Genomic DNA, 228,520 nt, shown 5'->3' on the forward strand with positions numbered 1-228,520 from the left:
CTGCCTGGCCAAGCTGGCGGTAGCCCTGGGCCAGATCATCGTCGACCTGGGCGGCGGCAGTTTGCATCGCCAGCTCACGCAGGGCGGTGAGGTTGGTCTGGGTGAAGAAGGCATCGATGGCAGCGCGGGCCTGTTCCGGCACGTAGACCTTGCCGTCGCGCAGACGCTCCAGGAGCTCGCGGGGCGGCAGGTCGATCAGCAGCAGTTCGTAGGCTTCCTGCAGCACCCAGTCCGGAAGCGTTTCGCGAACCTGCACGCCCGTGATGCCACGCACTTGATCGTTGAGGCTTTCCAGGTGCTGGACGTTGACCGTGGTGAACACATCGATGCCGGCGGCGAGCAGTTCCTGAATGTCCTGCCAACGTTTCGCGTGGCGACTGCCGGGGGCGTTGCTGTGGGCCAGTTCGTCAACCAGCACCAGTTTCGGCTTGGCCGCGAGCAAACCGTCGAGGTCCATTTCCTCAAGCATGACGCCCCGGTACTCCGAGCGCACCAACGGCTGTTGAGGCAGGCCACCAAGCAGCGCTTCGGTCTCGGCACGACCGTGGGTTTCAACCACGCCAGCGATGACTTTCACGCCCTGGCGCAACTGGGTGTGCGCCGCTTGCAGCATGGCGTAGGTCTTGCCGACACCGGGGGCGGCGCCGAGGAATACTTTGAGCCGGCCACGGCCATCGCGGGGTAAATCGGCTAACAGTGCGTCGGCTCGGCCGGAGTCGCTCATGCTTTCATTTCTCTTTTTTCAGGTAAGGACGTGGTGTTTGTTCAGCCGTCATCGCGAGCAGGCTCACTCCTACATTGGATCTTCAGTGCACATGAATCCTATGTGACAGAGGATCCTTTGTCCGCCACAGATCCAATGTGGGAGCGGCCTGCTCGCGATTGCTGGCACCACCGATCTACAGGTTCTCAAGCGCCATGTTCAGCGCCAACACATTCACCACCGGCGGCCCCACCAAGGGCTGCTCGATGTTTGCATTCATCAACTGCTCAAGCGTAGACACCGGCAGATTCCGCGCCGCCGCAACACGCGCCAGTTGATAGCTAATCGCTGCCGGTGGCAAGTGCGGGTCGAGGCCGCTGCCAGAAGTAGTGAGCAGTGCCAGAGGCACCGGTCCCTGCCCTGGCACCAGCAGCTTGCTGGCGTCGTCGATCACCCGAGTGGCCAGGGCCGGATTGCTCGGCGAGAGGTTGCTGGCGCTGCTCGAAATTGTGGCGAAGGCACCCGCGGATGGACGTGGATGGAACCAGCTGTCACCGGTGAAATCCTGGGCGATCAGCGAAGAGCCACGGACCTTGCCGGCCTCGTCGCGTACGAGGCTGCCGTTGGCCTGGTCGGGGAAAGCCACCTGGGCCACACCGGTGACAACCAGTGGGTAGGCGACGCCGGTGATCAGGGTCATGAGGACCAATAGGCTCAGGGCCGGACGTATCATTGTGGACATTTCAAAATCCTCGAATTTATTGGAAATACACACATCACCTGTGGCGAGGGAGCTTGCTCCCGCTCGGCTGCAAAGCAGTCGTCAAAACGGCAAGCGCGGTGAGCCTGAACAGATGCGGTGGACTGGGGATAGGGCCGCTTCGCAGCCCAGCGGGAGCAAGCTCCCTCGCCACAAAAACACCACCGCACCGGCCAGTTACGGTCAAACCAGATGCAACGCCGTGAGCAGCATGTCGATCGCCTTGATCCCCACGAACGGCACCAGTAACCCGCCCAAGCCATAGATCAACAGGTTGCGTCGCAACAGCGCCGCCGCACTCGCCGCTTGCACCCGCACGCCGCGCAACGCCAGCGGGATCAACACCACAATGATCAAGGCGTTGAACACAATCGCCGACAGAATCGCGCTCTGCGGGCTGGTCAGGTGCATGACGTTCAGCACGCCCAGTTGCGGGTAGATCGAGGCGAACAACGCCGGCAGGATCGCGAAGTATTTGGCTACGTCGTTGGCGATGGAAAACGTTGTCAGCGCGCCGCGCGTCACCAGCAGTTCCTTGCCGATTTGCACCACGTCCAGCAGCTTGGTCGGGTCGCTGTCGAGGTCGACCATATTCGCCGCTTCCCGAGCCGCTTGAGTCCCGTCGTTCATCGCCATGCCGACGTCCGCCTGGGCCAGCGCGGGCGCATCGTTGGCGCCGTCGCCGCACATCGCGACCAGTCGACCGTCGTTTTGCTCGTGACGAATGCGCGCCAGTTTTTTCTCCGGCGTGGCCTCGGCCAGTACGTCATCGACGCCCGCCTCGGCCGCAATCGCCGCAGCGGTCAACGGGTTGTCGCCGGTGACCATGACCGTACGAATCCCCAGTTTGCGCAGCTCGGCAAAACGCTCACGAATACCGGGCTTGACCACGTCCTTGAGGTGTATCGCGCCGAGCAATTTTCCGTCGGCGCACACCAGCAACGGCGTGCCGCCACTCTGGGCAATCTTGTCGATTTCCCGGGACAGCGCCGGTGCAAGATCAGCGCGTTTCAGGCCGACGAACGCCAGCAACGAATCCACTGCACCTTTGCGATACACGCGGCCTTGATAGTCGACACCGGACAGGCGCGTCTCGGCGCTGAAGGGCACCGCCGTCAGGGTTTCAGCGGATGGCTCTGGTTGTGGATGAAGGCCGCGCAGGTACTCGACGATGGATTTACCTTCCGCCGTGTCGTCCGCCAGGGAGGCGAACAACGCGCCCTCCGCCAGCTCCTTGCTGCTCACCCCTGGCGCCGCATAAACAGCCGTGCAGCGACGGTTGCCGAAGGTGATGGTGCCGGTCTTGTCCAGCAGCAAAACGTGTACGTCCCCCGCCGCTTCCACGGCGCGACCGGACTTGGCAATCACGTTCAGGCGCACCAGTCGGTCCATGCCGGCGATACCGATGGCGGACAACAGACCGCCAATGGTTGTCGGAATCAGCGTGACCAACAACGCCACCAGAAACACCAGCGGCAGGCTGCCATTGGCGAAGTGGGCAAACGGTTGCAGGGTGACGACCACCAGCAGGAAGATCAGCGTCAGACCGATCAACAAGATGTCGAGCGCGACTTCGTTCGGGGTTTTCTGGCGTTTGGCGCCTTCGACCAGGGCGATCATGCGGTCCAGAGTCGACTCACCGGGGTTGGCGGTGATCCGCACCAGCAGCCAGTCGGACACCAGGCGAGTGTTGCCGGTCACTGCCGAGCGGTCGCCACCGGACTCACGAATCACCGGTGCGGATTCACCGGTAATCGCTGCTTCGTTGACGGCCGCGATGCCTTCTATGACTTCGCCGTCGCCGGGGATCATTTCCCCCCCCTCGACGCGCACCACGTCGTCCTTGCGCAGGCTGGTGGCGGGCACGATCTGGAAGGTGCCATTGGCGGTCTTGCGTCGAGCGCTCAAACCTTCGCTGCCGGCTTTGAGGCTGTCAGCGCGGGCCTTGCCGCGTCCTTCAGCCAAGGCTTCGGCGAAGTTGGCGAACAGCACGGTAAACCACAGCCACAAGGCGATTTGCGCCGCGACGAAAGTGGGTACCGCCGCATCTGGAATGAAGCACAAAACGGTGGTCAGGATCGCGGTCAGTTCAACGACCAGCATCACTGGCGCACGCTGCAGCTGGCGTGGGTCAAGCTTGACGAACGCTTGCACGAGCGCCGGGCGCCAGAGGGCCGAGATCGCGGTTTTCGGTTGTTCCGGTGCCTTGGCGGCGGCCGGTTTGATTGCGGGCATATTCATCATCAGCTCCTTAAAAGAACCAGGCTCAGAAGCCCATGCTCAAGTGTTCGGCAATCGGACCCAGCGCCAGGGCTGGCAGGAACGTCAGGCCGCCCACCAGCAAAATGGTCACCGTCAGCAAGGTGACGAACAACGGGCCATGGGTCGGAAAGCTGTTCTGGCCGATCGGGGCGGATTTCTTCATTGCCAGGCTGCCAGCCAACGCGAGCACCGGAAGGATGTAGCCGAAACGACCGATCAACATGCCCAGGCCGAGCATCAGGTTATGGAACGCGGTGTTGGCACCCAAACCGGCAAACGCAGAGCCGTTGTTGGCACTGGCCGAGGTGTAGGCGTAAAGCAACTGGCTGAATCCGTGAGCGCCCGGGTTACTCACCGCAGCGACCGGACCCGGCAGACTCGCCGCGATAGCACCCAGCACCAGCACACCCACCGGCATTACCAGCAAGGTCACCACCAGTAACTGGACTTCCCGGGCCGCCAGTTTCTTGCCGAGGTATTCCGGCGTGCGACCGATCATCAGGCCGGCGAGAAACACCGCGATCAGTACGTTGAGCAACATGCCGTAGAGCCCGGCGCCGACGCCGCCGAAAATCACTTCGCCGACCATCATATTGACCATCGCGACCATGCCGCTCAGCGGGTTGAGGCTGTCGTGCATGCCATTGACCGAGCCGTTGGATGCAGCCGTCGTGGTGACCGACCAGAGCACCGTAGCGGTGGTACCAAAGCGTGCTTCCTTGCCTTCCAGCGGCGCAGTCTGTTCGACGGCGACGTTGTTCAGGGTCGGATTGGGTTGGTACTCAGCCCACAACGAGGTCGCGCCACCGATCAAAAACAGCGCCAGCATGCAGGCGATGATTGCGCGGCTCTGACGCAGGTCTTTTACGTAATGGCCGAAGGTGAACACCAGCGCGACCGGAATCAGGATGATCGACGACACCTCGAACAGGTTGCTCCACGCCGTCGGGTTCTCGAACGGGTGCGCCGAGTTGACCCCGAAGAAGCCACCGCCATTAGTGCCCAGTTGCTTGATCGCAATCTGGCTCGCAGCCGGACCGAGCGGAATCACCTGGTCGACACCTTGCATCGTCACGGCATTCACGTAGTGAGCGAAGGTTTGCGGCACGCCCTGCCAGACCAGAAACAGCGCCAGCAGCAGGCACAGCGGCAGCAAGCCGTAGAGGGTGGCACGGGTCATGTCGACCCAGAAGTTGCCCAGGGTTTGAGCCGACTTGCGACCGATACCGCGACACAACGCAACCAGCACAGCGAGACCGGTGGCGGCGCTGACGAAGTTCTGCACGGTGAGGCCGACCATCTGGCTCAAGTAGCTGAGCGTGGCTTCACCGCTGTACGACTGCCAGTTGGTGTTGGTCATGAAGCTGACGGCGGTATTGAACGCTTGCGTCCACTCCTGGCCAGGCAAATTCTGCGGGTTGAGTGGCAGGTAATCCTGAAACAACAGAATCGCAAACAACAGCAGGAATCCTGCAAGGTTGAAGGCGAGCAAGGCCAGGGTGTACTTCTGCCAGCTCTGCTCGACCTGCGGGTCAACGCCGGCCACGCGATAACAGCCGCGCTCCACCGGACCGAGGATCGGGGTCAGCCAGGTGCGCTGCCCTTCCATCACCTTGTAGTAGAACCGCCCCAGAAACGGTGCCGGTATCAGCACGATGGCGAAGAAGGCGAGGATCAGCCAATAGTCATAACTGTGCATAGCCGCTCCTAGTTCCGGTCCGCGCGCAACAGCGCAACCAACAGATAAATGAACAGTCCCACTGCCAGCAGCAGCGACACTCCGTCCAGAACGCTCATGGAAGTTCTCCGTGTTACGGCGTATTGCCGCGTGTGGAGTCATTGTCGGGAAGGAGGGTGTAAAGGCGCGAGATCGAGGGATGTGGAGGGGCGTAAAGAAGGTGTAAAGAGTGGGTTTATGGGTTTGTTACAGCGGTGGCCGGGCTTGCTCGCGATGACGACACAACAGGTAACAGCGCACTCAACTGGAGCATCGAAATGCAGCCATCGAACTGCAAACATCCTCGATACGACAGCTTTCCGCGCTTTACGACACACAACCCCACACTGGCACGTCCACTGCACGCGACCTCCCCGAGCTTTCCAAACCGTTCAGGGAGCAAGCGCATGAACACACAACTCAAACCCACGCTCGGCACGCTACACCTGTGGGGCATTGCAGTCGGGCTGGTGATTTCCGGTGAGTATTTCGGCTGGAGTTATGGCTGGGGCGTGGCCGGTACTCTCGGTTTTCTGGTGACGTCGTTCATGGTCGCCACGATGTACACCTGCTTCATCTTCAGTTTTACCGAGCTGACCACCGCGATACCCCATGCCGGCGGTCCCTTTGCCTACAGCCGTCGCGCTTTTGGCGAGAAAGGAGGCTTGATCGCCGGGCTGGCGACACTGATCGAATTCGTTTTCGCCCCGCCGGCGATTGCATTGGCAATCGGCGCTTACCTGAACGTGCAGTTCCCCGGTCTCGATCCGAAACACGCGGCGGTGGGGGCGTACATCGTGTTCATGGGGCTGAATATTCTTGGGGTGAAACTGGCCGCAACCTTTGAACTGGTGGTCTGTGTGCTTGCGGTCGCCGAACTGCTGGTGTTCATGGGCGTGGTCGCGCCGGCGTTCAGTTTCAGCAACTTTGCCCTCAACGGCTGGGCAGGATCTGATGTGTTCGGGGCGCCGGCAATTGCCGGGATGTTCGCAGCGATCCCCTTCGCCATCTGGTTTTTCCTGGCCATCGAAGGCGCCGCCATGGCGGCTGAAGAAGCCAAGGACCCGAAACGCACGATTCCAAAAGCTTACATCAGCGGCATCCTGACCCTGGTGGTACTGGCGATGGGGGTGATGTTCTTTGCGGGTGGCGTTGGCGACTGGCGTACTCTGTCGAACATCAACGATCCGCTGCCGCAAGCCATGAAAACCGTGGTTGGAGAAAACTCCGGCTGGTTGCACATGTTGGTCTGGATCGGCCTGTTCGGCTTGGTGGCGAGTTTCCACGGAATCATCCTGGGTTACTCACGGCAATTCTTCGCGTTGGCCCGGGCCGGTTATCTGCCTAAATCCCTGGCCAAGCTCTCTCGTTTCCAGACCCCGCACCGGGCAATTATTGCTGGCGGCGTGATCGGGATTGCAGCGATTTACAGTGACGGCTTGATCAACCTCGGCGGAATGACGCTGACAGCGGCGATGATCACCATGGCGGTGTTTGGCGCCATCGTGATGTACATCATGAGCATGCTCAGCCTGTTCAAACTGCGTAAAACCGAACCGAATCTCGAGCGGACGTTCCGCGCGCCCTGCTATCCACTGGTGCCGTTCATTGCGCTGCTGCTGGCAGTGGTGTGCCTGGTGGCGATGGCGTGGTTCAACACGCTGATCGGGTTGATCTTCCTCGGGTTCATGGCGGTGGGTTTTGTATACTTCATGCTGACGGCGCAACTGCGGGCCGACGCGCCGGCGGATGCGATGTTGACCGGGCTATAACGTGGTGGGGCGTGTAGGGCAGATCAGGCATAGAATGGAACCACTGCGAAAATAAATCGCTCAAAGTGGTATGCACGATCGGTTGGCGAACTGCGCCACCGGCCTGCCCCTCAAGGAGAGCCCTATGCCCTGGTATGCCTGGTTGATTCTGGTCGTTGCAATCGGCTCGATCGTTGGTGGTTTGATGATGTTGCGTGACACCGCCACCAAGGTCGATCTTACCGAAGAGCAACGGAAACGCGTCGCTGAACGCAATGCGGAAATGGATGCCAAGGAAGCGCAGGACCGCTGAAGTGTAAATGTGGCGAGGGAGCCGGCTCTCTCGCCACATGTGTTTCTACTTTTCCCAATCGGCTTTTGCGACCTGCAAGCCATGCATCCCGTTGTACGCCGCACGTTCCGGCTGACTCCAGCCTTCAAGCAACGCATCCTCCAATCGATAAATTTCCACGCCCAGCGGACGACACACGCTCAGCGGATCCTGTGCATCCGGCCCCCACATGGCCAGTGACAAATCGCCACCTGGACAGGTCGAGAGCGCGCACAGCAGATCGATCTCGGCAAAGAACTCCAGGTAATCGCCCTTCTGCGCCGGACACGCCTTCATGAAGTACATATCGTCATGATTGAGACCGGTGCACTGAAAAATATTCAGCACGTCATGCACATCGAACTCTGTCAGACCGTGGGGCAGCACGGCGCGGGTCAGGTTCGAATGACAGTGGTGATGGAAATCCTCACCCGTAAGCATTTTATTTACATACGGATCGCAGCGAGTGCCGAGCAAATCGTGCAGGCGTCCACCATGCTCGTCGATGCCATAACCGGCCAGACTGTCATCCGTAATGGTCACCAATGGCCGTAAAAATGGCAGGTTCGACCAGAGCCGGTCATGGGTGCTGACATGGGCGCCCTGCAACTGCCGGGTACGGGCTGCCCACAAGCGTTCCCGCGGATCATTGGCGTTCCAGACGTTGAAGTCCCCCACTTGTGGCCCGACGGGTGTGGTGACACGAAACACATGCCCGGCCGGCACATTCCAGGCGCGGCCGGTGCGAATGGGGACCTCGAACTGTTCGACCAGCGTGCGCCCGTCCTTCGCCTCGCGAATCCGGTCGTAAAAGGCAGTATCAACCTGCAACGCAGAGCCTTTGCTGACCTGATAGGCCGCTGGATAGTCTTTGTACATGGCACGAATCCTCAGTCAGTGAACGCCGTGCAAGTTCGCCGGCCTCAGTGGTCAGTCGGCAAACGAGTAATCACTATTCGTGCCAGCAACTAAATATCCGGAATTCGATTCGAAGCATCTGTGTGCTTTTTTAGAAGTAGAAGTACAGTCACCATCTATGTTTCCTTGGTTAAACTGACGCATTGCCGTGGAGATTTAAGATGCGTTACTCGCAGGATCATAAAGCCCAAACCCACCAACGTATTATCAAGGAAGCTGCTGCACGCTTTCGCCGCGATGGAATTGGCGCCACTGGCCTGCAACCCTTGATGAAAGCTTTAGGCCTGACTCACGGTGGTTTTTACTCGCACTTCGCCTCCAAGGACGAACTGGTAGAAAAAGCGCTGCAAGCTGCGGGCGAAGAAGTGGAAGGCGTTTGCGCAATGTTGTTTGCCGAGGAACGGCCGCTTGAAGCCTTCATCGACCGCTATCTCTCCGAATGGCACCAGACATCGCCGCATCAGGGTTGCCCGCTCCCAACCATGTCATCGGAATTAGGTCTGCGCGGACAGCCCAGCGCAACCTCCGATACCATCCTCAATGCAAGGCTGGAACAGGTGCGAGGAACACTGGAAGGTGACGACGCCGAAGATCGCAGCATTGTCATCATGTCGACGCTGGTCGGCGCACTGCTGCTGTCACGCAGCGTCGAGAATCCCGAACTGGCCCGGCGGATTCTCGACGTCACTCGTGATCACCTCAAGCGATCGCAGGATTAACCCTGCCAGCGCTTGAACAGCACGCTGGCGTTAACCCCACCAAACCCGAAGCCGTTCGACAACGCGTATTCGATGGCCATCGGGCGCGGCTGACCATGAACGATGTCCACGCCTTGCGCTGCCGGGTCAGGGTTTTCAAAGTTGAGCGTCGCGGGCACCACTTGATCGCGAATCGCCAACAACGTGAAGATTGCCTCGATCCCGCCCGCTGCGCCGAGCAAATGCCCGGTTGCGGATTTGGTCGACGTCACCGCGATATTATTGTCGGTGCCGAACAACGACTTGATGGCCGCCAACTCCCCCAGATCACCGACCGGCGTCGACGTCGCGTGAGCATTGAGATGCTGCACCTGCGCAGGCGAGATGCCGGCTTGTGCCAACGCCAGCGACATTGCCCGTCTCGCACCACTGCCGTCTTCAGGGCCTGCGGTCAGGTGATAAGCATCAGCGCTGGTACCGTAACCGACCAGTTCTGCCAATGGTTGAGCACCACGAGCCAACGCATGTTCCAATGACTCGATCACCAGAAGGCCTGAGCCCTCCCCCATGACGAAACCATCGCGGCCACTGTCGAATGGCCGCGACGCACGCTCGGGGGTGTCGTTGTAACCGCTGGACAAAGCACGAGCAGCGGCAAACCCGGCAAGACTGACACGATCGATAGCCGCTTCGGCACCACCACACACCGCAATATCCGCCTCACCACTACGAATCAACCGCGCCGCATCGCCAATCGCCTGCACGCCAGCGGCACACGCTGTCACCGGAGCGCCCAGAGGGCCCTTGAAAGCGTGCTGAATCGACACGTGGCCCGCCGCGAGATTGACCAGAAATGACGGAATGGTGAACGGCGACAACCGCCGTGGTCCACGCGTGTCGGTGGTGCGAACGGCATCGGCAATCGCGCCGAAACCACCGACACCCGAACCGATAATGGTTGCAGTGCGCTCCTGTGCAGTGGCGTCCAGCGCTTGCCAACCCGCCTGCTCCAGCGCCTGACGCGCCGCCTCCATCGCAAACAGAATGAAGCGATCCATCTTCTTCTGTTCTTTAGGAGGCGTCGCCCGATCCGGATCAAAACCGGCCTCGGCATCTTCAGCCAGCGTCGGCACCACGCCACCCACTCTGGCGGGCAAGTCCGCAACCACCTCCTCCGGCAAAATACGCAACCCGGATTGGCCAGCCAGAAGGCGCTCCCAGACCGCTTCAACGTCGCTGCCCAGAGGCGATACCAGCCCCATACCCGTTACTACTATTCGACGATCACTCATACCGCACACACCTCAATCCGATTCATGGCGCCTCACTTGTAACGCGTGGCCGCCTTGCTTTTAGACAGATTCGGCGCCATCACATGACGCGCCGCTACAAACGCTTCCCAATCGCCAGCGTCCGGTAACGAAGGAATGGTGATGAGCTCACCTTGGTCCAGACCAGACAACGCCGCATCTACCATTTCACCGGCTTCCATCACCATATCCGCAGGAATTTGCGTCGCATCGATACCGGAACGCTCCCAGATTTCGGTGCGCGTCACCCCTGGCAATACGGCCTGGACCTTGACACCCGTGCCGTCCAATTCGGCGTTCAACGACTGGGTCAGACTTAACACATATGCCTTGCTGGCGCTGTAAGTCGCGTTGAAGCGCTCGGGAAACAATGCCACGACCGAAGCAATGTTGATGATCGTCCCACGACCCGCCTTGGAAAAACTTGCCGCCGCCGCCGAGGCCAACCGCGTGACTGCCGTGATGTTGAGCTGGATCAAACGCTCAAGCTGGTCCATGTCGGAGTTGGCCAGGAGACCATCGGCCGCGACGCCGGCATTGTTCAGCAGGAGGCTGATACTGGAATCGCTGCGCAGGCGCTGTTCGAGTTTTAACACGTCGTCCTTTCGCGTCAGATCTGCCTTGAGCACTTCGACTTGTATACCGTGCTCTGTTCGCAGCCTGGTTGCGGCTGCGTCGAGGCGCTCCTGATCGCGTGCGACCAGGAGCAGGTCAAAACCACGGGCGGCCAGACGCTCGGCGTAAATTGCACCGATGCCGGAAGATGCACCAGTGACGAGAGCGGTTCCTTGGGCTTTGGGAGAGTTCATAAAGGGTGCTCCTGGGGAGAGGCTGAGGGTGAGAACGTACGAGCGGTTCGTTGGACGACGTATTTATTATAGGCATAATCCAAAGTGCATATGATAGTCGTAATTTTTTAGGCTCCGACGAAAGGAGGTGCCTTGCCGAGTGGCTCGCCTTAAATTGCACAAGAGTTTTGTACTGCGCCATAACGAAAAAAGGCCGGTCAATGACCGGCCTTCCTAGCGCTGAACAATCAGCTTAGTTCACCTCGAGCTTCTCACGGTTTTTATCCAGAATCGCTTTGCCGATCCCCTTCACTTCCAGCAGCTCATCTACGGATGCAAAGGGCCCGTTCATATCGCGATATGCAACAATCGCCTGGGCCTTTGCTTCACCAACACCTGTCAGTTCTCGCTGCAAAGTTGGCGCGTCGGCACCATTGAGGTCGACTTTGCCTGACATTTCCTTTGGAGCAGCTTCCATCACTGCAGGGGGATTGCCAGTCTCGGGCTTGGCTGCGGGCGCAGCAGTGGCGCTGATCGAGAGGCTGGTGAGCAGGGCAAAAATCAGAGAGGAGAGGTAACCGGTACGCATATTTGAAGCTCCATGACATCGATTAGGAAAGCAGCTTTTCCGAAGCTGCCTCCCAAATTTAGGCGATGTATGGGGTCTGTCAAAAGTGTGTCTGTTGCGGGATGTGAAACAATCAGGGCTCAAGACGACGTTGCTGGTAGATCCAGTCGACGATCTCGCCGTCAGGGGTGTAGCCGCTGACGGTTTCTCGAAGCAATTGACGGACGCGGGTGTAGTCGTCCTGCTCCACAGCAGCGAGGAGATCGCTCAATTTGGACTTGAGTACGTCCCAGGACAAATGGTCCTCGTTCGCACTCATAATCATCGGATGCTCAGTGGCAGCGACGTTATCCCCGATCAACAGCTCTTCGTAAAGTTTTTCACCCGGGCGCAGACCAGTGAACTCGATTGAAATATCGCCGTGCGGATTTTTTTCCGACCGCACACTCAACCCTGAGAGATGAATCATCTTCTCCGCCAATTCGACGATCTTCACTGGTTCGCCCATGTCCAGAACAAACACGTCGCCCCCCAACCCCATAGAGCCTGCCTGGATAACCAGTTGCGCCGCTTCCGGAATAGTCATGAAGTAACGTGTGATTTTGGGATGAGTAACCGTGAGCGGTCCGCCCGATTTGATTTGCTTATAGAAAAGCGGGATCACTGAACCTGAAGAACCCAATACGTTACCAAAACGTACCATAGTGAACCGGGTCTTGTTCACCCGTGAAATATTCGAGCTATCACCAAACAATACCGGTGCGAGTTCGCGGCTGAGAGCCTGCAACGTCAACTCGGAAAGGCGCTTGGTACTGCCCATAACGTTGGTCGGTCGTACCGCTTTATCAGTGGAAATGAGCACAAAATTTGCCACGCCTGCGGTCAATGCTGCTTGCGCGGTATTCAGCGTGCCTATGACGTTGTTCAACACGCCTTCGGCAATATTGTGCTCAACCATGGGCACATGCTTGTAGGCCGCCGCGTGATAGACGGTATCTACTCGCCAGGCTTTCATGACATCCAGCAATTTCCCCTGATTTCGTACAGACCCCAGGATGGGTAACAATCGGACCGGGAGCGACTCGCGGGCGATACGCTGTTCCAGCTCCGACAGGATCGAATACAAATTGAATTCACTGTGTTCGAACAACAAAAGTGTCGTCGGGTGCAGGGAAAGGATCTGGCGGCAAAGCTCTGAACCAATGGATCCGCCCGCCCCTGTCACCAGGACCGACTGCCCCTTGATGCAGTGTTCGAGCAGGTTTCCTTGAGCAGGTACTGCGTCACGACCAAGCAAGTCCGCAATATCCACTTCCTGAATATCATCGACCTTGACTCGCCCGCTCGCCAAATCCATGAAGCCCGGGACACTACGAACATGTAGAGGAAACCCCTCGAGGAAACCAAGAATTTCTCGGCGTCGGCCTCGGTTTGATGAAGGTATCGCCAAGAGGATTTCCTGGGCACCTGTTGTATCGATCATTTGCTGGATATGCTTGGGCTTGAAGACCTGCAGCCCGGAAATGATCCGATCGGCAATCCCGCTGTCGTCATCTATAAACGCCACCGGGCGCATTACCCGCCCCATTCGCAACGCAGCCACTAATTGGTTGCCGGCAGCACCTGCACCATAGATGGCAACCTTGGGCAAACCATCATCCCTGCTGGTAAACGGCACATGTTGAGCTGCCGCGAACCAGTCGCCCAGAAAGTACTGGCGCATGGCGAGGCGCAAACCGCCGATCATGACCAGGCTCAACCACCAATAATTAAAGATTATCGAGCGAGGTACGACGGTTTCGTGATTACTGTACCAGTAGACGATTACACCCAAGACCAACGCGGACAAGCTGACCGCCTTGATAATTGCGATTAGCGCGTCATTTCCAAAATAGCGCATCACTGCTCGGTACATACCGAAACGTATGAACAGCGGAATGGCGACGATTGGAGCGAAAATGAAGAGCCAGCGGTGCATAGTGAACGGGTTGATAATATCGTCAAGGCCAAGACGAACGACAAAAGAAAGCCACAGCGATACCCATACCAACAGAATGTCGGCCACGACCTGTATGAGGCGTTTCTGACGTCGGGTCAAGGCCAGCAACCAAGCGCGAACATGCCCCATGAATCCATCTATCACTTCGTTATCATCCCCAGATTTCACGCGCCATCTTTTCCTGATAATCCAACTATAAAATGTAGCCGCCTTCAGCCAGCTTTCTCTAGCGAACCTGCCTTGAATTTCAACGCCAGAATGATCAACGGAATATAGGCTATTAGCAATCCAGTCGCGCCGTCCAGTTGAAGCAAGGTTACGCTGAGTGAGATAGGAAGCAACCAAAGCAGGTTGATCAGCGTGACGCCGATTGTCACGGGCAAGTGCTTGCCAAATTGACGAGAGGCGAACTGATAACCATGGCTGCGATGCGCCTCATAGACTTTATCCCCTCTCACCAGTCGTCGAATCAGCGTAAACGTTGCGTCAACGACAAAGACACCCAACATGATCAGCCAGGCAAAAAAGAACTCGCTACCGGCCCACGCAGCTTGAATCGAAAGGGCGCCCAGAATGATTCCCAGGAAACCGCTACCGGCATCCCCCATGAAGATGCGGGCGGGGGGGAAATTCCAGTACAGGAATCCGGCAACAGTCATGCTCAGCATGAGCGGTGCCCATATCAAGGCTGCCTGTCCCGTCAGGTAGTAGATGAAGGACAACCCGAGGCATGCACAGATCGCTTCTAGACTGGCGAGACCATCAATACCATCCATAAAATTGTATAGGTTAAGCATCCAGACAAGGTAGACAGCCGCTAATGCACTACCAAACCAACCGAGATCAATTGTAAAACCGAAAACAGTCAGTAACGGCAAGCCGCCCATCCAGTACATCACCCATCCTGCTGCCACGAAATGGCCTAATAATCGCCATCTTGCTGCAATATGCCCGTGATCATCCATAAAACCGATCACCGCTATCAAAGCACCCGAACCGACCATTGCAATGATCTGAGCAACAGGCTGCAGCTCCTGGCTGGCCATGAAAGCCAGACACAGAAGGAATGCCAAAACAATCGCGACGCCACCACCACGCGGCGTTGGAACCGAGTGCGAGCTCCGAGCATTAGGTATGTCGATAATACTTTTATGCAATGCGTATCGGCGCAATGCAGCAGTCAACAGTAGCGCCAGCAGGACAGCGACCGGAAATACATACCAATACTTCATTGATTTCGCTCATTAATAAAATGTTCAGCGGTCTTGCGCAATGCCTTATCCAATGTGAGTACCGGGTGCCATCCGAGCAACGATTGAGCCTTGCTGATATCGACCTGTAGCGAACCGCAAAGCCGCTGGGAAAGAGCTTTTTTCCCTAACAATGCCGCGGTACCTTTCAGCAACCAGTCTGGCACAGGTAGCAAACGCGCCGGGCAGTTCAACGCATTGGCAAGCTTTTTCAATAGCTGAGTAGTGGAAACGTCTTCGCCGTCGCTTACCAGAAACGTCTGATCAGCAGCAGCCGGATGGTTGATGCAAACCTCTATCAAGTTCACAAGATTGTCGAGTGCAACAAGGCTGCGTTGGTTGTGTATCGCACCAAAGGGTAACGGAACACCTTTTTGCAGCCACTTCATCATGCTTGCGAAATTGGCTTTCACCCCGGGGCCGTAAACCAGTACAGGTCGGATAATGACGACTTCCATACCAGTTTCAGCCGCCAGTAGACGAAGCCCATCTTCCGCCTCCCGTTTGGAGATGCCGTAAAAGTCTGATGGCTGAGGAGCATCAGTTTCCCTGTAAGGACGGCCAGAAACAGTACCCTCGCCATTGACCTTAATCGAACTGACGAAAATAAATCTCTTGGCTCCCGCCACTGCTGCACTTCGCGCCAAACTTAATGTATGCCCAACGTTGATCGCTCGAAATGCCGCAAGCGGATCGACTTCAGTGTCGTTCATCACGTGTACACGTGACGCCAAATGAATCACCACCTGAACGTGGCTCAACGCGTCGTGGTCAGCATTGATCTCCGAGAAATCAGCAAGGCAGTGATAAGAAACCTGCGCGTGCGGTTTAGCTGGCGTACTACGTACCAGCGCCCTCACCTGAAATTCGGAGTGTTCGGTAAGTTGTTCGACCAAGCGATGTCCAACGAATCCGCTGCTGCCCGTGACCAATATCTGGGTCATTTTTTATAACTCATTATGGCGAGCGAGAGGCAAAGGCCCATGAAAACAAATTTATCGCGTAATCGTCTTCGGCACTTGTAGCCTGACAACGCAAGCCTGGCCAGATCGATTCCACCCAACTTGATCCAACTCTGGACGAACGGAGTCTCTTCAACGCCGACCAGCTTTGATATCAGGGCGGCCTGGTTCAGCCACCAGCCGTCAAACACCTTCGAGAGTCGGGCCCGAAACGCCTTCAAGCCACTGTTTACTCCAACCTGATTGTTTGCGTGCTGCCGGTAACGCATGTATGAATTGGAATCGATAACCCACTTGTAGCCGTGGGCCCGACTGAATGCATAACAGTACCAGTCATGAAGTGTCACGCTCTGCACGTCAACGTAACGTGCGGTGAGATGCTGATGCAGTTCCAAGAACAAACGTCTGGAAAACACATAGGTACAACCAGGACCCGCTGCTTCAAACAAATGATCGTATTGCACTTGGGGTTGCGCTTTAACGATCAGTGCTTCTCGTCCATCCGGCCAAAAAGCAGTGACATTAGCCGAATATCCATCTGCTTTATTTTCGGCGATTACGCCCACCGCACGGATCAGCTTGTCGGGTAGCCATAAATCATCCTGATCCGCAAACGAAAAGTAATCAAAACCGTCCAAAGGCGCATCTTTTATCAGCCGAAAGAAATTACGCGCGGCACCACCAAACTTCTCTCCATGAGCGACATATTTAACACGAGGGTCCGATTCGGCCAGATCAGTCACCCACTGTTCGGTTCCGTCACTTGAACTATCGACACTTATCAGGAGCGTTACTGCAACACCTTCCTGAGCGAGAATAGAATTAACTTGATCAGAAATCCATTGCATACCGTTATAAGCGGCGAGCATTACCAAATAATTCGGCTTCATTGTGTGCTCATTCTAAACCGTAAAAAATTCAAGACAACACCGAAGCATAGGCGTCGATAATCTTCAATGACGAGGCGTAAAAAGCTCCGGCTATGGCGAAGAGGAAAACACCATAGACAATTTTACTTTTGCAGTCGAAAAAACGCATCAACATTACAAACGTCACCATATCAAAAAAGCCGAACAACTCTGCGGTCCTTAGCGACAACGAATCGTTCCAGCTAAACAAAATTTGCAATGCAAGACCAATGACGGAAATGCTCAGCACAAATCGTTCAACATCAGAAAGCACTTGATAAAAAGCAAGCAGTATGAAAGAAATTATAGATAGCCGAATCAGAAAATAGAACGACAATAGAGAGAGCGCACTCGTTTGATATTCACCGTTCAGGTAGGGTGCGAGCCTGCTGAAACCGCCCAGCCATCCAGATAGGCCGGAAATCAAGCTACTCAACGCAAACGAAGCAATAATAATCGAGAGTATGAGCCCTCGACTAAACCCCTTGAATCCAGACATCAATAATATAAACACTGGAAAAAACATGATAACTGACAGATGAAAACTAAGACCAAAGCAAAAAAGCAATAGCCCTTTAAGACTTTGGCCCTTGTAAAAAAACATCAAGGCGCAGGACGCCAGCGCGATCGCTACTCCCACGCGGACCTGAACCAGATCATGAACGATGAAAAACCTCGAAAAAATTAGGAAAAAAATAAAATAAGAAAAATAACCGCTAAGCACTTCTTTTGAAAAGACAGATTTTGCCAAAATAGAAATGCCGGCTACCACACAAAAAAACGCGAAGTCTGGCAACCCAAGCCAGTGAACTACGCTAAACAAGAGCAGAAAACCCGGATCTTTAAATTCGGCAGCAATAGTGTCGATTGACTTGCCAGCGCGGTGCAACCATTCAACATAATTGAAGTAATCCGGCGCGATATCCGGTGCGCGCAACCCCGCAAAAAAAACGAGGTATACGGTCAAAAAGCAGAAGACAATGAAACCAAAAATTTTTAATGCTCGACTATCATTAACAAAGGAAAAACCTGCCCCCATGGCAGTCCAGAGAAAAATAGACACGTACAACATTAAAAACGGCCCTTGAACATTTTTTTGATTACACCATCGTAAACAGCAAGGCACAGAAGCTTTGCCGAATACCATTTTCTCCTTGAACAGAGCGAGTAATAAATCACGTAAAGGGGAACCCTGCGTGCCAATTGCAGACGACTGGCAATGCTTATTTGCCCCCAGAGAACAAGATAAGTCGCGTTCCTGACGATAAAATAGTTGCGAAAATCAGTGTGAAGATTGATTTTGCGTCCCATGAATTCGACAAACTCATCTCCAATACTATGGCGCATTGACACTAAGGGCGTCAGGTAGGAGATGTAGCCAAATGACGCTGCCCGCTCTCCCCATTCAATATCAACCCAGTCGATAAAAAACTCATCTTTCATTCCACCTACAGTTTTCAAGACCGACAGGCTAATAAGCGAGCCAGAGGCAATAATGTAACTGGTCGCCACGGGTTCCTGTGTCTTGAGGTCAATCGGTGTTCTTTTTCCACCAAAACGGGTTGGAGTAATTGCAGGCGCCGCTTCTCCCGTCTTCTCATCTACGACAACGGGCCCGATGGCGCCGACTTTTTTCCCCTCTGCCAGTAGTTTCTGCTCCTCAGCCACCAACGTGTCGACTGTGCCAGGTGCCAACGCGCTGTCTTGATCCATCAGAAGCACGTGAGAATGGCCAGCCTCCCTCGCTAAATCAATACCTGCGTTATGAGCCCGCGCAATGCCAAGATTATCCTTGAGTGGGTGATAGGTCCAAGATTCCCCGGAGAACGATTCAGGATAGCTTTCCAAGTCTGCGCCAGGCGTGTTATCAACAATATAAACCGAGTCAACTTGACCAATAAGGCTTTTGAGCAAACGATCAAGAATGACCAGATCCGGTTTGAAGAGCACAACAACGGCGGCGACGGAAATTTTCATGTAGGAACTCATAATATATTAAAAACTCACTTACCCAGCAGGGCAAATGAATCAAGCATTTTTTTAGCTATCGCCGACCACCCATACGCTTTCACATCACTTTTCGCATGAGTCCGCATACTCGCCAGTTCATCCTCACGCAATGAAAGATAGACCATAATCTGCTCTGCGATTTTTTCTTTCGTCACGACGTTAATGAACAAAGCATTATCGTTGTTGGCGGGACCGTAGTTAGAAATGACGATGCAACCTGACGCGAGCGATTCAAGGCATGGATAATGGAATGCACCGTCCTGAATCAAACCGGTTGCGATGAACAGATCCGAACAGCGATAGAATTCAGCAAGATGTTTATCACCATGAGGAGTCGTCAAGCGGACAAAGTCATACTTCACCAAGTCCACCGATTTTGGCAACTCAAACGCTACGTTGAGTACGAGGTTCTTACCTGTAGCTTCTCGAACCGCCTTTACGGCTTCGATGATCTCGTAAGTGCCTTTCCAGGCTAGTTCTCGCCCTATACATCCGACAACAATTTCCTCAACGCCCGCCTGCTTGGGGGTAAACACGTAAGTCTCGAGATCAATACCTGGCTCTACCACACATTGAGAGCTGACCAGTTTATAATTTTTATAAATTGCGCCGTTGACAATACGTTTAAGTGGCAAAAAATAAGACAGCGAAGCCATCAAATAGCTTAAAAAACCTACTGCCGATTTTTTATTGTAGAACTCAGGCTCATAAGCTTGAATATAATAAAAACCTTTCCCGCTTCCCAGAGAACCGAGCGCAACCGGAAAGGCGGTCAAATTATAATTGGCGAGAAAGACATCGTAATCCTTACGATGCCGCAAAATAAACAGAAACATACCAACAAGATTGAAAATACCGCGGACGACCGGAACATGGTGAAAATAGTTCCGGAAGGTCCTGATCTTTGCCTCCGTCGGGTAGTAGGGCTCGTTGATAAAATGCGGCCCCAGAAAATCGACTTCATGCCCCTCTTCAATGAGTTGACTTGAAAGCTTGGAAAGTACGCGCATCCCGCCTGCCGGTGAGAAAGCTAGCACGGGAATCAGAATTTTCATTGACTTCTCTTATTCGGCGACTCATCGGCACCACTGGCATTTCTCTTCAATGCGACAGCAATGCAAACAAACATGACAATCCAATAAAGCAGGTAGTTAAAAGCATAGCCTTCGACAACTCCTTGGAACCCGTGCCAACGAGTAAATAGCAGAACGAAACCATAGAATGACACGGCGAAGACAATCTCGGTCACTATATAAAGTTTGTACATTGCCTTGCCCAGCATGACATAAGCCAAGATCCAGCTACCAATTTTCATCACATCACCAATCAACTGAAAGGCGAACAGATCCCTCATCGGCAGAAACTGTTCAGTGAACAATACCTGAATGACGAAATCACGAAGAAAGTAGACCACGATGCAGCAGGTAATCGCCACAGGAAGTATAAATTTGTAGCCTTCGGAAACTTCCTTAACGACAGCATCATATCCTACCAACTCAGATAATCGGGGCAAGTAATAAACCCCCAACGTGGTAGTAACCAATAACAGATAGGCACTACTGAGTCGCCACATAGCCTCCCAGTAACCAGCGTACTCGACACCAAAATTACTAATAAGATGATTTCGAATGAGGATCTGCGCCAACGGCACACAGGCCGCCGTGGTTAACGCCATCGCCGCAAATTTGCTGAGATTGATCGCTACTGTTTTATCCAACCGACCAAAAAAATAATCGACTCGAAACCACGCTGACGTCCGACAGAGGAACACCGTTGTAACAAATGCCAAGGCCTGATAAATGCCCAATGAGACGAGCGCACCATATAACCCAAAAAACCAGGTCAGGAACCCTGTCACGATCAGCGAAAAAAAACTTCCCGCTATATTAGCAATGACAAGTGTTTTGACATCTTTCTTTCCGTTGATAATCGCTAACAAAAGCGCATTAAAAGTAAAGAAGAACAGCGAAATCGCAACCCAGATAAATACACTGCCATAAACATCAGTCTTGAAAAAATACGATGACAGCTCATTGCTAAACACGGCAACCGCTACGCCGACAATGAGGGATCCCGCCACGGCAAGCGTCGTCGCAGTTTTCCAGACAGCATGCTGCTTTCCGGGCTCGTCGATGTACTCAGCGGTGTATTTGGTAACTCCAGTATTGACCGCACCACTGGATAAAGTCGTAATCATCGTCAACGCGTTTTGGAGCTGCCCTAACGCTGCATAGCCAGAAGGGCCTACGTACAGCGCTAGGATCTTATTAATACCCAACAGCGTAAACATCTTGACGACAACTGAAATCCCATTTAAAAGACTTGTTCTAATGAGGTTCATTTAGTGCCTGTAGCTACAAAACTATTGCACGCCCGCACCACAGCTTCTGCATCGATCAACGATAAAGTCGGCCCCATAGGCAAGCTAAGAATCTGCTGGTGGATTTTTTCTGAAACGGGCAAAGAGTTTGCAGACAACTCGGCATAAGCTTGCTGGTGATGCGGTGGAATTGGGTAGTGAATCAACGTCTGCACACCACTCTCCAACAGGTGCCTTTGAAGTGCGTCACGCTGCTCGCACAGAACGGTATAAACGTGCCATACATGGCTTTCGTTATTGGACGGGTTAAAGTCCAGGGCAACTGGCAATACAATTGCTGGATTGTTAATGGTGCGAGTGTAGAGATCAGCTATCTGGCGACGGTGCGAAGTTTGATCATCCAGATATTTCAATTTGACCGAGAGACAGGCCGCCTGAATTTCATCCAGACGACTGTTCACGCCTCGATACAGATTCTTATACTTCTCATGGGAACCATAGTTTCTCAGTGCTCGAAGTGTATCCGCCAAAAGATCATCATTTGTCGTCACCGCACCCGCATCACCCAACGCACCGAGGTTTTTACCAGGATAAAAACTAAAACCTGAAGCGTGACCCCAATTACCCGCTCTTTTACCCGCTAAACTCGCCCCGTGAGATTGGGCGGAATCCTCGAGTACGAGCAAATTGGCACGCTCAGCAAGTGCCGTTATTGCTGTCATATCAGCCAGCCGGCCATAAAGATGAACTGGCAGGATCGCTTTTGTTCTGACGGTAATCGCCGCCTCGGCATTAACAGAGCACATATTGAATGTCGCCGGGTCAGGCTCCACGAGCACGGGAACCAAGCCATTTTCCGATATGGCGAGAATGCTGGCAATATAGGTATTGGACGGAACGAGGACCTCGTCGCCCTCGTTCAGGTATCCCAGTTCCTTCCAAGCGCGAATCACAAGGACCAAAGCATCCAGGCCATTAGCGACGCCAACGCAATGTTTGGTTCCGCAGTACTCGGCGTAACTACTCTCAAACTGTTGAAGCTCGCTCCCTCCGATATACCAACCAGAATCAATCACGCGCGTACAGGCTTCGATAAGCTCACGACGGCACGCCTGGTTGATGGATTTCAGATCAAGGAAACTTATCATTTGGTCAGATACCTAATAACTTTGGCTGGGTTACCCACGACGACAGCACGATCCGGAACATCTGCGACAACTACTGCACCCGCGCCAACCATGGCCTCTTCGCCGATGACTACACCGGGTAGTATTGTGGCGTTGGCGCCAATGCTGGCACCTTGCTTGATTGTGATCCCTGAAAACGCTTGCGGATAAACTTTGGAACGCGGCATTGCATCATTGGTGAAAGTCGCATTCGGGCCGATAAACACATTATCAGCGACAACGGTGCCTTCCCAGAGAAAAACGCCAGATTTAATGGTGACGTTATTCCCCACCGTCACACCGTTTTCCACTAACGTATGTGCACATATATTGCAGTTTTCGCCGATAATAGCGCCGTCGAAAACAACCGAAAACTGCCATATACGAGTATCTTTCCCGATATTCGCACTTTTCACATCGGCGAGTGGATGAATTTTAGGCATGCTTGATTAACTCCAGAAACGCATCGTAATTTCTGATGTAATCCTGTTCGTCGTAAAAATCGCTGGCCAAGACCAATAGCACACAATCTGCGCTAAATTCGTGCATTTCGTGCCAGATCATCTTGCCGATAACAATGGCCTTATCAGGAGCGTCCAGCCAGACTTCTTCCTTGCTGGAACCATCGTCCATTTTCATCAAGCAACGCCCTGATACGCAGACGGCAACTTGCGTCAACTCTTTGTGAGCATGAAAACCGCGAGGGACGCAGGGTTGTGTGTCGGTCAAGTAATAGACACGCTTAACGGCAAACGGAATGTTTTTGTCATTCTCCAGCGCGATCAAATGACCACGCTCATCACCCAACGTCTTGATGTCCAGAAACTTTATCAAGCTCATTACTGAGTCACCGACAAACTGTCGACATGGGGCGCTTGATCATCTTTTTCGCTGATGATGTAGCTATCCGAGCCCGGCCAATCTATGCCAAGTTGCGGATCGCTCCAATGAAGCGCTCCCTCGGAAGCCTTGTCATAGTAATCGGTGGTTTTATATAGAAAATGCGTATCGTCTTGCATCGCCACGAAACCGTGAGCAAAGCCCTCCGGAATCCACAGCATCCTGTGGTTGCTGTCATTGAGTTCGACACCCACCCACTTCAGATACGTCGCCGAATCCGGCCGGATGTCCACGGCAACGTCGAACGCCGAGCCCTTGACGACACGAACCAACTTACCTTGTGCATGTGGCGCGCGTTGAAAATGCAAACCTCGCAACACGCCCTTCGCCGAGCAGGAGTGATTATCCTGGACAAAAGCACGAGGTAGCGGCAAGCCAAGATCAGTCAGGCTGGCGTGAAATTTTTCCTGGTTGAAACTTTCCATGAACCAACCACGCTCGTCGCCGAAAACAGCCGGTTCAATGATGACGACGTCGGGAATCGAAGTTTGGATCAGCTTCATTCGCCGGCGGCCTCTGCCAGCAGTTTTTGCAGATACTGCCCATATCCGGTCTTTTTCAGTTTTTCCGCTTGTTCGCCCAAACGCTCAGGCGAGATCCAACCGCTGTTGAATGCAATTTCTTCGAGGCAAGCCACTTTAAGCCCTTGGCGATGCTCTATGGTATGTACGAAATGACTTGCTTCCAACAGTGACTCGTGAGTGCCAGTGTCCAACCAGGCGAAGCCTCGACCCAGCATTTCGACGGTCAACGATTTGTCGTCGAGGTAAGCCTTGTTCACATCAGTAATTTCCAACTCTCCACGTGGAGATGGCTGGATGCTCTTGGCAATCTGCACGACTCGGTTGTCATAGAAGTACAAACCCGTGACGGCGTAATTCGATTTAGGATGAACTGGTTTTTCCTCAATGCTGAGGGCGCGGCCAGTGCTGTCAAATTCTACAACCCCAAAGCGCTCTGGGTCAGAGACGTGATAGCCGAATACCGTTGCACCCGATGTCTGGGACATTGCCGAGCGCAAATTGTCGGAGAAATGTTGTCCGTAGAAAATGTTGTCGCCCAGGATCAGACAGCAAGGATCTTCGCCAATGAACTCTTCGCCAATGATAAAGGCCTGCGCAAGTCCATCCGGGCTTGGCTGCTCGGCGTAGCTGAGCTCGATACCATACTGGCTACCGTCGCCCAGCAGCTTTTTAAAGCAAGGTAAATCTTCAGGAGTGGAAATAATCAGGATTTCGCGCATGCCGGCCAGCATCAGCACGGACAACGGGTAAAAGATCATAGGCTTGTCGAAGATAGGCAGCATCTGTTTCGACACGCCCAACGTCAATGGGTGCAAGCGCGTACCAGAACCGCCAGCCAGAATGATGCCTTTGCGTTTGATGACCGTCATTTTTCTAACACTTCCTTTAACATCCGAGTCACACCACTTCGCCATTCGGGCAAGTGGATGGAAAAAGTCTCGCGCAGTTTCTCGGTATTAAGCCGGGAATTCAATGGCCGACGCGCGGGCGTCGGAAACTGCGATGTGGGTATTGGGTTTATGACTTGTACCTGCAGCGGCACCGCCAACGATTTTCCGTGATCGATAACCAATTGAGCGTACTCGTGCCACGAAGTAAACCCAGCGGCTGCCAAGTGATACACCCCTTTTACCGAGGGATCGATCAATGCTTTTCTGATTGTAACCGCGCAAACATCTGCGATCAGATCAGCGCCTGTCGGTGCGCCAATCTGGTCAGCGATAACGTTGAGTTCGCTACGATCTGCGGCAAGGCGTAGCATCGTTTTCGCAAAGTTGCTGCCTCTCGCTCCAAAAACCCAGCTCGTACGAAAAATCAGGTAATTGCAGCCTGAAGCCTCAATGGCCTGCTCCCCCATCAACTTCGTCGCGCCGTAGTAATTGACCGGAGAAACCGCATCGCTTTCCTGCCATGGCGTAGAGCCTTGGCCATCGAATACGTAATCCGTGGAGAAATGCACAAACCAGCATCCAAGCTTGCCAGCCTCTTCGGCGATTGCCTGCACAGCCGTAGCATTAATCTGTAACGCGAGGTCCTTGTCGGACTCGGCTTTATCCACGGCAGTATAGGCAGCCGCATTGACAATGAAGTCCGGAGCGATCTGTCGGATCGTGGCCCGCAACGCTTCGATATCTGCTAGATCACCGCTTAGACCATTTTCAGTGTTGCGGTCCAGAGCCACGACGTCGCCCAACGTCGCCAGGGAGCGTTGAAGCTCCCAGCCGACCTGTCCGTTTTTACCCAGCAACAAAACTTTCATCTCAGGCTTTTCGCTCAGAATAGTTTTGATCTATCCATTGTTGGTAGCTGCCGCTCTTCACGTGGTCAACCCAAGGTTGGTTGCCGAGATACCACTCAACAGTCTTGCGAATACCCGAATCGAACGTCTCTTCTGGAGACCAGCCCAGCTCACGCTGTATTTTGCTGGCGTCGATGGCATAACGCTGATCGTGCCCTGGACGATCCTGGACATAAGTGATCAAGTGCGCGTGAGGACGATGCGGGGACTCCGGGCAAAGTTCGTCCAACAAACCGCAGACCGCGTGCACCACCTCGAGATTCTTCTTCTCGTTGTGACCGCCAATATTGTAGGTTTCGCCGACTTCGCCTTCCGTAACGACCTTATAGAGGGCACGGGCATGATCTTCTACATACAACCAGTCACGCACCTGGTCACCCTTGCCGTAGATAGGTAAAGGCTTGCCTTCTAGTGCATTCAAAATGACGAGTGGAATTAGCTTCTCAGGAAAATGGCATGGACCGTAGTTATTCGAGCAGTTGGTGACGATTGCTGGAAGACCATAGGTTCGGCTCCACGCCCGAACCAGGTGGTCGGAGCTAGCTTTGCTGGCCGAATAAGGGGAGCTTGGCTGATACGGCGTCTGCTCGGTAAACAGATCTTCCGGCCCATCAAGGTCGCCATATACTTCGTCTGTGGAGATGTGATGGAAGCGAAAGCTTTCTTGCGCTTGCGGCTCCAGGCTTTTCCAGTACTGACGGACAGCTTCGAGCAGCGTGTAGGTGCCAACGATATTAGTCTGAATAAAATCAGAAGGACCGCTGATCGAGCGATCAACATGGGACTCTGCTGCAAGGTGCATGACGGCATCAGGGCGATGCTCCGCAAAAACACGCTGCAATTGCTCGCCATCACAGATATCAACCCGCTCGAAGGCATATCGGTCACTTTTGGCGCTTTCACCCAGTGATTCCAGATTACCTGCATAGGTCAATTTATCCAGATTGACCACCGAATCCTTGGTATTGGCGATGATATGGCGGACTACTGCCGAACCAATAAATCCAGCGCCACCGGTCACTAATATTTTCAACATTCTCTCCTCAAACCGAAACAGCGATCTATGTACGCTGTTCGTTATTAATTCTTACCTGGCAAGCGTTTGCATCATTCTTTGAGAGTCACAAGAGATCCGGCGAGCCTCTCGCCAAGCGCGTGGCATTTCCCGGACCCTCACGCGGTCAACGGCCAATCAGCAGGGTAGTCTACAACCTGGCCCTGTTTTGACATCAGTTTACACTCGAAGTGACCACGCTACGGCTATACGCGTTCGTTGGTCTGCTTTTCCGACAAGCAACCCAATCAGCAGTAGGCTTACTATGAGCGGGTATCGGCCGCGGCATCATTATTTCTGCGATTGAAGACGAAGTGCTGCAACAGTGCGAGGGCGCAACCTAACAGACCACCTATGACCAGCCCAAGAAATACAATCAGCACTTTCTTGGGTTTGATTGGTGAGAGAGGAAGATCCAATACCCCATCATGCCGGTAAACAGCGATATCATATCTTTCTGCTTCCAACTGCTTGTAGAAGTCAGCGTCCTTTTGTAGTTTTCGCAATCCAGGGGTGAAAGGGTCATCAGATTCGCGAGCTTCAAGGTTCATCAACTCAGCCTGCAATGCTTTGCTGCCTCGCATGTAGGTATTGTCCTCGAACATACCTCCAGCCAATTTGTCAGATCCACTAGAGAAGACTACCGTATCCTCCAGACCGCTTGATTTAGCGATGATAAGGGCTTCACGGATTTTGCTAATCGTGTCTTGACGCACTCTGCGGCTAGATTCACGGAGTGTATTGATTTCCAGAGCGATATTACGTCCGAGTACTGAAACTTCTTTTTTCGCATTTTGAGCCAACTCGCGAGCTGTATTATCGCCTACTTGGCTTACATACAGGCCCACCCACTCCATGGCACGCTCAGGACTGCGACTTTGGAGGGAGACCGACCAGCGGCCGTCCTCTTCCTTTCCCACCGGAGCTACGGTGATGTCTTTCGAAAAAGATTCGTATAAAGCACCATAGGGGACTTTTACAGAGCTCTCCGCCAAGGCTGGCAAATAAGTGGATTCAAAAAAAACTCGTCGCTGCGATTCGGATTGAAGATTTTGCAAAAAAGCTTTGTACACCTGTTCAACCGAGAATGGTTTAAGATCAGACCTGTCTGCACGTCCGTAGTTAAGATTTGCAATATCATTAACAGTAGGCGGGGCGATATAATACTTCGACTCATAAATTGGGGTTGAGAAAAATGCATAACCGGCAGCTAAAAGACCAAATGCCAACGTAATGCTAACAACTAGCCATTTACGATTCCAAACAGCACCAAACACTTCAAAAAGATCTATTTCAACTGAAGAGCCATGTTTATTGTTACTATTTTGCATGAGATTTTTTTGCCCTTCATTTAATTCTATTACATAGCTTAAAAAAAAACTCAATCAGCCTACAGTGGATCTTTAGAATACTACCGTGCTATCCATTTATAGTTCATATTGAAAACCGATTGAAAAAACGCGGGATATGCTATCAGAAACCCCCATACAGGGTGAAATAATAACACGGACGTGCCACGGTTTCCCGACGAGAGTCGATCTGGTGAGGCGAAGACCGAGCTAGGAACGAAGCCCGGTTCTGCGACCAAAAAGCCATGCCAACAGCGGCCCCATGATCATCCCTAAGAGCAACGCCAAAACCACGTAGCCGGCCACCGGCATCTGGACGGAGGACCATCCAAAAAAGACCAGCGATGTCGGCTGGCGATTCTCTAATACAAAAATAACCACCAAAAAAATTAACAGCGAAACCAATGCCGCCAACGCGACACGTTTAAACCGGCGCACAGCACACCTCCTTTACGTGCTCAAAGATCACCGCCCTCCTCCTCATCCTCATTAACCCGATCCCGAAGCTCCTTCCCCGGCTTGAAATGAGGAACGAACTTGCCATCGAGGCTAACCGACTGACCGGTCTTGGGATTACGCCCCACCCGCGGTGCGCGGTAGTGCAAGGAGAAGCTGCCAAATCCACGGATCTCGATACGATCGCCAGTGGCCAGGCATTGAGACATTTGTTCAAGCATGGTCTTGATGGCCAGCTCCACATCCTTGGATGAGAGCAGCCCTTGATGGGTGACAATTCGTTCGATCAACTCCGACTTCGTCATATTTTTCCCTTCTTTTTCAAGCAGCTAGATCAGCGCTTCAAAGGTTTTAGCACGCTCGGAGCTATTTGAACAGTCCAGGCTTCGACATATATTCAGCAGGCTTGACTCGCCTGTTTTCAGCGCTTCAGGCGTCAGATAGTTCCTTCATCCACTACCGACAGATAACCAGCATAGTGCGGGTCAGATACCCCGCAGGATTGAAGCCGAAGGGGAATTCATCCTCTTCCTTGGCATCATCAGATCTTGCAATAACCTTGTAACCTGAGCCTTTGCATTCCTTAACTGCGCGCTTCTGGCACTTCTCCCACCCCGACCCCAGCCCCGAACAATCAACCTCTATCCCACTGACTCCACGGACGGCATGCGTCTTGGCACTTGTGGTACAGCCCGCTAATGTCAGTACCGCTACTACAACGACAATGAGCTTGTTCATCCATTTCCTTATTGTCAGGCAGCCTACCGGAAGGCATGTGCACCTTGGGTTATAGACTAGCTGCAATTAAGCAATTGATCCTGTTAAAGAAAGGGACAGTTTTTTTGAGGGATTGGTTCAAGACGGTGTGCCGGACAGCAAAGTAAACGACCAAAAGATCGCAGCCTGCGGCAGCTCCTACGGAAGCAGGAGCATTTTGCCAAATTCCGGGTACAAAAAAGGGCGACCGAAGTCGCCCTTTTTCTATGGTCTGACAGAACTTAGTTCTGTTTTTCCATTTGTGCACGCAACAGGTCGCCCAGAGTGGTAGGACCAGCAGCAGGTTCCGAAGTCGCTGGCTTGTCGCGCAGGCTCTGGATTGCTTCTTTCTCTTCAGCATCGTCTTTCGACTTGATGGAGAGCTGGATTACGCGGCTCTTGCGGTCAACGCTGATGATCTTGGCTTCTACTTCCTGGCCTTCTTTCAGAACGTTGCGCGCGTCTTCAACGCGGTCACGGCTGATTTCGGAGGCTTTCAGAGTCGCTTCGATATCGTCGGCCAGAGTGATGATGGCGCCTTTAGCGTCAACTTCTTTCACGATGCCTTTAACGATTGCGCCTTTGTCGTTCTCTTGAACGTACTCGGAGAACGGATCGCTTTCCAGTTGCTTGATACCCAGGGAGATACGCTCGCGCTCTGGGTCAACCGACAGGATAACGGTGTCCAGCTCGTCGCCCTTCTTGAAGCGGCGAACGGCTTCTTCGCCCACTTCGTTCCAGGAGATGTCGGACAGGTGAACCAGACCGTCGATGCCGCCGTCCAGACCAATGAAGATACCGAAATCGGTGATCGACTTGATGGTGCCGGAGATTTTATCGCCCTTGTTGAACTGGCCAGAGAAATCTTCCCATGGGTTAGATTTGCACTGCTTGATGCCGAGGGAGATACGACGACGCTCTTCGTCGATGTCCAGAACCATAACTTCCACTTCGTCGCCGACTTGTACGACTTTCGAGGGGTGGATGTTCTTGTTGGTCCAGTCCATTTCGGAAACGTGTACCAGACCTTCAACGCCTTCTTCCAGCTCAGCGAAGCAGCCGTAGTCGGTCAGGTTGGTTACACGAGCGGTAACGCGAGTGCTTTCTGGGTAACGGGCTTTGATAGCAACCCATGGATCTTCGCCCAGTTGCTTCAGGCCCAGGGAAACACGATTGCGTTCGCGATCGTACTTCAGAACCTTGACATCGATCTCGTCGCCAACGTTGACGATTTCGGAAGGATGCTTGATACGCTTCCAAGCCATGTCGGTAATGTGCAGCAGGCCATCGACGCCACCCAGATCGACGAATGCGCCGTAATCGGTGAGGTTTTTGACGATACCTTTGACTTGTTGACCTTCCTGCAGGGATTCCAGCAGAGCTTCACGCTCAGCGGAGTTCTCGGCTTCGAGGACGCTACGACGGGAAACGACAACGTTGTTGCGTTTCTGGTCAAGCTTGATGACCTTGAATTCCAGCTCTTTGCCTTCCAGGTGCGTGGTGTCGCGCACTGGACGAACGTCAACCAGAGAACCTGGCAGGAACGCACGGATGCCGTTAACGTCGACTGTGAAGCCGCCTTTAACCTTACCGTTGATAACGCCCTTGACCACTTCTTCGGCTGCGAAGGCTGCTTCCAGAACAATCCAGCATTCAGCGCGCTTGGCTTTTTCACGGGACAGCTTGGTTTCACCAAAGCCGTCTTCAACCGAGTCCAGAGCAACGTGAACTTCGTCACCGACATTGATAGTCAGATCGCCAGCGTCGTTGTAGAACTGCTCAAGCGGGATGAGTGCTTCAGACTTCAGGCCAGCGTGAACGGTTACCCAGCGAGCTTGGTAATCGATATCAACGATAACACCGGTGATGATGGAGCCTGCCTGAAGGTTCAGGGTTTTTAGGCTTTCTTCAAAGAGTTCCGCAAAGCTTTCGCTCATTTTAATTCCTGAGTATAAGGGCGAAGAATACGCCCATCTCCACATCCCAGACGACGTGGGTTACGTTCATTTAAAGAAGCACCGCAGGACTATGACTGGTCCCCTGCTGCGCTTCTTGGTCACCCGGCGATATCGCGGATTGCGATTTCGCTCATGATGCGTTGCAACACCTGATCGATGGATAATTCCGTGGAATCCAGCTGTATGGCGTCAGCCGCCGGCTTGAGCGGGGCTACCGCTCGCTGGGTGTCACGCTCATCGCGGACACGTATCTCATCTAGCAGACTCGACAGACTAACACCATCGACTTTGCCCTTCAACTGCAAGTATCGACGGCGCGCACGCTCCTCGGCACTGGCAGTGAGGAATATCTTCAGCGGCGCATCCGGAAAAACCACGGTGCCCATGTCGCGCCCATCGGCCACCAGGCCCGGAGCCTCCTGAAACGCCCGCTGGCGCTGCAGTAAAGCGTCGCGCACAGCCGGCAACGCGGCCACTTGCGAGGCCCACGCGCCGACCTGCTCATTGCGCAAATCATCAGTGACGTCATCACCTTCAAGGATGATTCGTTGCGGATGACCTTCCGTCGCGCCGACGAACTGCACGTCCAGATGAGCCGCCAATAGCTTCAACGACTCTTCGTTCGTCAGGTCAACACCATGATTGCGGGCGGCGAATGCCAGCAAACGGTACAACGCACCGGAGTCCAGCAGGCACCAGCCAAGACGCTTGGCCAGAATACCGGCAATAGTGCCTTTGCCTGACCCGCTTGGGCCGTCGATGGTGATGACCGGTGGCTTGATGTTCACGACTGAGCCTCTTGAGCAACGCGGATGCCGACCTGAGCGCATAGCGCGAGGAAGTTGGGAAACGACGTCGCGACGTTCGCACAATCATGGATGCGGATCGGCGCGGTAGCGCGCAGCGAGGCAACACTGAATGCCATGGCAATCCGGTGATCGCCGTGACCGTGCACTTCGCCACCGCCGATCAGGCCACCATCAATAATGATGCCGTCCGGGGTCGGTTCGCATTTGACACCAAGCGCCAGCAAACCATCCGCCATCACCTGGATACGGTCCGATTCCTTGACGCGCAGCTCTTCGGCCCCACGCAGGATGGTACGGCCTTCGGCGCAAGCAGCAGCGACGAACAATACCGGGAATTCGTCGATCGCCAGCGGAACCAGCTCTTCCGGAATCTCGATACCTTTCAGTTTAGCTGCACGAACGCGCAGATCAGCCACAGGTTCGCCACCGACTTCACGCTCGTTTTCCAGGGTGATATCAGCGCCCATCAGGCGAAGAATATCGATCACGCCGGTACGCGTCGGGTTGATGCCGACGTGCTCGAGCACCAGCTCCGAACCTTCAGCAATCGAAGCCGCCACCAGGAAGAACGCCGACGACGAGATGTCGCCCGGTACTTCAATGTGGGTCGCGGTGAGCTTATGGCCGGACTCGACCGAGGCCGTAGCGCCGTCGACGGTCACCGGATAACCGAAGCCACGCAGCATGCGTTCGGTATGGTCGCGGGTTGGCGCCGGCTCGGTGACGGTAGTCTTGCCCTCGGCATACAGACCCGCCAGCAGCAGGCAGGATTTCACCTGGGCGCTGGCCATCGGCATGGTGTAAGTCACGCCTTTAAGCTTGTTGCCACCGCGAATGACCATCGGTGGGCGACCTTCAGCAGCAGTCTCGATGACCGCACCCATTTCCCGCAGCGGGTTGGCCACGCGGTTCATCGGGCGCTTGGACAGCGAGGCATCACCGGTCAGGGTGCTGTCGAAGTTCTGCGCAGCCAAAAGGCCGGACAGCAGACGCATCGACGTGCCGGAGTTGCCCAGATAGATCGGGCCCGGCGCAGGCTTCAGGCCATGCAGCCCGACGCCATGGATAGTCACGCGACCGTGGTGCGGACCTTCGATCACGACGCCCATGTCGCGGAACGCTTGCAAGGTCGCCAGCGCGTCTTCGCCCTCAAGGAAGCCTTCGACTTCAGTGACGCCTTCGGCCAGGGAACCCAGCATGATCGAGCGGTGGGAAATCGATTTGTCACCCGGTACACGAATCCGCCCAGTCAGGCGGCCACCAGGTTGTCCCAGGAAAATCAGGTCGTTGGAGTTCATAGCGTCCACATAAGCCCGGCGGGCCAGGATTTTACTGAAATGTTCGCGAGCAACCCGGGCGCGAGTGAAGACGCCCAACAATTGGTGCCCATCCCCTGCATCGACCGCGTCGCGCAAGGCGTCGAGGTCGCTGCGAAATGTATCGAGTGTGCGCAGGACAGCTTCGCGGTTGGCGAGGAAGATGTCGTGCCACATCACCGGATCGCTTCCGGCGATTCTTGTGAAATCGCGGAAACCGCCGGCAGCGTAACGGAAGATCTCAAGATTTTCATTGCGCTTGGCCAACGAATCGACCAAACCGAACGCCAGCAAGTGCGGTAAATGGCTGGTCGCCGCCAGCACTTCATCGTGGCGCTCGACCTGCATGTGCTCGACATCGGCACCCAGTGCGCGCCACAACCGGTCGACCACTGCCAGTGCTGCCGGATCGGTTTGATCCAGCGGCGTCAGAATCACTTTATGGCGACGGAACAAGTCGGCATTGGAGGCTTCCACCCCGCTCTGTTCGGAACCGGCGATCGGATGGCCCGGAACGAAGCGCGCCGGCATGCCGCCAAACGCTTCGGTTGCCGCGCGCACGACGTTGCCCTTGGCACTGCCGACGTCGGTAAGAATCGCTTGCCCCAGGTCCATACCCGCCAAACGGCCGAGCATTTTTTCCATGGCCAGGATCGGCACGGCCAACTGAATGACGTCTGCGCCCTGGCATGCAACGGCCAGGTCTTCTTCACAGCGATCCACCACACCCAACTCAACCGCCAGCTTGCGCGATTGCGGATCGAGATCGACACCGACCACTTCCCGGCACACACCACTTTCACGCAAACCCTTGGCAAACGAACCGCCGATCAATCCCAGACCGACCACCACCAGGCGACCGATCATAGGTTCAGCAGATTGCAGTGCAGTGACATCAACCACGAGCCAGAACCTTGGTCAGCGCCTCGAGGAAGCGGCTGTTTTCCGCCGGCAGGCCGATGGTGATGCGCAGGTGGTTGGGCATTCCGTAGTTCGCCACCGGACGCACGATCACGCCCTCGCGCAGCAAGCCCTGGAACACCGGAGCAGCGACACGCCCCAGGTCGACGCAGATGAAGTTACCTTTGGACTCAATCCAGCTCAGCCCCAGTTCGCGGAAGCCCGCTTCCAGTTGCTGCATGCCCGCTTCGTTCAGACGACGGCTTTCAGCCAGGTAATCGGTATCTTGCAGCGCGGCACAGGCAGCAGCCAGGGCCAGACTGTTGACGTTAAAAGGTTGTCGCACACGATTCAGCACGTCTGCCACCACGGCGGTAGACAAGCCATAACCCACGCGCAGCGCTGCCAGGCCGTAAGCTTTGGAGAATGTGCGCGAAACCAGCAGATTCGGATACGCCGCCAGGTAGTCCAGACCGTCCGGCAGGTCACTGCCTTCGGCGTATTCGATGTACGCCTCGTCCAGCACCACCAGGACGTGCTCCGGTACATCCTGCAGGAACTCATCCAGTGCTTCGGCACCGAACCAGGTCCCGGTTGGATTGTTCGGGTTGGCGATAAAGATCACGCGGGTGTTGGCGTCGATTGCCGCCAGCATGGCCGAAAGGTCATGCCCCCATTCTTTAGCCGGAATCACACGTGCATCAGCACCCACCGCCTGAGTCACGATTGGATACACCGCGAACGCGTGCTCACTGAACACTGCGTTCAAGCCGGGCGCCAGATAGGCGCGGGCGACCAGCTCCAGAATGTCGTTGGAACCGTTACCCAGCGTCACTTGATTCAGCTCGACGCGGCACTGCTCGGCCAGCAGGGTTTTAAGCGCAAAACCGTTGCCGTCCGGATAACGGGTCAGCTCGGCCAGCTCTTCACGAATCGCAGCCAGAGCCTTGGGACTGGCACCCAGCGGATTTTCGTTACTCGCCAGTTTGACGATGCTGGCCGGATCGATATCCAGCTCACGCGCCAGTTCGTCCACGGGTTTGCCCGGGACGTAAGGCGAAAGTTGTTGCACGCCCGGCTGTGCCAGAGCGAGGAAGTCACCACTCATTTTGCTGTCGCCCTTAAAGAACTGCTTTCGGGTAGGAACCGAGCACTTTGAGTGCTACCGCTTCCTGACTGATCTTTTCCAATACACCTTTGATCAATGGATCGCGGTGGTGGCCGACGAAGTCGATAAAGAACACGTAGGTCCATTTACCGCTGCGCGAAGGACGCGTCTCGATGCGAGTCAGGTCGATGCCATTGTCGTGGAAAGGCACCAGCAACTCGTGAAGCGCGCCGGGCTTGTTGCTCATGGAGACAATGATCGAAGTCTTGTCGTCGCCGGTCGGCGGCACTTCCTGGCTGCCGATCATCAGGAATCGCGTGGAGTTATCCGGGCGATCCTCGATTTTCTCGGCCAGACGGGTCAACCCGTAAAGACTGGCCGCCATGTCGCCGGCAATCGCTGCCGAGTTCCACTCACCCTTGACCCGCTTGGCCGCTTCGGCGTTGCTGGAAACCGCCACACGCTCGACATTCGGATAATGGGCGTCCAGCCACTTGCGGCACTGGGCCAGTGACTGGGCATGGGAATAGATGCGGCTGATGCTGTCGGTCTTGGTGTTTTCGCCCACCAGCAGGTGATGGTGAATCCGCAGTTCGACTTCGCCACAAATGACCATGTCATGCTCGAGGAAGCTGTCGAGGGTGTGGTTGACCGCGCCTTCGGTGGAGTTTTCCACCGGAACCACGCCAAAATTCACCGCACCCGCCGCGACTTCACGGAACACTTCGTCGATTGCCGCCATTGGCTTGCTGATCACTGCGTGGCCAAAATGCTTCATGGCCGCCGCTTGAGTGAAGGTACCTTCGGGGCCGAGATAAGCCACTTTCAGCGGCTGTTCGAGCGCCAGGCACGAAGACATGATTTCGCGGAACAGCCGCGCCATCTCTTCGTTGCCCAGCGGCCCCTGGTTGCGCTCCATCACTCGCTTGAGCACCTGAGCTTCACGCTCGGGACGATAGAACACCGGCACTTCGCCTTCGGCCAGCGAGGCCATCTTTACCCGCGCAACTTCCTGGGCGCAGCGTGCGCGCTCACTGATCAGCTCCAGGACCTTGGTGTCCAGAGCATCAATGCGAACGCGCAGTGCCTTGAGTTCTTGCTCAGACATTAGCCGTGTTCCTTCTCGAACTCTGCCATGTACGAAATCAGTGCGTTGACCGCAACGATGTCGACGGCGTTATAGATGGAGGCGCGCATGCCGCCTACGGAACGGTGACCCTTGAGGTTCAACAGGCCACGCGCTTCGGCACCGGCCAGGAACGGCTTGTCCAGACGGTCGTCCGCCAGGCGGAACGGCACGTTCATCCACGAGCGGTCCGACTTGTTGATCGGGTTGCTGTACAGGCCGCTGGCGTCGATGAATTCGTACAGCGTGCGCTGCTTCACTTCATTGAGCTTGCCGATGGCTTCAACACCACCCTGCTCTTTCAGCCACTCGAATACCAGACCGGACAAGTACCAGGCCAGGGTTGGCGGGGTGTTGTACATCGAGCCGTTATCGGCCGCGACCTTATAATCGAGCATGGTCGGGCACAGGGAACGGGCGCGACCCAGCAGGTCTTCGCGAACGATGTTCACCACGATGCCGCTAGGACCGATATTTTTCTGTGCGCCGGCGTAGATCATGCCGAAGCGCGACACATCGATTGGACGCGAAAGGATGTCCGAGGACATGTCGGCGACCAGCGGGACGTCACCGGTTTCCGGGACCCACTGGAATTCCAGGCCGCCGATGGTTTCGTTCGGCGCGTAGTGAACGTAGGCCGCGTCTTTCGACAGCTTCCATTCGTTCTGACCGGGAATTGCAAAATAGTCGTAGGGCTTGGCGGTACCGGCAACATTGACGTTTCCGTAGCGCGACGCTTCCTCGATGGCTTTCTGCGACCAGATACCGGTATCGATATAGTCGGCCGTACCATCTTCCGGCAACAGGTTCAGAGGGATCTGAGCAAATTGCTGGCTGGCACCGCCCTGCAGGAACAGCACTTTATAATTGGAGGGGATATTGAGCAGATCACGCAGATCCTGCTCGGCCTTGGTGGCGATGGACACGAACTCATCGCTGCGATGGCTCATTTCCATAACCGACAGGCCTTTGCCGTGCCAATCAAGGAGTTCACCCTGAGCGCGCTTCAGGACAGCTTCGGGAAGCGCCGCAGGACCGGCACAGAAGTTATAGGCTCTCTTGCTCACATCCAATCTCGCTCTGATTTGGTGGTAGTCACGCAATAGTACGGGGTGATCGTCCCGCGAATGGCTGGCGCGATCAACTGTAGGAGCGAGCTTGCTCGCGATGGATTCGAAGACGTCGCGCTTAATCAGAAAACCCGCGTCATCGTTGACGTCCATCGCGAGCAAGCTCGCTCCTACAGGGGCATCATTAATTCCAGAGAGACAAACAACAAGGGGGCGAATTCTCATCCGCCCCCTGCTTGTCCGCTTATTCCTGCGGTTCTTCGTCGGCTGCGGCGTCGAGTTGCTGGTCTTCGGCAACGTTGTCGTCGATCACGACATCACCGTCGAACACTGCACCCTCTTCACCGTCTTCCAGCTCTTCGCCTTCGACTTCCGACGGTTCCTGAACCCGCTCCAGACCGACCAGCGTTTCATCGCTGGCCAGCTTGATCAGGGTCACGCCCTGAGTATTACGACCCAGGCTCGACACTTCGTCGACACGGGTACGAACCAGCGTGCCCTGGTCGGAAATCAGCATGATCTCCTCGCCATCAAGCACCTGGACTGCACCGACCAGACGGCCGTTACGGTCGTTGCTGACCATGGCGATAACGCCCTGACCGCCACGCTTGTACTCAGGGAACTCGCTGATCGCCGTGCGCTTGCCATAACCACGAGCCGAAGCGGTGAGGATTTCGCTGCCTTCTTCGGGGATCAGCATGGAAATCAGCTTCTGGCCTTCTGGCAGACGCATGCCGCGAACACCGCGAGCAGTACGGCCCATGGCGCGAACGTCGGTTTCCTTGAAGCGAGTCACTTTACCGCCGTCGGAGAACAGCATGACTTCGCGCTCGCCATCGGTAATGGCGGCAGAAATCAGTACGTCACCTTCGTCCAGCTCCAGCGCGATCAGACCGACGCTGCGTTGACGGCTGAAGGATTCCAGCGGGGTCTTCTTCACGGTGCCTTTGGCGGTGGCCATGAAGATGAAGTGACCTTCGGTGTACTCCTCGACCGGCAGCATGGTGGTGATGTATTCATCACTGTCCAGCGGCAGCAGGTTGACCAGCGGACGACCACGGGCAGCGCGGGAGGCTTCCGGGATTTCGTAGGTTTTCAGCCAGTACACCTTGCCTTTGCTGGAGAACAGCAAGAGCGTGGTGTGACTGTTGGCGACCAGCAGGTGAGCGATGTAGTCCTCATCCTTGACGCCGGTCGCCGACTTGCCTTTACCGCCACGACGCTGAGCCTGGTACGCAGCCAATGGCTGAGTCTTGGCGTAGCCACCGTGGGAGATGGTCACGACGCGCTCTTCTTCCGGGATCATGTCACCCAGGGTCAGGTCGAGACGGGCATCAAGAATTTCGGTGCGGCGCACATCGCCGTATTCGGCGCGAATCACTTCCAGCTCTTCGCGGATCACTTCCATCAGGCGCGTGGCGCTGTTGAGGATGCGGATCAGCTCGCCGATCTGGTTGAGGATCTCTTGATACTCGGCCAGCAGCTTCTCGTGTTCCAGACCGGTCAGGCGGTGCAGACGCAGTTCGAGAATGGCTTGCGCCTGCTCTGGCGACAGGAAGTACTTGCCTTCGCGCAGACCGTATTGCGGGTCCAGGGTCTCTGGACGGCAAGAGTCGGCACCAGCGCGCTCGACCATCGCGACCACAGCGGAAGATTCCCACGCAGTCTTGATCAGCGCTTCCTTGGCTTCCGACGGCGTCGGCGAAGCCTTGATCAGGGCGATGACCGGATCAATGTTCGACAGGGCGACCGCTTGACCTTCAAGGATGTGACCCCGTTCGCGCGCCTTACGCAGTTCGAACACGGTACGACGGGTCACCACTTCACGACGGTGGCGAACGAAGGCTTCCAGCAGGTCCTTGAGGTTCAGGATCCGCGGACGGCCGTCGATCAGCGCAACGATGTTGATGCCGAACACCGCTTGCAGCTGGGTCTGGGCGTAGAGGTTGTTGAGGATCACCTCAGGCACTTCGCCACGACGCAGTTCGATCACGACGCGCATACCGTCCTTGTCGGACTCGTCGCGCAATTCAGTGATGCCTTCCAGCTTCTTCTCTTTGACCAGCTCGGCGATCTTCTCGATCAGACGGGCCTTGTTCAGCTGGTAAGGGAGTTCGGTGATGACGATCTGCTGACGACCACCGACCTTGTCGATGTCTTCGATCGTCGAGCGGGCGCGCATGTAAATGCGGCCGCGACCGGTACGGTAGGCTTCAATGATGCCGGCACGACCGTTGATGATCGCAGCGGTCGGAAAGTCCGGACCGGGGATGTATTGCATCAGCTCATCGATGGTCAACTCGGGGTTGTCGATGAGTGCCAGGCAACCGTCGATGACTTCACCGAGGTTGTGCGGCGGGATGTTGGTGGCCATGCCCACGGCGATGCCGCTGGAGCCGTTGACCAACAGGTTGGGAATACGGGTCGGCATGACCGCCGGGATCATTTCAGTGCCGTCGTAGTTCGGCACCCAGTCCACGGTTTCTTTGTGCAGGTCAGCCAGCAGCTCGTGCGCCAGCTTGGTCATGCGCACTTCGGTGTATCGCATGGCCGCAGCGTTGTCGCCGTCCACCGAACCGAAGTTGCCCTGCCCGTCTACCAGCAGGTAACGCAGCGAGAAAGGCTGCGCCATACGAACGATGGTGTCGTACACCGCGGTATCACCGTGCGGGTGATACTTACCGATCACGTCACCGACAACACGGGCAGATTTCTTGTACGGCTTGTTGAAGTCGTTGCCCAGCTCGCTCATCGCGAACAGCACACGCCGGTGCACGGGCTTCAAGCCATCGCGCGCATCCGGCAGTGCCCGCCCGACAATTACGCTCATTGCGTAGTCGAGGTAGGACTGCTTCAGCTCGTCTTCGATATTGACCGGGAGGATTTCTTTGGCCAGTTCGCCCATGAGAAGCCTGATTCCTTTTTCTGGTGAAACCTCGTCACATCCATATGGGACGAACGAAGCTCGCCGCTGCAGGCTGGAGTGCCATACACCGACTTACGACAAATCAACGAGTTGTGCCATGGATTTGCGCAGTAAAGACAACCCCGTGGGACTGCCTCGGAAAACGCCGGATGTTATCACAAGAGCCGCCACGCACCTATCCCTCTGATGCGCATGGAGCATAGTTAGTTGACCGGTGACAGGCTTGAAGGGGATCAGAGAGGCTTAGAGCTACTGCGAATGCCGAATTGGCGACCGAATTAAGGTTGTTTATTGACTTTCAGCCCCAAATCGCCAGCAGGCTGGCTCCCACATTAGATCTAAGTCGATCACAAACCCTGTGGGAGCCAGCCTGCTGGCGATGAAGTCCTTTCAGACGCTACGGAAATCAATGCAGACGCTTGCGGCACATCAACTGCGCCATTTTCGCGGTGTCTGGCCGCTCGACGATGCCTTTTTCGGTGACGATGACATCGATCAGGTCCGCAGGGGTCACGTCGAATACCGGATTGAACGCATCCACGTCCGCACCGACGCGCTTGCCGCCCACTTCCAGCAACTCACGGCCATCGCGCTCTTCAATGGGAATGTCGTCGCCACTGGCCAGGTTCATGTCGATGGTTGAACTCGGGGCCACGACCATGAAGCGCACGCCGTGGTGCATGGCGTTTACTGCCAGCTGATAGGTACCGATCTTGTTGGCCACGTCGCCATTGGCAGTGATCCGGTCGGCGCCCACGATCACCCAGGTAATGCCCTTGGTTTTCATGATGTGGGCTGCAGCAGAGTCGGCATTGACCGTGACGGGAATGCCTTCGTTGGCCAACTCCCACGCGGTCAAGCGCGAGCCTTGAAGCCATGGGCGGGTTTCATCGGCGTACACGCGCTCGACCATACCTTCGATGAACGCTCCGCGAATCACCCCCAATGCGGTGCCGAAGCCGCCAGTGGCCAGCGCGCCGGTGTTGCAGTGAGTCAGAATCGCCTGAGCGTTGCCCTGATGCTTGCGAATCAGGTCCACGCCCAGCTGCGCCATGGTCAGGTTGGCTTCCCGATCGCTTTCATGAATGGCGATTGCCTCGGCTTCCAGCACTGCCAGTGGATCGGCGTGATTCTTCAGGCGCTCCAGGCGATCGCGCATGCGGCCCAGCGCCCAGAACAGATTGACCGCCGTTGGCCGGGAGTCCGCCAGCAGTGCGAAATCAGCTTCCAGCGCCGCCTGCCAGTCGCCTCCTTCGGCAAACCGGGCGCGGGCTGCCAGTACCATGCCGTAGGCGACGCTGATGCCAATGGCCGGAGCACCCCGCACCACCATCGAGCGAATGGCCTCGGCCACACCGGCGGCGCTGGTGCAGGCAATCCAGGTTTCCTCGAACGGCAATACGCGCTGATCCAGCAGGTACAGGGCGCCATCACGCCAATCGATGGCCTTTACCTTCTCCGCAGCCAACAGTCGATCGCGCATCCCACACCCCGTACTCAGTAACAAAGCCGCCGATTATAGCGAGCCCCCGGCGAAGACGCTCGGGTATACTTCGCCATCCTTTACAAAAGCACTGGAACCGATCTTCGATGCCGAACACTGCCGCTGCGCTCGACCTGTTGCTGCTGCCGACCTGGTTGGTACCTGTCGAACCCGCAGGCGTTGTCCTCAAGGAGCATGCCCTTGGCATCCGCGACGGGCGCATCGTTTTTATCGGCCCACGCGCCACCGCACTCAAGCTTGATGCGACCGAAGTGCGCGAACTGCCGGACATGCTGGTCTGCCCCGGCCTGATCAATGCGCACGGCCATGCCGCAATGACACTGTTCCGCGGCCTGGCTGACGACCTGCCACTGATGACCTGGCTGGAAAACCACATCTGGCCGGCTGAAGCCAAGTGGGTCGACGAAGCGTTCGTGCGTGATGGTACCGACCTGGCGATCGCCGAGCAGATCAAAGGCGGTATTACCTGTTTCTCTGACATGTACTTCTTCCCGAAGGTTGCCAGCGAGCGCGTGCACAACAGTGGCATTCGCGCACAAATCGCGATTCCGATCCTCGACTTTCCCATTCCAGGCGCCAGCACGGCGGATGAAGCCATTCGTCAGGGCGTGGAATTGTTCGGCGACCTCAAGCACCACGAACGCATCAGGATCACCTTCGGCCCGCATGCGCCCTACACCGTGTGCGACGAAAACCTGGAGAAGATCCGGGTGATCGCTGAAGAACTGGACGCTTCGATTCACATGCACGTCCACGAAACTGCATTCGAAGTGCAGCAGGCGGTCGACCAGACCGGTGAACGTCCGCTCGCTCGTCTCGGCCGCCTGGGCTTGCTGGGACCGCGCTTCCAGGCGGTGCACATGACTCAGATCAGCGAAGACGACCTGGCATTGCTGGTAGAAAGCAACACCAACGTTATTCACTGCCCGGAGTCGAACCTGAAACTGGCCAGCGGCTTTTGCCCGGTCGAGCGTCTGTGGCAGGCCGGCGTCAATGTGGCCATCGGCACCGATGGCGCCGCCAGTAACAATGATCTGGATTTGCTGGGCGAAACCCGCACCGCCGCGTTGCTGGCCAAAGCCGTCGCAGGCTCTGCCACCGCACTCGACGCGCACCGCGCATTGCGCATGGCCACGCTGAACGGCGCCCGGTCAATGGGGATCGAGGCCGACGTAGGATCGCTGGAAGTCGGCAAGGCCGCGGACATTGTCGCCTTCGACCTGTCCGGCCTGGCCCAGCAACCCGTCTATGACCCGGTTTCACAGCTTATATATGCCACCGGCCGCGATTGCGTAAAACACCTATGGGTGGCCGGCAAGCAACTGCTCGACGACCGTCGCTTGACCCGTCTGGATGAAGAACAGTTGTGCGCTACCGCCAAGGCCTGGGGCCAGCGGATCAGCGGCCATACCGAATCGTAAGCACCCCGGGGCACCTGCCGGGGCAACAGGATTTTTCAAGTTTTAGAGGACTGAACCATGAGCAACGTCGACTACGCCGAAATCGCCAAATTCGAAGCCCTGGCCCATCGCTGGTGGGACCGCGAGAGCGAGTTCAAACCGCTGCACGACATCAACCCGCTGCGGGTCAACTGGATTGACGAACGGGTCCAACTGGCCGGCAAGAAAGTCCTCGACGTCGGTTGCGGCGGCGGCATTCTGAGCGAGGCCATGGCCCAACGCGGCGCGACCGTCATGGGCATCGACATGGGCGAAGCGCCGCTGGCGGTGGCGCAGCTGCACCAACTGGAATCGGGTGTAACGGTCGAGTACCGGCAGATCACCGCCGAAGCCTTGGCGGAAGAAATGCCCGAGCAGTTCGACGTGGTCACTTGCCTGGAAATGCTCGAACACGTGCCGGATCCGTCCTCCGTGATCCGCGCTTGCTACAAGATGGTCAAACCGGGCGGCCAGGTGTTCTTCTCCACAATCAATCGCAACCCGAAAGCCTATCTGTTCGCCATTGTTGGCGCTGAATACATCATGAAGCTGCTGCCGCGCGGCACCCATGATTTCAAGAAATTCATCCGCCCTTCGGAGCTCGGTGCCTGGAGCCGCATGGCCGGCCTGACCGTCAAGGACATCATCGGGCTGACTTACAACCCGCTGACCAAGCACTACAAACTGGCTTCCGATGTGGACGTCAACTACATGATCCAGACCCTGCGCGAGGAGTAAGCCGATGCGTATCAGAGCAGTCCTTTTTGACATGGACGGCACGCTGCTCGACACCGCGCCGGACTTTATCGCCATTTGTCAGGCGATGCGTGCCGACCGCGGCATGCCGCCGATGAACGACAAACACATTCGCGACGAGATATCCGGTGGTGCCAAGGCGATGGTCGCAGTGACCTTTTCCATGGACCCGGAATCGCCTGGCTTCGAGGAGCTGCGCCTGGAGTTCCTGGATCGCTACGTAAAAGGGTGTGCCGTTCACAGCAAATTGTTCGACGGCATGGGTGAACTGCTGGCCGATATCGAAAAAGCCAACTTGATCTGGGGAGTGGTCACCAACAAGCCCCTGCGGTTCGCCGAGCCGATCATGCAGCAATTGGGGTTGGCCGAGCGTTCGGCGTTGCTGATCTGCCCTGACCACGTGAAGAACAGCAAGCCGGACCCGGAACCGCTGATCCTCGCCTGCAAGATGCTCGACCTGGATCCGGCCAGCGTGTTGTTTGTGGGTGATGACCTGCGCGATATCGAGTCCGGGCGCGATGCCGGCACCAAAACGGCTGCAGTGACCTATGGCTACATCCATCCAGACGACAACCCGCGGCACTGGGGTGCGGATGTGGTGGTTGATCATCCGCTGGAGTTGCGCAAGGTGCTGGATAGCGCTCTTTGTAGCTGCTGAACCGACCTTTTTTACAGGAGCACGGCTTGCCGGCGATAGCGAATTGAAATACGTCATCGCTGGCAAGCCAGACTCCCACAGGGATCGCGCTCCGATCGCAACTGCCCGCATTCTGATTTGTTGAGGTTTTTTATGTTTGATTATTCCGCCCGTCCCGACCTGCTCAAAGGCCGGGTGATTCTGGTCACCGGCGCTGGCCGTGGCATTGGCGCTGCAGCTGCAAAAACCTACGCCGCTCACGGCGCCACCGTGTTGCTGCTGGGTAAGACAGAAGCCAACCTGACTCAGGTCTATGACGAAATCGAAGCCGCCGGCCATGCACAACCGGCCGTGATCCCGTTCAACCTGGAAACCGCCCTGCCCCATCAATACGATGAGCTGGCAGCGATGATCGAAACCGAATTCGGTCACCTCGATGGCTTGCTGCACAACGCGTCGATCATTGGTCCGCGCACGCCGATCGAACAGTTGTCCGGCGAAAATTTCATGCGTGTCATGCACGTCAACGTCAACGCCATGTTCATGCTCACCAGCACCCTCTTGCCACTGCTCAAGCTGTCTGCGGATGCATCGGTGGTGTTCACGTCCAGCAGTGTAGGACGTAAAGGCCGGGCGTATTGGGGGGCTTATGGCGTCTCCAAGTTCGCCACCGAAGGCCTGATGCAGACCCTCGCCGACGAGGTCGATACCGTCGCCCCGATGCGTTCCAACAGCATTAACCCCGGCGCAACCCGCACCAGCATGCGCGCCCAGGCTTACCCTGGTGAAAATCCGCTGAACAACCCGACACCCGAGGAGATCATGCCGGTCTACCTCTACCTGATGGGGCCGGACAGCACTGGCGTCAACGGTCAGGCATTCAACGCCCAGTAACACCGTGCGTCGCCCTACGTATCGCGGCGGCTTCCCGTCGCGGTGCGTAACAGCCGTCGCAAATGCACGAGTTCTTCGTCAAACAACCGTCACCTAATTCGCCAAATCCGCCCTGTCAAATGCTCAGCCTATTGATTTCAAAAGCTTTTAAATCGACTGAACTGAATGGCACGACTTTCGCTCTAATTTTGCTCAGACACGCCGAGTGAAGGCACATCGGGCGATGCGTAAGTCGATAGGTTAATAATCGTCGCCAAAAGCGGACTAGACTTGATTCAAACGTCCTACGGGACTGATGGACCAGTATGATGCGCTGCCCTACGCCGCTCTCACCCAGCTTGTAAGACTGTCTTGCTGCTTAGGGGCGCATGCCATATGAAATCACCATCCCAGACCAACGCGATTGACTTCGATAGTGCGAAATTGCAACGCCTGGGCTTTGGACAGCAGCCCCCGATTCTGGAAAGACCGGTCAGCCTTGCGCAGTTGCGTCAACAGCTCTGCCTGCAGCTTCAGACCAGCCTTGAGCCGCAACGCATACTCGGTCTCTTTTTCCGCGAAATTCAACGATTGGTACCGCTCGACGCCTTAAGCTACGAACACAAGGCCACTGATCTGCGCCTGGAATTCGGCCAGCGCGGTCATCATTCGATCAGTTACAGCCTCAGCCATGAAGGTGAGCATCTGGGAGAATTGGTTTTTCGCCGCAACCAGCGTTTCAGCGATCAGGAACAGGGCCATCTCGAGTCCCTGTTGTCTGCACTGCTGTTCCCGATGCGCAACACTTTGCTTTATCGGGCCGCCACCCAAAGCGCGTTACGCGATCCGCTGACAGATACCGGTAACCGCATCGCCATGGACCAGACGTTGCAACGGGAAATCGACATGTCGCGCCGTCACCTGCAGCCTTTATCGCTGTTGATGCTGGACATCGATCACTTCAAACGCATCAATGACGACCATGGTCACAGTGCCGGTGATGAGGTCCTCAAAGCCGTCGCCACCGCGATCAAAAGCCAACTGCGCAACGTAGACATGGTGTTCCGTTTCGGCGGTGAAGAGTTTTTGATCCTGCTGTCCAACACCGGGCGTGAAGCCGCAGCCCTGGTGGGCGAACGACTGCGATTTGCGACGCAGGCCAAAGAGTATTCGGCCGACGGCAAGTCGGTCGAACTGACGGTCAGCCTTGGTTGTTCAACCTTGTTGCCTGGCGAGTCGGCCGAAAGCCTGTTGCGCCGCGCCGACAGTGCGCTGTACGTGGCCAAGCGCGAGGGACGCAACCGGTTGGCGATGGCGGGCTGAATCCCCCAGCGGGCACGCGTGCAGGGCGGCCCGCGAAAGAATGAATCAGCGCACAGCGCCGCGTAATGCCCCCACCAGGCCTTGCAATTTGGCTGGTTCCGCAGCTTCAACCGGCACTGCCGGCCCAGCGACCAGCGTCACCCGCGACCACAGCCGACGAAACACACCTTTGTCCGGATCGCGGCTGAAAAAACTCCCCCACAACCCCTGCAACGCCAACGGAATCACCGGCACCGGTGTCTCTTCGAGAATCCGCGTCAACCCGCCCCTGAACTCGTTGATCTCGCCATCCGTAGTCAGCTTGCCCTCTGGAAAGATACACACCAACTCACCATCTTTGAGGTATTGAGCGATCCGCTTGAAAGCCTTTTCGTAGATCTGAATATCTTCCTGACGCCCCGCGATCGGGATCGTACCCGCCGTGCGGAAGATAAAGTTCAGCACCGGCAGGTTGTAGATCTTGTAATACATCACAAAGCGAATCGGCCGACGCACCGCACCGCCAATGAGCAACGCATCGACGAACGACACATGGTTGCAGACCAGCAACGCGGCGCCTTCGTCGGGAATCAGCTGCAGATTTCGGTGCTCGACCCGGTACATGGAGTGGCTGAGCAGCCAGATCATGAAACGCATGGTGAACTCGGGAACAATGCTGAAAATGTAGGCATTCACGCCGATGTTCAGCAGTGACACTACGAGGAACAACTGAGGGATCGACAGCTTGACCATGCTCAGCAGCACGATGGAGACAATCGCCGAGACCACCATGAACAGCGCGTTGAGAATGTTGTTGGCGGCTATCACGCGCGCCCTTTCGTTCTCGGCAGTACGGGACTGGATCAGCGCGTAAAGCGGCACGATGTAGAAACCGCCGAATACACCCAGACCGAGAATGTCGAACAGCACAAGCCAGGTGTGCCCGAACCCCAGCACTTCGATCCAGCCGTGGCCCGCGACGCTGTCCGGGATTCCACCGGAATGCCACCATAACAGCAGACCGAAAACCGTCAGGCCGAACGAGCCGAACGGCACCAAGCCGATCTCCACCTTACGGCCAGAGAGCTTCTCGCAGAGCATCGAACCGAGTGCGATACCCACCGAGAACACCGTCAGAATCAGGGTCACTACGGTTTCGTCCCCGTGCATCCATTCCTTGGCATACGCCGGGATCTGCGTCAGATAAATCGCCCCGACGAACCAGAACCACGAGTTACCGACAATGGAGCGCGACACCGCTGGCGTCTGCCCGAGGCCAAGCTTCAAGGTGGCCCAGGACTCACTGAAAATGTTCCAGTTCAGGCGCATGTTCGGCGTTGAGGCTGCCGCGCGAGGAATGCTGCGGCTGGCGAGATAGCCGAGTACGGCGATGCCAATAATCGCGGTAGAAACGATGGGAGCGTAATGAGAGGACGACATCATGATGCCGGCGCCGATGGTTCCGGCGAGGATCGCCAGGAATGTTCCCATCTCGACCAGTCCATTGCCGCCGACCAGTTCTTCCTCACGCAAGGCCTGGGGCAGTATCGAATACTTCACCGGCCCGAACAGCGCCGAATGAGTGCCCATGGCGAACAGCGCCACCAGCATCAGCGACAGATGATCGAACATGAACCCGACTGCACCGACCGCCATGATGGCGATTTCCCCAAGCTTGATCAGACGGATCAATGCGTCCTTGGCGAACTTCTCGCCGAACTGACCAGCCAACGCCGAAAACAGGAAGAACGGGAGGATGAACAGTAATGCACAGAGATTGACCCAAATCGAACGATCACCGTCGATGGTCAATTTGTAGAGAATGGCGAGGATCAGTGACTGCTTGAAGATGTTGTCGTTGAACGCCCCAAGCGACTGGGTCACAAAAAAAGGCAGGAAACGTCGGGTGCGAAGCAAGGTGAACTGTGAGGGGTGGCTCATCTTCCGTGTGTCCCTTTTGCAGTAAAGAGTGGCGTGGATACAGACATTGGAATGCCGAAGCTCGATCCAGGCCACACATTACCTAATCTTCGCCGGTTATTTCTTCAATCCTGCGATACAAGGCGAGACAAACAACTCCCCTCGCCAGGCTCCCCGCACCGTACGTTTGCTGACGATCAGCCACATGAGCGCCAGCAAGCCCACCAGCACGCATCCGAAAACCTCGAAGAACGCCAGATTCAAAGTGCTGGCCAGTTTCATCGTCGCCAGCGAATACACGCCCAGCGGAAAGGTAAAGCCCCACCAGCCCAGATTGAAAGGAATACCGGCCCGCAGGTAACGGACGGTGATCAGCACGGCTATCAGCATCCACCACAGACCGAATCCCCAAAGCGTAATGCCCGCTACCAGCCCCAACCCGGCAGCGACATCACCGATACCCGGCAAACCGTTGGCTGCGAAAATCGCCGGTGCATCGGCGCCCAGCAGCAACATCCCGAGCGCTCCCGTGCCAATGGGACCCAGCGCGAGCCAGCTCGAAGCGGCCATGTTTTCGTGGGGCAATTTATGCAGCGCCATGCGCAGCAACAGGATCGTCAGAATGCTGAAGGCTACCGGCAGGGAAAACGCCCAAAGGACGTAGCTGGTCACCAGCATCACCAGCTGCGAATGGGCGTCGACCAGATGCGGTGCGAGCAAGCCCCCGCTGGCCGCCGCAACTTCCGCAGCGACCACCGGCAACAGCCAGACCGCCGTCATCTGGTCAATGCTGTGTTCCTGGCGCGTGAACATCATGTAAGGGATCAACACGCCGCACGCCAGGGACATCGCCACATCCAGCCACCACAACACCTCGGCGATCTGAATCACGCCATCGCCCCATCGCGGCAGGCCGAACACCAGAAAACCGTTAATGATCGTTGCCAGCCCCATGGGAATGGTGCCGAAGAACATCGATACCGTTGAATGCCCGAAGATCTGCCGTGCCTCATCGAAGAACAATGTCCAGCGCGCCGCGTAGAGGGCGGTGAACAGCACGAACAGAAAAATATTGAACAGCCACAGCGCTTCGGCGAGGGCGTGCAAGCCGGGGATGGCCACAGGGACCTGCGCCAACGCTAACGCCAGAACGCCGGTACCCATGGTGGCGGCGAACCAGTTCGGGGTGAATTGACGAATCACTTCGCGCGGGTGTTGGAGGTGGCTGAAAGGTTTGATGCCGGTTTTGGCCTGGGTGCATGTCATGGCGGTCTCCTGTCCTCTGGTGAGGTGGAAGCCATGGTAGAACCGAATCGAATATCTATATAACGGGTAATATCTCTAACTGTTATCTGTTTTACAGATATACGAGCGCTGGCGCATTAACGTGAGCAGTGCGCCCACCGACAGAATAATCAGCACAGCGCCATACCCATCAGTGGTTGCCACCAGACCGAAGGTCCGCGTCAGGTTGCCCGCCAACAACGATGGCAAGCAGAACGCCAGATAACTGAGCACATAAAACGCCGACATCAACCCCGCTCGTTCATGGGGCAGTGCCAGCGGCACGACACTGCGCAATGCACCCAGAAAACCCGCGCCGAAGCCACAGCCCGCCACCAGCGTCCCCACGAAAAACAGCGACAGGCTCGCACTGTGTACGGCGATCAGAATCAACGCGACACCCACCGGCAACAGGCTGGCGCCCAACTGCAGAACCTTGTCGGCAGGACGGTTACGCAAGGTGTAGATCATCAGGGCGCCCGTGACCGTCAATGCGGCGACCGTCGCCCCACCGATCAGGTTCGAAGTCGATCCGGTGGCGGTGCGCACCAGCGACGGTGCCAGCGAGGCGTAAAAACCACCCAGCGCCCACACGGCGATGTCGATGGGCAACACTCGCCATAGCGCACGCCGGGCCTGAGTCGGAACGTGCAAGGTCGGGCGCAGAGAAGCCAATGCACCCGGTTGCCGACTGACGCTTTCCGGCAGCCGCCACACGTACAGGGCCTGCATTGCGAACAGCGCCAGCAGCACCCAATAGGTGAGCTGCAACGGCAGTGGCGCGAATTCGGCCAGCAAGCCGCACCCCATCGCACCCATTGCCATCCCCAGCAGTGGCGCAACGCTATTGACCAAGGGGCCTTGCTGACGATCAGTGTCGAGCAGCGCCGCACTCAGCACTGAGGTTGCCATCCCGGTGGCAAATCCCTGCAGCACTCTGGCGGCGATCAGCCACGCGACACTGTCGGCATTGATAAACAGCAACATCGCAAGCATGTTGAGCAAAACTGCGGCGAAAATGACCGGTTTCCGTCCGAGGAAGTCCGACAGCGAACCGACGGTCAGCAGCGCCACCAGCAAGCTGATAGCGTACACGCCGAAAATTACCGTCAGGGTCGCAGCCGAAAACTGCAGATGTTCCTGATACAAGTGATAAAGGGGCGTCGGCGCGGTGGAAGCCGCCAGGAAACTGAGTAAGGTAAACGCCAGAAACCACAGGCTGGTCTTTTGTGAGGCTGAGCTGGACATGGACTGTCTCCGCAAAAGCTAATATTTTGCTTTTGTGGAGTGTGCTACTGACTAGCCCTTAAAGCAAATTCTTTGTGTTAAGGTCCGATGCATGGCTATTAAAGAAGGTTTACGCCCCGGCGGCCGCAGCGCCCGGGTGCAAGAGTCGATTCACTCGGCGGTCCGCGAACTCCTGGAAGAACAGGAGCGCTCAACCGTGACCGTGCCGCAGATCGCTGCCCGTGCAGGGGTTACCCCGTCGACCATTTATCGGCGTTGGGGCGATTTGTCCGTGTTGCTGGCCGACGTTGCCCTGGCGCGCATGCAGCCGGATGGCGAGCCCGCCAACACCGGCAGCTTGCGCGGTGATGTGCGGGCGTGGGCCGAGCAATATCTGGACGAGATGAGTTCCGAACCCGGTCGCAACATGCTGCGCGATGTTCAATCCAGCCTGACACCCGGTTACTGCGTGACGATCATTGGCGCGCAGTTGCAGACGATTCTGGATCGCTACCCCGATGTGCCGAAGCCAAGCGTCGACCGGCTGATCAACCTGGTGGCGGCGCCGACGGTGTTTCGCATTCTGTTTTCCGAGAAGGCGCTGGAGGTTGAGGAGTTGCACACGTTGCTCGAGATCGCGCTGGATCAGTGACGACGCCATCGCGAGCAAGCTCGGCTCCCACAGTTGACCGCAGCAGTCCCGACTACCAGTCATCCCCCAAAGCTGACCGCACCAGTCCAGACAACCCAGTCATCCCCCAAAGCTGACCGCACCAGTCCAGACAACCCAGTCATCCCCCAAAGCTGAGCGCACCAATCATCTGTGGGAGCCTAGCTCGCTCGCGATGAGGCCTGCAAAAACAGCAGAAAAGCTACCGGCCTGTCTACCCTGCGACACCCCGCCACGCCACGACCTTGGTCGACACTGACGAACCCCCGACATCGTGCGAGACTGTCTGACCGGGCTGGAGTCCCGGGTGTCTTTTGCCTGGAGTTCTCATGTCGCTGTCCAGCGGGCTGATCGCCGCCGTCGCCCTGGCCTATATGGCCATCATGTTCGCTATCGCCTTCTACGGTGACCGCCGCGCCGCGCCGTTGCCACCGCGCGTGCGTGCCTGGGTGTACAGCCTGTCGCTGGCGGTTTACTGCACCAGCTGGACTTTTTTCGGGGCCGTGGGCCAGGCCGCCGAACAACTCTGGTCATTCCTGCCGATCTACCTCGGACCAATCCTGCTGCTGGTCTGCGCCCCTTGGGTCCTGCAGAAAATGGTGATGATCAGCAAACAGGAGAACATCACCTCCATCGCCGACTTTATCGCGGCACGCTACGGCAAATCCCAGTCGCTGGCCGTGGTCGTTGCGCTGATTTGCCTCGTCGGCGTTTTGCCCTACATCGCTTTGCAACTCAAAGGCATCGTGCTCGGCGTGAATTTGTTGATCGGCGCTGGTGCTGACGCGATGGGCGTGCGCGCGCAGGACACGGCGCTGATCGTGTCGCTGGTGCTTGCGCTGTTCACCATCGTGTTCGGTACCCGCAACCTCGATGCCACGGAGCACCACCGGGGCATGGTGTTGGCGATCGCGTTCGAGTCGCTGGTCAAGCTCTTCGCTTTTCTTGCCGTCGGTGCATTCGTGACCTACGGCCTCTACGACGGATTTGACGACTTGTTCAATCAGGCCATGCTTGCCCCGCGGCTGGAGCAATACTGGAAGGAAACGATCAACTGGCCGTCCATGGTGGTTCAAACCGGTGTGGCGATGATGGCGATTATCTGCCTGCCCCGGCAATTCCACGTGACCGTGGTCGAGAACATCGAGCCTCAGGACTTGCGCCTGGCGAAATGGGTGTTTCCCGCCTACCTGGCACTCGCGGCTCTGTTTGTCGTACCCATCGCCCTGGCAGGTCAGATGTTGCTGCCCAGCTCGGTGCTGCCAGACTCGTTCGTTATCAGCCTGCCGCTGGCGCAGTCCCACCCTGCCCTGGCGCTCCTGGCGTTTATTGGTGGCGCCTCGGCAGCGACCGGCATGGTGATCGTCGCCAGCGTGGCGCTGTCGACCATGGTGTCCAACGACATGCTGTTGCCATGGCTATTGCGCCGCAACAATGCCGAGCGTCCGTTCGAAGTATTCCGTCAGTGGATGCTGTCGGTGCGCCGCGTCAGCATCGTGGTGATTCTGCTCCTGGCGTATGTCAGCTATCGCTTGCTGGGCTCTACCGCGAGCCTGGCGACCATTGGCCAGATCGCCTTCGCTGCCGTGACCCAACTGGCCCCGGCCATGCTCGGCGCGCTGTACTGGAAACAGGCCAACCGCCGAGGTGTGTTCGCCGGCCTAGCCGCCGGGACATTTCTCTGGTTCTACACCCTGATCCTGCCTATTGCCGCCCACAGCCTGGGCTGGTCGCTCAACACCTTCCCGGGATTGGCGTGGCTGCACAGCAACCCGCTGAACCTGCCACTGACTCCGCTGACCCAGGGCGTTGTGTTATCGCTGGCGGCCAACTTCACGCTGTTCGCCTGGGTCTCCGTGCTGTCGCGCACGCGGGTATCGGAACACTGGCAGGCCGGTCGTTTTATCGGACAGGAAATCAGCGCACGCCCAAGCGCACGCTCGATGCTGGCCGTGCAGATAGACGACTTGCTGCAACTCGCGGCACGCTTTGTCGGTGAGGAACGCGCTCGTCAGAGCTTCATCCGCTTCGCCTATCGCCAAGGCAAAGGCTTCAATCCGAACCAGAATGCCGACGGCGAGTGGATCGCCCACACCGAACGCTTGCTGGCTGGTGTACTGGGCGCTTCATCGACGCGCGCCGTGGTGAAGGCGGCCATTGAAGGTCGGGAAATGCAGCTCGAGGATGTCGTGCGAATCGCCGACGAAGCCTCTGAAGTCCTGCAATTCAACCGCGCATTGCTGCAAGGCGCGATCGAGAACATTACCCAAGGCATCAGCGTCGTCGACCAGTCGCTCAAACTGGTGGCGTGGAATCGTCGCTACCTTGAACTGTTCAACTATCCGGACGGCTTGATCAGCGTCGGTCGCCCCATCGCTGACATCATTCGCCACAACGCCGAGCGTGGCCTGTGCGGCCCAGGGGAAGCCGAAGTGCACGTCGCCCGGCGCCTGCACTGGATGCGCCAGGGCCGCGCCCACACGTCTGAAAGACTGTTTCCGAATGGGCGGGTGATCGAGCTGATCGGCAACCCGATGCCGGGTGGCGGCTTCGTTATGAGCTTCACCGACATCACCGCGTTTCGCGAGGCCGAGCAGGCACTGACCGAGGCCAATGAAGGCCTGGAGCGTCGCGTCACCGAACGTACTCATGAACTGTCGCAATTGAACGTAGCGCTGACCGAAGCCAAAGGCACCGCCGAGTCGGCTAACCAGTCGAAAACCCGGTTTCTGGCCGCCGTCAGCCATGACTTGATGCAACCCCTGAACGCTGCTCGACTGTTTTCAGCCGCCCTTTCCCATCAGGACGACGGCTTGTCCGCAGAGGCCCAGAAACTGGTGCAACACCTCGACACCTCGCTACGTTCGGCCGAAGACCTGATCAGCGACCTTCTGGACATTTCCCGCCTGGAAAACGGCAAGATAAATCCCGATACAAAACCGTTTGTGCTTAACGAGCTCTTCGACATTCTGAGTGCGGAATTCAAAGCGCTGGCTCGGGATCAAGGTTTGAAATTCCGTGTCAGAGGCAGTTCGCTGCGTGTCGAAAGCGACAGCAAATTGCTGAGGCGAATTCTGCAAAACTTCCTCACCAACGCCTTTCGCTACGCCAAAGGGCCGGTGTTGCTAGGTGTTCGGCGACACAAAGGCGAGCTGAGCCTGGAAGTGTGGGACCGGGGGCCGGGCATCCCGGAAGACAAGCAAAAGGTGATTTTCGAAGAGTTCAAACGCCTCGACAGTCACCAGACGCGTGCCGAGAAAGGCCTTGGGCTCGGGCTGGCGATCGCTGACGGCTTATGCCGCGTTCTGGGACACACCTTACAAGTACGATCGTGGCCGGGACGCGGCAGCGTGTTCAGCGTCCGCGTGCCGTTGGCCCGCACGCAAACGGCAATGCCCGTCAAAGTCGCCGAACTCAACGGTAAATTGCTCAGCGGGGCCCAGGTGCTGTGTATCGACAATGAAGACAGCATCTTGATCGGCATGAACAGTTTGCTGACCCGGTGGGGTTGCCAAGTGTGGACGGCGCGCAATCGTGAAGAATGCGCCGCGCTGCTCAATGAAGGCGTACGACCGCAGTTGGCGCTGGTGGATTATCATCTGGATGATGGTGAAACCGGGACGGACCTGATGGCGTGGCTGCGAACCCGCCTGGGCGAGCCGGTGCCGGGCGTAGTGATCAGCGCTGATGGGCGGCCGGAGACGGTGGCCCAGGTGCATGCGGCGGGGCTGGATTACCTGGCGAAACCAGTGAAACCGGCGGCGCTTCGAGCGTTATTGAGTCGGCATCTGCCGTTGTAAGCCCTAAAAGATCGTCCGAAGGCTCGGGCCGCGATCGGACGATCTTTTGATCTTTATTCTGGCAACTCCGCCAACCCATCCACATCCGTCATCGCCCGTTCCAGCAAATCAGCCGGCAGACTTTTACTCGCCCGCGCGCCCAGCAACTTGAGTTGTTCACTGCGACTCACCAGGTTGCCACGGCCCTCTGTCAGCTTGTTACGCGCCGAGCTGTAGGCTTTGTCCAACTGCTGCAGGCGATTGCCGACTTCATCCAGATCCTGAATGAACAACACGAATTTGTCGTACAGCCAACCCGCCCGCTCGGCAATTTCCCGGGCGTTCTGGCTCTGGCGCTCCTGCTTCCACAGACTGTCGATGACGCGCAGCGTGGCGAGCAAGGTGGTCGGGCTGACGATCACGATATTGCGGTCGAACGCTTCCTGAAACAGCGTTGGCTCGGACTGCAGTGCCGCGGAAAATGCCGCTTCTATCGGCACAAAAAGCAGGACGAAATCCAGGCTGTGCAAGCCGTCCAGCCGTTTGTAATCCTTGCCCGCCAAGCCTTTCACATGATTGCGCAGGGACAGCACGTGTTGCTTGATGGCGATCTGGCCGATGGCATCGTCTTCGGCCGCCACGTATTGCTGATAGGCCGTAAGACTGACCTTGGAGTCGACCACCACCTGCTTGTCACCCGGCAGATAAATGATCACGTCGGGCTGGAAGCGCTCGCCGTCCGGGCCTTTCAGATTGACCTGAGTCTGGTACTCACGGCCCTTTTCCAGTCCTGCGTGCTCAAGCACGCGCTCAAGAATCAGCTCGCCCCAGTTGCCTTGTGTCTTCTGACCCTTCAGAGCGCGTGTAAGGTTCGTGGCCTCGTCGCTCAACCGCAGATTCAACTGCTGCAGGCGCTCGAGCTCTTTGGCCAGGGAGAAACGCTCTCTCGCTTCTGCCTGGTAGCTTTCCTCGACGCGTTTTTCAAAGGACTGAATGCGTTCTTTCAGAGGATCAAGCAATTGACCGAGGCGTTGCTGGCTGGATTCGGCAAAACGCTGCTCACGCTCATCGAAAATCTTGCCCGCCAACTCGGCAAACTGCGCACGTAGCTCGTCTCGCGAGCCTTGCAAGTCATTGAGACGCTGCTGGTGGCTTTCCCGCTGCTCCCGCAGCTCGGCGTTGAGCGAAGCGGTCTGCGCGTCGAGGCGGCGCAAATCAGCCTCTTTGCCGGCACGTTCGATATTCCACGCGTGCGATGCGTCGCGTGCGTCATCGCGTTCGATCTGCAGCAGCTCGACTTCACGACGCAAAGCCGCCAGATCGGATTGCCGCAGGGTGTTGACCTGACTCAAATCACCGATTTCATCGCGACAGGCGTCGAGCTGGGCGTTCAATCCATCCTGCGCCAGCTGGGCTGTGGACAAGCGCTCTTGCAGCAGTGCTACCTCTGACTGAAGGCTGCTCGCGCGACGCTGCAGTTGCCAGGCCAGTACCAATAATGGCAATGCCGCTCCTGCCAGACCAAGCAATATGCTGGTCAAGTCCATAGCCATAGCCACTCCTGCTAATTCGATAAAGCCTGAAGGTTAACCAAGGCGTCAGGTCTTGGACAGCTCAGTCTTCGACCAGGCCCAGCTCGCGCTGGGCGCGTCGATCACCTGCCCGTGCCGCCTGGCGCAACAGGTCCTGGCCTATACGGCGGTCCCGGGCGTTGCCACATTCCCGGCACATCAACTGGCCGAGGCGGCTTTGCGCCGCCACGATACCTTCGCGCGCCGGTTGCTTGAGCAGGCGTCCGGCAAAATGTTTGACGTTGGTGTTTTCACTAAGGCGCGGGCTGTCCAGTAACCACTCGGCCACACGCATTGAAAAGCGTTTGGGTGGGGTAACAGCTGTGGGTGGAGTGGTTACGGAAACTGATACTGAACGAAACTTCATAAAACACTGTAGGGCAGATCGGAAGGCGCGCCACTCTACTCTTTTTTTCCTACAGGTAAAGCCTAAAAAAACCCGGCACGCCCGTCCTAGAGCAAGCGCTCGGGACAATCCACAGAAGCTGTGGATAAGTCAGTGGACAACCGCCCTTGAACTCTTGCAAACCCCTGTGGAATGGGGCTCGCAGTCAAACTGACGATTTTTTCACCAGTAAAAAAAAGCGATGTTTTTCATTGACTTAAATTTTGGTTACAGGCACCCACTGCGTTTGAAGGCCAGATGACAGCGGGGTGACAACGTTCGCAACTAATGTGCACAAGTACCTGCAAGGCGGTTATATCGGTGCGCTTTTTTGACGCATTTTGATGGATGATGCTGGGGATAACCCTCGGTTTACCGTGCGTCATGCTGATTCAAGCTGGCTGCAAAACGACGCACCAGCCGTCGGATGATGGGCTATGGGCCTGCGCAATCACGCAAATCAGCGTCCGCCTGCCCCTTTTCAATGCGCCAATGGCAATCTTTTTTGCTAACACACTTCCATTCTCAAATTCAATCCGTTAGTATCCGCGGCGTTAGTACCAAGCTGAAAGTCAATTCTGGTCGAACAAATCCCCCCGGTCAGCCTTCCCAAAGGAAGCCTCCACCGAACAAGCGGGATCGACCACCTCGATGGTTTCCAGGTAAACCTTGTGTCAACACAGCCTTTGAATCAAAAGCAAAGGGTGTTGCCAAGCTCACTTACTCTGACCGAACCAGCCTGCAAATTGATCAGGATCTTCACCCCGGGCCCAGAACCTTTGCCCTTGATGTGTTGCCTGCCCTCCTAAGTACCTACCTGCCAGCCCAAGCGCGCCAATTATCAGCGCTTCAAACTGGCTGCTTTGTTCCAGTCGGGTTCTTCGTTCGACCAACGGTGGTCGTCGTCACTGGAACGTTTTAATTTTGCACGGCTCTTATCCGTGTCGCTTGTAGGAACACCCAATAATGACTACTCAAATCCACACCCAAGATGCAATTCGCACCTTAACCAACGCTTTTGCACCAATGAACTGCCTGATCATGGCCGCTCGCAAAGGCTGCTTCAGCTTCACTCTGGTGAACGAACACGGCATCGCTCGTCACAGCGAACGCCTGTACCCCGATCAATACTCCAGCGCAGAACCGCTGCAGGCCGTGATCGACCGTACTCGTCAGGCACTGGTTGCCTGATACGCCAGAAAGGCTGAAAACCTCAAAAGCCCTGCTTCAATAGCGGGGCTTTTTATTGCCTGATATTTCCCTTTCTACCGCCTGGGCCTAAGTACTAACCGATATAACGGTTATAACTCGTCGCCGGAAATATTTTAAAAACAGTCCTTTACAGCGCGAATATGACACTACACTTCAACTCAAGCGGCGTGATCCGCTTCCGGCGAGCCTGAGTCGACTCACTGCTGCCAAGGCCCCTTCAGGCATCGCCGCCCACTTCATGTTTCGAGGGCTTTATGGGTATCGCTGCCAGCGAACTGTGCCGTTATGTGATCCGTCCGACCCTGCTCTACCTCGGACGTCATAGCGCAACTGCCGAATCCCTGTTGCTGGGCATTGCCGCCAGCCAGTCTGCCCTCGGATCCGCTCTTCATGACCGCCGCGGCCATGGCCTCTACCGAATCGCCGAACCCCGTCATCAGGCGCTCTGGGACCATTACCTGGCCCTGGATCCGGAACGCGCCAGCCTGGTAAGAGGCCTGGCGAGTCAACACGCTTTCCTGAGCAGCCCGCACCTGGAACTGACCGTCAACCTGCGTTACGCCACTGCCATCGCCTGGCTACTGGTCGAAGAACAAAACACCTCGCTCCCCGAAGCAGACGACCTGCTGGGAATGGCCCGAATCTGGCGCCAAACCTTCCAGCCCCAAGGACGCCTGAGAGACTTCACCTACGCCTGGCAAACTTGTGTTTCAACTTTGAATCAGGTCGCCTGCTGATCCGCCCATTTCAAAAGATCGCACAACAGGTCGCGAATCTGGTCGGATTGTCCTACAAAACCGCTCTAACTCAAGCGATACAGCCTATAGCGCTGGGACGAAAATGTTGGTAATTTTCGCCCCGGTGATCACCAGGAGTTCTAATAATGAAAAAAGCAATGCTCAAAACCACCCTTAGCCTCGCCGTTACCTTGGCATCCACCCAGATCTTTGCAGCTGGCTTTGCCATCAACGAACAAAGTATCAGCGGGATGGGTACAGGTTTTGCCGGGCGATCTTCCTCTGCCGATGACGCAAGCACCATTTTTGGCAACCCTGCCGGCATGTCGCGCATCAAGCGCGAACAAGTCACCGGCGGCGCTGCAATGCTCGACGCACACACCGATATCAGCAACGCCAGCTCCAGCCCGAACAGCGGCAGCAACAAAGGCGACATGGTGCCCTTCATCGCCGTACCTATGGGCTACTACGTCAAGCCAATCGACGACCATTGGGCAGTCGGTGTGGGCGTCTATGCTCCATTCGGCCTGGTGACCGACTATGAGCAAGGCTTCGCTGGCCGTTACTTCGGCAGCAAGAGCGACGTTAAAATCGTGACCCTGCAACCGACTGTCAGCTACGCCTTCAACGACAAGGTGTCCATCGGTTTCGGTCCGACCATCAACCGCATCGACGGCAAGCTGGAATCGAACCTGTCGATCACCCAGGCCGCGCCAGATGGCGAAGTCAAGATCAAGGGTGACGACACCGCGCTGGGCTACAACATCGGCGTGCTGGTTCAAGCCACCGACAGCACCCGCCTCGGCCTGACTTACCACTCGAAAGTGAAGTACAAGCTCGAAGGCAACACCAAGGTCAATTACAACGTCCTGGGCCTGATCGGTCAGAACCCTAGCCAGAAGTACGATGCCTCCCTGGACCTGACGACGCCTGAGTCGGTGGACTTCTCGGTCACGCACAAGCTGGATGACCAGTGGACCCTCTACGCAGGCAGCACCTGGACTCGCTGGAGCCGCCTGAAAGAGATCACCGTTGAAAACAGCGGCGTTCCAGCGGTCCTCAATGGTCAATTCGGGACCATCACCGAAGAACAGAACTGGCACGACACCTGGGCTCACGCCATCGGCGCGTCCTACCAGTTGAACAAGCAATGGGTACTGCGTACCGGCCTGTCCTTCGACCAGGCACCGACCAACAACGAAGACCGCTCCCCACGCATCCCGACTGGCGATCGCAAGATTTTCAGCCTGGGCGCTGGCTGGAGCCCGACCGACGACCTGACCATCGACGTGGCGTACTCGTACCTGCGTGAAGAGGCGGTCAAGGTCAACAACAGCAACGACCGTGGCCAGACTTACAACGCCAAGTACGAAAACTGGGCGAACGGTTTCGGTGTGGGTGCAACCTACCGCTTCTGATGATTCACGGCGAACCTGAACGGCTCGCTACCTGAATCAAAAAAGCCCCGCTCTCTGGTTCAGAGGCGGGGCTTTTTAGTGGGTGGCAATCAGGGTTGCGAAGCCAGGGCTTTCTCCACCGCAGCAATAAATTCCGGATCATCGGGCTTGGTCAGGCTGGAGAAATTGGCGATCACCTTGCCCTGGCGATCGACCACATACTTGTAGAAATTCCACTTCGGGGCGCTGGTCTGTTCGGCGAGCACCTTGAACAGATGAGTCGCATCGGCGCCACGGACGTTCTGCGGTTCGGTCATGGTGAACGTCACGCCGTAGTTCACGTAGCAGACCTTGGCGGTCTCGGCACCGTCCTTGGACTCTTGCTTGAAGTCATTGGAAGGAACGCCGATTACCTCCAGGCCTTGCGCCTTGTAACGCTGATTCAACGCCTCAAGGCTTTTGAATTGCGGGGCGAACCCACAGAAGCTTGCGGTATTGACCACCACCAAAGGCTTGCCGGCAAAGCGCTGGCACAGGTCGATTGATTCCTTGGCACGCAGTTTCGGCAACGAACCTTGCAACAGTTCCGGACATTCCGCCGCTTGGGCCACACCACAAAACGCAACCAATAACGCGGGAACTGCAAGCCAGCGCATCTGCATAACCGTGCATCCTTGAGAAGATCGTCAGGACGAAGTTACTCGTCCTGACGCCCTGCTAGCAAGCGCCCATGCCCAACTGCATCAGCGCCAGCCCACTCTGATGCCAACCCCACCACACCAGTGCCAGCAGCAACGCGCCAGCGCCCACCAGGAGTATGCATGGCCAGAGCCTGTTCATAGCGCACTCAGTTGGGTTTGCAGGCGCGCCACCGGCTGCTCACGTACGGGCCAATTCAGCGCTGCAGCCAACAGGCTCAAGAGAATCGCTACCTGCCAGATCAAGTCATAGCTCCCGGTCCGGTCATACACCACCCCGCCCAACCAGCCTCCGAGGAAGGAGCCCAACTGGTGAAAGAGGAAAACAATCCCTCCGAGCATGGACAGGTTTCGCACACCAAACAAGGTGGCCACGGTGCCGTTGGTCAACGGAACGGTCGACAGCCACAGGAACCCCATCGCCATGCCAAACAAGTACGCGGACGTCGTGGTCACCGGCGCCCACAGGAACAGCCCGATCACCACGGCCCGTAACAGGTACAAACCGGTCAGCAAACGGGGTTTGGACATCCGTCCACCCAGCCATCCGGCAGTGTAGGTACCGAAAATATTGAACAGCCCGATGAGCGCCAACACCGTAGTGCCGACGGTGGCAGGCAGGTGCTGGTCCACGAGATACGCCGGCAGGTGCACGCCGATGAACACGACCTGGAAACCACAGACAAAAAAGCCAAACGCCAATAGCCAGAAACCGGAATGGGAACAGGCCTCGCGGAGCGCTTCAGCGAGGCTTTGCTCATGACCCAACGTCGGCAGCGGTTTGTCCTTGAGCATGCTCACCAGCGGCACGATCAGCGCCACCAGCAGCCCCAGCACCAACAATGCCGCGGACCAGCCAAGCCAGCCGATCAATCCCAGGGTACCCGGCAACATGGCGAACTGACCGAAGGAGCCGGCAGCACTGGCGATGCCCATGCCCATACTGCGCTTCTCTGGTGGCACCGCGCGCCCGACCACGCCGAGAATCACCGAGAACGACGTGCCCGAGAGACCGATACCAATCAGTAACCCGGCACTCAGGGACAAGGTCACTGCCGAGTCGGACAGCCCCATGCACACCAGACCCACCGCGTACAAAATGCCGCCGATGAGCACCACCTTCGCCGCACCAAACCGATCAGCCAGGGCGCCGGTGAAAGGCTGCGCGAGCCCCCAGATCAAATTCTGCAAGGCAATGGCGAAGGCGAACGTTTCACGCCCCCAGCCGAACTCGGCACTCATCGGCGCGAGAAACAGCCCGAAGCCGTGCCGCACGCCCAGCGATAACGCCAGGATCAGCGCACTCCCCAACAGAACCCAACCACACGTACGCCACATCGATGTCATTCTTGTTCTCCGGTCGCGGGTATATACCCGCTTAAGACTGAACAAACTGGCCTCAAGCCAGTTCATCCAGCAATTTCAGCAAGACTTCACGCTTCTCGGCGCCCAGACGATCAACCAGTCGCTGCTGTGCCGCTTCCCAGGCCGGAAGGGCCGCTGCGAGGCGCTCAGCCCCGGCATCGGTGAGCCTGACGATGCGATTGCGCATGTCCTCGCCCTCAACCAGCATCACCAGGCCTTCCCCCTCGAGCACCCGAAGGTTGCGCCCCAACGTGCTGCGATCAAGGCCCATGGCTTCAGCCAAAGTGGAAATACTCGGCTGATCGAGGCGCTGCAGATTGCACAGAAGAGAATACTGGGCGACGTTGATCCCGAAGCCATCGAGAGCGCCGTCGTAATGCCTGCTGACGCCACGAGCGGCGCGACGCAGGTTGATACATAAACATTGGGAGTCGAGCATGATGCGTGTATATACCCGCGAGTCAGTTAAATCAAGTTACACATGAGGTTGGGATAGAAAGACCCCAACCTCGTTTCACCCGACAGTGCCTACAAAACGGCCAGCACGTCAGTCTCAGATCAACACGATGCCGACCAACACTGCAACCTCAAGCAGCTCCAGCATCGCTCCCGCCGTATCCCCCGTCGCCCCACCCAATCGCCGCAACATCACCTGTCGCAGCCAGACAAACACCAGCGCAGCCAGCACCACCGCAACAACGCCACTCAAACCCGCAATCAGTACGCAGGCCAACGCACTGAGCGCCAGCACACGCTTACCGGCCAACCCGGGCAAATGATCGGCCAGCGCCTGCCCCAATCCGCCTGCACGCACATAAGGCGTGGTCAGGAACAACCCCAGCAATGCGGCTCGACCTATCAGCGGAACGATGATCAGGACAATGCCGTGATGCTGTTCGATCAATGCCAGCAACGCAGCGAACTTGAGCAGCAACACCAGCACCAGTGTCACCACGGCAATCGGCCCGCTTCGCGGGTCCTTCATGATCGTCAGAGTGCGCTCTCGATCACCGAATCCTCCGAGCCATGCGTCGGCGCTGTCAGCAAGGCCATCGAGGTGTAAAGCGCCGCTGAGCGACACCCAAATCGTCAGCAACAATGCGGCGTGAAGCAACAGTGGCGTACCGAGCAAAAGCCCGTTCATCGCCCACAAAATCACACCAAACAGCAGGCCCACCAGCGGATAGAAAAGCAGCGACCGCCCGAGTTCCTGCGGCGCCGGCATGCCCGGCAGACGAATCGGCAAGCTGCTCAGGAACTGCAAGGCAATCCAGAAGGGCAGCATCTTCAGCTCGCTTCCCGCAACAAACCGTCTGCCTCGACCGCCAGCGAAAACAACGCGCCGTGCCCGACTTCAACATTGAGCAATTGCTCGCGCGGTAGTCCCCGGGCCTGAGCCAGCAACAAACGCATGACGCCTCCGTGACTGATCAACAACACCCGCTCCCCCGCATAAGTCGCGTGCAGACGCTGGACTGCCGCCAATACCCGCGCCGAAAAGTCCACGACGGGCTCGCCCTGAGGCGGCGTGAACGAATAAGGGTCAGCCCAGAACTGGCCCAACGCTTCGGCGTCGGTCTCCATCAGCGCCAAGGCACTTTGCCCTTCCCAGGCACCGAAATGCAGCTCCTGCAGATCTTTTTCCAGCTGCACCGGCAAACCCAATTGCGCACCGAGTTCGTTGGCAAACCGCGCGCAACGCTGCAACGGCGAACTGATCAGACGGTCCCACGGACCTTGCTCGATGACGGCCCCGCGCATCTGCGCCCAGCCCGTGTCAGTCAACGCATCGTCGAGACTGCCGCGCAAGCCGCCGCCGAGTTCGGTTTCCCCGTGACGCAACAGATCAAGCCGCAAGGTCATGCCGGACGGTCCGCAACGGCGGCTTCGGCGAAAGTCGCCATCTGGCCGTGGAGGTCACAGGCCAGACGCAGCAACGGCACCGCCAACGCCGCACCACTGCCCTCGCCCAGGCGCAAACCGAGATCCAGTAGCGGTTCAGCACCCAGCGCTTCCAGCACATGCCGATGCCCCGGCTCGGCGCCACAATGACCGAACAACAGCCATGGACGAGATTGCGAGTTCAACCGCACCGCCACCAACGCAGCGACACTGCAAATGAAACCGTCTACCAGCACTGCAACGCCTTCCTGCGCACACGCCAGATAGGCGCCGACCAGTGCGGCGATTTCGAAACCGCCGAGGTTGTACAGCGTCTGCAACGTATCGCCACGCTGAGCATTGTGCAACGCCAAGGCGCGCTCGATGACCTGTGCTTTATGGCTGACGCCCGCTGTGTTCAGCCCGGTGCCCGGCCCGGTGAGGTGCACCACCGGGCAATCGAGCAGCGCGCAGGCCACCGCACTGGCTGAAGTGGTGTTGCCGATGCCCATTTCGCCACCAATGAACAATTGCGCACCCGCCGCCAGTGCTCGCTGCGCACTGTCGCGCCCCGCCTGCAGGGCAAGTTCACCCTGGGTTTGAGTCATGGCCGCTGCTTCAACAAAATTCGCCGTACCGGGACCAATGTTCAAATGGCGCACGCCGGTCAAATTCAGCGCCGGATTGATGGTGCCCAGATCCACCACTTCCAGCGAAGCGCCCAACTGCCGCGCCAGCACACTGATCGCCGCGCCGCCGTTGACGAAGTTGTGCAGCATCTGCCCGGTCACTTCCTGGGGAAAAGCAGACACACCTTCGGCAACCACACCGTGGTCACCGGCAAATAGGGCGATCCACAGGTGATCGAGGGTGGGTTTGACCTGCCCCTGCATCCCCGCCAGCTGCACCGCCACCGACTCGAGACGACCGAGGGAACCCGCGGGCTTGGTCAGCTGCTGTTGCCGGGCCTCAGCCTGTTCGACGCTCTGGGCGTCGATGGACTTGCAAGGGTTCAGCCACCAGGATTGAGTCATAACGCGGTTCCTTTCAAAGTCAGGGGCAGACCAGCGACAGTCAGTACGACGCGCTGACAGCGTTCGGCCAAGGCCTGATGCAGCCAACCGGCTTCATCGACATAGCGACGCGTCAATTCGCCGAGCGGCACGACGCCCATTCCGGTCTCGTTGCTGACAAAAATGATTTCACCCGGCAGCGACGCCAGGCAATCCAGCAGCGCTTCACGCTCGACCGTCAGCCGCTCGGCATCGTCGAGCATCAGCAGATTGGTTAGCCACAGGGTCAGGCAATCGACCAGCAGGCAGCGGTCAGCACCAGCGGTTTCACGCAGCACGCGAGCGAGCTCGAGGGGTTCTTCGATCAGCGCCCAATCGGCTGGACGACGGGCGCGATGATGGAGCACCCGTTGGCTCATTTCACCGTCAAGAGGCTGGCTGGTAGCGATGTAGGTCACCGCCAGTTCGCTGTCAGAGGCGAGCTTTTCGGCCAGACGGCTTTTGCCGGAGCGGGCACCGCCGAGGATCAGTTGCAGCATGGTTTATTCCTTGAAATCGTCGATGAGGCCGGCCTGGTGAACTTAGAAACCACAGAGCTCGCGCAACAACCGGGTATCCAGATGCTTCTCCACAAGATCCGCCAACCGCTCGATATCCCGCTCACGCAACCCGTGATAATCCACGTCCTGCACCTCCTCCAATCCCGCCCAGCGCAGCAGCGCACTGCAGGCCGCCGGGGATTCGAACAGACCATGCAGGTAGGTGCCAAACACCTGCCCGTCAGCACTCTGCGCACCGTCGCAGCGACCATCGTCGAGCTGCACCGCAGCGTTTTCCAGCGCCGTTCCGGTGGTCACCCCGGCATGAATTTCATAACCACTGACGACAGCGTCTTCCAGCATCAGACGCCCGCGCACATTGCGCAGTTGCTTCTCTTCTTCGAGCTGGGTTTCGAACGCCAGCAACCCCAAACCGGCACTGGAACCCGGCGCGCCCTCGAGGCCCAGCGGATCATGCACCTGTTCACCGAGCATCTGCAGGCCACCACAGATCCCCAGCAATTTCCCGCCATAACGTAGATGCCGGGCGATAGCGGTGTCCCAGCCGTTGGCGCGCAGGAACGCGAGGTCACTGCGCACGCTTTTCGAGCCGGGGAGAATGATCAGGTCAGCGGGTGGAATCGGTTGGCCGGGGCCAATGAACTGCAGATCAACCTGGGGATGCAGGCGCAGCGGGTCGAAATCGGTGTGATTGCTGATGCGCGGCAGAACCGGCACCACGACTTTCAACACCTGCTCTGCCTTATCGGTCTGACGCTGGTCGATGCCGTCTTCGGCTTCCAGGTGCAAGTCCATCACATAGGGCAGCACGCCGATCACCGGTTTGCCAGTGCGCGCCTCCAGCCAGTCCAGGCCGGGCTGCAACAACGCAATGTCACCGCGAAATCGATTGATGATGAAGCCCTTCACACGCGCCTGTTCGCTGGCGGACAGCAATTCCAATGTGCCCACCAGATGCGCGAAAACGCCGCCACGGTTGATATCGGCGATCAACACCACCGGGCAATCGACCGCTTCGGCAAAGCCCATGTTGGCAATGTCGCCGGCGCGCAGATTGATCTCGGCCGGCGACCCCGCCCCTTCCACCATCACCACCGGATACGCCGTGCTCAAGCGAGCATGGGAGGCGAGTACGGCTTGCATGGCGATGGCTTTGTAGTCGTGATAGGCGACGGCATTCATGGTCGTCACCGCCCTTCCATGGATGATCACCTGGGCGCCGGTGTCGCTGTTGGGTTTGAGCAGCACCGGGTTCATGTCGGTGTGGGGTTCCAGATGGGCAGCCTGTGCCTGCACCGCCTGCGCACGCCCGATCTCGCCGCCATCGGCAGTCACTGCACTGTTCAACGCCATGTTCTGTGGCTTGAACGGCACAACACTTACACCCTGGCGCACCACCCAACGACAAAGCGCCGTCACCAGTGTGCTTTTACCGGCATCCGATGTGGTGCCCTGCACCATCAACGTAGTCATTGCGTTTCCTTGACGAAGGCTTGGAGCGATTGCTCCAGCCGGACCCAGTCCGCTTCATCCGCGGGCAAACCGAATCGCAGGCTGCTGTTGTGGGTGAACAACCGCAGCAGAATGCCGCGCCGGGCCATGAATTCATGCAGCTCTGCAGCGCGCTCGATCATCAACCACTGGAACAGCGCGCAACCGCCATGGGGCGCAAAACCATACTGTTCAAGCAACTGCGCCAGGCGTTTGCCTGCTTCGTCCGTGCGTTTACGCTGGCGAGCATGACCTTCGGTATCCCGTAAGCACGCCTGACCGAGCACCCGGGTCGGTCCGCTGACCGCCCACGGCCCCACCTGCTCCGCGAGTAATTTGAGCAGCTTTCGCTCGGCCAGGACGAACCCCAGCCGCACACCGGCCAGACCGAAAAATTTGCCGAAGGAGCGCAATACGATCAATCCGACTTGATGGGCGTACGGTGCCAGGCTTAGATGAGGTGTGTTGTCCATGAACGCCTCGTCCACCACCAGCCAGCCCCCGCGCTGTGCCATTCGCGCATGCCAGTCGAGCAAGCGATTGGGCGTCAGACTCAATCCTGTGGGGTTATTCGGGTTGACCACCACCAGCACATCCAGATTGTCGATATAGAAGTCGACCTCCTGTTCAAGTACCTCGCGCACGATATAGCCGCTGCGGCGCCACGCTTCGGCATGCTCGGCGTAACAGGGCGACAGCACCCCGACCTTGCCGGAGCGACGTAAACGTGGGAGCAGCTGGATCGCCATTTGCGAGCCGGCTACGGGCAGCACTTGAGTAGCCCCGTAATAATCGCAGGCTGCCTGTTCGAGACCATCATCAGTTTCGGGCAAGCGTGCCCAGGCCCGCAAAGGGATCTCCGGGACCGGAAACGGCCAGGGCGCGAGCCCACTGGACAGGTCGAGCCAATCCGCTTCGGCGATGCCGTACTCGAGCGCCGCCTTGCGTAAACGGCCACCATGTTCAAGCATAAAATTCAGCACCCACGCAGAGAATCAACAGCCACAACCATACCCCGCGCTGGACCAATTGCCAGCCTCGATCAATGGAGTCGGCACTCGCTGGCTCACCTTCACCCAGCGACGGACGCTGATGCAATTCACCGTGATAGATCGCCGCCCCGCCCAACTCGACCCCGAGCGCGCCAGCACCGGCCGCCATCACCGGACCGGCGTTGGGACTGTCCCAGGTCGGCCCTTGGGTGCGCCAGCATTTCAACGCCAGTCGGGTTTTCCCCAACAGCGCGTAAGTCAGGGCGACCAGCCGCGCCGGAATGTAATTGAGGACGTCGTCTATCTTCGCCGCCGCCCAGCCAAAGCGCTCGAAGCGTTCGTTGCGATAACCCCACATGGCGTCCAGGGTGTTGCTCAAACGGTAGAGCACCACGCCCGGCGCGCCGGCCACGGCAAACCAGAACAGCGCAGCAAACACCGCGTCACTGCCATTTTCCAGTACGGATTCTGTCGCGGCGCGAGCGACTTCGGTTTTATCCAGTTCGCTGGTCTGGCGACTGACCAGATACCCCACGCGTTTGCGCGCTTCTTCCAGATCATCGCTGCGCAGGGCCTTGGCCACGGGCTCGACATGCTCGCCGAGACTGCGCATGCCGAGTGCGCAATAAAGCGCGAGAATCTCCACGATCCAACCGACATAAGGCGCCCAGGAAAACGCCGTGGCCAACAAGGTCAGCGGCAGCACAGCGATTACCCAGGCGGTCACGCCATGGCTGCGCCAGCCGCGTCCACCACTGTTGAAACGTTGCTCGATGCGGTCGGCAAATCGGCCGAACGCCACCAGCGGATGCCAGCGTTTGGGTTCACCCACCAGCGCATCCAGCGCCACGGCGGCGACACTCAACAACGCCACACTCATTGATTCACTCCCCACACATTTTCATACAGCAATTCGCTCAGCGGACGCGCCTGCGCCCAACCTTCGAGCACCAGCATTGGCGCCAGATAAAACGCTTTCACCGGGCCCAGGCACAACACGGCAACCGGTTTGGCGCCTTCGGGCATGTCCAGCAAATCCGCCAAGGCCTGGGGTTCGAACAGCGACACCCAGCCCATGCCCAACCCTTCGGCACGAGACGCCAGCCACAGGTTCTGGATCGCGCAGGACACTGAGGCGAGGTCCATTTCCGGCAATGTCCGACGGCCGAAAATATGCCGTTCGCGATCGTCCATCAGCGCGGCAACCAGGACTTCGGCACAGTCGTTGATGCCTTCGACTTTAAGCTTCATGAATTCGTCGGTGCGCTCGCCTAGGGCTTCGGCAGTGCGAATGCGCTCGTCTTCCACCAGCGATTGAATCTGGCCACGCAAGGCCCGGTCGCTGATGCGAATGAAACGCCAAGGCTGCATCAAGCCGACACTGGGCGCCTGGTGGGCGGCCTGTAGCAAGCGTTGCAGCTGTTCGGGCTCGACGGTCCCACCGCTGAAGTGGCGCATGTCGCGGCGTTCGGCGATGGCTCGATAGACTGCATCGCGTTCGGCTTCAGAAAATGTGTTGTCGGTCATGGCCTGTTCGCTGGCAAGCCAGCTCCCACAGGGAGCAGGTGATCAACTGTGGGAGCTGCGGTGCGACGACTCGACCTGCCAGCGATGGCTACTTCACGGTCAGGCGCAAACAGCGCAGCAATCGCGGACGGATTCGACGGAAAGTAAAAATGCACGTAAGAAGCCGTCATCCGCCCCTCACGATAAACCGCCTCGGCGCCGCGCCCACCGTTCGGGCTCAGCCCACGGGCGATCGGCTGCAGCTCGGTGCTGGTCAAAGAGTGGTGATAGGTATGCCCGCGCAGTGAGCCTTCGGGCAAATCGACCGCTTGCAACGCCAGCGCGGCCAGACGCTTTTGCATCACTGCATCTCCCGCCAACAAGCCGACCAACTCGGCGCGCGTGCCATCGACATCGGTCAATGAATCGAGCAGGTACAGCATGCCACCGCACTCGGCCAGCAGCGGTTTACCAGCGCTATGATGAGCACGAATCGCATCCATCATCGAGGTGTTCTGAGACAGCGCCACATGGTGCAATTCCGGATAACCGCCTGGCAGATACAGGCTGTCCGCTTCGGGCAACTGGGCGTCCCGGATCGGCGAGAAAAACAGCAACTCGGCACCCATGGCCCTCAGTAAATCCAGGCTCGCGCCATAGGTGAAAGCGAACGCTTCATCACGGGCCACGGCAATCCGCACGCCCGCCAGCAAAGGCTCGGCGACGATCACATCCGGCGCAGCAAATTCCACGGCCGGGGGCAACGCGACTTCGCAACTGCCGGCCAGTGCATCGGCGGCGGCATCGAGGCGCAGATCCAGGTCGTTCAATTCACCCGCTTGCACCAGGCCGAGATGCCGGCTCGGCAATTCGATCCCGGTTTCCCGGGACAATGCGCCGTACCAACGCAACCCTTCCGTCAGGCTGCCTTCGAGCAATTGCGCATGGCGCACCGTACCGACCCGATTGGCCAATACGCCGGCAAACGGCAAGTCCGGCTGATAGCGCGCCAGCCCCAAGGCCAGCGCACCAAAGGTCTGCGCCATGGCCGTGCCGTCGATCACGGCCAGCACCGGCACACCGAAATGCCGCGACAGATCGGCACTGGACGGAGTGCCGTCGAACAGCCCCATGACGCCTTCAATGAGGATCAGGTCTGCCTCACCCGCGGCTTCCCACAGGAGCCGACGGCTGTCCTGCTCGCCAACCATCCACATGTCCAGTTGATAGACCGGCGCACCGCTGGCGCGCTCGAGAATCATCGGGTCCAGAAAGTCCGGGCCGCACTTGAACACCCGAACCTTGCGCCCCTGATTGCGATGCAAACGGGCCAGTGCAGCGGTGACGGTGGTCTTGCCCTGACCGGACGCCGGCGCGGCGATGAGTACCGCGGGGCAATGACGGGGTTGATTCACAATTCGACGCCTTTTTGCGCTTTGATCCCGGCCTGGAACGCATGCTTGATCACGCCCATTTCAGTGACGGTGTCAGCCAGTTCAATCATTTCCGGCTTGGCACCGCGCCCGGTTACCACCACGTGCTGCATCGGCGGGCGGGCCTGCAAATCGCTAAGTACCTGATCGAGGTCTAGATAGCCGTGCTTGAGCGCGATGTTCAACTCGTCCAGCACCACCAGACCAATCGACGGATCGCGCAACAATTCACGAGAAACTGACCACGCCGCTTCGGCAGCAGCAATATCACGCTGGCGGTCCTGGGTTTCCCAGGTGAAACCTTCGCCCATCACATGAAAACGCACCTGCTCCGGAAAGCGGCGGAAGAACAGTTCTTCACCGGTGCTGTTACGCCCCTTGATGAACTGCACCACACCACACTGCATACCGTGCCCCATGGACCGGGCAAGCATGCCGAACGCCGAGCTGCTTTTGCCCTTGCCGTTGCCGGTGAGCACCAGCAGCAGGCCGCATTCATTCGGGGAGTTGGCGATGCGTTCGTCGATCACGGCTTTTTTGCGCAACATGCGCGCCAGGTGGCGTTCGTCGCGATCAGGGGTATCAGTCATGGGGAAGCTCTCCGTTGGGGCTGGATAACGGCGGGCAGGCACAAGAATAGACGGCAAAAAGCCTGGCATCGCCCACCGTGATGCCGCTGGATGGATCAGGCCGGTCTCCGGGCTCATGAGCGGCTTGACGCCGAACTGCGCGCCTTCCCATGCCGATAATCGACACAGTGGCACAAGGCGCAGTTTTTACTCATTTACCGTTGCGGGGGCAGCGCCGGGATCGCGAAGCTTCGTGCAACAAAGCGATCACTCACCGGCTTCCCTGTTTCACTCTGTCGACGACGTCACAGAGCACCTGAAACAAGCCGCGAAGGTTAGAGGGTTGGGGGTGGAGCGTCAATTAAAGACGGGACTTGTCTGCGCGATTAACTGCCGCAGATCGTTTGATTGATTGTGCCCTGTTGAACCATCGCACATTTGCGCTTCTCTACTGATCAGGTCAATGCATTCAAAGGGAAGATCAGCATGCGCAAACCCCAGTTCGTTCTCGTCATCGCGCTCGCCGGAGGTCTCGTCGCCTGCGGTGAGACCTCCAGCCTGCAAGTCTCCGACGGCACCGGTCCGTCACCGAAGTTGCCAGAACCGAACAAGACCCTGATACCGACGGTGAACATCGCCCCGGCCGTTGGCTGGGCTGACGGTGCCAAACCGACAGCCGCGGCCGGCACTCAGGTGGCCGCATTTGCCGAAGGGCTCGATCACCCACGCTGGCTCTACGTGCTGCCCAATGGTGACGTGCTGGTGGCAGAAACCAACGCGCCGCCAAAACCCGATGATGGCAAAGGCATAAAAGGCTGGGTCATGAAGACCGTCATGGGACGCGCGGGGGCCGGCGTCCCGAGTCCGAATCGCATCACGCTGCTGCGGGACAAGGATCACGACGGCATCGCTGAAACCCGCACCGTGTTTCTGGAGAACCTGAATTCGCCCTTCGGCATGACCCTGGTCGGCAATGACCTGTATGTCGCCGACACCGACCGCTTGTTGCGTTTCCACTATGCAGACGGTGACACGGCGATCAAATCGCAACCGATCAAAGTGGTCGACTTGCCGGGTGGCACGCTGAACCACCACTGGACTAAAAACGTTATCGCCAGCAAGGATGGCAGCAAGCTTTACGTCACCGTAGGCTCCAACAGCAACGTCGCGGAAAACGGAATGGACAAGGAAGAAGGTCGCGCGGCCATTTGGGAAGTGGATCGCGCGACCGGCAATCACCGGATTTTCGCTTCGGGCCTGCGCAATCCCAACGGCATGGCATGGGAACCGAATAGCGGCGCGTTGTGGACCGCGGTCAACGAGCGTGACGAAATCGGCAGTGACCTGGTGCCGGACTACATCACCTCGGTCAAGGACGGTGCCTTTTATGGCTGGCCGTTCAGCTATTACGGCCAGCATGTAGACGTTCGCGTTGAGCCACAAAACCCTGATCTGGTGGCCAAGGCAATTGCTCCAGATTATGCGGTAGGCCCACACACCGCCTCCCTCGGCCTGACGTTTGCGCAAGGCAACACGCTGCCAGCCCAGTTCAAGGAAGGCGCGTTCATTGGTCAGCACGGCTCATGGAATCGCAAGCCGCACAGCGGTTACAAAGTGATTTTCGTGCCGTTCAGCGCAGGCAAGCCTACTGGGCAGCCGATCGATGTGCTGACTGGCTTCCTTAATGAAGACGAAAAAGCCATGGGCCGGCCAGTGGGTGTGGTGATCGATCAGCAGGGTTCATTGCTGGTGGCAGATGACGTAGGAAACAAGGTTTGGCGGGTGTCGGCAGTTAAATAAGGTCAAAAAAAATCGCAGCTTTCGGCAGCTTCCGGGGACGTAGGTTCGTCCATTCAGATGCTGCAGACAGCTGCGATTTTTCTATCCAACGTAATCTTTTTGGGCGCAACGGACGTCTGTTACGGATTGCGTGCCAGGTGTTCCGGCTGCAGGACTCGCTTGGCGCTCAGGTATGCCTTCTGCCAATAAGCCTTGGACAGGCTGTCCAGCTTCACCGTACCGCCAGTGGCTGGCGCATGAACGAAGCGGCCTTCACCCACATAGATCCCGGCATGGCTGACTTGGGAACCACCGTTGGTGGCGAAAAAGATCAGATCCCCGGTTTGCAGACCTTCCTTGCCCACGCTGGCGGCCTGCATGCCGATCATCTCGCGGGTGGTACGCGGCAGGGTAATACCGGCGACATCATGGTAGACGTAGCCAATCAGTCCACTGCAATCAAACCCCGAGTCCGGCGTGTTGCCGCCCCAGCGATAAGGCGTTCCCACCAGGCCCAACGCACGAAACAGCACGTCTTCCGCCTCAGGCGAAAAAGGTTGGGCAGGGCCAAATACGATGGGAGCGCGAATAACCGGCGCGGCTGGCGGTGGAGTGCGGCTGGCGCAAGCGCTGAGCAACGCTGCGAAAAGCAAGAGGGTGAGGCGGGCCGACGTCGTCATAAGCAGAACATCCTGATCTGGCTGCGGCTATTCCCACCGGAAAGGCAGAAAAGAAAACCGCCTGCGCGTAACGCAGGCGGTTTGCCATCAATAATAGATCAGGATTCTAGACGCTATACGGCAAACTTCAAGTAAGACTTTAAGTTCACCTTACAAACTGTGAGCTTACTTGCGCGCCGTGACCACAGTTGGAGCCATCGCGAGTGCGCGCTTGGCTTCAATGAAGGTTTTGCTCCAGTAGCTGTCGCCCAGGCTATCAACCCGAACACCACCGCTGCGGCGGCTGCTGGAGTGGATGAACTGGTCATCGCCCAGGTAGATACCGGCATGGCTGACGCGACCGCGACGACCATTGGTGGCAAAGAACAGCAGGTCACCTGGCTTGAGATTGTTACGCGAGACCAGCGGAGCATCAACGTTGATCATTTCGCGAGTGGAGCGCGGCAGGTTCATGCCGGCCTCTTCACGAAACAGGTAGCCGATGAAACCACTGCAATCGAAACCGGCTTCAGAGGTACCGCCGAAACGGTAACGGGTACCGATCAGGGACATGCCGCGTTCGAGGATGCTGTCGGCCAGAACCGGAAGCTGGTACGACTTGCCATCAGCAAAGGTCGCCAGTTCTTTTTCGGTGGCCATCTCTTCCAGGTATTGAACGGAAGAAGCTTGGGCGGTGATAGTGTTTTTGAACTGCTGCTGCTGTTGCTGCTGTGACGTCTGCTCGGAAACTGGAGAGTGAGCAGCGCAACCGAACAACAGGGTAACGAGTGCGAGAGGCACGAGGGGTGCGAAGCGATTTAGCATGGGCACGACCGTGGCTGATAGTTGTAAAGAAGCCGAGACTATGCCCGCTATCATCCTCATTTGCAAATTCAATCGAACTTTATGTGACTTTTCGGTTTCGCGTTTACATCTAAGCGCTAAAGCCCCATTTAGACACTCTCGCAGCCTGCAACGCGTAGGAAAGCGGAATTTCTGACGCCTGAAATGCGCCGAAAGCCTTGCAGGACGGTGGTTTTACCAACCCAGAGTTTCTTTTAGAAACGGAATTGTCAGCTTGCGCTGAGCTTGAAGAGAGGCCTGATCGAGTCGCTCGAGCAACTCGAACAGCGCACTCATGCTGCGGGTCCCGCGGGTCAAAATAAAATGCCCGACTTCATCCGTCAGGTGCAGGCCGCGACGGGAAGCACGCAACTGCAATGCGCGCAATTTGTCTTCATCGGAGAGCGGACGCATCTGGAAGATCAAGGCCAGCGTCAGCCGGGATTTAAGATCCGCCAGCTTCACCGGCAATTCTCGCGGGGACGTCGACGCGGCAATCAACAGGCGCCGGCCGCTGTCGCGCAGACGGTTGAACAGATGGAACAGCGCCTCTTCCCAATCGGCACGCCCGGCGACCGCCTGCAAATCATCCAGGCAGACCAGTTCGTATTGTTCAAGGTTGTCGAGGATTTCGATGCCGCGATCCAGCAGCTCTGCCAACGGCAAATACACCGCCGGCTCGCCCAACTGTTCGAAGCGCAAACAGGCGGCTTGCAACAGGTGCGTACGCCCTACCCCGTCCTTGCCCCACAGATAGATCAGGCTTTCAGTCCAGCCGGCGTCGGCTTCGCAGAGCCGCTCGACATAGCCGAGTGCAGCGGCATTGGCGCCTGGGTAGTAATTGATAAAGGTGGCGTCATCACGCAGACGCACACCTAGGGGCAGCTGAATCGGTTTCATGCTGACTGAACAGTTCCAAGGGAACCGTTAGTGGCCTCTGTGTAAAGTTTGCGAAGTTTATACCCGTGACGCTGGCCGCACAATGCGACAGACCACAAGCAAAATCAAAGGTTTGCGTTAACGCACTGGTTTTGTGACAGTTTCTTTGGCGGTGAATGCGACAGCTACCCAACGAATGCGCACCCGCCCGGCATGTGACCGGGCGAGACGTCATGAACGATCCGTGAACATTAAAGCTGGGGCTCGTCCTCGCCGCCGTAGATGTCCGAATCCTTATACAAATCATGCATATGGCGCACAAGCACCATGATCACTGCGGCCACCGGCAACGCCAGTAGAATGCCGGTGAAACCGAACAGTTCACCCCCCGCCAGAATCGCAAAAATCACCGCGACCGGGTGCAGGCCGATTCGGTCTCCCACCAGCAACGGTGTCAGCACCATACCTTCCAGCGCTTGACCCACCATGAACACCGCGACGATACCGATCATGGGATACAGGTCACCCCCGAACTGGAACAAGCCCGCGACCAACGCCGCACCGATCCCGATGACAAACCCCATGTAAGGCACGATGGCCGCGAGGCCGGCAATCAGACCGATCAACAGCCCCAACTCAAGACCGATCAGCATCAAGCCCGCGGCATAGATAACGCCCAGCGCCACCATGACCAGCAATTGCCCGCGCACGAACGCCCCCAGGACTTCGTGGCATTCGCCTGCCAGGGTCACGATGCGCTCTTCACGATCTCGCGGCAGCAGGCTGCGGATCTTGGCCATCATGAGATCCCAGTCCCGCAGCAGGTAGAAACTCACCACAGGAATCAGCACCAGATTCGCCAGCCAGCCGATCACCGCGAGGCTTGAAGCGGTCGCCTGACTCAACACCACGCCAACAATGTCCGTGGTCTGGCCCATATGCTCGCTGATCGCAGCTTTGAGCTTGTCGAACTTCCAGAAGCCGTCAGACAAGCCAAACTTCGATTGCGCCCATGGCAATGCTGTGTGTTGCAGCCAGTCGAGCATCTGCGGCGCCAACTCGTACAAGCGGAACAGTTGCTTGGCGAGCATTGGCACCAACACCAGCAACAGTGTGGTGAAGATCAACGTGAACAACGCGAACACCGCCACCACGCCCCAGGTTCGGGACAGGCCAGCCTTCTCCAGCCGATCCACCAGGGGATCGAACAGATAAGCCAGCAGCAGTGCCACCAGAAATGGCGTCAGGATCGGATGCAAGAGCCAGACAAACGCGCAGAGCAGGACAACCCCACCCAACCAGAACCAACGCCGCGTATCGGCCATGTACCACTCCTGCTTGCTTCTATATAAGGAAAAGGAAAGAAAAACTACCAGCGAAAACGCAATTGCGGTGTCGGTGCCGGGATGGGCGCTGCTGCAGGGGCGGAACCCTCGACGGCAGGTTGTACCGGTGGTACTGGAGCGGGTGCCTCACCGGCCGGAAGTTCCTGCAATTTCGCCAGGGACAACTGAGCCTTCAACTGCTCGGGGCTGCCTTTGACCCGATAGAGAATCCGGTCGCCATCCACACTCTGCAGACGCATGCCGAAGGGTTCCAGCAAACGCCCGAGCGCCGCATATCGCTCCAGATTCATGCCCTGTACTTCCAGCAGTTGCTCGCCCGAAGCACCCGGTTTGACGACAAATCGCGGCGCGAGGCGTTCATTGACCGCCAGCATCACGGCGTCAGCCACTGCGGCCTGATCGGCGCCCTGTACGCTGCCCGCTTCTTTTTTATCGCCCATCCACAAATTCCACTTGGCCTGCCATTGGCCGCCTTCTTCACGCGCATGCACCGCGAGCAACGCATCCGCGTTGTAACGTTCCGATGCACCACGCAGAGGTGCGGCATCTGTGCCCTCAAGATTTGGCGCGGTAGCGACCAGCTGTTCACTCAGGTCCGCCAACGGCAAACGCAACGGCAGACCGCGATGCTGTGCCGCACGACGCAGTGGCACGGCGGCGGCCTGGCCATCACCGACCAGGCTCGAACCCTCGGTGGCGTCGTTCAGCCACCAACCCAGGATCGAGGGTCGATTGGCGCCCCACAACGAAAGGCCCGCGCGACGCAATGCCTGCTCGGTGGTCGCCGGGTCAAAATCAACCTTGAGCACTTCCGGCGGTCCAGCCTCGAAACCGTACTGACTGATGATTTGCTGAGGGTCCTTGCGGATGGCGGCCAACCCCGGGTTCTGCGCAGCCTTGGGATCACCCGTCAGGCGCAACACCAGGGTATCCAGTGCTTCCTGAGTCGCCTGATCACGGATTTCAGGCGATTGACCACTGACCGGCTGGCGAACCTGATAAAGACTTTTCAGGGTTTCGGCATGACTCGCCAGGCTGAAAAAAGACAAACAGCCTGCAAGCAAAAATTTCGAAAAAGAACGCATGGAAGATTCCTGACGACGAAAGCGGCTGGAACAGGCCGCGTGAACCGAATGAGCAAGGCTGTGACCACGCTCCCCGACAAAACATTCACCCGACCCCGGGATGTTTTTGCACTGTCATAACGATAGACGGTTAATAGCGATACCTTATACAGCCATGAAGGATGCGACCAAAACGAGATATGTCGTTTTTTTTTGGCTGATATGCCCCTGCTGTCGGCCTGAGGATGGCCGCTGCCCCTCAAGCCTGATAAAATCGCGCGCCTTCGCAGACCGGCAACAGCCGGGCCCACTGAAATTCGCGAACGGCACTCGCCTTCGTCTGTTTCTGCGGTCCCGCTGGACTCGGTCGTTACCCCTGAATCCCCCCTAAAGGCCTGGATCATGAGCAAGCAACCCTCCCTGAGCTACAAGGACGCCGGTGTAGACATCGACGCCGGTGAAGCATTGGTCGAACGCATCAAGAGCGTCGCCAAGCGCACTGCGCGCCCGGAAGTCATGGGCGGCCTGGGCGGTTTCGGCGCCCTCTGCGAAATCCCGGCCGGCTACAAGCAGCCTGTTCTGGTTTCCGGCACTGACGGCGTCGGCACCAAGCTGCGTCTGGCGCTGAACCTGAACAAGCACGACAGCATCGGCATCGATCTGGTCGCCATGTGCGTCAACGACCTGGTGGTGTGCGGCGCCGAGCCGCTGTTCTTCCTCGACTACTATGCCACCGGCAAACTGAACGTCGAAACCGCGACCCAGGTTGTCACAGGTATCGGCGCTGGCTGCGAACTGTCCGGCTGCTCCCTGGTCGGCGGCGAAACCGCTGAAATGCCTGGCATGTACGAAGGCGAAGACTACGACCTGGCCGGCTTCTGCGTCGGCGTCGTGGAAAAATCCGAAATCATCGACGGTTCGAAAGTCGCGGCCGGCGACGCCCTGCTCGCCCTGCCTTCTTCCGGCCCGCACTCCAACGGCTACTCGCTGATCCGCAAGATCATCGAAGTGTCGGGTGCAGACATCGAAAACATCCAGCTCGACGGCAAACCGCTAACCGACCTGCTGATGGCCCCGACCCGCATCTACGTGAAGCCGCTGCTCAAGCTGATCAAGGACACCGGCGCGGTCAAAGCCATGGCCCACATCACCGGTGGTGGCCTGCTGGACAACATCCCGCGCGTTCTGCCAAAAGGCGCTCAAGCCGTGGTTGACGTGGCGAGCTGGACCCGCCCTGCCGTGTTCGACTGGCTGCAGGAAAAAGGCAACGTTGACGAAAACGAAATGCACCGCGTGCTGAACTGCGGCGTTGGCATGGTGATCTGCGTTGCTCAAGAGCACGTGGAAACTGCGCTGAACGTATTGCGTGAAGCCGGCGAGCAGCCTTGGGTTATCGGCCAGATCTCCACCGCTGCCGAAGGCGCGGCTCAGGTTGAACTGAAGAACCTCAAGGCTCATTGATGTCCCAGACCTGTGATGTGGTGGTGCTGCTGTCCGGCACCGGCAGTAACTTGCAGGCCTTGATCGACAGCACACGGACCGGCGACAGCCCGGTCCGTATCGCTGCGGTGATTTCCAACCGCGCCGACGCGTACGGCCTGCAACGCGCCAGGGATGCGGGTATCGACACCCGCGCCCTGGATCACAAGGCTTTCGAGGGCCGCGAAGCTTTCGATGCCGCGCTGATCGAACTGATCGACGCCTTCAATCCAAAACTCGTGGTACTGGCCGGCTTCATGCGCATTCTCAGCGCTGACTTTGTCCGCCACTACGCGGGTCGACTGCTCAATATCCATCCCTCGCTGCTGCCCAAATACAAAGGGTTACACACCCATCAGCGCGCGCTGGAAGCCGGCGATACCGAACACGGCTGCTCCGTGCACTTTGTCACCGAGGAACTCGATGGCGGACCACTGGTCGTACAGGCAGTAATACCGGTAGAGTTACACGATTCGCCGCAGAGTCTTGCGCAGCGGGTCCATACCCAGGAACACCTGATCTACCCGATGGCCGTACGCTGGTTTGCCGAAGGTCGTTTATCACTCGGCGGGCAAGGTGCTTTACTGGACGGGCAGCTGCTCGCAGCCAGCGGCCACTTGATTCGAACCTAGGAGATATTATGCGTCGCGCCCTGCTCTTCGCTTGCGCTCTGCTCGCCCTGCCGTTTGCGCAGGCTGCAGAACTTCAACCTTTCTCCGCCAGCTACACCGCCGACTGGAAGCAGCTTCCCATGAGCGGCACGGCGTCACGCAGCCTGACCAAGGAAGCCAACGGCGTCTGGAAGCTCAGCTTCAAAGCGTCGATGATGATCGCCAGCCTGTCCGAAGAAAGCACGCTGACGCTGGACAAGGACACCCTGCTCCCGCAGTCCTACCACTTCGAACGTGGTGGACTGGGCAAGGCCAAGAAGGCGGACCTGGATTTTGACTGGACCACCAAAATGGTCACCGGCACCGATCGTGGTGACCCGGTCAAGCTCCCGCTCAATCGCGGCATGGTCGACAAGTCCACGTATCAGCTGGCGCTGCAGCATGACGTCGCTGCCGGCAAGAAAAGCATGAGCTATCAGGTTGTCGATGATGGCGAAGTCGATACCTACGACTTCCGCGTGCTGGGCTCGGAAAAAGTCGACACCAAGGCCGGTCAGATCGATGCGATCAAGGTTGAACGCGTACGTGATCCGACACAAAGCAAACGCATCACTGTGCTGTGGTTCGCCAAGGACTGGGATTACCTGCTGGTTCGCCTGCAACAGGTTGAAACCGACGGTAAGGAGTACAACATCATGCTCCTCGACGGTACCGTCAACGGCAAGGCTGTCAAAGGCAGCTAAACCTGGTCGACGAGAAAAGCCCCGCCAATGCGGGGCTTTTTTTTGCCTGTTGCCATTCGATCCCGAACAATCTCGTACCTGTAGGAGCTGTCGACTGTGGCGAGGGGATTTATCCCCGTTGGGTCGCGCAGCGGCCCCAAAATCTTACGACTGTTGCGCAGCCGAACGGGGTGGTGCGGCATTCCGATAAATCCCCTCGCCACACTCGACGCTCCTACAGGGCGGCAAGGCTATGCTCCAATTCGGTGGTGCGCCAATGCTGTTATCGAGGAACCGCTCTCGGCAGGATTGCCAGGAAGTTGTCTCGAGCGACCTTTCTGGCGACGTCCTCCGGCAACGCATCGAGAAACGGATCAAAGCTGCGCATTTCCTTGCCGAGCTTGTTGAAACGTCCTACCACGTCAGAGCCGAGCATGAAGCGCTCCGGAAAGCGCTCCACCAGCTTCAACCACTCGCCCCGAGGCTTGCCCTGCTCATCCAGCAGATAAGGCGTGAGCACGCTCCACGACAAATCTATAAACAGATTGGGGTACTTTTCCAGCATCCGCGTCAGGGTTGGCAACAGAAATTCGAGCTCAACCTGGTGCCGGTGTATTTCCGCGCTGGTGCCCGCATGAGCCCAGATGAACCGGGTATGCGGATGGTTGCGCAACGGTTCTTCGATTTCCGACAGATACAGCGGATTCTTCTCACGCTTGGACGTGATGTTGGAATGCACCATTACCGGCAGGTCGTTCTCAGCGGCCAGGTGATAGATCCGTGTCATGGCTTCGTTATTCGCACGTGGCGTGTCGCCGGACGTCAGCGCCGTCAGGTCATCGTGCCGGGTGAATACTTCGCCGATGCCCTGCCACAAGCCTGGATTGAGATCGAGCATGCGCTGAATGTGCGTAGCGGAGTTTTTATCGTTGGGATTGAAGCCAGACAGAAACGGATGGAAGTGCCGGCGCTGCTCGGCCGTCAGCTTGTTCACTGCTGCGGCGACGATCACGTCAGTGGCGCTGTACCAGTAAGCATCAGCGTCGTCACCGGCGTAATAGCGCGGACGTTTCGGCTCGTCTTCATGCCATTTCTTGGCGACGGGGATGCCGGAAATCATCACATGCTCAATTCGATTAACCGACATGGCCTTCAGCAATTTGGGCATGCCCGCCGTTTCCTGGAAAAAATCCACGTAATGCAGATGCGCATCGCTGTAGGCATATTCGCGCGCACTGGTACCGGCACTTGAAATAGCCAACAGGCAAGCAACGCTGAGTCGAAACAAATGCACGGGCGATCTCCAGAAGGCAGGAACAGCGTAGACCCCGTCACGCGGTTCGAGGTTCATCCGACAGGAAAGTGGAACGCGCACCTGTAAGAATGCTCTATAACTTCAAGGTCTTTTGATCGAATGACTTTCCCACTGCCTACGAGGTCTCCCATGACAGTTACCGTTAACACCGTATCCGCCGAGGGTTTGCGCCACAGTGTACAAATCGACGAGCACGAATTTTTTGCTGATGCCCCCACCTCCGCCGGTGGCGAAGGCTCGGCGCCGGAGCCGCACGATTATTTCGACGCCGCCCTGGGCGCCTGCAAAGCCCTGACCCTGAAGATGTACGCCAAAAAGAAAGACATTCCGTTGACCGGCGTGACGGTCGAGGTCAAACGCGACAACAGCGAAGAACAAAAAGGCAAATACGCATTGCACGTCAAGCTGACGCTCAAGGGCGTACTCACCGACGCACAGCGGGATGAACTGCACCGCGTGGCTGATCGTTGCCCGATTCACAAACTCATGACCACCACTGACGTCAGCATCGAAACTCACCTGTCAGAAGGCGCATTCAGCCAGTAACAGCAAAGGCTGCGCGAGCGGGTTATGCTCTTCGCGTCACCCGCTCAGCCTGGAATGCACCATGAATACTCCGCTTGTGATTCGCCCTCGCGCCGAAGATGTCGAAGGCCAACCGATTCTGCGCCCACTGCCCTCCGCGAAATGCCGCAGCGTCGGTCCCTTTGTATTTTTCGACCACATGCTCGAAACGGTTTATCAGCCGGGTAAAGGCATGAACATCCGCCAGCATCCACACATCGGCTTATCCACCCTCACCTACCTGTTCCAGGGACAAATCCAGCACAAAGACAGTCTCGGCTCCGATCAAGTGGTCGCAGCTGGCGATGTCAGCTGGATGACCGCGGGCAGCGCTATTGCCCACGTCGAGCGTACTCCTGAAGCATTGAGGGAAAGCGGCTTCACGATGCACGGCCTGCAAATCTGGCTGGCGTCTCCCAAGGCTCACGAGCAGGGCCCGGGGCATTACAGCCATCACCCGGCTGCTACCTTGCCGGTCAGCGATAACCTGGGGGTGAAGATCAGGATGATTGCGGGAACAGGTTTTTGCCTGGAATCGCCGGTTCCAGTGCTTTCTCCTACGCTGTATGCCGAATTGAGCCTTCAGACAGCAACAACTTTGCTGATTCCGACAGAGCATGAAGAACGCGCGTTGTACGTGTTGAGCGGCGACGCCTATCTGGACGGCGAGCGTCTGGAGTTGAATTCCCTGGTGGTGTTACCTGCCGCAGAAGAGATGACACTGTTCGCCGAGAGCGACTGTCATGCGCTGTTGTTCGGTGGCGCCCCGCTGGATGGGCCGCGACGGATCAACTGGAATTTTGTGGCGAGCGACCCGGCGGCAATAGACGAAGCGCGGCGACGCTGGGCGGCCGGAGAGTGGCCGACAGTGCCGGGGGAAAGTGAGCGGATCGAATTGCCGAAACACCGAAGCGAACCCACGCCCTTGTGAAGGACTAAATCGACACAGACCCTGTAGCAGCTGCCGAGCCTGCGAGGCTGCGTCCGGCTGCGTAGCAGTCGTAAAACTGCTCCGGTCGAGAGCGACCCCGGAGCCGACGCAGCCTCGCAGGCTCGGCAGCTGCTACAAAGTGACCGACATAAAAAAACCCGCCGAAGCGGGTTTTTTACAACGCGGTCAAGCCGACAGTTCAACCAACAGCTTGTTGAGACGGCGCACATAAGCGGCCGGATCCTTCAAGCTGTCGCCGGCTGCCAAGGCCGCCTGATCGAACAGAATGTGCGACAGATCGCCGAAGCGCTCGTCGCTCTGCTCATTGTCGAGTTTCTCGATCAACGGGTGAGCCGGGTTGAATTCGAAGATCGGCTTCGAATCCGGAACCTTCTGCCCACTGGCTTCCAGAATCTGACGCATCTGCAGGCCCAGGTCCTGCTCGCCGATGGCCAGAATCGCCGGAGAATCGGTCAGGCGATGGGAAACCCGCACTTCAGCAACCGAGTCACCCAGTGCCGATTTCAGACGCTCAACCAGACCTTCTTTGGACTTGGCGACTTCTTCAGCGGCTTTCTTGTCTTCTTCCGAATCCAGATTGCCGAGATCCAGGTCACCACGCGCCACGTCGACAAAAGTCTTGCCGTCGAAGTCGCTGAGGTAGCTCATCAGCCACTCGTCGATGCGATCGGTCAGCAGCAGCACTTCGATGCCTTTCTTGCGGAAGACTTCCAGGTGCGGGCTGTTTTTGACTTGTGCGTAGGTTTCGCCGGTCAGGTAGTAGATCTTGTCCTGACCTTCCTTGGCGCGAGCCAGGTATTCGGCCAGGGAAACCACTTGCTCGCCTTCTTCACCCTGAGTGGATGCAAAACGCAGCAGGCCAGCAATTTTCTCTTTGTTGGCGAAGTCTTCTGCCGGGCCTTCTTTCATGACCTGACCGAAATTCTTCCAGAAACCCTTGTATTGCTCAGGATCGTTTTTCGCCAGTTTTTCCAGCATGTCCAGAACGCGCTTGGTCAGCGCCGACTTCATGGAATCGATGATCGGGTCTTTCTGCAGGATTTCCCGCGACACGTTCAGCGACAGATCATTGGAATCGACTACGCCTTTGATGAAGCGCAGGTACAACGGCAGGAACGACTCAGCCTGATCCATGACGAACACGCGCTGCACATACAGCTTCAGGCCTTTCGGCGCTTCACGCTGGTACAGGTCGAACGGAGCACGGGCCGGCACGTAAAGCAACGAGCTGTATTCCAGCTTGCCTTCGACCTTGTTATGGCTCCAGCTCAGCGGGTTCTCGAAATCGTGAGCGATGTGCTTGTAGAACTCCTGGTACTCCTCGTCCTTCACTTCGTTGCGAGGACGAGTCCACAGGGCGCTGGCGCGGTTGACGGTTTCCCATTCAACGGCCGGTGCCTCTTCACCTTCAACGGCTGCCACTTCTTTCGGCAACTCGATCGGCAAGGCAATGTGATCGGAGTACTTCTTGATGATGTTGCGCAAACGCCAGCCATCAGCGAATTCGTCTTCACCGGATTTCAGGTGCAGGACGATGCGAGTGCCACGGTCAGCCTTCTCAATGGTGGCGACTTCAAAGTCACCTTCGCCCTTGGACGACCAGTGCACACCTTCGCTGGCAGCATCACCGGCACGACGGCTGAACACGTCAACCTTATCGGCAACGATGAACGCAGAGTAGAAACCAACACCGAATTGGCCGATCAGGTGCGAGTCTTTCTTCTGATCGCCCGACAGGTGCTTCATGAAGTCAGCGGTGCCGGACTTGGCGATGGTGCCCAGGTGAGCAATCGCCTCTTCGCGGTTCATGCCGATGCCGTTGTCTTCGAGCGTGACGGTTTTAGCGTCCTTGTCGAAGCTCACACGGATTTTAAGTTCCGCGCCGCCTTCCAGCAGCTCTGGCTTGGCCAGGGCTTCAAAACGTAATTTGTCGACAGCGTCAGAGGCGTTCGAGATCAATTCGCGAAGGAAAATTTCCTTGTTGGAATACAGCGAATGGATCATGAGGTGCAGCAGCTGCTTCACCTCGGTCTGGAAGCCCAGGGTTTCCTTTTGAGTTTCCACACTCATGGTCATCAAACTCCAATCAGATGGCAGTGGCCGTGACCTTCTGGGTCGACGGCGGGTTGTCATCAAAGTTGGGGGCAGTGATCAGGATTTCAAGGGCTCTTCGATTTTGAAGTGGGCGCGCGCCGTCGCGATGGGTTCGGCTTCGGTGCTTTGCCAGGCGGTAATCGCCACGTTGGCGACACGGCGGCCTTGACGGGCGACCTGACATCGAGCCCATGTGTCGCGAAAGTGCCCTGCACGCAGGTAGTCGAGGGAAAAGTCGATAATCTTCGGTACCTCCGGCGAACCGGTAAAAATCAGCAGGTGCAGCGCGGCGGACAGCTCCATGAAACCGGCAATCACGCCACCATGGATGGCCGGTAGCAAAGGGTTACCAATGTTGTCTTTGTTGGCCGGCAGGCGGAACAGTAGTTCATCCCCTACGCGTGAACATTCGACGCCGATCAGCCTGGCGTAGGGAATCATATCCAGAAGTGGAGCGTAATCCCCCTGTTCATGGGCTTGCTTAAGCTGATCCTTGATCATGTCAGTCATTTCGCACTCCTCATTTCGTACCGCTGGCGATCGCGCCACCAAAACCTTTAGTGCCTTTAACCGCCGTGCCCATGCGCATGAATGTGCCGACGACATGGGCAATAGGCTGTTCGGGATCGTCCTGATAGGCAAAACCGCGGGCAAAGATCACATCGGTGGTCACTCGATAGCATTGGGCGAAACCATAGACATCTTTATGGGGTTCGGCGGCATGCATGTAATCGATGCGCAGGTCGAGTGTCGGGCAGACTTCGAATTCGGGCAGTACGCACAGCGTGGACATGCCGCAGGCCGTGTCCATCAGCGAGGTCAGAGCGCCGCCATGTATAACCCCGGTTTGCGGATTCCCGACAATCTGCGGGCTGTAAGGCAGGATGACGGTGAGCCCTTCGTTGCTGGCGCTGTGAACTCGCAACCCGAGCACCTGACAGTGGCGCAAAGCGGAAAGGAATCGCGTGGCACGCTCAAAAACAGGGTTTTCAGCCATGATTAAAACTCCATTTAGATGCTCGGTCGTCATACCCACGGGATCGGGCAAAAGTTCCCGTCAGAATAATCTTATATATCTGTGAGAATTGAGGAACTTAACGATGACGGCTGTGCTCGAAAGGCCAGTAGATATTTTCCATAAGGAGAAACACCCCATGCAGAAGACTTTAGCTATTGCCTTGATGTTGACCGCTTCCCTCGGTCTCGCAGCCTGCGATAAAAAATCCGAGGACAAAGCTCAAGATGCTAACCAACATGCTGAGCAAGCTCAGCAAGACATGAACAAAGCTCAGGATAAAGTGAACGACGCAGCGAAAGAAAACGCTGAAGCTGCCAAAGCTCAGGCTGAATCGAACGAAGCAGCTGCAAAAGAAGCACCTAAAAACTAAATCGTTTTTAGCGTCGCAAAGAAAACCCGCCAAGTGCGGGTTTTCTTTTGTCTGCGATTTGGCTTTAGGGTTACAGCAAAATAGTTCTAAAAGTCGGACTAATCATCAGCAACAAAGAACACACTAATCCGACGATCCAAACCAGACTGCGTTGCCAGGCCAGATCGCCCCAGTAGCACAGCAGATAGATGATGCGGGAAATAACAAAGATGATGGCCAGCGAGTCAATCAACCATCCCGCCGTTTGCGTGGTGTGAGCCATCAAGACACCGACGGCAAACAAGATGAACGCTTCAATGCTGTTCTGATGAGCCGCCACCGCACGCGCGCCGAACCCGGTGAGTTGTGCCTGTTGCTGGCGCGGCAGGTGATTGTTGTAACCACCCTGCTCTTTCATGGCTTTGGCAACGGGCATGCGCGCCACATAAATAAGCAACGCACTGATAAACACACACCAAAACGGAATACTCATCAAACAGCCTCTTTGTTCGCTTCAGGCAATGGCGCCTCTGTAGGGGTATAGACCATCACGTCGAGAACGTCAGAATGAAACTCGCGTCGGTACAGCACCAGCACCACACCGGTACTCAACAGCATGAACAACCACGGGCTGACAAACCAGGCCAGCATCGTCATGCCAAAGTAATAGGAGCGCAGCCCGAAGTTGAACTGGTTGGCAGCCATGGAAATGACACGAGCGGCGCGGGCAGCAAAAGCCTTTCGTTCCTGCTCGGACACATGTCGCTCACCGACCATGGGGGCCGATCCGACCAGGATGGCCGCAAAATTGTATTGCCGCATGCACCAGCTGAACGTGAAGAACGCATAGACAAAAACCATTGCCAGGCACAGCAGCTTGATCTCTGACATGCCCTGGGACGCCTGCTGCACCATCGGAATATCCGCCAGCAACGACACCGCCCTTTCGGACGCACCCAGCACGGTGAGGATACCGGCCAGAATAATCAGCGTGCTGGAGGCGAAGAACGATGCATTACGTTCCAGGTTGCCAATCACACTGGCGTCGGCAATGCGGTTGTCGCGCAACAGCATACGGCGCATCCAGTCTTCACGATAAAGATGCAGCACACTGGCCAGGCAGGCGGTGTCGCGGCCTTTCCACGTGGCATAACGGGTGTAGCCGCCCCAGCAGATGACAAACCAGAGCGCGGCGAGAAGATGGATCAGATTGGCGTGGATGAACGACATGCAGGTCCTTGTGATGTGGTGGCGTCGGCAAGCCTTGCGCTTACTGTCTGTGGTTCGACGATAGATCAGGGAAAAAGACACTGCACCGTTTGCAAAAAAAATGCCCCGCATCGATTGATACGGGGCATTTCCTGTGTGCTCGCAGCCCGTTTGTGACGGGCCTTGAGGACGCTTACGCCAACGCTTCTTCGCGTTTGCCCAGCAGGCGATCGCAGACCACTGCGACCACCAACGTCATGACCGATGGCACCAGCCACGCCAAACCTTGCTCGCTGAGCGGCAAGTGGGACAACTGCGCAGGCATCCAGTCCGCGAGACCTGCGCCTTTAAGCGCATCGATCAGGCCGAAGATGAACGACACCAGCATCACCGGACCGACGATGCGACCCTGCTCATGCCAGAAGTCTTTGCAGAAGCTCAGCGCCACCAACGCGATGCACGGCGGGTAGATGGCGGTCAGGACCGGGATCGAGAACGCAATCAACTTGGTGAGCCCCAGGTTGGACACCAGGAGGGAAAACGCCGCCAGGATAATCACCAGGGTTTTGTAAGACAGTGGCAGCACACGGCTGAAGTACTCGGCACAAGCGCAGGTCAGACCGACCGCTGTGACCAGGCACGCCAACGAGATCAGCACCGCAAGGAAACCGCTGCCCAGCGAACCGAAGGTGTGTTGGACATAGGCATGCAGCACTGCCGCACCGTTGGTAGCCCCGGCCGCCACTTCATGGCTGCCCGACCCAAGACGGAACAGACTGACGTATACCAGCGCCAGGCCCACGCCGGCGATCAGCCCTGCAATGATCGCGTAACGGGTAATCAGCACCGGCGAATCAACGCCACGAGAGCGGATGGCGTTGACGATCACGATACCGAACACCAGCGCACCCAGCGTATCCATGGTCAGGTAACCATTGATGAAGCCTTGGGAGAATGGAGCCGCCACGTATTCCGGCGTGGCCACACCGACATCACCGGCTGGCAACGCAAACGCTGCAATACCGAGTGCCGCCAGGGCGATGATCTTCAGCGGCGCGAGGAAACGTCCTACGGTATCCAGCAGTCGGCCCGGGTAGAGCGAAATGAAGAACACAAGCAGGAAGTACACCGAGCTATAGAGGAACAGCGCCAGCGGGCTTTCACCCGTCAGCGGTGCCAAGCCGACTTCGAACGACACGGTAGCGGTTCGGGGAGTGGCGAACAAAGGGCCTACAGCGAGGTAGCACGCGGCGGCCAGCAAGCCTCCGGCGACTTTACCAATCGGGCTGCTCAATGCATCCATGGCGCCGCCGACCTTGGCCAGGGCTACAACGGTGATGACCGGCAAACCGACTGCGGTGATCAGGAACCCTAGCGCCGCCATCCAGACATGAGGCCCGGACTGCAAACCGACAATAGGCGGGAAGATAATATTGCCAGCCCCGACAAACAGGGCAAACGTCATAAAACCAAGTGCCAGGATGTCCTGGCCTTTCAACACTTTCATTAAGGAAATACCACACTACTGAATCGGAATTTAGAGAGGGATTTCCCTTATGGGTGAGGGAAATGCTGTCGGTCCGCATAGGACTGACCCTTTTAGCGCGACGCTTCCTTGTGGGACGCTGACGCAAAAATGGCGGCTAGCCTAACTAATTTGGGTGACGAACGCACTGTTAGAGGGCGAACTATCCGATACACGACAATTCCATGTCGCGTTTTCGTATGTAAATTTCATTTAAAAAGCAAAGATCAAAAGATCGCAGCCTTCGGCGAGTCCTACGTTTGGTACGCAACCCCATGTAGGAGCTGCCGAAGGCTGCGATCTTTTGATCCTCAGAAACAACAAAGGCCACCCGAAGGTGGCCTTTGTCTGGTGAAGCGTCAGCCAAGCACGAAGCTTATTTGATCGCCCAACCTGTCAGCTCGGACAAAGCCTTGCCGATGTCTGCCAGCGAACGCACGGTTTTAACGCCTGCGTCTTCCAGGGCAGCAAACTTCTCGTCTGCAGTGCCTTTGCCGCCAGAGATGATTGCGCCAGCATGGCCCATGCGCTTGCCTGCAGGGGCAGTCACACCAGCGATGTAGGAAACAACCGGCTTAGTCACGTTTGCCTTGATGTAGGCAGCCGCTTCTTCTTCAGCCGAACCGCCGATCTCACCGATCATAACGATCGCTTCGGTCTTCGGGTCTTCCTGGAACAGCTTCAGGATGTCGATGAAGTTCGAACCCGGGATCGGGTCACCACCGATGCCGACGCAAGTCGACTGACCGAAACCGGCGTCAGTAGTCTGCTTCACAGCTTCGTAGGTCAGGGTGCCGGAACGGGAAACGATACCGACCTTGCCTGGCAAGTGAATGTGACCTGGCATGATGCCGATCTTGCATTCGCCTGGGGTGATCACGCCTGGGCAGTTAGGGCCGATCAGGACTACGCCCAGCTCGTCGCACTTAACTTTAGCGTCCAGCATGTCCAGGGTAGGAATGCCTTCGGTGATGCAAACGATCAGCTTGATGCCGCCGAAAGCAGCTTCCAGGATCGAGTCTTTGCAGAAAGGAGCTGGAACGTAGATCACGCTGGCGGTGGCGCCAGTGGCAGCTACAGCATCTTTCACGGTGTTGAACACTGGCAGACCCAGGTGCTCGGTGCCGCCTTTGCCAGGAGTAACGCCACCAACCATCTTGGTGCCGTATTCGATGGCTTGCTGGGTGTGGAAACTACCTTGCGAACCGGTAATACCCTGGCAGATAACTTTGGTGTCTTTATTGATCAGGACGCTCATTATTTGCCCTCCGCAGCTTTGACAACTTGTTGAGCAGCGTCGGTCAGGCTGGTAGCAGCGATGATGTTCAAACCGCTTTCTGCCAGTACTTTAGCGCCCAGCTCAGCGTTGTTGCCTTCAAGGCGAACAACAACCGGGATTTTCACGCCGACTTCTTTCACAGCGCCGATGATGCCTTCGGCAATCATGTCGCAACGAACGATGCCGCCGAAGATGTTGACCAATACTGCAGCGACGTTAGTGTCGGACAGGATGATCTTGAACGCTTCGGTAACGCGTTCTTTGGTAGCACCGCCGCCCACGTCGAGGAAGTTGGCTGGTTTGCCGCCATGCAGGTTGACGATGTCCATGGTACCCATGGCCAGGCCAGCACCGTTGACCATGCAACCGATGTTGCCTTCCAGTGCTACGTAGTTCAGTTCGAACTTGGCAGCGTGCGCTTCGCGCGGATCGTCTTGCGACGGATCGTGGAAAGTCTTCAGCTTAGGCTGACGGTACATGGCGTTGGCGTCGATGTTGATCTTGGCGTCGAGGCAATGCAGATCGCCGTCAGCCTTGATCACCAGCGGGTTCACTTCCAGCAGAGCCAGGTCGTGATCCTTGAACAGTTTGGCCAGACCTACAAAGATCTTGGCGAACTGAGCAACTTGCTTGCCTTCCAGACCCAGCTGGAATGCCAGCTCGCGACCCTGGAATGGCTGAGCGCCAACCAGTGGATCGATAGTGGCCTTCAGGATTTTTTCAGGCGTGTCGTGAGCGATCTTCTCGATGTCCACGCCACCTTCGGTGGAAGCCATGAACACGATACGACGGCTGGAACGGTCAACGACAGCGCCCAGGTACAGCTCTTTAGCGATATCAGTGCACGATTCAACCAGGATCTTGGTGACTGGCTGACCATTGGCATCAGTCTGGTAAGTCACCAGACGCTTGCCCAGCCACTGCTGTGCGAATGCTTTGGCGTCTTCTTTGCTGCGAACCAGCTTTACGCCGCCCGCTTTACCGCGACCACCAGCGTGGACCTGGGCTTTGACAACCCACTCGGTACCACCGATTTTGTCGCAAGCTTCTGCTGCTGCTTCCGGGGTGTCTACGGCGAAACCCTGGGATACTGGCAGGCCGTACTCAGCGAACAGCTGCTTACCCTGATACTCGTGAAGATTCATGCTTATTACCGTCTTCGTTAGGTACTGCGCATTCGGTGCTGCACTTGTTCAAGTGCCGCACCACCTGTGACTGCTGCTTGCGTAGCCTTTCCGGACAACCGGTGCAGCTACGCAAGACTGCGTCCAGCGGATGTTCCGCGGTGAGCTTTGCATGCAAGGCTCACGACGGGCTATACCGCCGTGGTTTCTTATTGTCTTAACGCTTCTTGCGGTTGGCGATGTGGATGGCGCCGCCATTCACAGCCAGAGCTGCTTCGTGCAAGGCTTCAGACAGGGTCGGATGGGAGAAAACCATCATGCCCAGGTCTTCAGCGCTGGTGCCGAATTCCATACCGATCGCGCCCTGCTGAACCAGTTCTGCAGCGCTCGGGCCAATGACGTGGACGCCCAATACGCGGTCAGTCTTGGCATCGGCGATGACCTTGACGAAACCACCGGTATCGTTGGCTGCCATGGCACGGCCAGAAGCGGCGAACGGGAAGGTGCCGACGTTAACTTCAACGCCTTCGGCTTTCAAGGTCTGCTCGGTTTTACCCACCCATGCGATTTCCGGGTGAGTATAAATAACAGACGGGATCAGGTCATAGTTGATTTGGGCTTTGTGGCCCTTGATGCGCTCAACGACCATGATGCCTTCTTCGGACGCCTTGTGCGCCAGCATCATGCCGCGAACCACGTCACCGATCGCGTAAACGCCCGGAACGCTGGTAGCGCACTGGTCGTCAACGAAAACGAAACCGCGCTCGTCGATGTTCACACCGCTGTCGGCAGCCAACAGTTCGGTGGTCACTGGACGGCGACCAACGGCAACGATCAGCTTGTCGAACGTGATGTTCTGTTCGCCATTGGCATCGGTGTAGTTCACAACGACTTCGTCGCCGTTCACTTTGGAACCGGTAACGCGAGCGCCCAGCTTGATGTCCAGACCTTGTTTGGTCAGGGTCTTGAAGGCTTCCTTGGAAACCGCTTCGTCAGCGGCCGGCAGGAACTTCTCCAGCGCTTCCAGAACGACGACCTGGGAACCCAGACGCGACCATACCGAACCCAGTTCCAGGCCGATGACGCCAGCGCCGATCACGCCCAGGCGCTTAGGCACGGACTGGAATTCCAGTGCGCCCGTCGAATCGACGATCACGTTCTGGTCAACAGGAGCCGGTGGAATATCGATCGGGCGCGAGCCCGAAGCCAGAATCACGTTCTCGGCTTCGATGATTTCAACGGTGCCGTCTGGCTTGGTCAGCTCAACGCGCTTGCCGGCCAGCAGTTTGCCGTGGCCTTGCAGGGACGTTACGCCGTTAGCCTTGAACAGGGTTGCAACGCCAGAGGTCAGGCCTTTGACGATGTTGGCTTTACGGCCAACCATTGCAGCCACGTCCATGGTCACGCCAGCGTGATTGATACCGTGGATCGCGAAGCCTTCTTTGGCTTCCTTGTATTTCCAGGAGCTGTCCAGCAGCGCCTTGGATGGAATGCAGCCGACGTTCAGGCAAGTACCGCCCAGCGCGAGCTTCCCTTCGCCGTCGGTGTATTTCTCGATGCAGGCCGTCGAGAGACCCAGCTGCGCTGCTTTGATGGCAGCCACATAGCCGCCAGGGCCCGCGCCGATCACTACTACGTCAAATTTCTGCGACATTCAAAAAATCCTCTTTTGGCAACAAGCTTGAAGCCGCAAGCCTCAAGCCAAGCCGCAATTTCTTGCCGCTTGAAGCTTGAGACCTGCAGCCGCTTCTATCAGATATCCAGCAGCAAACGAGCCGGGTCTTCCAGCAGGTTCTTGATGGTAACCAGGAAGGTCACAGCTTCTTTGCCATCGATCAGACGGTGATCGTAGGACAGAGCCAGGTACATCATCGGACGGATAACGACCTGACCGTTGATCGCCATAGGACGCTGCAGAATGTTGTGCATGCCCAGGATAGCCGCCTGCGGCGGGTTGACGATCGGAGTCGACATCATCGAACCGAAGGTACCACCGTTGGTGATGGTGAACGTGCCGCCGGTCATTTCGTCCATGGACAATTTGCCGTCACGAGCCTTCTTGCCGAAGGTGGCGATGCCGCCTTCGATTTCAGCCAGGCTCATCAGTTCGGCGTTACGCAGAACCGGTACAACCAGGCCACGGTCGCTGGAAACAGCAACGCCGACGTCAGCGTAGCCGTGGTAAACGATGTCGGCACCGTCGATCGATGCGTTGACAGCCGGGAAGCGTTTCAGCGCTTCGGTAGCCGCCTTGACGAAGAACGACATGAAGCCCAGGCGTACGCCGTTATGGCTCTTCTCGAAGAGATCCTTGTACTTCGAACGCAGCGCCATGACTTCAGTCATGTCGACTTCGTTGAAAGTCGTCAGCATTGCCATGTTCGATTGAGCTTCAACCAGACGCTTGGCAACGGTGGCCCGCACACGGGTCATCGGAACGCGCTTCTCGATGCGGTCGCCAGCGGCGAAAACCGGAGCAGCGGCAGCCGGTGCAGCAGCCTTGGCAGGCGCGGCAGCAGGCGCGGATTTCTTGGCGGCAACAGCTGCAACCACGTCTTCCTTGGTCACACGACCGCCTTTGCCAGTACCGGCAACGGAGGAGATGTTGATGCCGTTTTCTTCAGCCAGCTTGCGAGCAGCCGGTGCAGCAACAGGATCGTCTTCGCCTTCAGCAGCAGGAGCAGCAGCTTGTGCAGCAGCAGGTGCTGCGGCGGCAGCTGGAGCGGCAGCAGCGCCGCCCGCTTCGATGGAACCCAGCACTTCGTCGGACAGAACGGTGTCGCCTTCGTTCTTGACGATAGCGCCCAGCACGCCGTCAGCGGTAGCCAACACTTCCAGAACAACCTTGTCGGTTTCGATATCGACGATCAGGTCATCACGCTTTACAGCGTCGCCCGGTTGTTTGTGCCAGGTGGCAACGGTGCCATCGGCAACCGATTCCGGAAAAGTGGGGGCTTTGATTTCGATAGCCATTATCTGTGGGTCCTTAAATTCGGTTTCAGGTGCGCGAAGGCGTTAAACAGTAAAGGCGTCTTGCAGCAGTTTTTCCTGCTGTTCGGCGTGCATCGATGCATAACCACAAGCTGGTGCAGCGGAAGCGTCACGACCGGCGTACTCGAGTACGAGTGCCTTGTTGTGATTGCCAACGATGCGGCGCATGTGATGCTGGCTGCAGTACCAGGCACCCTGGTTCATCGGCTCTTCCTGACACCAAACGATATGTTTGAGGTTGGTGTACGGAGCCAGGACTTCGTTCAAGTCGTCCTCAGGGAATGGGTACAGCTGCTCGATACGCACGACGGCGATGTCGTCACGACCTTCGGCACGGCGTTTTTCCAACAGGTCGTAGTAGACCTTGCCGCTGCACAGAACAATGCGCTCGACCTTTTTCGGGTCTTGAACATCGATTTCCGGGATAACGGTCTGGAACGAACCTTCGGCCAGATCTTCCAGGGTCGACACGGCCAGTTTGTGACGCAACAGCGACTTTGGAGTCAGCACGATCAACGGCTTGCGCAGCGGGCGGATCACCTGACGACGCAGCAAGTGGTAGATCTGAGCCGGCGTAGTCGGAACGGCTACCTGGATGTTGTGCTCGGCGCACAGCTGCAGGTAACGCTCCAGACGAGCCGAAGAGTGCTCCGGACCCTGACCTTCATAACCGTGCGGCAGCAGCATGGTCAGACCGCAAAGACGGCCCCACTTGTGCTCGCCACTGGTGATGAACTGGTCGATAACCACCTGGGCACCGTTGGCGAAGTCGCCGAACTGGGCTTCCCAGATCACCAGCGCCTCAGGCGTGGTGGTCGAGTAACCGTATTCGAACGCCAGTACGGCTTCTTCGGACAGGAACGAATCGTACAGGTCGAAACGCGGCTGGCCCTTGTACAGGTTTTGCAACGGGATGTAGGTACCCGCGTCTTTCTGGTTGTGCAAGACAGCGTGACGGTGCGAGAACGTACCGCGACCGATGTCCTGACCCGTCATGCGGATCGGGTGACCTTCGAACGCCAGGGTCGCGTACGCCATGGTTTCGGCGTAACCCCAGTTAATCGGCAGGCCGCCGACTTGCATCTTCTGACGGTCTTCGTAGATTTTCGAGACCTGGCGCTGAACCACGAAGCCTTCTGGAATTTCCAGCAGCTTGGCGGACAGTTCCTGCAAGGTTTTCAGATCGAAGCGAGTGTCGTGACGCGCGGTCCAGGCGTGGCCCAGATACGGACGCCAGTCCACGAACAACTCTTTGTTCGGCTCTTTGACCAGGCTTTTTACAACATGCAGACCGTTGTCCAGCGCATTGCGGTATTCGTCGACTTTCGCCTGAACACGCTCTGCGTCGACCACACCGCCCTGGGTCAGACGATCGGCGTACAGCTCACGGGTGGTGCGCTGCTTGGTGATCTGCTGATACATGATCGGCTGGGTGCCGCTCGGCTCGTCGGCCTCGTTGTGGCCGCGACGACGGTAGCAGACCAGGTCGATCACCACGTCACGCTTGAACTGCATGCGGTAATCGATGGCCAGCTGGGTCACGAACAACACGGCTTCCGGATCATCACCATTCACATGGAGGATCGGCGCCTGGATCATTTTGGCAACGTCGGTGGCGTACTCGGTGGAACGCGAGTCCAGCGGGTTGCTGATGGTGAAACCAACCTGGTTGTTGATCACGATGTGCACGGTGCCGCCGGTTTTGAAACCGCGGGTCTGCGACATCTGGAAGGTTTCCATCACCACGCCCTGACCGGCGAATGCCGCGTCACCGTGGATGGAGATCGGCAGAACCTTCTCGCCGGTAGGGTCGTTACGACGATCCTGACGGGCGCGAACCGAACCCTCGACCACCGGGGAAACGATTTCCAGGTGGGACGGGTTGAACGCCATGGCCAGGTGAACTTCACCACCGGTGGTCATCACGTTGGACGAGAAGCCCTGGTGGTATTTAACGTCACCGGAACCCAGCTCGACCTTCTTCTTGCCTTCGAACTCGTCGAACAGCTCGCGCGGGTTCTTGCCGAAGGTGTTGACCAGAACGTTCAGACGGCCACGGTGGGCCATGCCGATGACGATTTCCTTGGTGCCGTAGGAACCGGAACGCTGGATCAGCTCGTCAAGCATCGGAATCAGGCTCTCGCCGCCTTCCAGACCGAAACGCTTGGTGCCCGGGTATTTGGTACCCAGGTATTTTTCCAGGCCTTCACCGGCAGTCACGCGCTCAAGCAAATGGCTCTTGATATCGGCGGAGTACGTCGGACGGCCACGCACGCTTTCCAGACGCTGCTGGAACCACTGGCGCTGCTCGGAATCGGTGATGTGCGTAAATTCGGCGCCGATGGTGCGGCAATATGTCTGCTGCAACGCTTCGTGAATTTCGCGTAGGCTCGCTTCCTCTTTGCCGATGAACAGGTCTCCGGCACGGAAGGTCGTATCAAGATCGGCATTGGTCAAGCCGTAATGATTGATCGACAGGTCTGCAGGTGCAGGACGCTGCCACAGCCCCAGCGGGTCAAGCTGGGCTGCCTGGTGGCCACGCATACGGTAAGCCTGGATCAATCGCAGCACTTCAACTTGCTTCTTCTCGTGCTCACTGCTCACGCTGCCGGCGGAAACCGGTTGTGCGCGGCGCTGGTTCTTTGCCAGCAAGACGAAATGATCGCGAATTGTGGAGTGCGAAACATCGGTGGCAGTGTTGCCGTCAGCAGGCAACTTCTGGAAGTAGGTGCGCCACTCTTCTGGCACAGCGTTAGGGTCGTGCAGGTAGAGCTCGTAGAGCTCTTCCACATAGGCAGCGTTACTACCGGATAGGTAGGCGCTGTTCCACATGCGCTGCATCACGCTTTCTTGCATGCTTGGTCACCCTCGGTTAGGGGAACACCACCGGCGTCGATACCGAGCACGCTTGCAGAAGTCCGAATGCAGCGACTAAAACAAGCCACCTTGGATCACGCTGATAGTCCGGGTACCAGCCCGGATGCCCCTGCTTGTCTCATTTCTTCAAAATAAGAGCCGCAGCTTTATGGGCTGCTGCTCAGGTTAAAACTACGGCGCCGGTTGAAGCCTGCGCCGTAGCATCTACGGGTACAGCAATGTTGCGGGTACTACAGCTGTATCACACGCCGCTTTGCAGAAGCATGTTACGAATGTGACCGATGGCCTTAGTCGGGTTCAGGCCTTTCGGACATACGTTGACGCAGTTCATGATCCCGCGGCAGCGGAATACGCTGAACGGGTCATCCAGCGAAGCCAGACGCTCGGACGTCCTGGTATCACGGCTGTCTGCCAGGAAGCGGTACGCTTGCAGCAGGGCAGCTGGACCCAGGAACTTGTCCGGGTTCCACCAGAAGGACGGGCACGAGGTCGAGCAGCAAGCGCACAGGATGCACTCGTACAGACCGTCGAGCTTTTCACGCTCTTCAGGGGACTGCAGACGCTCGATGGCCGGAGCCGGCGTGTCGTTCTGCAGGTAAGGCTTCACCTTCTCGTATTGCTTGTAGAAGATGCTCATATCGACGACCAGGTCACGAATGACCGGCAAACCTGGCAGTGGACGAACAACCAACTTGTTACCTTTTACGACAGCGGACAGCGGCGTGACGCACGCCAGACCGTTTTTGCCGTTGATGTTCATGCCGTCGGAACCGCAAACACCTTCACGGCAAGAGCGACGATAGGAGAAACCTTCGTCCTGCTCTTTGATCAGGGCCAGCACGTCCAGCACCATCAGGTCTTTACCACCGGTATCAACCTGGAACTCCTGCATGAACGGCGCGGCGTCCTGATCAGGGTTGTAACGATAAACGCTGACTTTCAACATGGCGGCCACCCTTAATAAGTCCGAATCTTAGGTTCAAAAGTCGGAACAGTTTTCGGCGAGAAGTTTACGGCACGTTTGGTAACGCGCTTGTCACCCGGGAAGAACAGGGTGTGGCACAGCCAGTTTTCATCGTCGCGGTCTTCGAAGTCTTCACGGGCGTGAGCACCGCGGGACTCTTTACGGATCTCTGCAGCGATGGCGGTGGCTTCGGCCACTTCCAGCAGGTTTTGCAGTTCCAGCGCTTCGATACGCGCAGTGTTGAACGCCTGCGACTTATCGTTGATCTTGACGTTGGCGATGCGCACGCGCAGGTCAGCCAGCTGGGCAATACCCTTCTGCATGTATTCGCCGGTACGGAATACACCGAAGTAGTTCTGCATGCAGCTCTGCAGCTCGCGACGCAGGGTTGCCACGTCTTCGCCATCGGTACGCTCGTTCAGAGCGGACAGACGCGCCAGGGCGGTTTCGATGTTGGCGTCGGTAGCGTCATCGTATTCGATGCCGTCAGTCAGCGCTTTTTCCAGGTGCAGACCGGCCGCACGACCGAACACAACCAGGTCGAGCAACGAGTTGCCGCCCAGACGGTTGGCACCGTGAACCGATACGCAAGCCACTTCACCCACTGCGAACAGGCCAGGGATGATGGTGTCGACGCCTTCGGCATCCTGGGTGATCGCCTGGCCATGAATGTTGGTCGGAACACCGCCCATCATATAGTGGCAAGTCGGAACAACCGGAACCGGAGCAACAACCGGGTCAACGTGAGCAAACGTCTTGGACAGTTCGCAGATGCCTGGCAGACGGCTGTGCAGTACTTCTTCGCCCAGGTGATCGAGCTTGAGCAGTACGTGGTCGCCATTCGGACCGCAACCGTTACCGGCGATGATTTCTTTAACCATCGAGCGGGCAACAACGTCACGACCGGCAAGGTCTTTGGCGTTCGGAGCGTAGCGCTCCATGAAACGCTCGCCGTGCTTGTTGATGAGGTAACCACCTTCACCACGGCAACCTTCAGTCACCAGTACACCAGCGCCGGCAATACCGGTCGGGTGGAACTGCCACATTTCGATGTCTTGCACCGGAACGCCAGCACGCAGGGCCATGCCGACGCCGTCACCGGTGTTGATCAGGGCATTGGTGGTGGACGAGTAGATACGACCGGCACCACCAGTCGCCAGAACGGTGGCCTTGGCGCGGATGTAGCTGGTCTCGCCCGTTTCGATGCAGATGGCGATCACACCCACGAATGCGCCGTCCTGGTTTTTCACCAGGTCAACTGCGTAGTACTCGTTGAGGAATGTGGTGCCAGCTTTCAGGTTGCCCTGATAAAGGGTGTGCAGCAGCGCGTGACCGGTACGGTCGGAAGCGGCGCAGGTACGGGCAGCCTGGCCACCTTTACCGTAATCCTTCGACTGACCGCCGAATGGACGCTGGTAGATACGACCTTGCTCTGTACGGGAGAACGGCAGACCCATGTGGTCCAGTTCAAAGACCGCAGCAGGGCCTTCCTGACACATGTATTCGATAGCGTCCTGGTCACCGATGTAGTCGGAACCCTTGACGGTATCGTACATGTGCCAGCGCCAGTCATCGTTCGGATCGGCCGAAGCGATGGCGCAGGTAATGCCACCCTGAGCGGACACAGTGTGCGAACGGGTCGGGAAAACCTTGGTGATTACGGCAGTCTTGTGACCGCCCTGTGCCAATTGCAGCGCTGCGCGCATGCCGGCACCGCCACCACCAATAATGATGGCGTCGAAAGAAATCGTTGGAATGTTAGCCATGAATCAGATACCCCAGAGAATCTGCACACCCCAGACGAAGTAAGCGAACATCGCAACGCCGCATACTGCCTGGAAAAGGAAACGTACTGCAGTCGCGGACTTGCCCAGCGCCATCGGCGTCAGGTAGTCGGTCGCGATGGTCCACATGCCGACCCAGGCGTGAGCGCCCAGGGCCACAAGGGCCAGCAGACTGAAGATACGCATCCCGTTGTGGGCGAACAGGCCGTGCCATTGGTCGTAGCCAATGCCCGGGTTCGCAGCGAGGTATCCGATCAGGAAGATGAAATAAGCCGCGAGAACGACCGCAGACACACGTTGCGCCATCCAGTCATAAAGGCCGGAACGCGAAAGGTTCGTAACGCTGGTTACCATATCCAAACTCCTGCCAGAACGATCAACACCACGGAAATGGCGATGATAATTTTCGAGCCCAGGCGGCCGCCTTCCAGCGTCTCACCGATGCCCATATCCATGATCAAGTGGCGCACACCGGCTACCAGGTGATACAGAAGAGCGGACAGGAGGCCCCACGCTACGAACTTGGCCAGCGGGCTGGTCAAGGTTGCCTTCACGTCGGCAAAACCTTCCTCGGAACCCAGAGACTTGCCCAATGCATAAAGCATGAAGCCAAGGCCCAGGAAGAGGATGATGCCGGAAACACGGTGAAGAAACGACGTAACGCCGGTGATGGGGAGTTTGATGGTCCTTAGGTCTAGGTTTACAGGTCGTTGGCTTTTCACGGCTTTTTTTTCACACTGAAGAGCCCCTAACAATCAGGGCAAAGTTGTTGGGGAGTGCACTGGTCAGGTAACCACCACCCAGGGATGCGACCCCCAATAAAGCAGGCCCAAAAGCCCCTGGCGGTCGGTGGCCGAGTATAGACAGTTAGGCTACTAATGACAACGCGTTCACCTTCCCCTAATAGCGCATTGCACAAGTTGAATAAAAGGCGTAAATGGCAGGCAATTTCGAGGAAAAAGTACAGTTAAAGCCTTCTGGAGCAAGACTTTAGGCAAATTGACATTCGAATTTATCTCACTATAGTGGTGCGGGCCCTGCGTGGGGGGTCTGTCTGATGATTTCAAGCATAAATAGGAGGCCACATGGCTGACAAAAAAGCGCAGTTGATCATCGAGGGCGCAGCCCCCGTCGAGCTGCCCATTTTAACCGGCACCGTTGGTCCCGATGTTATCGATGTTCGGGGCCTGACGGCCACGGGCCGTTTCACCTTTGACCCTGGTTTCATGTCGACCGCCTCCTGCGAGTCGAAGATCACCTATATCGACGGCGACAACGGCATTCTGTTGCACCGCGGCTACCCGATCGAGCAGTTGGCTGAAAAGTCGGACTACCTGGAAACCTGCTATCTGCTGCTCAACGGCGAATTGCCGACCGCAGAACAGAAGGCCCAGTTCGTCAGCACCGTCAAGAACCACACCATGGTTCACGAACAGCTGAAGACCTTCTTCAACGGCTTCCGTCGCGACGCCCACCCGATGGCCGTCATGTGCGGCGTAGTCGGCGCCCTCTCGGCCTTCTACCACGACTCCCTCGACATCAATAACCCGCAGCATCGCGAAATCTCCGCGATCCGCCTGGTTGCCAAGATGCCGACCCTGGCAGCGATGGTTTACAAGTACTCCATGGGTCAACCCATGATGTACCCGCGCAACGACCTGACGTACGCGGAAAACTTCCTGCACATGATGTTCAACACTCCGTGCGAGATCAAACCGATCAGCCCGGTACTCGCCAAGGCCATGGACCGGATCTTCATCCTCCATGCCGACCACGAGCAAAACGCATCGACTTCCACCGTACGTCTGGCCGGCTCTTCGGGTGCCAACCCGTTCGCCTGCATCGCCGCCGGTATCGCTGCACTGTGGGGCCCTGCCCACGGCGGCGCGAACGAAGCTGTTCTGACCATGCTGGATGAAATTGGCGATGTGTCGAACATCGACAAATTCATCGCCAAGGCCAAGGACAAGAACGATCCGTTCAAACTGATGGGCTTCGGTCACCGGGTTTACAAAAACCGCGACCCTCGCGCCACTGTGATGAAGCAGACCTGCGACGAAGTACTGAAAGAGCTGGGCATCAACAACGATCCGCAACTCGAACTGGCCATGCGCCTGGAAGAGATCGCCCTGACCGACCCTTACTTCATCGAACGCTCGCTGTACCCGAACGTCGACTTCTACTCGGGGATCATCCTCAAGGCGATCGGCATTCCAACCAGCATGTTCACCGTAATCTTCGCCCTGGCGCGGACCGTCGGCTGGATCTCCCACTGGAAAGAAATGCTCTCCAGCCCGTACAAGATTGGCCGCCCACGCCAGCTGTACACCGGCTACGAGTCGCGCGACATCACCAAGCTGGAAGACCGCAAATAAGACCTGTCTTGCGATAACGTCTTTTGCAGTACCGGAAACGGCCTCCTGCCTCTTATATAAAGAGCAGGAGGCCGTTTTTGTTTGTACGCATCGCTGACGGCGCCAGGCCCGTTAGCACATTATTGTATACAAACAACGAGTTAATCTTGCTCCAAGTCTGTATAGTTTCGCCTGTCCATGTCAGGACTGTTCGTTTCTGACACAGGACTCATCTTCCGGCTATCGTCGGCTCTTGCTGCAAGCTTAGGGTTCAACGTGCTAGCGCGCGCTTTGCCTTCAGACCTGAATCGCCCCTTGCGATTCGATTCTTGCCAGCCCTCACAAAACAACCCCGCGGACCTTCGTTCGCTATTGCCTGCCTGTCAGGAAAACCCGGGTTGCTACGCGCATTTCGTTGCCTCTGTACAACGTCGTGGCGCGCATAAAGGAGAAAGGAATGTTCCAACTTTCCACCCCCACTGTCCTCTTGCTGCTGTTCTGTTTTTACGGCCTGACCTTTTTGGTGTCGTTGCGGGTGAGCCGCAAGGACGAAAACGTCGATGGCTATATGGTTTCCAACAACTCCATTGGCTTCGGCATGGCGGCAGCCAGCATGACGGCCACCTGGATCTGGGCCGCCTCGTTCTACGCTTCCGCCAGTTCCGGTTACAAGTTCGGCCTCTCGGGTGCCATGCATTATGGCTTTTGGGGAGCGTTGATGATTTTGTTCATCTATCCGTTCGGACGGCGTTTTCGTGAACTGGCACCCAAGGCCCACACCTTGGCCGAGATCATGCACGCTCGCCACGGGCGCTCCAGCCAGATGATTCTCGCGGGCTCAAACATCGTCGGCAGCATGATCAGCCTGATGGTCAATTTCACCGCCGCGGGTGCGCTGGTTGCCGTACTGTCGCCGCTGAGTTTCATTCATGGCGTGTTGATCGCCGGGTTCGGGGTTTTGGGTTACACCATCTGGTCAGGGTTTCGCTCCTCGGTCATGACCGATTTCGGCCAGTTGGTTGCCATGATTTTTGCTGCAGTGGTGATCATCCCCATTATTTTCTTCCAGCTTGGCGGCCCTGATTTGTTCGCCCAGGGCATGCCGAATATCTCTGCAGAGCAAGCCAGCTTCTATTCAAAGACAGCTATTTTGGAACAGGGCGCACCGTATTTTGTGGCAGTGCTAGCCTATGCCATCGGCAATCAGACCATCGCGCAACGCCTGTTCGCCGTACGTGAGGATTTGATGAAGTCGACCTTTATCACGGCGACCATTGGTTATGCCTCCATCGTGATCGGTTTGGGGATGCTGGGCTTTCTGGCGTTGCTGGCCGGTGTACAACCGGTGGGTGGCGACTTGAACAACCTGATCCCGCAAATGGCCGCTACCTACTTGCCGCCCTTTGCAGTCGGACTGTTTTTCATCATGGTCATTGGCTCGCTGTCATCAACCGCCGATTCGGATTTATCGGCGTTGTCCGCGCTGGTAATGACTGACGTCTATGGGAAAAACCTGGCCAAAGGCAAACCCAATCCAAAAACCATGTTGCTCGTAGGACGTTTGACCATGGTCGCGGCGACGATGCTTGCCGTGGTGTTTGCCAGCCTCAAGCTGGACATCCTGACCATGCTCATCTTTGTCGGTGCGCTATGGGGCGCCATCGTGTTTCCGGTCATCGCCAGTCTGTATTGGGGACGGATCACCAATGCCGCCTTTACCTCTGCCGCCTTGGCGGGCTTCCTGATGTTCCTGGTTGCGCGCTTCGAAATCCTTCCTTTGCAAGGAGCGGTGGCGCTGTTCTTCGAGCTGTTTGCGTCGATAGGTGGCGGAGTAGTCATCGGGTTGATGGCCTTCGGATTCCTCGGCCGCACCGCAGGGTTCGTGTGTGGCGGGCTGGCGTTTTTGATCCTGGCCCCGTTCGCATTCGGCTTCTTGCGTGATTACCCGGTACTGCTCAGCTCACTGACCGCCTATGGCGTCAGCACGCTGGTGTGCGTGTTTGTGAGTTTGCTGTCTGACGAACGTTTCGATTTTGACTGCATCGCCGAGCGCGTCGTCGCCTTTCATGACAACGACGAATGTGTCACTGAAGACAAAGGAGTTTCCCCATGTCCAGTTTTGCGTTAACCCTGTATGTGCTGATCTGGCCCGTCATTGCGGCGGGGGTGATGATCACCTTATGCGTCAGCGTGTATCGTGACATCCGAAAAGCCAGACGTGACGGCACCGACCTGGTCTAAAGGCGGCTCGAGGAGGCTATGTATTCGCCTCCGCCGGCAAGCCTTGCGTCTCGAACATGCAATAACCGCCCAAAAAAATGCCCCGATCTCTCGATCGGGGCATTTCTGTTTAACCCACCTTACTCAAACAAACCTGAAGCCTTAGTGGGAAACCGCCCCACTCGCCCCCAAACCTGTCTGCGAACGAACAAATTGCGGGAAGAACAACGCCCGTTCCTTGACGCCTGCTGCGGATTTGTCAGTGACCGAGAAGAACCAGATCCCCACAAACGCAATGGCCATCGAGAACAACGCAGGGTACTCATACGGGAAGATAGCCTTCTCGTGATGCAGGATCTGCACCCAGATGGTCGGACCGAGCACCATCAAACCAACAGCGCTGATCAGACCCAGCCAGCCGCCGATCATCGCACCACGCGTGGTGAGCTTCTTCCAGTACATGGAAAGCAGCAGCACCGGGAAGTTACAGCTCGCCGCGATGGAGAACGCCAGGCCCACCATGAACGCGATGTTCTGGCTCTCGAACAGAATGCCCAGACCGATAGCCAGCACTGCCAAAGCGATAGTGGTGATTTTCGAGACGCGGATTTCATCCTTCTCGTTAGCCTTGCCCTTCTTGATCACACTGGCATACAGGTCGTGGGACACCGCCGAAGCACCGGCCAGGGTCAGACCGGCAACTACTGCCAGAATGGTCGCGAACGCTACTGCCGAGATGAAGCCCAGGAAGATACTGCCGCCGACCGCGTTGGCCAGGTGCACCGCCGCCATGTTGTTGCCGCCCAACAGCGCGCCAGCAGCATCTTTGAAGGCTGGGTTGGTGCTGACCAGCAGGATCGCGCCGAAGCCGATGATGAACGTCAGGATATAGAAGTAGCCAATGAAACCGGTCGCGTACAGCACGCTCTTGCGAGCTTCTTTCGCATCACTCACGGTGAAGAAGCGCATCAGAATGTGCGGCAGGCCAGCGGTACCGAACATCAGCGCCAGACCCAGGGAGAACGCAGAGACAGGGTCTTTCACCAGACCGCCCGGACTCATGATCGCGTCACCTTTCGGGTGAACCTTGATGGCTTCGGAGAACAGTGCGTTGAAGTCGAAGTTGACGTGCTTCATGACCATCAGCGCCATGAACGAGGCACCGGACAGCAGCAATACAGCCTTGATGATCTGCACCCACGTGGTCGCCAGCATGCCGCCGAACAACACATACATGCACATCAGGATGCCGACCAGGATCACTGCTACATGATAGTCGAGACCGAACAGCAGCTGGATCAGCTTGCCGGCGCCGACCATTTGCGCGATCAGGTAGAACGCCACCACCACCAGCGAACCGCACGCGGACAGCGAGCGAATCTGGGTTTGCCCAAGGCGGTAGGACGCCACGTCGGCAAAGGTGTATTTACCCAGGTTACGCAGACGTTCGGCGATCAGGAACAGAATGATCGGCCAGCCCACCAGGAAGCCGATCGAGTAGATCAGGCCGTCGTAGCCGGACGTGAACACCAGGGCAGAAATACCCAGGAAAGACGCAGCCGACATGTAGTCACCGGCAATGGCCAGACCGTTCTGGAAGCCGGTGATCTTGCCACCCGCTGCATAGTAGTCGGCTGCCGAATTGTTCTTCTTCGAGGCCCAGTATGTGATGTACAACGTTGCGCCGACGAATGCCACGAACATGAGGATCGCAGGGATGTTCAGCGGTTGTTTGTGCACTTCGCCCGTCAGGGCTTCAGCCGCCCACGCGCCAGGCGCAAAGGCTGCAATGCTCAATAGAGCCATCAGACGCCGGATCATTGCTGAGCCTCCTTGAGAATCGCATTGTTCAGGTCGTCGAATTCGCCATTGGCGCGTCGCACATAAATAGCGGTCAAGATAAAGGCCGAGAGAATCAACCCGACACCGATCGGAATGCCCCAGGTAATCGATGACTCGGGACTGATTTTCGCCCCCAGTAAATGCGGCCCGTAAGCAATCAGAAGGATGAATCCGGAGTAAAGCCCAAGCATGATCGCCGAAAGAATCCAGGCGAACTTTTCTCGCTTACTAACCAGCTCCTTGAAGCGCGGGCTGTTTTGAATCGAGAGGTAAATGCTGTCGTTCATTGTTTTTATCCTCGCAGCACAGATTATTGTTGGAACGTTATCCACTCTATGCGGCTGCGGGCCAGGTTCCAGACGACCTTAGTATTAGAACGACATGACAGACTCGCCAAACTCCAGCACGCGGAAATAAATGTGGGAGCGAGCCTGCTCGCGATAGCGGTGTACCCGTCAACATCATCGCTGACTGATGCACCGCAATCGCGAGCAGGCTCGCTCCCACAGGGTTAAACGAGGTGACTGTTATTTAATCCAGTCAGCAACACGTTCCGGGTGTTTGGCAACCCAATCCTTCGCCGCGGCATCCGGCTTGGCGCCATCCTGAATCGCCAACATGACTTCGCCGATTTCGTCTTTCGACGCCCACTGGAAGTTCTTCAGGAACTTGGCCACTTCCGGTGCTTTGGTCGCCAACTCTTTGCTGCCGATGCTGTTAACGGTTTCAGCTGCGCCATAAACGCCTTTCGGGTCGTCCAGGAAGCGCAGTTTCCACTTGGCGAACATCCAGTGCGGCACCCAACCGGTGACGGCGATGGATTCGTTTTTCTTCTCGGCACGGGTCAGCTCGGCAATCATGCCGGCGCCGGAACTGGCCTTGAGGGTGTAGTTGGTCAGGCCGTAATCCTTGATAGCCTGATCGGTCTTGAGCATCACGCCCGACCCTGCGTCGATGCCAACAATGCGACCTTTGAAGCTATCGTCGGTTTTCAGGTCCTCAATCGACTTGGCTTTGACGTATTCCGGCACGATCAAACCGATTTTGGCGTCCTTGAAGTTCGGGCCGTAGTCGACGACCTGGTCCTTGTTCTTGGTCCAGTAATCGCCGTGAGTCACCGGTAGCCAGGCGGACAGCATCGCGTCGAGTTTGCCGGTTGCCACGCCCTGCCACATGATCCCGGTCGCCACCGCCTGGAGTTTCACGTCATAACCGAGCTTCTGCTTGATCACCTCGGCGGCCACATGCGTGGTCGCGACGCTGTCGGACCATCCGTCGACATAACCGATGCTCAGGGTTTTGCTCTCGGCATTGGCCATGGTGGAGCCAATCGCAAGCACCAGAGCGGCACCCGCGCCTAAAAGTCGTCGCATCTTCATCGTTACTTCCCCGAAAGTGCTGCGCTCGACGGATGCCGAGTCGCGTCAACGTATTGTTTTGGTGCGCCGTGCGCCCATCACGCTTCACTGCAAACTCGTTGGATCATCAACGCGATGTCTCTACAAAAGCGCTGATGCGTCGATCATCAACCTCACGACAACTGCGACCTTCTCTGCCAGCGACCTCAAGGCATCGAGAAACGACATCAGAACGCCATTAACCCTGACCGGGCAAAGCACGCAGGCCGATCCGCCCGAACTTTGCATGTCAAAAGCATGTACGCCACCAAGCGCGAGGCAAATGCAGGTAACATGCGCGGCTTTGCTCCCACACGGCCTGACCATGTCCGCGACTTCCCGATTTCCTTTTTTTGCCTACCTGTTCGCTTGCCTGCTGGGGCTGTTTGCCTTGGGTGGCTTCTGGTACGGCCTGGGCAAACCCGTGATCCTGCCCGACGTGGCCAGCGCGACGCACAAGTTGCAATGCGCCTCCTACACCCCGTTCGACAAAGACCAGTCGCCGTTCGACGTGCCGTTCAAATTGCGCCCCGAGCGCATGGACGCGGACCTCGCGTTGCTGGCCACCCGCTTTGAATGCATTCGCACTTACTCGATGACCGGCCTTGAAGCCCTGCCCGATCTGGCGCGCAAACATGGCCTGAAGCTAATGATCGGCGCCTGGGTCAACAGCAACCCAGTGGACACTGAGAAAGAAGTGGACCTGCTGATCGCGTCGGCCAACGCCAACGCGGATGTGGTGACCTCGGTCATCGTCGGCAACGAAGCCCTGCTGCGCAAGGAAGTGACTGGTCCGCAACTGGCGAAACTGATTAATAAAGTCAAAAGCCAGGTCAAACAGCCCGTCACCTATGCCGACGTCTGGGAGTTCTGGCTCAAGCACCCGGAAATCGCGCCGGCGGTGGACTTCCTGACGATTCACCTGCTGCCGTATTGGGAAGATGAACCTTCGAATATTGATGCCGCCCTCCAGCATGTCGCTGAAGTGCGTCAGGTGTTCGGCAACAAGTTTGCGCCCAAGGATGTGGTAATCGGCGAGACCGGTTGGCCGAGCGAAGGCCGTCAGCGCGAGACCGCCCTGCCGAGCCGGGTCAACGAGGCGAAGTTCATTCGCGGCTTCGTCGCCATGGCCGAACAACAAGGCTGGCACTACAACCTGATCGAAGCGTTTGACCAGCCGTGGAAACGCGCCAGCGAAGGCGCGGTGGGCGGTTACTGGGGCCTGTTCGATGCAGATCGCCAGGACAAGGGCGTCCTGGCAGGTCCGGTGTCGAATGTGCCGTACTGGTCGCAGTGGCTGGTTGTGGGCGGTTTTATCTTTCTGGGCACACTGATCCTTGGCGGGCGTGTCCGCAGCACGCGTGCAGCCCTGGTTCTACCGCTGCTCGGCGCGCTGGCGGCGTGCTCGATTGGCGCCTGGGGCGATCTGGCACGCGTCACTACCCGGTTCACCAGTGAATGGGTGTGGGTCGGATTGCTGACGGCGTTGAATGTGCTGGTGCTGGCCCATGCCGCGCTGACCTTGAGTGCCCGTACCGGCTGGCGTGAGCGTGCATTTAACGTGCTTGAACGCCGTGCCGGCTGGCTGGTTGCGTTCGCAGGCTTTGCGGCAGCGGTGACGATGCTGGAGCTGGTGTTCGACCCGCGCTATCGCAGCTTCCCGAGCATGGCGTTCATCGTGCCGGCGCTGGTCTACCTGTGCCGCCCGGTGAACGTGCCACGCCGGGAGATTGCGTTGCTGACGTTCATTGTGGGCGCGGGTATTGCGCCGCAGTTGTTTCAGGAAGGGTTGCAGAACCAGCAGGCTTGGGGCTGGGCGCTGGTCAGTGTGTTGATGGTGGCGGCGTTGTGGCGGTGTTTGCGGGTGAACAAAGGCCAACGCTAACAACTTTGTGAGCTCTAGACCGAATCTCTTCTCACGGCGGACCGAATATTAGCGACTACGTCTTTGTAGTCGCGTGGGTATCTGGCAAAGAAATCGCCTCTCACCTGTTCAAAATTCGCTTGTGCCTGAGCGACGCCACGCTCAGCAAGACCAAGCTGTTGATGAGCTGTCGAATTCACTATGTCTGAAGGGTTGAAATCAGGTATTTCCTTCAATGGTGGGGAATCGGCAAACCGCTGAAGAACCGAGTACTGTTCCTGGGCAGCATTCAATGTTTCTTGAGCTAGCGCTTTCAGGCCAATGGCATCGTGCATCCTTCCCTGATCAATCGAGTACAGCGCCTGCGGAACTGCCAAGTCCAGTGCGTCGACCTGAGAAGTATTCAGACCAACTTTCGAGACCAAATCCGCAGAATTGTTTACAGCAGGGTTGGCAACTTTTTTGGCTGAAGGTAGTAGCTTGCTAGCGGAGCCAAGTAAGGATTTACTCGCCACGAACTCTCGAAATCTGAAGAATGAAACCAACAAGGGACTATGCCCATTCGGATCCACCCGATTAACCGGATCGCCCGCGCAATACGCATAAGCATTCACCCCACCCCTCCCAAACGGACTCAAACTGTCCGGGCTGTTAAACCGCATCAACACCGGGTTAAACGCGCGATACCCATTCCCCAGCAAATAATGCCCGGTGACCGGATCCCGTCGCTCACCATTGAAACCCAAAAGACTGCTCAAGCCGCTTTCTGGTGACCGATGACCATAGGGCGCATAAACAGGCCGTTTATGCTCATCGACAGCAACCGCATACAACACCGAACGTTGCAAATCAGTGGCGAGCAAAGCGCTGTCAACCCGCCCCGCCTCACGCTGCTGCTGTTGAGCCATGAGCTGTGATTCATGCTCAAACATCGAGTACCGCACCGGCCCCTGGATCTCAGTGGCCAGACGGTTTTTCCGATAAAAGCGCTGAACAGCATCCTGATTCAAGGGTGCGCAATTCACTACCCGGTCCAGCGGGTCGTATTGATAGCGGCAGAGCAACGTCTCTCGCTGAACAGTCATGGCGTTGCTCCGATTCATATCCAAGGGTTGGATAGCTAGATTCGGAGTTATCAGAAGGGCTGTCTACTATCAGAACTGTTAGGTAGAAGCTGCAACCTGTCTATGTTAGATGGGACATTTTCCAACCTTTCCGGCCTCATCGCGAGCAGGCTCACGCCTACATTTTAACGCGATCGCCTGTTGGACACGTTCAACATGTAGGAGCGAGCCTGCTCGCGATGACTGACTATCAAACAGTACGAGGCGCCCTGACCAACCGCAAAGCAGCAATCACCACCGCAAAAACAGCCAACGTCGTGTTGTACAACGCCAACGCCGGGAACCCCAACACCAGCGCCAGCACCGCCAACCACCACCCTGCCCGCCCCGGCAGCAAAAATCCGATCACAGCCGTCGCGACCGCTGACCAACCCAACACGTTGAAATGAATCATCAAGCCCAGGTTCGAACGAGCCTGACACTCCCAGCGACTCGCCTCATCCACGCAAATCCCGACCCATTGCGCATCCTCCATGAAGCCATAACGCGCGCCATAACTGGCGGCCAGCCACAATGGCAGCAAAACAAGCAGCAAAATCACGGGCAGACGGCGAGACATGGAGCACTCCAATAGACGAAAACGGCGGCCAGCTTAATCCCCTCGCGGTTTTAAGCAAACGCGCGTAACAGATAACTAGTCATGAAACAGCCGCAAAGTGTATCGTCCAGCTACTATTACCCGGAATTAAGCCAGTTTGGTGCCGATGCGTGGCACTTTGGCGCCGAACCCGTGGTCATAGCCTGCGAACTTCATCCGGCACCTTCCTCTAAGGGATCTAGTCATGCTCCGTTCCTTGCGCTTCGCCGCCCTGTTTGGCGGCCTTATTTTGAGTGCGTCCGCACTGGCGGTCGACATCGACGCCGCCAGTTATGGCTACCCCTTGACCAACCCGTTCGAGGCGACCATTGCCACGACCCCACCGGACTTGCGTCCGGAGCTGCCGCTGGACGACGACATCAATCAGGAGGATCGCAGCATTACCCTGCGACCGGAGCGCGCCTTCGAACTGCCGGATAACTTCTGGGCGGTAAAAAAACTGACCTACCGTATCGCGACCCAGGATAAAGCGGCGCCGCTGATCTTCCTGATCGCCGGCACCGGTGCGCGCTATGACAGCAGCCTTAACGAGTACCTGAAGAAGCTCTACTACAAAGCGGGTTACCACGTCGTGCAATTGTCGTCGCCGACCAGCTTCGACTTCATCAGCGCCGCCTCACGCTTCGCGACCCCGGGCATCACCAAGGAAGATGCCGAAGACATGTACCGGGTGATGCAGGCGGTTCGAGCACAAAACCCGAAAGTGCCGGTTACCGAGTATTACCTGACGGGCTACAGCCTCGGCGCACTGGATGCCGCGTTCGTCGCGCACCTGGACGAAACCCGTCGCAGCTTCAACTTCAAGAAAGTCCTGCTGCTCAACCCGCCGGTCAACCTCTACACCTCCATCACCAATCTGGACAAACTCGTTCAGACCGAGGTGAAGGGCATCAACAACAGCACGACGTTCTATGAACTGGTGTTGAACAAACTGACCCGCTACTTCCAGCAAAAAGGCTACATCGACCTCAACGATGCGCTGCTCTACGACTTCCAGCAGTCCAAACAGCACCTGACCAACGAACAGATGGCCATGCTCATTGGCACTTCGTTCCGTTTCTCGGCGGCCGACATTGCCTTTACCTCGGACCTGATCAACCGCCGCGGCCTGATCACCCCGCCGAAATACCCGATCACCGAAGGCACCAGCCTCACGCCATTCCTCAAGCGTGCGCTGCAGTGCGACTTCGATTGCTACATCACCGAACAGGTCATCCCGATGTGGCGCGCTCGCACTGACGGCGGCAGCCTGCTGCAACTGATCGACCAGGTCAGCTTGTATGCGCTCAAGGATTACCTGCGTGACAGCCCGAAAATCTCCGTCATGCACAACGCCGACGACGTCATCCTCGGCCCGGGCGACCTCGGTTTCCTGCGCAAGACCTTCGGCGACCGCCTGACCGTTTACCCATTGGGCGGCCATTGCGGCAACCTTAATTACCGCGTCAACAGCGACGCCATGCTGGAGTTCTTCCGTGGCTAAATATCTCCTGCTTATCGCAGCGTTACTCTGTGCAGGCGTCGCCAATGCCGACAACAGCAAAGCCAACGCCCCTGTCGTCGTCGACAGTGACGGCTTCAAAGAGCCGCTGAGCAAACTCAACTTCAACCCGGGGCTGGATCAGCGCGAGTTCGAACGCTCGACGCTCAACGCGCTGAACGTCTACGACCCGCTGGAACAGTGGAACCGTCGCGTTTACCACTTCAACTACCGTTTCGACCAATGGGTGTTCCTGCCCGTCGTCGATGGCTATCGCTATATCACCCCGAGCTTCCTGCGCACCGGCGTCAGCAACTTCTTCAACAACATCGGCGATGTGCCGAACCTGTTGAACAGCCTGCTGCAGTTCAAAGGCAAGCGCTCGATGGAAACCACCGCACGCCTGTTGCTCAACACCACCATCGGCATCGCCGGCCTGTGGGACCCTGCCACCGCCATGGGCCTGCCGCGCCAGAGTGAAGACTTCGGTCAGACGCTGGGCTTCTACGGCGTGCCGGGCGGCGCGTACTTCGTGCTGCCGATCCTCGGTCCTTCCAACATCCGTGACACCGGTGGCCTGGCCGTGGACTTCACTGCCGAGTCGGCGATCAACTTCCTGAACGTCTCGGAAGTCAGCTCGAACCATCCTGAAGTCTGGATGCTGCGCGGCGTTGACCGTCGTTACCAGACCAGCTTCCGCTATGGTCAGCTGAACTCGCCATTCGAGTACGAGAAAGTGCGCTACGTGTACACCGAGTCGCGCAAGTTGCAGATCGCCGAGTAAGTTCGGCGGCGACAAAAAAGGCCATTCGATGCAAATCGAATGGCCTTTTTCATGCAGTTAACAACACCACATACTCCCTGTAGGAGTGCCAGGCTTCAGTTTTTCAGAGCCTTCCAGAGTTTGCTAACAGCCATCACCCCAGCCAACACCACCGCACCCGCCACAATCCCCGCCACGGCATTCAGCAACATCGGTACGATAAAACCCGCCCCGCCTGCACTTGCGCTGACGCTTTCGATCCAGTGATGAATCACCGGCACACCATGGGTCAGAATCCCGCCGCCGTCTCAATCCAAAGGATTAACCATATGGACACAAAATAAATCAATATAATCAGGCAATTGAATAATTCTTATTTTGTCCATATGGACACATAAAAATGGACTCTCCGAAGCCTTTGATTAGGCCCGCACCCTCTGTCACGACGTAAAACCATAAAGCCACGTAGCTCAAAATCGTCGGGCCCGCACCTCATTAACCGCCCTCACACATACAACTGCTCGGTAAAAGCCGACTTGTGAACCTTCATTTCAACGCCCGATTGTCAATCTGATTGAGGTTTGCAATACCATGATAAGCCGCTAGCCGTGGTGTCGTCATAAATCCAGCCATACCCCCAATTACCCCTCCCGTGGCGGCGGTAGAAGATGGCATGTCATCGCACTCCCAGGAGTTGAGTACGCTGTAATAGCCTAAGACAACGCCAAACGCCTCTCTGCCAGAGCATTTGATAAGGCTTCTAGTTGAGAGTCCATGGTTTTGGGCGTGCGCATGGTCGGGGATGGCTGTCGTAAACTAAGCCCACGCAATAGGCGTTGGTCTTGGCCCTGCGGGCTTCCATCCGCACTCCAGCCCCCCCGCCTTTTTGGGCCTGCAACGTAGCTTTCTGCGCTGTAACGTAAGCAGTGTTACAAAGCACAAAATTACGTTACAGACCGTTGATTGCAAAGCTGATGGAGCTTTTCACGAATGGAGTAATTCAGAACGTTGAAAGATCAATTTAGTCGTCGGTCTGAGAGGCCATACTGGTCGATGGAGATAGATTGATAAGTTCGTTCACTAACCAGTCATCATTGAACATGTGGTGGAGCATGCAATCAGGCACATCGGGCACTGCAAACGCCGTACTTGGCAAAGCTTTTATCCGAGCCGGAGAAGGGTTGGGACTTGATGACAGTGATCTGGCAGCCGTCTTGGGCGAGCAGGTCTCCAATGTGCTGCGTCTACGTCACGGAAATGAACTGCTTCAACCGGGTAATGAAGCTTGGAGCCGCGCCATCCTCTTGGTTGAGCTGTATCAGTCATTGCTCGCACTCGTAGGAACCGAGCGAAATGCAAAGATCTGGCTAAGCAGCCAGAATCGCGGTCTGAGTGGTCGACCGCGTGATCTCATCGCATGCCAAGCGGGACTGGAGCAAGTAGTTCAGTATTTGGCTGCTACTCGCTCACTCATTTAACCTCTCCCGCACATCGCTGAAAATACTGCCATGGAAAACGAAATCAGGAGTGGGGCGTGAAGTGGTTCGGTCATTTGATACGACTCGTTGTCGAGACAACAGATCAGGCCGCGAGCAAGCCAGAGAACGAGAATTCATCGACACGCTTAACGGCCTGAAAACTCTGCGTGTGACCCCTGATGGTGGTATGTCGATTGATCCAGAAGAGATCCGCGACCGTGTGATCGCAAGTCGTCATGCGCTAAAGCACTTCGTTCGGCGCCCTTAAACCACGAGGCTAAAAAAATGCTCATGGCTCAAGAGGTTTACCAGGTATTGCGCGATGTCGCTATGGCGTCACGCCCAATGCGCCGAATCACCTCAGCCAGCTGGAACGAAATTTACTGCGGGTTGGTGACTGTCGACGTAGATGGATGGGTAATCACTCTGTTCAATGATCGCGGCACGCTCGACTACTGCGACAGCTGTTACAGTCCGGACGGTCGAAAATACGAATTCAACTCTACCGGCCCCCATGAAGCAGATCCGGTGGAGCTATTAGGCCAAGACGAACATCTTCGACTTGAAGAAATTCTTCAAAGTATCTAACTCAACCACCATAAATTCATCGGCGGTGAAAGCGCAGATGATTGAACTCCGAAGCCATGAAGCAGCCCTAACCGACTAGGCTGCCTACAATCCAATCTAGCCTTGCGAGAACCCAACAGTGCCTTACGCGCGCTTACCGGCACCGCGCCCCAGCTAAAGGCTGTGGCTGTGGCTGAATCTAATAACACCTACCAAACGGTGCTACCCCAAGCAATTTGCGGCGATCGATAAATGAAACCATAGCCATAGTGCCTGCTCCTTAGTGAAATACATCCTGTACCACCCGAAATCCATTTCGATGTTTTCCCCGGTCTCGCTCGCCACAATCATGTCGTAGACAGCTTCTTCTCCAAGGTCCAGTTCGATCATTGGCTCGGGATCAGAAAACTCACCGCCTGCTATGTATAGATAATTCTGATGCGCTAATGCGGTCAGGACGATCTGCTTCTCATTCTGATGCTTTGTAGCCGTAAACCTATCCGGGACAAATTGATCGAAAGCAGCTTCGTACGCATTTCTTCTGATTCCATCCGCAACACACAGCGCAACATCCGGGCTTGCGTGCTTAATCGTCGCAAGTGCTTCAAAGAGGCACCGGGCGACCTCAGCAGCTTGAGGGGCGGTATAAGACTGTACGAAATCATCAAGCGAAAGCCTGATAATTTCGCCACCCTTTGTTTCAATGGATGCGTCATAGAACTCATCGACGTAGTCCAGCCAATGGAATTTTCCGCTGACCTCATACGTAAATTCATTGCCAACTGCCGATGCGCTCATCGTGTTTCTCATTAATCGATCCTATGTTCAAAATAAGAACGGTTCGAAATGAGAAAACCTTTAGCCCAATTTCATTTATTTTTAAATAAATTTGTGGACACCGGATCGCATGGCAGCGGGAGGAGAGAAGGGTCGCATGTTTCCTTGCTGGAGACGAGATCACACCCAACCACCCTCCTCGTCGCACAGGCTTCAAAATGCCTTGTTTTTTGGGCATGCCCCGATGGGGTCGGCTGTCGTAAACCAAGCCCTGTCTACGCCAGGTATCGGCCCTCCGGGCTTCCATCCTCATGCTCTGCGTGCTCCGCTTGCCGCTTGCTGATCGTCGGCACCATTTCCAATCCTCTGCCTGAAACCCATTGCATGGCTGCTGGAGCCGTTCACCGGTCAGAAGCGGCCATACTATGAAGATGGATAGATAAACTCGGTCATCACAGATCATAAGGTGGAGCATGAAATCAGGCGAATCGAGCACCGCAAACGCTGTACTTGGCAAAGCTTTTATCCGAGCCGGGGAAGGGTTGGGGCTTGATGACAGTGATTTGGCAGCCGTCTTGGGCGAGCAGGTCTCCAATGTGCTGCATCTACGCCACGGACATGAATTGCTTCAACCTTGCACCGAAGCGTGGAGCCGGGCTTTGCTTGTGGTTGATTTTTATCAGTCATTGCTCACGCTCGTAGGAACCGAGCAAAAGGCAAAAATTTGGCTAAACAGTCAGAATCGTGGACTGAGTGGTCTACCGCGTAATTTCATCACATGCCGAATGGGACTGGAGCAAGTCGTCCAGTATTTAGCCGCATCTCGCTCACTCATTTAACATCTCCTGTACATCGCTGAATATGCTGCTATGGAACACGAAATCAGGAGTGCAACTTGAAGTGGTTCGGTCGATTGGTACGACTCGTTTACCGAGACAACAGATCAGGACGCGAGCAAGCCAGAGATCTGGCGTTCGTAGCCGCCCTCAATGATCTGCAGTCTCTTCGCGTTACGCCCGACGGCGGTATGTCGATCGACCCTGATGAGATACGAGAGCAGGTGATAGAGGGTCGCCTGTCACTCAAGCGATTCGTGCGATGACCAACGGGATTCATCTGACGTACTGAGCCGAGCCGTTGGCTCGAAGGGGCGATAGCAGGACGGCATTGCATCGCGCTCGACTGCCGCCTTGAGAATCACACAAGTACTCCCATCTCTAATTGCCCGATAAGATCAAAGACCGCACTCGATTCCGCTCTCGTTTCTCGCATATCTAGTGAGCGTCTCGAACCAAGCCCACGAAGCGGCGCATCCATGCGGGGGCATCGTTCTCGAATAGGTAACAAGCTTGGTCAAACACAGCTATCAGCGTCACCAAGCGATCGCTTTCGGCAGTGTTGAAATGGCCAGTTTTTGCCCTTCGCGCCAACGTCGTGGACGACCCGCAAATAGCACTGGAGATATCCGCACGGCATCTGCACCAGGGTCGCTATCTGATCAAGTAACTCGAAAGGAAGGCCTTGATGCACAACCTCATTTAGTTTCTTCCCGAGAGACGGCAAATGCAGTGCTGCCCAAATATCCCCATGGGTTTTTGGGGCAGGCTGATATTCAATACTCATGTCTCAGATACGTATAAGCCGGGCGGACGGTCAAGAGAGTTTGTCGATAAAGGCACTCCCGCCGAGTACTCAGCTAGCTTCAGTTCACCCTGCGTCAGCATCAATGATGCTAAGCCCGTCATCGAGTATGTGAACCTTCGGCTGCAATGGCAGCATTCATGTCCTCAACACTAACGGGAACTCTCAGCTTCCGGATCATGCCCTTGAGGCTTTGCACAGAATGAATGGCCGCAACTATCGCGAACTGGCCTTCCGAAATTTCGAAGAAATGAACTCGATCTCCTGGCTTCAGGCCGAGCGAACTACGTACCTGAGCAGGGATTGTGATCCGGCCGCGTGATCTAAGGATTGCGGAAGGCATGGGAATACCTACGAGATTGGCTCATTACATAGTAGCTAGGCTTTGCGCCGAGATGTCACCTCGTCCCCAGCGCAGGTAATCACAGCGCTACTACGTGCGGGGCCTGTTCATTAATCTTTTGTGCAGTTCTTTCAGTTCTTCGCACTCATTGCGAGTGGATTCATTGAATAGCTCAAGAAGCTCGTTGTTCCCCATCCAATACCCTGTATGGTCGACCCCCTTCTGGAGCTGAACAAGCTGCTGGTGAGTAAGCTTTGCAGACCAGGCGCGGAAGCTCATCTCCACTTTCTCTCGCGTCTCGTGGCATCCAGGGCACAACGCCCGAAGCGAACTTATTGGGTATTCCCAGGGACGAAATCCATTGCTCATACGGGCGTAATAGCAATGGTGCGCCTCAAGTCTGCCGGCAGCTCCGCAATCCTGGCACTTATGCTCAGCCACTTGCTTCACGAGGTCAGCTTTACGCTTCCAGCGGGGATCGCGAAGGAGCTGCGAGTACGTGGATTTTGCCGGGGTCGGAGTGAAGTCGTAATCCTTAATTGGGTAGATGCCCAGATTCCAGCTATGCCCCATCTCGTAGTAGAACCCAAAGCTTTCGAAGATGTCGTCGAACTCGGTGAGATCGCATCCGTAATTCAGCATGTAGTGGATACTGCTGCTGTCGAACACCAAAACGTATACGGCGTCGTTCAGCCAGCTTTCTCCACGCTTCAGCCACTCTGCCGGCGTAAGGAAAAACGCATCCCCCAAAAGCCCCTCGCGTACCAGCCAATCCTCGAATGCCAACAATAGACGGCGCAGATTCTCTTCCATGTGGGGCTTCCATAATGTCTTTGCTCGCTTTCCTCTCGCAGGGGAAAGCTCGGCAAGCCCGAAGGCCAGGGCAGAACTGTTGAAGCGAAACTCTGTGTCGCCTATGCCTTTACCGATACTGATAGCCCGTTGGATGTGAATGAAATCAGATCATCACCATACCGAACCGCGTCAGCTCGAATAATGAGCTCGTACAGTGCAAAGCCTTTCGCCTGGATCACCTGCGAAGAGTTCGCAGAGTTCAACTTCATCTTCTTGAGCGCCTCCGTGGCATCAGCTTTCAAGTCGAAAACCTCAATGACGCCCGCATCTCCCACCTCCTGCTGAGAGTGGGCCACAGCCCCAATGCCTGGCTTGCCAACGTAGAAGATGCAGCATTTTTTGAGACCGAGCATATGAGGATGTTTGGGGCCGCGCCGGATGAGCCACATTCCGTTAGGGCCACGCGCAGTCCGATGTGGCACCAGCATCAACTGCTTCACCTTAGCGTTCTCAAAATGCGTCAAATCCAAAGCAGGGACACCAACATGAATCAAGGTGCCGCCACACCTCAATGTCGCCTTTTCGCTCTCAGCGGCCCTCCAGGACGCGCCGGGCTCCGCCTCCCGCATGACCCGCCATACGGCAGGCATCACGTCGAGGGTTTTCTGCCCCATGCCTGTTATGCATTCAAAAAGCTGCCGTTCCTTAACTGACTATCCTGTTTCTTTGGTGATTGGTGTCGCAAGAACTGCTGGCAGGTAATAGGTCGAACTCCAAGCGAGGATTTGTGCGATGCCTAATGCCCACACAAGCCTGAGTCGGTTGATAGGTTGCTGGCTGCTTTCTAGGTTTTTCACTAGCTACGGGCTCTTGTGTTTTTCAGACGTAAGCTGCTCAGTCTTGCGTTACAGGCGTGGGGGCGGCTTCCAAATTACGAACTCGCTTTAGCAAATAGGGGAGTATGTGTTCGGCATCAGGCCCCACGCCTCGTAGAGTTGCTGAGGCGAAGTTTCGTTGTTTGGGCAAGCCTACAAAGTACAAGCCTGGGATATGAACTGCTCGCCCGTCGCGTTGCGCCACTCGTCCCTGCTCATCCATTACTGGAAGGCCTTGGAGAAATGGCAGGTTCGGACGAAAGCCAGTGGCAAAAACGAGGCTATCAACGGTTTCATGCTGACCTTCGGCCCAAATCACGCCTGTTGAAGTGACCTCGGAGAACATTGCTGCTTGATTGAAGTATCCGGATCTCAGAGCCTTTCTGTACGTGCCGTCGTCCAGTACAGGCGTGCTTTGATCGTTTAGCCACTTAGTTTTCTCTAGGCCTGTCCATTTCAACCAAGTATGAAAATCTGCTCCTAATATCCGTTGTGGCGCGAATCGAATCGCCTCTCGCGTGGCCAGAGTCACTGTTGCAACGTTGGATAAGTCGTAAGCGATTTGTACAGCGGAGTTAGCAGCGCCAACTACGACGATGCGTTGCCCACTAAATGCTTCTGCATTCCGATAATGAGCACTGTGAAGCTGAGTGCCGGTGAAGTTTTTGAGCCCAGGGATATCGGGTACGTAGGGACGACTGAAGGCTCCTGAAGCCACGACAACTGCTCTCGCCGAAAAGCATTGTCCGTTCGTGGCAGTGATCCGAAATCCTTCGCCTTCCTGACATACGTTTGCGACCCTAATCCCTTGGAGAATAGGTAGCCGGAAGAAGTCGGCATACCGTTCGAGGTAACGCACGACTTCATCTCTAGTAGGGTAGTGGCCTGCTGCTCCAGGGAAAGGAAGCCCCGGAAGAGAGGAATATGCTGCTGGTGAGAACAATTCAAGGCTGTCGTAGTAATTACGCCAGTTCCCCCCAGGCAGCGGTTGCTCATCAAAAATTCGGAAATTGAGGCCTTGCTGCTTCAGGTGCCAACCGCTAGCCAACCCTGCTTGGCCAGCACCAATGACAACAACATCAAACATCTGATTTTTTGCGTTCATATATGCGCACTCATGCACGTATTCATACAAAAAAGGATCAGTCCTTTTTGCCTGGACAGCACAGCGGGGCGATGCTTTTGGTGTGGAGGAGGATGGCTTCTAGACGCTTGATAATGGCTGGGCCGTCCACTTCATAGAACATCTGGCGCCCTACCTTAGCAGATCGAACAATCCCTGCTTCCAGTAGCACCTGAAGATGACGAGATACAACCGAACGCTCCTGAGGCAGCTCAGCCGCAATTTCAGTTACATCAGCGCGACCTAATAGCATGACTCGCTTCAGCACGGCGATTCGCGGTGGCTCACACAGGGCCTTGAAGAATGCGCCGTCCAACGATTCGATGGCGGCCTCAATGGCTTGGGTTCGGTTTAGTGATGTAGTCATAAAGGAACTATATGTGCATGTATGTGCACATGTAAAGGCTAGGTCGAAACTGGACACTACCTCCCAGGCTATCGGATGGGCAGACTATCAGCCATTGTCGAATGGTAACGCCTTGCACATGTAGCAAGCCGAGCCAGGGCAAAGCCCCATGAACTGCTCCGTCTGAGAAATCAGAGGCGGCGCAGAGACTCGTTGATTTACTGCATAGCCCTGCTGCTCAAAAAAGCTTGACGCAGTTGTTGTCAGCAAATGAAATCGAGCGATTCCCTCCTCGGCAGCTATCGCTTCAATGACCCGAAGCACCGCGATACCGACCCCCTTCGATCTGTACGCCGGTTCTACGACCATGGAGCGCAGCAATCCATCTGTCCCATGCGTTTCAAACCCTCCCCATCCAACAGTCTCACCATCCCGTGAGAACTCAAAAAAGGTTCGGCCTGGAAGATCAATATCGTCTGCTGGAAGGTCAGCAGATTTCAGCGCATCGCGAAAGCGCTGCCACTGTCCTCCGGCTATTTCCTTTGCCTGGATCATCATCTTCCCCTCCATCCTCTCATCTCCGTTATGCCGACACGCATGGAACGTTAGGGCACATGCCAAACAGCAGACATCATATTCGCTTTACCGAATATTCGCTAAAGCGTATATTCGATTTTCCATATGCATCGAGTTCCGCCATGAGCCCTGCTATCAAAGTGCTTTTCGTGTGCGTTGCCAACTCAGCCCGCTCCCTGCTTGCAGAGGCTTTGCTGCGGCACACCGACCCGCGCTTCGAGGCCTTCAGCGCAGGATCTGAACCGTCTGAGGTTGATCCGCGCACGACTCAGGCATTGGAGGCAGTTGGAGTCGATGCAACGGGCCTGCGCAGCAAGTCCCTCAGCGAGTTTCAAGCTGATCGATTCGATTACGTAATCACTCTTTGTGATAAATCCGCAAGCGAGTGCCTACCAATGCCCAATGCAGGTGAAGTCATTGCCTGGGATTTTCCTGACCCAGTAACCAGCGATGATCCTGGCGCATTTCGCCACACGCTCCACGACATCCACGAGCGCATCAAGCTCTTCGTTTTGGTCAAGACCAAACACCTGGAGGATCTATGACAGAACCCTTGAACCCCACCACCTTATTCAAGTGCCTTGCGGATGACACCCGAGCAAAAATTTCGCTGCTTGTCGTGAGTGAAGGTGAGCTGTGTGTATGCGAGCTAACGGCAGCACTCGACCTGAGTCAGCCGAAGATTTCTCGTCATTTGGCGCTGCTGCGCTCTGCCGGTTTGTTGTTGGATCGTCGCCAAGGCCAATGGGTGTACTACCGACTGAATCCTGATTTGCCCGCGTGGGTGACTGCAGTTTTGAAGGACGTGGTAGACGCCAATCAGCAATGGCTGGAAACCGAGGCTAAGCGCCTCTGCGGCATGAACGACCGTCCGATCAACCAAGCCGTGTGTAGCTGACTCACGCCCAAACGGATTAATGAAATGCTGATTGCTGTATTGATCTTTATCGCCACCATCGTCCTTGTCATCTGGCAACCCAAGGGGCTTGGGGTTGGCTGGAGTGCGATGTTCGGTGCCATTTTGGCGTTGCTGGCAGGCGTCGTTACCCTCGCAGACATACCGGAGGTATGGCGCATAGTCTGGAATGCTACCGGAACGTTCATCGCGGTCATTATTATCAGTCTGTTGCTTGATGAGGCAGGCTTTTTCAAGTGGGCTGCGCTGCATGTGGCTCGATGGGGAGGCGGGAGCACCCGCAAGCTGTTCGCGTTTATCGTCCTGCTGGGCGCAGCGGTATCGGCCCTGTTCGCCAATGACGGAGCAGCATTGATCCTCACACCCATTGTGATCGCGATGTTGCTGGAGTTGCGTTTTTCTCCTGCTGCTACGTTGGCATTCGTCATGGCAGCCGGTTTTATCGCCGATACGGCGAGCTTACCGCTGGTGGTTTCCAACCTGGTCAACATCGTTTCTGCCGACTACTTCGATATCGGCTTCAACGAATATGCTTCGATCATGGTGCCGGTAAACATCGTCAGCGTGGCGGCGACATTAGCCATGCTGCTGTGGTTTTTCCGCAAAGATTTACCAAAGACCTATGATCTCAACCAACTGGACAATCCGGACGAGGCAATCAACGACCGGGCCACTTTTGTAGCCGGCTGGTGGGTGCTGGCACTCCTCCTGATCGGCTTCTTTGTCATTGAGCCATTGGGGGTGCCAATCAGCGCCATTGCAGCGGTCTGTGCATTCATTCTTTACGTCATCGCGGCTCGTGGTCACGCCATCAACACAAGCAAGGTACTCAAAGAGGCGCCATGGCAGGTAGTGATCTTTTCTTTGGGTATGTACCTGGTTGTTTATGGTCTGAAGAACGCCGGCCTGACCGACCACATTGCACAGATCCTGAACGTGTTCGCCGGTTATGGCGTTTGGGGCGCGTCCCTTGGTACAGGGCTGCTGACAGCGTTGCTGTCTTCGATCATGAACAACATGCCCACCGTTCTGGTAGGCGCCTTATCCATTCATGCCGCCGAAGTCGATGGTGTTGTCCAGCAAGCGATGGTTTACGCCAACATCATCGGCTGCGACTTGGGCCCGAAGATCACCCCAATTGGGAGCTTGGCAACTCTGTTGTGGCTGCACGTGCTCGCCCGGAAAAATATAACGATCAGCTGGGGTTACTACTTCAAGACCGGGATCGTGCTGACCGTGCCCATCCTCGTCGCCACATTGTCCGCCCTGGCACTGCGCCTCAGTTTTTGAATCAAGGAATCGTCTGATGAAAGTCTTGTTCATGTGCACTCACAACAGCTGCCGCAGCATTCTGTCCGAGGCGCTATTCAACCACTTGGCGCCCGAGGGTGTAGAAGCCGTCAGCTCAGGAAGCTTTCCCAGTGGCCGGGTGAATCAACGGGCATTGCAAACGCTGGAGGCGGCGGGTATCTCCACGGCGGGCTTGAGCAGCAAGGCTTCGGATGCTTTTGAAGGCTCGCCTCCCGACATCGTGATCACTGTCTGTGACCGGGCTGCGGGTGAGGCATGCCCAATTTTCTTTGGGCCAGCTTTGAAGGCGCATTGGGGTCTGGCCGACCCGTCTGACGCTAGCGGGTCGGAAGCCGAGATTACCGCAGCGTTTGAAACCACACTCGCCAAAATTCACGAGCGCGTGAGCGCATTTCTTGCGCTGCCACTGAAGACCATCAGCGCTGAACAGTTGAAAGCTGAACTGAATCGCATCGGTTCGCTTTAAAGATCAACCGAGGCGGTGCCCAACCTGGCGCCGCCGTAGGAGTTTTTATGCAAGACATATTGCCGAACGTACATGCCGACCTGTTCGATATTCCTTCGCTGGAGCAACTGTCGCCTCGTACGCTTTCGCTCCATAAACCTCGCATTCTTCTGCTGTATGGATCAACGCGAGAGCGCTCATTCAGCCGGTTAGTTACGCAAGAGGCGGCACGCCTGCTGAATGAGTTAGGCGCTGAAACCAAGATCTTTGACCCATCGGGTCTGCCGCTGCCGGACGACGCTCCCGATACACATCCCAAGGTCGCTGAACTGCGCGAGCTGATGCAATGGTCTGAGGGGCAGGTGTGGTGCTCCCCTGAGCGTCACGGCTCCATGAGTGCGGTATTCAAAACCCAAATTGACTGGGTTCCGCTGGCGATTGGCGCTGTACGACCTACGCAAGGAAAAACCCTTGCTGTGATGCAAGTCTGTGGCGGTTCCCAATCCTTCAACGTGGTTAACCAGCTGCGGGTACTTGGACGGTGGATGCGGATGTTTACCATCCCTAACCAGTCCTCCGTGGCCAAGGCGTTCACCGAGTTCGATGAAGCAGGCCGTATGAAACCTTCCTCGTACTACGACCGTCTCGTGGACGTGATGGAAGAACTGATGAAGCTAACCCTGCTGTTGCGGGATCGCCAGGATTATTTGGTTGATCGGTACTCCGAGCGTAAAGAGTCCGCCGAAGAGCTGTCCAAACGCGTCAATCAGCGCTCCATCTAACAACAGCACGAGGAAGCGATATGAGCCAGATCACGATCTACCACAACCCCGAATGCGGCACCTCTCGCAACACGTTGGAGTTGATCCGTAACAGCGGGGAAGAACCGACAGTTATCGAATACCTGAAGACCCCGCCTGATCGCACCATGCTTGTCAGGTTGATCAAGGATATGGGTATCGAGGTGCGGGCCCTCCTTCGTATCAAAGGCACTCCTTACGAGGAGCTGGGATTGGGCGATGCATCGCTGACGAAAGAACAGCTCATAGATGCCATGATGGCTCACGCTATCCTGATCAATCGCCCCATCGTCGTGACGCCCATGGGGACACGCTTGTGTCGTCCTTCAGAGGCAGTCCTCGACCTGTTACCGCGAGAGCAGCGTGGCAGCTTCATCAAAGAAGACGGACAAGTCGTCATTGATGAGCAAGGTCGCAGAGTCTGAAACGACACCGGCGAATTGTCGCCATTGAGTCGAGAGGATGCTGGTGAGTCAGAATTCGAAACTTGATGTTGTAGTCATTGGTGGTGGCCAGTCCGCGCTCACCGTAGCCTATTTTTTGAGGCGTACAGGCCTTTCCTACGCATTACTCGACACCGAGTAAGCACCGGGAGGGGCCTGGCGGCATGGATGGGATTCTCTCCGATTATTCTCGCCGCCTGCTTGGAGCTCAATCGCCGGCTGGCCCATGCCAGCAGTATCCGGAGGGGACTCCTGGGCGGGACGATGTGGGTCGACTATCTGACTCAGTATGAGCGCATATATGACTTCCCCATTAACCGTACCACGCAGGTGCCTTGCGCGACGCGGTGCTTACACGGCGCAAGTTCTTCGAGCTACACGCCACCAATAAAAGCCAGCTTGCCGAGCAGGCCTTGCGTTACATCCAGTTGCTGTACGAAATCGAGAGCGAAGTGCGCGACCTGGAGCAGAATTTACGGCGCCGAATACGGCAAGAAAAAGCCGTATCGGTGATGGATAGGCTGCATGCGTAGATGATCGCCCGGCGTGATCTTGTGCCTGAAGGCTCGGCCATCAGCAAAGCACTCGACTACAGCCTTAAACGCTGGGCAGCGCTGTCGCGCTACCTCGATGACGGGGCCATACCCATCGATAATAATTGGGCGGAGAACCAAATCCGACCCTGGGCTCTTGGACGCAAAAACTGGCTCTTTGCAGGATCGCTACGCAGCGGCAAACGGACTGTGACGATCATGAGCTTGATCCAGTCGGCGCAGCTTAACGGGCATGATCCGTATGCTTATATAAAGGACGTCCTCACGCACCTGCCGACGCAGCGGGCGAGTGAAATCGATCAGTTGCTTCCGCATAAGTGGCAGCCGGTTTAATTACGCAAGGCATGATGCCCAGACGCATACCTACTTCTGATTTGAAGCAACATTTAACGTTTCTGGTATGTGCAAGCCTGTATATCTTCGCATTTGAGTGCGTGAACCGACCCCTGTAGGAACCGATCCACGCTATTGCTTACTTCACTAACTCGACTTCGCTCGGACGCCAGGTTTTGGCGAAGAAAGGCTCCAGCGGGCTGTAGAGGCGCAGGCATGGTATGAAGCCTTTACCGGGCATGGTCTGGATCCAGTTGCCGCGTTTCACACCATCGGGTTGCGTTGGCCCGAAGTAGATCGTTGTCGAGCCGTCAGTGCTTGGCTCAGCCGCCGGCGATGGGAAGCTCTGGCTGCCGGCGCGTGGATAATTCTGTGGCGTGTCGAGCATCGAACGGGACATTGTGTCGTAAAGCGTGAACGACCAGAATTTCGCGGCTGGGATGTCCTTTGGCAATGTCACCTTGTAGGTCTTGGCACCATCGAAGTAGTCTTTCTGGGCATCGACCATAGTCCACAAATACGTGGAGCCAACGCCGGGCAGTCGCATGGCCATCGCGGGCGTGATACCGGTGACGCCATAGAAGAAAGCTCGGCGCGCCTCCAACTGGCGGTATCCGGTAGGAGGGAAGGGTTTAACCCCTTCCTTGGTAATCATCGGGATGGGCGTTTCGAACTCGTGGCCGGTGGCGAACAGCATGTTCTGCCAGTTGGCATCGGGGTAGTAATACCAACTGCGGTCGCGCGGATTCATGAACAGGCTGCGTGACGTCGCGTTGGCCACCGCCAGTGCTTCCGTGAGAATTTTCTTCATGCGTGCATCAGGCATGAAGGCCTTGCCCTTGACGATACCGATCTCGGCGATGGGCCCCATCAACTCGGGATCGAGACTGGTGGCCGGTTCTTGCTGCACGACTTCGTTCAACATTTCGAAGTACGAAAAGTCGTTCGGCGGAATGGTGTTCATCACCTTGCCCGAGCCTTCATGGAACACGGTCGGCGGTGGCGGGCTGATCGGGCCAAGGTTGGCCTTGCCCGCTAGGAACTCAGCGATCGGTGTGCCGACACCGCCAGCCGTGTAGGGATAGACCTTGGTGAGCTTCTTGATCTGCTCTACCACCGGCTTAGGATCGTTGCCATTCTCGATGAACGCTCGGGCAAACCAAACGCCGTGGGTGGTTTTGGAGTGAGCGACGTTGAATTCGCCTTCAGGCAAGGAACCCGCGTAACCCGGCGGGACGATCAGGTACTTACCGCCTTCGCCGCGGTCAGGCCCTGGCAGGCCCAAGTCGATGATCCAACGGAACCAAGCATCCTGAACCGTGCCAAGGACACCCGGCGGGACTTCCACCACTATCGGCCCATTCGAGAGGTCGAAGCCGGAGATGATATAGATCGTGTCGGCGTTGGGCGTTAGGAACAGCGACTTGGCATCCATCAGCTCCGAGAAGACGATCACCTCGTTGTCCTTCACACCGATGTCTTGCAGCCCCTTGCGAATGGCGTGGATGCTGACGCCTTGCAGGGTGTCCGCAAACGCGCGAGTTGCGTGCGAGAAGTCCAAGTGATCATAGACCTTATCGAGGGTTTCCTTGCTGGGCTGGCCGTCCTTGAATTCTAGTGTGCCAAGCCGCGTTTCGATCTTGGCGGGCGTCGTGATCGGCTCTGGGATCGTCTCGGCCCATGCGCAGGTAGCGAACAACAGGCTGGCAATCACAGTGCCGCCCTGACCGATGCCGGGGAACGTTTTCATTGATATCACTCCTCGTGTGTTTTTTGCTTTTGTGCAGGCGATGCCTTCCGTAGCTCTTAATCTGAGGCGGCCCCAACATAGGGGGTACTGTCCACCCCGTAAAACCCGAAAAGCGTTACACAGCGAGCTTGGAGAGTGTCTAGAAAACCCGGGGCGATTCATCAGCAAAGCTCATTTTTATGGCATCCGCCATTGCATCGCGAAAAATCGAACGATTCCCGGCAAGAATTATCAGCGCGCAAGTTACTACTTGCTGAAAATTTCAGCATTGCTACCTACGTTCTCCGCGCTGCTATTCAAATTTCTAGCGAACAGTTCGACTTTCTCCTCGGAGCAAATACCACTATGTACTCGCCCCGAAACCTGCTTGTCGGCGCCGCGTTGGCCGGTCTCCTGCTCGGTGGTTACACCTCAAAAGTTACCGAGACGACGCAATACTCCGGTTACGGCAGTGGGCAATAATTAGCCCGATCCAAATGGTTCGGCTATACGGGAACCCGTCGGCCTATTGGAAGGATGTCCTCACGCGCCTGCCAACGAAACGGGTGATTGAGATTGCGGGAGGATATTTGTGGAGCTGCTGTCGCATATATGGTTGTTGGTTTGATTACACAAGACGTGATGCGCGGACGCATACGGTTGTGAGTCAAGGCGACATTGGCAATCGAGATGTCAGGCTGTGCGCAGTAGGCAATGACCTGAACGTTGAAGGATTTGGAATAGATACGGCGTTCTTGTGGCATGGGCATCCGCTTAAAAAGGCTAAAAATGGTGTCCACTTAAATTGATCTGTCCCCGAAATGTTGGACGCGTTCTATGCCCGCCGTGCTTGACTCCTGTATTCCACAGGGCTCGGGCCACTGAGCTTCAGTCTTATTCGCGATGATTTTTGGTAGTGTATGTAGTCCTCAATACCTGCTTCAAGCTCATCGATACTGTCGAATTTTTAAGGTAAAAGAACTTGGATTTCAGCGTGCCACAAAAAAAACTTTCCATACCCAACGATGCGAACTCTCTGTGACCTGCGCTCCCCGACCAGTAATCTTCACCAACCGACAGTTTCGTCTGGTCTGTGCATTTTTTCATGACACCACCCAATGTTACTGTCCAACATTTCGGTGTCAGATCACAATTTTAGGTGGACACCATCGCCACAAGCGACGGTGTCGGGAAGGTGTGTTGCCCGGACGGTTACCAATCAACCACCTTTCTCGCGGGCCAGGGATACCTCTCAAGCCGAAAAACCCTAGTTCTTACCTCGAGCTTTTTTTCATCAGCACTCCGGTAGGATTCGGCTGTACTCCGTCCGGAAACTGGACAGTCGTAGAGCTAAAGCTCTCAGGATAGATTGCATTAATAGATCATCACTTCAGTGGTGATGACACATCAGAGCTCTTCCAGCGACTCGGTAAACTGACGCACTGCGTCTACTACCTGTCGTGCACCGCTCTGAATTTCGTCTATTACCTGACCGGCTTGATTGACCAAGCTGACGCCTTGATCGACCTTGTGACGACTAGCCTTCATGCTGTCGACTGCGTCCTGAGCTAGTTCATGGTTGCGCTTGACCACGTCGACGATTTCCACGGTGGCCTGTGCCGTGCGGGCCGCGAGGTTTCGTACTTCATCGGCGACCACGGCAAAACCGCGCCCCTGCTCACCCGCTCTTGCTGCTTCGATAGCAGCATTCAGCGCCAGAAGGTTCGTCTGCTCGGCGATACTCCGGATGGTCTGTACGATGCTGCCGATCATCTCGGACTGCTGATTTACGGCGGTGATGCCTTCAGCCGCTCTTGAAAGTTCAGCGGCTATGCCTTGCACCACCTCGACAGTTTCACTGATCACCTCGGCACCATGGCGAGCGCTTCTGTCCGTCTGCTGGGATATATCGTAGGCGAGCTTAGCTGCATTCGATTCGGCCTGCTGCTGGCGCACCTGAGATGTAATATCACGTGCAAATTTGACTACCTTGTAGAGGCGGCCACTCGCGTCAAATACCGGATTGTAGGTTGCGCTCAGCCAGACGGTATCACCGTGACGATTGAGCCGTTGGAAACGGCCAGAAAAGAACTCTCCCCGGTTCAGTCGCTCCCAGAAGTCACGGTACTCAGGAGAGTCTGCTTCACCACGCGTGCAGAACATACGGTGGTGCTTTCCACGAATCTCATCCAGGCGATAGTCCATCGCCTGTTCGAAGTTTTCATTTGCTTCGAGCACTTCCCCTTTTAAGTTGAACGTGATTGCAGCCATCGAACGACTGATGGCCTGAACCATGCTGCTCTGTTCCTGCTCACGGGCCACTTGAGTGGTGATGTCAGTGGCAAGTTTGAGCACGCCTTCAATACGACCATCGGAACCCCGGATAGGGTTGTAGGTCGCTTCCAGCCAAACCTCCTCGCCTTGCTTGTTACATCTTAGGAAACGTTCACGTATGTACTCCCCCCTCGCCAAGCGCTGCCAGAACCGACGATAGTCCGCACTGCCCTGATAATCAGGAAAACAAAAGATACGATGGTGCTGTCCGACGATCTCCTCCAACCGATATCCCATGGTGGTCAGAAGATTCTCGTTGGCACCTACGATGGTGCCATCGGGCTTGAATTCAATCGTGGCCATGGAGCGGTCAACGGCCTCAATTCTAGCCTCTGCTGCCTCAAGCTTTTGTACCGCCTCGGCCAGATTTTGCTTAATCGCTTTGTTAAACATCGATTTGCCTGAGAGTAAAGTTATGGTCGCGAACGCGTGAGGAGACGTCTTACTGCCCTGTTTAACTGATGCTCAGATCAGACGGTACAGCGGGATTGCCTACTACACGCACCATCTAGCCTTCGAGAGTCCCCTGGCTCAGCACGCTTACACCCCCGAGTCTCATTAACTGTTTTCGAACTCTGGGTCAGCAGCTCGCATGAGTCAGCATGCCTATTTTGTCGCCTCGGAGAGGTAGCGCAACGCCAAGACGACACCACATTAGAACGAAAACGGGGATGGCCGTAATCACCAATACGGGCACGGACGCCACATCCGCACCCTCATGCGCAGAACCCCATTGCCGCAAAACCAAAGGGTCAGAGATAACAGCACATCTCATTTTGGAGCTGACCGTTTCGAGCAAATAGCCGTATTCAAGATCCCGCTCTCTAGATGCAGATAAAGACGAAAACCTATTGTGTTTCCCTTTACTTCCAATGAAGCAGAAACGCTGCTTGTCCACCCTGAGAGGGCTCGCAGAAAGCTATACAGATTCTTATGACTGTACAACTTTTTTAACGTGCGATCACCATGACACCCGTAGAGAAGCTTCACAATTGGCACAGGTACTGGCGCCTCTCACTGGGAGTTGTATCCTGCAGGTCATGCAGCGCGATGCACTTGAGATCGATAGAGAGGGCCTGATTTCCCTCACAATCCGTGATGCCCTTTAGCAATAGCCAGATATCGTCCATGGGAAGATCTAGACAAAATCTGGCCTGCCTCTTCCCACCCAACCACTCGAACAAGCTGAAATGCTCCATCAGTAGAGGCTGAAAATCTCCAAGGGACGGAGCGAAGAATTCGCTCGATGACGCCAGCGAGCTCTATGAAAAACCGGTGGAGAGGAGGCCATTGACCTAAATCGGTGATTTTTCCAGCTATGCTAAGAAGTGCTTTGATGCGGCTTAACCTGCGCTTCAATGCGGAGGCCAAAAGATCCATCATTTTTGATAACGAAAGCACCTTTGAAATTACCGCGAATAACAGTAAAAAACTTAACTTATCGACTCTCCGCGACAGTAATTCACCCAGCTTCGAGCGCTCCACATTGGCCGCAATCGCAGGTGGCCGATGACCAAAACCATGGCCAACATCGCCAGCGACTTGATCAGATTACCGGCATACTCAGCATCAGCGAACGACAGCTGTTTCATCGGAGTTCAACCGTTCTGTTCTTGCGAGGTGGCCATTTCACCAGATCGGAAAGTCTATTTCAGAGTTTCCTTGGGCTATTTTTTGAGTTAATTAAGACCTGTGAACTATCATTGTCCAAATCGTTAGGGCCAGCTAAGCGAGCTTGGTAAGAATCGAACATGTTGGCCATATCGTCTGCTAACGTTTCAATCTGAACGTGGGGTACGTTCCGTTCAGCAAACGCCCTTAGACCGATAATCTGCGTTTGAATCAGGCGAGCCAGCCTTGGGCAATCGACATCGGAACGCAATTCATTCATTGCCTTGGCCGACTCAATGACCTTACAAAGTCCCTGCTCGATGACCGAGAGCATTGCCTCCACCTGAGTCCGTAATGCAGCGTCCTCAGCATTCAATTCAAGCAAGGTCTTAATCAGCATACAAGCCTTCGCAGGCGACTGCGCGTACCCACTACAGGGCTTAGCGAATGAGCGAATATATCGCTTCAACCCTTCTATAGAGGTAGGAGCCTCTTCGATCATCTGATGAAAATCATCACTGGTACGGGCTGCGTAAGCCTCAAGAGCCTCGGTGAATAGACCACTCTTACTGCCGAAGGTCGCATAGAGGCTACCAGGACGCATATCCAAAGCCGCCTCAATATGCTTGAGCGAAGAAGCGTAATAGCCTCGTGACCAAAACAACTCAATCGCTCTATCTAGGGCGACTTGGCGATCGAAGCGAGCAGTGCGGGACATCGTTGCCTCTCGGATTAAATGCATCAGTTTAACTGACAGGACTAATTTTGAGTGATCGCTCAATATTAGCTTGACTGACCCTTAGGCTGCAATTAGGATCGAATCAATATTTGAACGATCACTCAAAAAAGGAAATATTCTATGAGCACTTTTACGCTGCACGACCAGAACAGCGCGCCCGAAGCTTCCAAACCTCTGCTGGAGAAGTCCCAAAAAGCTTTCGGTGTGATCCCAGGCTTGCATGCGGTAATGGCAGAAGCTCCGGGCCTGCTCAAGGGTTATCAAGTGTTGCACAGCCTATTTCTTGACAGCAGCCTCAACGCCGATGAAAAAACCGTGGTGTGGCAAACAATTAATGTTGAGCATGTCTGCCATTACTGCGTGCCAGCACACACCGGTATAGCCAAATCGATGAAGGTTTCTGATGAGGTGAGTAACGCGCTGCGTGATGAGACCCCCCTACCAACCTCAAAGCTTGAGGCGTTGCGCGACTTTACTCTGGCGATGGTGCGCCAACGTGGCGAGCTTGAGTCCACGCAAATGCAGGACTTTTATGCAGCCGGCTATACTCAACAAAATGTGTTGGAAATCATATTAGGCCTCAGTCAAAAAGTTATGAGCAACTACACCAACCACATTGCCCAGACGCCTGTCGACGAAGCCTTTAAGCGTTTCTCCTGGACTAAGAAATCATCCCGCTAACGATCATCGATACCGCCCCTTCCCCTCCCGGGAACGATTTAGATTTGTGAGCGTGTCCCGCAGGTTCGATCAAGGTAACTTTTCCGCGATCTAGCGTGTCAGAGGCCTCAAGCGAAAACCGCGTGCTTACAGTAGCGTGCACTACTTAGCAGAGAATATTCATGGCATTGCAAAAATCAGCGCCGATCATCGTTTTCGATGTGAATGAGACATTACTCGATATCACCACCCTTGAGCCGCTGTTTGAGCGTGTCTTCGGTGACCGAGCCATTTTGCGCGACTGGTTCACCAATCTGATCCTCTACTCGCAAACTATGACCTTGTGTGGGCGTTACAGCCCATTTGGCAAACTGGCCGTGGGCACGCTGCACATGGTCGCGTCTATCCATCATGTCGCGCTCGACGCTAGTGATATTGATGAATTGCAGGCACGGATGAGTACTATGCCAGCACACCCTGATGTGCTGCCGGCACTCAACTGCTTACGTGATGCCGGCTTTCGGTTGGTGACGCTAAGTAACTCGCCCAGCGGTGCATCCCCTTCGGCTCTTGAGCGCGCCGGGTTAGCGAAATTCTTCGAGCGCAGTTTCAGTGTTGAGGTAGTGAAAAAATTTAAGCCTGCCCCGGAAACCTATCAGATGGTTTCGAAGGAGATGAATGTCGAGATGGCGGACTTGCTTCTGGTCGCTTGTCATCTTTGGGATACGGCCGGTGCGCAAGCTGCGGGGTGCCTTGGCGCACTGCTGACGCGGCCGTACAATGCACCGCTACCGATAGAAGAGGTGCCAGTGCCAGACATCATGGCCGCCGAGTTAGGAGGGCTGAGCGAGCAGATCATTCAACGCTGGGGCGGACAGACTTAGCCAAAGGCCTACCCTGATCCTCTTAGTGGCCTATTGCCGATGGCAATGGGTGTGCTCGATTGCCCGAGTCGGCCAATGACCTATATGTTCGCCATGACATAAGTCATTTGATCGCGGTGTAGGACTGTAGGCAGGAACTACTTTCCAGTGACGTTTAGACTAATCCCGAATAGCCAGCAGCGTCGCAAACATCGCCATTTTTGAAAAAAGCTCGAAAAACGTTGTTGATAGACTTACCGTACGATTACACGGCCCATTTGGTCAGCAATCCCCATCCGACGCTATTGCTGTGTCATCAGCAGCCGTTCCACCGCGAAGCCTTTGTCTTTCAGTCGTTCCAGTAGTGCCGCGTAAGCCTGCGGCTCTACCTGAGTTGTTCGCGACAAAATCCACAAGTATTTGCGAGTCGGCTCGCTGACGGCGACCAATTGGTATTGTTCGTCAAGATCAATAATCCAGTAGTCCCCCCACACTGCGGGGAGGAACGACATCCACGCTGGTGCGAAGCGCACCTTTAGCTTGGGAGAGTCAGGAGCACCTACTTGCCTACCTGTGGCGAGAGCAATATGTAATTGACCATCGCGCAATCGACACCGGTTGACTGCCTGCACCGTAGCGTCGACCTGTAGGTGGAAATCAGTACGGGCGAAACCAGCGCACTTCTTCTGGAACCGGTTGGGAGTGCGGGAGATCTCGTACCAGGTACCCATGAATCGAGGCAGGTCAATACTAGCAACAGGTTGCAATGGCAGATTGGAACTGACTGCCTGAACGCCGGGAATGGTAAAACAAAATCCAGCCCAAAGCAGGCTAGTAAAAATGTAGCGAAATATTCTGCGCACAGTTCTATCACTCAAGATTGGCACTCGACCACGCATCCCTGATGTCACCGGAGAAATCAGGTGTACGTGGATTGGACTCTCATCTCAACAATAGACTATCTCCAGCCCAATCAGAAAAACCGGTATTGGTCTCGGTCGGCAGCTTCGCTGCGTCAACTAAACCCCAGTGAAGAACAGACTTGACCATAAGCCCCCACCCAACTGACGTGTCGATAAAAAGTACTAGCTCAACCTGCTCCGTCAGAGAAAGCTTCATATCGACTGAGCTGAGTAGCGATGGTTGCTCCGGCCTCAGGATAGACAAGAGTTAGCAATACTCGCTTTTCGAGCAGTTAGATTTTCAGATATGCATGGTTTGATCAAACCGATTGAACGCGTTACTTTTGTGAACTATAGATTGCTGCTAATCGGGAAGCCGGTACACCCATACTATAAGCCACCGCGAGCAAACGATTACGCAACGAACGACGCCACCAGCCATCGCGCTGCCAGCGCCTGGCATCAACTCCCACACCTTGAGCTAGCTCTACGAATCGGCCTTGCTCCCGGACGCGCTTCACCAATTCGACCTCTTCAAACAACGGTGACGCATCATGTTGTCCGCACGACAGATAGATATCACGCTGGAAAAACAACCCCTGGTCGCCATAAGGAATCCCAGAACGGGTACGCACATTGATTAGTTTTTCTAACAACCTGCTTTGCCAGCAATTGGCATTGGAGAATCTGAATGCGAAATAACCTCCTGATGCACCAGAGTCGATTGCATTACGGATAGCAGGTAGGCAGTCAAACGTTAGATGAGCGTCAGCATGCAAAAACCAAAGAATCGAATGAACTGCGTGGCTTGCCCCCAACCGCAGCTGCGCACCTCGGCAGGGTGATGCAGGTATCCACAGCGAACCATGGCGCTGACAAATTTCTAGGCAACTCTCGCTTTGGGCCGCATCAACCACTATCAGTTGTAGTGACTCGCGCTCATTTTTTGCTATTAGATTTAGATGCTTGAGCAGCTTTTCCAGCGATGCTTCGTCATTCCAGCAAGGCACGATAATGCTGACAGAGGCGCTATTTTGCATCTGATACTTCCAGCAAACCTGCCAACGCATTTTTCAGTTTTAATCTCGCAGGTCGTGCATCTTGAGCCAGTGCCTCTAGCAAGGGCTTTAGGTCTTCTTGGAGGTCGATGTCGAATAACTCACCAGCCAGTGAAACCGAGTGGCCCGAGCTCCGGCAACATTCGAGTAATGCTTGACCGAGATGCTGAGTGCTCCAAGGCAAAGCGCTCAAGGTCGGCCAGGGCTTACGAGAGGCCATAAGAACAACGCCACCATCTTGTGCCATCATGAGCACTGTATCTGAGTGCCGAAGTTGCTCGTTCACACGTTGATAGTCGTCAGGGCCTAACAATGGACAGTCGCTTCCTATGTAAATCAGGTGCTGGTGACCCAGGTTACGGAGTTGCATATCCAATGCATTCAAGCGTTCACCGAGGTTCCCCTCGCTCTGTGGAATGCAGAGTGCGCTCTCGCACAGAGCCTGACCCCATTGCTGGTGTTGTGCTTGATCAGGAGCCAAAGCTCGAGTGCCTGGGAAAACCCAAAGGTCTTCTATAGCGCACTCAAGAAGCAACTGAGCTACAGCCAGGGCGCGCTCCTTACCAACGCCCTCTGCCAGCCGCTGTTTTGAGTGACCTAAAGCAGGTCGCTTGCAAAGCAGTACCAAGCATGAATCATGATTGTTCAGTGAGCTCATCTGCTTGATCCCAATATGTGTCCGGTATCGTGCATCGCAAGAAACGATAGCTTACGCGGATATCTCAGACCGCCAGCGTGGGTGACGCGCACGATCTATTACCAGCGCAGCCAACGTCGTCCGAGTAATGCGCCTAGTACCGTCGGCACCAGCATGCCCATCAAGTACCACACCCCCCAAAATGGTATCTGCATCTCGGGGCATCGAAGGGAGTATGCAATCGTTGCCATTGAGCCTGCTAAAAGTCCGCCGCAAGCACCTGCCAGCGTCAGGTTGGTGGGTGCGAAGCCGCTTAGCGCCCAAAACACAGCGACAAACCCAGGGATCGACAGCAACGTGATGCTGAGCGCGCATACCTTCCAAGTTTCGCCGAGGATGATCGCAACGCGGTCGTCAGGTTGGGCCACCAAGAGTACATAGATAGATGCGACCCACACCGAAGCGACTGTGGCAACAATCAGAATTTTGCCGGGGCCCGAGGCTACTCCAGGTCTAGCCAGCCTCACCACCATGCTCAGCGCACCGATCATCAGGCAGAGCGGAAAGGCGATCTTAGCCCAAAAAATCGGTGTGGCGATGACTTGGCCCAGGTCTGGTCGAACGCCCATTATTGCTATTACCAGCAAAGTGGCGCCCAGGAAGCCGGCCAGCACAGCGCCGCTGAATCGCTTAGCGAGCGCCCTGCGGTCAACCGGGGTCACGCCCGACGCGAGCATGGAAATAAAATCATCAGTAATCATCGTGCACCTCTAACTCTTAACGCCAGTGCTTTAAGCCCACGGTGTATGCCTATCTTTACTGCAGACTCAGATAACCCCGTCATTTGAGCGGTTTCAGTAACAGACAGACCTTCTATTTTCACGTGCACGATAGGTAGACGCTGCCGCTCAGGTAGCTGCTCAAGCAACCTACCTAGGTCGCGACTGGCCTGCGCAGGTTCAAGATGTGGTTCGGCAAATAGCTCTGCGCCATCGTCGAGGGAATCGTTGAACACGTCATGACGTGACCTCCCACGGAAAAAGTCGATGAGCTTGTAACGCGCAATGGCGAAAACCCACGCCGTCAGCGGTTGGTCTGCTCGATAAGTCTGGCGCGCATTATGAACAGCCAAGAGAACCTCTTGCAGCAAATCCTCGATTTCACCAGGTCTCTGCTGAAGCCTCGAACGTAAAAAACCACGAAGATGACCACTTAACTCCGATAAAAACGTTCGATAAGACCGCTCATCTCCGTCCAGACCTGCGATAAACAGAGCCTGAAGGTGGAGCTCTCGACTGCGCAACACGTCGTTATGTGTAGTTCGTTCCATCGTTCGCTCTGGTTACACGAAAAGTAAAAATATCTCGCTCCTGCATGAAGCCAGCGTTGGTGACGGGCAGCGGATCTTACATGCGGTTACCGGCATAAGGTAACAAGCGAATCAGTTTTGCAGGTTTGAAAAATATTTTGCGGTCGCTGTAACCGGCAGTGAGAAATCATCGAACTACCTTTTGGATCGCAAGCACGGTACTCAAGCGCTGATGCGATGACCAATCCTCATCATCTGGAGACACAACCATGAACAATCTCAAGCTAGCCGCCTTCGCTGTTGCCTTATCTACTTTCGCTGCAGGTGCTATGGCCGCAGAGGCTCCTGCTGCCGCAGGCGCCATGGAAAAGTGTTACGGCGTTTCCCTAGCTGGCAAGAACGATTGCAAAGCCGGCGCAGGTACCACCTGTGCGGGCACCGCCAAAGTGGACTATCAGGCTAATGCCTGGAAAAACGTTCCTGCGGGTACTTGTACCTCCATCAAAACACCAAAAGGCACTGGCACTCTCGCACCTATGTAATCGCAATACCACGGGGCGCACCAACCATGAGAACTGAACGCCAGATGGGGGCCGGGCTCGGCCTGAAACCGAATCATTACTCAGATGCGCTGGACTGCACGGCAGAGGGTCTGTGGTTCGAAGTTCATCCGGAAAACTACATGGTGGATGGTGGCCCCCGTCTCGCATGGCTGGAGGCAATTGGGGATCAACATCCGCTTTCGCTGCACGGCGTGTCACTTTCACTGGCTGCCGATTGTCCACCGGACGAAAACCATTTGAAGCGCCTGAAAGCGCTGGCAGATCACGTTCAGCCTGCTTTGATTTCCGAGCATCTAGCTTGGTCAGCATGGCGTGGTCAGTATCATCCTGACCTTTTGCCATTCCCTCGCACGGTCGAGGCATTGCAACGCATCGCAAGCAACATTCAGCGTACACAAGACGCTTTAGGACGTCCTGTTGCCATTGAAAACCCCACCCATTACCTAGGCTTGGATGGTCATGAATTCAGCGAAATCGACTTTTTGACCGAACTAAGTGTGAGAACAGGCTGCGGGTTGCTGCTCGATGTCAATAACGTACACATCAGCGCACATAACCTGGGTTTTGATGCGGGAACGTATCTGGATGCCTTCCCGGCCAAGGCAATCGTGGAAATCCATTTGGCAGGCCACGCGGTGGATCCGGGAGATACGCGCCTGCTGATAGACACTCACGATGCTCCAATCGCAGAAGACGTTTGGTCGCTATATCAACGCGTCATCGAGCGGATCGGCATGCGCCCGACTTTGATCGAGCGCGACGACCATATCCCAGAATTCGACGTCCTGCTGAATGAACGAAACAGAGCACAGGCGTTGTTGAACATTGGGAAGAGGCAACTATCGGAAGTGACGATATGAACACCTCACTCGCAAGCTTTCAGGATGCATTCGTCGATGCGTTATATGAGCGAAATTCGACTGGAATGACTGCTCTAATCGAACAGCCCGGTTTTTTGGTGTACCGCAATACTGTATTGAAAGGATCGACGGACGCATTACTCGCGAACTTTCCCACCATCGAGCGCTTGGTTGGGACGGAGTGGCTTAAGGCCGCAGCAGCAATCTATGCCCGGCAATCGCCACCGACGGATTCTCGACTGCTGCACTACGGCGCTGATTTTCCGGATTTTCTCGACGCTTTTGAACATGCGCGAGAAATGCCTTATCTGGGCGACGTCGCCCGCCTGGATCTGCTTTGGACACAAGTCCATTGCGCTACAGATGAGCCAGATATTGATCCAAGCTTATTTGCGAATCTGTCCCAAAACGACTTGGCCCGCAGCCGACTCACACCGAAGGCCGCCTCCAGTTGGGCGTGGTTCCCAGACAACCCCGCCTACACCATCTGGTGCTTCAATCGCGAAGAGCGAGACGTGCCCGATGAACTCAACTGGTGCGGCGAAGGAGCGCTTCTGACGCGCAAGCAAGCCAAGGTTTGTTGGGAGGCTGCCAGTGCTGCGGATTGCACGTTTTTAGATGCCTGCGCGGTACACCTGCCGCTTGAACTGGCCGCAGAAAAAGCCCTTGAGGTTCAGCCTGACTTGAATTTGGCAGACCTCATTGCCCGCTTATTCAGGGCCGACGCGTTCGCCTCTGTAAGCATCCATCGCTCTTCCTAAAGACTTAACACCAACTTAACCAACGGAGCACATCATGGACGTAATACGAAACACTTCGTCCGCAGCCGACAAATCTTTGCGAGGCATGTGGAACCGCATTGCAGACCGACTTGGTTTAATGATTGGTGACTCACTATTAGTGCTGGTTGCTCGTCTATCCATTGCGGCCATTTTTTTGATGTCAGGACGCACCAAAGTCAGTGAATTTTTGACGATCACACCCAGTACCTATGAGCTGTTCCGCACAGAATACTCACTGCCATTTATCACGCCGGAACTGGCCGCGCATCTCGCTACCTACAGTGAGCATTTGTTTCCACTACTTCTTGTGTTAGGCCTGTCCTCACGACTATCCGCATTAGCTTTACTGGGTATGACGTTTGTAATCCAAGTATTTGTCTACCCCGATGCTTGGCCAACACACCTTTCCTGGGCGGGCCTATTACTGCTCATCGTCGCCCGTGGTGGAGGTGCAATTTCGCTGGATCGCCCGCTCGGCATCAAGTGATGCTTTGGCTGCTGCTCACGCACTGCCTGATGAACGGACTTCATACTTAGGCCTAATCAGGTATTTCGGACATATAACAAGTTGCAGGTTTCGAGGCCGAAATACTCAAGATTTCCTTGATTACGAACTGAAAAGTCCAGTAACCAGTAAGTGAATTTTTTGTGCTGGTCTGAATGGATATTTCGGGAGGGGTTGAAAAGCAGTCCTCGTTCGATTAAGCGTGCGAGAGAACCTCAGCGCGATCACTAGCTGGTTACGAGAGATCCATCTGTAACACCGAGAGGCTATGGCCTCAGAACATCAGTTTCCGAGAGTAGGTATCACCATGCACGCAATGTTACCGCTTCTGAATGCCCTGAGCTTTCCACCTCTGCACCGTGGTCATTTGGAAGCCTTGCAGATCAACCTTACCTACCTTTGCAACCAGCGTTGCCTGCACTGCCATGTCAATGCAGGCCCCACTCGCAAGGAATCCATGACGGATGAAAGTCTGGCATTGTTGCATCAAGTTATTGATGCCCATCCGGTGAAGACCCTCGACCTGACAGGGGGCGCTCCTGAAATGCATCCCCGTTTCAGAGAAATCGTTGTCCATGCTCGGCGAGAAGGGTTGCGTGTCATTGACCGCTGTAACTTAACGATTCTCAGTGAACCAGGGTATGAAGGCTTAGCAGAGTTTCTGGCAGAGCAAGGAGTAGAGGTGACTGCATCTCTGCCTTGCTATTCCCGTGAGAATGTCGACAAGCAACGAGGGGATGGGGTATTCGACGCAAGCATTGAAGGCCTCAAGAAGCTCAACAATCTCGGATACGGTATTTCCGACACCGGCTTAATCCTAAACCTTGTTTACAACCCTCAAGGCGCAAGCTTGCCGCCGCCGCAGGCTCAGCTCGAGATCGATTATAAAGCTCACTTGGCTGAAGATTTCGGAATTCAGTTCAACCATCTCCTGACTATCACCAACCAACCCATAGCCCGATTTGGAAGCACTTTGGTTAGCAAGGGGCAGTTCAGTAATTACATGCAGCTGCTCAGAGATAGCTATCGATCAGAGAATCTCGATGCAGTCATGTGCCGGAACTTGGTCAGTGTCGACTGGCAAGGTTACCTCTACGACTGCGACTTCAACCAAATGCTAGATCTACCGATGTTCATGCCTGGTCTGATTGGTCGTGATCGGCCTCATTTACGAGATTTGCTCGAATCGTCAAGCCTGGAAAATAACCCAATAAGCACTCGTGATCACTGCTTTGCGTGCACAGCTGGTCAGGGTTCGAGTTGTGCTGGCGCATTGAAGGAATAGAGGAAAGACCAATGGAGCCGAATAGCCTGCTAGGTGTGTTTTTTTGGGGTTTTTTACTGATTTACGGTCTCATCATGTACGCATTGTCACCTCGTGCTGTAACCCTGGGGGGCTTCTTCCATGGCGAAGATTCCCAAGGTCGTAGCGCGGCTCCCTGGTTAGTGACATCAAGTATTTTTATCAGCTGGATTTTCGCTAAGTCGGTGACGAACGCTGCCAACTTGGGCGCAAGCTATGGATTGATTGGTGGCTTGGCTTATGCCACCTATTGGCTTTCGATCCCGCTGGCAGGTTTAGTCATATTCAGGCTGCGCCGACGCTTTGGAGCGACGGGACTGGTCAGCTTTCTGACCACCAATTACGGTCGATCTGCGGCACTGGCTTTCAGCGCAGCCATTCTTATCAGGCTCTTTAACGAGGTCTGGAGCAATACCGCCGTGGTCGGTGGCTATTATGGTGCTGCCGGTAGCATTGAGTTTATCGGTGCCGCCTCGTTGTTCACCGTGGTGACGTTGGCATACAGCCTTCGTGGTGGACTTCGCAGTTCAATCATGACCGATGCGGCCCAAGCAGGAATTTTCTTGATTGCCCTTGTCTGGGTGCTTGGCTTGGTTTTACCGCAGCACAGCACCAAGGAGTTGATGAGTACCAGTCATTGGGCGATGAGCTCAGGCGTTGATTTATTACTGGTCGCAGGGCTCCAAATATTCAGTTACCCGTTTCATGATCCCGTCCTGACGGATCGTGGCTTCATCAGCGAAGAACGGACGATGCGTAGGTCTTTCTTCGTTGCCGGCCTGCTGGGTTTTGTTGCCATTCTCGCGTTCAGTTTGATTGGCGTACACACCACCCTCATCGGCATGAATGTTTCCGATAACGTCCCAGCGGCACTGGCGAAATCCATGGGGGTAGTCGCGCTGATGGTGATGACCGTCGTAATGGTCTCCGCAGCAGGCTCCACTCTCGACTCCACTTTTTCGAGCCTGGCCAAGCTAGTGGGTCGAGAGCTGCCACTGTTGGCTGGTCACGATCTAGGCAAGAAGGCAATCGGAGTAGGCATGTCTGTGATGATGATATTCGCCGTCTTGGGCAACATTCCAATGCTCACCGGAACCGACATTCTCAAAGCAACAACCTTGAGCGGCACAATGGTTATCGGTCTCGCACCCGTATTCGTTCTACATGGAATGGTGACTCCGACTCGGTTGGGGTTTCACCTGAGTTTCTGGTGCGGCATTGCCTTGGGCATAGCCCTTACGTTGGGTTGGATACCTCAAAGCTGGGCTATTGGTGATGGCAAATATGCCCTGCTGTTGGGTACCAATCTTTACGGATTGGCGCTATGCATACTGGGTTATTTGATCCCGGGCTACCTAGCTAAGCGAGTCGCAATATGAGTCTTGACAGAATGCTCATGCGACCTGGGCGCGATTGTCCTCTGGACTACAGATTGCCGCACACGGCATTCGACGGCCCCGCGCAATTTGGCTGCAAAACGCTCTACGTCGTAGGCGGCCTTTACGGAAACACTTATGCGTTAGATGCGCTGGAAATGTTGCTAGCAGATGAGCCAGAAGCTCGTGTTGTGTTCAACGGCGACTTGCACTGGTTTGATCGTGATCCAGAAATCTTCTGGGGCCTCGAGGATCGCGTTTCCCCTCACGTTCTTCTTCGCGGTAACGTCGAGACTGAGTTAGTCCGCGTGGAAGACAGCGGAACGGGATGCGGGTGCGCCTATCCTGAGGAGGTAACAGAACTCACGGTCGCTTGGTCTAACTCTATCCATGAACGGCTGTGTGAAACCTTCGCTACTCTTCCCTCGTTGAGGGCTTCAGTTGCGTTGCGTCCTGCCCATGCGCTGGTCGAAATTGCTGGACGTACAGTCGCCATCAGTCATGGTGATGAGCGCTCACTTGCCGGCTGGCAGTGCTCACGCGAGGCATTGAGATCTGTTGATCGCCAAAAGGAATTAGCGGATTGGATGGCGAAACGAAAAATCGATGTTTTCGCCACCAGTCACACCTGCTCCCCCGCAGCCTTGAGCTGGGGCTCTGGGGCGGTGATCAATAACGGTGCTGCCGGCATTCCAAACTTCAGCGCAGAACGTAAAGGACTTGTCACACGGATAGCTTCCTCACCACATCCCCAGGCGCTATATCGCGCCCAAATACTCGGGCTCTATGTCGAAGCGATTTCGCTTGATTACGAACATGTGGCCTTTCTCCAAGACTTCGACCGGCAATGGCCCTCACAGAGCCCGGCAGCGCTTTCTTATCGTGATCGTTTGCTCAACGGAACTGACGATCTTCCATCATCAGCCTTGCTGGGCGGCTTTCAGGAGTGTTCAGTTTCTACGCAAAAGGATCCACTCTCATGAACCTTCGTAAGCTCATACTTCTAGTGGTGATAGCTGCGCTGATCGCTTCTTTTTTTATCTTCGATCTTGGCCAATATCTCAACCTGACAAACCTCAAAACCCAGCAGGAAGCGTTTAGTGAACAGGTGTCTGCCAACCCTTGGCTTATTGGGGGGGCGTATTTCTTTATATACGTTTTGGTGACAGCTCTTTCGCTACCCGGTGCGGCTCTGATGACGCTGCTTGGCGGTGCATTATTTGGCTTATTCGGCGGTACGCTCCTGGTGTCCTTTGCATCTACGCTTGGGGCCACATTGGCGATGCTGATCAGTCGCTTCATGCTGCGCGACTGGGTGCAAGCCAAGTTCAGTAAACGCCTGATGGGAATAAACCAAGGGGTTGAACGCGAAGGGGCAACCTACTTATTCGCCTTGCGCCTGGTACCCGTATTTCCCTTCGTATTGATCAACCTGGCGATGGGATTGACCAAGTTGCCTGTGCGCACATTCTGGTGGGTCAGTCAGCTGGGTATGCTGCCCGGCACGCTGGTTTACGTGAATGCTGGTCGCGAGCTTGGTCAACTCAATTCGTTAGGTGGAATCCTATCACCCAGTCTCATCGGTGCATTCCTGTTGCTTGGTTTGCTACCGATGTTGTCTCGCAAAATTCTGGAATGGTTCAAGACTCGAAAAGTCTATTCAGGCTGGAAGAAGCCCAAGCGATTTGATCGCAATTTGGTGGTTATTGGCGCAGGCTCCGGTGGCCTGGTATCGTCGTACATAGCAGCGGCTGTGAAAGCAAAGGTTACGTTGATCGAAAAGCACAAGATGGGTGGCGACTGTCTGAACACGGGGTGTGTGCCTTCAAAAGCACTCATTCGATCTGCCAAATTTGCTCACGAACTTAAAAAAGCCGAAAGCCTAGGTTTTAGGTCGGTTACTGGCAAGGTTGATTTTGCGGCGGTCATGCAACGTATTCAGCGCGTGGTGTCGGAAATCGAACCGCATGATTCCGTCAAACGATACGAAGGGCTGGGCGTAGAAGTCATTGAGGGAGAAGCGAGGATCACCTCGCCCTGGACTGTCGAGGTCAATGGTAAAACCCTTAGCACTCGATCCATCATTATCGCGACTGGCGCCCGTCCTTTAATACCCAAGATCGAAGGTATTGAGCTCATCACCCCTCTTACCTCCGACAACATATGGGCATTGCGCGAACAACCAAAGCGATTGCTCGTGTTAGGAGGTGGGCCCATCGGTTGTGAGTTGGCACAAGCATTCCAGCGTCTTGGAAGTGCTGTGACCCAAGTCGAGATGGTTGAGCGACTACTTATCCGTGAAGATGTCGATGCGAGTGACATCGTAATGACAAGCCTCAGGGCGGATGGTGTCGATATAAGGGTGCAGCATAAGGCTATACGTTTTGAGGTGCTTGAAGGCCAGCAGCAGCTGATTTGCCTAAACCTCACGGACAACAGCGAAGTGACAATACTTTTCGATCAAGTGCTTTTGGCCTTAGGCCGGGTCGCTAATGTAAAGGGTTTCGGCGCTGAAGAACTTGGTCTGGAGGTGCGAGGCAATGGCACTCTGAACACGAATGAATACTTGGCAACACGCTTCCCCAATATATTTGCTGTAGGGGACGTCACGGGGCCTTATCAATTCACCCACACCTCAGCGCACCAAGCCTGGTATGCCGCAGTGAATGGACTGTTTGGGGGCTTCAAGCAATTCAAAGTCGACTACCGGGTGATTCCTTGGGCGACGTTCACTGATCCAGAGGTGGCACGTGTCGGCTTGAATGAGCAAGAAGCCAAATCCCAAGACATTGCCTACGAAGTCACCCGCTTTGGCATTGATGATCTAGATAGGGCTATCGCCGATGGCGCAGCCTACGGTTACGTCAAAGTGCTGACTGAGCCTGGCAAGGATCGGATCCTTGGCGCAACAATCGTAGGTCAGCATGCAGGTGATCTAATCACTGAATACGTGGCTGCCATGAAACACGGCTACGGTATGAACAAAATACTCGGCACGATCCATATTTATCCCACGTTGGCTGAAGCGAACAAATACGCTGCCGGAGAATGGAAGCGTGCTCATGCCCCCATCGGCGCACTGCGCTGGCTTTCAAAATTTCATCGATGGCGCCTGGGCGGCATCCAGCGTATTGAATCTGAATTCAAGACGGACGAGAAACCGTCTTGAACGCGGAATTTGACCTCCTGCTTGCAGGAGCTGGCCATGCCCATTTGGGGGTACTGCGCGAGTGGCTCACTGTTCTTCGGCCTCACGGACGTATCGCGCTCGTGAGCGATGGAACATCGGCTTGGTACTCAGGAATGCTTCCGGGCTTACTGGCTGGAAGGTATCGGCCAGAGCAGTGTCGAGTACCTCTACCTGCGCTCTGTGCTAGCGCGGGGGTTGACCTGATTCAGGGGAGAATTGTTGGCATCGACCCAAACTCGAACTCGTTGAGGCTTGCCGATGGGAGTGTTTACTCGGCTACCTGGTTGTCTCTAAACGTCGGCTCAAAACCAGAGGCACTGCCGGGAGATTTTCGCGAGCTGGAACTGGTTCCAGTGAAGCCTTTCGAGGGGCTCGTCTGCGCCTGGAGTACCTGGCGGAAATCACCTACGCCCTTGGCAATTCTGGGTGGCGGTGCCGCAGGGGTTGAGCTCGCTCTTGCCCTTGCACCTCAAGTCTCAGAGTTAACACTTATCAGCTCTGGAGAGATCCTTGCTGGGCACCCGTCAGGGCTGAGGGCTAGGGCAATTCGGTGCCTCGTGAGGGCTAATGTAAAGCTCATCGAGGGTTCCGCAGTCGACACGGTATATGGCGATGCATTGCTCTGTGGATCGCAGATCGTTTGGCGCGGTAAACGACTCATTTTGGCCACCGGAGCAGCGCCTCTGCCTTGGTTGAAAGAGGGAACGCTTGCTCAGGATGGACGTGGGTTTGTTGCGATCAACCCAACTCTTCAAAGCGTATCCCATCAGCACATTCTTGCCGTGGGTGATTGTGCAAGCCTGCCTGATTGCCCGCGTAACGGTGTTTATGCGGTGCGCCAGGGGCCTTTGCTCGCTAAAAATCTGGCTGCGGCTTTAGAAGGCCAACAGCTGATCAATTTTGTGCCTCAACGCCACGCATTGGCACTTTTGGCAGACGGTAAGGGCGGTGCCTTGATGAGCTGGGCGGGGATAACTGCGGAGGGCCGTTTATTTGGATGGTGGAAAGATCGACTTGATCAAAACTTCATAAACAAGCTAACGACCATATGATGACATCATGGCGTTGAAGAAAGTAACTAATTCCACATGCGAACATTGAGGTGCTGTAATGAAGAGTTGGACATTGCTATTACTTAGGGTTTCACTTGGCTGGCTATTGGTCATTTGGGGGGCGGATAAGGTTTTTAATGTAGCGCACAGCATGGCCGTGGCTAACAAATATTACTTGGGCTTAGGAACTGAAAGTATCCTGCAATTTGGTGGAGTAGTTCAAATACTCATTGGATTGCTGATCATTGTTGGCTTCGCTCGCCGTTGGGTATACCCCATACAAGTGCTGTTCAACGGAGCATCCCTTCTGGCCGTGATGAAATCAGTCATAGATCCATGGGGTTGGATTTTTGAGGGATCCAATGCGTTGTTCTACCCATCACTTATCATCTTTGCAGGAAGCTTGCTGTTGATCGCGTTTCGAGACGAGGATCGGCTGGTCTTGGATAAGTGCTAATAACCTTCCCATAGCCTAGCAATTCACTGAAAAAAACTGGGTCAAAAATCTATATATTGGCGACCCAGTAATGCACATCTGACACCTGACGATGATTTTATTCCGTCAAAGTTAAAAGTTCAAATTTCGCCGGAGACGTGGATATTGCGCTTCTATTGATCAGGTTTTTTGTAATAAATACAAATCCATACGCTATTCGTGATCGGATCTGCCGCTCAAGTTTTGTGCTTCAAGTGATGTTGTGCTTGATGGCCGTCGCAGCAAATTCAATTTTTTGCCGTCAAGCTTTGGTGGATGGACAATTTCCCCCTGAGTCATTTACTGTAATCCGAATGCTAAGCGGCGGTCTCTTTGTGCTGCTATTGATCAGATTACGCAATCCTAGGGTAACTGTCGGGGGAAGCTGGAAGGGAGGCTTCTCACTCTTTACATACGCTTATCTTTTCTCCATTGGCTATGTCCAATTGGGCGCAGGTATGGGAACATTGATTTTGTTCGGCGCGGTGCAAATCACGATGTTCATTGTCTCCTGGATGAAAGGTGAACGTTTTCGTAAGATAGTGCTAATTGGCATGGTGACGGCATCTTGCGGCGTACTTTTCTTGCTGCTGCCAAGCACCAGTTTTCCGCCCCTCGGTAGCGCAGTGCTAATGACAATCTCCGGTGTGGCGTGCGGCGTCTATTCACTACTCGGTAAGACCACTGTGAATCCACTTGCGGAAAACATCGGGAATTTCGCAAGGTGTCTTCCATCTTTGCTATTACTTGCTCCAGTCACTTTTTTGGGAATGGCCTTAACATGGGTTTGCCAGGAGTAATGTATGCGCTCGCTTCAGGTGTGTTGGCGTCAGGCTGTGGTTATGACTTTCCCCCATAGGTCACGCATATTCAGCCCAATATCGTCAGAGTGAAGGCAGCCCCCCCGCAAACAAAAACACAGAAAGAACTAGACATATGGTGTAATATGTCATCCACCTTCTAAAGGTAGACTTTGCACAATGAGATCAATATTTAGCGCCGCACCTTTTTTTCGTATAAATTTACGCCGCCTGATATTGCTTCTTGCCCTTCTCAGCGCGATGACTTTCCAATCCAATACGTTTTATGCTAGCTATGGCGTCCAGCATCAACTGCTAATTGACAACACTCTTGAAAGCAATCGGGTCTACTCCAAAAAATTAGCCGACAGCATCGATGACTTCTTAAAATCTGCGCAACAGCAACTGGCTTATAGCGCTATAGATCTTGCAAAAAACTTCACAAATCCAACTGCATTGATAATGGAAGCTAATCGCCTGCGTTTGCAGACGGATAGTTTCAACTCCGTCGTATTTGTTGATATGAATGGAAAGGTATTGGCCACCTCCCCAGAAACCCTTAATATTTTTGGAAAAATCATTGAGTCCCCAGGAGCTAGAGAGTCCATACAAAAAAGACGTCCGCTGATTAGTTCACCCTATATTTCGGCAGCAGGCAACCTATTAATTTTTATTTCCAACCCTGTTATTGACAACAAAGGGCAATATCTTGGCTATATTGGCGGAACCATCTACCTCAAGCAAAAAAACATCCTAAACAATTTACTTGGCGAACACTATTATCGCGACGGCTCTTACCTATATGTAGTCGACCACAACAGACATCTGTTATATCACCCAGACCCTGAGAGAGTGGGGAAAAATGTTATTAACAATCTAGCCATCGATGCGATAACTCGCGGTGAGAGCGGGCGTATGCGGCTTATAAATAGCACAGGTATAGATATGTTGGCCGGGTACGCCATAGTATCGAGTACGGGCTGGGGAGTCGTCACACAGAGACCGACTCAAGCCACTCTAGCGCCACTCAATGGGTTAATGATCAACGTTCTACTTAACACGTTACCTTTAACATTTTTAATCCTATTATTAATATGGTGGTTCACTAAAAAAATAACATTACCATTACGGGAACTTGCCGACAGTGCTCAGCACATGGATCGACCCACTACCGCAGATCGCATACAGAAAATTCGCTCTTGGTATTTTGAATCCAATGAAATAAAACGAGCACTGCTGTCCAGTTTTAAGAGAGTTCATTACAAGATAAACAAACTGCTTTTGGATGTCAAAAGTGATCCATTAACTGGTCTTCATAATCGACGCGGACTAGACATGGCCTTAGACATCATGCAATCAGAAAACGAAAATTTCGCCATAGTGTCTTTGGATATCGATCACTTCAAATCCGTCAATGACACTTACGGCCATGACGCCGGCGACAAAGTCCTATCCAATCTAGCAGACAAACTAAAAATGCTTTCGCGTGATGATGACATAGTCTGTCGAGTGGGCGGTGAGGAGTTTTTAATATTGTTACCCAGTCTAAGTTCAAAACCTGCTGAAGAGTTTGCTAAACGCCTCCGAAAAGAAGTCGAGCTAATGAAATTCGAAATAGTAGGCCACATCACTATCTCTCTAGGTGTTGCATGCTGGAACCGTGACACCGGAGATATCAACGGGGTGCTGAAAATCGCGGACGAGATGCTTTACAAGGCCAAACACAATGGTAGAAATCGAGTCGAAGTCTAAAAGATATCTAACGAACATCTCCAACAACACAAGACGCACATCTCCATCAAGATATATGTTATCGACATTTGCCTCGTCAGGCACGAATGATTTAGAAAGGGAAAACTAAACACTTCACATCCAGTTCCGCGCAGGAAGCACTCAATTTTATGGGCAGCAATAAAGCGCCCCTAGGCTGGAAGCAATTATACGACCTAAGCCGCCACCCGAAGCAAACCCTTTGACTAAGAGTTATTGCGCTAATAATAATTTCTATATACAGACCCCTTCAGCGGTCAGCGGCGCAATGGGCCTTCGGCGTGCGAGTATTCGACACCGCCCGGCATGCATATCATTGTTGGATCCTGAAGTAGGGTCAGCATGAGCAGAGCGTATGGGCATGGTCAATCGCAGCTTGACGCCTACCTCTGGTTCTAAGTGGGCAATTGATCACCAGCGAAACCATTTATGCAAATACGACGAATCTGCTCAAAACTGGACTCTAGCTCTCTAATATAACGGCGCTTACCCAGGAGCCTGAAGAAACATGATGGGACGGGCCGCACGCCATTACAGCATGCGGTGCATCTGTTTATCGGACGGTGCTCGCATCCTGATTGAACAGCAGCTTTCGGGTTTTCTCGTCGACTACCGGTGCGGTGTTGATTTGCTCTGCAAGAGCATAAGCCCGCTTCGTGGCTGGTCGATCACCTACTCGCTCAAACCAGCGAGCCAAATGAGGGAAGTCGGCAAGCTCTTGCTGCTGCCGGACGTGGGGCACAATCCACGGGTAACAGGCCATGTCGGCAATACTGTAATCACCCGCAATGTAGCCGCGACCATCAGCCAAGTGCTTGTTCAACACGCCATACAGCCGAGCCGTCTCATTAATGTAGCGCTCCTGCGCATAAGGGATTGGCTCCGGAGCGTATTGTACGAAGTGATGGTTCTGCCCCGCCATCGGCCCCAACCCACCCATTTGCCAGAACAACCACTGCAGGGTTTCGTTGCGCCCTCGTAGATCACCAGGAATGAACTGATGAGTTTTATCTGCCAGGTACAACAAAATGGCGCCCGACTCGAAGACTGACAACGGCTGACCACCGTCCAGTGGCTCATGATCGACAATGGCTGGAATACGATTATTGGGAGCAATTTTTAAAAATGAAGGCGTGAATTGCTCCCCTTTCCCAATGTTCACCGGCACGATCCGATAAGGCAGGCCCGACTCTTCAAGGAATATGGAAATTTTGTGCCCGTTAGGGGTAGTCCAGTAATGCAGGTCGATCATGATCTTGCACCTCTACTGAATAATCTGAGGGAACATCGCTTTACGGGCGTCAGCATCCATTTCGGTCTTGTAACTGTGTTGGGTCTTCAGTGCTTCAGCTCGCTGGGCTGCCGGTCGCGCATTGATTTCATCAAGGAGCCGTTTGACGTTTGGAAGTTTCCCCCAAGCTTCGTCACCCAGGATGAAAGGTATTGCTCGCGCCCAGCCCCACACCGCCATATCCACCAGCGTGTACTCATTTCCTAACATGTGAGGCATGTTTGCCAGGCGGTCGTTGATGATCGTCCAGTGACGCCAGGCTTCAAAGGTGTAACGGGTAACGGCGTAATCTTTGGGGTCGGGAGCGAAGTGTTTGAAATGCACTGCCTGACCAGAGTACGGGCCGATGCCAGTCGCGACGAGCATGAGCCAGGAATACATTTCTCCACGGGCTTTCAGATTGTCAGCGGGTAGGAATTTTCCGCTCTTTTCCGCCAGGTAAAGCAGTATGGCGTTGCTGTCGAACACTACGGTGTCGCCGTCAACCAAAGCCGGTGTCTTGGCGTTTGGGTTGATCTTGAGAAACGCCGGATCGTGCTGCTCTCCCTTGCGGGTATCGACAGGGATGAGTTCGTACGCAAGACCTGCTTCCTCGAGGAAAAGCGCAACTTTTGCGGGGTTGGGTGACGGGTGATAGTAGAACTTGATCATGTTGACTCCGTGTAGTGGCGGTCAGTGAATGTCGCAAAGTGCCAGGGGCGGAAGCCCAAGACTTTTGAGTGCAATACCAATAGCGTCTGTGACACACGCAGGATCAGGATTAATTCGCGCCAACACTCGAACGCCTAGCAATACGCTAAGGAGGTGATTGGCGCCCGCCGTTGCATCGACTTCCCCAGCAACGTCGCGTTGCGTGGTGAAGGCAACCAGCCGGCCTTCAAAAAAACTTCGAATTGTCTGGAGCTCATCTACCACTGCCTGACGCAAGTCTGCGTCATCTGCTCTCGCCTCGATGGCCGAATTCACCAGCAGGCATCCGCGATGAAGGGGATCGTTCAGCGTCCGATCTACCAGTTCTGCAAAAAACCTGGTGATGGCCATTCCAGAATGAGGCAAGCCTTCAAGACGCTGAATTCGCTCACGCACGCTGCATTTCAGATAGTGATCAAGGGAACGACGATAAAGACTGCGTTTATCGCCAAAGGCGTTGTACAGGCTTGGCTGGTTTAGGCCTGTGGCCTTGACGAGATCGCGGGTAGAAGTCCCCTCATATCCATGCGTCCAGAATGCCTCGACTGCGGCGGTTAGAACCATTGATTCATCGAATGTACGAGGGCGGGCCATTGACTGAATACGCTCTGCGGGTTTGTTACCGACCATAACACATGTTTTGTATCGATCGACACAAAACGAATTTTCGATTCGGTATTGTTCAGGTTTGCGCTGTAACCAATGGGTTGAGCCCAACCCCGCAAGCTTCAGGGCTTCCGTTGCGAGGCTACTGGTTGACGGATGAGGGTCTCAATTCAGTAACTCAAGGAAAACTCACTCTGAATCGCCCCGGGTTTCGCAGACACCTCTTTGCCTTAACCTGTGGCCAATAAGGAGGTGCCATGAGTACCCTCGTTACCCCGAAGAATTCAAAATCCAAGCGGTCAATCAAGTGACCGAAAAGAAGCTGCCTGTCGCTGATATGGCGGCGCGGCTTCGTGTGTCGACGCATAGCCTCTTTGCTTTCAAACCCTTGCGAAGGGGTAATAGATTACTTATTGAACATTTCGTAAAAAAGCGTAACATCCCCAACCATGATACTCGAACAGCTTAAAGCCTTGGGCAATGACACTCGCATGCAAATGATGGAGTGGCTCAAAGACCCACTCAGTAATTTCCCACCTCAGGATCACGGCGATCCTGCGACAGGAGTGTGCGTAACCCATTTGCAGCACAAGGCCGGGCTTTCACCTTCTACCACGTCTGCACATTTAGCTATCTTGCAACGTGCAGGCTTCGTGCTAACCACCCGCATCGGAAAGTGGACTTACTACCGGCGAAATGAGCAGGCGATTGATGACTTTGCGGCTAGGCTGGTCATCGAATTGTAATTTTTTAAATTTTCATTTCGTTATTTCGCGTAATTAGAAAACATAAGGAACCCCCTATGAGCAGCAAAACTATCTTCGTCGAACCCGGTGGCGGCTATGAAAATGTTGTGGTTGGCAGCAGCGAAGTCCGAGCCGCAGCGTGTGGTGAAATCACCGTACGCCTTCACGCCAACTCGCTTAATTACCACGACTTCGCGGTGGTCAGCGGCATGTGGGGCCCTAGCGAAAAACGAATCCCCATGGCCGATGGTGCGGGTGAAGTCATTGCTATCGGCCCAGATGTCACTGAATTCAAGGTGGGTGATTCGGTCGTCAGCACCTTCTTCCCAGAGTGGATCAACGGTGCGCCCCTGGTTGAAGGCTTTGTCAGCGTGCCAGGTGATGGCATTGACGGCTACGCTCGTGAGCAAGTGACGGCCAAAGCCACATCGTTCACCCTCGCGCCTATTGGCTACAGCCATGCTGAAGCGTCAACGCTTACCACCGCCGGCGTTACTGCATGGCGCGCCCTGATGGCTGATGACTCCCTCAAGCCGGGCGACACCGTGTTAGTTCAAGGCACTGGTGGCGTTTCAATTTTCGCCCTGCAGTTCGCTAAAATGGCCGGTGCTACCGTCATTGGCACCTCTTCAAGCGACGAAAAACTTGAACGTCTGAAAGCGCTAGGTGCTGATCATGTAATCAATTACCGCAAAGACCTTAACTGGGGCGAAACTGCACGCGCTCTAACAGGTGGCCGTGGTGTTGACCACATCATCGAAGTCGGCGGCCCTGCGACGCTAGAGCAATCGATGATTGCAATTCGGGTTGCTGGTCACATTTCCGTCATCGGGATATTGAGTGGCGTAAGCGGTGCAATGAATTTTGTACCGGCACTGATCAAGCAAGTGCGTCTGCAGGGTGTATTGGTGGGTAGCCGCAGCCAGCAGCAAGACATGATCCGAGCCATCAATACTAATGGCATGCGCCCGATTATTGATCGTCATTTCCCTTTGAGCGAGATTGTCGAAGCGTTCAAGTATCAGGAAACCAACCAGCATTTCGGAAAAATTTGCCTGGATATCTAAACACGCATGAATGGGCATGATCCGTATGCCTATTTCATAGATGTGCTGACACGGCTGCCGACGCTGCGGCCTACTGAAATCGATCAATTGCTGCCACACAACTGGCACTAGGTTTGGTTGCGCGGGGCGTGAACCCGGAGGCATGCGCGCCGCGTAGCATTACATCTACTGCTCGTTTGTTCGATATACGAAGTTAACCATAATCTTTTGAAGTAGCTCTTCGACCAGTCGGGGGATGCCACAGCGGATAACCGAAGCCGTTCAACATCAGAAGTCCGACGTCTGAGACTATGGTCGGAGTAACCTGAGCGGTTGATTTCAAACACCCTGCATAGCCATTCAACCGGCTCACGGACGCTCAGCTGATTGATCAGCGCGTACGCTCGTGATCTTCCGACATCAAGAGCGCGGCATCCTTTTTAATATCGACCTCTCCCGTTCAACGCGGGCGATTCGGGCGCTCAGCTGCTGGATCTTTTGTCGTTCCGGTGTCAGCGCTTTGCTCTATGGGGTAACGCCTTCGCGCTCCTGCTGAACATGATCCACCCAGCGACGCAGCGTCGACTAGCCGATACCAAGTGAGCGACTCGCTTCGAAGTAGCTGTAGTTTTGCATGAGCACGAGGTCGGCAACCTTGCTTTTGAATTCGGCGGAAAAGGTACGGCGTTGTTTGGTCATCTGACACCTCGATCTGGCGAGCACTCTCGCCTAAATGGGCGTTCGGCTTCATTAGACAACTTCACTGCACCGTTAGCTCTCGTCTTGCCCACGCTGTGAAAAGCGACCTCAAGGCTGTTGACACCGAGAGCTGAAACAATCTGATAGGTCTGATGGAGCAATGATCTAGGACGACGATTATCGCGACTGGCTGGTTTGCCAGAACAGGATGCTCAGCAGCGAACAAAACAGATGAAAGACAGACGGTGATATGGTTTTCTTCGTTATCGGCAGGAGTAACGATACCGATCATAGATGTTAACTCCAGATAGCATAGTTACGTCCAAAGACCTCCCTATTCGACCCGTCTTTGCCCATTAGGTTAAAAGTCGGAGCGGCGGCTTAATGTTGTGTAGTACCAGGAGTCTTTATAAAGACAGTCGTGTTCATCGGCGGCCCTGGAACCGGGAAAACACACCTGGCCAGTGCCTTGGCGGTATCCGGAATCACGGCCCACAACAAACGCGTGCGCTTCTTTTCTACGGTGGTTCTGGTGAATCTGCTGGAGCGTGAGAAGTACGATGGCAAGGCAGGGCGAATCGCCCAGGCACTGCTTCGCAAAGACCTGGTAATACTGGACGAGCTGGGGTATTTGCCTTCAGTCAAAGCGGCGGTGCCCTGTTATTTCACCTGCTGTCCAAACTGTACGAACACACCAGCGTGGTTATCACCACCAACCTGAGCTTCTCGGAATGGTCGAGTGTGTTTGGCGACGCCAAAATGACTACGGCTCTGCTGGATCGGCTGACACACCACTGCCATATCGTTAAAACAGGCAACGAGTCTTACCGCCTGCAACACAGCACCTCGGCGGCCCAGACAAAGATCAAGTCACGGGAACGAAAGCGCAAGGACGGAGATGATGTCGAGGACGGTGAGCCATTTTGACCCGCACCATAAATGCCCTGCTGCATGCATACATACATGCGGTAGGGCTTGAGGCGTCTTGAATCTGAACACGGCGGCTAAGCTTATCCACAATTGCTGGGACAGAAATCAGCAATCCGTCCTGGGTCAATTTTCAATCGGCAGGATGGGTCAGTTTTCAATCAGCGCCAACAACGCGGAAAATTCGAGACATGATAGGCACCCTGCAGAGCGGTACTGAAACAGCTGCGCAAACCATGCGTAATAGTTGCGAGCTGGTAAACCACATCGTTTCGAAAACTCGCAACGCCCAGACGGCACTAGCTAAAATTAGCCAGAAAGTCGGGGCCATCAATAGCATGAATGCACAAATCGCCAGCGCATCTGTCCAGCAAAGCGCCGTGGCCGAAGACGTTGCGCAAAATATCACGCGCATCCATAGCTCAACGGTGCAATCGGCAACTGGCTCTCGCGAAGTTGAGACGGCCAGTCAGGAATTAGCGCAGCTTGCTGATCGCCTTACTCAGAAGGTCGCATTTTTTAGGGTGACTTAAACTTTTCCAATTCCCCACAACAGCATGGTGTTGTCTTAACGGGTGACCGCACCACGCTTGTCAGGTTGATCGAGAAAATGGGCAGCAGCTATGCCAGCCACATAGAAAGCATCGACCGCCTCAAGGCTAGTCGCGATCAAGGCGATGTGCGCTCCTTGGCTGGGGGCGGACACGTGATGCAGCCGAACGAATGCTTTCCTCCAGAGCCGAATCCCACCCTTCGAGGATTCGAGCGCGAGGGTTCAGCTTCAATGCTCATCATTAAAGTCATTCCCAGTGCTCTGACCACCGGCTGGTAGAAGGCTTGAGCATGCAAAATACCCGAAACACCGATGCCTATCGATTTGAGTATGCTCACTCCCCATGGCGTCCGCAAAACCACGGATAGATATGCAGACTTGATGCGCCTAACGAGCGAGAGAATGGGGCACCACGCAGCAAACATGTCCTTGGCATACGTAGCCGGACTACCGACAACGGCGATTTAATAAATTCACTTTGGGCTTGTCCCCTTCGGGGTATGGCTGTCGTGAACCAAACCCAGCTGCGCCAGGTTTTGGCCCTGCGGGCGTCCATCCTCAAGCCTTTGGCCCATCGCGGGCCGGCGCGCTCCGCTTGCTTTAAGGATTTGCGCAGGCCGCCCGTAACGTCGCTTTTCCCTTGTAACTCAGCAGTGTTACTCGGCAAAAAGCACGTTACAGACTAATTAAATCGCATGCCTGCAGTGCGCACTGTGCTCATGCCCTGAGCTACCTTATGCCTACAAGATTCCTCGCAATCCACCCTATAAATCGGGATATGATCGCGCTCTACGACTCAGATCCCACATGACTTATGGCCATCGATCTACTAGCTCTCTACCCCAAACTGATCCACCTAATGCTGGATACTGTATTTGTGGTTGATGAAAACGACCACATTGTTTTTGTGAGTGATGCCTGTAAGGCCCTGTTGGGCTACCGCCCTGATGAACTGATCGGCACCAATATCACCAGCTATATGCATCCTGAAGATTTGGATGCGACGCGAGGTTCGATTACCCGGGTGATGAATGGTCAACCTCATTTCGATTTCCGGAACCGTTACATCCGCAAGGATGGGGCAGTCGTTTACATCCTGTGGGCTGCATTCTGGTCGGAGGAGGTTGGTGCTAGGATTGGGGTCGCTAGAAATGTTACAGCTTTAGCTAAAGCCGAGGAGGAATTACGCTTCCTTGCTCATCATGATCCGCTGACAAAATTAACCAATCGTTCGCTCTTTAGTGATCGACTGATATCGGCACTGCAGACTGCGCAGCGCCACGGTAATGAGCTAGCTTTGCTATTTTTGGATATAAATGACTTCAAGAGTATCAATGATGTCCATGGTCACGCAGCGGGAGATCGTGTTCTGTGCATTATTGCCCAACGCCTCAAAAGCTGTGTGCGTGAGACAGACACCGTGGCTCGGATTGGCGGCGATGAATTCACGGTGCTGCTGACAGAAGTACAGTCGAGGGAAGCGGTTTCCAAAAAGCTGGATCAGATTCACAAAGTCATGTCTGAGCCACTGGCTCCTGAATTCGGCACACTCAAGATGCCATTGTGCAGTATCGGCGTTGCATATTATCCCGAGCACGGAAAGGATGCCGATACACTGCTCTCTCACTCGGATAGTGAAATGTACCGTATGAAGAGATATCGCACCTTGGAGAGTTAAGAGTGGGCGATGCCCCTAAGATTTTGACACCATTTGGGTGGTCTGACATAAATTAAGGACAAAATATGTTCAGAAAATCTCAGATTATTACCATCCCAGTCCTGATCTCATCGGTACTTTTACTCACCGGCTGCCCCCCATCGCCGGAGTTCACCCGATGGCAACGTACTTCGACCTCTGTAGATGGTGTTAGAGCCGCAATGGCAGAATGTGGCGACCCTGTGGCAGGGCCACAAAACCATTTCCCAATAAACGAAGAGATAATTCACTTTCAGTGTATGCAGCGCCTCGGTTTACCCGTAAAGACGGCTTTGAATACTGTGAACTAATGGAGAATATGCCAGCCTGCGTCGAAGAAAGGCAGGGCCATCCGCTCAGTTTGTCGCAGCTCGAAGCGTTGCCGTTTGTAGAAGATGAAGCATTTCACCCAATCAAGCCTAATTCTGGTCGGGATGAACGTATGCAGGTCTCATGGCGTAAAGCGGGAGCATCACTCCATTTCGAATTCAAGGTAGCCAATGATAGTGAAGCCCTGCCAGTTATGTATGCGTGCGGCTATGCGAAACCACTTGGGTCGAATCTGGACGTCGCCAGCATCGGGCGCACTGCAGAAGTGCAACGCTGCATGATTGATCAAGGCTTTGAGCCCAAAAATAAAATTATGCTTGTTTGCCAGACTTACCCACAAGTGACGGGCTGTTCGTCGACAACGCCGCCGAGTTGATTCAGATAGAGAACAGAATGAAGAGGGTGCTTGCTCGTGAGATATAAACTATCTTCCTAAGCAAACGACGTGATAACTCATGAGCCCAGCTACATTTTCTACATCGATTTAACCGATAACACTGCCACGTACTTGTACTTCTTCCGGGCAGCCTTCACAGCCTCCTGCTCGGCAAGCAACGAGCTCAACGTATCAGCCTCGTGAATCAACTCGACCATTTCCCCCTCAAACTCGTTTCCAACGCGTAACGTGACCCTCAGCCTGGGCGTGAATGCTTTTGCCGTTTTCTTCTTGGCTGCTGGAGCGACCACCGATTTCGCGAGCACAACTTCTTCCACTGGCTCCTCTACTACAGGAGCAGACATCTGCTCCTCGGGCTGAGGCGTACCGAATAGAGCACGACGCATTTCTTCTTCAGTTAATTCAGAGTTCATAGAACATCTCGAAGGGGGCGGTAATCAGCTCTACGTATTCTACCAGGATGGCTGCTCCAGCGTGTCCTCTGGAAGCATGTATGGCCACTGTGAGTTCGGGCTACGTGCTCGCAACATTTCAGCGTGGTGTTGGGCGTGCTAGCCTTCGCCAGTTTCTGCGGTTACCTGTGAGATGCTTCATCTCTAGCAAGGATGTAAAATCCGTTTCAAATTGCAGCCCTGTTCGCGGCTCAACTGACGTAGTCACTGAAGGATTGCACATGATTGCTCGTTGGCGTTGGGTAACGAATCAACTCACCAAACGGCTCTGGTTCAGAGCCTCTCTATTCTCCCTTCTAGGGGTAGCTACGGCACTGCTCGCTGTTGTATTCAAAGACTTCATTCCGGAGTCATTGCCTGCGCGCATCGGCGCAGATGCAGTAGACAAAATTCTGGGGATCATTGCCTCCAGCATGCTGGCCGTCACAACCTTCTCGTTGAGCACGATGGTCACCGCTTATGGGGCCGCGAGCAGCGGAGTGACACCGCGCGCCACCACCTTGGTAATGGAAGACACCACGACCCAAAATGCCCTTGCCACGTTTATAGGCTCATTCCTGTTTAGCCTAGTGGGGATCATCGCGTTGAGCACGGGTGCTTATGGCACGCAAGGTCGAGTGTTGCTTTTCGCAGTAACGATAATTGTGGTCATCCTGATCGTTTACACCCTCCTGCGCTGGATTGATCACCTGTCAAAGCTCGGAAGGGTTGGGGAAACCATCGACCGCGTCGAGAAGGCTGCGATAGAGGCAATCACTCAACGAGTTCAGTGGCCCTACTTAGGCGGTTCAGCTTACCCGACCGACCTTTCGCTACCTCCTGGCGCAATCACAGTCAAAAGTGAGCTAACAGGCTATGTGCAACATATTGATGTGAGCGCACTTGGAGCTATCACGCAGGAAGATCAAATACAGATTTATCTGGAGGTGCTTCCAGGGACATTTGTGCACGAGGGAATGCCACTCCTCCAAATTGTGAACTTGGCCAACACGATGGCCGGTGAGGGCGATGCTGCAATAGAGAAGGTTCTATCGACTCTGACTATCGGCGTACGTCGAACCTTTGAAAATGATCCACGCTTCGGACTTTGCGTGCTCTCGGAAATCGCTTCTCGCGCCTTGTCGCCTGCGGTGAATGATCCTGGGACAGCCATCGATGTCATTGGCCGGGGAGTGAGGACTTTAACTTGCTGGAGCAAGCCTCACGTCCTTAGCTCGCAAACGGATCAAGGCTGTAAACAGGTCTTTCTCCGAGGATTGACGGTTGATGATCTGTTCGATGATTTTTTTGCCCCGATCAGCAGGGACGGTGCAGCTTTGCTGGAAGTTAACGTGCGCCTGTTGAAAGCCCTCATCAGTCTCGCTGAAATAAACCCAGCGATTTTTAAAGGTGCATGCAGCAGGCACGTGGATCTTCTGATCACTCGTACGGAGACCACGTTAGCGCTGCAGCATGAGAAGGATCAACTGAACTCTCTGGCTAGAACGATGACACGATAAGGTCTATCGAGCTGGATTCTATGGCGCGGCACCCATCTGCGGCACTCTAAGGGCCCCCAGATCGAGTTCTTTGGACTCCATTCGAAAGCTTGTATTAATTTCGTTGAACTGGCTTGGATTGTTGCAGAGCAAGGACGCTGTTTACCAGCTCTAGGTTGAGACGTTGGCATTCGTCTTCAGCTTCTGACCGCGTCTGGTACACAGCCTTGGAACGCGACTTCTCGTCATTATCGTAGATGTTGAAACCTATAGGCGCCGTTCCGCAGTAGAAGCGTGTTCCGTTGCGCACAGATCCCGTTTCGATAGGGATCGCAGGAATTACAACGAATCTCGTATTCATTTTCATGCCCTCTGGAATCACGCCATAACTATTAGCGGGTATGGGCCACCACAACAAGTGTCCGTCGCCAGTTTCCGATGAGGAACACCGAGGGATTGACGTCTAGGCGCTTCGAATGCTCCATCTCACGAGTTTTTGAGCCTATCCAGGCTGCTTGAAATCGTCCTCGTATTCGCCTCCTACTCATAGGTTTCCCAATTTTTCGAGGGCATTCAAAGACCTTTGAAAGAAAACGCAAAAGCTAGCCGCGACCTTCGTCGCGAAGAAGCGAGGGTTTTCATGACTTACGGGCAGGCGGGCGGTCTAATACCTTTCCTGAGTTGGTCAGACTTTCAAAATTTGTAAGCAGAGACAAAGAAGAGGCAAAGGGAGAGGTAGAATCAATCGATCTGATTTCTCTAACCAGCCAACCTCCGGAAAAATGGCCAGGTAGATCTATGCTTTTTTGTTTTCAAATATAAGAACTCCATCGCGATTTTTTGAATTCAAGGGGTGTAATACAGAGGAGACGTCTACCAAGCCATTCAGTCATCTCGTTGGCGCCAATCCTCTAAACGACACGTTCTCGCGTCCGGCATACAGCTGACACACGCCCTACCGCAACCCAAAGTGAGACCAGCTTTCGCCAGATAGTTAAAAAGCTTGTTAGGATAGGGATGCAAACATCTCGTTTTTACATAGGAACAGCGGGGCTTACGACCACAGCACGTCATAACGTGCCACCATCAAGGAGGCTCTCATGGGCCGAACACCTGGGGATGATCTACCAGAAAAACCTCATACAAGCAGTGAGGATGGCATTCCTGCTCCTAGCGGGGCCGCCAATCTGATTGATACCGACTACGTGATCGGACAGGACAATATCAAAGGTGAGTTTTCATTTTCCCTTGATATCCATGGCAAAGTGTTCGTCATCTCTGCTGCCACTATCTTGTTGTTCGTCATTATGACGCTGGCACTCCAGAATGAAGTAGAACCGCTGTTCAGTACCATCCGAAACTGGCTGACGGGCAATCTCGCCTGGCTGTTCATGAGCATTGCAAACATATTTGTCTTGCTTTGCATCGGGCTAATTTTCTCGCCGCTGGGGAAGGTTCGATTGGGCGGTAGGGATGCCAAACCAGACCATAGCTACGTGGGCTGGTTCTCGATGCTTTTCGCTGCAGGAATGGGCATTGGCCTAATGTTCTATGGCGTAGCCGAACCCATGTCTCATTATCAAGCGTCCATGGGAGGTGTGACCGTCGATGCAAGTGGTGCCCGCACCGACTGGGCACCGTTAGGAGGTGCAGCGGGTGACGCCAAGGCATCAGCCGACTTGGCAATGGCCGCCACTATCTTTCACTGGGGACTCCACCCTTGGGCGATTTACGCGATTGTCGCTCTGTCCCTAGCCCTGTTTTCTTACAACAAGGGCTTACCGCTCTCTATACGGTCGATCTTCTATCCATTGCTAGGCGAGCGCGTCTGGGGTTGGCCAGGGCACTTGATAGATATCCTGGCGGTATTCGCCACATTGTTCGGACTGGCGACATCGCTGGGGATAGGAGCTGAGCAGGCAGCAGCAGGGATTGAATATCTCTTCGGTATTGAGTCGACAAATCTAAGCAAAGTAGTGCTGATCGTTGGTATCACCATGATTGCCCTTTGGTCAGTTCTTGCTGGCTTAGATAAGGGCGTCAAGATGCTGTCACAGATCAATATGGGCCTAGCGCTGCTGCTGCTGGTGTTCATCATTGTTGTTGGGCCCACCTTGGCAATCTTCACTGGATTCTTTAAAAATCTGGTGACCTACGCTGAATATTTACCGGCGCTTTCCAATCCTTTCGGACGCACTGACACGGAATTCACTCAGGGCTGGACTGCATTTTATTGGGCATGGTGGATCAGTTGGTCTCCATTTGTGGGGATGTTTATTGCGCGGGTCAGCCGTGGACGAACGGTCAGGGAGTTCTTAATCTCTGTTTTGTTAGTTCCTACCGTGGTGTCCGTATTATGGATGACGACGTTTGGTGGCACTGCCATCGACCAAGCTACTGTGCAAAACTTGGTTGGCGTTAAGGATGCTGTCCTGGAGTTGAAACTGTTCGCCATGCTGGGAGAACTGCCACTAAAAGAAATATCTTCGTTCTTGGGCATTGTTCTGGTCATCGTCTTTTTTATCACTTCCTCAGACTCCGGCTCCTTAGTCATCGATACGATTACCGCAGGGGGTAAGGTCGATGCGCCTGTTCCACAGCGTGTATTTTGGGCCGTCATAGAAGGAGTGATTGCCATTGCACTGTTGTTGGGCGGAGGTCTCGTAGCACTACAAGCTATGGCGGTATCTACGGGTCTGCCTTTCGCTCTTGTGCTGGCTCTGGGCTGCGTGTCTCTTGTGAAGGGACTGATGTCTGAGCCCCGCTAGTTAACTATTGAGGGCAGCAAGTATCCCGTAATCTTTCCATAACCCGCCAAGCACGCGTTGGCGGGTTAAACCTTGAAAAAAGGAGGTCAGAATGTTTCAAGAAACATTAAATTTTTTTATGACTTACGATTTTCTGGGAATCTCGTTAGCCAATTGGGTTTTCGCTATTTTGTTAGCGACAATTAGTTTCGTCTTGGCAAGAACTGTGATTGGTTTTTTCCTTAGGAAGCTTCGAAAAATATCAGCTCTACCGAATGCCACCGTTAGTAATATCGCGGTCGTAGTGCTTTCAGGTACAAGTAATACACTCTTACTGCTGGCATCGATACTCGTTGGTGTAGGCGTACTTGACCTACCCGAGCGCTGGTTAGGAAGAGTCAGCAGCCTTTGGTTCGTAGTCGCTGCTTTGCAGATCGGCTTGTGGGCGAACCGCGCCTGTGCTTTGGCGCTCGCTCAATATTTTAGACGGCACAGCGCCTCTGAAACGTTCCAGGGCAGCGCCTTGGCGACCCTAAGTCTGTGGGGGGCGAAGGTATTCCTGTGGGTCGTTGTAGTTCTGTCGATGCTTTCGAATGTCGGCGTAAATATCACAGCTTTTGTTGCTAGTCTGGGCGTAGGCGGTATCGCTATAGCCTTGGCTATGCAGAATATTCTAGGTGATGTCTTCGCTTCGTTGTCAATTGCGGTAGATAAACCATTTGAGGTAGGCGACTTCATCGTTGTGGGCTCATTATCTGGTACTGTCGAGCATGTTGGATTGAAGACAACGCGGATTCGTAGCCTAGGCGGTGAACAAATCGTTATGGCGAACGCGGAAATGATCGGGAGTACAATACAGAATTACAAACGGCTTCTGGAGCGTAGAATAGTCTTTGAGATAGGGCTTACTTATACTTGCTCCGCGCTGCAGGCCAGGGAAGTAACACAACGAATCGAGCATATTATCAGTCAGCAAGAAAGAGCCAGATTTGACCGATGCCATTTTCGGAATTTTGGGGAGAGCGCCTTAGAATTTGAGGTCGTATACATCGTGCTAGACCCAAGTTACAACATCTATATGGATATTCAGCAGGACATAAATTTAGCAATAATGGACGCATTTAACGAGATAGGTGTCTGCTTTGCGTTCCCATCACGAACCGTTTACGTTGCATCGATTCCAGGGGCGGAGGTGCCTGTGGGTCGTAGCAAAGATGTGGCTGTGAGGACTTCAGAGCACTCGATATAAACGCATGCTCAGACGTATAGAATCATGCATATCGCCTGACAGACTTTCGAGGCGTTTGAGAAGCCTCCCGCCATAGCATTTCGGGCGCCCCCGCTTTGTGTTGGGCCGTCAGTCCCATAGCGCACCAATAGGTGAGGCTGATGAATAATGGGTAGCTATCTGCGCTTGTAGCAGCTCAGCGGTAGCGAGGGCATCGGTTAACGCATGATGCCCTTGATAGGCTGGAAGGTTATAGCGCGTGCGACTGTCGGCCAATCGTATGGATGTCTGCGGGCGGCGCATTAGCCTGGCAATCCACCCTTGCTTTTGCCGATGCATCCTCGCTTCCAATTGCATCGTGTCTACGACCGGAAACCTCAGGCCTTCTCCGAGGTGCCTCCGCAGTGCTGCATCTAGGAACTCACGCTCAATATTGCGGTAGTGGACGACGACCACTTTGCCTGCCATGGCGTCAAGAAGTGGCTCCAGCACTTCCGGGAGCGAGGGAGCATTCAAAATCTCAGCATGGGTAATGTGGTGAAAGGTCACCGACTTTTCATTCAGTTCTGATGATGGGTTTAGCACCCAATACGCCGCCTTGCTGCAATAGATGCGCTCTAAGGTGAACGGCACCAAACCAATGCTAACAATACTATGAGTCTGTGCATTGAGCCCAGTTGTCTCTATGTCCATAGCAAGAAATTGGACGTTTTCTATCGGGGTGTGTGGTGAGACGACATCAGCCTGATAAAACTTTCGCAAGTAAGAATTAGCCGACTTCTCCGCCAACTCGCGGAACACTTCTGGCCAGTTTCCCGGGTGATCTGGCTCTGCCTTGGCATCATTCATTTTGAGACACGACTCTTTGGCGGGTAGCGGAACCGCAGGAAATTCTGGCCGTTACTCAACACCTTGAAGGCCTCTTTAAGATTGTGCCGCTCGCTATTAGAGAAGCGCTCAGGCTCGATATAGTTATTGGGCGTTTCTCCCAGCTCCAGCGCCTCTACCTGATGCCGGATCCTCACCATAGAGAGTAGCTCAAGAGCATAGCGCAAGTGCTTCAATGCTTCGGGCGGCATGATGTTAGCGTTAGCTATTGCATCGATACGGTCAAACGAGTTCTGCGCAGTACTGCCGCAAGCAAGAGCATGGATGCGAATAAGGTCGGTGAGCGGTGCGGTGCCGCGACCTTTAAGATTGATGATTCTTTTCTGTTGTCCATCTGTCTCGACGACAAAGGTACGAAAAAATCCTAGGGGCGGTGTCCGGTTCAGTGCAATCCTCGCCATGGCACTGAGAAATGCAGGGTGGGAACTGGATTTGCGAGCGCATAGAACTTGGAGTTCTTGCACTAGCGAGAGCTGGCCGAATACGCCATCCAGATCGAAAAAGATGCAGCTATTTAGCAAGGTTGTCGGGTTTGGCTTTTCGATCCACTGATCAAAATAGCTGCGCCAAATCCTCAAAGGCTGGCGCCATTGATCGTTGGTCGCCATGACTCCGCCCTTACAGTAGCTGTACCCACACGCGGCGAGGCCATCGCTTACAAACGATGCAAGGCTACGGAAATATGTATCATGCGAGGCGGGATCGAATCGATCATCCAGCACTAGGGCGTTATCTTGATCGCTTACCAGCAGTTGCTCATCGCGCGCCATGGAGCCTAGAACCATGAAGCAGTAAGGTACTGGAGGTGGCCCCAGTTTTTCTTCTGCAAGCTCCAGCAGACGCTGCGTGAAAGCTCTGCCGATACCTGAGATAGCGCTACCGATCATGTGCGCGGTCGCGCCATCCTTCACCATCCGGATGTACGTTCCACGCAGGTCTCGTAAAAGCGACTTTAGACCGTCGACCGACGTCTGGTTAGATATTCTGTTTACCAGGTACAAGCTACTGTGGGATTCGTACCGAATAATATCTGAGAGGTTGATTACGCCAATCGGGCGCCCATGGTTGAGAACCGGCAAGTGATGGATATTGCGGCGTAGCATGACAAGCATGGCTTCAAAGCCTGAATCGTCAGCATTTATGGCCACTGGATCGGTCGTCATGATAGCGCTGATGAGCGTTTCGCCGGCGTTCCTCCCGACCGCGACAACGCGGGTACGAAGATCCCTGTCGGTCACGATACCCCGGATCTCTCCTGCCTGCAGTGCCGCTGGCGACATAACCACGACACAGGCAACGCGTTGTTCGGTCATCAGCTTTGCAGCCTCGCCAACCGTGGTATCCGACGTCACCCAGACCAGCGAGCGTGACAGCAAGGCTCGGCATTTGAGCTGGATCAGTTCGCTCGCCCGGCCCTGCGCCTCGACTGCAGACTTAAGCCTGGAGTGCCCTTCAGCTTCAACGAAATCCGCAAAGGCGTCATGCTGTGCGCACAGATCGGCGAATACGTCGGCGGGGATGTAGTAAATGAGACTGTCTTCAAGTGCTCTCGCAGGAAAACGAACTTTGTTGCTGCGCAGGAGCCCTGCCTGGCCAAAGATATCGCCTTCGACAAGCCGGTTGTAAAGCTCGCCGCTGCGTCGATAAATCTCCACTGCGCCGCTGCGCACATAGTGCAAATCCTGGATAACGGCACCTGCTTCCAGGATGTCGCTACCGGCCTTGAAGTAACGCACATCAACTCGCAGAGCCATAGCATCTACCGACTCCCTGGGCAGTTGATCAAACGGGGAAAAACGATAGAGATGGTCGCTGATCTCCTGCATCTCGGCTTGCATGGAACCTCGGTATGCTGGAAGGAAAAATCGCCAAAAGGCGTATGTTGAAATTTGCTGCTCGCCCCAAAAGCCTATCAGATACGTTCTATCGGATTATAGGATTAAGGCAATTCGAGTCGAGTGGGCGGCAGCGGCCTTCGCAAAATACGGCATCCATCCGCTCTTAACAGTGGGCTGTCGATTTGAGTGAAAGTTCTGTAACCATCGTGGTTAGCAGTCGAATGACTTAGCGTATCGCGCATGCCCCCTCCTCTGCCGCCACAAACAAATGGCATGGGCCATATCTTTGGTTGTGATACTGATGCGCCGATGGTGTCCAAGCTACCGTCAGGGCAGCGCGACCAACCTGCAAATTTTGCACTCTCAGGCATTATTGCTTTCAAACTGAATGGCGGGCCTCGACGCAAAGCGCATCCTTATCATTAACTATCGCACATCCCCCGGAGCTAACCGTTGAATGCTTGACATTATTGCGATATTTCTAAGTGTCACAGCCCTACTTGCCTACGTTAACCGACGTTACGTGGGACTTCCTTCCGCCATTGGCGTCATGGGTATCGCACTTGGCATATCGCTACTGAATATGGCCGCTGATAGCCTTGGCTTCCATGCGTTGCACACGCTTGAGCAATCGCTGGTGGAATCCATAGATTTCTCCGAATTGCTTATGCAAGGCATGTTGTCGTTACTGCTATTCGCTGGGGCCTTGCACGTCGACCTGTCGCAGTTACGAATCTACAGATGGCAGGTAGCGTCCCTCGCCGCAATAGGCACAACCCTGTCGACGCTATTTATCGGTTTCGGTCTATGGGCGTTATTGTCTTTGACAGATCTCGGTATGCCGCTCGTCTACTGCCTGGTGTTCGGTGCTCTGATCTCGCCAACCGATCCTATCGCTGTGATGGGCATTTTGAAGTCTGCTGGCGCACCCGGCAACGTTGAACTGGTAATTTCGGGCGAATCTCTATTTAACGACGGCGTCAGCGTCGTCCTGTTTTCCCTGATTTTGGCTATGATCGCCAGCGGTGAGGCTCCCTCGTTTACGGGAGCCGCGCAGCTATTGTTGAAGGAGGCAGGTGGCGGCGTACTTCTGGGCGCAGTCGTCGGATATATCATCTACCGGATGCTCAAAAGCATTGACAGCTATCAAGAGGAAGTCCTCATCACCTTGGCCGCTGTGCTCGGCGCCTATGCACTTGCAACACATCTGCACGTTTCCGGCCCTTTGGCGATGGTGGTGATGGGGTTAATTATTGGCAATCAGGGCCGCTCTTATGCAATGTCTGAACAGACCAAGAAAAATCTCGACATGTTTTGGGAATTGATGGACGAAATCCTTAATGCAGTCTTATTTGTCCTGATCGGCCTAGAAGTAGTTCTGATACATTTTTCAAATGCTCTTATCACCACTGGATTGATGGTCGTGGCTTTAACGTTGCTGTCGCGATTGCTGACGGTCGGTGTTCCTATCGCTGTCTTGGGTAAACGCTTTCAGCTTCCTAAAGGTGCTTGGAGCGTAATGACCTGGGGTGGCCTACGAGGAGGAATTTCAGTGGCCCTCGCTTTATCGCTTCCGCCGAGCGAGGCACGCGATACAGTGGTTTCCCTAACCTACATAATCGTAGTGTTCTCTATTTTGATCCAAGGTATGACCATTGGGAAACTGGTCAGGAAGGTCATGCCCTGCGCGGGCAGATAATAGTTGATACAACATTGCGATAAAAAGAAATAATACGGCGATAGCTATCTAACGGGATATCGCAGGCAGGCTTATAAGGCTCGAAGAGCCGATAGCCCGTAAGAAGATGGCGAACACACCTTCCGGCCAGGATGAAAATTGTCGTCGCACAAACATGTCCAGATATGAACCGACCACCCAACACACCTTCCCGATCCCAGCAATTAGGGCAATGATGCCAAATCAATCAAAAGTGGGTACCTGAAATGCCCATACGGGCACAGTCGCATTAGTTTTGGCTAAGGTCAGTTTTCCCACCATGCGTCTCGAGGCGTGTTTGCCTGCGATAAAAGGCGTGAATAGCCCACACCACCCCTACGAATAGCAACCCTGTCCCAAGCGCTTCCATAGGAGAGGGCCAGCGTTGGTTGATGAGCAGGCCCATCGTAGTTGCATAAATGGTTTCGCTGGCGATCAATTGCCCGCTGAGCGCCAGAGGTAGACGTCGAGTTGCAATTGACCATGCCCAGGCACCCGCAAGGGTAGCCCCTAACCCCTGAATCAACCCACAGACTAATAGCGCCTGAGTACCTGCTAACCCGCTCGGATGGCTAGCGAAGTGGGACAGGTTCAAGTGCAAACCAACGGGTATAAACGCCAGCATCTCGACGCTGCACATGAAGATCAGCATGGCTGACCACAACATGGGGGACATGCTTGGGCGCTGAGCCAAAGCACTTTCATTTAACAATCCAAAGCCCGTCCAAAATCCAATTGCCATTAACGATGCGAGCAGCCCCAGCAGTATCGAATGGGTCGGGAGCACCACCTCTGCGGCGCTAAAATCAAACACGCTCAAGTTGACCAAACTTATGCCCAATGCCGCCACCAGCAGCGGCCCGGCAATGGCGCGCCAGGGCACGCTGGAGCTTCGCATGTTGCCGGCAATCGCGAGCACAATCGGTACTGACCCCATCATTACCGGAGGGATCACCGGCCCAGCTGCCAAGACCGCAGAGGTGATCAGGAAGAAGTAGCCGATGTATCCCAAGAAGCCCAGCAGTGCGGCACAGGCCCAGTCGCTCAGTCGCAATTGCCGAACTTCGCTGCGGTAAACAAACAGGACAAGCAGGCTACCCAAACCGGCGAAGGCATAGCTCACCACAGCAAGATCAAAAAGGCTGTAATCGCCGACCAACCCCGGAAAGATGTAGAGCAGCGACCAGGAAAAAGTGGCGGCAATGGCAGCTAATAGGCCTAGGGTCATACGCTCTGCTCCTGCTGGCCCTGCTTTCGGATCCAGCAATGAGCTACGTGTCGGGCGGTGTCGAATACCCGCACGTCCTGGCCCATGGCGCCGCTTACAAAACTGCCCTCCAGTAAGATAAACAGCCCCTCAGCAACTACGTCAGGGTCACTTATACCGGCGCTCACGGCCAAGGCATTAAGATTGTCGCGTATCCCTTGCTTATGCCTGCTCACTGCTAAATGTACAGGGTGGCTAAATTGGGGAAATTCAGCCGCACTGTTGACGAACAGGCACCCGCGTTCGCTGTCTTGTAAAAGAAAACGTTGATACAAATCGAAAAAAGCGAGCATGCCACTGACCGGGTCAGGATGCCCTGCCAACGTGCGCGCTACCTCTTCACGCCAGCGTCGGTCACGCTCCTCAAGGCAAGCCACTATCAGCGCATCCTTGGAGGGGAAATGGCTGTAGAGCGTCATCTTGGTAACACCCGCCATCGCGGCGATGGTCATCACACCAGTAATGTATATACCTTGTGACAGAAAAAGCTTCAGTGCGGAGTCAATCAAGCGCTCACGGGTATTATCCATTTAAGGCACTCCGGCAAAGATACGAAGTTGACTATACTGACCGGTAAGATTGGGGCGCATCCAAATACGACCTGAATAATGGCTTCTACGACACCAGCCGCAACATGCTAACGCGGCAGCAAATCGTAGGATTTGGCCAATCAGGACGTTCGTTACGCTAGCTAAGCACAGTACGGCTTCGCCGCACCGAACACCGCAATCACTCTGGCCAATGCGGTCTCTGTACCGGCGCGCATACCATGGATTCAGTGGCGAGCCAGATAGCGTCAATGCGAATCATTGAGCAACCTCACGGATAAAACGCGCACAGCCATCCGGGTTGGAGGCTGGCCATTTCACTGTGATAGATCTATCGCCCAGCGATAGCGAAATGACAGCCATGTCTTCCTTGGCCCGCTTGGGCGTGATTTTCAGAGGCACGAATGCGGGCGGCACTGCATGTGGTTGATCTTGGTAAATCGGCAACCATTTGCGGATGACGTTGGCATTGATGCCGTGGTTGATGGCAACTCTGGAGACCGTCGCTCCAGGTTTCAGGCATTTCTGGACGACCTGGGTTTTGAACGGTTTGGGATAAGAGCTTCGTTGGCGCATGGAAATCCTGTCGATAAGGGCAATCGCGTCCGCTTAAAATGATCTGACCCCGAAAAGTTGGACGCCTTCTATGCCCGCCGGGCTTTCGTTCTCATCAACTTCTTCGACTATGCTTTTACTCTCTATGGAGGAAAGCCATGTCTCTGCCTGACGACCCTACCCCTGCACTGCTCAGCCGCCTAAACCAAAACATCACAGCGCTCAAGTGTGCGATTGAAGAGATAAGTACTTGGATCGATCAGCAAGGTTCTAAAGTCGTATCCGACCGAATCAATGAGCAGATGAGTGTGCTGGAAGGTAACAATGACGCCGTTGCAGAATTGTTGGTTGACCTAATCGCCAGATGGACGCCCGAGGAAGAGAAAGATCCAGAAGATTGAACCTGGCCGAGCGCCGCGCTATCCGCTTCCGACTTGCGCGTGGGAATACTCAATCTACAATGACCATCAGCTGATGGAACGGCGCCCCCTTTGTGAAAAAAGCAGCCCGCCTCCGTGCGGGCTTTTCCGATTCTGCTCTACAGCCACAGTTGCCTGATCTGTGGAGGCTCCACTCCGAATCACACTGATCAAATTTGACCAGAAAAATAAAAAACCCGGCACTTGGCCGGGTTTTTACCTGCGCTTCTCAACTACGCAGTTCCCAACTGAGAGGGATGGAGAACTGACAAAAGAAGCGCAGGCGAGTGATATTGCCAAAAGACCTTTCTCAAAGCAATCCGCCCAGAGTGAGGTGGCGGGTCGCAATCGACGATAGCTTGACTGTATACTTCCCGCTCAGCCTGCCCCCTTGAGCTACAGGAACACCAACATGACTGTACTCCAAACGATTTACTGGCAGCCTACGCCGCCTTAGCGCTACGCCCCCTCGCAACACCTTGCTTCCGCTAGCTTCGCTCGCGGGCGCGCACTGCTGTACGCCTGGTTTTACACCTTAAGCACACAGCAAAAAATCCTCAAAATTTGAATTTGTATCGATTCGCTCGCCATCCATTTGACGTGCGCGATGCTTTGCCTTGGATATTTTCTATGCTGCAAAAACTCAGACAAACGTGGCTTTCCAACGTCCGTGGAGATGTGCTCGCGGGGCTCGTGGTCGCACTCGCGCTGATCCCGGAAGCTATCGCCTTTTCCATCATCGCCGGGGTAGATCCCAAAGTCGGTCTCTACGCCTCCTTCTGTATCTGTGCTGTCATCGCCTTTGTCGGCGGGCGCCCCGGGATGATCTCGGCGGCGACAGGCGCCATGGCACTGCTGATGGTTACGCTGGTAAAAGAGCATGGACTCCAGTACCTGCTGGCCGCGACTCTACTATGTGGCGTACTTCAAATCCTTGCCGGCTACCTGAAGCTTGGCTCGTTGATGCGCTTTGTTTCACGCTCGGTAGTCACCGGTTTCGTAAACGCATTGGCGATTCTGATTTTCATGGCGCAATTGCCTGAGCTCACCAATGTTACCTGGCACGTCTACGCCATGACCGCAGCGGGCCTCGGGATCATCTACCTGTTTCCGTATGTGCCGAAGATCGGCAAGCTGATTCCCTCGCCACTGGTGTGCATCCTGACCCTGACCGCAATTGCCATTTACCTCGGTTTGGATATCCGCACCGTGGGTGACATGGGACAATTACCTGACACATTGCCTATTTTCCTATGGCCTGAAGTACCGCTGAACTTTGAAACCCTGCGCATCATCTTCCCGTACTCAGCAGCGCTGGCAGTGGTCGGCCTGTTGGAATCCATGATGACCGCAACCATTGTCGATGATCTGACCGATACCACCAGCAACAAAAACCGCGAATGCAAAGGCCAAGGCATCTCCAACATCATTGCTGGCATGCTTGGCGGTATGGCGGGCTGCGCCATGATTGGCCAGTCAATCATCAACGTGAAATCCGGTGGCCGTTCCCGCCTGTCGACACTTTGTGCCGGCGTCTTCTTGTTACTACTCATCGTCTTTCTAGGTGAGTGGCTGTCTAAAATTCCTATGGCTGCGCTAGTTGCCGTGATGATCATGGTCTCCATCGGCACTTTCAGTTGGGATTCTCTGCGTAACCTCAAGCAGCACCCACTCTCGACCAACATTGTGATGGTCGCCACCGTTGTGGTGGTCGTGGCAACACATAACCTCGCCTATGGTGTCCTGGTGGGCGTGCTGCTGGCTTCGCTGTTCTTTGCGAACAAAGTCGGACATTACCTCGATATCAAAAGCAGTCTTGAAGAGGCAGAGTCTCACCGCACCTATCGCATTGTGGGTCAGGTGTTCTTTAGCTCTGCGGACAAGTTCACCAACGTTTTCGACTTCAAGGAAGCACTGAAGAAAGTCACCATCGACCTGACTCAAGCTCATTTCTGGGATATCACCGCCGTCGCGGCCCTGGACAAAGTGGTAATCAAATTCCGTCGCGAGGGTGCTGAGGTTGAGGTGCTGGGCCTGAATGAAGCCAGCGCCACTATCGTTGACCGCTTCGGCCTGCATGACAAACCTGACGCCATCGACAAGCTCATGAGCCACTAAGGAGATCAACAATGACCCACGTAATGGCATGCATTGATAACTCACAATCCTCACTGGCGGTCTGCGACTACGCAGCATGGGCATCGCGACAACTCAATGCGCCTCTCACCTTGCTGCATGTATTGGATGAAGAGAAATACCCGGCATCAGCTGACCTTAGTGGAAATATTGGCCTCGGCAGTCGAGAGCATCTACTGGAGGAACTGGCTACGTTGGATGCCCAACGCGCCAGGCTCGCACGGGAGCAAGGTGAACATATGCTTGAAAAGGCCAGGGAGCGAACGGTCATCTCCGGCGCTGCTTTTCCTGAGCTGAAGCAGCGTCACGGACACTTGGTAGAAAGTCTGAGCGACCTTCAGGAGGATATTCGACTGTTGCTGATAGGAAGAGTGGGTGAAGACAGCTCACGTAGCGCACACAGCCTTGGCAGCCAAATAGAAGCTGTAGTGCGGACAATTCACCGGCCCATCCTGATCACAGCAAGCAGCTATAAAAAGCCAGAAAAGGTGATGATCGCCTTTGACGGCAGTGCAACAGGCTACAAAATAGTGCAGATGTTTGCAGAAAGTACCTTAGGTAAAAATTTGCTAATCCACCTAGTCATGGTTGGTGCAAAATCACAGGGGAATTTGGCGCACCTAGTAACAGCTAGGGGGATACTCGGAGCTGCAGGTTTATCTGTCGAATCAATTACCCGTGAAGGTGAGGTCGAATTCGAACTCTGTTCCTATCAAGTAGAGCAAGGTATTGATTTGCTGGTCATGGGGGCCTACGGGCATTCACGCATCAGGCAGTTTCTGGTAGGCAGCACGACTACTACGATACTTCGAACATCAGCTCTTCCTGTATTACTGCTTCGCTGACCAGCGTCCCCGGCCACAGTATTTCCAAGCTCGAGAAATACTGTGGTTACCCCAGACGATGATCATCTGATCGAGTCGGAAAATAGACCCCATGCAACTTATAACCGAAATTATTCATCCAGAACTGAACTCCATACGAGGGAGAGTATTCCGTCGTCATGCCGCGCGCGGCATCGTATTGCGGTACGAACAGATCCATTTGCTATTCACTGAGCGCTATAACAACTTTAGCTTCCCTGACGGCGGACTTGAAGCCGGCGAGGACATTGTCACAGGCCTGAAGCGTGAGCTTGGAAGAGACTGATGCCCGTGAGATTCAGGTACTTCAGCACTACGGCGATATCGAAGAATACCGGCCTTACTGGAAGCCACAATATGACCTGATGCACATGACGTCGCATTTTTATCTATGCGAAGTAACGCCCCAGCTAGAGCCGGTCAAAATGGAAAGCCACGAAATCGCTCAGAAGTCATCGATGGGGCAGTCAATTCAGCGCGAAACGTTCATGCTGAAAAAGTCGCGTCCGATTTGATGCCGCCAATCAGCCGTTGAGGGGGGGTATTCTCAGTAGCTTATGGCGTAAAGCACGATGACTACACTTCGCGAAACGATGTTCCGGCCACGAGATTTCTGTCAGAGAGAAACTCCGTGGCCGGCTCGCTTACGCTTATTTAGAAACCGTGGCGGCGACCATGGCAGGCGCAGCGCTGCGGCGCAAAATCAGGACACCACCTATCGCAGCCAACGTTGAACCGATCAACACACCGACTTTCACCTCGTCAATCAGGTGAGCTGATCCAGCAAACGCCAGGTTTCCGATGAACAGGCTCATGGTGAAGCCGATGCCACACAAGAGCGCAACGCCATAAAGCTGTGCCCAATTGCTGCCTTCCGGCAGTTTGGCCAAGCCCATACGAATTGCCAGAGCAGCCAATAGGAAGATGCCAATCTGCTTGCCCACCAACAGGCCGAGCGCAACCCCCAGCGGAACCGGATCGACTAGGTTTTCCATCGAAATACCGGCCAATGAAACACCCGCGTTGGCGAAGCCAAAAATCGGCACCACAGCGAACGCTACCCACATGTGCAACTTCTCTTCTAGGAAAAGCAGCGGAGATCGGGCTTCCTCTTCTGGCTTGCCCATTGGGACACACAATGCAACGGCAACACCCGCAAGGGTGGCATGCACCCCCGACTGCAGCACGAAGAACCACAGCACACCACCGACCAGCAAATACGGGAACAATCGTCTGACGCCCAGTCGATTCATTGCGATCAGAATGACCAGGGTCGTGAGCGAAGCCAGCAACATCGGAATGGAAAGACCAGTGGTGTAGAAAAAGGCGATGATGACCACAGCACCCAGGTCGTCAATGATCGCCAAGGCGGCGAGGAAGACCTTCAGCGACGTAGGGACTCGCTTACCCAGCAGCGACAAGACGCCCAGGGCGAATGCGATGTCGGTAGCGGCTGGGATAGCCCATCCCTTCAACGTCTCAGTGTTACCCCAATTGATGGCGATGTAGATCAGCGCAGGCACAACCATGCCGCCTACAGCACCAAATCCAGGCAAGGCGCGCTGTCCCCACGTGGAGAGCCCGCCTGCTAAAACCTCTCTTTTGATCTCGAGTCCGACCATCAGGAAGAAGATCGCCATCAGGCCATCATTGACCCAATGCTCGACAGACATGCCCAACCAGACACTGTGCAAGGCTGCAAAATAACCTTGCGAGAGAGGCGAGTTGGCCACGATTAGTGCCGCGAGTGCTGCGCCCATCAGCACAAGACCGCCAGCGGACTCCGACGACAGGAAGCGAGCCAGAATCGCGGCTGCTCTAGGAGTTTCGGCTTTAGCTTGATGATTAGTCATCAACGTCCTTGGGATCGCTTAAAAGGTAATATGTTAACACTTGGCTCATGCACGCGTGGCGGGGTTAAACAGCCTGAAACAGTTAACGCTGAAGGGCATAGTCAGCGAGCATTCCTCAACGCAAGCCTATGAAATAGTGCTTACGCCCACCCCTCCCTTCTCTTTAAGATCAAGCAGGGCGAGGCTCATGCCAAAAGGCGCCGCAATGACAAATGATTTGAACGCAGGCTCCCAAGCGCTTTCTATCTAGGTATATGGGCATTGGTAACCAAGGCAATCGTCGTTTGTCATTGATACTGGAAGCTAACGGGACGAAGGATTTGCGAAATGATTGGAGGTAATACCCTACGAATGTTTTTCACCGCCCTCAGACCTTCGTTGGTTCTGTCCGGCCTCTTGCTAACAGCGTGCGCCGTTAGCACTACACCGTCCTATGTCGTTGCTCCGGGAGAGGACAAGACAACCATTACGCGCGCTCTGGATACCGGTGCCGCTCTACTTCAATCGCGTCCGCCCATCGATGCGCTAAATGCCTACCTGGATGGTTTCCATTTTTACAGTGGCCATCCCGATGCTCAAATGGAGGCTCATCACTACTGCTCCATTCTCAATGAGCAAGTGATTCAGTGCGTGATGTATGATGGTAATCGCAAGGATGCGAAGCTCGTGGGGGTCGAATACATCATCGATGAGCAGCTATTTGCTAAATTGCCGAACGCTGAAAAAGCGCTTTGGCACAGCCATGTTCATGAAGTGAAGTCGGGCCAACTGATTGCTCCCGGCATTCCGGACTTTGCAGAACATGCGCTTATGGAGAAACTCATCCATACCTATGGCAAGACTTGGCATACGTGGCACACCGACCTCAACAAAGAGTTACCGCTAGGCGTACCGCAACTGATGATGGGATTCACAGCTGATGGCCAGATCAACCAGCGACTGGTAGCCGACCGGGACAAAAGATTTGACGTCGATAGCTCTCGGAAAAAGAACGCCCGTGCCGCCATCCCTGTCCCACCTATAGATCCAGGTGCTGATGCTTGGCGCAATGGAAAGGGCTTTCAAATCGAAGATCCGACTGGCAATGAGCATCGGCACTGAAATCATCAAGCTAACTGGCTAGCCTTTGGACTTTCGTGAGTCAGCGCTACCAGGAAAAACCATTGCTCCTGAATAGTCCGATCCTCTTTATGAATCCTTAACTACTCAGTTTCGCTCTGAAGAAACTCACCCGCCCGCGCAATGATTTCGCCGTTGATCAAAGGACGTGTTTGACTCCCTTTGCGTGTCCGCACTGTCAGTGCCAGAGCGTATCAGTATTGGAGATGAAAGCTGCGCATCTCACCTCCCAGCACTGCGGGGCTTGCAAAAACCACTTGGCATTGGCATTGGCATTGGCATTGGCATTGGCATTGGCATTGGCATTGGCATTGGCATTGAACTCAAACGTCACAGGTTCGTCTAGCGTTAAAGATGGGGCAGCTCTGGTACTCCGTCCGTGTACGGTCAGGGAGGTTGCCATGGCGACCACTGCCGCGCGCTTAAACTACTTCCACGACACCCTTTTCTTCCAAAAGTATTTGTACCGGATCGAATTGCTACAGCGCCTCTAAACCGAAACAGTCGCCTTCGCCAGTACCACCAACCCGAAGGCAGACTCCGGAGTACGGAGCCTCCTGTTCTTGTTCTTCGGGAAACATTTGTATCGGGCCAAGAGGCGGTCGGTACTGCATTACTTCAGGCGGGAACAAACGTTATGGCATGTGATTTTGCCTCAATGTCGATCCGCTAGAACTTCGGTGCATCGCCTGTGGCTTCCGCAATGGTGGCAAAAGCCTCCTCCATATCGGCGATGTTGTCTTGAAGCTTCTGAAAAACCAATAGGAAAGCGCCGTCCACATCCACGGTCTGGTGGCCACGCAGCGTACCTACTCTTTCATCCTCCATCTGCTGGAGACGGTTGACGCTCTCTCGCAGAGACAACAGCTGATCAAAGATGGCGCCGATTTGAGCTTGGCTCTGTGCACTCATTGTTGCCACCCAAGCCTTGAATTGATCTCCCTTCGATAGGACGTATCGATCTGAGCCGGCACCCGCCTAATGTAGTCCCGCGCGTGCTCCTGCGCATCTGCACTCAAACCAGCAAGATATGAAACGGCGTCATCAACAGTTGGGATCAAACCTTCAATGTCTTCGAACTTGGGCGGCAGTGCAGTCCAAATGACTGCGTCCAATTGGTGAAGGAGTGCCCATTCAACCGCCATGCGTAGCGCTTCGCAGGTCAGGTTGGCATCAGAAATCATCGAGAACGACCAGCCTACGATCCTGGGAGCGTACAGATCCAGAACGGCAGCGAAGTACACCCACCGCTTGCCGACCTTGATGTATGTCACGTCGCCACACCACACCTGATTAACCGCCGTCACATCAAATTGTCGCTTGAGCACGTGCGGCGCCACCAAGGCCTCCACGCCCGGCGACTTGTACTTATGGCGCCTGCGCTGACGACTAGCGATGCCAGCTTCGCGCATCAGACTGCGAGCCATATAACGCCCGATACGATACCCTTTGGCTTGTAGCTCCTTGGACAAAGTACGTGCGCCGGCCGACTCTCTGGACGCCTTGTGGTGCCTGACCAGCGCGGCTTTGAGCTTGTCCCTTTCAGGATTTGCTCTGCCTTGGCGCTGGCGCCAGGCATAGAAGCTGCTGCGGTTATTGGCATTGGCTAACAAGATGAATGCTGAATATCACGGCAAGGTCAGCAACATCGTCGCGGCAAGCGCAGATCGTAAGGCCTTCGAAAAACGGCTATCTGAATTTGGAGGAATAGGGCCGAAAACCATCGAGATTTTTATGAGGGAAGCGGCTGCGGTGCTCTTCGGAACTTCCCCCTAACTCTCACCACTACTGCCTCCCAATTGCGTGCAGCAAGGAGAAATCATGACAACGCACAGGCTAATAGCGAAGGGCTTGCAGTTGAATGTTTCGATCTGCGGTCAAGGCTCTCCGCTGCTTTTACTCAATGGTTTGGGTGGGTTGATTCGTACCTTCGATCCGCTGCGCGATGAACTCGACGACTTCATGACCATCACGCCGGACGTGCCAGGAGTCGGCAAGTCGCAAATGCCCCATTGGCCCATTCGCCTGCCACGCCATGCCGACTTGATTGCCGAGATGCTCCAGCAATTGGGAATCGACCAGGTCGATGTGTTCGGGGTGAGCTGGGGAGGTGCATTGGCTCAAGAATTCTCTCTTCGTTACCCGAGCATGGTACGTAGGCTGATCCTAGCTGCGACATCTCCCGGCCCAGTGCTTTTGATGAAGCCTGCTGACGTTATGGATTTTTTCCGCAAGAGTAAAAACGCCAAAATGCGCAAGCAAGATAGCTCCCGCAATTCAATTCATACGCTGCTTCGGTTCGGTGTGATGAAAGGCATGCTCTCTGTTAATCCGCGAACCTACTATTTCCAGCTCGCAGCCTTGATCGGATGGACAAGCCTGCTTCGGTTGTCCCGGCTGCCTCAACGCACGCTGGTTCTTACCGGCGACCGCGATCCGTTAATACAGGCGTACAACGCCCATATCCTGCGCCGTACAATTCGACATTCAGAACTTCGCATTCTGAAGGGCGAGGGGCACTTTTTTGTGGTGACCAGCGCTAGACGAACTGCCGTCTTGATCCGCGAATTTCTTAGCCGGCAATATGACGATGAAGAGATGGCACCGAGGATCGAAGACCGAAACGCTAAGGCGAGCCTAGAGCGCGCCTAGATTAGTTAATCCGCTCGTTGACGTCGTTGTGAAGGGGGCTCACGACGCAGTCGTAGTGAACTGGCCTAATGATTTTGGACACTTCAATCGGGCGCTATGATAGCGCCCAAATCTGAGGTGTTTGGATATGCGTAAATCTTATTCGAGTGAGTTCAAGCTCAAGGCTGCCAGCATGGTGTTGGATGAAGGTCAGCCGGTTACCGAAGTCTGTGCCAGCTTGGATATCGGCCCCACAGCCCTGCGCCGCTGGGTTGATCAAGTGCAAAAAGAACGCCTGGGCTCGACTCCGGTGGGAGCCAAGGCAATTACCGCTGACCAACGAGAAATCCAGAGACTCAAAGCTCTGCTCAGAGAGAAAGACCTGGATATCGAAATCCTAAAAAAGGCCAGTGCTCTCCTGCTTTTGGACGCCAAAGATCATTCACGCTGATCGATGAGCTGGACGAGCAGTACGGCGTTAAAAGGTGTTGCCGGGCGTTCGGGGTTAACCGCGACGCGGTGGTCTCGTCATAACGGACGTAGTGAGCCTGACCGAGCATCACGACTAACTGGCGGTGAGTACAGCTCGCCAGTTTATGCGGCGTATCCCGCTGGTGTTGCTCGACGATAACCTGATACGCCTTGGCGGCAATCGGCCGCTGGATTCTCTTGCCCATCAGGAAACTGGCGATCAGCCATTGAATAACCCGGCTTCGTTCGCACCTTGAAGGTCGATTTGCAAGTCATGTGCGCTGATGATTTTGCTCACCGGTTCACCTTCTAGCCATGATCTCATTTGAGACCCAGCACTACTGCTTACGATCCAACCAAATCCATGGATAAGGAACCCTTATTCATGCTCGACGCCTAATGATTGAACCTTACGATTTGAGAAAGACGAAATGCATATTTCCGACACAATCCAAGTCATGGAAGCGCTGTCAGCCAACGAAGTAAACCTTAAGCTTCACGAGGGCTGGTCATTGATATCTGTGGTCGTCACAACCCATCCCAATGGTCAGCTCCATCCTTGCTACATTCTCGGCAAATCGAAAACCTCATCCGACCATCAGAAGTCCGATTGACTAGGGTGGCATCGACCTAGCGATTTACTTCGCTGAACAGTACCGGGGGGATAACTTGGCTTATCTGAATTGGATTCAATGGCCAGCGATGGTTGTTACCGTTCTCGCCGCATGGCTAATCGGGTCGCAGCGGCCAGGACGGCGGATGATCGGGTTTATATGCTTCAGTGTGAGCAACGTGTTGTGGGTGATTTGGGGATTCAACGCAGGCGCGTATGCATTGATCTTATTACAGGTTTGTCTTTTCCTGATGAACCTTCGAGGGCTCAAGAAAAACACAAGCCTCAATGAGACATAATCAGCCGGCAGGGTCAGTGTTAATCGAAGAGCAGTAGACACCGCCAAGGACATTGAAATGTTCGATAACTTTTCTCTCGATACCGTAAAACTTCCGGAGGCAACCCTCAGAGTCAGGCATGGTGGGAGCGGCTCTCCCGTCTTATTACTCCATGGGCATCCTAGAACTCATGCGACCTGGCATCGCGTTGCTCCACTCTTGGCAAAAAATCATTATGTTGTCTGCCCAGACCTTAGAGGCTTTGGGCAGTCATCGAAGCCTGAGGACACAGCCGATCATGCGGGCTCCTCAAAGCGCGCCAAGGCTCGTGACTGCATCACTTTGATGCGCCATTTGGGTCATGAGCGATTCGCCGTGATTGGCCATGATCGAGGTAGTTACACTGCCTTTCGCACGGCTATGGATCATCCCGAAGCCGTCACACATCTAGGCATATTGGACGGTGTGCCGATACTTGAAGCTCTCGAGCGCTGTAACGCCCAGTTCGCGACGAAGTGGTGGCACTGGTTCTTCTTCGGACAACTCGAAAAACCGGAGCAGGCAATCCTGGCTGACCCTGATCGATGGTACGGCGGCACCGCCGAGGCGATGGGTGCAGACGCCTACAGAGACTATCAAGCAGCCATCCATGACCCAGCGACCGTTCATGGCATGGTCGAAGATTATCGAGCAGGCTTGGGAATCGACCGTACTCACGATGAAGTCGACCGCCGCGAGAGCCGCAAGGTTAAGTGCCCGACAATGATTTTATGGTCGCTACGTGATGATCTTGAGCTTCTGTACGGCGATGTTTTAGCCCTGTGGGAACCTTGGACGACACAACAACGTGGTCGTGGGCTCAACTGTGGGCATCACATGGCGGAGGAAGTGCCCGACGAACTTGCAAGAGAAATCATTCAATTCCTGCGTGAGACCTAATACTTCAGTTCGCAATCATGCATCTTTGACCGGGATCATGAAACTCGATGCACTGAAGACCACAGAAAGCTTAAACGCGAATACACTGAGATATTGACGCGTCAGACGCCGGCCTGTTGCGCCTGGCTAAGGAATCCTTGAGTGATCGTCCAGTGGGAAGGTTTTTTGCCAATCGAGGGATTGGTGATCGTCATCGAAGACGATCCGACTTTGCGAGCGTTGATGGAAGAAATCGTATTGGAAGTCGGAGGGAAGGCAATCTCGTTTCAGACTGCAGATGATGCCTTAACCTATCTGCTTCAAACTCATGAACAATGCCGTCTAGTGATCGCAGACCACGGCGTACCTGGACAGATCCAGGGGATCGAGTTCATCGAGATGGTAAGTAGTCGATGGCCATCAATTGCAGCAATCCTGACCTCTGGATATTTAATAGATCCTGAAGCTGTTCCCGGCTCTAGCATCTATCTGCATAAGCCTTGGTCGCTGGATGATTTCGTGATCGCTATGGCGGCCTTATTACAGCCTGGCATCGCGATTCACAAATACTGACTCACGGGATCGGAGATGCGAGGTAGGTCGCGCTCGACTTTGTAACTCCTCTCATCAGAAGCTGGGTGAGTGCTTCCTCTATCTCATCAGCTGCGCCGTTTTTATGCTCCGTGAGCGACCACTGCCAGTAACGATCTGCCATCAGGCCACCAACCGCTTCTGCACATAGTGCATCACAGCTCACACCCATCTTTGTGGCTGCCGCTATAACGGCTAGAAGTGCTTGCTCAAGTTGCTGTGTTCTATCGGAGGACACGGGACGGGCTCCACGAAAATGAAACCATATTATGACCGATATCAGTTTGACATCAAAGGTAGCCTGTTAGGCTAATCCTGCCGCATCCGCTCAATGCCCCGGGGCTCTGCACTCGCTCGATTTGAAGCTAGCTTTGCGCGCAGTCATCTCACTGCGCAGCTCGGCTATGAGATTGGCAATCGCACGACTCGAACTAAGTGGGGCCGTCGACACACCCGTGACCAAGAGCTCAACGCTACCTGAAGAGGGTTCGGTGACCTTGATCATCAGCGAACCATCCACGTTCAGGGTGCAAGAGCAGGACAGAGGCAGGAAACCGCACTCAATGATATGTCGTAGCTCAAGAGCGGAAATCATCACGTTCTCCTAAGGGCGGTGTTCATTGATTGTTGTCCAAATGTGGAAGTAGTCAAAGATTCAGAGGAGCATTATTCGACAAGGCATTTCAGGCTCACTCCGCTGAAACGTTGCACCTGCTTGCATGCACTACAAACGCATTCATGAAAAAAGTGGGCATCGCTCTGCCCCTTCTATTTCTCAGCTGTTCGGGGCGTACTCCAAAAAACGAGGCGATTTCGGACGCGGAAAACCCAGCGAAAAAAACGCCTTCAAAAGAAGACTGAAAAGCGTTGGAATTTTTTCTGCGATCACCACTCTTTGCCTATGAGCGTAAGGAGGAACTCATGAGCCAAACGGATATTTTCGTCATCGAGTACAAACTTCACGGGCAGCCAAAGTCATTCGTCATTCGCGCCAAGACAATGCGCAATACAGACGCATGGCATTGGGCATGCTGCGATGCAGGCCTAGCCCCAATTCCTAAACCTGGTAAACCTCCGTTGAAGGTCGTGTCAAAACCTCAGGCAGAGCGGTACGGAGTAAGAGAAGTGAAATGGCGCGAAACGGTTGCTCTTGATTGGACAGAGGCTTGAACATAGCCCAGACGGCGCCACTAGCCGTTGACTGTGACCGCTGAGATTTGACCACGGAGTTCTGTGAGTTCCTGCCTTCAGATCGGAAAAATAGCCTTGAATATTGTCCCTGCATCAATGGTAGAGGTAACGGAAACCGTGCCACCGTGTGCCTTCACGATTTCGCTTACGATGAAAAGACCCAGACCTACGCTGCGGGTATCTTGAGGGAGATTGACGCCGCGAGTCATCGGACTGAAGACGGTGGCAAGGAAGTCTGGAGGAATCGGTGTACCCCAGTTGTGCACCATCAACTCAAAGCCCAGTTCCGTAATGGAGGATGTAACCGTCACGGGACGATTTTCCGCACCGTAAGTGACTGCGTTAGAAATTAAGTTGCCTGCCAATTGCGCAAGCCTATCGCCGTCCGCAATACATAAACCATTGCCATGTGTTGAATGGACAAGCTCTCGTTTGGGATAAACGATTCTGAGTTGCTCCACGGTTCCTGCAATGAGCAGATGCAGATCGGTGGTCGCTTTCGTAATTCCGATACCACGCCCTATACGCGCCTGCGTGAAGTCCAACAAATCGTTGATGAGCCTGCGCGCTCGTAGCGCCGCGTCCTGAGCGTGACGAACAAATTTTTTCTGGTTCGGCGTTAAGTCCTGGCGATCAAGCATTTCCGTGGACATTGATATCACCGAGAGAGGATTACGCAGGTCGTGACTTACGATCCCAATCATTTGCTCGGAAAAAAGGGCGCGGTCTTCAGCCGCAGCTTGCTCACGTTTTACGTCGGTAATGTCATGAAGGATGCCTACAAACTGAACAAGCTTATTATCAGGATCAAATGCGGCGCGACCAGTCGACAGCACGGTACGCTGAACGCCGTCAATCCCGTTCAATCGGTAGATGCAGCGATATTCCTGAGCTACCGACTCAAGCGCCGCCGAAAAGAGTTCGGTTTCCCGCTGCTGGTCTTGGGGCTCAATGAAGCTTGAGTAAGCGGCTGCGGAAATAAACTGGCTCGATGAGTAACCAAGCAGACACGCGACGCTCTCATCGTAACGGCGCTCGCGTGTCACAGGGTCGACATCCCAGACATGCATCTGGGCAGACTCTAACGCAATCCGCAGCCTGGCATCGGCTACAGAAAGATCTCGCTGGAGAGCTAAGTGTGCTTCGAGTGAATCCTCCGCCTGCCGCTTGGAAATCAATACTTCTTGCTCGAATCGGTGTCTCTCGATTACCACAAATGCCGAAACCTCATCGAAAGTGCCACCCGAGTGTTCTCTCCTTCTCACGTTGAGAATCATCGGCACTTTTTTTCCGTCAGACGTTGCAAACTCGAGCTTTACCTCGAAAATGGAACCCTGCATTTCCAATAAAGGTATCCAATGAGTTTGATGAAAAATTCGTCCTCCGATCGTAAGTAATTCTTGCAGTTTACGATGGCCAATTAGCTGGGCTTTCGGGTATCCCAGCCATTCGCAAAAAGTGGTGTTCGCCCTTAGGATTAGGCCAGCCTTGCTCGTGATAATCAGGGCACAGGGAGCGTGCTCATAAAGTGAGTCAGCACCAGGAAGCGAGTCGGCATCAGCCTGCATCAGCGATTCGACTCTGAACGCTTTCAATAAAGCTTTGGATCGCATCGATGCAGAGACCAGGTGCGCTGAGGTGCGGACAGTGGCCCATGTTTTCAATCACCTCAAGTCGATTATCGGGAATCACCTTATGAAGGTAGTGACCAACCTCTACAGGCGCGATGATGTCCTCGGACGACTGAATAATCAGCGCCGGCGCCTGCAACCTAGCGACATCACTACGATTGTCCGAAAGGAAGGTCACCCTCGCGAATCGCTTTGCAATGTCCGGATCTGTCTGACAGAAACTGTTAGTCAACTCGACGCCAAGGTGTGGTTGTCCAGGCGCGCCCATGATGGCGGGAGCCATGGAGCTCGACCAGCCAAGGTAATTGCTTTCAAGAGTCTCCAAGAGAGAGTCGATGTCTTCCCGGCTGAATCCGCCAAAGTAATCCCCATCGTTGATGTAGGAGGGAGAAGGCCCAACCATCACATGCGCTCCGATAAGGCCCGGACGCGTATTGGCAGCGATTACTCCAGCCATAGCACTGACTGAATGCCCCACAAATATGACCGGCCCGCTGGCAAACTCATTGATGATTTCGACGATGTCCTGTGCGTATCCTTTCAAGGTTGAATATCTTGCAACCTCATAAGCCGAAAGGTCAGACTTACCACACCCTACAACGTCGAAAAGAATCGTTTGATAGCTTTCTGAAAAAGCAGGCTCAACCAGTCTCCACATATTTTGATCGCAACCAAAACCGTGCGCAAAAACCAAAGTGGCAGGGCCCGAACCTCGAACGCGAACGTTGTTGCGAATTTGTACAGACATGTTTGACCCTGCGTCGATGGGGATTGGATTCGTTGAAGCGGGTTTTGGCAGTCTACGTCGTGTGCCTCAACTGCAGCTGAGAGGGGGCTGCATAGCTCGCTCGCTACCTTGTGAAAGATATTATAGGTACGGGGCGGCCAACGAAGCATGAATATGCGTCAGACAAACAAGACGCCAATGAATTCATTCGAGCGGATGGTTAGCAGTGAGCCACCAGTATAACGCCTTGTGAGCTTGGGCTTATGTCCATGACTATGCCTGCTCATTGCACCAAGAGCTCACTGAAAGACGACGGTTCAGCTAGGCTTTCCTCATCGAAAGCTCAAGCCTCATCGAAAGCTCAAGGAAGATCCCCATGCCAGATAGCTCTGAAGCGAACATAGCAGCAGCAGACGCTCTCACACTGCTACTTCACAACCAACATGCAATCTGCGCGGCCATTGAAGAGGTAACCAACTGGCTCTCTGAAAGCGGAGCGGAACACATCGCCGCCAATGCAATCGCATCGATGGAAACGCTCGACAAGATTGCTCAAGGCATCACAGATGCCATCATGCGCCTACGTCAATCCTACGCTTAAACGTCAGCCTTTCAGTCATCTCGATGGAACGTTGCGCCAGACCCCATCCTCTATCGCAACACCAGCGAATCTGAGGACTTCATCATGATTGACCCAGCAACCGGTATGAAGGCAGGCGAGCGCTACATCGTAGAAAGTCTCGGACGCACACGACATTTCCCAGGCTTCTTCCTCGACGGGAAATATTACCTCTGCCCCGAATTGATGACGGCCATAGGTTGGCTGGAAGGACAGCAGTTTTATTACGATGAGCTTGATCCCACGGGTGAGCCAGTATTTCCCGATCGACTTGCCGGCACTGTCGAAGACCTCACCCTGATTCTCGCGGACGGTGCGCGTTTGCCGTTAAACGAAATGCAGTACGAAGCAGAGATCGATCTCTCTGACATTCCGATTAGTCTTACTCCACCGGCATCAGGAGAACGACATGCTCCGACAAGCGATCAACACGGAGCTGAGGGCATCCGGATGTCAGGTAAACATCCCTACCCAATACTCCTGGCGGCGGGCGCTGCGCTGATACTGGGAATACTGTTTGGGGTCAAACAAGCTAAACGCCTTCCTACCCGAAAGCTGAGGTAGTCGTCCTTCGTGAATTCTCTGGAGAAGCGCCCTTTGAAAGGTCGTAGAGAAGTAATGCATCCAGTGACCCCAGACGGTCGTTACTTCGTTGTCCAAGGACAGCTGTGGCGATGTTCCAATCCTGCCCTGAAAGACGATGAGCGGCAGAGTCTTGTAAACGAGCTTATGGCAGCTCGACGTGACGTTAAGAAAGCAAAGGCTTCGGGAGACGCCTCGCAGGTTAAGTTGGCTCGGGAAAACGTACTAAAAGCCAAGGTAGCCCTCGGGGAACGGGGCCCTGTTTGGTGGAACGATGGGAGGCAAGACTTCAATATGCACCAGGTCACCAATTCACCCTATGCTGAGTGGTTCAGCTCGCTTCTTGAATCTGATTAATTTCCGGTTCAAGGTCGATATCTAATTAACACAGTCGGCTAACAAAAAAGGCCCTCAAGGGCCTTTTTTGCACTCAATGCTGGAAGACCAACTCTTTCAACACAATCGCCTTCCACGCGTCCCCACCGCAAGAGCGGATTGCAAGAAGATATCGATTGCAATCGAAGTCATATGATACGCACTGCGCTCAATTTTTTTTTGCAAGCAACTTTTCCACTAAATCTATGACTTCCAAGATTTTGAAAGGCTTGCGCAGGAATGAAGCGTAGCCAGAGCATCTTTCCGCCACAGTAGGCTCGGGCAAGGAACTCATCAGAATTATGGGAATTTTCTTTAGCTCTGGATGGTTGGACAGGGAGGCAATTAGCGCAGCCCCATCCATAACCGGCATCATAAAATCGGTGATCACCAGATCTGGACGCGTTTCACCCGCTTTTTCTAATGCTTGCCGTCCGTTAGCCGCAAGGATCGAACGATGGCCCTCATCCTCAAGTACGTCCTCAAGGAGGCTGGCAATACCAAACTCATCATCGACGATCAGGACGATAGCCATAATTAGTCCTTGCCTTTCGGTTGCAGCGCAGCCGAACTTGCAACTGTGATCCGCTCCGCTGTTGGGTCGACTTGTGACAGGATGGTTTCGGCAGTTTCGTATGTATCGTTGATGACCAGCCCGGAATTAGTGATGGTGTATTCGTGTAGGGACGGATTGAAATTGCTGTTTCTCACTTTCAAAATTGAGAGCAGCCGGTACAGACTGGATCGTACTTCGACGAAACGTAACAGCACCATATTCTCAGCGATGCTAGAGATATCATTGACAGGTATTCGAATAGCCGGGCCCAAGATGTCAGGCACTTCCAAAGAATAAACAGTCGTTACGCCTAGCACTCGCAGCTCATTAGCCAGCGCGGTGAAAAAATGATCCATTCTCGCTGGCTCAACTGCTGCCTTGGTAAAGCCTCCAAGCCCGTCTATGAACAGTCGACGGACTCCGCGTCGTCGGATGGCCGCCAGCAATCTTTCACCGTAGGCGTCAAGCAGGTCGTCGGTGGGAGGCTGCCACATGATTTCCACGGTGCCTGCGTCGATCATATTGGCTAAAGTTGTGCTCATCACCTCGACTTTGGCCCGAGTGCGCTCGGGGGTTTCATAAAACCCGAACATTAGGCCAGGCTCATCTTCTGATGACTCAGATAGGAAGTGCAGACCAATTGTTGTCTTTCCGGCTCCCGATGGCCCCATGACCATGGTCGTTGACGCAGCAGGAAGGCCTCCATCAAGCATTTCATCCAGCCTGGCGAGTCCGGTTGACGCTCTTTTGGTTATAAGTGCTTCCTTCTGAGAGGGGCGGCCAAGCAATGCCTCTATTCGGGGGTGCACGACAAAACCTGCATCCGTAATCTTGTATGCGTGACGTCCGCGCAGAAACGCGCCGCCACGAAATTTGGTCACTTGCAGGTCGCTCTCTGAGCGCCAACCGTAATTTTGATCTCTCAGCCTTATTAACCCATCCACCATTGTTTGCTCGGGTGATACCTCGCCCATACCAGCATTGTTCGTCATGATCATGGTGCAATCGGTTGCGAGCGCGATTTCCTGCAAGCTGTGAATAAACTCTTTGAATGCCTGATCAGATTCCGCAGTGGTTTGCGCCGAGACTATTCCGTCAATCACCAGCAACGAACATCTGCGGCGTAATATTTCACGGCGCAGGAGAGTGGTGAGCCCTTTGGTGCCATCCTCCCGCAGCGCGTTGAAGGCGCTGAGATAGGTCAATCCATCGGGAATGCGACTTTGATCGAAGAAGGAGAGTCCGCGCAGATTACTCATCATCCGAGCATGGTTCTCGGCGAGTAGGGTAACGAACAGTGCTCGACTACCTTCCACCTTGGAAATATGGTGGAAGCAGATCTGATTCGTAAGGATCGTCTTACCTGCTCCGGGGTCGCCTTGGACGATGTAAATCCCTCCCTGCATAAGACCACCATTTAAGATGGTATCGAGTCCCGAAACGCCCGTTGGCAATCTCTTAATTTCCGACTCTTTTGATAAGACAGGGGTGTTCATTTTGTGTCCTTCGCTAGTTGCAGAGGCATCGTAATAGTAAAAGCCGAACCCATGCCTGGTTCAGAGTACACCGTGATTGCGCCACCCATCGCCTCTGTCAGTTGACGCACAATCCACAACCCGACGCCAAAACCTGTCACCTGCTCCCCTGGTCGCACCGCTCTTTCAAAACGCTCGAAAATACGGCTCTGATCGGCAGGTGCAATACCTGGCCCGTTATCGCGGACGCAGATAACAGCAGTGTCGTTTTTAAAGTCTGCGGTCGCAGTGATCAAAATCGGAGTTCCACCTCCGTACTTGACGGCGTTGGAGATCAGGTTGTCGATGATCTGTTCCAGTGACAGGCGGTCACCAAGAATGGTCAATCCTTCCGGTTGGAGCTGAAGATCCAGAGTCGAACCCGCATGCTCAGCAAGAGGACGAACGCTTTCGGCTATCTCCCGGATGAGTGGGCAAACATTGACTAGGACTGGATCGAACTTGAGGTGTCCGGTAGTGACTCGCGCTATGTCGAGCAGCGTGGTCGCTCGCTGGATATATCGCGAAATAAGCCATTCAATGTGCCCAAGGCTTTTCTCAATCTTATCTGCTGAGCAGTCAGGTTTGCCAACCATGTGGCGCAGAAGGCTCACCCTTCCAAAGATAGGTGTCATCGGATTTCGAAGTTCGTGAGCAGCAATTGCAAGAAAAGCATCGCGAGACGAGATTGCCTCCCGCAGCCTGGCGTTTTCTTCCAGCAACTCCGCATTGCGGGTGCGAAGCTCATCAGGGCTTGGGCAATTGGGTGGCACGGAATTTTATTCCATTGTTCGATCATACCTGGCTCGGCTGCCGAGTGTCAGATAGTCACGTGTGTGGTACACGATATCACATTATCACCATAGCCGATCCTACTACCGGTATCGCGATCACGCCGCCCTTTTCTACAAAACCCGAGCTGCTGCATAGCTTTGTAGGTTGCTCAGCCACTGGTTAAATTCATTTTGCTGTCAGTTATTGAAGGGTGGGCATTGCAGGTTGTACATGCCGTTGGCGTCATAAGCTGGCCACCACAATGGCGATATGGGGTTTCAGCTACCGTCACTGACTCCGAAGGTCATAAAATGGTGGGCATTGCCAGCGGTCGGGCTCGTTGCTACTCGGCGGCCCGGATGGTCATGAACATGAAGTCAGTCAAGCGACGTGCTGCTACTGTCTCCCGGCACTGGCCACTGCGTTTTAGAATCAAGCTGACACTTTCTGGCTGTCGTTGCTTTTCAACATTGAGCTCACCGCGTGCCATCCAATACTCTCGCGCCAAATTGATTGATACCCCTCAAATCCACTCGAACCATTCCTTGCAGCCATTCGTCCTATCTATACCAATATCCCCCGATAAGCTTTCCGGAGCCGCCAATGCTCATTCATCCAAAAGCCCATTTCAAACCATATAGACATGCAAGTGGTGGCTGGGGATCCGCGAACTCCGTGATGAAAATACTTTGGCGTGAGCAAGCTTTTTCCAAGGCTCCCAAAGCCCTTCTAAAGCAGAACAAGCCGGATGGTTTCGCCTGCGTCAGTTGTGCTTGGGCGAAGCCAGGACACCCACACGCATTGGAGTTTTGCGAGAACGGTGCCAAGGCAACTGCCTGGGAGCTGACATCGAAAAAAACCGACCCTGCTTTTTTTGCCAACCACACCCTGAGTGAGCTTCGGCAATGGCAGGATTATGATCTGGAGCAACAAGGTCGGCTTACCCACCCAATGCGATACGACTCGACGAGTGATCGGTATCGGGAAACTACGTGGGAAGAAGCGTACCGCGATATTGGTGCGAAGCTAAAAACTATGGAGCCCGACAGTGTGGTGTTTTATGCCTCGGGCCGTGCCTCCCTGGAAACCTCGTTCATGTACCAGTTATTCGCCAGGGCTTATGGCACCAACAACCTGCCCGACAGCTCGAATATGTGCCACGAAAGCACGTCTGTGGGTTTGCAAGAAAGCATCGGTGTGCCGGTCGGTACAGTCACGCTGGATGATTTCAACCACACCGACTGCCTATTTTTCTTTGGCCAGAACGTCGGCAGCAACGCTCCGAGGATGCTTCATCAGTTGCAGGACGTGCGCAAACGTAACGTCCCCATTATCACCTTCAACCCGTTACGTGAACGAGGGCTAGAGCGCTTCGTTAACCCGCAGTCACCCACAGAGATGCTGACGCCAGAATCTACTGTCATCAGCACCCAGTATCACCAGGTCGCCATCGGTGGTGACACCGCAGCTATGATCGGCATTGCAAAGGCATTGCTAGAACTTGACGATGACGCGCAACGAGATGGCGGCAATTCAATTCTCGATAACGACTTCATTGCCAGGCACACCGAAGGTTTCGAGGCTTTTGCGACATCAGTTCGCACTCATCATTGGCAGCATATCGAACGTAAATCTGGTTTGACTCGCGGCGCACTTGAAGCGGCGGCCACCACTTATGCACGTAGCAAACGGGTGATGATGATTTACGGAATGGGCTTGACCCAGCATCGGCATGGCGTGGAGAACGTGCAAATGGTGGTAAATCTATTGCTGATGCGCGGAAACATTGGGAAGCCCGGTGCCGGTGTTTGCCCGGTAAGGGGCCACTCTAACGTCCAAGGGCAGCGCACCGTAGGTGTTACCGAAGACCCGAAGAAAGTGCCCACCGAGTTGATCGAGCAGCATTTCGGTTTCAAGGTGCCGCGGCAATTGGGACTGTGCACTGTCGACGCCTGTGAAGGCATTCTGGCCGGTCAAGTACGAGGCTTCATTGGCTTGGGTGGCAATTTTCTGCGAGCTATTCCCGACACGGCACGAATGGAACCCGCTTGGCAGACGTTGGAACTGAACGTGCAGATCGCAACCAAACTTAATCGCACTCACTTAATTCCAGCAAACAACACCTGGCTTTTGCCGTGCCTGGGACGCATTGAGATAGACCGGAAAAATGGGACGGAGCAAACCTATACCACCGAGGACAGCACCGGCTGCATCCACGGCTGGCGTGGCAGTGCCGAGCCGGTTGGCCCAAACCTAAGAGCAGAAACCAGTATCGTCGCTGGGCTGGCGCTGGCCACTCTTCCCCCTGGTCATTCAATCGATTGGCAGGCGTGGGGCGATGACTACTCAAGGATCAGGACGGCCATCGGTATTATTTACCCGGAAATCTTCCATGACATGGAGTCTCGTATGGCGGAACCAGGTGGATTTCATCGACCCATCGCTGCCGCAAGGCGGGTGTGGTCGACCAAAAGTGGTAAGGCTCAGTTCATCACCCCAGCCACGCTCAACGAAGATGACGACATAACGCCCGACGTCACGCCGCGCGATGTCCTGCAACTGATGACGTTACGCATCAACGACCAGTTCAACACCACCATTTACGGATACGAGGATCGCTTTCGCGGTATCAGCGGTACGCGTGAGGTGGTTTTCATGCACCTCAACGATATCGTTCGGCTGGGATTTGAAGTCGGGGAACGGGTGTTGATCACTACGGCTGTTGAACCTGAAGTGAAGCGTCAAGTAGGGCCATTCGAAATCGTTGCCTATGACATTCCAGAAGGTTGTGCCGCTGCTTACTATCCAGAATGTAATTCGCTCGTACCTCTCTGGCACCATGCCGAGCGCAGCAAGGTGCCTGCGGCTAAATCCGTGCCGGTGCGGATGAGTTCAGTACGACTGTATTGAGGAATTTGCGGTATCTCTCACAGAAATTTCGAGATCCATTTCCACGACATTTTTAGTGACGACCAAGGGACGAAAGCGAGATGAACAGTAATGATCTTGTTTACGACTTCGAAAAAAGAGGTAGCGGCGTAGACGTAGTGGGGGCAACGCGCGGCGAACCGTTACCCGGGCGCAAAAAAGTCGAAAGATCAGCGCTGTGAAGGTCTGTTATTAAGGGCGAGCCCCTAGCCAGGTTCTGCCACATCGATTTGACGCGGCACGTGCGATTTTGCAAAGACTTACCGCGCCCGACACTTCAATTAATGTTCAAGCGCATAACGACGACAATGCTCCAAGTAACCTTTCTCATGACTTCCGACCAACTGAACAACGCTCGACCAAAGCCAAGAAGGTGCATCGAGTGTCTTTGATCGGCAAGCTTGCAGGTCGCCAATCCAAGAAGATCGGGTAATCTTGTCCATCTGCCTTGCGTGAGCAATTCCAACCACTCTCGCCAGGTAACCGGCAGCAAGCATTGCATCTCGTTGGCTCAACTGATCCAGTTCCAGCTTCATGTCTTGAGGGAGCAGCTCGCGAATGAAAAATCCATGATCTAGCACACGTGTCGCCAGCATCCGATTTCCCAAGCCGGGCGAAAGAAAACGAGCGCCCTCGACGACTCGCTTACCATTATCTCTTGGCATCCCAGCTCTGGCCGCCCGAGGAGCTGCTGCACTGATTGCCTCTTTTATATCTAGCAAGCAAAACTCTTGATCGTTTTCATCACCCACACCTAACAGCACTGCGTACCGCTTTAAGCCCAGCGAGCTGCAACCTTTTACCCAATATGCAGAGTCGAGCATTTCGACAGGGTCATCTTTCGACCGCCCTTTGAGTGAGGTAACCAGGGTATGGATTTCAGAGGTGGCGCAAATTGCTTTTAGAGCATCACGCTCAGCTCGGGAAAGAGACCAAAAATGCTTACCCAAGGGAATGGTGGGACGAGTGTCCTCAATGCGCTCTTTTGCTAAGTGCTTCCACGTCCTTTGCACCGCGTTACGCATACCAGCTTTAACCTGAGCAGGTCTAGGTGGCTCTGTGTCTACGTCGTCTACGAACGCTTGCTCATACCCATGCATCATTTCTTCAAGCATTCGAGCAGTCGCGACGCCAGGCAGATCAGACCCACGGGCTGCCGTTGCTAATGACAAAGCTAGCCTGACCAGGTCGTGTGCAGGATTGCCAATAACGGTCTGATCTAGATCGCGAATATGGATATCAATCCGGCCCTTCAAATCACCAGTCGGCCCAAGGTTTCCAGCGTGACAATCCCCACAAATCCAAACGGGCGGCCCACTAGGGAGACGCCTCCCCGACTGACTATGTAGCCATTCATAAAACTGAATAGTGCTCCCTCGCACATAGGCGTGAGCAGATCGAGCCATCTTCAAATTTCTAAGCTGGGCAAGTGGTTCAAGTCGTGCGGACGGACGCGGGGTTTTCATGAGGAATTCTTAGAGGGCTGAAACCTGTTGACTCCCGCGCAGCGTCAAATGTTTCAAAATATTACATCGCGTCAAAATGATTTATTCGGCTATCCCAGTCGCGGTTGTGCGCATCGGGCACGCATAAGTGCGCTGTAAATATCCTGAACTGTTACGAACTCAGGGCTTCTATCGATAGACCACGTTGGTCAGCGAACGCTAGTACTTTTACTCTAGGGAGGTGCCACGCATGCGCCAGCAAACCTCATTCATATTTGATCTAGATGGCACGTTGACTGATAGCGTTTACCAGAATGTTTTCGCGTGGAAAACCGCGCTCGATTCAGAAGACATACCGTTGGCCATGTGGCGAATTCACAGAAAAATCGGTATGAGCGGTGGACTGATGCTTAAGATGTTAGCCCGTGAGACCGGCTTGGAAATCAAACCCGACCAGGCTAAAAGACTCAGCGATAAACATGATAAAGCCTACCAGGATCTGCAAGGCCAGATAACCGCTCTCCCTGGCGCTGTAGAGCTTCTCGATACTCTAAACCGCGATCAGCTCAAGTGGTGTATTGCGACCAGCGGTGGCATGGACACGGCGGCGATAAATCTGAAGGTATTGGGCTTGGATATCGCGGAGGTCAATCTCATCACCCGTGATGACGTGAAATATGGCAAGCCCGATCCAGACCTTTTCCTCGCCGCTGCAAGCAAACTCAATGTACCCATCGAAGATTGCCTGGTGATCGGCGACGCCATCTGGGACATGCTTGCCGCACGCCGCTTTAAGGCCACCGGTATAGGGCTGCTTTCTGGTGGTTACGACACAGGAGAGCTTGAACGTGCTGGTGCACTTCGAGTCTACGAGGATCCTCTGGCACTGCTGCAGCACCTAGACGAGGTTGCTTCCCGTCCGTGAGCAAACTGTAGGCACACGGATAAGTTGGTGTGCTCCCCCGCTCGCGGCGACGTTCACGCATGCATCCATGCCGGACGATTGATCGGGGGGTGTTCCAGTGTCCTCAGAATCAAAGATCCGAGGCATTGGACGCACCCGATACAACTGCGCCCACCCCGCACTCCTATGACTTCGACAAGTTTTACGCTGCGATAGAAAGGCGAAGCGCTTACAAGATCAGCCAGGCTCTACTGGCGCCGGCAGTGCCACTCTTGAACAGACAAAAAGCAGCATGCCCATCAGGATCAAGCCCCCTCCTCGCATCCATGTTTCCAGACTTTGCTGACTGAGCAGTACCAGGCACGAGACGATAGCAAGTACTGGAACCCACGTCGGCACCCGAAAGTGATTTTCCGCAACCTGGTCACGGCGCAGGAATAACACAGACAAATTAGTGCTGAGAAATACAAACAGCAGGAGCAGAACGACGGTTTCGGCCAATGTAGCTAGCGTTCCCGTCAGCGTGAGTGCGATTGCTACAAGGGTGGTAGCGATGACCGCGATCCAAGGGGTGCGTCGCCGAGGCAGCACCTTGCTCAAGGCGGTCGGCAAAAGTCCTAGACAGGCCATGCCATAAGTAAGGCGACTCGCCATTATCATGGTTAACAGCGCGCCGTTGGCTACCGCGATCAGTGCAATGAAGGCGAAGAGGCGAGGCGGAATGTTCAAACCTGACTCCCGAACCACCTCAAGAAGAGGAGCAGAGGTTGCAACCAGTTTTTCCATGGGCAGTACGGAAGATGCCGCGACGCTTACAGCCATGTAGACGACTCCGGCGGTTAGCAATGCGGCAAATAATGCGCGCGGATAAACTTTTCGTACGTCTCGAATTTCTTCCGAGAGATTGGCGGATGTTTCGAATCCTACAAAGGAATAGAAGGCGATCAATGCCGCACCTAAAACGGCTAACACCGGGCTGACCCCGGACTTGAAGTCAAGGCTGCGACCCAAATCTGCGTCGCCTGTACGGAAATACCAAGCGGCGGCAACAACGACCAAAAGAAGACCTGACAGCTCAATGACCGTCATCACTAGGTTGGCTCCTAAGGACTCTTTAATTCCCCTCGCATTTAGAAGCGCGATAATGAGTAGGAACAGTAGGGCTGCAATGTGAGGCGGTACATGGATGAACGCCGCTAGGTAGTCACCCGCAAACGCCAGCGACAAGCCCGCCGCGCTCGTGACAGCTGCGGATAGCATGCAAAAGCCAACGAGAAAAGAAATGAGCGGAGACCGGAACGCCTTCTCAGCGAAAACCGAAGCGGCGCCCGCGTGAGGATATTTTGTCACCAACTCTGCGTAGGAACCTGCAGTGAGCATCGCGAAGAACAAAGCGATGAGCAGGGGCACCCATATTGCGCCTCCTACCTCCCCCGCGATTGTCCCGGCGAGCGCGTAAACGCCCGCCCCGAGAACATCGCCGAGAATAAATAGAAAAAGCATCGGGCCGGTAACGGCACGGCGCAGGGAGGTCTTGGGCGTCAAGGTCTTCACTTTCAACTTCCTGGCTTGAGGTTGCAACAGCCGATTCCTGGCTAGTAGCTAGGAGGCTTTAATCTCAAGCAATGGAAATTCGCGTATGACGAAAGTTCACATATTTTGCAAAAGTAACGGGAAGAGCACGCCGACTCTATAAGCTGAATAAAGCTTCAGATTCGTCTTTTAACTCAATAAAAATCGATAACAAAAAAGGCCTTACGGGCCTTTTTCGTACTCAAACCGAAATCACTTGGTCAGCCAGGACTCAGCCGAGTCTGAGCCGTATTCGCCCTTCCACTCTTTCAGAGTCCGGTGATTGCCACCTTTGGTTTCGACGATTTCGCCGGTGTGCGGTTTTTTATAGGCCGCCACCTGGCATGGCTTACGGTGGCGGCTTTCATCTCAACAGTTGAAGCACGACGGCGGCCAATTTCTAGATCAGGCAGTTTGATCACATACTTGATATGGCGACTACACCACTACCCCGCTGCAATCAAAGGTCTACGCAACATGCCTTTCAGAAGGCTTGAGTCCAATCGCGAGTCGCCTTGCACACCCAACACCCCATGCTAAAGCTCGAGTCATTGATTCACCTGGCCTGGAGTCAAGCGCCTCTTCATGCAAAGCCATGCCGCTCGCTGCATACACTCCAATGAACATCTGCGTGTTTCCAGTGGGCGACAGCCTCACTTGGACATCAATGAAGGTTCCGTCGTCTAACGTTTCGTCGTGTGTTCGGTGGTGAAGCGTCGGATCAGCCCACTGCCAGAACACATCCCCACGAATTCGCATGCCCTGCCCTCCTACGACTTTAGTCTTATATGCCGGAAAACTTACCATAGCGCAGAGATGGGCGGAGGCCACGAGTTGCTTCAAATTTGAATGCTAATTCGGACGATTGGCCGCGATTCCTATACACGGCTAGAATCCTGCACAGGTTCGTAGAAAGTCTTTTAGCTTTGATTGAGGATATGAGGTTTTTTGCCGGTTTCAGCACCGCCCGCACTAGCGCCGTCATGCTGGTGACGTTCAAAGGCGCAGCAGCGGTGTCCAGCGGCAGCTTCGTCGCGTTCGCCGCCACGGTGACAGCGATCGGAGTATTGCCAGTGGAAGGCTTGGCACTGCTGTTCGGGGTATACCGATTCATGTCCATGGCCATCGCCACCTGCAACACCATTTGCAATAGCGTGGCAACGGTAGTGGTATCAACATGGTCAGGGGAATTTACGGAACAAACTGCAAAGGCCGAATACAGCCGAGTATTTGGGCGTAATCCGGAGGCGGCGCTTTAACGGATCTAAAGTGGTAATTGGAAATGCCAACCCCTCAGACTGACTAAAAATCGATAACAAAAAAGGCCCTAATGGGCCTTTTCTTGTACTCAAACCAAACTCACTTGGTCAGCCAGGACTCAACCGTCGCGGAGCCGTGCTCAGCTTTCCACTCTTTAAGAGTCTTGTGGTTGCCGCCTTTGGTTTCGACGACTTCACCGGTGTTGGGGTTTTTGTAGATCTTCACCTGGCGTGGCTTACGGCTGCCGGATTTTGCATCGGCTGCAGGAGCTCTACGACCAGCTTGCGGGTCGAGCAAATTGATTACGTTTTGAAGGCTGTAACCGTACTCTGCCAGCAAAGCGCGCAGCTTGGTCTCGAATTCAATTTCTTTCTTCAGGCCATCATCACCTTTCAGCGCTTCGAGGGCTTGGAGCTGTTCAGCCAGGTGTTTTTCGAGCTGGCGGAATTCTGCGAGTTTGGACATGGAAACCCCGGATTAGTAACGTTCAGCACTTTATAAAAAATGCGCTCAATTGAATAGTAACTCGTAAAACAGGGAGGCCGCGAAAGCTGAGTGCAACACCTCACTCTCCGTTAAGGTGCCGCCATGTCCTATACTGAACTCAGCATTGAGGAGAGCGCGACGACTCAAGTCTAGGCTTCTTGGTTTAGAAGCTCGGACGGAGCATCAAATCGAAGGCCCTGATCGTCGGCTGCCTCCATTATGATATAGCCCAACTTGGTCATGGTTTGTTCATAGAGCTGCAGTACCTGCTCCAGCCGCTCCAGTTCCGCAATGTTACGGCCATCAATCGGCTTGAACTGCATTTCCTCGTGGCGCAGCGCCTCCACCTGCTGCCCCAACGCCAAAGCGCTGCGCAATTGCTCAGTTATCTTCAGGGTCTCACTCATTGAGGGGGAGTTCCTTATTTGTGGGCTTGGATTGTTTACACATCAACATTACCGAAACGTCACTTGCGCACTAGGCTCAGTCGCAATTCCGCGTACTTCCTCCAAACCGTCGATACGGCTGGATTGCACGGGTGACACATGGCACGAAATGAGCCCAGAAACCTCGGTCAAACCTCCTGAGGCCAGTAGCTTCTGTCTACGCCCCTCCAGAATTGCTGAGATTTTCGCAGTGGCGCGCCCAAAGCCTATCAGCGCTAGATCGCCTGAAATAGCTTCTTCCACTGTCATTGAGAAGCCTAGCGTCAAAGTTTCCGTTATTGCCAAGTCGAGCTCTTCCGTAGGGTTTTGCCCTATTTATCTACGGTTATCCCTGAGGGCATGGCTGCGCTATGAACTAAACTTCATAACCCTGACTCTCACCGTTTCCACTACAGGAGACACCCAACACCATGAGCACCAAAGCGTTCTTGGCAATGCTCGTAATCACTGCCCTCATCTGGCTAGTGACGGTGTGGACTGTCACCGGCTGGTATACATCCGACGCGGTGGACTCATCACCATCAGAGGCCAGCAGCACGCTGGAGCAGGAAGCATCGTGAGCGCGAATGAACTGATGTGTTTCATGGTGGGACGACTGGGGATGTGCTGGATGCTTCTGATTTGGCAAGCGAGCACCGTGTTTGCCGGGTGAACTAGCGTTTCTTGTAGCCGTGTACTTGGTGAGCCTTAGAGTGCGTACGGCAATTCCACCACACCACTCGTGTACTTCGCTTCCTCGGGATCGAACATGCCCGTGTGAAATGCTCACCTGAATCTTCTTGCACAGCGACTGCTACGCCAGGGGCTTCTCCGTAGCTCGCATCATGTAAGTTGCGATAGCTTCTTTGATCGGAGCTATCGATCGGACGTTTGCCGAACATCTGACTGCAGCAAATCTCCTGCTTCAGCGGATCTGAGGATCCAGGTAGATTACAACCACTCACTGAGTAGACGCGGGATCGACGTGGGAACCATCAGTCCGTGGCACGGCACTTCGTAGGTAGCATCTCCACGCCTTACAGATGATGACTTCGTAACAGGCAACAACATCTTCCACCCCCTTCTGATCCAGAGACGATCACCTGCAATACACAGTCCACAACTGATCGACGCGCGTTGTAAAACTCTGACTCATCATCTCGCGCCGCATGCCCCAATCAGGATTGGTTGGCACACTCGCCAAGCGCAGTGTTCCCCTACCCCACCGTTCATTGATCGAATCCAACACGTCCATCACTTTCTCTGTCGCCTCCGGCTGGGTGACCGAAAAGAGATCTTCGGTGTACTCACCTTTCTGGCATAGATTGACTAGGAGTACCTCGGCTTTGCTGTATTTGAAGCCAGGTCGGAAGACCATATTTACCGCGTCCACCGCAGCTTTTGTCATCAACCGAACGTCATCTGTTGGATATCTGGACTCCCCCTGCTGCCAACGAGCCGAGAATGGTGACGCTTATGATGCATGCCTTGATCGAGACTGCATATGCATACAGTTAACGTCGAAGCGCGCTTGCGGCCAATCTCAAGCGAGAAAAATTGCGACCGAAGGATTCCACGGGAGCAGAATCCGCAGGAAGGTCAGGAGTCATGATGGTTGAACCCTGAGCACTTTCCGCTGTGCCGTAGACACTGCTGCAAGTCGGTTCTTCGCGTAAGCGGCTAGGTGTTTTTCAGGACGCCTTTGTCTACTCTTATGAACGCGAGTGAACGGGAGACAACGCCATGCAGACTCAGGACAAAATTTATTTGGAGCAGGAGCAGGCCGAGGCACTGAGGAGGGTACAGTGCGAGCAATGGCTGGCAGAGAATAGCGAAGCCGTAAATGCCTACAACGAAGAAGTGGAGGCCCACGGCGTGTTCAGCGACAACATACGGAGCTTTTGATGGCTCGGTTCCCACGAGTAGGCATAACGAGGTTGCGACAGCAGGCAAGCAGGGAAATCGAATGCAAGTTACTTCTTCGCGTAAGCGGCTATCTCAAGCTTTCAAAACTCGATAATCAGATCAGGAACAAAACCGGTATTCTCCCCTGGATAGCCGCGCGGATTTGAAACCAAACGGCAGCCATTTTTGTTGAAGTTTGCCGCTACATGCGTGTGCCCGTAGATCCAAAAAACAGCGCCCTCCAACAAATCCGACCAGTCATTCGCATAGGCAGCCGCCAGGTGGCCGGCATGCTCTTCAGAGAGATAGTCTGCCACCGGCGCGTCATGGGTGATCACCAGCGTTTTGCCGTCGAAGGGTTTACCTAATTCCTGAGCTAGCCAGTTGTAGGCCGTCCTTGATTTGGCAATCAGATCAGTAGGCCGCAAGCGTCGGTAGCTCACGTCAGCTCTTATCATACGAAAATCGTTCATCCATTCAGCAGCCATGCGGGTAGCGGCCTGGACATCTCCAGTCGATGTGTAATCAGTCCAACCCGTAGTAACTAGAAAACGGGTTTCATCCAGAATCAGCACCTCATTTTCCAGTACATGCACATGCGGTAAAGCTGCATCCTTCATCTTCCGCAGTGTGTGATCGATGTAACCGTCGTAATACTCATGATTCCCGCACACGTAGATCACCGGACACTGGAATGTCTCGTTGGCCCATTTCACACCTCTCGACTTCAGATCGATGTCACCGGCGAGAATGACAACATCAGCATCGCTTGGGGCGGGATCGAATCGAGCGAATTCGCTGTGGAGATCTGAATAGATTTGAAACCTCACCGGAATACTCCCTAAAAAACGCTGAACGCACTCCTCCGCCCTCACAATGCAAGATCGAACGCGAGGTAATCGCCTTTCACTTGAGCGCCTCGCCGTATGCTCTCAATTGTGAGTAGGCTCGGTAGCTCCCCAGTCTGGTGGGTTCTCGACGATATCGATCGACATCCTCAATTCAAGTTGCATGTGTGCAAAAACCTTATCGAGACTCGGATGTGCGCCCGAGTCGCGCAACATAGTCACTAGCTGCAGTAGCTCTCGACCTCGCGCAACAGGCATCTGAACATCGCGGTACACCGTGTCGTCATCGTTGAAGGCCATCACCGATTACCTGTAATGGGTTGCGATGTTGATGCCAAGATTTTGTAGGGTAATGCAAGGAGCTAATGGGTGATGAGCGATGGACAGTCGGTTTCACTCGCCCTAGACCGAAGGAAGGTTTGGAAACTTGGACGCCCATGGCACTTTTTAAAGGACGCGATGACATACCGAGAATTCATTGTGGTTAGTACCCAGAAGCGCCCCTCTTTTCGCACCAAACGGATTGTTGAGGTACGCATGAGATGGCCATCCGAAAACTGTCCTTCCAGGTCGCGTCTGCTGTGTTCAAACAAAACTCCGTACGCCAACCCGGCCGAAAAGAACACGTCGCTCAAGTAAGCTGTGATCGGTGCTTCGTAGACCTGTTTTTGCGCTCGAATAACCCGTAGTAAGTGAAAATCTGTGAGCCGCTTGAAATGGAATTCAACGTTGTTGTCCTGCATTTTTTGCCCCTGCTCGACCGTTCATGGCACAGCCATGGCTATGAAGATCAGTAGATTTTGCAGACGTCTGTTAGTGACGAAGGATCAAAATTATCGGCATGAACGTCCGTATAAATTTGTCCACTTGCGACCTCAATGACTGAGACCGCAACGCCGAGTTGGTCATACCCAATGGCCAGGCTAATCAGCTTTTCCATCTTCCAGCTATCCCACTTATTCATCCATGCTGGAGTCATCACCTGAAGCTCGGTGACCACAGTGGACGAATCTCCTTGATTAAGGATCTCCTTCAAGCTTTTAACGTCACTCGTCATCTGAATAAACGACCACGTCCGACCTTCCTCGCTATGTTCTAAGCAGACGTGAAAACAATGCAGTTCCAGTAATCGCCCAACCACGTGCCAGTTGCTATACCCCTCACCGAACATTCCAGGGATACCGGCAAGAGCGCTGTCGTGTGTTCGAAACATCTTTAAAACTCCGTAAATTTACTGCTTCTAAGATCAAAAAATGGACATGATCGTGCTGAAACTCGCGGTCTTCTCGTGTCCTGCCCCTGCGAGGACGTAGACGGTATTCCTGGTCTCAAAAAGAAAGCCCTCTTCAAAGGACGTGGCGAAGGTGGTACGTACCCAATCGCCGATGTCGAAGCGCCTCTGACTGTCAAAGCGTACGTTGCGGGCATAAACAATTAGGGGCAGTTGGCCGGCTGCTTGGATTTTTGCGAACTCGTCTTCTGTGACGTCAACTTTGAAGATCGTCCAGTCCTCCACTAAGCAATACGGCTTGCCTGGATAGAGAGCTTGCACGAGCCCGATGAGAATCTCGTCTGAGTCGATGGGCCCTTGGCGAGGGGCTCCTGGGCCATTGAGAAGCTCGCTATCTGATGTTGGCTCGTTCACTGTGCATCCTCTTTGCTTTGGCAATACATATAAAATCTTCAGGCGAGCCTGCCCCTTACGAGCAGGAGCTTAGGAAGCCCTACTGCTCACTGCTTCCTAGCGCTCCGGCCCGGAGAGTGAAGGAGTAGATTCCGTGTCATCAACCCAGATTTATCACTCACTTAAATATATAGATTTGAGTGAGAAGTAGCAAACACGGCATACCGTTCGGTTTACAGAGGACGGATCGAATGTCATTACGGATGGCGTACGCAGCGGTGCTGCAATTCGTTAGAACAGGCCGTGGGTTGCTGCAGCAGGACATCGCTGTACGGGTGACGCATTCACACGTCAGTCAACTTGAGGCCGCTAAAACGTCACCGACCTTGGAGGCCAATGAAGATCTGGCATCGGCACTCAACCTGAATCCCGTGACGCTGCTTACCCTAGTCCAGGCGTCATACGAGCAAAAATCAGCACGCGAAATACTGCAGATAGCCCTCGATGAATTGGAAGCGCTGGCATTGCTAGACGAACCGCTCCCTACAGAACCCAAGAAACTCAGGCCACCAAGAACGATAGATGCGGAAAAAAAGCGAGAGGCTGTTCAGCGACTGAAGCACGAAGGATATACGCCAACGCAGGTATCGCAAAAGCTGGGGATACCGAGACCGAGTGTGGGCCGCTACTGGCACAAATCAGACACAAAGTAGGCATCAGTTTGGCTGCCCTGCCTCAAGACCGTATGCCACTGCGTCTGATTTTCAGGTGTAATGCCCCCAGTCGATTCTTTGAGAGACCGGGCTATGCTTCTTTCCGTGCAATGGCCCTCACCGACTTTGTTGCCAAAAATGCGGCAGTTAATAACTGTTCCGCTAACCATTCGGCTTCACTGGTAGTGAAAATCCAACGAACCCAGCCAAAACTCAAATAAATGTACTGTCCTTCTAGCCCTATTTGAACGTCGTAATAGGGCTCCTCATCGTCCTCAAATTCTATAATGGGTTCAGGATCCAACAGAGTTCCGACAATGAGGAACTCTCCTCCTGTGTTCACAATTTGGAGAAAATCGGATTGCTCTGGCGATCCAAACGTTTCATTGCGCTGAATGAGTGTGCGCCAAAACTCGAGACTCGTTTGATGTTTTGACTTATCCGACTCACTGTCATCATGATCATTGGTGTTGATGATTGCCTCTATTAGACCCAACCCCACATCATGTGCCTGAAGAGATGTAAAACTGACGTTGAAATCGTGCAGCCGTACCCGTACCAGCTGCGACGCAGTGAGTTTGACAGTCGTACGAAAATCTTCATTCGTTCCTGGGAACATGAACGTTTCAGATGACTTGAAGGTGAGGCTGGATTTCAATCGTTTATTGCTGCCCATAGCATTCTCGAGAAGTTGGCTCATGAATGTATAAACGGATCGATTTCGAAAAACCTTTAGCGGATTTCAAAATATTTTTTAGCTGGTATGACTGAGGGATAAATCGACCCTAGCCAAGCAAGGAATAGAGAGAAATTCAGGCCTCATTGAGAGAGCTTCGATCCATGGCCTGCTAGATACTCAGCTTCGCCATGTGAGATATGTATGTGCAAGGCTACGAGGTGATGCTGAGTTCCTGACAGATCCCCTGCGCACGGAGCAGCCTGTCATGGCTTGGCAGCATAAATGACGCTGTTCTCGCCCCGATCTTTCACTGAACTGACGCGTTTCCTAAACCTCAGCGACAAAGCTCAGAATATGACCACGAGCAATATGGAGAATTTAACCTCGCGACTTACCCACTCAAGGCTTAGGGAAATTAACCACCTTGCTATCTTGTTGCTGTTCCAGCTCTGCGACTTTCTTCCTCAGCGTGAAAACCTCATACACCAAAGAAACATTTTTCTGCAGGGCTATCTTATAGTCACGTTCCAAAGACTTGTATTTCTCCTTGAGTAACTTATCTGCCGCAACTGTACTTTTGACATCCTCCATGCTGGAGACGCGAACAGCAGAAATCTGAAATTGCTGTCGCTTTGCCGCTTCATCGATTGCTCTACACAGCTCTGGATATCGCAGGTTTTTAATCGAACCCCGTTTCCTACCAGCCTCAAGGGCAACGGTATCATTGTTGATCAGGGTGCCCTTCGGTAGGATCTCTGGCTCATCTCGTTCCAGCCGATCTAAAGCGGAGAGGTAGTTTTCTTCTGCGCTCATTTCAAATCCTCGATTTCGTGGCCAAAGCCAGCACGGCCTACCTGACTGAAAACGGTGTCGAGTTCCAGACTCAACTGCTTGTAGAATGGGCTGGTTGCCGGGAACATCGCGCGACTCTGCTGAAGATTTGATATTCCGTACCGGATTTTTTTGATACTCTTATTGTCATCTAGAACAGAGTATTTGCAGTCTAAGCAAGCAAAAATACTAATGAATCCGATTCTGTCGCATGAATTAAGATTAGTGCAGCCTCCGAGCGGGCCCTCTTTCCAAATCATTTCCCCTTTATCAAATTTTCGAGCAGTGATCTCTCTGTCGGTGGTAATGATCAGGGGTCTACCACGATCTCGGGCCACTTGGATGCGATTGCCCTCGCCTCCCCATAGTCTTCCGGAAGAATTAATCACTTCGGTCTCATAGTTAGCGAGACTAGCAACACGACGTTCGTATTCAAGCTCGCGAATTAGCGCCTGTTGATCCTCAGAAGCCAAGAAATTTACTGCAAAAATCTGGTCGCTCCTATAATAGGAGGCCATTGTCTCAGCCAGGTGCTTATACTGGTTTGCCAGCGCACCTAAAGACACCATTCCAGAACGTGCTGAGTACACCGCAAGTGAGCGTCGGTATTGATGAGAATTTATAGGCCAAGGCTTTCCAATCTCAATGCTTGGATTTGAGCGCCAATCTCTGAAACCATCAAATCTCTCCAACTCAACAACATCACCCTCGGTGATTTTGATATTTGGGATTCTGAGTATCAGGTTATTAATCCGAGGCCCCTGGGCCTTACCCTGTAAGGGTGCCGTACTGTAAATGTAAGTAGCCGAATCCCTATCACCTTTAGTGAAAATTGGGAAAAGCGGATAACAAGACAAGTCCGAATCATCCCAGCCATTTCTTATTGCCGCAACGCGACCAATAGCTTTAGCTGCATTGATTGCCTTTGCGACAACAGGAGCACTAATCCAATATGTTTCAACATTATTGGCACCAGCAGTCTTTGAGGTATAGCCTTTTATTAAAGTTACAACTTGATCAGCAACTCTCATGCTCGTCAACGTATTAGCTGGCAAGGTACGAACTTCATTATCTCGCATCCCTGTAAAAATATGTATCCAATGTTTCGCAATCACACTTATTGAATTTAAGTATCCATTTAGTTCAGATATGTTTTTTAGGTCAAAACGATTACACAATACTTTGAGTTTACAGTTCGCAATAGCATTAGCCCATAGCACTGACTTCTTTGCTCGCTTTGGGCAGCTGCTACCGAAAAGCGGATCTTGACTTTTTCTAATATAAAACTCTGTAAGTTGAGGCGAGTGGGAATTAAAAAATGTCAGCTCATCGTCAAAACCGGAAATCAATTGCGCATAGATTCTCGAAGGAATCAATTTAGTCTGCTCGAAACTACCGGCGTATTCTGCATAGGTGCCCGCGAGAGAACCAACCCTTTCCACGAATCCAAAATCACTTGGAGCCAAACTAAATTGAGGATGAAACAGCCTAAGGCGATACAACTCAAGAAACAAGTCATAAAACCCTCGCAGAACGCCCTTACTACTAATCTTGGAAAGGCTAGTAATCAACATTTCTTGAGAGCTAATTCCATTAAATAACTCCTCAAGGCTAATCCTATTTCTTTCAGCAAATTCGGCAGCTTTTCGAAGGGCTGTAAAACCAACCGATGTGACTTTCCTAGGCTTGGGATAGTAGTGCAAGCGTACCAATTGGATGGCCTGCATTTCTCGGATGATTAGCTGGGTATGTGAATCTTGCCGGCTAACGGCCCAGCTTTCGAAATTGAACACACTAATAGACTTTGGGCAGTACGGCTTCATGTTCCAAACTAGATCTTCCGCTCTCGAAAGAACACTACCATCAGGAGCCCTAGAAACAACAATATTCCCATCGAGCGCCATACACCCTATGACACTGACTGGCTGGTCAGGCAATGTGCTATCTGAATAGCCTCTTTCCTTCAGATCATTTAGCACACTCATGAAACCACCCCCACCGAAACAAATGTATTAAAATGGATCTGCCAGAACTTGTCTAACTTGCCACCCGCTACTTGGGCTTTTATGGAGTCAATCAGTGAAGTCCCGTGCTCAGCTACCTTGCCGATTTCGACCAAAACCTCGCTGATCCGGTGGATCATTGGTGAGAATTTTTCGGCGTACTTCTCAATCGCCATAGATCCTTTAGAAGACTTCAATATATATTCCAACGAAACGAGACGCCTGATGTCTTGTTCATCCGCGTGAACGCTGAAATAGACACAGAACAAGCAGGTGACAGGTTCCCCACAGGACGGTACAGGTGCTAAGGCAGTGAAACCATCCGCTAATGCAGGAGGTAACTCAACGGGCCTATCACAATAGCCCGAAGGCGTGTTAGAGGGGTGATCAGAGTCTTCAATGATCTTCACTGGAATTTCAGACAAAGACCTAGTACGGCTGATCGCCTTGCTATATACCGAATCAAAAAACGCGGTCAACTCAGTCGCAGTGTCCTCTATAGAAGGCCGCGCATAGTGCAGACGAACGACGTTTTCAGAATTCCCTAATTTTTCCGAAGTTAGAAGAGTATCGCCATCGCTCAATTTGATATATTCAGAACCAACGCCTTTACGCCATTGCGTCGGAGTTACCCAAACAGTTTCTGGCAAGGCCGAACTGAATAGGTTTTTTACTTCTTTTACACAGGATGGTTCCATACGGAAAATATCTCCGCTGTCGGCTTGATAGGTAAATATCAATAAAGACTCCCTACCATTTAAAAGCCACTTTCGCAAGTCCATTATTTTCTTAAATACCGGCACGTACTCCACACCAAACTCAGGATAAACCTCTTTTCCTTCCGCCCGCGCTTTTGTTCCTGAATACCTTTTGCCCTGCGTGCTGGGCACAATTTGCTCTGTGTGTAACTCAAGTTCTTGAACAACGCTCAAGTTTGTACCGGATGCTGAAACAAAGGTGATTAAACCTGCACTCAGAGCACGATTCACCAAAGCTGTTGCGGCGTATCCGCGAGGATTATTTTTAAAGTTTCGAATCGTCATCCGGCAATTTTCGTGAGTTTGATAATGCTGTTTCTTTTTATCCGTTTCTTGAGACAATCCAGAATCCGCAACAATTAATGAAAGTTTCGGAAAATGTTTATATTTTTTTAAATGAAAAAAAATTGTTTCTGGATCTTGTCACTTCGCTCTAACTTGGCCTGGGGTGTAATAATAAAAATCCTCATCATTGGGGGAAGAAAATTTCAGTGGCAACCCTCCGCCCATAACGACCGACCTGTGCACCTCATCGATAAAATTAACAAGAGCTGAAAACGTACGCGACCTTTCTTCCTGAGAAGATAAATTGCCAGGCCCATCAATCCGACCGCGACTTCTGCGCAACAACATAGTAAAACTTTGAACCTTCTCTACAGTCAGGCCTGACGCCAATGACACGACAATTGCAGCGCCTTTCTGATATCCCTCAGCGGTGTTTTTTGAAATACCTCCTCCAACTTGTGATAAGTTAACCATCTGATGAAGATGGAGGGTATATTGGCAATATGCGGACGTTAATGAATCAGTTTCATTGAATACAATGTGCTCATCTTGATCATCAATCCAATCGTAGAACTTCTTAAAAACACTGTATTTTCTTTCCACTGAGGCGGTGCTACCACTTCGCAAGTTTTCTATAATACCTCTAACAATGGGAACCCTATTTACATCCAGCGTTGACTGGTCGACTGCGGCTCCAGCAAATCCTTTGCCCGCTACTTTATCCCTTGAAAGGTAACAAAAACAGCCCACATCCACAGCCCTACAACGACTGCTAGTTTTCGATTGCAAAAACTCAATCACCACCAACTCAGGCCGCAGCACTTCGGTCTTCGTATTGTAAAAATCCAACAAAATGACTGGGCGATATTCTCGCTTATTGTGCATTATTATCACCACTCCGCGTCGCGGTGGTGTTAACATATTTGAACAGCCGAATTTCAAATTTTCTCTGTATGTCGGCTTTTCTTTCTATCTCAGTTCTGTAGTTGAGATACAGTAATGTAGTCTCTTTATTTTTATGCCCCATTCGCTGCTGGACATATTCTAGTGCTGCTGTCACACCACGATGCTCGATTTCAGCATCAAGCAGATTCATCCCAAATGACGCTCGCAGATCATGGAACCGAAACCTGAGATAGTCTCGATCCTCAAGACGAATCTTGGGCAAAAGCGTATCGGTGATGAACTGCCTGATAGTGGCGCCTTCCCGGATTGACCCGTATGCACGATTATGGGCACTTGCTCGTCCATTCACATTAAAGTTTTCACGATCTGCGATTTCACGCTTGCTTGTATAGTACTCACTACCTGTATTGGTCAAAAAAAGATAGTTGGTGTCAACATCACCATAGAAAGATCGCTCTCGGCGTTTAATCGACTCTGGACTACGGCTGTAAACCCTCAGATCATGAACCAACCAACCTGGGATGACTAGAGTCATACATCCTCCACCTTTGGTATCGACTCCTGTTCCCGCACCAATAGGTAGACGGAGATCCCCTTCACCATCTAGCGATCTCCAAATATGACAGACCTGAATTGTACATAGGCTTTGCATCCTGCCGCCTGTAAACAAAGCCAGATAGAAAAGCAACTGATACTCTCTGGACGACTCTAAAAGCGTTTTCAGTAAAACTTCTTGCTGAGTGACATTCAAGGGCCGGAGCAGCCCGCCATCATTAATGAACTCAGGGACTTTGTTTTTTGTAGGAACCTTGATTGCTAAGTTATGAGACTCGACCTGAAGAAGTCTAGAGAGGCCAACATTATCCTCAATCGATAAGTACATCATTACAACTTCAAAGGGTTGGTGCTGGAATTTCTCCTGAGCCACCAAACCCCAACGCATAATTTCTTTATAAAATCGCACCACGGCATTTATCCGGCCTCGCCCTGTTCCTCGTTTAATTTCGCCAGAGTTAATTTGATCAACCAATCGCCGACGATATCGATATGTCACCTTCAACAAATCATTTTCCGGAAAATGAAGGAAGTCCAGACTTTCTTCTTCAAGAAATCTTCGATAGTCTAAAAGATGACCGGCGATAGTGCGAAAACTTCTCGATTCATACTTGGTAGTTTTTTGTAATCTATACACTAGGTATAGGTTACCAATTTCCCAAGGCGCACCATCACCTTGAATGATTACTGGGAAATTAGGAAAGTACCCGGACGGGCCTTGAGTGAAATTGTGAGGAGGTTGAATATTTTTATTACTGGAGGCAGCGAAGTTAACATTTAGCAATCGGAACTCAGGAATGAGCAGACTATATGCATCGGATTCGTAACGCCCTGTTCGCTTAGCCGATCCCCCAATGACTCCCATCCAACCACCCCTCTCTACGATGTCCATTTGTCCACATCATAGCAGATTTGGATTCTATCGTCCACATAGCAACCTTTGGATTACCCACCAAAAACATCGCCGCCGTACCAATCACCGACAGGCTTTTCATCATGTAAGGCGCAGCGCGCAGAATCCCGTTGCCGATGCTTTTGGCCATCTGACCGGGCTTCTGCGTCAACCACAGGCCGAGATCGTCAAGTTTGACGATGCCTGCCACCAGGCCATAAACACCCACCGTCATCACAATGGCAATACCCGATAGCACGATGACCTGCTGGGTCAGCGAAGCGCCCGCCACGGTGCCCAGGGTAATGGCGATGATTTCCGCTGACAGAATGAAGTCGGTGCGAATGGCCCCCTTGATCTTGTCCTTTTCGAACGCCACAAGATCGGTCGCCGGATCGGCTACGGCTTCAACCAGCTGTGCATGCTCGGCCTGATCCTCGGCCTTGCTGTGCAGGAATTTGTGCGCGAGTTTCTCGAAACCTTCAAAACACAGGTAAGCGCCACCGACCATCAACAACGGTGTGACCAGCCAGGGAATGAATGCACTGATGGCCAGCGCCGAGGGCACCAGGATCAATTTGTTAAGAAACGACCCTTTGGCGACAGCCCAGACCACCGGAATTTCCCGCTCGGCCCGCACGCCGGACACTTGCTGGGCATTGAGCGCCAGGTCGTCACCGAGTACGCCAGCGGTCTTTTTGGCAGCCATTTTGGTCATCAACGCCACATCGTCGAGTACCGCGGCGATGTCGTCGATCAGCAACAGCAAACTGCTTCCTGCCATGAATGAGTTTTCCTTCGAAGAGTGAATGCTGCGCAGCATAGCCTGCCCACAGCGCGGCGGGGCATTCTTGAGCGCCGCGCGAAGCCGGTGCTACCATGCGCAACCGCCAGCACAGGCAAGGAACCACCGGGTTTATGAGCACTATCCGCGAGCGCAACAAAGAACTGATCCTGCGTGCCGCCAGTGAAGAATTTGCCGACAAGGGCTTCGCTGCGACCAAAACCAGTGACATCGCCGCCAAGGCGGGATTGCCCAAGCCCAACGTCTACTACTACTTCAAATCCAAGGAAAACCTCTACCGCGAGGTCCTGGAAAGCATCATCGAGCCGATTCTGCAGGCCTCGACGCCATTCAACGCCGACGGTGTGCCCAGTGAAGTACTGAGCGGCTATATTCGCTCGAAAATCCGCATCTCCCGCGACCTGCCTTTTGCCTCCAAGGTGTTCGCCAGCGAAATCATGCACGGCGCCCCACACTTGAGCGCTGACCTGGTTGAACAGCTCAACAGCCAGGCCAAGCACAACATCGACTGCATCCAGACCTGGATCGACCGCGGGCAGATCGCAACCATCGACCCCAATCACCTGATGTTCAGCATCTGGGCAGCAACCCAGACATACGCCGACTTCGACTGGCAGATCACTGCCATTACCGGCAAGGCCAAGCTGGATGAAGACGATTACGAAGCGGCAGCGCAGACGATTATCCGGTTGGTGCTGAAGGGGTGTGAGCCGGATCATTAAGATTGCGGTGACCCTATCGCTAGCAGGCTAGCTCCCACAGGGGATTTGTGAGCGCCACAGTTCCAGTGTGGGAGCTAGCCTGCTAGCGATGAAGACAACTCGGTTTCAGCTCAAACCCAGATAGCATCCCACAACGGATAATCGCCAAGCTTTTTCACCAGTCCAGCCCGCAACGGATTGGCGACTACATATCGAGCCATTTTTACCAAATCTTCCTCTCGCCGAAGAGCCCGGTCGTGAAAGCCTTTTTGCCAGAGAGCGATCTTGCGGCCAGTGATCCGATTCACTGCTTGGGTGCTCAGTGATTTAGTCTTTTGCATCAGGTCGCCCAACGACCCCTGCTGTAACTCAACCAGCCAATGAAAGTGATCGGGCATAACGACCCAGGCTAATGAGTTAACGCAGCCTTGGTCTTGTGCCGCGCGAAACTGTGCGACGACCAATCTGCCCAAGATGAAATCCTTGAAGACAGGTTTTCTGGCGAGTGTGTTGGTTGTCAAAAGATAGATGCGGTTTGGCTCGGCAAATCGGCCAATGCGTAAGCGGTTTGAAGCAGGTAAATCCAGCATTCCGTTGCCCCTTGCATGATTAATTCAAGAGGAAGGCTAGACCTTACATAACCCAAGGGTGGGGCAGACAGTTAGCTTCATGTGTCTGATAGTCTGCCATCGCCAGCAGGCTGGCTCCCACAATTGATCTCTGACACTCAGATATTTTCCTGTAGGAGTGAGCCTGCTCGCGATAGCGGTTAATCAATCACCACAAAATCAAGCACTCACCCCCGCATCCGCCCGCAACCCCAACGCCTCAATCGCATTGATCGCGCACTGTTCATCAACATCCGACAAATCCCCGCTGATCCCCACCGCCCCCAGCACATTCCCGTCCTGATCCCGCACGAGCACACCACCCGGTGCCGGCACGACGCTGCCCTGCCCCAGGCTATTCAATGCCGCGATGAAGGCTGGTCGTTGCTGGGCGTCCAGTGCCAGCAGGCGCGAGCCTTTGCCCAGTGCGATGGCGCCCCAGGCTTTGCCGATGGCGATTTGCGGGCGTAGCAGGCTGGCGCCGTCTTCGCGCTGCAGGGAGATCAGGTGGCCGCCAGCGTCCAGCACGGCGATGGTTAAAGGTGCTGCGTTGATTGCACGCGCAGCGGAGATGGCCTGACTGGTCAGGTTGACTGCAACTTTCAAGGTTAAAGCGCTCATGGTGCCGTCCTCATTTTGTTATAGGGAAAGCCAGTGGACTGCGCCGAAGTGCCGCAGTCCGATGCAACAAATAGAACACAATTAGTTATTTTTTTGTATACAATAATTATCGAAAAGCGCGACATGCGACGAAAAGCCACAATAAAACCGGCTTCCGACGAATGAAACACTCGCTTGAGAAAATGGATTGACCTGCGCCGTCCGCCGTGAATACACTCTGCGCAAAGCCACTTGTATACAATTACAAAACGTAAGAGGCACAAAACCATGAGCAAAATGAGAGCAATCGAAGCCGCCGTTCTGGTGATGCGCCGTGAAGGGGTTGATACCGCTTTTGGCATCCCCGGCGCCGCGATCAACCCGCTGTACTCCGCCCTGCAGAAGGTCGGTGGCATCGATCACGTCCTCGCTCGCCACGTTGAAGGCGCCTCGCACATGGCTGAGGGCTACACCCGCACCAAGGCTGGCAACATCGGCGTGTGCATCGGCACTTCCGGCCCTGCCGGTACGGACATGGTCACCGGGCTCTACAGCGCCTCGGCCGACTCGATCCCGATCCTGTGCATCACCGGGCAAGCACCCCGCGCCCGTATGCATAAGGAAGACTTCCAGGCCGTCGACATCACCGCAATCGTCAAACCTGTCACCAAATGGTCGACCACTGTCATGGAGCCGGGCCAAGTGCCCTACGCGTTCCAGAAAGCCTTCTACGAAATGCGCTCCGGCCGTCCAGGCCCCGTGCTGATCGACCTGCCGTTCGACGTGCAGATGGCTGAAATCGAATTCGACATCGACGCCTACGAGCCTCTGCCGTTGGCCAAGCCGACCGCGAACCGCGTGCAAATCGAGAAGGCCCTGGCCATGCTCGATCAAGCTGAGCGTCCATTGCTGGTTGCCGGTGGTGGCATCATCAATGCCGATGCGGCCGAACTGTTGGTCGAGTTCGCTGAACTGACCGGTATCCCGGTTATCCCGACCCTGATGGGCTGGGGCACCATCCCGGACGATCACCCGTTGATGGTGGGTATGGTGGGTCTGCAGACCTCGCACCGCTACGGCAACGCAACGATGCTCAAGTCCGATCTGGTGCTGGGCGTCGGCAACCGTTGGGCCAACCGCCACACCGGTTCGATTGACGTTTACACCGAAGGCCGCAAATTCATTCACGTCGACATCGAACCGACCCAGATCGGCCGCGTGTTCACCCCGGACCTGGGCATCGTTTCCGATGCCGCTGCCGCGCTGACCGTGTTCATCGAAGTCGCTCGCGAGTGGCAAGCTGCCGGCAAACTGAAAAACCGCAGCGCCTGGCTGCAAGATTGCCAACAGCGTAAAGCCAGCCTGCACCGCAAGACTCACTTCGATAACGTGCCGGTCAAGCCGCAACGCGTTTACGAAGAGATGAACCAGGTGTTCGGCAAAGACACCTGCTACGTCAGCACCATTGGTCTGTCGCAGATTGCCGGCGCTCAGTTCCTGCACGTCTACAAGCCTCGCCACTGGATCAACTGCGGCCAGGCGGGCCCATTGGGCTGGACCATTCCGGCTGCGCTGGGCGTGGTCAAGGCAGACCCGACCCGCAAGGTCGTGGCGCTGTCGGGCGACTATGATTTCCAGTTCATGATCGAAGAATTGGCCGTGGGCGCGCAGTTCAAGCTGCCGTACATTCACGTTGTGGTAAACAACTCGTACCTGGGGCTGATTCGTCAGGCGCAGCGCGGTTTCGATATGGACTACTGCGTGCAGTTGTCCTTCGATAACCTGAACGCTCCGGAACTCAACGGTTACGGTGTCGACCACGTCGCAGTGGCCGAGGGTCTGGGCTGCAAGGCACTGCGCGTGTTCGAACCGGATCAGATCCAGCCTGCCCTGCGCAAGGCTCAGGAACTGATCGAAGAGTTCAAGGTGCCCGTCATCGTCGAGATCATTCTGGAGCGCGTGACCAACATTTCCATGGGTACCGAGATCAACGCCGTCAACGAATTCGAAGACCTGGCGTTGGTCGGCAACGACGCACCGACTGCGATTTCGTTGTTGGATTAAGAACGACCTTGTACCTGTAGCAGCTGCCGAGGCACGAGGCTGCGTTGCGTGTCCGCAGGACCGCCGCCGGGGGCCGCTTCGCAGCCCAACGCAGCCTCGTACCTCGACAGCTGCTACAGGGAACTGAATTTACAGGAGACCACCATGCCGCGTTTCGCAGCCAACCTGTCCATGCTGTTCACCGAACAGGATTTCCTTGCCCGTTTCGAAGCTGCCGCCAAGGCGGGTTTCAGTGGTGTCGAGTACCTGTTTCCTTACGATTTCAGCTCGGCTGAAATCAAAGCCACGCTCGACGCCAATGGCCTGACCCAAGTGCTGTTCAACTTGCCGACCGGTGACTGGGCCAAGGGCGAACGCGGCATTGCGTGCCTGCCGGATCGGGTGGAAGAATTCCGCGCCGGTGTCGACCTGGCCATCGCTTACGCGCAAGTGCTGGGCAACACCCAGATCAACTGCCTGGCCGGTATTCGTCCACAAGGTGTCGATGACGCCACGGTCGAAAAAACCTTCGTCACCAACCTCAAGTACGCAGCCGACAAGCTGCAGGCGGCGGGCATCAAACTGGTGATGGAAGCGATCAACACCCGCGACATCCCGGGGTTCTACCTGAACAACACGGCGCAAGCCCTGTCGATTCGCGAACAGGTCGGCAGTGCCAACCTCTTCCTGCAATACGACATCTATCACATGCAAATCATGGAGGGCGACCTGGCCCGCACCATGGCTGCGCACCTGGGCGAGATCAACCATATCCAGTTGGCCGACAACCCGGGACGCAACGAACCTGGCACCGGTGAAATCAATTACCGCTTCCTGTTCGAACACCTGGACCGCATCGGTTATCAGGGATGGGTCGGCTGTGAATACAAACCGCTGACCACCACTGAAGCCGGCCTGGGCTGGCTCAAAACCCATAACGCAATCTGACACAGATCCCCTGTAGGAGCGAGCCTGCTCGCGATGAGGGCAGCACATTCGACATTGATGTTGCCTGACATACCGCTATCGCGAGCAGGCTCACTCCTACAAAAAGCAACGCTCCCCTATTTGCTTGCGAGCAATACAAAAACAAGAGGAATTTCTCATGGCTAAAATCGGATTTATCGGCACTGGCATCATGGGCCACCCAATGGCGTTGAACCTGCAGAAAGCCGGTCACAGCCTGTTCCTGTCGCAACACCACGACGCTGCCCCCGCCGACCTGATCGCCGCTGGCGCCGTCGCCCTGGCGAACCCGAAAGAAGTCGCTCAGGAAGCTGAATTCATCATCGTCATGGTGCCGGACACCCCGCAGGTCGACGACGTGCTGTTCCGCGCTGACGGCATCGCCGCCGGTGTTGGCAAAGGCAAAGTCGTGATCGACATGAGCTCGATCTCCCCAACCGCCACCAAAGCCTTCGCTGCGAAAATCAACGAAAAAGGCGCCCAGTACCTCGACGCGCCAGTGTCAGGCGGTGAAGTCGGCGCCAAAGCCGCGACCCTGAGCATCATGGTCGGTGGCGATGCCGATGCCTTTGAACGGGTACTGCCGCTGTTCCAGGCCATGGGCAAGAACATCACACTGGTGGGCGGCAATGGCGACGGTCAGACCGCGAAAGTGGCTAACCAGATCATCGTTGCGCTGAACATCCAGGCCGTCGCCGAAGCCCTGTTGTTCGCCTCGAAAAACGGTGCCGATCCAGCCAAGGTGCGTGAAGCGCTGATGGGCGGTTTCGCCTCGTCGAAAATCCTTGAAGTGCACGGCGAGCGCATGATCAAAGGTACCTTTGATCCGGGCTTCCGCATCAGCCTGCACCAGAAGGACCTGAACCTGGCCCTGGCCGGTGCTCGCGAGTTGGGCATCAACCTGCCAAACACCGCTAACACCCAGCAAGTGTTCAGCACCTGCGCGGCCATCGGTGGAAGCAACTGGGATCACTCGGCGCTGATCAAAGGTCTGGAACACATGGCGAATTTCTCGATCCGCGATAAATAACAACAATCTGAAGCTGGCTCGGTCCCTGTGGGAGCTGGCTTGCCTGCGATAGCATCGACTCGGTCTGCCCGAAATACCGCGTCGCCTGAATCGCAGGCAAGCCAGCTTCCACAGGACCGCGTCTCAACACCTGATTTCGCTTTGTCCCAATAACAAGAATTCCGGGAGCTCGCCATGTCGATCGATCCGCAACAATTTCTTCGCGACCTGTTCGCCACCGCCATCGACGCGGCCCATCCTCAACAAGTCCTCGAAGCTCACTTGCCCACTGATCGCAGCGGTCGGGTGATCGTCATTGGCGCCGGCAAAGCTGCCGCCGCCATGGCCCAAGTCGTCGAGCGTTGCTGGAAGGGTGAAGTCTCCGGCCTGGTCGTTACCCGCTACGGCCACGGCGCCCCGTGCGAAAAAATCGAAGTGGTCGAAGCTGCCCACCCGGTGCCCGACGCTGCCGGTCTGGCCGTCGCCAAGCGCGTGCTGGAACTGGTCAGCAACCTGACCGAAGACGACCGCGTGATCTTCCTGCTGTCAGGCGGTGGTTCTGCATTGCTGGCACTGCCGGCGGCCGGGATTACCCTTTCCGACAAACAGTCGATCAACAAAGCCCTGCTCAAATCCGGCGCCACCATCGGCGAGATGAACTGCGTACGCAAACACCTCTCGGCGATCAAAGGCGGCCGTCTCGGCAAGGCCTGCTGGCCTGCCACTGTTTATACCTATGCGATTTCCGATGTGCCGGGCGACCTCGCCACGGTCATCGCCTCCGGCCCGACTGTGGCCGACCCAAGCACCTCCGCCGAAGCGCTGGCAATCCTCAAGCGCTATGGCATCGACGTCCCGGCGACCGTACGCGATTGGCTACAGAGCCCGGAATCGGAAACCGTCAAACCGGGTGATCCAAGCCTGGCACGCAGTCATTTCCAGCTGATCGCCCGGCCCCAGCAGTCGCTTGAAGCGGCCGCGGTGAAAGCACGTCAGGCCGGTTTCAGCCCACTGATCCTCGGCGACCTGGAAGGCGAGTCCCGGGAAGTGGCCAAGGTTCACGCCGGCATCGCGCGCCAAGTGGTGCTGCATGGGCAACCACTGCCGGCACCGTGCGTGATCCTTTCCGGTGGCGAAACCACCGTGACCGTGCGCGGCAATGGCCGTGGCGGACGCAACGCCGAGTTCCTGCTGAGCCTGACCGACAGCCTTAAAGGCTTGCCCGGCGTTTACGCCCTGGCCGGTGATACCGACGGCATCGACGGCTCCGAAGACAATGCCGGCGCCATCATGACCCCGGACAGCTATGCCCGCGCCGCCGCGTTGGGTCTGAGCGCCAGCGATGAGCTGGATAACAACAATGGCTACGGCTACTTCGAGGCACTCGACGCCCTGATCGTTACCGAGCCGACGCGCACCAACGTCAATGACTTCCGCGCCATCCTGATTCTCGAGAGCCCTAAAAATGACGCCTGACAAAAAGGTCAAAATTCTCGCCACCCTCGGCCCGGCCACCGATGGCATCGACGACATCCGTGAGCTGGTCGAGGCCGGGGTCAACATTTTCCGTTTGAATTTCAGCCACGGCGATCACGCGGATCATGCGCAGCGTTATCAGTGGATTCGTGAAGTCGAACGCCAGCTGAACTACCCGCTGGGCATTCTGATGGACCTGCAAGGCCCGAAACTGCGGGTCGGTAAGTTCGCCGAGGGCAAAGTGCAACTGGTGCGTGGCCAGGCATTGCGCCTGGACCTGGACCCGACACCGGGTGATCAGCGCCGCGTTAACCTGCCCCACCCGGAAATCATCGCCGCGCTGGAGCCGGGCATGGACCTGCTGCTCGATGACGGCAAGCTGCGCCTGCGAGTGGTCACCAAATACGCCGACGCCATCGATACCACCGTGCTGAACGGCGGTGAGCTGTCGGACCGCAAAGGCGTGAATGTGCCGCAGGCGGTGCTGGAATTGAGCCCGCTGACCGCCAAGGATCGTCGCGACTTGAGCTTCGGCCTGGAACTGGGCGTGGACTGGGTGGCGCTGTCGTTTGTGCAACGTCCGGAAGACATTCGCGAAGCCCGCACATTGATCGGCGACAAAGCGTTTCTGATGGCCAAGATCGAGAAACCGTCGGCGGTCACTCAATTGCGCGAAATCGCTGAGCTGAGCGACGCGATCATGGTGGCGCGTGGCGATCTGGGCGTTGAAGTGCCCGCCGAAAGCGTGCCGCAGATTCAAAAGAACATCATCACCATCTGCCGCCAGCTCGGCAAACCGGTGGTGGTGGCGACACAGATGCTCGAATCCATGCGCTTCTCCCCTGCCCCGACCCGCGCCGAGGTGACCGATGTTGCCAACGCCGTGGCCGAAGGGGCCGACGCGGTGATGCTGTCGGCGGAAACCGCGTCCGGCGAGTACCCGCTGGAAGCCGTGCAGATGATGAGCAAGATCATCCGCCAGGTGGAAAACGGCCCGGACTACCAGGCTCAATTGGACGTGAGTCGGCCAAAAGCCGAGGCCACTGTTTCCGATGCGATCAGCTGTGCGATTCGTCGTATCAGCAACGTGTTGCCGGTGGCGGTGCTGGTGAATTACAGCGAGTCGGGGACGTCCAGTCTGCGTGCGGCGCGCGAGCGTCCGACGGTGCCGATTCTCAACCTCACACCGAACCTGCAGGCCGCGCGCCGCTTGACCGTGGCGTGGGGCGTGCACTCGGTGGTCAATGACCGGCTGCGCCAGGTAGATGAAGTGTGCTCGACGGCACTGGAGATCGCGCAAGCGCAGGGCATGGCTCAGCGTGGCGACACGTTGTTGATCACCGCGGGTGTGCCCTTTGGGCAGCCTGGGTCGACTAACTCGTTGCGTATCGAGACATTGATCTAGCGATTACCCCTGTGGCGAGGGAGCTTGCTCCCGCTCGGCTGCGAAGCAGTCGTCGTTTTGGCATGACGGTTTCAACAGAAAGACCGCGTTGCCAGATTTGGGCTGCTACGCAGCCAGCGGGAGCAAGCTCCCTCGCCACAGAGTTCATGCAAGTCCTTTGATTTTCCTCTGCCCTAGATTCCATCATGCCCGCCAACCACTTCAACACCCACTGCCCCGACTGGGCGACTGCCCTGCTCAACGGATTCAGTCAGATCTTCCTCCAGCGCCATCCGCTGTGCGGTCTGCTGTGCCTGCTCGCCATTCTCTTTACCGCGCCCACCCTGCTCGGCGGCGCGCTGCTGGGTGGCGTCGCCGGATTGCTCACCGCGCAACGTCGCGGTTACGCCAAGGCCGATCGCCAGGCTGGGCTGTTCAGCTACAACGGTGTCCTGCTCGGTTTATTGCTGAGCCTGTATTTCCCCTGGTCAGCGCTGTTACCCCCGCTGATCATCGCCGCAGGCGGGCTGAGTGCGATGGTCACTCAACAGTGGCTCAAACGCGCGCGCTTCAGCCAATACCTGCCGGCCTACACGGCGCCCTTCGTGGGCCTGGGCTGGTTGCTGCTGTGCTTCGCCACGCCCTCGACCACCGCGCACCTGATCGAAATCAACACGCAGAACATGCTCGCCGCACCGTTCAAAGGCCTCGGCCAGGTGATGTTCCTCGGTCATCCACTGGCCGGCGCGATGATTGCGACGGGTTTGCTGATCGCTGATCGCCGCGCGTTTTGCTGGGCGTTGCTGGCGTCTGTCGCGGGCATGGGCTGGAGCCTGCTGCACCACGACTTCTATACCGCCTTGATCGGCCTCGGTGGCTACAACGCCGTGCTCGCCGCCCTCGCCTTCAGCTCACAGCGCGAAAAGCCCTGGTTACCGCTGGCCGGTATCGCCACGGCGCTGTTGCTCACGCCGGTGTTTGCCACCCTTGGTCTGCCGACGCTGACCGCGCCGTTCATCCTCGCTTGCTGGCTAATCCGCTCGGTTGTTCAAATGCGCCGCAAAACCTCTGTTGCCCATACGCCTTGCGCTCTGGAGGAGAATCAACCTAGGCTTCGCTGATCATTGGTTCAGGCGGTATCCATGGACAGCAGCAGAAACTGGCGTGAAGAGCTTTACGTCATGGTTTTCCAGAGCGACACCAAGGCAGGACGGCGCTTCGACGGCATTTTGCTGTTGATCATCCTCGCCAGCATTGTGATTGTGATGCTCGACAGCATCGACTCGATCCACCAGAACTACGCCAACGTGCTGGCGTATATCGAGTGGGGCTTCACAATAATTTTCGCCATCGAGTACGGCTTGCGGTTGTATTGCTCCCCCAAGCCGTTGCGCTATGCCTTCAGCTTTTATGGGTTGGTGGATTTGCTGGCAATCGTGCCCGGCATCCTCGCGCTGTACTACGCTGACGCGCAGTACCTGCTGATCATTCGGATCATTCGGATGCTGCGAATTTTCCGCGTGCTCAAGCTCAGCCCGTACCTCAAGCAAGCCAACTACCTGATGTCGGCGCTGCGCGGCAGCAAGCAGAAGATCGTGGTGTTCCTGGTCAGCGTGTGCACGCTGGTGACCGTGTTCGGCACACTGATGTACGTGATCGAAGGCCCGGAGCATGGCTTTACCAGTATCCCAAAAGGCATCTATTGGGCCATCGTGACACTGACCACCGTGGGCTTTGGCGACATCGTGCCGAAGACGCCCTTGGGCCAGGTGATTTCGTCGCTAGTGATGATCACCGGCTACTCGATCATTGCCGTACCGACAGGGATTTTCACCGCTGAACTGGCCAACGCCATGCGCGGGGAACAGCTGCAACACGACTGCCCGGTGTGCAAGAAAAACAGCCACGAAGCGGGCGCCGCGTTTTGCTCGCGGTGCGGCAATCAACTGTTCAAGAAAATGGAATAAGCAAAGAGCTTTTTAATCTTTAAAGGACTATGCGGCTCCCGTTATAGTCGCTGGCAAATTGCCTCACTTTTAATAAAAAACAACTTTTCGAACAAGGAATGCGCAGTGAAAAAAATCTTTGGCGCCTCGCTTCTGGCTGCTGGCCTGGCTCTGACCAGCATGGCTCAGGCCGCTCCGACCCTGCTTAACGTTTCCTACGACGTGATGCGCGATTTCTACAAGGACTACAACACTGCCTTCCAGAAACACTGGCAGGCCGAGCACAACGAAAACATCACCCTGCAGATGTCCTTCGGCGGCTCCAGCAAACAGGCGCGCTCGGTCATCGACGGCCTGCCGGCTGACGTCATCACCATGAACATGGCCACCGACATCAATGCCCTCGCCGACAACGGCAAACTGGTCCCGGACAACTGGGTTACCCGCCTGCCGAACAACAGCGCACCGTTCACCTCGGCCACCGTGTTCATCGTCCGCAAGGGCAACCCGAAAGCCCTGAAAGACTGGCCCGACCTGCTCAAGGATGACGTGCAAGTCATCGTGCCAAACCCGAAAACCTCGGGTAACGGGCGCTACACCTACCTTTCGGCCTGGGGCTATGTGCTGAAAAACGGCGGTGACGAGAGCAAAGCCAAAGACTTCGTCGGCAAGCTCTTCAAGCAAGCGCCTGTACTGGACACCGGCGGCCGTGCAGCCACGACCACCTTCATGACCAACCAGATCGGCGACGTGCTGGTGACCTTCGAAAACGAAGCGGAAATGATTGCCCGCGAGTTTGGTCGCGAACAGTTTGAAGTCAT

The 228,520-nt window shown here is 54.9% G+C and carries 215 protein-coding genes, 20 pseudogenes and 1 riboswitch (1 of these 236 cut by a window edge); of the genes and pseudogenes, 94 read left to right on the forward strand and 141 right to left on the reverse strand.

Annotated elements, in window-relative coordinates:
- The 5 genes and pseudogenes from GBC55_RS00005 to kdpF form a co-directional block, all read right to left on the reverse strand.
- Positions 1–724: pseudogene (locus GBC55_RS00005) on the reverse strand (histidine kinase); the annotation flags it as partial.
- A gap of 175 nt (positions 725–899) precedes the next feature.
- Positions 900–1,445 carry a potassium-transporting ATPase subunit KdpC gene (gene kdpC, locus GBC55_RS00010; RefSeq protein ID WP_162436137.1) on the reverse strand — a complete coding sequence of 182 codons (546 nt, stop codon included), beginning with the start codon at positions 1,443–1,445 and terminating at the stop codon, positions 900–902.
- Positions 1,446–1,646: 201 nt separating this feature from the next.
- The gene (kdpB, locus tag GBC55_RS00015; RefSeq protein ID WP_162436136.1) at positions 1,647–3,704 is read right to left on the reverse strand and encodes a potassium-transporting ATPase subunit KdpB; all 2,058 of its coding nucleotides are present in this window, start codon (positions 3,702–3,704) and stop codon (positions 1,647–1,649) included.
- Positions 3,705–3,729: 25 nt separating this feature from the next.
- A complete protein-coding gene (kdpA, locus tag GBC55_RS00020; protein WP_162436135.1) occupies positions 3,730–5,424 on the reverse strand; it encodes a potassium-transporting ATPase subunit KdpA in 1,695 nt (564 codons plus the stop codon).
- Positions 5,425–5,432: 8 nt separating this feature from the next.
- Positions 5,433–5,522: a K(+)-transporting ATPase subunit F gene (gene kdpF, locus GBC55_RS00025; RefSeq protein ID WP_007899818.1), complete on the reverse strand. Its 90-nt coding sequence runs from the start codon at positions 5,520–5,522 to the stop codon at positions 5,433–5,435.
- A gap of 327 nt (positions 5,523–5,849) precedes the next feature.
- Here kdpF and eat point away from each other — a divergent pair, with 327 nt between their 5' ends.
- Entirely contained in the window at positions 5,850–7,214 is a 1,365-nt protein-coding gene (gene eat, locus GBC55_RS00030; RefSeq protein WP_162436134.1) for an ethanolamine permease, read from the forward strand.
- A 124-nt stretch (positions 7,215–7,338) separates the two neighbouring features.
- Complete coding sequence (locus GBC55_RS00035; protein WP_081744012.1) at positions 7,339–7,506, forward strand: DUF2897 family protein; 168 nt, start codon at positions 7,339–7,341, stop codon at positions 7,504–7,506.
- Positions 7,507–7,551: 45 nt separating this feature from the next.
- Here GBC55_RS00035 and GBC55_RS00040 read toward each other — a convergent pair whose 3' ends face one another.
- Positions 7,552–8,403, reverse strand: coding sequence for a DUF1989 domain-containing protein (locus GBC55_RS00040; RefSeq protein ID WP_162436133.1), 852 nt, complete (start codon positions 8,401–8,403; stop codon positions 7,552–7,554).
- 200 nt (positions 8,404–8,603) lie between these two features.
- Between GBC55_RS00040 and GBC55_RS00045 the strand changes: the two genes are divergently transcribed.
- A complete protein-coding gene (locus tag GBC55_RS00045; RefSeq protein ID WP_162436132.1) occupies positions 8,604–9,161 on the forward strand; it encodes a TetR/AcrR family transcriptional regulator in 558 nt (185 codons plus the stop codon).
- Here the strand turns inward: GBC55_RS00045 and fabF are convergent.
- The 30 genes from fabF to mtnA form a co-directional block, all read right to left on the reverse strand.
- Positions 9,158–10,432, reverse strand: a complete 1,275-nt coding sequence (gene fabF / locus GBC55_RS00050) for a beta-ketoacyl-ACP synthase II (protein ID WP_162436131.1) — start codon at positions 10,430–10,432, stop codon at positions 9,158–9,160. The two genes, GBC55_RS00045 and fabF, sit on opposite strands and share 4 nt — an antisense overlap.
- Before the next feature lie 32 nt (positions 10,433–10,464).
- Positions 10,465–11,259 (reverse strand): SDR family oxidoreductase, encoded by a 795-nt coding sequence (locus tag GBC55_RS00055; protein ID WP_162436130.1) that lies wholly within the window; start codon positions 11,257–11,259, stop codon positions 10,465–10,467.
- Positions 11,260–11,491: 232 nt separating this feature from the next.
- Complete coding sequence (locus GBC55_RS00060; protein ID WP_162436129.1) at positions 11,492–11,827, reverse strand: helix-hairpin-helix domain-containing protein; 336 nt, start codon at positions 11,825–11,827, stop codon at positions 11,492–11,494.
- Positions 11,828–11,939: 112 nt separating this feature from the next.
- The gene (locus GBC55_RS00065) at positions 11,940–13,934 is read right to left on the reverse strand and encodes a nucleoside-diphosphate sugar epimerase/dehydratase (RefSeq protein WP_162436144.1); all 1,995 of its coding nucleotides are present in this window, start codon (positions 13,932–13,934) and stop codon (positions 11,940–11,942) included.
- A gap of 83 nt (positions 13,935–14,017) precedes the next feature.
- Complete coding sequence (locus GBC55_RS00070) at positions 14,018–15,037, reverse strand: glycosyltransferase family 4 protein (RefSeq protein ID WP_162436128.1); 1,020 nt, start codon at positions 15,035–15,037, stop codon at positions 14,018–14,020.
- Entirely contained in the window at positions 15,034–15,999 is a 966-nt protein-coding gene (locus tag GBC55_RS00075; RefSeq protein ID WP_162436127.1) for an SDR family oxidoreductase, read from the reverse strand. Before GBC55_RS00075 ends, GBC55_RS00070 begins: the two co-directional genes overlap by 4 nt.
- Complete coding sequence (locus tag GBC55_RS00080; RefSeq protein WP_162436126.1) at positions 15,996–16,907, reverse strand: glycosyltransferase; 912 nt, start codon at positions 16,905–16,907, stop codon at positions 15,996–15,998. The genes GBC55_RS00075 and GBC55_RS00080 overlap by 4 nt, the downstream gene beginning before the upstream one ends.
- Positions 16,908–16,935: 28 nt before the next feature.
- On the reverse strand, positions 16,936–17,988 hold the full coding sequence (locus tag GBC55_RS00085; protein WP_162436125.1) for an EpsG family protein: 1,053 nt from the start codon (positions 17,986–17,988) through the stop codon (positions 16,936–16,938).
- A gap of 8 nt (positions 17,989–17,996) precedes the next feature.
- Positions 17,997–18,902: a glycosyltransferase family 2 protein gene (locus GBC55_RS00090; protein ID WP_162436124.1), complete on the reverse strand. Its 906-nt coding sequence runs from the start codon at positions 18,900–18,902 to the stop codon at positions 17,997–17,999.
- 26 nt (positions 18,903–18,928) lie between these two features.
- A complete protein-coding gene (locus GBC55_RS00095; protein WP_162436123.1) occupies positions 18,929–19,990 on the reverse strand; it encodes a glycosyltransferase family 4 protein in 1,062 nt (353 codons plus the stop codon).
- Positions 19,987–21,276, reverse strand: coding sequence for an O-antigen translocase (locus GBC55_RS00100; RefSeq protein ID WP_162436122.1), 1,290 nt, complete (start codon positions 21,274–21,276; stop codon positions 19,987–19,989). Before GBC55_RS00100 ends, GBC55_RS00095 begins: the two co-directional genes overlap by 4 nt.
- Entirely contained in the window at positions 21,273–22,403 is a 1,131-nt protein-coding gene (locus GBC55_RS00105) for a DegT/DnrJ/EryC1/StrS family aminotransferase (RefSeq protein WP_162436121.1), read from the reverse strand. The genes GBC55_RS00100 and GBC55_RS00105 overlap by 4 nt, the downstream gene beginning before the upstream one ends.
- Positions 22,400–22,864: an acyltransferase gene (locus GBC55_RS00110; RefSeq protein WP_162436120.1), complete on the reverse strand. Its 465-nt coding sequence runs from the start codon at positions 22,862–22,864 to the stop codon at positions 22,400–22,402. Before GBC55_RS00110 ends, GBC55_RS00105 begins: the two co-directional genes overlap by 4 nt.
- Complete coding sequence (locus tag GBC55_RS00115; protein WP_162436119.1) at positions 22,857–23,261, reverse strand: FdtA/QdtA family cupin domain-containing protein; 405 nt, start codon at positions 23,259–23,261, stop codon at positions 22,857–22,859. The genes GBC55_RS00110 and GBC55_RS00115 overlap by 8 nt, the downstream gene beginning before the upstream one ends.
- Positions 23,261–23,824, reverse strand: coding sequence for a dTDP-4-dehydrorhamnose 3,5-epimerase (gene rfbC, locus GBC55_RS00120; RefSeq protein ID WP_162436118.1), 564 nt, complete (start codon positions 23,822–23,824; stop codon positions 23,261–23,263). The genes GBC55_RS00115 and rfbC overlap by 1 nt, the downstream gene beginning before the upstream one ends.
- Complete coding sequence (gene rfbA, locus GBC55_RS00125; RefSeq protein ID WP_162436117.1) at positions 23,821–24,714, reverse strand: glucose-1-phosphate thymidylyltransferase RfbA; 894 nt, start codon at positions 24,712–24,714, stop codon at positions 23,821–23,823. Before rfbA ends, rfbC begins: the two co-directional genes overlap by 4 nt.
- Positions 24,711–25,604, reverse strand: a complete 894-nt coding sequence (gene rfbD, locus GBC55_RS00130; RefSeq protein ID WP_162436116.1) for a dTDP-4-dehydrorhamnose reductase — start codon at positions 25,602–25,604, stop codon at positions 24,711–24,713. The genes rfbA and rfbD overlap by 4 nt, the downstream gene beginning before the upstream one ends.
- A gap of 1 nt (position 25,605) precedes the next feature.
- Positions 25,606–26,676, reverse strand: a complete 1,071-nt coding sequence (gene rfbB / locus GBC55_RS00135; protein ID WP_178114272.1) for a dTDP-glucose 4,6-dehydratase — start codon at positions 26,674–26,676, stop codon at positions 25,606–25,608.
- 284 nt (positions 26,677–26,960) lie between these two features.
- Entirely contained in the window at positions 26,961–28,082 is a 1,122-nt protein-coding gene (locus tag GBC55_RS00140) for a Wzz/FepE/Etk N-terminal domain-containing protein (protein ID WP_247266834.1), read from the reverse strand.
- 174 nt (positions 28,083–28,256) lie between these two features.
- Complete coding sequence (locus GBC55_RS00145; RefSeq protein ID WP_162436114.1) at positions 28,257–28,484, reverse strand: lipopolysaccharide assembly protein LapA domain-containing protein; 228 nt, start codon at positions 28,482–28,484, stop codon at positions 28,257–28,259.
- 20 nt (positions 28,485–28,504) lie between these two features.
- The gene (gene ihfB / locus GBC55_RS00150; protein ID WP_162436113.1) at positions 28,505–28,807 is read right to left on the reverse strand and encodes an integration host factor subunit beta; all 303 of its coding nucleotides are present in this window, start codon (positions 28,805–28,807) and stop codon (positions 28,505–28,507) included.
- Positions 28,808–28,958: 151 nt separating this feature from the next.
- Positions 28,959–29,240, reverse strand: a complete 282-nt coding sequence (locus GBC55_RS00155) for a hypothetical protein (RefSeq protein WP_162436112.1) — start codon at positions 29,238–29,240, stop codon at positions 28,959–28,961.
- Between the two features lie 260 nt (positions 29,241–29,500).
- Positions 29,501–31,195 carry a 30S ribosomal protein S1 gene (gene rpsA, locus GBC55_RS00160; RefSeq protein ID WP_162436111.1) on the reverse strand — a complete coding sequence of 565 codons (1,695 nt, stop codon included), beginning with the start codon at positions 31,193–31,195 and terminating at the stop codon, positions 29,501–29,503.
- Between the two features lie 119 nt (positions 31,196–31,314).
- A complete protein-coding gene (gene cmk, locus GBC55_RS00165; protein WP_045060592.1) occupies positions 31,315–32,004 on the reverse strand; it encodes a (d)CMP kinase in 690 nt (229 codons plus the stop codon).
- Positions 32,001–34,208 (reverse strand): bifunctional prephenate dehydrogenase/3-phosphoshikimate 1-carboxyvinyltransferase, encoded by a 2,208-nt coding sequence (locus tag GBC55_RS00170; protein ID WP_247266845.1) that lies wholly within the window; start codon positions 34,206–34,208, stop codon positions 32,001–32,003. The genes cmk and GBC55_RS00170 overlap by 4 nt, the downstream gene beginning before the upstream one ends.
- A 28-nt stretch (positions 34,209–34,236) precedes the next feature.
- Positions 34,237–35,349, reverse strand: a complete 1,113-nt coding sequence (hisC, locus tag GBC55_RS00175; protein ID WP_162436109.1) for a histidinol-phosphate transaminase — start codon at positions 35,347–35,349, stop codon at positions 34,237–34,239.
- Positions 35,350–35,362: 13 nt separating this feature from the next.
- Complete coding sequence (pheA, locus tag GBC55_RS00180; protein WP_162436108.1) at positions 35,363–36,457, reverse strand: prephenate dehydratase; 1,095 nt, start codon at positions 36,455–36,457, stop codon at positions 35,363–35,365.
- Complete coding sequence (gene serC, locus GBC55_RS00185) at positions 36,457–37,542, reverse strand: 3-phosphoserine/phosphohydroxythreonine transaminase (protein WP_162436107.1); 1,086 nt, start codon at positions 37,540–37,542, stop codon at positions 36,457–36,459. The genes pheA and serC overlap by 1 nt, the downstream gene beginning before the upstream one ends.
- A 247-nt stretch (positions 37,543–37,789) precedes the next feature.
- Positions 37,790–40,450, reverse strand: a complete 2,661-nt coding sequence (gene gyrA / locus GBC55_RS00190) for a DNA gyrase subunit A (RefSeq protein WP_162436106.1) — start codon at positions 40,448–40,450, stop codon at positions 37,790–37,792.
- Positions 40,451–40,877: 427 nt separating this feature from the next.
- On the reverse strand, positions 40,878–41,954 hold the full coding sequence (mtnA, locus tag GBC55_RS00195; protein WP_162436105.1) for an S-methyl-5-thioribose-1-phosphate isomerase: 1,077 nt from the start codon (positions 41,952–41,954) through the stop codon (positions 40,878–40,880).
- Between the two features lie 107 nt (positions 41,955–42,061).
- Here mtnA and GBC55_RS00200 point away from each other — a divergent pair, with 107 nt between their 5' ends.
- The 5 genes from GBC55_RS00200 (at position 42,062) to GBC55_RS00220 (ending at position 47,003) form a co-directional block, all read left to right on the forward strand.
- On the forward strand, positions 42,062–43,396 hold the full coding sequence (locus tag GBC55_RS00200) for a TRZ/ATZ family hydrolase (RefSeq protein WP_162436104.1): 1,335 nt from the start codon (positions 42,062–42,064) through the stop codon (positions 43,394–43,396).
- Between the two features lie 57 nt (positions 43,397–43,453).
- A complete protein-coding gene (gene ubiG, locus GBC55_RS00205; protein ID WP_162436103.1) occupies positions 43,454–44,152 on the forward strand; it encodes a bifunctional 2-polyprenyl-6-hydroxyphenol methylase/3-demethylubiquinol 3-O-methyltransferase UbiG in 699 nt (232 codons plus the stop codon).
- Between the two features lie 4 nt (positions 44,153–44,156).
- A complete protein-coding gene (gene mupP, locus GBC55_RS00210) occupies positions 44,157–44,828 on the forward strand; it encodes an N-acetylmuramic acid 6-phosphate phosphatase MupP (RefSeq protein ID WP_162436102.1) in 672 nt (223 codons plus the stop codon).
- Between the two features lie 132 nt (positions 44,829–44,960).
- On the forward strand, positions 44,961–45,701 hold the full coding sequence (locus GBC55_RS00215) for a YciK family oxidoreductase (protein ID WP_162436101.1): 741 nt from the start codon (positions 44,961–44,963) through the stop codon (positions 45,699–45,701).
- A gap of 375 nt (positions 45,702–46,076) precedes the next feature.
- Positions 46,077–47,003, forward strand: a complete 927-nt coding sequence (locus GBC55_RS00220; protein ID WP_162436100.1) for a GGDEF domain-containing protein — start codon at positions 46,077–46,079, stop codon at positions 47,001–47,003.
- Positions 47,004–47,048: 45 nt separating this feature from the next.
- On the opposite strand, the gene GBC55_RS00225 is transcribed toward GBC55_RS00220, so the two are convergent.
- The 3 genes from GBC55_RS00225 to GBC55_RS00235 all read right to left on the reverse strand — a co-directional run bounded on the left by GBC55_RS00225 (position 47,049) and on the right by GBC55_RS00235 (position 51,434).
- Positions 47,049–48,923 carry an MFS transporter gene (locus GBC55_RS00225; protein ID WP_162436099.1) on the reverse strand — a complete coding sequence of 625 codons (1,875 nt, stop codon included), beginning with the start codon at positions 48,921–48,923 and terminating at the stop codon, positions 47,049–47,051.
- 96 nt (positions 48,924–49,019) lie between these two features.
- Positions 49,020–50,168 carry a TDT family transporter gene (locus tag GBC55_RS00230; RefSeq protein WP_162436098.1) on the reverse strand — a complete coding sequence of 383 codons (1,149 nt, stop codon included), beginning with the start codon at positions 50,166–50,168 and terminating at the stop codon, positions 49,020–49,022.
- 75 nt (positions 50,169–50,243) lie between these two features.
- Positions 50,244–51,434, reverse strand: coding sequence for an MFS transporter (locus GBC55_RS00235; protein ID WP_162436097.1), 1,191 nt, complete (start codon positions 51,432–51,434; stop codon positions 50,244–50,246).
- 91 nt (positions 51,435–51,525) lie between these two features.
- Between GBC55_RS00235 and GBC55_RS00240 the strand changes: the two genes are divergently transcribed.
- Both GBC55_RS00240 and GBC55_RS00245 read left to right on the forward strand, forming a co-directional pair.
- Entirely contained in the window at positions 51,526–52,065 is a 540-nt protein-coding gene (locus GBC55_RS00240) for a TetR/AcrR family transcriptional regulator (protein WP_162436096.1), read from the forward strand.
- Between the two features lie 347 nt (positions 52,066–52,412).
- Positions 52,413–55,883 (forward strand): PAS domain-containing hybrid sensor histidine kinase/response regulator, encoded by a 3,471-nt coding sequence (locus GBC55_RS00245; RefSeq protein ID WP_162436095.1) that lies wholly within the window; start codon positions 52,413–52,415, stop codon positions 55,881–55,883.
- Between the two features lie 53 nt (positions 55,884–55,936).
- Here the strand turns inward: GBC55_RS00245 and rmuC are convergent, their stop codons facing one another.
- Positions 55,937–57,301, reverse strand: a complete 1,365-nt coding sequence (rmuC, locus tag GBC55_RS00250; RefSeq protein WP_178114271.1) for a DNA recombination protein RmuC — start codon at positions 57,299–57,301, stop codon at positions 55,937–55,939.
- A gap of 175 nt (positions 57,302–57,476) precedes the next feature.
- The gene (locus tag GBC55_RS00255) at positions 57,477–57,800 is read right to left on the reverse strand and encodes a sel1 repeat family protein (protein ID WP_162436093.1); all 324 of its coding nucleotides are present in this window, start codon (positions 57,798–57,800) and stop codon (positions 57,477–57,479) included.
- Positions 57,801–58,784: 984 nt separating this feature from the next.
- Here GBC55_RS00255 and GBC55_RS00260 point away from each other — a divergent pair.
- The 3 genes from GBC55_RS00260 (at position 58,785) to GBC55_RS00270 (ending at position 61,185) form a co-directional block, all read left to right on the forward strand.
- Positions 58,785–59,009 (forward strand): hypothetical protein, encoded by a 225-nt coding sequence (locus tag GBC55_RS00260; protein ID WP_162436092.1) that lies wholly within the window; start codon positions 58,785–58,787, stop codon positions 59,007–59,009.
- 275 nt (positions 59,010–59,284) lie between these two features.
- The gene (locus tag GBC55_RS00265) at positions 59,285–59,767 is read left to right on the forward strand and encodes a hypothetical protein (RefSeq protein ID WP_162436091.1); all 483 of its coding nucleotides are present in this window, start codon (positions 59,285–59,287) and stop codon (positions 59,765–59,767) included.
- Positions 59,768–59,913: 146 nt separating this feature from the next.
- Positions 59,914–61,185: an outer membrane protein transport protein gene (locus GBC55_RS00270; protein ID WP_162436090.1), complete on the forward strand. Its 1,272-nt coding sequence runs from the start codon at positions 59,914–59,916 to the stop codon at positions 61,183–61,185.
- Between the two features lie 89 nt (positions 61,186–61,274).
- Here the strand turns inward: GBC55_RS00270 and GBC55_RS00275 are convergent, their stop codons facing one another.
- From GBC55_RS00275 to cobO, 14 genes are all read right to left on the reverse strand, one after another.
- Positions 61,275–61,826, reverse strand: a complete 552-nt coding sequence (locus tag GBC55_RS00275; protein ID WP_162436089.1) for a redoxin domain-containing protein — start codon at positions 61,824–61,826, stop codon at positions 61,275–61,277.
- A 55-nt stretch (positions 61,827–61,881) separates the two neighbouring features.
- On the reverse strand, positions 61,882–62,004 hold the full coding sequence (locus GBC55_RS29760) for a hypothetical protein (RefSeq protein WP_281508176.1): 123 nt from the start codon (positions 62,002–62,004) through the stop codon (positions 61,882–61,884).
- Positions 62,001–63,209: an MFS transporter gene (locus GBC55_RS00280; protein ID WP_162436088.1), complete on the reverse strand. Its 1,209-nt coding sequence runs from the start codon at positions 63,207–63,209 to the stop codon at positions 62,001–62,003. Before GBC55_RS00280 ends, GBC55_RS29760 begins: the two co-directional genes overlap by 4 nt.
- Before the next feature lie 52 nt (positions 63,210–63,261).
- Entirely contained in the window at positions 63,262–63,666 is a 405-nt protein-coding gene (locus GBC55_RS00285; protein ID WP_162436087.1) for a MarR family transcriptional regulator, read from the reverse strand.
- A 114-nt stretch (positions 63,667–63,780) separates the two neighbouring features.
- Positions 63,781–64,512 carry an adenosylcobinamide-GDP ribazoletransferase gene (locus GBC55_RS00290; protein WP_162436086.1) on the reverse strand — a complete coding sequence of 244 codons (732 nt, stop codon included), beginning with the start codon at positions 64,510–64,512 and terminating at the stop codon, positions 63,781–63,783.
- Positions 64,513–64,514: 2 nt separating this feature from the next.
- Positions 64,515–65,090 carry an alpha-ribazole phosphatase family protein gene (cobC, locus tag GBC55_RS00295; protein WP_162436085.1) on the reverse strand — a complete coding sequence of 192 codons (576 nt, stop codon included), beginning with the start codon at positions 65,088–65,090 and terminating at the stop codon, positions 64,515–64,517.
- Positions 65,087–66,142 (reverse strand): nicotinate-nucleotide--dimethylbenzimidazole phosphoribosyltransferase, encoded by a 1,056-nt coding sequence (gene cobT / locus GBC55_RS00300; RefSeq protein ID WP_162436084.1) that lies wholly within the window; start codon positions 66,140–66,142, stop codon positions 65,087–65,089. Before cobT ends, cobC begins: the two co-directional genes overlap by 4 nt.
- Positions 66,139–66,660, reverse strand: a complete 522-nt coding sequence (cobU, locus tag GBC55_RS00305) for a bifunctional adenosylcobinamide kinase/adenosylcobinamide-phosphate guanylyltransferase (RefSeq protein ID WP_162436083.1) — start codon at positions 66,658–66,660, stop codon at positions 66,139–66,141. Before cobU ends, cobT begins: the two co-directional genes overlap by 4 nt.
- Positions 66,661–66,702: 42 nt before the next feature.
- A complete protein-coding gene (locus GBC55_RS00310; protein ID WP_162436082.1) occupies positions 66,703–68,154 on the reverse strand; it encodes a cobyric acid synthase in 1,452 nt (483 codons plus the stop codon).
- Positions 68,151–69,143, reverse strand: coding sequence for a threonine-phosphate decarboxylase CobD (cobD, locus tag GBC55_RS00315; protein WP_162436081.1), 993 nt, complete (start codon positions 69,141–69,143; stop codon positions 68,151–68,153). The genes GBC55_RS00310 and cobD overlap by 4 nt, the downstream gene beginning before the upstream one ends.
- Positions 69,136–70,044 carry an adenosylcobinamide-phosphate synthase CbiB gene (cbiB, locus tag GBC55_RS00320; RefSeq protein WP_162436080.1) on the reverse strand — a complete coding sequence of 303 codons (909 nt, stop codon included), beginning with the start codon at positions 70,042–70,044 and terminating at the stop codon, positions 69,136–69,138. The genes cobD and cbiB overlap by 8 nt, the downstream gene beginning before the upstream one ends.
- On the reverse strand, positions 70,041–70,691 hold the full coding sequence (bluB, locus tag GBC55_RS00325) for a 5,6-dimethylbenzimidazole synthase (RefSeq protein ID WP_162436079.1): 651 nt from the start codon (positions 70,689–70,691) through the stop codon (positions 70,041–70,043). The genes cbiB and bluB overlap by 4 nt, the downstream gene beginning before the upstream one ends.
- A complete protein-coding gene (locus tag GBC55_RS00330) occupies positions 70,688–72,085 on the reverse strand; it encodes a cobyrinate a,c-diamide synthase (protein ID WP_162436078.1) in 1,398 nt (465 codons plus the stop codon). Before GBC55_RS00330 ends, bluB begins: the two co-directional genes overlap by 4 nt.
- Positions 72,082–72,693 (reverse strand): cob(I)yrinic acid a,c-diamide adenosyltransferase, encoded by a 612-nt coding sequence (gene cobO / locus GBC55_RS00335; protein ID WP_162436077.1) that lies wholly within the window; start codon positions 72,691–72,693, stop codon positions 72,082–72,084. The genes GBC55_RS00330 and cobO overlap by 4 nt, the downstream gene beginning before the upstream one ends.
- Before the next feature lie 80 nt (positions 72,694–72,773).
- Positions 72,774–73,007, reverse strand: a riboswitch (cobalamin riboswitch).
- A 151-nt stretch (positions 73,008–73,158) separates the two neighbouring features.
- Between cobO and GBC55_RS00340 the strand changes: the two genes are divergently transcribed.
- Positions 73,159–74,472, forward strand: coding sequence for a sorbosone dehydrogenase family protein (locus GBC55_RS00340; RefSeq protein WP_162436076.1), 1,314 nt, complete (start codon positions 73,159–73,161; stop codon positions 74,470–74,472).
- Positions 74,473–74,591: 119 nt separating this feature from the next.
- Here GBC55_RS00340 and GBC55_RS00345 read toward each other — a convergent pair whose 3' ends face one another.
- The 5 genes from GBC55_RS00345 to GBC55_RS00365 form a co-directional block, all read right to left on the reverse strand.
- On the reverse strand, positions 74,592–75,131 hold the full coding sequence (locus GBC55_RS00345) for a C40 family peptidase (protein WP_162436075.1): 540 nt from the start codon (positions 75,129–75,131) through the stop codon (positions 74,592–74,594).
- A gap of 165 nt (positions 75,132–75,296) precedes the next feature.
- Complete coding sequence (locus GBC55_RS00350) at positions 75,297–75,935, reverse strand: NlpC/P60 family protein (protein WP_162436074.1); 639 nt, start codon at positions 75,933–75,935, stop codon at positions 75,297–75,299.
- A gap of 213 nt (positions 75,936–76,148) precedes the next feature.
- The gene (hda, locus tag GBC55_RS00355; protein WP_008033543.1) at positions 76,149–76,853 is read right to left on the reverse strand and encodes a DnaA regulatory inactivator Hda; all 705 of its coding nucleotides are present in this window, start codon (positions 76,851–76,853) and stop codon (positions 76,149–76,151) included.
- 230 nt (positions 76,854–77,083) lie between these two features.
- Positions 77,084–78,157: an AI-2E family transporter gene (locus GBC55_RS00360; protein WP_162436073.1), complete on the reverse strand. Its 1,074-nt coding sequence runs from the start codon at positions 78,155–78,157 to the stop codon at positions 77,084–77,086.
- A 44-nt stretch (positions 78,158–78,201) separates the two neighbouring features.
- Complete coding sequence (locus GBC55_RS00365) at positions 78,202–79,263, reverse strand: DUF2066 domain-containing protein (RefSeq protein ID WP_162436072.1); 1,062 nt, start codon at positions 79,261–79,263, stop codon at positions 78,202–78,204.
- Between the two features lie 381 nt (positions 79,264–79,644).
- Between GBC55_RS00365 and purM the strand changes: the two genes are divergently transcribed.
- The 3 genes from purM to GBC55_RS00380 are packed head-to-tail and all read left to right on the forward strand — an operon-like array spanning position 79,645 to position 82,075.
- On the forward strand, positions 79,645–80,703 hold the full coding sequence (gene purM / locus GBC55_RS00370) for a phosphoribosylformylglycinamidine cyclo-ligase (RefSeq protein ID WP_133836547.1): 1,059 nt from the start codon (positions 79,645–79,647) through the stop codon (positions 80,701–80,703).
- Positions 80,703–81,353, forward strand: a complete 651-nt coding sequence (gene purN, locus GBC55_RS00375) for a phosphoribosylglycinamide formyltransferase (protein ID WP_162436071.1) — start codon at positions 80,703–80,705, stop codon at positions 81,351–81,353. The genes purM and purN overlap by 1 nt, the downstream gene beginning before the upstream one ends.
- 8 nt (positions 81,354–81,361) lie before the next feature.
- Entirely contained in the window at positions 81,362–82,075 is a 714-nt protein-coding gene (locus tag GBC55_RS00380; protein ID WP_162436070.1) for a DUF3108 domain-containing protein, read from the forward strand.
- 262 nt (positions 82,076–82,337) lie between these two features.
- Here the strand turns inward: GBC55_RS00380 and GBC55_RS00385 are convergent, their stop codons facing one another.
- Positions 82,338–83,348, reverse strand: a complete 1,011-nt coding sequence (locus GBC55_RS00385) for an amidohydrolase family protein (RefSeq protein WP_162436069.1) — start codon at positions 83,346–83,348, stop codon at positions 82,338–82,340.
- A 150-nt stretch (positions 83,349–83,498) separates the two neighbouring features.
- On the opposite strand from GBC55_RS00385, the gene GBC55_RS00390 reads away from it, so the two are divergent.
- Positions 83,499–83,915: an OsmC family protein gene (locus tag GBC55_RS00390; RefSeq protein WP_162436068.1), complete on the forward strand. Its 417-nt coding sequence runs from the start codon at positions 83,499–83,501 to the stop codon at positions 83,913–83,915.
- A gap of 61 nt (positions 83,916–83,976) precedes the next feature.
- Positions 83,977–84,864 (forward strand): pirin family protein, encoded by an 888-nt coding sequence (locus GBC55_RS00395; protein WP_162436067.1) that lies wholly within the window; start codon positions 83,977–83,979, stop codon positions 84,862–84,864.
- Positions 84,865–85,050: 186 nt separating this feature from the next.
- On the opposite strand, the gene htpG is transcribed toward GBC55_RS00395, so the two are convergent.
- From htpG to GBC55_RS00410, 3 genes are all read right to left on the reverse strand, one after another.
- On the reverse strand, positions 85,051–86,955 hold the full coding sequence (gene htpG, locus GBC55_RS00400) for a molecular chaperone HtpG (RefSeq protein ID WP_162436066.1): 1,905 nt from the start codon (positions 86,953–86,955) through the stop codon (positions 85,051–85,053).
- Positions 86,956–87,036: 81 nt separating this feature from the next.
- Entirely contained in the window at positions 87,037–87,489 is a 453-nt protein-coding gene (locus GBC55_RS00405) for a PaaI family thioesterase (RefSeq protein WP_162436065.1), read from the reverse strand.
- A 10-nt stretch (positions 87,490–87,499) separates the two neighbouring features.
- Positions 87,500–87,976: a PaaI family thioesterase gene (locus tag GBC55_RS00410; protein WP_162436064.1), complete on the reverse strand. Its 477-nt coding sequence runs from the start codon at positions 87,974–87,976 to the stop codon at positions 87,500–87,502.
- Positions 87,977–88,133: 157 nt separating this feature from the next.
- Between GBC55_RS00410 and GBC55_RS00415 the strand changes: the two genes are divergently transcribed.
- Positions 88,134–88,367, forward strand: coding sequence for a hypothetical protein (locus tag GBC55_RS00415; RefSeq protein WP_162436063.1), 234 nt, complete (start codon positions 88,134–88,136; stop codon positions 88,365–88,367).
- A 70-nt stretch (positions 88,368–88,437) separates the two neighbouring features.
- Here the strand turns inward: GBC55_RS00415 and GBC55_RS00420 are convergent, their stop codons facing one another.
- The 12 genes from GBC55_RS00420 to sdhC form a co-directional block, all read right to left on the reverse strand.
- Entirely contained in the window at positions 88,438–88,839 is a 402-nt protein-coding gene (locus GBC55_RS00420) for an MAPEG family protein (protein WP_162436062.1), read from the reverse strand.
- The gene (locus GBC55_RS00425; protein ID WP_162436061.1) at positions 88,839–89,576 is read right to left on the reverse strand and encodes a DUF599 family protein; all 738 of its coding nucleotides are present in this window, start codon (positions 89,574–89,576) and stop codon (positions 88,839–88,841) included. Before GBC55_RS00425 ends, GBC55_RS00420 begins: the two co-directional genes overlap by 1 nt.
- Positions 89,577–89,748: 172 nt before the next feature.
- Positions 89,749–91,062, reverse strand: a complete 1,314-nt coding sequence (gene brnQ / locus GBC55_RS00430) for a branched-chain amino acid transport system II carrier protein (RefSeq protein ID WP_162436060.1) — start codon at positions 91,060–91,062, stop codon at positions 89,749–89,751.
- A gap of 394 nt (positions 91,063–91,456) precedes the next feature.
- Entirely contained in the window at positions 91,457–92,338 is an 882-nt protein-coding gene (sucD, locus tag GBC55_RS00435; protein WP_007898976.1) for a succinate--CoA ligase subunit alpha, read from the reverse strand.
- On the reverse strand, positions 92,338–93,504 hold the full coding sequence (gene sucC, locus GBC55_RS00440) for an ADP-forming succinate--CoA ligase subunit beta (protein WP_008148602.1): 1,167 nt from the start codon (positions 93,502–93,504) through the stop codon (positions 92,338–92,340). Before sucC ends, sucD begins: the two co-directional genes overlap by 1 nt.
- A gap of 196 nt (positions 93,505–93,700) precedes the next feature.
- Positions 93,701–95,137 carry a dihydrolipoyl dehydrogenase gene (lpdA, locus tag GBC55_RS00445; RefSeq protein WP_162436059.1) on the reverse strand — a complete coding sequence of 479 codons (1,437 nt, stop codon included), beginning with the start codon at positions 95,135–95,137 and terminating at the stop codon, positions 93,701–93,703.
- A gap of 98 nt (positions 95,138–95,235) precedes the next feature.
- Positions 95,236–96,456 carry a 2-oxoglutarate dehydrogenase complex dihydrolipoyllysine-residue succinyltransferase gene (gene odhB, locus GBC55_RS00450; RefSeq protein ID WP_162436058.1) on the reverse strand — a complete coding sequence of 407 codons (1,221 nt, stop codon included), beginning with the start codon at positions 96,454–96,456 and terminating at the stop codon, positions 95,236–95,238.
- A 42-nt stretch (positions 96,457–96,498) separates the two neighbouring features.
- Positions 96,499–99,330: a 2-oxoglutarate dehydrogenase E1 component gene (locus GBC55_RS00455; protein WP_162436057.1), complete on the reverse strand. Its 2,832-nt coding sequence runs from the start codon at positions 99,328–99,330 to the stop codon at positions 96,499–96,501.
- 262 nt (positions 99,331–99,592) lie between these two features.
- Positions 99,593–100,297 (reverse strand): succinate dehydrogenase iron-sulfur subunit, encoded by a 705-nt coding sequence (locus GBC55_RS00460; RefSeq protein WP_162436056.1) that lies wholly within the window; start codon positions 100,295–100,297, stop codon positions 99,593–99,595.
- Between the two features lie 11 nt (positions 100,298–100,308).
- The gene (gene sdhA, locus GBC55_RS00465; RefSeq protein WP_162436055.1) at positions 100,309–102,081 is read right to left on the reverse strand and encodes a succinate dehydrogenase flavoprotein subunit; all 1,773 of its coding nucleotides are present in this window, start codon (positions 102,079–102,081) and stop codon (positions 100,309–100,311) included.
- A 3-nt stretch (positions 102,082–102,084) separates the two neighbouring features.
- A complete protein-coding gene (gene sdhD, locus GBC55_RS00470; RefSeq protein WP_007977503.1) occupies positions 102,085–102,453 on the reverse strand; it encodes a succinate dehydrogenase, hydrophobic membrane anchor protein in 369 nt (122 codons plus the stop codon).
- On the reverse strand, positions 102,447–102,821 hold the full coding sequence (gene sdhC, locus GBC55_RS00475) for a succinate dehydrogenase, cytochrome b556 subunit (protein ID WP_162436054.1): 375 nt from the start codon (positions 102,819–102,821) through the stop codon (positions 102,447–102,449). The genes sdhD and sdhC overlap by 7 nt, the downstream gene beginning before the upstream one ends.
- A 363-nt stretch (positions 102,822–103,184) precedes the next feature.
- Between sdhC and gltA the strand changes: the two genes are divergently transcribed.
- From gltA to GBC55_RS00490, 3 genes are all read left to right on the forward strand, one after another.
- On the forward strand, positions 103,185–104,474 hold the full coding sequence (gene gltA / locus GBC55_RS00480; protein WP_003222994.1) for a citrate synthase: 1,290 nt from the start codon (positions 103,185–103,187) through the stop codon (positions 104,472–104,474).
- A gap of 436 nt (positions 104,475–104,910) precedes the next feature.
- Positions 104,911–106,581, forward strand: coding sequence for a sodium:solute symporter family protein (locus GBC55_RS00485; RefSeq protein WP_162436053.1), 1,671 nt, complete (start codon positions 104,911–104,913; stop codon positions 106,579–106,581).
- Positions 106,563–106,694 (forward strand): putative transporter small subunit, encoded by a 132-nt coding sequence (locus GBC55_RS00490; RefSeq protein ID WP_218576848.1) that lies wholly within the window; start codon positions 106,563–106,565, stop codon positions 106,692–106,694. The genes GBC55_RS00485 and GBC55_RS00490 overlap by 19 nt, the downstream gene beginning before the upstream one ends.
- 141 nt (positions 106,695–106,835) lie before the next feature.
- Here GBC55_RS00490 and GBC55_RS00495 read toward each other — a convergent pair whose 3' ends face one another.
- From GBC55_RS00495 to GBC55_RS00505, 3 genes are all read right to left on the reverse strand, one after another.
- A complete protein-coding gene (locus GBC55_RS00495; protein WP_162436052.1) occupies positions 106,836–108,494 on the reverse strand; it encodes a cation acetate symporter in 1,659 nt (552 codons plus the stop codon).
- Complete coding sequence (locus tag GBC55_RS00500; RefSeq protein WP_162436051.1) at positions 108,491–108,802, reverse strand: DUF485 domain-containing protein; 312 nt, start codon at positions 108,800–108,802, stop codon at positions 108,491–108,493. The genes GBC55_RS00495 and GBC55_RS00500 overlap by 4 nt, the downstream gene beginning before the upstream one ends.
- A gap of 240 nt (positions 108,803–109,042) precedes the next feature.
- A complete protein-coding gene (locus tag GBC55_RS00505) occupies positions 109,043–109,894 on the reverse strand; it encodes a glycine betaine ABC transporter substrate-binding protein (RefSeq protein ID WP_162436050.1) in 852 nt (283 codons plus the stop codon).
- 301 nt (positions 109,895–110,195) lie between these two features.
- Here GBC55_RS00505 and GBC55_RS00510 point away from each other — a divergent pair, with 301 nt between their 5' ends.
- Positions 110,196–111,797: a glycosyl hydrolase family 17 protein gene (locus tag GBC55_RS00510; protein ID WP_162436049.1), complete on the forward strand. Its 1,602-nt coding sequence runs from the start codon at positions 110,196–110,198 to the stop codon at positions 111,795–111,797.
- A gap of 14 nt (positions 111,798–111,811) precedes the next feature.
- Here GBC55_RS00510 and GBC55_RS00515 read toward each other — a convergent pair whose 3' ends face one another.
- The gene (locus GBC55_RS00515; RefSeq protein ID WP_162436048.1) at positions 111,812–112,861 is read right to left on the reverse strand and encodes an RHS repeat-associated core domain-containing protein; all 1,050 of its coding nucleotides are present in this window, start codon (positions 112,859–112,861) and stop codon (positions 111,812–111,814) included.
- Between the two features lie 229 nt (positions 112,862–113,090).
- A complete protein-coding gene (locus GBC55_RS00520; RefSeq protein WP_162436047.1) occupies positions 113,091–113,459 on the reverse strand; it encodes a hypothetical protein in 369 nt (122 codons plus the stop codon).
- 223 nt (positions 113,460–113,682) lie between these two features.
- Between GBC55_RS00520 and GBC55_RS00525 the strand changes: the two genes are divergently transcribed.
- Together GBC55_RS00525 and GBC55_RS00530 are read left to right on the forward strand one after the other, a co-directional pair.
- Positions 113,683–114,981 carry a serine/threonine protein kinase gene (locus GBC55_RS00525; RefSeq protein ID WP_162436046.1) on the forward strand — a complete coding sequence of 433 codons (1,299 nt, stop codon included), beginning with the start codon at positions 113,683–113,685 and terminating at the stop codon, positions 114,979–114,981.
- The gene (locus tag GBC55_RS00530) at positions 114,974–115,762 is read left to right on the forward strand and encodes a VacJ family lipoprotein (protein WP_162436045.1); all 789 of its coding nucleotides are present in this window, start codon (positions 114,974–114,976) and stop codon (positions 115,760–115,762) included. The genes GBC55_RS00525 and GBC55_RS00530 overlap by 8 nt, the downstream gene beginning before the upstream one ends.
- A 95-nt stretch (positions 115,763–115,857) precedes the next feature.
- Here GBC55_RS00530 and GBC55_RS00535 read toward each other — a convergent pair.
- Positions 115,858–116,046, reverse strand: a pseudogene (locus GBC55_RS00535) (DUF808 domain-containing protein); the annotation flags it as partial.
- A 759-nt stretch (positions 116,047–116,805) separates the two neighbouring features.
- Between GBC55_RS00535 and GBC55_RS00540 the strand changes: the two are divergent.
- Positions 116,806–117,219: an MbcA/ParS/Xre antitoxin family protein gene (locus tag GBC55_RS00540; RefSeq protein ID WP_162436044.1), complete on the forward strand. Its 414-nt coding sequence runs from the start codon at positions 116,806–116,808 to the stop codon at positions 117,217–117,219.
- Positions 117,220–117,504: 285 nt separating this feature from the next.
- Positions 117,505–117,807: a hypothetical protein gene (locus tag GBC55_RS00545; protein ID WP_162436043.1), complete on the forward strand. Its 303-nt coding sequence runs from the start codon at positions 117,505–117,507 to the stop codon at positions 117,805–117,807.
- Positions 117,808–118,008: 201 nt separating this feature from the next.
- Here the strand turns inward: GBC55_RS00545 and GBC55_RS00550 are convergent, their stop codons facing one another.
- Entirely contained in the window at positions 118,009–118,584 is a 576-nt protein-coding gene (locus GBC55_RS00550) for a hypothetical protein (protein ID WP_162436042.1), read from the reverse strand.
- Between the two features lie 452 nt (positions 118,585–119,036).
- On the opposite strand from GBC55_RS00550, the gene GBC55_RS00555 reads away from it, so the two are divergent.
- Positions 119,037–119,402 carry an MbcA/ParS/Xre antitoxin family protein gene (locus GBC55_RS00555; RefSeq protein ID WP_162436041.1) on the forward strand — a complete coding sequence of 122 codons (366 nt, stop codon included), beginning with the start codon at positions 119,037–119,039 and terminating at the stop codon, positions 119,400–119,402.
- Positions 119,403–120,304: 902 nt separating this feature from the next.
- On the opposite strand, the gene GBC55_RS00560 is transcribed toward GBC55_RS00555, so the two are convergent.
- From GBC55_RS00560 to arsN2, 7 genes and pseudogenes are all read right to left on the reverse strand, one after another.
- On the reverse strand, positions 120,305–120,547 hold the full coding sequence (locus GBC55_RS00560) for an AbrB/MazE/SpoVT family DNA-binding domain-containing protein (RefSeq protein ID WP_162436040.1): 243 nt from the start codon (positions 120,545–120,547) through the stop codon (positions 120,305–120,307).
- Positions 120,548–120,637: 90 nt separating this feature from the next.
- A complete protein-coding gene (locus GBC55_RS00565; RefSeq protein ID WP_162436039.1) occupies positions 120,638–121,360 on the reverse strand; it encodes a hypothetical protein in 723 nt (240 codons plus the stop codon).
- Between the two features lie 101 nt (positions 121,361–121,461).
- Positions 121,462–122,016: a hypothetical protein gene (locus GBC55_RS00570; protein ID WP_162436038.1), complete on the reverse strand. Its 555-nt coding sequence runs from the start codon at positions 122,014–122,016 to the stop codon at positions 121,462–121,464.
- Between the two features lie 42 nt (positions 122,017–122,058).
- Positions 122,059–122,199, reverse strand: a pseudogene (locus GBC55_RS00575) (MFS transporter); the annotation flags it as partial.
- 37 nt (positions 122,200–122,236) lie between these two features.
- A complete protein-coding gene (locus GBC55_RS00580; RefSeq protein WP_162436037.1) occupies positions 122,237–123,322 on the reverse strand; it encodes an NAD(P)/FAD-dependent oxidoreductase in 1,086 nt (361 codons plus the stop codon).
- Between the two features lie 37 nt (positions 123,323–123,359).
- Complete coding sequence (locus GBC55_RS00585; protein ID WP_162436036.1) at positions 123,360–123,707, reverse strand: metalloregulator ArsR/SmtB family transcription factor; 348 nt, start codon at positions 123,705–123,707, stop codon at positions 123,360–123,362.
- An 87-nt stretch (positions 123,708–123,794) separates the two neighbouring features.
- Positions 123,795–124,256, reverse strand: coding sequence for an arsenic resistance N-acetyltransferase ArsN2 (gene arsN2, locus GBC55_RS00590; protein WP_162436035.1), 462 nt, complete (start codon positions 124,254–124,256; stop codon positions 123,795–123,797).
- Positions 124,257–124,384: 128 nt separating this feature from the next.
- Between arsN2 and GBC55_RS00595 the strand changes: the two genes are divergently transcribed.
- From GBC55_RS00595 to GBC55_RS00630, 8 genes and pseudogenes are all read left to right on the forward strand, one after another.
- Positions 124,385–124,807, forward strand: coding sequence for an arsenate reductase ArsC (locus GBC55_RS00595; protein WP_093097704.1), 423 nt, complete (start codon positions 124,385–124,387; stop codon positions 124,805–124,807).
- Complete coding sequence (locus GBC55_RS00600; RefSeq protein ID WP_162436034.1) at positions 124,804–125,160, forward strand: metalloregulator ArsR/SmtB family transcription factor; 357 nt, start codon at positions 124,804–124,806, stop codon at positions 125,158–125,160. Before GBC55_RS00595 ends, GBC55_RS00600 begins: the two co-directional genes overlap by 4 nt.
- Before the next feature lie 24 nt (positions 125,161–125,184).
- Positions 125,185–126,468 (forward strand): arsenic transporter, encoded by a 1,284-nt coding sequence (locus GBC55_RS00605; RefSeq protein WP_162436033.1) that lies wholly within the window; start codon positions 125,185–125,187, stop codon positions 126,466–126,468.
- A gap of 16 nt (positions 126,469–126,484) precedes the next feature.
- On the forward strand, positions 126,485–126,955 hold the full coding sequence (locus tag GBC55_RS00610; protein ID WP_003395039.1) for an arsenate reductase ArsC: 471 nt from the start codon (positions 126,485–126,487) through the stop codon (positions 126,953–126,955).
- A 47-nt stretch (positions 126,956–127,002) separates the two neighbouring features.
- Complete coding sequence (gene arsH, locus GBC55_RS00615) at positions 127,003–127,716, forward strand: arsenical resistance protein ArsH (RefSeq protein ID WP_162436032.1); 714 nt, start codon at positions 127,003–127,005, stop codon at positions 127,714–127,716.
- A gap of 20 nt (positions 127,717–127,736) precedes the next feature.
- Complete coding sequence (arsC, locus tag GBC55_RS00620) at positions 127,737–128,159, forward strand: arsenate reductase (glutaredoxin) (RefSeq protein ID WP_162436031.1); 423 nt, start codon at positions 127,737–127,739, stop codon at positions 128,157–128,159.
- Positions 128,160–128,196: 37 nt separating this feature from the next.
- Positions 128,197–128,510, forward strand: a pseudogene (locus GBC55_RS00625) (NAD(P)-binding protein); the annotation flags it as partial.
- A 23-nt stretch (positions 128,511–128,533) separates the two neighbouring features.
- Positions 128,534–129,064 (forward strand): annotated as a pseudogene (locus tag GBC55_RS00630) (transposase); the annotation flags it as partial.
- A gap of 139 nt (positions 129,065–129,203) precedes the next feature.
- Here GBC55_RS00630 and GBC55_RS00635 read toward each other — a convergent pair.
- Entirely contained in the window at positions 129,204–130,814 is a 1,611-nt protein-coding gene (locus tag GBC55_RS00635; protein ID WP_162436030.1) for a DUF1254 domain-containing protein, read from the reverse strand.
- 345 nt (positions 130,815–131,159) lie between these two features.
- Between GBC55_RS00635 and GBC55_RS00640 the strand changes: the two are divergent.
- Positions 131,160–131,261 (forward strand): annotated as a pseudogene (locus tag GBC55_RS00640) (DUF3313 domain-containing protein); the annotation flags it as partial.
- A gap of 367 nt (positions 131,262–131,628) precedes the next feature.
- Here GBC55_RS00640 and GBC55_RS00645 read toward each other — a convergent pair.
- The 3 genes and pseudogenes from GBC55_RS00645 to GBC55_RS00660 all read right to left on the reverse strand — a co-directional run.
- Positions 131,629–131,810: pseudogene (locus GBC55_RS00645) on the reverse strand (IS3 family transposase); the annotation flags it as partial.
- Between the two features lie 390 nt (positions 131,811–132,200).
- Complete coding sequence (locus tag GBC55_RS29765; protein WP_162436029.1) at positions 132,201–133,520, reverse strand: methyl-accepting chemotaxis protein; 1,320 nt, start codon at positions 133,518–133,520, stop codon at positions 132,201–132,203.
- Between the two features lie 1,258 nt (positions 133,521–134,778).
- Complete coding sequence (locus GBC55_RS00660; protein ID WP_162436028.1) at positions 134,779–135,456, reverse strand: TetR/AcrR family transcriptional regulator; 678 nt, start codon at positions 135,454–135,456, stop codon at positions 134,779–134,781.
- Positions 135,457–135,597: 141 nt separating this feature from the next.
- On the opposite strand from GBC55_RS00660, the gene GBC55_RS00665 reads away from it, so the two are divergent.
- Positions 135,598–136,158, forward strand: coding sequence for a carboxymuconolactone decarboxylase family protein (locus GBC55_RS00665; RefSeq protein ID WP_162436027.1), 561 nt, complete (start codon positions 135,598–135,600; stop codon positions 136,156–136,158).
- 161 nt (positions 136,159–136,319) lie between these two features.
- Positions 136,320–137,021 carry a haloacid dehalogenase type II gene (locus GBC55_RS00670; RefSeq protein WP_162436026.1) on the forward strand — a complete coding sequence of 234 codons (702 nt, stop codon included), beginning with the start codon at positions 136,320–136,322 and terminating at the stop codon, positions 137,019–137,021.
- 281 nt (positions 137,022–137,302) lie between these two features.
- Here the strand turns inward: GBC55_RS00670 and GBC55_RS00675 are convergent, their stop codons facing one another.
- The 5 genes from GBC55_RS00675 to GBC55_RS00695 all read right to left on the reverse strand — a co-directional run bounded on the left by GBC55_RS00675 (position 137,303) and on the right by GBC55_RS00695 (position 140,927).
- Positions 137,303–137,878 carry a lipocalin family protein gene (locus GBC55_RS00675; RefSeq protein ID WP_247266836.1) on the reverse strand — a complete coding sequence of 192 codons (576 nt, stop codon included), beginning with the start codon at positions 137,876–137,878 and terminating at the stop codon, positions 137,303–137,305.
- A gap of 362 nt (positions 137,879–138,240) precedes the next feature.
- Complete coding sequence (locus GBC55_RS00680; RefSeq protein ID WP_162436025.1) at positions 138,241–138,942, reverse strand: TIGR04283 family arsenosugar biosynthesis glycosyltransferase; 702 nt, start codon at positions 138,940–138,942, stop codon at positions 138,241–138,243.
- Entirely contained in the window at positions 138,932–139,618 is a 687-nt protein-coding gene (locus GBC55_RS00685) for a DUF2064 domain-containing protein (RefSeq protein WP_162436024.1), read from the reverse strand. The genes GBC55_RS00680 and GBC55_RS00685 overlap by 11 nt, the downstream gene beginning before the upstream one ends.
- A 98-nt stretch (positions 139,619–139,716) precedes the next feature.
- Positions 139,717–140,358, reverse strand: coding sequence for a DUF1109 domain-containing protein (locus GBC55_RS00690; protein ID WP_162436023.1), 642 nt, complete (start codon positions 140,356–140,358; stop codon positions 139,717–139,719).
- Positions 140,355–140,927 (reverse strand): sigma-70 family RNA polymerase sigma factor, encoded by a 573-nt coding sequence (locus tag GBC55_RS00695; RefSeq protein WP_162436022.1) that lies wholly within the window; start codon positions 140,925–140,927, stop codon positions 140,355–140,357. Before GBC55_RS00695 ends, GBC55_RS00690 begins: the two co-directional genes overlap by 4 nt.
- A 248-nt stretch (positions 140,928–141,175) precedes the next feature.
- Between GBC55_RS00695 and GBC55_RS00700 the strand changes: the two genes are divergently transcribed.
- From GBC55_RS00700 to GBC55_RS00755, 12 genes are all read left to right on the forward strand, one after another.
- Entirely contained in the window at positions 141,176–141,448 is a 273-nt protein-coding gene (locus tag GBC55_RS00700) for a DUF2282 domain-containing protein (RefSeq protein WP_145307911.1), read from the forward strand.
- A 26-nt stretch (positions 141,449–141,474) separates the two neighbouring features.
- A complete protein-coding gene (locus GBC55_RS00705) occupies positions 141,475–142,329 on the forward strand; it encodes a DUF692 domain-containing protein (RefSeq protein ID WP_162436021.1) in 855 nt (284 codons plus the stop codon).
- Positions 142,326–143,090: a DNA-binding domain-containing protein gene (locus GBC55_RS00710; RefSeq protein WP_162436020.1), complete on the forward strand. Its 765-nt coding sequence runs from the start codon at positions 142,326–142,328 to the stop codon at positions 143,088–143,090. Before GBC55_RS00705 ends, GBC55_RS00710 begins: the two co-directional genes overlap by 4 nt.
- A 34-nt stretch (positions 143,091–143,124) precedes the next feature.
- Positions 143,125–143,598, forward strand: coding sequence for a DoxX family protein (locus tag GBC55_RS00715; RefSeq protein ID WP_162436019.1), 474 nt, complete (start codon positions 143,125–143,127; stop codon positions 143,596–143,598).
- A gap of 325 nt (positions 143,599–143,923) precedes the next feature.
- Positions 143,924–144,901, forward strand: a complete 978-nt coding sequence (gene arsS / locus GBC55_RS00720; RefSeq protein WP_162436018.1) for an arsenosugar biosynthesis radical SAM (seleno)protein ArsS — start codon at positions 143,924–143,926, stop codon at positions 144,899–144,901.
- Positions 144,902–144,912: 11 nt separating this feature from the next.
- Positions 144,913–146,298: a sodium:solute symporter gene (locus tag GBC55_RS00725; RefSeq protein WP_162436017.1), complete on the forward strand. Its 1,386-nt coding sequence runs from the start codon at positions 144,913–144,915 to the stop codon at positions 146,296–146,298.
- Positions 146,295–147,278, forward strand: coding sequence for a hypothetical protein (locus GBC55_RS00730; RefSeq protein ID WP_218576847.1), 984 nt, complete (start codon positions 146,295–146,297; stop codon positions 147,276–147,278). Before GBC55_RS00725 ends, GBC55_RS00730 begins: the two co-directional genes overlap by 4 nt.
- Positions 147,275–149,464 (forward strand): FAD-dependent oxidoreductase, encoded by a 2,190-nt coding sequence (locus GBC55_RS00735; protein ID WP_162436016.1) that lies wholly within the window; start codon positions 147,275–147,277, stop codon positions 149,462–149,464. Before GBC55_RS00730 ends, GBC55_RS00735 begins: the two co-directional genes overlap by 4 nt.
- Complete coding sequence (locus GBC55_RS00740) at positions 149,461–150,537, forward strand: FAD-dependent oxidoreductase (protein ID WP_162436015.1); 1,077 nt, start codon at positions 149,461–149,463, stop codon at positions 150,535–150,537. Before GBC55_RS00735 ends, GBC55_RS00740 begins: the two co-directional genes overlap by 4 nt.
- A 58-nt stretch (positions 150,538–150,595) precedes the next feature.
- Positions 150,596–150,994 carry a DoxX family membrane protein gene (locus GBC55_RS00745; protein WP_162436014.1) on the forward strand — a complete coding sequence of 133 codons (399 nt, stop codon included), beginning with the start codon at positions 150,596–150,598 and terminating at the stop codon, positions 150,992–150,994.
- Positions 150,995–151,242: 248 nt separating this feature from the next.
- Positions 151,243–151,812: a hypothetical protein gene (locus GBC55_RS00750; protein ID WP_247266837.1), complete on the forward strand. Its 570-nt coding sequence runs from the start codon at positions 151,243–151,245 to the stop codon at positions 151,810–151,812.
- A 180-nt stretch (positions 151,813–151,992) separates the two neighbouring features.
- Complete coding sequence (locus GBC55_RS00755) at positions 151,993–153,564, forward strand: sensor domain-containing diguanylate cyclase (protein ID WP_162436013.1); 1,572 nt, start codon at positions 151,993–151,995, stop codon at positions 153,562–153,564.
- Between the two features lie 571 nt (positions 153,565–154,135).
- Here the strand turns inward: GBC55_RS00755 and GBC55_RS00760 are convergent.
- From GBC55_RS00760 to GBC55_RS00770, 3 genes are read right to left on the reverse strand one after another with little or no spacing between them, the layout of a single operon-like run.
- The gene (locus GBC55_RS00760) at positions 154,136–154,834 is read right to left on the reverse strand and encodes a glutathione S-transferase N-terminal domain-containing protein (RefSeq protein WP_162436012.1); all 699 of its coding nucleotides are present in this window, start codon (positions 154,832–154,834) and stop codon (positions 154,136–154,138) included.
- 12 nt (positions 154,835–154,846) lie between these two features.
- Complete coding sequence (locus GBC55_RS00765) at positions 154,847–155,524, reverse strand: glutathione S-transferase family protein (RefSeq protein WP_162436011.1); 678 nt, start codon at positions 155,522–155,524, stop codon at positions 154,847–154,849.
- A gap of 21 nt (positions 155,525–155,545) precedes the next feature.
- Positions 155,546–156,127 carry a TetR/AcrR family transcriptional regulator gene (locus tag GBC55_RS00770; protein ID WP_247266838.1) on the reverse strand — a complete coding sequence of 194 codons (582 nt, stop codon included), beginning with the start codon at positions 156,125–156,127 and terminating at the stop codon, positions 155,546–155,548.
- A gap of 286 nt (positions 156,128–156,413) precedes the next feature.
- Here GBC55_RS00770 and GBC55_RS00775 point away from each other — a divergent pair.
- From GBC55_RS00775 to GBC55_RS00790, 4 genes and pseudogenes are all read left to right on the forward strand, one after another.
- Positions 156,414–156,551 (forward strand): annotated as a pseudogene (locus tag GBC55_RS00775) (transposase); the annotation flags it as partial.
- Between the two features lie 67 nt (positions 156,552–156,618).
- The gene (locus GBC55_RS00780; RefSeq protein ID WP_162436009.1) at positions 156,619–156,915 is read left to right on the forward strand and encodes a metalloregulator ArsR/SmtB family transcription factor; all 297 of its coding nucleotides are present in this window, start codon (positions 156,619–156,621) and stop codon (positions 156,913–156,915) included.
- Between the two features lie 56 nt (positions 156,916–156,971).
- Positions 156,972–157,982, forward strand: coding sequence for an NAD(P)-dependent alcohol dehydrogenase (locus GBC55_RS00785; RefSeq protein WP_162436008.1), 1,011 nt, complete (start codon positions 156,972–156,974; stop codon positions 157,980–157,982).
- A gap of 3 nt (positions 157,983–157,985) precedes the next feature.
- A pseudogene (locus GBC55_RS00790) lies at positions 157,986–158,093 on the forward strand (transposase domain-containing protein); the annotation flags it as partial.
- 137 nt (positions 158,094–158,230) lie between these two features.
- On the opposite strand, the pseudogene GBC55_RS00795 reads toward GBC55_RS00790, so the two are convergent.
- Positions 158,231–158,660, reverse strand: a pseudogene (locus GBC55_RS00795) (transposase); the annotation flags it as partial.
- Positions 158,661–159,078: 418 nt separating this feature from the next.
- Between GBC55_RS00795 and GBC55_RS00800 the strand changes: the two are divergent.
- The 4 genes and pseudogenes from GBC55_RS00800 to GBC55_RS00815 all read left to right on the forward strand — a co-directional run.
- Positions 159,079–159,587, forward strand: a pseudogene (locus tag GBC55_RS00800) (ATP-binding protein); the annotation flags it as partial.
- A 149-nt stretch (positions 159,588–159,736) separates the two neighbouring features.
- A pseudogene (locus tag GBC55_RS00805) lies at positions 159,737–160,120 on the forward strand (methyl-accepting chemotaxis protein); the annotation flags it as partial.
- 834 nt (positions 160,121–160,954) lie between these two features.
- Positions 160,955–161,818, forward strand: coding sequence for a sensor domain-containing diguanylate cyclase (locus tag GBC55_RS00810; protein ID WP_162436007.1), 864 nt, complete (start codon positions 160,955–160,957; stop codon positions 161,816–161,818).
- Positions 161,819–162,155: 337 nt separating this feature from the next.
- Complete coding sequence (locus GBC55_RS00815; protein WP_247266839.1) at positions 162,156–162,542, forward strand: hypothetical protein; 387 nt, start codon at positions 162,156–162,158, stop codon at positions 162,540–162,542.
- 98 nt (positions 162,543–162,640) lie between these two features.
- Here the strand turns inward: GBC55_RS00815 and GBC55_RS00820 are convergent, their stop codons facing one another.
- The gene (locus GBC55_RS00820) at positions 162,641–162,976 is read right to left on the reverse strand and encodes a hypothetical protein (protein WP_162436006.1); all 336 of its coding nucleotides are present in this window, start codon (positions 162,974–162,976) and stop codon (positions 162,641–162,643) included.
- A 260-nt stretch (positions 162,977–163,236) separates the two neighbouring features.
- On the opposite strand from GBC55_RS00820, the gene GBC55_RS00825 reads away from it, so the two are divergent.
- The 3 genes from GBC55_RS00825 to GBC55_RS00835 all read left to right on the forward strand — a co-directional run bounded on the left by GBC55_RS00825 (position 163,237) and on the right by GBC55_RS00835 (position 168,489).
- Positions 163,237–164,514 carry a DUF2254 domain-containing protein gene (locus GBC55_RS00825; protein ID WP_162436005.1) on the forward strand — a complete coding sequence of 426 codons (1,278 nt, stop codon included), beginning with the start codon at positions 163,237–163,239 and terminating at the stop codon, positions 164,512–164,514.
- Positions 164,515–165,593: 1,079 nt separating this feature from the next.
- Positions 165,594–167,261: a BCCT family transporter gene (locus tag GBC55_RS00830; protein ID WP_162436004.1), complete on the forward strand. Its 1,668-nt coding sequence runs from the start codon at positions 165,594–165,596 to the stop codon at positions 167,259–167,261.
- Between the two features lie 91 nt (positions 167,262–167,352).
- Positions 167,353–168,489, forward strand: a complete 1,137-nt coding sequence (locus GBC55_RS00835; RefSeq protein WP_162436003.1) for a mechanosensitive ion channel family protein — start codon at positions 167,353–167,355, stop codon at positions 168,487–168,489.
- A gap of 108 nt (positions 168,490–168,597) precedes the next feature.
- Here the strand turns inward: GBC55_RS00835 and GBC55_RS00840 are convergent, their stop codons facing one another.
- Together GBC55_RS00840 and GBC55_RS00845 are read right to left on the reverse strand one after the other, a co-directional pair.
- On the reverse strand, positions 168,598–169,317 hold the full coding sequence (locus tag GBC55_RS00840; protein ID WP_162436002.1) for a 3'-5' exonuclease: 720 nt from the start codon (positions 169,315–169,317) through the stop codon (positions 168,598–168,600).
- Positions 169,314–171,194 (reverse strand): DUF294 nucleotidyltransferase-like domain-containing protein, encoded by a 1,881-nt coding sequence (locus GBC55_RS00845; RefSeq protein WP_162436001.1) that lies wholly within the window; start codon positions 171,192–171,194, stop codon positions 169,314–169,316. The genes GBC55_RS00840 and GBC55_RS00845 overlap by 4 nt, the downstream gene beginning before the upstream one ends.
- Before the next feature lie 457 nt (positions 171,195–171,651).
- Here GBC55_RS00845 and GBC55_RS00850 point away from each other — a divergent pair, with 457 nt between their 5' ends.
- The gene (locus GBC55_RS00850) at positions 171,652–172,893 is read left to right on the forward strand and encodes a sodium:proton antiporter (protein WP_162436000.1); all 1,242 of its coding nucleotides are present in this window, start codon (positions 171,652–171,654) and stop codon (positions 172,891–172,893) included.
- A gap of 268 nt (positions 172,894–173,161) precedes the next feature.
- Here GBC55_RS00850 and GBC55_RS00855 read toward each other — a convergent pair whose 3' ends face one another.
- The 3 genes from GBC55_RS00855 to GBC55_RS00865 all read right to left on the reverse strand — a co-directional run bounded on the left by GBC55_RS00855 (position 173,162) and on the right by GBC55_RS00865 (position 175,302).
- Complete coding sequence (locus GBC55_RS00855; protein ID WP_162435999.1) at positions 173,162–174,139, reverse strand: DMT family transporter; 978 nt, start codon at positions 174,137–174,139, stop codon at positions 173,162–173,164.
- Positions 174,136–174,708, reverse strand: a complete 573-nt coding sequence (locus tag GBC55_RS00860) for a TetR/AcrR family transcriptional regulator (RefSeq protein WP_162435998.1) — start codon at positions 174,706–174,708, stop codon at positions 174,136–174,138. Before GBC55_RS00860 ends, GBC55_RS00855 begins: the two co-directional genes overlap by 4 nt.
- 276 nt (positions 174,709–174,984) lie before the next feature.
- Positions 174,985–175,302: a transposase gene (locus GBC55_RS00865; protein WP_162435997.1), complete on the reverse strand. Its 318-nt coding sequence runs from the start codon at positions 175,300–175,302 to the stop codon at positions 174,985–174,987.
- Positions 175,303–175,439: 137 nt separating this feature from the next.
- On the opposite strand from GBC55_RS00865, the gene GBC55_RS00870 reads away from it, so the two are divergent.
- From GBC55_RS00870 to GBC55_RS00885, 4 genes and pseudogenes are all read left to right on the forward strand, one after another.
- Positions 175,440–175,682 carry a hypothetical protein gene (locus GBC55_RS00870; RefSeq protein WP_162435996.1) on the forward strand — a complete coding sequence of 81 codons (243 nt, stop codon included), beginning with the start codon at positions 175,440–175,442 and terminating at the stop codon, positions 175,680–175,682.
- A gap of 648 nt (positions 175,683–176,330) precedes the next feature.
- Complete coding sequence (locus GBC55_RS00875) at positions 176,331–177,818, forward strand: SulP family inorganic anion transporter (RefSeq protein WP_162435995.1); 1,488 nt, start codon at positions 176,331–176,333, stop codon at positions 177,816–177,818.
- An 11-nt stretch (positions 177,819–177,829) separates the two neighbouring features.
- Complete coding sequence (locus GBC55_RS00880) at positions 177,830–178,681, forward strand: universal stress protein (RefSeq protein WP_162435994.1); 852 nt, start codon at positions 177,830–177,832, stop codon at positions 178,679–178,681.
- Positions 178,682–178,772: 91 nt separating this feature from the next.
- A pseudogene (locus tag GBC55_RS00885) lies at positions 178,773–179,234 on the forward strand (NUDIX domain-containing protein).
- 115 nt (positions 179,235–179,349) lie between these two features.
- Here GBC55_RS00885 and nhaA read toward each other — a convergent pair.
- Positions 179,350–180,552, reverse strand: coding sequence for a Na+/H+ antiporter NhaA (gene nhaA, locus GBC55_RS00890; RefSeq protein ID WP_162435993.1), 1,203 nt, complete (start codon positions 180,550–180,552; stop codon positions 179,350–179,352).
- Between the two features lie 351 nt (positions 180,553–180,903).
- Here nhaA and GBC55_RS00895 point away from each other — a divergent pair, with 351 nt between their 5' ends.
- Entirely contained in the window at positions 180,904–181,653 is a 750-nt protein-coding gene (locus tag GBC55_RS00895; RefSeq protein WP_162436139.1) for an OBAP family protein, read from the forward strand.
- Between the two features lie 196 nt (positions 181,654–181,849).
- Here the strand turns inward: GBC55_RS00895 and GBC55_RS00900 are convergent, their stop codons facing one another.
- The 3 genes from GBC55_RS00900 to GBC55_RS00910 all read right to left on the reverse strand — a co-directional run bounded on the left by GBC55_RS00900 (position 181,850) and on the right by GBC55_RS00910 (position 183,284).
- Entirely contained in the window at positions 181,850–182,074 is a 225-nt protein-coding gene (locus tag GBC55_RS00900) for a hypothetical protein (protein WP_218576849.1), read from the reverse strand.
- 266 nt (positions 182,075–182,340) lie between these two features.
- The gene (locus GBC55_RS00905) at positions 182,341–182,583 is read right to left on the reverse strand and encodes a hypothetical protein (RefSeq protein WP_162435992.1); all 243 of its coding nucleotides are present in this window, start codon (positions 182,581–182,583) and stop codon (positions 182,341–182,343) included.
- Positions 182,580–183,284, reverse strand: coding sequence for a DDE-type integrase/transposase/recombinase (locus GBC55_RS00910; RefSeq protein ID WP_247266840.1), 705 nt, complete (start codon positions 183,282–183,284; stop codon positions 182,580–182,582). The genes GBC55_RS00905 and GBC55_RS00910 overlap by 4 nt, the downstream gene beginning before the upstream one ends.
- Here GBC55_RS00910 and GBC55_RS00915 point away from each other — a divergent pair.
- From GBC55_RS00915 to GBC55_RS00925, 3 genes and pseudogenes are all read left to right on the forward strand, one after another.
- Positions 183,262–183,447 (forward strand): annotated as a pseudogene (locus tag GBC55_RS00915) (DNA methylase); the annotation flags it as partial. The gene GBC55_RS00910 and the pseudogene GBC55_RS00915 sit on opposite strands and share 23 nt — an antisense overlap.
- Positions 183,448–183,492: 45 nt before the next feature.
- On the forward strand, positions 183,493–184,323 hold the full coding sequence (locus tag GBC55_RS00920) for an alpha/beta hydrolase (RefSeq protein ID WP_162435991.1): 831 nt from the start codon (positions 183,493–183,495) through the stop codon (positions 184,321–184,323).
- Positions 184,324–184,450: 127 nt separating this feature from the next.
- Entirely contained in the window at positions 184,451–184,753 is a 303-nt protein-coding gene (locus GBC55_RS00925) for a transposase (RefSeq protein WP_014717988.1), read from the forward strand.
- 55 nt (positions 184,754–184,808) lie between these two features.
- Here GBC55_RS00925 and GBC55_RS00930 read toward each other — a convergent pair.
- Positions 184,809–185,071 (reverse strand): annotated as a pseudogene (locus GBC55_RS00930) (DNA methylase); the annotation flags it as partial.
- Between the two features lie 371 nt (positions 185,072–185,442).
- Between GBC55_RS00930 and GBC55_RS00935 the strand changes: the two are divergent.
- The 3 genes from GBC55_RS00935 to GBC55_RS00945 all read left to right on the forward strand — a co-directional run bounded on the left by GBC55_RS00935 (position 185,443) and on the right by GBC55_RS00945 (position 187,155).
- Positions 185,443–185,685, forward strand: coding sequence for a hypothetical protein (locus tag GBC55_RS00935; RefSeq protein ID WP_247266841.1), 243 nt, complete (start codon positions 185,443–185,445; stop codon positions 185,683–185,685).
- Between the two features lie 57 nt (positions 185,686–185,742).
- Positions 185,743–186,603, forward strand: a complete 861-nt coding sequence (locus GBC55_RS00940; protein WP_162435990.1) for an alpha/beta hydrolase — start codon at positions 185,743–185,745, stop codon at positions 186,601–186,603.
- A gap of 141 nt (positions 186,604–186,744) precedes the next feature.
- Positions 186,745–187,155, forward strand: coding sequence for a response regulator (locus GBC55_RS00945; protein WP_162435989.1), 411 nt, complete (start codon positions 186,745–186,747; stop codon positions 187,153–187,155).
- A 346-nt stretch (positions 187,156–187,501) separates the two neighbouring features.
- On the opposite strand, the gene GBC55_RS00950 is transcribed toward GBC55_RS00945, so the two are convergent.
- Entirely contained in the window at positions 187,502–187,768 is a 267-nt protein-coding gene (locus GBC55_RS00950) for a DUF1652 domain-containing protein (protein ID WP_162435988.1), read from the reverse strand.
- 326 nt (positions 187,769–188,094) lie between these two features.
- Between GBC55_RS00950 and GBC55_RS00955 the strand changes: the two genes are divergently transcribed.
- Positions 188,095–188,343 (forward strand): DUF6555 family protein, encoded by a 249-nt coding sequence (locus GBC55_RS00955; protein ID WP_162435987.1) that lies wholly within the window; start codon positions 188,095–188,097, stop codon positions 188,341–188,343.
- A 77-nt stretch (positions 188,344–188,420) separates the two neighbouring features.
- Here GBC55_RS00955 and GBC55_RS00960 read toward each other — a convergent pair whose 3' ends face one another.
- Together GBC55_RS00960 and GBC55_RS00965 are read right to left on the reverse strand one after the other, a co-directional pair.
- Entirely contained in the window at positions 188,421–189,932 is a 1,512-nt protein-coding gene (locus GBC55_RS00960) for a PAS domain-containing sensor histidine kinase (protein ID WP_162435986.1), read from the reverse strand.
- Positions 189,922–190,743 (reverse strand): alpha/beta hydrolase, encoded by an 822-nt coding sequence (locus GBC55_RS00965; RefSeq protein ID WP_162435985.1) that lies wholly within the window; start codon positions 190,741–190,743, stop codon positions 189,922–189,924. Before GBC55_RS00965 ends, GBC55_RS00960 begins: the two co-directional genes overlap by 11 nt.
- Positions 190,744–191,098: 355 nt before the next feature.
- On the opposite strand from GBC55_RS00965, the gene GBC55_RS00970 reads away from it, so the two are divergent.
- The 3 genes from GBC55_RS00970 (at position 191,099) to GBC55_RS00980 (ending at position 192,280) form a co-directional block, all read left to right on the forward strand.
- Entirely contained in the window at positions 191,099–191,323 is a 225-nt protein-coding gene (locus tag GBC55_RS00970; protein WP_162435984.1) for a hypothetical protein, read from the forward strand.
- A gap of 84 nt (positions 191,324–191,407) precedes the next feature.
- Entirely contained in the window at positions 191,408–191,905 is a 498-nt protein-coding gene (locus GBC55_RS00975) for a short chain dehydrogenase (RefSeq protein ID WP_162435983.1), read from the forward strand.
- Positions 191,906–191,959: 54 nt separating this feature from the next.
- Positions 191,960–192,280 carry a hypothetical protein gene (locus GBC55_RS00980; RefSeq protein ID WP_054052538.1) on the forward strand — a complete coding sequence of 107 codons (321 nt, stop codon included), beginning with the start codon at positions 191,960–191,962 and terminating at the stop codon, positions 192,278–192,280.
- 187 nt (positions 192,281–192,467) lie between these two features.
- Here GBC55_RS00980 and GBC55_RS00985 read toward each other — a convergent pair whose 3' ends face one another.
- The 3 genes from GBC55_RS00985 to GBC55_RS00995 are packed head-to-tail and all read right to left on the reverse strand — an operon-like array spanning position 192,468 to position 195,141.
- On the reverse strand, positions 192,468–192,833 hold the full coding sequence (locus GBC55_RS00985) for a response regulator (RefSeq protein ID WP_162435982.1): 366 nt from the start codon (positions 192,831–192,833) through the stop codon (positions 192,468–192,470).
- Between the two features lie 2 nt (positions 192,834–192,835).
- The gene (locus GBC55_RS00990) at positions 192,836–194,350 is read right to left on the reverse strand and encodes an ATPase domain-containing protein (protein WP_162435981.1); all 1,515 of its coding nucleotides are present in this window, start codon (positions 194,348–194,350) and stop codon (positions 192,836–192,838) included.
- Positions 194,347–195,141 carry a HAMP domain-containing sensor histidine kinase gene (locus tag GBC55_RS00995; protein WP_156339484.1) on the reverse strand — a complete coding sequence of 265 codons (795 nt, stop codon included), beginning with the start codon at positions 195,139–195,141 and terminating at the stop codon, positions 194,347–194,349. Before GBC55_RS00995 ends, GBC55_RS00990 begins: the two co-directional genes overlap by 4 nt.
- Before the next feature lie 604 nt (positions 195,142–195,745).
- Here GBC55_RS00995 and GBC55_RS01000 point away from each other — a divergent pair.
- The gene (locus tag GBC55_RS01000; protein ID WP_162435980.1) at positions 195,746–198,052 is read left to right on the forward strand and encodes an FdhF/YdeP family oxidoreductase; all 2,307 of its coding nucleotides are present in this window, start codon (positions 195,746–195,748) and stop codon (positions 198,050–198,052) included.
- Between the two features lie 299 nt (positions 198,053–198,351).
- On the opposite strand, the gene GBC55_RS01005 is transcribed toward GBC55_RS01000, so the two are convergent.
- Positions 198,352–199,536, reverse strand: a complete 1,185-nt coding sequence (locus tag GBC55_RS01005) for a DUF2252 domain-containing protein (RefSeq protein WP_162435979.1) — start codon at positions 199,534–199,536, stop codon at positions 198,352–198,354.
- Between the two features lie 229 nt (positions 199,537–199,765).
- Here GBC55_RS01005 and GBC55_RS01010 point away from each other — a divergent pair, with 229 nt between their 5' ends.
- A complete protein-coding gene (locus GBC55_RS01010; protein WP_162435978.1) occupies positions 199,766–200,440 on the forward strand; it encodes an HAD family hydrolase in 675 nt (224 codons plus the stop codon).
- Between the two features lie 216 nt (positions 200,441–200,656).
- On the opposite strand, the gene GBC55_RS01015 is transcribed toward GBC55_RS01010, so the two are convergent.
- The 3 genes and pseudogenes from GBC55_RS01015 to GBC55_RS01025 all read right to left on the reverse strand — a co-directional run bounded on the left by GBC55_RS01015 (position 200,657) and on the right by GBC55_RS01025 (position 202,750).
- Positions 200,657–201,922: an APC family permease gene (locus GBC55_RS01015; protein WP_162436138.1), complete on the reverse strand. Its 1,266-nt coding sequence runs from the start codon at positions 201,920–201,922 to the stop codon at positions 200,657–200,659.
- Between the two features lie 282 nt (positions 201,923–202,204).
- Positions 202,205–202,422: pseudogene (locus GBC55_RS29770) on the reverse strand (transcriptional regulator); the annotation flags it as partial.
- A 37-nt stretch (positions 202,423–202,459) separates the two neighbouring features.
- Positions 202,460–202,750 (reverse strand): hypothetical protein, encoded by a 291-nt coding sequence (locus tag GBC55_RS01025; RefSeq protein ID WP_247266842.1) that lies wholly within the window; start codon positions 202,748–202,750, stop codon positions 202,460–202,462.
- 218 nt (positions 202,751–202,968) lie between these two features.
- Between GBC55_RS01025 and GBC55_RS01030 the strand changes: the two are divergent.
- Positions 202,969–203,250: pseudogene (locus GBC55_RS01030) on the forward strand (cation:dicarboxylase symporter family transporter); the annotation flags it as partial.
- Between the two features lie 100 nt (positions 203,251–203,350).
- On the opposite strand, the gene GBC55_RS01035 reads toward GBC55_RS01030, so the two are convergent.
- Positions 203,351–203,716: a histone-like nucleoid-structuring protein, MvaT/MvaU family gene (locus tag GBC55_RS01035; protein WP_162435977.1), complete on the reverse strand. Its 366-nt coding sequence runs from the start codon at positions 203,714–203,716 to the stop codon at positions 203,351–203,353.
- 170 nt (positions 203,717–203,886) lie between these two features.
- Complete coding sequence (locus GBC55_RS01040) at positions 203,887–204,144, reverse strand: hypothetical protein (RefSeq protein ID WP_162435976.1); 258 nt, start codon at positions 204,142–204,144, stop codon at positions 203,887–203,889.
- 449 nt (positions 204,145–204,593) lie between these two features.
- Here GBC55_RS01040 and GBC55_RS01045 point away from each other — a divergent pair, with 449 nt between their 5' ends.
- Positions 204,594–204,743 carry a hypothetical protein gene (locus GBC55_RS01045; protein WP_162435975.1) on the forward strand — a complete coding sequence of 50 codons (150 nt, stop codon included), beginning with the start codon at positions 204,594–204,596 and terminating at the stop codon, positions 204,741–204,743.
- 136 nt (positions 204,744–204,879) lie between these two features.
- Here GBC55_RS01045 and GBC55_RS01050 read toward each other — a convergent pair.
- Positions 204,880–205,097 (reverse strand): annotated as a pseudogene (locus tag GBC55_RS01050) (DNA polymerase V subunit UmuC); the annotation flags it as partial.
- Between the two features lie 164 nt (positions 205,098–205,261).
- Positions 205,262–205,594 (reverse strand): annotated as a pseudogene (locus GBC55_RS01055) (DUF4113 domain-containing protein); the annotation flags it as partial.
- Positions 205,595–205,905: 311 nt separating this feature from the next.
- Between GBC55_RS01055 and GBC55_RS01060 the strand changes: the two are divergent.
- Positions 205,906–206,067, forward strand: a complete 162-nt coding sequence (locus tag GBC55_RS01060; RefSeq protein WP_162435973.1) for a type II toxin-antitoxin system CcdA family antitoxin — start codon at positions 205,906–205,908, stop codon at positions 206,065–206,067.
- Positions 206,068–206,168: 101 nt separating this feature from the next.
- Here GBC55_RS01060 and GBC55_RS01065 read toward each other — a convergent pair whose 3' ends face one another.
- From GBC55_RS01065 to GBC55_RS01085, 4 genes are all read right to left on the reverse strand, one after another.
- Entirely contained in the window at positions 206,169–206,897 is a 729-nt protein-coding gene (locus tag GBC55_RS01065) for a metallophosphoesterase family protein (RefSeq protein ID WP_162435972.1), read from the reverse strand.
- A 102-nt stretch (positions 206,898–206,999) separates the two neighbouring features.
- On the reverse strand, positions 207,000–207,215 hold the full coding sequence (locus tag GBC55_RS01070; RefSeq protein WP_247266843.1) for a hypothetical protein: 216 nt from the start codon (positions 207,213–207,215) through the stop codon (positions 207,000–207,002).
- A 490-nt stretch (positions 207,216–207,705) separates the two neighbouring features.
- Positions 207,706–208,128: a hypothetical protein gene (locus GBC55_RS01080; RefSeq protein WP_162435971.1), complete on the reverse strand. Its 423-nt coding sequence runs from the start codon at positions 208,126–208,128 to the stop codon at positions 207,706–207,708.
- Positions 208,129–208,161: 33 nt separating this feature from the next.
- The gene (locus GBC55_RS01085) at positions 208,162–208,560 is read right to left on the reverse strand and encodes a hypothetical protein (protein ID WP_162435970.1); all 399 of its coding nucleotides are present in this window, start codon (positions 208,558–208,560) and stop codon (positions 208,162–208,164) included.
- Between the two features lie 230 nt (positions 208,561–208,790).
- Here GBC55_RS01085 and GBC55_RS01090 point away from each other — a divergent pair, with 230 nt between their 5' ends.
- Entirely contained in the window at positions 208,791–209,252 is a 462-nt protein-coding gene (locus tag GBC55_RS01090) for a helix-turn-helix transcriptional regulator (protein ID WP_162435969.1), read from the forward strand.
- A gap of 91 nt (positions 209,253–209,343) precedes the next feature.
- Here GBC55_RS01090 and GBC55_RS01095 read toward each other — a convergent pair whose 3' ends face one another.
- From GBC55_RS01095 to GBC55_RS01125, 7 genes and pseudogenes are all read right to left on the reverse strand, one after another.
- Positions 209,344–209,928, reverse strand: coding sequence for a hypothetical protein (locus GBC55_RS01095; protein WP_162435968.1), 585 nt, complete (start codon positions 209,926–209,928; stop codon positions 209,344–209,346).
- 402 nt (positions 209,929–210,330) lie between these two features.
- A complete protein-coding gene (locus GBC55_RS01100) occupies positions 210,331–210,744 on the reverse strand; it encodes a hypothetical protein (protein ID WP_162435967.1) in 414 nt (137 codons plus the stop codon).
- Positions 210,741–212,747, reverse strand: a complete 2,007-nt coding sequence (locus GBC55_RS01105; RefSeq protein WP_162435966.1) for a hypothetical protein — start codon at positions 212,745–212,747, stop codon at positions 210,741–210,743. Before GBC55_RS01105 ends, GBC55_RS01100 begins: the two co-directional genes overlap by 4 nt.
- Complete coding sequence (locus GBC55_RS01110) at positions 212,744–213,865, reverse strand: hypothetical protein (RefSeq protein ID WP_162435965.1); 1,122 nt, start codon at positions 213,863–213,865, stop codon at positions 212,744–212,746. The genes GBC55_RS01105 and GBC55_RS01110 overlap by 4 nt, the downstream gene beginning before the upstream one ends.
- A gap of 81 nt (positions 213,866–213,946) precedes the next feature.
- Positions 213,947–214,693, reverse strand: coding sequence for a hypothetical protein (locus GBC55_RS01115; protein ID WP_162435964.1), 747 nt, complete (start codon positions 214,691–214,693; stop codon positions 213,947–213,949).
- Entirely contained in the window at positions 214,683–216,161 is a 1,479-nt protein-coding gene (locus GBC55_RS01120; protein WP_162435963.1) for a site-specific integrase, read from the reverse strand. The genes GBC55_RS01115 and GBC55_RS01120 overlap by 11 nt, the downstream gene beginning before the upstream one ends.
- Before the next feature lie 55 nt (positions 216,162–216,216).
- Positions 216,217–216,945 (reverse strand): annotated as a pseudogene (locus GBC55_RS01125) (DUF808 domain-containing protein); the annotation flags it as partial.
- 134 nt (positions 216,946–217,079) lie between these two features.
- On the opposite strand from GBC55_RS01125, the gene GBC55_RS01130 reads away from it, so the two are divergent.
- The gene (locus GBC55_RS01130) at positions 217,080–217,688 is read left to right on the forward strand and encodes a TetR/AcrR family transcriptional regulator (protein ID WP_162435962.1); all 609 of its coding nucleotides are present in this window, start codon (positions 217,080–217,082) and stop codon (positions 217,686–217,688) included.
- A 110-nt stretch (positions 217,689–217,798) separates the two neighbouring features.
- Here the strand turns inward: GBC55_RS01130 and GBC55_RS01135 are convergent, their stop codons facing one another.
- Together GBC55_RS01135 and GBC55_RS01140 are read right to left on the reverse strand one after the other, a co-directional pair.
- The gene (locus tag GBC55_RS01135; protein ID WP_162435961.1) at positions 217,799–218,257 is read right to left on the reverse strand and encodes a transposase; all 459 of its coding nucleotides are present in this window, start codon (positions 218,255–218,257) and stop codon (positions 217,799–217,801) included.
- Between the two features lie 198 nt (positions 218,258–218,455).
- Complete coding sequence (locus GBC55_RS01140) at positions 218,456–218,896, reverse strand: heme-binding protein (protein WP_162435960.1); 441 nt, start codon at positions 218,894–218,896, stop codon at positions 218,456–218,458.
- A gap of 267 nt (positions 218,897–219,163) precedes the next feature.
- Here GBC55_RS01140 and gcl point away from each other — a divergent pair, with 267 nt between their 5' ends.
- From gcl to GBC55_RS01180, 8 genes are all read left to right on the forward strand, one after another.
- Positions 219,164–220,939: a glyoxylate carboligase gene (gcl, locus tag GBC55_RS01145; RefSeq protein WP_162435959.1), complete on the forward strand. Its 1,776-nt coding sequence runs from the start codon at positions 219,164–219,166 to the stop codon at positions 220,937–220,939.
- 144 nt (positions 220,940–221,083) lie between these two features.
- Positions 221,084–221,866, forward strand: a complete 783-nt coding sequence (gene hyi / locus GBC55_RS01150; protein WP_162435958.1) for a hydroxypyruvate isomerase — start codon at positions 221,084–221,086, stop codon at positions 221,864–221,866.
- A gap of 157 nt (positions 221,867–222,023) precedes the next feature.
- On the forward strand, positions 222,024–222,914 hold the full coding sequence (locus tag GBC55_RS01155) for a 2-hydroxy-3-oxopropionate reductase (protein ID WP_162435957.1): 891 nt from the start codon (positions 222,024–222,026) through the stop codon (positions 222,912–222,914).
- A 174-nt stretch (positions 222,915–223,088) separates the two neighbouring features.
- Positions 223,089–224,369 carry a glycerate kinase gene (locus tag GBC55_RS01160; protein ID WP_162435956.1) on the forward strand — a complete coding sequence of 427 codons (1,281 nt, stop codon included), beginning with the start codon at positions 223,089–223,091 and terminating at the stop codon, positions 224,367–224,369.
- Positions 224,359–225,774: a pyruvate kinase gene (gene pyk / locus GBC55_RS01165; RefSeq protein ID WP_162435955.1), complete on the forward strand. Its 1,416-nt coding sequence runs from the start codon at positions 224,359–224,361 to the stop codon at positions 225,772–225,774. The genes GBC55_RS01160 and pyk overlap by 11 nt, the downstream gene beginning before the upstream one ends.
- Before the next feature lie 185 nt (positions 225,775–225,959).
- Complete coding sequence (locus GBC55_RS01170) at positions 225,960–226,874, forward strand: urea transporter (RefSeq protein ID WP_162435954.1); 915 nt, start codon at positions 225,960–225,962, stop codon at positions 226,872–226,874.
- Between the two features lie 21 nt (positions 226,875–226,895).
- On the forward strand, positions 226,896–227,720 hold the full coding sequence (locus GBC55_RS01175; protein ID WP_162435953.1) for an ion transporter: 825 nt from the start codon (positions 226,896–226,898) through the stop codon (positions 227,718–227,720).
- A gap of 105 nt (positions 227,721–227,825) precedes the next feature.
- Positions 227,826–228,520: the 5' portion of a sulfate ABC transporter substrate-binding protein gene (locus GBC55_RS01180; protein WP_162435952.1), read on the forward strand. The gene runs 304 nt beyond the window's last position; only the first 695 of its 999 coding nucleotides appear in the window; it begins with the start codon at positions 227,826–227,828; its stop codon lies off the right edge, out of view.

Source organism: Pseudomonas sp. TNT3 (assembly GCF_010095445.2).
Classification (GTDB): domain Bacteria; phylum Pseudomonadota; class Gammaproteobacteria; order Pseudomonadales; family Pseudomonadaceae; genus Aquipseudomonas.

What these genes read in the sequence shown, in the direction of transcription:
- GBC55_RS00425 (WP_162436061.1), bottom strand. Translation starts at nt 89,576, where the DNA reads ATGTCGTTCATCCACGCCAATCTGATCCATCTTCTCGCCGCGCTCTGG.
- GBC55_RS00275 (WP_162436089.1), bottom strand. Translation starts at nt 61,826, where the DNA reads ATGCAGATGCGCTGGCTTGCAGTTCCCGCGTTATTGGTTGCGTTTTGT.
- GBC55_RS00290 (WP_162436086.1), bottom strand. Translation starts at nt 64,512, where the DNA reads ATGCTGCCCTTCTGGATTGCCTTGCAGTTCCTGAGCAGCTTGCCGATT.
- GBC55_RS00730 (WP_218576847.1), top strand. Translation starts at nt 146,295, where the DNA reads ATGAGTCTTGACAGAATGCTCATGCGACCTGGGCGCGATTGTCCTCTG.
- GBC55_RS00880 (WP_162435994.1), top strand. Translation starts at nt 177,830, where the DNA reads ATGACCCACGTAATGGCATGCATTGATAACTCACAATCCTCACTGGCG.
- GBC55_RS00100 (WP_162436122.1), bottom strand. Translation starts at nt 21,276, where the DNA reads ATGAACCTCATTAGAACAAGTCTTTTAAATGGGATTTCAGTTGTCGTC.
- GBC55_RS00715 (WP_162436019.1), top strand. Translation starts at nt 143,125, where the DNA reads ATGGACGTAATACGAAACACTTCGTCCGCAGCCGACAAATCTTTGCGA.
- GBC55_RS01100 (WP_162435967.1), bottom strand. Translation starts at nt 210,744, where the DNA reads ATGAGCGCAGAAGAAAACTACCTCTCCGCTTTAGATCGGCTGGAACGA.
- GBC55_RS00350 (WP_162436074.1), bottom strand. Translation starts at nt 75,935, where the DNA reads ATGCTAAATCGCTTCGCACCCCTCGTGCCTCTCGCACTCGTTACCCTG.
- GBC55_RS00545 (WP_162436043.1), top strand. Translation starts at nt 117,505, where the DNA reads ATGCTCATGGCTCAAGAGGTTTACCAGGTATTGCGCGATGTCGCTATG.
- GBC55_RS00060 (WP_162436129.1), bottom strand. Translation starts at nt 11,827, where the DNA reads ATGCGTACCGGTTACCTCTCCTCTCTGATTTTTGCCCTGCTCACCAGC.
- GBC55_RS00955 (WP_162435987.1), top strand. Translation starts at nt 188,095, where the DNA reads ATGAGCCAAACGGATATTTTCGTCATCGAGTACAAACTTCACGGGCAG.
- htpG (WP_162436066.1), bottom strand. Translation starts at nt 86,955, where the DNA reads ATGAGTGTGGAAACTCAAAAGGAAACCCTGGGCTTCCAGACCGAGGTG.
- cobT (WP_162436084.1), bottom strand. Translation starts at nt 66,142, where the DNA reads ATGACTCAATCCTGGTGGCTGAACCCTTGCAAGTCCATCGACGCCCAG.
- GBC55_RS01115 (WP_162435964.1), bottom strand. Translation starts at nt 214,693, where the DNA reads ATGCACAATAAGCGAGAATATCGCCCAGTCATTTTGTTGGATTTTTAC.
- GBC55_RS00670 (WP_162436026.1), top strand. Translation starts at nt 136,320, where the DNA reads ATGGCATTGCAAAAATCAGCGCCGATCATCGTTTTCGATGTGAATGAG.
- GBC55_RS00835 (WP_162436003.1), top strand. Translation starts at nt 167,353, where the DNA reads ATGTTTCAAGAAACATTAAATTTTTTTATGACTTACGATTTTCTGGGA.
- GBC55_RS01095 (WP_162435968.1), bottom strand. Translation starts at nt 209,928, where the DNA reads ATGGGCAGCAATAAACGATTGAAATCCAGCCTCACCTTCAAGTCATCT.
- GBC55_RS00515 (WP_162436048.1), bottom strand. Translation starts at nt 112,861, where the DNA reads ATGACTGTTCAGCGAGAGACGTTGCTCTGCCGCTATCAATACGACCCG.
- GBC55_RS00565 (WP_162436039.1), bottom strand. Translation starts at nt 121,360, where the DNA reads ATGGAAGAGAATCTGCGCCGTCTATTGTTGGCATTCGAGGATTGGCTG.
- GBC55_RS00900 (WP_218576849.1), bottom strand. Translation starts at nt 182,074, where the DNA reads ATGGCAACCTCCCTGACCGTACACGGACGGAGTACCAGAGCTGCCCCA.
- cobO (WP_162436077.1), bottom strand. Translation starts at nt 72,693, where the DNA reads ATGACTGATACCCCTGATCGCGACGAACGCCACCTGGCGCGCATGTTG.
- gcl (WP_162435959.1), top strand. Translation starts at nt 219,164, where the DNA reads ATGAGCAAAATGAGAGCAATCGAAGCCGCCGTTCTGGTGATGCGCCGT.
- GBC55_RS00270 (WP_162436090.1), top strand. Translation starts at nt 59,914, where the DNA reads ATGAAAAAAGCAATGCTCAAAACCACCCTTAGCCTCGCCGTTACCTTG.
- GBC55_RS00555 (WP_162436041.1), top strand. Translation starts at nt 119,037, where the DNA reads ATGAAATCAGGCGAATCGAGCACCGCAAACGCTGTACTTGGCAAAGCT.
- rfbD (WP_162436116.1), bottom strand. Translation starts at nt 25,604, where the DNA reads ATGAAAGTTTTGTTGCTGGGTAAAAACGGACAGGTCGGCTGGGAGCTT.
- GBC55_RS29760 (WP_281508176.1), bottom strand. Translation starts at nt 62,004, where the DNA reads ATGAACAGGCTCTGGCCATGCATACTCCTGGTGGGCGCTGGCGCGTTG.
- GBC55_RS00990 (WP_162435981.1), bottom strand. Translation starts at nt 194,350, where the DNA reads ATGAACACCCCTGTCTTATCAAAAGAGTCGGAAATTAAGAGATTGCCA.
- GBC55_RS00280 (WP_162436088.1), bottom strand. Translation starts at nt 63,209, where the DNA reads ATGACATCGATGTGGCGTACGTGTGGTTGGGTTCTGTTGGGGAGTGCG.
- GBC55_RS00760 (WP_162436012.1), bottom strand. Translation starts at nt 154,834, where the DNA reads ATGATCGACCTGCATTACTGGACTACCCCTAACGGGCACAAAATTTCC.
- GBC55_RS00155 (WP_162436112.1), bottom strand. Translation starts at nt 29,240, where the DNA reads ATGAACAAGCTCATTGTCGTTGTAGTAGCGGTACTGACATTAGCGGGC.
- purM (WP_133836547.1), top strand. Translation starts at nt 79,645, where the DNA reads ATGAGCAAGCAACCCTCCCTGAGCTACAAGGACGCCGGTGTAGACATC.
- GBC55_RS00600 (WP_162436034.1), top strand. Translation starts at nt 124,804, where the DNA reads ATGACAGAACCCTTGAACCCCACCACCTTATTCAAGTGCCTTGCGGAT.
- mupP (WP_162436102.1), top strand. Translation starts at nt 44,157, where the DNA reads ATGCGTATCAGAGCAGTCCTTTTTGACATGGACGGCACGCTGCTCGAC.
- GBC55_RS01135 (WP_162435961.1), bottom strand. Translation starts at nt 218,257, where the DNA reads ATGCTGGATTTACCTGCTTCAAACCGCTTACGCATTGGCCGATTTGCC.
- nhaA (WP_162435993.1), bottom strand. Translation starts at nt 180,552, where the DNA reads ATGACTAATCATCAAGCTAAAGCCGAAACTCCTAGAGCAGCCGCGATT.
- GBC55_RS00310 (WP_162436082.1), bottom strand. Translation starts at nt 68,154, where the DNA reads ATGACTACGTTGATGGTGCAGGGCACCACATCGGATGCCGGTAAAAGC.
- GBC55_RS00605 (WP_162436033.1), top strand. Translation starts at nt 125,185, where the DNA reads ATGCTGATTGCTGTATTGATCTTTATCGCCACCATCGTCCTTGTCATC.
- arsC (WP_162436031.1), top strand. Translation starts at nt 127,737, where the DNA reads ATGAGCCAGATCACGATCTACCACAACCCCGAATGCGGCACCTCTCGC.
- pheA (WP_162436108.1), bottom strand. Translation starts at nt 36,457, where the DNA reads ATGTCTGAGCAAGAACTCAAGGCACTGCGCGTTCGCATTGATGCTCTG.
- GBC55_RS00360 (WP_162436073.1), bottom strand. Translation starts at nt 78,157, where the DNA reads ATGGCCGATACGCGGCGTTGGTTCTGGTTGGGTGGGGTTGTCCTGCTC.
- GBC55_RS00560 (WP_162436040.1), bottom strand. Translation starts at nt 120,547, where the DNA reads ATGCCTTCCGCAATCCTTAGATCACGCGGCCGGATCACAATCCCTGCT.
- GBC55_RS00855 (WP_162435999.1), bottom strand. Translation starts at nt 174,139, where the DNA reads ATGACCCTAGGCCTATTAGCTGCCATTGCCGCCACTTTTTCCTGGTCG.
- GBC55_RS00090 (WP_162436124.1), bottom strand. Translation starts at nt 18,902, where the DNA reads ATGAAAATTTCCGTCGCCGCCGTTGTTGTGCTCTTCAAACCGGATCTG.
- GBC55_RS00235 (WP_162436097.1), bottom strand. Translation starts at nt 51,434, where the DNA reads ATGTCCAGCTCAGCCTCACAAAAGACCAGCCTGTGGTTTCTGGCGTTT.
- GBC55_RS00895 (WP_162436139.1), top strand. Translation starts at nt 180,904, where the DNA reads ATGTTTTTCACCGCCCTCAGACCTTCGTTGGTTCTGTCCGGCCTCTTG.
- lpdA (WP_162436059.1), bottom strand. Translation starts at nt 95,137, where the DNA reads ATGTCGCAGAAATTTGACGTAGTAGTGATCGGCGCGGGCCCTGGCGGC.
- GBC55_RS00960 (WP_162435986.1), bottom strand. Translation starts at nt 189,932, where the DNA reads ATGCAGGCTGATGCCGACTCGCTTCCTGGTGCTGACTCACTTTATGAG.
- GBC55_RS00865 (WP_162435997.1), bottom strand. Translation starts at nt 175,302, where the DNA reads ATGCGCCAACGAAGCTCTTATCCCAAACCGTTCAAAACCCAGGTCGTC.
- GBC55_RS00980 (WP_054052538.1), top strand. Translation starts at nt 191,960, where the DNA reads ATGCATCCAGTGACCCCAGACGGTCGTTACTTCGTTGTCCAAGGACAG.
- GBC55_RS00200 (WP_162436104.1), top strand. Translation starts at nt 42,062, where the DNA reads ATGCCGAACACTGCCGCTGCGCTCGACCTGTTGCTGCTGCCGACCTGG.
- GBC55_RS00970 (WP_162435984.1), top strand. Translation starts at nt 191,099, where the DNA reads ATGCCAGATAGCTCTGAAGCGAACATAGCAGCAGCAGACGCTCTCACA.
- GBC55_RS00345 (WP_162436075.1), bottom strand. Translation starts at nt 75,131, where the DNA reads ATGACGACGTCGGCCCGCCTCACCCTCTTGCTTTTCGCAGCGTTGCTC.
- GBC55_RS01035 (WP_162435977.1), bottom strand. Translation starts at nt 203,716, where the DNA reads ATGTCCAAACTCGCAGAATTCCGCCAGCTCGAAAAACACCTGGCTGAA.
- GBC55_RS00255 (WP_162436093.1), bottom strand. Translation starts at nt 57,800, where the DNA reads ATGAAGTTTCGTTCAGTATCAGTTTCCGTAACCACTCCACCCACAGCT.
- GBC55_RS00065 (WP_162436144.1), bottom strand. Translation starts at nt 13,934, where the DNA reads ATGGGGCATGTTCGCGCTTGGTTGCTGGCCTTGACCCGACGTCAGAAA.
- GBC55_RS00685 (WP_162436024.1), bottom strand. Translation starts at nt 139,618, where the DNA reads ATGAGCTCACTGAACAATCATGATTCATGCTTGGTACTGCTTTGCAAG.
- GBC55_RS00570 (WP_162436038.1), bottom strand. Translation starts at nt 122,016, where the DNA reads ATGGGGCAGAAAACCCTCGACGTGATGCCTGCCGTATGGCGGGTCATG.
- GBC55_RS01105 (WP_162435966.1), bottom strand. Translation starts at nt 212,747, where the DNA reads ATGAGTGTGCTAAATGATCTGAAGGAAAGAGGCTATTCAGATAGCACA.
- GBC55_RS00215 (WP_162436101.1), top strand. Translation starts at nt 44,961, where the DNA reads ATGTTTGATTATTCCGCCCGTCCCGACCTGCTCAAAGGCCGGGTGATT.
- GBC55_RS01140 (WP_162435960.1), bottom strand. Translation starts at nt 218,896, where the DNA reads ATGAGCGCTTTAACCTTGAAAGTTGCAGTCAACCTGACCAGTCAGGCC.
- ihfB (WP_162436113.1), bottom strand. Translation starts at nt 28,807, where the DNA reads ATGACGAAGTCGGAGTTGATCGAACGAATTGTCACCCATCAAGGGCTG.
- GBC55_RS00610 (WP_003395039.1), top strand. Translation starts at nt 126,485, where the DNA reads ATGAAAGTCTTGTTCATGTGCACTCACAACAGCTGCCGCAGCATTCTG.
- GBC55_RS01000 (WP_162435980.1), top strand. Translation starts at nt 195,746, where the DNA reads ATGCTCATTCATCCAAAAGCCCATTTCAAACCATATAGACATGCAAGT.
- GBC55_RS00580 (WP_162436037.1), bottom strand. Translation starts at nt 123,322, where the DNA reads ATGAACGCAAAAAATCAGATGTTTGATGTTGTTGTCATTGGTGCTGGC.
- arsN2 (WP_162436035.1), bottom strand. Translation starts at nt 124,256, where the DNA reads ATGGAGGGGAAGATGATGATCCAGGCAAAGGAAATAGCCGGAGGACAG.
- GBC55_RS00925 (WP_014717988.1), top strand. Translation starts at nt 184,451, where the DNA reads ATGCGTAAATCTTATTCGAGTGAGTTCAAGCTCAAGGCTGCCAGCATG.
- rfbC (WP_162436118.1), bottom strand. Translation starts at nt 23,824, where the DNA reads ATGAAGCTGATCCAAACTTCGATTCCCGACGTCGTCATCATTGAACCG.
- rfbA (WP_162436117.1), bottom strand. Translation starts at nt 24,714, where the DNA reads ATGACGGTCATCAAACGCAAAGGCATCATTCTGGCTGGCGGTTCTGGT.
- rpsA (WP_162436111.1), bottom strand. Translation starts at nt 31,195, where the DNA reads ATGAGCGAAAGCTTTGCGGAACTCTTTGAAGAAAGCCTAAAAACCCTG.
- GBC55_RS00070 (WP_162436128.1), bottom strand. Translation starts at nt 15,037, where the DNA reads ATGAAGTATTGGTATGTATTTCCGGTCGCTGTCCTGCTGGCGCTACTG.
- GBC55_RS00265 (WP_162436091.1), top strand. Translation starts at nt 59,285, where the DNA reads ATGGGTATCGCTGCCAGCGAACTGTGCCGTTATGTGATCCGTCCGACC.
- GBC55_RS00525 (WP_162436046.1), top strand. Translation starts at nt 113,683, where the DNA reads ATGCTCCGTTCCTTGCGCTTCGCCGCCCTGTTTGGCGGCCTTATTTTG.
- GBC55_RS00825 (WP_162436005.1), top strand. Translation starts at nt 163,237, where the DNA reads ATGATTGCTCGTTGGCGTTGGGTAACGAATCAACTCACCAAACGGCTC.
- GBC55_RS01060 (WP_162435973.1), top strand. Translation starts at nt 205,906, where the DNA reads ATGCAGACTCAGGACAAAATTTATTTGGAGCAGGAGCAGGCCGAGGCA.
- GBC55_RS00460 (WP_162436056.1), bottom strand. Translation starts at nt 100,297, where the DNA reads ATGTTGAAAGTCAGCGTTTATCGTTACAACCCTGATCAGGACGCCGCG.
- GBC55_RS00260 (WP_162436092.1), top strand. Translation starts at nt 58,785, where the DNA reads ATGACTACTCAAATCCACACCCAAGATGCAATTCGCACCTTAACCAAC.
- GBC55_RS01155 (WP_162435957.1), top strand. Translation starts at nt 222,024, where the DNA reads ATGGCTAAAATCGGATTTATCGGCACTGGCATCATGGGCCACCCAATG.
- GBC55_RS00665 (WP_162436027.1), top strand. Translation starts at nt 135,598, where the DNA reads ATGAGCACTTTTACGCTGCACGACCAGAACAGCGCGCCCGAAGCTTCC.
- GBC55_RS00735 (WP_162436016.1), top strand. Translation starts at nt 147,275, where the DNA reads ATGAACCTTCGTAAGCTCATACTTCTAGTGGTGATAGCTGCGCTGATC.
- GBC55_RS00055 (WP_162436130.1), bottom strand. Translation starts at nt 11,259, where the DNA reads ATGAACTCTCCCAAAGCCCAAGGAACCGCTCTCGTCACTGGTGCATCT.
- GBC55_RS00550 (WP_162436042.1), bottom strand. Translation starts at nt 118,584, where the DNA reads ATGAGCGCATCGGCAGTTGGCAATGAATTTACGTATGAGGTCAGCGGA.
- GBC55_RS00245 (WP_162436095.1), top strand. Translation starts at nt 52,413, where the DNA reads ATGTCGCTGTCCAGCGGGCTGATCGCCGCCGTCGCCCTGGCCTATATG.
- GBC55_RS00415 (WP_162436063.1), top strand. Translation starts at nt 88,134, where the DNA reads ATGCAGAAGACTTTAGCTATTGCCTTGATGTTGACCGCTTCCCTCGGT.
- GBC55_RS01130 (WP_162435962.1), top strand. Translation starts at nt 217,080, where the DNA reads ATGAGCACTATCCGCGAGCGCAACAAAGAACTGATCCTGCGTGCCGCC.
- GBC55_RS00660 (WP_162436028.1), bottom strand. Translation starts at nt 135,456, where the DNA reads ATGTCCCGCACTGCTCGCTTCGATCGCCAAGTCGCCCTAGATAGAGCG.
- hyi (WP_162435958.1), top strand. Translation starts at nt 221,084, where the DNA reads ATGCCGCGTTTCGCAGCCAACCTGTCCATGCTGTTCACCGAACAGGAT.
- GBC55_RS00830 (WP_162436004.1), top strand. Translation starts at nt 165,594, where the DNA reads ATGGGCCGAACACCTGGGGATGATCTACCAGAAAAACCTCATACAAGC.
- GBC55_RS00170 (WP_247266845.1), bottom strand. Translation starts at nt 34,208, where the DNA reads ATGATCGGTCGCCTGGTGGTGGTCGGTCTGGGATTGATCGGCGGTTCG.
- bluB (WP_162436079.1), bottom strand. Translation starts at nt 70,691, where the DNA reads ATGACCGACAACACATTTTCTGAAGCCGAACGCGATGCAGTCTATCGA.
- GBC55_RS00850 (WP_162436000.1), top strand. Translation starts at nt 171,652, where the DNA reads ATGCTTGACATTATTGCGATATTTCTAAGTGTCACAGCCCTACTTGCC.
- GBC55_RS01005 (WP_162435979.1), bottom strand. Translation starts at nt 199,536, where the DNA reads ATGAAAACCCCGCGTCCGTCCGCACGACTTGAACCACTTGCCCAGCTT.
- sdhD (WP_007977503.1), bottom strand. Translation starts at nt 102,453, where the DNA reads ATGGTAACCAGCGTTACGAACCTTTCGCGTTCCGGCCTTTATGACTGG.
- GBC55_RS00845 (WP_162436001.1), bottom strand. Translation starts at nt 171,194, where the DNA reads ATGCAAGCCGAGATGCAGGAGATCAGCGACCATCTCTATCGTTTTTCC.
- GBC55_RS01010 (WP_162435978.1), top strand. Translation starts at nt 199,766, where the DNA reads ATGCGCCAGCAAACCTCATTCATATTTGATCTAGATGGCACGTTGACT.
- GBC55_RS00500 (WP_162436051.1), bottom strand. Translation starts at nt 108,802, where the DNA reads ATGAACGACAGCATTTACCTCTCGATTCAAAACAGCCCGCGCTTCAAG.
- GBC55_RS00105 (WP_162436121.1), bottom strand. Translation starts at nt 22,403, where the DNA reads ATGATAAGTTTCCTTGATCTGAAATCCATCAACCAGGCGTGCCGTCGT.
- GBC55_RS00495 (WP_162436052.1), bottom strand. Translation starts at nt 108,494, where the DNA reads ATGATCCGGCGTCTGATGGCTCTATTGAGCATTGCAGCCTTTGCGCCT.
- GBC55_RS00520 (WP_162436047.1), bottom strand. Translation starts at nt 113,459, where the DNA reads ATGTCTCGCCGTCTGCCCGTGATTTTGCTGCTTGTTTTGCTGCCATTG.
- GBC55_RS00230 (WP_162436098.1), bottom strand. Translation starts at nt 50,168, where the DNA reads ATGACATGCACCCAGGCCAAAACCGGCATCAAACCTTTCAGCCACCTC.
- GBC55_RS00040 (WP_162436133.1), bottom strand. Translation starts at nt 8,403, where the DNA reads ATGTACAAAGACTATCCAGCGGCCTATCAGGTCAGCAAAGGCTCTGCG.
- GBC55_RS00950 (WP_162435988.1), bottom strand. Translation starts at nt 187,768, where the DNA reads ATGATTTCCGCTCTTGAGCTACGACATATCATTGAGTGCGGTTTCCTG.
- GBC55_RS01045 (WP_162435975.1), top strand. Translation starts at nt 204,594, where the DNA reads ATGAGCACCAAAGCGTTCTTGGCAATGCTCGTAATCACTGCCCTCATC.
- GBC55_RS00110 (WP_162436120.1), bottom strand. Translation starts at nt 22,864, where the DNA reads ATGCCTAAAATTCATCCACTCGCCGATGTGAAAAGTGCGAATATCGGG.
- GBC55_RS00225 (WP_162436099.1), bottom strand. Translation starts at nt 48,923, where the DNA reads ATGAGCCACCCCTCACAGTTCACCTTGCTTCGCACCCGACGTTTCCTG.
- GBC55_RS00455 (WP_162436057.1), bottom strand. Translation starts at nt 99,330, where the DNA reads ATGCAAGAAAGCGTGATGCAGCGCATGTGGAACAGCGCCTACCTATCC.
- cbiB (WP_162436080.1), bottom strand. Translation starts at nt 70,044, where the DNA reads ATGAGTGTGGCGTTGTTGAGTGTCGCCGCCGTGGCGCTGGATGCGCTG.
- GBC55_RS00690 (WP_162436023.1), bottom strand. Translation starts at nt 140,358, where the DNA reads ATGATTACTGATGATTTTATTTCCATGCTCGCGTCGGGCGTGACCCCG.
- ubiG (WP_162436103.1), top strand. Translation starts at nt 43,454, where the DNA reads ATGAGCAACGTCGACTACGCCGAAATCGCCAAATTCGAAGCCCTGGCC.
- GBC55_RS00395 (WP_162436067.1), top strand. Translation starts at nt 83,977, where the DNA reads ATGAATACTCCGCTTGTGATTCGCCCTCGCGCCGAAGATGTCGAAGGC.
- cobD (WP_162436081.1), bottom strand. Translation starts at nt 69,143, where the DNA reads ATGCTTGAACATGGTGGCCGTTTACGCAAGGCGGCGCTCGAGTACGGC.
- GBC55_RS01175 (WP_162435953.1), top strand. Translation starts at nt 226,896, where the DNA reads ATGGACAGCAGCAGAAACTGGCGTGAAGAGCTTTACGTCATGGTTTTC.
- GBC55_RS00875 (WP_162435995.1), top strand. Translation starts at nt 176,331, where the DNA reads ATGCTGCAAAAACTCAGACAAACGTGGCTTTCCAACGTCCGTGGAGAT.
- cobC (WP_162436085.1), bottom strand. Translation starts at nt 65,090, where the DNA reads ATGACCTTGCGGCTTGATCTGTTGCGTCACGGGGAAACCGAACTCGGC.
- GBC55_RS00750 (WP_247266837.1), top strand. Translation starts at nt 151,243, where the DNA reads ATGGCCGTCGCAGCAAATTCAATTTTTTGCCGTCAAGCTTTGGTGGAT.
- sucC (WP_008148602.1), bottom strand. Translation starts at nt 93,504, where the DNA reads ATGAATCTTCACGAGTATCAGGGTAAGCAGCTGTTCGCTGAGTACGGC.
- GBC55_RS01040 (WP_162435976.1), bottom strand. Translation starts at nt 204,144, where the DNA reads ATGAGTGAGACCCTGAAGATAACTGAGCAATTGCGCAGCGCTTTGGCG.
- GBC55_RS01025 (WP_247266842.1), bottom strand. Translation starts at nt 202,750, where the DNA reads ATGCGAATTCGTGGGGATGTGTTCTGGCAGTGGGCTGATCCGACGCTT.
- GBC55_RS00810 (WP_162436007.1), top strand. Translation starts at nt 160,955, where the DNA reads ATGGCCATCGATCTACTAGCTCTCTACCCCAAACTGATCCACCTAATG.
- GBC55_RS00095 (WP_162436123.1), bottom strand. Translation starts at nt 19,990, where the DNA reads ATGAAAATTCTGATTCCCGTGCTAGCTTTCTCACCGGCAGGCGGGATG.
- GBC55_RS00770 (WP_247266838.1), bottom strand. Translation starts at nt 156,127, where the DNA reads ATGGTTCTAACCGCCGCAGTCGAGGCATTCTGGACGCATGGATATGAG.
- GBC55_RS00115 (WP_162436119.1), bottom strand. Translation starts at nt 23,261, where the DNA reads ATGAGCTTGATAAAGTTTCTGGACATCAAGACGTTGGGTGATGAGCGT.
- eat (WP_162436134.1), top strand. Translation starts at nt 5,850, where the DNA reads ATGAACACACAACTCAAACCCACGCTCGGCACGCTACACCTGTGGGGC.
- GBC55_RS00485 (WP_162436053.1), top strand. Translation starts at nt 104,911, where the DNA reads ATGTTCCAACTTTCCACCCCCACTGTCCTCTTGCTGCTGTTCTGTTTT.
- GBC55_RS00080 (WP_162436126.1), bottom strand. Translation starts at nt 16,907, where the DNA reads ATGAAGCCGAATTATTTGGTAATGCTCGCCGCTTATAACGGTATGCAA.
- GBC55_RS01160 (WP_162435956.1), top strand. Translation starts at nt 223,089, where the DNA reads ATGTCGATCGATCCGCAACAATTTCTTCGCGACCTGTTCGCCACCGCC.
- kdpF (WP_007899818.1), bottom strand. Translation starts at nt 5,522, where the DNA reads ATGAGCGTTCTGGACGGAGTGTCGCTGCTGCTGGCAGTGGGACTGTTC.
- GBC55_RS00725 (WP_162436017.1), top strand. Translation starts at nt 144,913, where the DNA reads ATGGAGCCGAATAGCCTGCTAGGTGTGTTTTTTTGGGGTTTTTTACTG.
- arsS (WP_162436018.1), top strand. Translation starts at nt 143,924, where the DNA reads ATGCACGCAATGTTACCGCTTCTGAATGCCCTGAGCTTTCCACCTCTG.
- GBC55_RS00745 (WP_162436014.1), top strand. Translation starts at nt 150,596, where the DNA reads ATGAAGAGTTGGACATTGCTATTACTTAGGGTTTCACTTGGCTGGCTA.
- GBC55_RS00820 (WP_162436006.1), bottom strand. Translation starts at nt 162,976, where the DNA reads ATGAACTCTGAATTAACTGAAGAAGAAATGCGTCGTGCTCTATTCGGT.
- GBC55_RS00975 (WP_162435983.1), top strand. Translation starts at nt 191,408, where the DNA reads ATGATTGACCCAGCAACCGGTATGAAGGCAGGCGAGCGCTACATCGTA.
- GBC55_RS01090 (WP_162435969.1), top strand. Translation starts at nt 208,791, where the DNA reads ATGTCATTACGGATGGCGTACGCAGCGGTGCTGCAATTCGTTAGAACA.
- GBC55_RS00815 (WP_247266839.1), top strand. Translation starts at nt 162,156, where the DNA reads ATGCCAGCCTGCGTCGAAGAAAGGCAGGGCCATCCGCTCAGTTTGTCG.
- GBC55_RS00340 (WP_162436076.1), top strand. Translation starts at nt 73,159, where the DNA reads ATGCGCAAACCCCAGTTCGTTCTCGTCATCGCGCTCGCCGGAGGTCTC.
- GBC55_RS00905 (WP_162435992.1), bottom strand. Translation starts at nt 182,583, where the DNA reads ATGAGTGCACAGAGCCAAGCTCAAATCGGCGCCATCTTTGATCAGCTG.
- GBC55_RS01080 (WP_162435971.1), bottom strand. Translation starts at nt 208,128, where the DNA reads ATGTTTCGAACACACGACAGCGCTCTTGCCGGTATCCCTGGAATGTTC.
- GBC55_RS00035 (WP_081744012.1), top strand. Translation starts at nt 7,339, where the DNA reads ATGCCCTGGTATGCCTGGTTGATTCTGGTCGTTGCAATCGGCTCGATC.
- GBC55_RS00075 (WP_162436127.1), bottom strand. Translation starts at nt 15,999, where the DNA reads ATGACCCAGATATTGGTCACGGGCAGCAGCGGATTCGTTGGACATCGC.
- GBC55_RS00965 (WP_162435985.1), bottom strand. Translation starts at nt 190,743, where the DNA reads ATGTCTGTACAAATTCGCAACAACGTTCGCGTTCGAGGTTCGGGCCCT.
- GBC55_RS00585 (WP_162436036.1), bottom strand. Translation starts at nt 123,707, where the DNA reads ATGACTACATCACTAAACCGAACCCAAGCCATTGAGGCCGCCATCGAA.
- kdpA (WP_162436135.1), bottom strand. Translation starts at nt 5,424, where the DNA reads ATGCACAGTTATGACTATTGGCTGATCCTCGCCTTCTTCGCCATCGTG.
- purN (WP_162436071.1), top strand. Translation starts at nt 80,703, where the DNA reads ATGTCCCAGACCTGTGATGTGGTGGTGCTGCTGTCCGGCACCGGCAGT.
- GBC55_RS01015 (WP_162436138.1), bottom strand. Translation starts at nt 201,922, where the DNA reads ATGCTTTTTCTATTTATTCTCGGCGATGTTCTCGGGGCGGGCGTTTAC.
- GBC55_RS00220 (WP_162436100.1), top strand. Translation starts at nt 46,077, where the DNA reads ATGAAATCACCATCCCAGACCAACGCGATTGACTTCGATAGTGCGAAA.
- GBC55_RS00700 (WP_145307911.1), top strand. Translation starts at nt 141,176, where the DNA reads ATGAACAATCTCAAGCTAGCCGCCTTCGCTGTTGCCTTATCTACTTTC.
- hda (WP_008033543.1), bottom strand. Translation starts at nt 76,853, where the DNA reads ATGAAACCGATTCAGCTGCCCCTAGGTGTGCGTCTGCGTGATGACGCC.
- GBC55_RS01170 (WP_162435954.1), top strand. Translation starts at nt 225,960, where the DNA reads ATGCCCGCCAACCACTTCAACACCCACTGCCCCGACTGGGCGACTGCC.
- GBC55_RS00860 (WP_162435998.1), bottom strand. Translation starts at nt 174,708, where the DNA reads ATGGATAATACCCGTGAGCGCTTGATTGACTCCGCACTGAAGCTTTTT.
- GBC55_RS00705 (WP_162436021.1), top strand. Translation starts at nt 141,475, where the DNA reads ATGAGAACTGAACGCCAGATGGGGGCCGGGCTCGGCCTGAAACCGAAT.
- GBC55_RS01070 (WP_247266843.1), bottom strand. Translation starts at nt 207,215, where the DNA reads ATGGCCTTCAACGATGACGACACGGTGTACCGCGATGTTCAGATGCCT.
- GBC55_RS00635 (WP_162436030.1), bottom strand. Translation starts at nt 130,814, where the DNA reads ATGAAAACGTTCCCCGGCATCGGTCAGGGCGGCACTGTGATTGCCAGC.
- brnQ (WP_162436060.1), bottom strand. Translation starts at nt 91,062, where the DNA reads ATGAAAGTGTTGAAAGGCCAGGACATCCTGGCACTTGGTTTTATGACG.
- hisC (WP_162436109.1), bottom strand. Translation starts at nt 35,349, where the DNA reads ATGAGTGGTGACTTCCTCGCTCTGGCACAGCCGGGCGTGCAACAACTT.
- GBC55_RS00240 (WP_162436096.1), top strand. Translation starts at nt 51,526, where the DNA reads ATGGCTATTAAAGAAGGTTTACGCCCCGGCGGCCGCAGCGCCCGGGTG.
- odhB (WP_162436058.1), bottom strand. Translation starts at nt 96,456, where the DNA reads ATGGCTATCGAAATCAAAGCCCCCACTTTTCCGGAATCGGTTGCCGAT.
- GBC55_RS00285 (WP_162436087.1), bottom strand. Translation starts at nt 63,666, where the DNA reads ATGCTCGACTCCCAATGTTTATGTATCAACCTGCGTCGCGCCGCTCGT.
- fabF (WP_162436131.1), bottom strand. Translation starts at nt 10,432, where the DNA reads ATGAGTGATCGTCGAATAGTAGTAACGGGTATGGGGCTGGTATCGCCT.
- gyrA (WP_162436106.1), bottom strand. Translation starts at nt 40,450, where the DNA reads ATGGGCGAACTGGCCAAAGAAATCCTCCCGGTCAATATCGAAGACGAG.
- mtnA (WP_162436105.1), bottom strand. Translation starts at nt 41,954, where the DNA reads ATGCGCGATCGACTGTTGGCTGCGGAGAAGGTAAAGGCCATCGATTGG.
- sucD (WP_007898976.1), bottom strand. Translation starts at nt 92,338, where the DNA reads ATGAGCGTCCTGATCAATAAAGACACCAAAGTTATCTGCCAGGGTATT.
- GBC55_RS00920 (WP_162435991.1), top strand. Translation starts at nt 183,493, where the DNA reads ATGACAACGCACAGGCTAATAGCGAAGGGCTTGCAGTTGAATGTTTCG.
- GBC55_RS00505 (WP_162436050.1), bottom strand. Translation starts at nt 109,894, where the DNA reads ATGAAGATGCGACGACTTTTAGGCGCGGGTGCCGCTCTGGTGCTTGCG.
- GBC55_RS00510 (WP_162436049.1), top strand. Translation starts at nt 110,196, where the DNA reads ATGCAGGTAACATGCGCGGCTTTGCTCCCACACGGCCTGACCATGTCC.
- gltA (WP_003222994.1), top strand. Translation starts at nt 103,185, where the DNA reads ATGGCTGACAAAAAAGCGCAGTTGATCATCGAGGGCGCAGCCCCCGTC.
- GBC55_RS00985 (WP_162435982.1), bottom strand. Translation starts at nt 192,833, where the DNA reads ATGGCTATCGTCCTGATCGTCGATGATGAGTTTGGTATTGCCAGCCTC.
- GBC55_RS00765 (WP_162436011.1), bottom strand. Translation starts at nt 155,524, where the DNA reads ATGATCAAGTTCTACTATCACCCGTCACCCAACCCCGCAAAAGTTGCG.
- GBC55_RS00390 (WP_162436068.1), top strand. Translation starts at nt 83,499, where the DNA reads ATGACAGTTACCGTTAACACCGTATCCGCCGAGGGTTTGCGCCACAGT.
- GBC55_RS00840 (WP_162436002.1), bottom strand. Translation starts at nt 169,317, where the DNA reads ATGAATGATGCCAAGGCAGAGCCAGATCACCCGGGAAACTGGCCAGAA.
- GBC55_RS00940 (WP_162435990.1), top strand. Translation starts at nt 185,743, where the DNA reads ATGTTCGATAACTTTTCTCTCGATACCGTAAAACTTCCGGAGGCAACC.
- arsH (WP_162436032.1), top strand. Translation starts at nt 127,003, where the DNA reads ATGCAAGACATATTGCCGAACGTACATGCCGACCTGTTCGATATTCCT.
- GBC55_RS01120 (WP_162435963.1), bottom strand. Translation starts at nt 216,161, where the DNA reads ATGGACATCGTAGAGAGGGGTGGTTGGATGGGAGTCATTGGGGGATCG.
- GBC55_RS00405 (WP_162436065.1), bottom strand. Translation starts at nt 87,489, where the DNA reads ATGACTGACATGATCAAGGATCAGCTTAAGCAAGCCCATGAACAGGGG.
- GBC55_RS00710 (WP_162436020.1), top strand. Translation starts at nt 142,326, where the DNA reads ATGAACACCTCACTCGCAAGCTTTCAGGATGCATTCGTCGATGCGTTA.
- kdpC (WP_162436137.1), bottom strand. Translation starts at nt 1,445, where the DNA reads ATGTCCACAATGATACGTCCGGCCCTGAGCCTATTGGTCCTCATGACC.
- GBC55_RS00680 (WP_162436025.1), bottom strand. Translation starts at nt 138,942, where the DNA reads ATGCAAAATAGCGCCTCTGTCAGCATTATCGTGCCTTGCTGGAATGAC.
- GBC55_RS00410 (WP_162436064.1), bottom strand. Translation starts at nt 87,976, where the DNA reads ATGGCTGAAAACCCTGTTTTTGAGCGTGCCACGCGATTCCTTTCCGCT.
- pyk (WP_162435955.1), top strand. Translation starts at nt 224,359, where the DNA reads ATGACGCCTGACAAAAAGGTCAAAATTCTCGCCACCCTCGGCCCGGCC.
- GBC55_RS00755 (WP_162436013.1), top strand. Translation starts at nt 151,993, where the DNA reads ATGAGATCAATATTTAGCGCCGCACCTTTTTTTCGTATAAATTTACGC.
- GBC55_RS29765 (WP_162436029.1), bottom strand. Translation starts at nt 133,520, where the DNA reads ATGTTTAACAAAGCGATTAAGCAAAATCTGGCCGAGGCGGTACAAAAG.
- cobU (WP_162436083.1), bottom strand. Translation starts at nt 66,660, where the DNA reads ATGCTGCAACTGATCCTCGGCGGTGCCCGCTCCGGCAAAAGCCGTCTG.
- GBC55_RS00870 (WP_162435996.1), top strand. Translation starts at nt 175,440, where the DNA reads ATGTCTCTGCCTGACGACCCTACCCCTGCACTGCTCAGCCGCCTAAAC.
- GBC55_RS00695 (WP_162436022.1), bottom strand. Translation starts at nt 140,927, where the DNA reads ATGGAACGAACTACACATAACGACGTGTTGCGCAGTCGAGAGCTCCAC.
- kdpB (WP_162436136.1), bottom strand. Translation starts at nt 3,704, where the DNA reads ATGAATATGCCCGCAATCAAACCGGCCGCCGCCAAGGCACCGGAACAA.
- GBC55_RS00380 (WP_162436070.1), top strand. Translation starts at nt 81,362, where the DNA reads ATGCGTCGCGCCCTGCTCTTCGCTTGCGCTCTGCTCGCCCTGCCGTTT.
- GBC55_RS00780 (WP_162436009.1), top strand. Translation starts at nt 156,619, where the DNA reads ATGATACTCGAACAGCTTAAAGCCTTGGGCAATGACACTCGCATGCAA.
- sdhA (WP_162436055.1), bottom strand. Translation starts at nt 102,081, where the DNA reads ATGGCTAACATTCCAACGATTTCTTTCGACGCCATCATTATTGGTGGT.
- GBC55_RS00490 (WP_218576848.1), top strand. Translation starts at nt 106,563, where the DNA reads ATGTCCAGTTTTGCGTTAACCCTGTATGTGCTGATCTGGCCCGTCATT.
- GBC55_RS00045 (WP_162436132.1), top strand. Translation starts at nt 8,604, where the DNA reads ATGCGTTACTCGCAGGATCATAAAGCCCAAACCCACCAACGTATTATC.
- GBC55_RS00420 (WP_162436062.1), bottom strand. Translation starts at nt 88,839, where the DNA reads ATGAGTATTCCGTTTTGGTGTGTGTTTATCAGTGCGTTGCTTATTTAT.
- GBC55_RS00365 (WP_162436072.1), bottom strand. Translation starts at nt 79,263, where the DNA reads ATGCGTTCTTTTTCGAAATTTTTGCTTGCAGGCTGTTTGTCTTTTTTC.
- GBC55_RS00785 (WP_162436008.1), top strand. Translation starts at nt 156,972, where the DNA reads ATGAGCAGCAAAACTATCTTCGTCGAACCCGGTGGCGGCTATGAAAAT.
- GBC55_RS00595 (WP_093097704.1), top strand. Translation starts at nt 124,385, where the DNA reads ATGAGCCCTGCTATCAAAGTGCTTTTCGTGTGCGTTGCCAACTCAGCC.